At 60.8% G+C, this 199444-nt stretch carries 169 protein-coding genes, 2 tRNA genes, 7 pseudogenes and 1 riboswitch; of the genes and pseudogenes, 86 read left to right on the forward strand and 92 right to left on the reverse strand.

Annotation, left to right across the window (positions count from 1 at the left end):
- The 8 genes from P3T43_RS18610 to fdnG form a co-directional block, all read right to left on the reverse strand.
- A partial coding sequence (locus tag P3T43_RS18610) for an Arm DNA-binding domain-containing protein (protein WP_429282510.1) occupies window positions 1-211 on the reverse strand: 211 nt, incomplete at its 3' end.
- Window positions 212-498: 287 nt separating this feature from the next.
- Window positions 499-594: transfer RNA gene (locus P3T43_RS18615), tRNA-Sec, on the reverse strand.
- A 31-nt stretch (window positions 595-625) separates the two neighbouring features.
- On the reverse strand, window positions 626-2548 hold the full coding sequence (gene selB, locus P3T43_RS18620; RefSeq protein WP_429282511.1) for a selenocysteine-specific translation elongation factor: 1923 nt from the start codon (window positions 2546-2548) through the stop codon (window positions 626-628).
- A complete protein-coding gene (gene selA / locus P3T43_RS18625; RefSeq protein WP_429282512.1) occupies window positions 2545-4017 on the reverse strand; it encodes an L-seryl-tRNA(Sec) selenium transferase in 1473 nt (490 codons plus the stop codon). Before selA ends, selB begins: the two co-directional genes overlap by 4 nt.
- A gap of 16 nt (window positions 4018-4033) precedes the next feature.
- Complete coding sequence (gene fdhE, locus P3T43_RS18630; protein WP_429282513.1) at window positions 4034-4969, reverse strand: formate dehydrogenase accessory protein FdhE; 936 nt, start codon at window positions 4967-4969, stop codon at window positions 4034-4036.
- A 14-nt stretch (window positions 4970-4983) separates the two neighbouring features.
- Window positions 4984-5610 (reverse strand): formate dehydrogenase subunit gamma, encoded by a 627-nt coding sequence (locus tag P3T43_RS18635; RefSeq protein ID WP_429282514.1) that lies wholly within the window; start codon window positions 5608-5610, stop codon window positions 4984-4986.
- Entirely contained in the window at window positions 5597-6532 is a 936-nt protein-coding gene (fdxH, locus tag P3T43_RS18640) for a formate dehydrogenase subunit beta (RefSeq protein ID WP_429282515.1), read from the reverse strand. The genes P3T43_RS18635 and fdxH overlap by 14 nt, the downstream gene beginning before the upstream one ends.
- 10 nt (window positions 6533-6542) lie before the next feature.
- Window positions 6543-9614, reverse strand: a complete 3072-nt coding sequence (gene fdnG / locus P3T43_RS18645) for a formate dehydrogenase-N subunit alpha (protein WP_429282516.1) — start codon at window positions 9612-9614, stop codon at window positions 6543-6545.
- A 218-nt stretch (window positions 9615-9832) separates the two neighbouring features.
- Between fdnG and P3T43_RS18650 the strand changes: the two genes are divergently transcribed.
- Window positions 9833-11191, forward strand: coding sequence for a YihY/virulence factor BrkB family protein (locus P3T43_RS18650; protein ID WP_429282517.1), 1359 nt, complete (start codon window positions 9833-9835; stop codon window positions 11189-11191).
- Window positions 11192-11575: 384 nt separating this feature from the next.
- Window positions 11576-12724 (forward strand): porin, encoded by a 1149-nt coding sequence (locus P3T43_RS18655; protein WP_429282518.1) that lies wholly within the window; start codon window positions 11576-11578, stop codon window positions 12722-12724.
- Window positions 12725-12865: 141 nt separating this feature from the next.
- Here the strand turns inward: P3T43_RS18655 and P3T43_RS18660 are convergent, their stop codons facing one another.
- A complete protein-coding gene (locus P3T43_RS18660) occupies window positions 12866-13744 on the reverse strand; it encodes a peptidase (protein ID WP_429282519.1) in 879 nt (292 codons plus the stop codon).
- 175 nt (window positions 13745-13919) lie between these two features.
- Here P3T43_RS18660 and P3T43_RS18665 point away from each other — a divergent pair, with 175 nt between their 5' ends.
- The gene (locus tag P3T43_RS18665) at window positions 13920-14162 is read left to right on the forward strand and encodes an Arm DNA-binding domain-containing protein (protein ID WP_429282520.1); all 243 of its coding nucleotides are present in this window, start codon (window positions 13920-13922) and stop codon (window positions 14160-14162) included.
- 33 nt (window positions 14163-14195) lie between these two features.
- Here the strand turns inward: P3T43_RS18665 and P3T43_RS18670 are convergent.
- The 4 genes and pseudogenes from P3T43_RS18670 to P3T43_RS18685 all read right to left on the reverse strand — a co-directional run bounded on the left by P3T43_RS18670 (window position 14196) and on the right by P3T43_RS18685 (window position 18379).
- Window positions 14196-15360 (reverse strand): annotated as a pseudogene (locus P3T43_RS18670) (cation:dicarboxylate symporter family transporter).
- A 107-nt stretch (window positions 15361-15467) separates the two neighbouring features.
- On the reverse strand, window positions 15468-16082 hold the full coding sequence (gene leuD / locus P3T43_RS18675; RefSeq protein WP_429282521.1) for a 3-isopropylmalate dehydratase small subunit: 615 nt from the start codon (window positions 16080-16082) through the stop codon (window positions 15468-15470).
- Window positions 16079-17497 carry a 3-isopropylmalate dehydratase large subunit gene (gene leuC / locus P3T43_RS18680; protein ID WP_429282522.1) on the reverse strand — a complete coding sequence of 473 codons (1419 nt, stop codon included), beginning with the start codon at window positions 17495-17497 and terminating at the stop codon, window positions 16079-16081. Before leuC ends, leuD begins: the two co-directional genes overlap by 4 nt.
- A 3-nt stretch (window positions 17498-17500) precedes the next feature.
- On the reverse strand, window positions 17501-18379 hold the full coding sequence (locus P3T43_RS18685) for an alpha/beta fold hydrolase (protein ID WP_429282523.1): 879 nt from the start codon (window positions 18377-18379) through the stop codon (window positions 17501-17503).
- A gap of 117 nt (window positions 18380-18496) precedes the next feature.
- Between P3T43_RS18685 and P3T43_RS18690 the strand changes: the two genes are divergently transcribed.
- The 9 genes and pseudogenes from P3T43_RS18690 (at window position 18497) to P3T43_RS18730 (ending at window position 28052) form a co-directional block, all read left to right on the forward strand.
- Window positions 18497-19399 (forward strand): LysR family transcriptional regulator, encoded by a 903-nt coding sequence (locus P3T43_RS18690; RefSeq protein ID WP_429282524.1) that lies wholly within the window; start codon window positions 18497-18499, stop codon window positions 19397-19399.
- Between the two features lie 377 nt (window positions 19400-19776).
- Entirely contained in the window at window positions 19777-20628 is an 852-nt protein-coding gene (locus tag P3T43_RS18695) for a DUF3034 family protein (RefSeq protein ID WP_429282525.1), read from the forward strand.
- A gap of 2 nt (window positions 20629-20630) precedes the next feature.
- Window positions 20631-21071: a group I truncated hemoglobin gene (locus P3T43_RS18700; protein WP_429282526.1), complete on the forward strand. Its 441-nt coding sequence runs from the start codon at window positions 20631-20633 to the stop codon at window positions 21069-21071.
- A gap of 76 nt (window positions 21072-21147) precedes the next feature.
- On the forward strand, window positions 21148-21771 hold the full coding sequence (locus tag P3T43_RS18705) for a methylamine utilization protein (protein ID WP_429282527.1): 624 nt from the start codon (window positions 21148-21150) through the stop codon (window positions 21769-21771).
- A gap of 58 nt (window positions 21772-21829) precedes the next feature.
- A pseudogene (locus P3T43_RS18710) lies at window positions 21830-24156 on the forward strand (putative bifunctional diguanylate cyclase/phosphodiesterase).
- 304 nt (window positions 24157-24460) lie between these two features.
- The gene (locus tag P3T43_RS18715; protein ID WP_429282528.1) at window positions 24461-25045 is read left to right on the forward strand and encodes a DUF308 domain-containing protein; all 585 of its coding nucleotides are present in this window, start codon (window positions 24461-24463) and stop codon (window positions 25043-25045) included.
- A 565-nt stretch (window positions 25046-25610) separates the two neighbouring features.
- Entirely contained in the window at window positions 25611-26177 is a 567-nt protein-coding gene (locus P3T43_RS18720) for a hypothetical protein (RefSeq protein ID WP_429282529.1), read from the forward strand.
- 72 nt (window positions 26178-26249) lie between these two features.
- A complete protein-coding gene (locus P3T43_RS18725) occupies window positions 26250-27260 on the forward strand; it encodes an alcohol dehydrogenase catalytic domain-containing protein (protein ID WP_429282530.1) in 1011 nt (336 codons plus the stop codon).
- Between the two features lie 492 nt (window positions 27261-27752).
- Complete coding sequence (locus P3T43_RS18730) at window positions 27753-28052, forward strand: hypothetical protein (protein ID WP_429282531.1); 300 nt, start codon at window positions 27753-27755, stop codon at window positions 28050-28052.
- Window positions 28053-28187: 135 nt separating this feature from the next.
- On the opposite strand, the gene P3T43_RS18735 is transcribed toward P3T43_RS18730, so the two are convergent.
- Window positions 28188-28403, reverse strand: a complete 216-nt coding sequence (locus P3T43_RS18735; RefSeq protein ID WP_429282532.1) for an SDR family NAD(P)-dependent oxidoreductase — start codon at window positions 28401-28403, stop codon at window positions 28188-28190.
- A 2-nt stretch (window positions 28404-28405) separates the two neighbouring features.
- Here P3T43_RS18735 and P3T43_RS18740 point away from each other — a divergent pair, with 2 nt between their 5' ends.
- The gene (locus P3T43_RS18740; RefSeq protein WP_429282533.1) at window positions 28406-28648 is read left to right on the forward strand and encodes a hypothetical protein; all 243 of its coding nucleotides are present in this window, start codon (window positions 28406-28408) and stop codon (window positions 28646-28648) included.
- A gap of 127 nt (window positions 28649-28775) precedes the next feature.
- On the opposite strand, the gene P3T43_RS18745 is transcribed toward P3T43_RS18740, so the two are convergent.
- From P3T43_RS18745 to P3T43_RS18770, 6 genes are all read right to left on the reverse strand, one after another.
- The gene (locus P3T43_RS18745) at window positions 28776-29573 is read right to left on the reverse strand and encodes a transglutaminase family protein (protein WP_429282534.1); all 798 of its coding nucleotides are present in this window, start codon (window positions 29571-29573) and stop codon (window positions 28776-28778) included.
- Between the two features lie 12 nt (window positions 29574-29585).
- Window positions 29586-30536 carry an alpha-E domain-containing protein gene (locus tag P3T43_RS18750; protein WP_429282535.1) on the reverse strand — a complete coding sequence of 317 codons (951 nt, stop codon included), beginning with the start codon at window positions 30534-30536 and terminating at the stop codon, window positions 29586-29588.
- A gap of 78 nt (window positions 30537-30614) precedes the next feature.
- The gene (locus P3T43_RS18755; protein ID WP_429282536.1) at window positions 30615-32024 is read right to left on the reverse strand and encodes a circularly permuted type 2 ATP-grasp protein; all 1410 of its coding nucleotides are present in this window, start codon (window positions 32022-32024) and stop codon (window positions 30615-30617) included.
- A gap of 471 nt (window positions 32025-32495) precedes the next feature.
- Entirely contained in the window at window positions 32496-32945 is a 450-nt protein-coding gene (locus P3T43_RS18760) for an HU family DNA-binding protein (RefSeq protein WP_429282537.1), read from the reverse strand.
- Between the two features lie 345 nt (window positions 32946-33290).
- A complete protein-coding gene (locus P3T43_RS18765) occupies window positions 33291-34763 on the reverse strand; it encodes a PLP-dependent aminotransferase family protein (protein ID WP_429282538.1) in 1473 nt (490 codons plus the stop codon).
- A 188-nt stretch (window positions 34764-34951) separates the two neighbouring features.
- Window positions 34952-36475 (reverse strand): peptide MFS transporter, encoded by a 1524-nt coding sequence (locus P3T43_RS18770; RefSeq protein WP_429282539.1) that lies wholly within the window; start codon window positions 36473-36475, stop codon window positions 34952-34954.
- An 827-nt stretch (window positions 36476-37302) separates the two neighbouring features.
- Between P3T43_RS18770 and P3T43_RS18775 the strand changes: the two genes are divergently transcribed.
- A complete protein-coding gene (locus P3T43_RS18775; protein WP_429282665.1) occupies window positions 37303-37875 on the forward strand; it encodes a helix-turn-helix domain-containing protein in 573 nt (190 codons plus the stop codon).
- Between the two features lie 121 nt (window positions 37876-37996).
- Here the strand turns inward: P3T43_RS18775 and P3T43_RS18780 are convergent, their stop codons facing one another.
- Entirely contained in the window at window positions 37997-38875 is an 879-nt protein-coding gene (locus tag P3T43_RS18780; protein WP_429282540.1) for an IclR family transcriptional regulator, read from the reverse strand.
- 302 nt (window positions 38876-39177) lie between these two features.
- Here P3T43_RS18780 and P3T43_RS18785 point away from each other — a divergent pair, with 302 nt between their 5' ends.
- The 7 genes from P3T43_RS18785 to P3T43_RS18815 are packed head-to-tail and all read left to right on the forward strand — an operon-like array spanning window position 39178 to window position 46081.
- Window positions 39178-40269: an ABC transporter ATP-binding protein gene (locus P3T43_RS18785; RefSeq protein ID WP_429282541.1), complete on the forward strand. Its 1092-nt coding sequence runs from the start codon at window positions 39178-39180 to the stop codon at window positions 40267-40269.
- Complete coding sequence (locus P3T43_RS18790; RefSeq protein ID WP_429282542.1) at window positions 40262-41212, forward strand: ABC transporter permease; 951 nt, start codon at window positions 40262-40264, stop codon at window positions 41210-41212. The genes P3T43_RS18785 and P3T43_RS18790 overlap by 8 nt, the downstream gene beginning before the upstream one ends.
- A gap of 26 nt (window positions 41213-41238) precedes the next feature.
- On the forward strand, window positions 41239-42033 hold the full coding sequence (locus P3T43_RS18795) for an ABC transporter permease (protein WP_429282543.1): 795 nt from the start codon (window positions 41239-41241) through the stop codon (window positions 42031-42033).
- 23 nt (window positions 42034-42056) lie between these two features.
- Window positions 42057-42458 carry a (2Fe-2S)-binding protein gene (locus P3T43_RS18800; RefSeq protein ID WP_429282666.1) on the forward strand — a complete coding sequence of 134 codons (402 nt, stop codon included), beginning with the start codon at window positions 42057-42059 and terminating at the stop codon, window positions 42456-42458.
- On the forward strand, window positions 42455-43888 hold the full coding sequence (locus P3T43_RS18805) for an FAD-dependent oxidoreductase (protein WP_429282544.1): 1434 nt from the start codon (window positions 42455-42457) through the stop codon (window positions 43886-43888). Before P3T43_RS18800 ends, P3T43_RS18805 begins: the two co-directional genes overlap by 4 nt.
- Complete coding sequence (locus P3T43_RS18810; protein ID WP_429282545.1) at window positions 43881-45014, forward strand: NAD(P)/FAD-dependent oxidoreductase; 1134 nt, start codon at window positions 43881-43883, stop codon at window positions 45012-45014. Before P3T43_RS18805 ends, P3T43_RS18810 begins: the two co-directional genes overlap by 8 nt.
- 20 nt (window positions 45015-45034) lie before the next feature.
- Entirely contained in the window at window positions 45035-46081 is a 1047-nt protein-coding gene (locus tag P3T43_RS18815) for an ABC transporter substrate-binding protein (RefSeq protein ID WP_429282546.1), read from the forward strand.
- 47 nt (window positions 46082-46128) lie between these two features.
- On the opposite strand, the gene P3T43_RS18820 is transcribed toward P3T43_RS18815, so the two are convergent.
- The 14 genes from P3T43_RS18820 to P3T43_RS18885 form a co-directional block, all read right to left on the reverse strand.
- A complete protein-coding gene (locus P3T43_RS18820; RefSeq protein ID WP_429282547.1) occupies window positions 46129-46428 on the reverse strand; it encodes a hypothetical protein in 300 nt (99 codons plus the stop codon).
- A 103-nt stretch (window positions 46429-46531) separates the two neighbouring features.
- Complete coding sequence (gene panE, locus P3T43_RS18825; protein WP_429282548.1) at window positions 46532-47467, reverse strand: 2-dehydropantoate 2-reductase; 936 nt, start codon at window positions 47465-47467, stop codon at window positions 46532-46534.
- Between the two features lie 163 nt (window positions 47468-47630).
- A complete protein-coding gene (locus P3T43_RS18830) occupies window positions 47631-48815 on the reverse strand; it encodes a thiolase family protein (protein WP_429282667.1) in 1185 nt (394 codons plus the stop codon).
- 114 nt (window positions 48816-48929) lie between these two features.
- Window positions 48930-50354 carry an efflux transporter outer membrane subunit gene (locus P3T43_RS18835; protein WP_429282549.1) on the reverse strand — a complete coding sequence of 475 codons (1425 nt, stop codon included), beginning with the start codon at window positions 50352-50354 and terminating at the stop codon, window positions 48930-48932.
- Between the two features lie 21 nt (window positions 50355-50375).
- The gene (locus tag P3T43_RS18840) at window positions 50376-51947 is read right to left on the reverse strand and encodes a DHA2 family efflux MFS transporter permease subunit (RefSeq protein ID WP_429282550.1); all 1572 of its coding nucleotides are present in this window, start codon (window positions 51945-51947) and stop codon (window positions 50376-50378) included.
- Window positions 51944-53062: an HlyD family secretion protein gene (locus tag P3T43_RS18845; protein WP_429282551.1), complete on the reverse strand. Its 1119-nt coding sequence runs from the start codon at window positions 53060-53062 to the stop codon at window positions 51944-51946. Before P3T43_RS18845 ends, P3T43_RS18840 begins: the two co-directional genes overlap by 4 nt.
- A gap of 89 nt (window positions 53063-53151) precedes the next feature.
- The gene (locus P3T43_RS18850) at window positions 53152-53568 is read right to left on the reverse strand and encodes a MarR family winged helix-turn-helix transcriptional regulator (protein ID WP_429282552.1); all 417 of its coding nucleotides are present in this window, start codon (window positions 53566-53568) and stop codon (window positions 53152-53154) included.
- Window positions 53569-53667: 99 nt separating this feature from the next.
- The gene (locus P3T43_RS18855; protein WP_429282553.1) at window positions 53668-54093 is read right to left on the reverse strand and encodes a MarR family winged helix-turn-helix transcriptional regulator; all 426 of its coding nucleotides are present in this window, start codon (window positions 54091-54093) and stop codon (window positions 53668-53670) included.
- A 112-nt stretch (window positions 54094-54205) separates the two neighbouring features.
- Window positions 54206-54973: an amino acid ABC transporter ATP-binding protein gene (locus tag P3T43_RS18860; protein WP_429282554.1), complete on the reverse strand. Its 768-nt coding sequence runs from the start codon at window positions 54971-54973 to the stop codon at window positions 54206-54208.
- On the reverse strand, window positions 54970-55638 hold the full coding sequence (locus P3T43_RS18865; protein WP_429282555.1) for an amino acid ABC transporter permease: 669 nt from the start codon (window positions 55636-55638) through the stop codon (window positions 54970-54972). The genes P3T43_RS18860 and P3T43_RS18865 overlap by 4 nt, the downstream gene beginning before the upstream one ends.
- 15 nt (window positions 55639-55653) lie before the next feature.
- Complete coding sequence (locus P3T43_RS18870; protein ID WP_429282556.1) at window positions 55654-56409, reverse strand: transporter substrate-binding domain-containing protein; 756 nt, start codon at window positions 56407-56409, stop codon at window positions 55654-55656.
- Window positions 56410-56476: 67 nt separating this feature from the next.
- On the reverse strand, window positions 56477-57376 hold the full coding sequence (locus P3T43_RS18875) for a transglutaminase family protein (RefSeq protein WP_429282557.1): 900 nt from the start codon (window positions 57374-57376) through the stop codon (window positions 56477-56479).
- On the reverse strand, window positions 57373-60000 hold the full coding sequence (locus P3T43_RS18880; RefSeq protein WP_429282558.1) for a circularly permuted type 2 ATP-grasp protein: 2628 nt from the start codon (window positions 59998-60000) through the stop codon (window positions 57373-57375). The genes P3T43_RS18875 and P3T43_RS18880 overlap by 4 nt, the downstream gene beginning before the upstream one ends.
- A 26-nt stretch (window positions 60001-60026) precedes the next feature.
- A complete protein-coding gene (locus tag P3T43_RS18885) occupies window positions 60027-63566 on the reverse strand; it encodes a DUF2126 domain-containing protein (RefSeq protein WP_429282559.1) in 3540 nt (1179 codons plus the stop codon).
- Window positions 63567-63906: 340 nt separating this feature from the next.
- Between P3T43_RS18885 and P3T43_RS18890 the strand changes: the two genes are divergently transcribed.
- A complete protein-coding gene (locus P3T43_RS18890; RefSeq protein WP_429282560.1) occupies window positions 63907-65166 on the forward strand; it encodes a zinc-binding metallopeptidase family protein in 1260 nt (419 codons plus the stop codon).
- Between the two features lie 136 nt (window positions 65167-65302).
- Window positions 65303-67696 (forward strand): tetratricopeptide repeat protein, encoded by a 2394-nt coding sequence (locus tag P3T43_RS18895; RefSeq protein WP_429282561.1) that lies wholly within the window; start codon window positions 65303-65305, stop codon window positions 67694-67696.
- A 98-nt stretch (window positions 67697-67794) separates the two neighbouring features.
- Here P3T43_RS18895 and P3T43_RS18900 read toward each other — a convergent pair whose 3' ends face one another.
- The 3 genes from P3T43_RS18900 to phaP form a co-directional block, all read right to left on the reverse strand.
- The gene (locus tag P3T43_RS18900; RefSeq protein ID WP_429282562.1) at window positions 67795-69063 is read right to left on the reverse strand and encodes a DUF3443 domain-containing protein; all 1269 of its coding nucleotides are present in this window, start codon (window positions 69061-69063) and stop codon (window positions 67795-67797) included.
- A 10-nt stretch (window positions 69064-69073) separates the two neighbouring features.
- On the reverse strand, window positions 69074-69523 hold the full coding sequence (locus tag P3T43_RS18905; protein WP_429282668.1) for a DUF2844 domain-containing protein: 450 nt from the start codon (window positions 69521-69523) through the stop codon (window positions 69074-69076).
- Window positions 69524-70161: 638 nt separating this feature from the next.
- Entirely contained in the window at window positions 70162-70584 is a 423-nt protein-coding gene (phaP, locus tag P3T43_RS18910) for a TIGR01841 family phasin (RefSeq protein WP_429282563.1), read from the reverse strand.
- A gap of 437 nt (window positions 70585-71021) precedes the next feature.
- On the opposite strand from phaP, the gene P3T43_RS18915 reads away from it, so the two are divergent.
- From P3T43_RS18915 to P3T43_RS18940, 6 genes are all read left to right on the forward strand, one after another.
- Entirely contained in the window at window positions 71022-72740 is a 1719-nt protein-coding gene (locus P3T43_RS18915; RefSeq protein WP_429282564.1) for a methyl-accepting chemotaxis protein, read from the forward strand.
- 252 nt (window positions 72741-72992) lie between these two features.
- Window positions 72993-74489 carry an SH3 domain-containing protein gene (locus tag P3T43_RS18920; protein ID WP_429282565.1) on the forward strand — a complete coding sequence of 499 codons (1497 nt, stop codon included), beginning with the start codon at window positions 72993-72995 and terminating at the stop codon, window positions 74487-74489.
- 154 nt (window positions 74490-74643) lie between these two features.
- Window positions 74644-74799, forward strand: a complete 156-nt coding sequence (locus P3T43_RS18925) for a DUF3309 family protein (RefSeq protein ID WP_429282566.1) — start codon at window positions 74644-74646, stop codon at window positions 74797-74799.
- Between the two features lie 305 nt (window positions 74800-75104).
- Window positions 75105-75461 carry a hypothetical protein gene (locus tag P3T43_RS18930; protein ID WP_429282567.1) on the forward strand — a complete coding sequence of 119 codons (357 nt, stop codon included), beginning with the start codon at window positions 75105-75107 and terminating at the stop codon, window positions 75459-75461.
- A gap of 105 nt (window positions 75462-75566) precedes the next feature.
- Window positions 75567-77126, forward strand: a complete 1560-nt coding sequence (locus P3T43_RS18935) for an FAD-dependent oxidoreductase (protein WP_429282568.1) — start codon at window positions 75567-75569, stop codon at window positions 77124-77126.
- Between the two features lie 115 nt (window positions 77127-77241).
- Window positions 77242-77514, forward strand: coding sequence for a hypothetical protein (locus P3T43_RS18940; RefSeq protein ID WP_429282569.1), 273 nt, complete (start codon window positions 77242-77244; stop codon window positions 77512-77514).
- Here P3T43_RS18940 and P3T43_RS18945 read toward each other — a convergent pair.
- The 5 genes from P3T43_RS18945 to P3T43_RS18965 all read right to left on the reverse strand — a co-directional run bounded on the left by P3T43_RS18945 (window position 77511) and on the right by P3T43_RS18965 (window position 82917).
- Window positions 77511-78413, reverse strand: a complete 903-nt coding sequence (locus tag P3T43_RS18945; protein WP_429282570.1) for a glycosyltransferase family 9 protein — start codon at window positions 78411-78413, stop codon at window positions 77511-77513. The two genes, P3T43_RS18940 and P3T43_RS18945, sit on opposite strands and share 4 nt — an antisense overlap.
- Window positions 78410-79408 carry a glycosyltransferase family 9 protein gene (locus P3T43_RS18950; protein ID WP_429282571.1) on the reverse strand — a complete coding sequence of 333 codons (999 nt, stop codon included), beginning with the start codon at window positions 79406-79408 and terminating at the stop codon, window positions 78410-78412. Before P3T43_RS18950 ends, P3T43_RS18945 begins: the two co-directional genes overlap by 4 nt.
- Before the next feature lie 233 nt (window positions 79409-79641).
- Window positions 79642-81354 carry a dihydroxyacetone kinase subunit DhaL gene (dhaL, locus tag P3T43_RS18955; protein WP_429282572.1) on the reverse strand — a complete coding sequence of 571 codons (1713 nt, stop codon included), beginning with the start codon at window positions 81352-81354 and terminating at the stop codon, window positions 79642-79644.
- A gap of 313 nt (window positions 81355-81667) precedes the next feature.
- Window positions 81668-81744: transfer RNA gene (locus P3T43_RS18960), tRNA-Val, on the reverse strand.
- Between the two features lie 48 nt (window positions 81745-81792).
- On the reverse strand, window positions 81793-82917 hold the full coding sequence (locus tag P3T43_RS18965; RefSeq protein ID WP_429282669.1) for a branched-chain amino acid ABC transporter substrate-binding protein: 1125 nt from the start codon (window positions 82915-82917) through the stop codon (window positions 81793-81795).
- 319 nt (window positions 82918-83236) lie between these two features.
- Here P3T43_RS18965 and P3T43_RS18970 point away from each other — a divergent pair, with 319 nt between their 5' ends.
- The 6 genes and pseudogenes from P3T43_RS18970 (at window position 83237) to P3T43_RS18995 (ending at window position 88335) form a co-directional block, all read left to right on the forward strand.
- Window positions 83237-84328, forward strand: a complete 1092-nt coding sequence (locus P3T43_RS18970; protein WP_429282573.1) for a GlxA family transcriptional regulator — start codon at window positions 83237-83239, stop codon at window positions 84326-84328.
- Between the two features lie 191 nt (window positions 84329-84519).
- On the forward strand, window positions 84520-85515 hold the full coding sequence (locus P3T43_RS18975; protein ID WP_429282574.1) for an asparaginase: 996 nt from the start codon (window positions 84520-84522) through the stop codon (window positions 85513-85515).
- A 77-nt stretch (window positions 85516-85592) separates the two neighbouring features.
- Window positions 85593-85970, forward strand: coding sequence for a nucleotide pyrophosphohydrolase (locus tag P3T43_RS18980; RefSeq protein WP_429282670.1), 378 nt, complete (start codon window positions 85593-85595; stop codon window positions 85968-85970).
- Window positions 85971-86140: 170 nt separating this feature from the next.
- A complete protein-coding gene (locus tag P3T43_RS18985) occupies window positions 86141-87259 on the forward strand; it encodes an acyltransferase family protein (protein ID WP_429282575.1) in 1119 nt (372 codons plus the stop codon).
- A gap of 321 nt (window positions 87260-87580) precedes the next feature.
- Window positions 87581-87736 (forward strand): annotated as a pseudogene (locus P3T43_RS18990) (histidine kinase dimerization/phospho-acceptor domain-containing protein); the annotation flags it as partial.
- A 197-nt stretch (window positions 87737-87933) separates the two neighbouring features.
- On the forward strand, window positions 87934-88335 hold the full coding sequence (locus P3T43_RS18995) for a sensor histidine kinase (RefSeq protein WP_429282671.1): 402 nt from the start codon (window positions 87934-87936) through the stop codon (window positions 88333-88335).
- Here P3T43_RS18995 and P3T43_RS19000 read toward each other — a convergent pair.
- Both P3T43_RS19000 and P3T43_RS19005 read right to left on the reverse strand, forming a co-directional pair.
- Window positions 88326-88646: a pyrimidine/purine nucleoside phosphorylase gene (locus P3T43_RS19000; protein WP_429282576.1), complete on the reverse strand. Its 321-nt coding sequence runs from the start codon at window positions 88644-88646 to the stop codon at window positions 88326-88328. The genes P3T43_RS18995 and P3T43_RS19000 overlap by 10 nt on opposite strands.
- Window positions 88647-88823: 177 nt before the next feature.
- On the reverse strand, window positions 88824-89528 hold the full coding sequence (locus tag P3T43_RS19005) for a hypothetical protein (protein WP_429282577.1): 705 nt from the start codon (window positions 89526-89528) through the stop codon (window positions 88824-88826).
- Window positions 89529-89934: 406 nt separating this feature from the next.
- Between P3T43_RS19005 and P3T43_RS19010 the strand changes: the two genes are divergently transcribed.
- The 4 genes from P3T43_RS19010 (at window position 89935) to P3T43_RS19025 (ending at window position 93067) form a co-directional block, all read left to right on the forward strand.
- Window positions 89935-90333: a VOC family protein gene (locus P3T43_RS19010; protein ID WP_429282578.1), complete on the forward strand. Its 399-nt coding sequence runs from the start codon at window positions 89935-89937 to the stop codon at window positions 90331-90333.
- Between the two features lie 46 nt (window positions 90334-90379).
- Entirely contained in the window at window positions 90380-91030 is a 651-nt protein-coding gene (locus tag P3T43_RS19015) for a twin-arginine translocation signal domain-containing protein (RefSeq protein WP_429282579.1), read from the forward strand.
- A gap of 81 nt (window positions 91031-91111) precedes the next feature.
- A complete protein-coding gene (locus P3T43_RS19020; protein WP_429282672.1) occupies window positions 91112-92698 on the forward strand; it encodes a GMC family oxidoreductase in 1587 nt (528 codons plus the stop codon).
- Between the two features lie 21 nt (window positions 92699-92719).
- A complete protein-coding gene (locus P3T43_RS19025; protein ID WP_429282580.1) occupies window positions 92720-93067 on the forward strand; it encodes a ribbon-helix-helix domain-containing protein in 348 nt (115 codons plus the stop codon).
- 135 nt (window positions 93068-93202) lie between these two features.
- Here the strand turns inward: P3T43_RS19025 and P3T43_RS19030 are convergent, their stop codons facing one another.
- Window positions 93203-93886 (reverse strand): hypothetical protein, encoded by a 684-nt coding sequence (locus P3T43_RS19030; RefSeq protein ID WP_429282581.1) that lies wholly within the window; start codon window positions 93884-93886, stop codon window positions 93203-93205.
- Window positions 93887-94596: 710 nt separating this feature from the next.
- Here P3T43_RS19030 and P3T43_RS19035 point away from each other — a divergent pair.
- Window positions 94597-95316: an autoinducer binding domain-containing protein gene (locus P3T43_RS19035; protein WP_429282673.1), complete on the forward strand. Its 720-nt coding sequence runs from the start codon at window positions 94597-94599 to the stop codon at window positions 95314-95316.
- Window positions 95317-95346: 30 nt separating this feature from the next.
- Here P3T43_RS19035 and P3T43_RS19040 read toward each other — a convergent pair whose 3' ends face one another.
- Window positions 95347-95652 carry a hypothetical protein gene (locus P3T43_RS19040; RefSeq protein ID WP_429282582.1) on the reverse strand — a complete coding sequence of 102 codons (306 nt, stop codon included), beginning with the start codon at window positions 95650-95652 and terminating at the stop codon, window positions 95347-95349.
- Between the two features lie 1092 nt (window positions 95653-96744).
- On the opposite strand from P3T43_RS19040, the gene P3T43_RS19045 reads away from it, so the two are divergent.
- Both P3T43_RS19045 and P3T43_RS19050 read left to right on the forward strand, forming a co-directional pair.
- Window positions 96745-98154 carry a hypothetical protein gene (locus P3T43_RS19045; RefSeq protein WP_429282583.1) on the forward strand — a complete coding sequence of 470 codons (1410 nt, stop codon included), beginning with the start codon at window positions 96745-96747 and terminating at the stop codon, window positions 98152-98154.
- A gap of 10 nt (window positions 98155-98164) precedes the next feature.
- Complete coding sequence (locus P3T43_RS19050) at window positions 98165-98599, forward strand: hypothetical protein (protein WP_429282584.1); 435 nt, start codon at window positions 98165-98167, stop codon at window positions 98597-98599.
- A 150-nt stretch (window positions 98600-98749) separates the two neighbouring features.
- Here P3T43_RS19050 and P3T43_RS19055 read toward each other — a convergent pair whose 3' ends face one another.
- Both P3T43_RS19055 and P3T43_RS19060 read right to left on the reverse strand, forming a co-directional pair.
- Complete coding sequence (locus P3T43_RS19055) at window positions 98750-99391, reverse strand: alpha/beta fold hydrolase (RefSeq protein WP_429282585.1); 642 nt, start codon at window positions 99389-99391, stop codon at window positions 98750-98752.
- A 6-nt stretch (window positions 99392-99397) separates the two neighbouring features.
- Window positions 99398-99637: an alpha/beta fold hydrolase gene (locus P3T43_RS19060; protein WP_429282586.1), complete on the reverse strand. Its 240-nt coding sequence runs from the start codon at window positions 99635-99637 to the stop codon at window positions 99398-99400.
- Window positions 99638-100107: 470 nt separating this feature from the next.
- On the opposite strand from P3T43_RS19060, the gene P3T43_RS19065 reads away from it, so the two are divergent.
- The gene (locus P3T43_RS19065; protein WP_429282587.1) at window positions 100108-100809 is read left to right on the forward strand and encodes an SDR family NAD(P)-dependent oxidoreductase; all 702 of its coding nucleotides are present in this window, start codon (window positions 100108-100110) and stop codon (window positions 100807-100809) included.
- 8 nt (window positions 100810-100817) lie between these two features.
- On the opposite strand, the gene P3T43_RS19070 is transcribed toward P3T43_RS19065, so the two are convergent.
- A complete protein-coding gene (locus P3T43_RS19070) occupies window positions 100818-102239 on the reverse strand; it encodes a purine-cytosine permease family protein (protein ID WP_429282588.1) in 1422 nt (473 codons plus the stop codon).
- A gap of 224 nt (window positions 102240-102463) precedes the next feature.
- Between P3T43_RS19070 and P3T43_RS19075 the strand changes: the two genes are divergently transcribed.
- Entirely contained in the window at window positions 102464-103387 is a 924-nt protein-coding gene (locus tag P3T43_RS19075; protein ID WP_429282589.1) for a LysR family transcriptional regulator, read from the forward strand.
- Window positions 103388-103462: 75 nt separating this feature from the next.
- Here P3T43_RS19075 and argE read toward each other — a convergent pair whose 3' ends face one another.
- The 4 genes from argE to P3T43_RS19095 all read right to left on the reverse strand — a co-directional run bounded on the left by argE (window position 103463) and on the right by P3T43_RS19095 (window position 107162).
- A complete protein-coding gene (gene argE, locus P3T43_RS19080) occupies window positions 103463-104626 on the reverse strand; it encodes an acetylornithine deacetylase (protein ID WP_429282590.1) in 1164 nt (387 codons plus the stop codon).
- The gene (locus tag P3T43_RS19085; RefSeq protein WP_429282591.1) at window positions 104619-105296 is read right to left on the reverse strand and encodes a DUF1028 domain-containing protein; all 678 of its coding nucleotides are present in this window, start codon (window positions 105294-105296) and stop codon (window positions 104619-104621) included. Before P3T43_RS19085 ends, argE begins: the two co-directional genes overlap by 8 nt.
- Window positions 105297-105306: 10 nt before the next feature.
- Entirely contained in the window at window positions 105307-105744 is a 438-nt protein-coding gene (locus P3T43_RS19090; protein WP_429282592.1) for a RidA family protein, read from the reverse strand.
- A gap of 77 nt (window positions 105745-105821) precedes the next feature.
- Complete coding sequence (locus P3T43_RS19095; protein WP_429282593.1) at window positions 105822-107162, reverse strand: flavin-containing monooxygenase; 1341 nt, start codon at window positions 107160-107162, stop codon at window positions 105822-105824.
- Between the two features lie 240 nt (window positions 107163-107402).
- On the opposite strand from P3T43_RS19095, the gene yghU reads away from it, so the two are divergent.
- The gene (yghU, locus tag P3T43_RS19100) at window positions 107403-108275 is read left to right on the forward strand and encodes a glutathione-dependent disulfide-bond oxidoreductase (RefSeq protein ID WP_429282594.1); all 873 of its coding nucleotides are present in this window, start codon (window positions 107403-107405) and stop codon (window positions 108273-108275) included.
- Window positions 108276-108336: 61 nt separating this feature from the next.
- Here yghU and P3T43_RS19105 read toward each other — a convergent pair whose 3' ends face one another.
- The 3 genes from P3T43_RS19105 to P3T43_RS19115 form a co-directional block, all read right to left on the reverse strand.
- Entirely contained in the window at window positions 108337-109224 is an 888-nt protein-coding gene (locus P3T43_RS19105; protein WP_429282595.1) for a class I SAM-dependent methyltransferase, read from the reverse strand.
- Between the two features lie 376 nt (window positions 109225-109600).
- Window positions 109601-110872 (reverse strand): GNAT family N-acetyltransferase, encoded by a 1272-nt coding sequence (locus tag P3T43_RS19110; RefSeq protein WP_429282596.1) that lies wholly within the window; start codon window positions 110870-110872, stop codon window positions 109601-109603.
- Window positions 110873-111081: 209 nt separating this feature from the next.
- On the reverse strand, window positions 111082-111645 hold the full coding sequence (locus P3T43_RS19115; RefSeq protein ID WP_429282597.1) for a histidine phosphatase family protein: 564 nt from the start codon (window positions 111643-111645) through the stop codon (window positions 111082-111084).
- A gap of 175 nt (window positions 111646-111820) precedes the next feature.
- Window positions 111821-111948, forward strand: a riboswitch (adenosylcobalamin (AdoCbl) riboswitch).
- 30 nt (window positions 111949-111978) lie between these two features.
- Here P3T43_RS19115 and P3T43_RS19120 point away from each other — a divergent pair.
- Together P3T43_RS19120 and P3T43_RS19125 are read left to right on the forward strand one after the other, a co-directional pair.
- The gene (locus P3T43_RS19120; RefSeq protein ID WP_429282598.1) at window positions 111979-112188 is read left to right on the forward strand and encodes a CbtB domain-containing protein; all 210 of its coding nucleotides are present in this window, start codon (window positions 111979-111981) and stop codon (window positions 112186-112188) included.
- Between the two features lie 13 nt (window positions 112189-112201).
- Complete coding sequence (locus P3T43_RS19125; protein WP_429282599.1) at window positions 112202-112948, forward strand: CbtA family protein; 747 nt, start codon at window positions 112202-112204, stop codon at window positions 112946-112948.
- A gap of 143 nt (window positions 112949-113091) precedes the next feature.
- Here P3T43_RS19125 and P3T43_RS19130 read toward each other — a convergent pair whose 3' ends face one another.
- Both P3T43_RS19130 and metE read right to left on the reverse strand, forming a co-directional pair.
- Window positions 113092-114375, reverse strand: a complete 1284-nt coding sequence (locus P3T43_RS19130) for a cystathionine gamma-synthase family protein (RefSeq protein ID WP_429282600.1) — start codon at window positions 114373-114375, stop codon at window positions 113092-113094.
- Window positions 114376-114579: 204 nt separating this feature from the next.
- The gene (gene metE, locus P3T43_RS19135; protein ID WP_429282601.1) at window positions 114580-116871 is read right to left on the reverse strand and encodes a 5-methyltetrahydropteroyltriglutamate--homocysteine S-methyltransferase; all 2292 of its coding nucleotides are present in this window, start codon (window positions 116869-116871) and stop codon (window positions 114580-114582) included.
- A gap of 109 nt (window positions 116872-116980) precedes the next feature.
- On the opposite strand from metE, the gene P3T43_RS19140 reads away from it, so the two are divergent.
- The 5 genes from P3T43_RS19140 to P3T43_RS19160 all read left to right on the forward strand — a co-directional run bounded on the left by P3T43_RS19140 (window position 116981) and on the right by P3T43_RS19160 (window position 123544).
- Window positions 116981-117871 carry a LysR family transcriptional regulator gene (locus P3T43_RS19140; protein WP_429282602.1) on the forward strand — a complete coding sequence of 297 codons (891 nt, stop codon included), beginning with the start codon at window positions 116981-116983 and terminating at the stop codon, window positions 117869-117871.
- 155 nt (window positions 117872-118026) lie between these two features.
- A complete protein-coding gene (locus P3T43_RS19145; RefSeq protein WP_429282603.1) occupies window positions 118027-119424 on the forward strand; it encodes a glutamine synthetase family protein in 1398 nt (465 codons plus the stop codon).
- Window positions 119425-119447: 23 nt separating this feature from the next.
- Complete coding sequence (locus P3T43_RS19150; RefSeq protein WP_429282674.1) at window positions 119448-120839, forward strand: aldehyde dehydrogenase family protein; 1392 nt, start codon at window positions 119448-119450, stop codon at window positions 120837-120839.
- Between the two features lie 24 nt (window positions 120840-120863).
- On the forward strand, window positions 120864-122027 hold the full coding sequence (locus P3T43_RS19155) for an iron-containing alcohol dehydrogenase (RefSeq protein ID WP_429282604.1): 1164 nt from the start codon (window positions 120864-120866) through the stop codon (window positions 122025-122027).
- Window positions 122028-122065: 38 nt separating this feature from the next.
- Complete coding sequence (locus tag P3T43_RS19160; RefSeq protein WP_429282605.1) at window positions 122066-123544, forward strand: M81 family metallopeptidase; 1479 nt, start codon at window positions 122066-122068, stop codon at window positions 123542-123544.
- Between the two features lie 2 nt (window positions 123545-123546).
- Here P3T43_RS19160 and P3T43_RS19165 read toward each other — a convergent pair whose 3' ends face one another.
- A complete protein-coding gene (locus P3T43_RS19165) occupies window positions 123547-124518 on the reverse strand; it encodes a LysR family transcriptional regulator (protein WP_429282606.1) in 972 nt (323 codons plus the stop codon).
- Between the two features lie 193 nt (window positions 124519-124711).
- Entirely contained in the window at window positions 124712-124963 is a 252-nt protein-coding gene (locus tag P3T43_RS19170; protein ID WP_429282607.1) for a hypothetical protein, read from the reverse strand.
- 314 nt (window positions 124964-125277) lie between these two features.
- Between P3T43_RS19170 and P3T43_RS19175 the strand changes: the two genes are divergently transcribed.
- Together P3T43_RS19175 and P3T43_RS19180 are read left to right on the forward strand one after the other, a co-directional pair.
- A complete protein-coding gene (locus P3T43_RS19175) occupies window positions 125278-125892 on the forward strand; it encodes a nucleoside/nucleotide kinase family protein (RefSeq protein ID WP_429282608.1) in 615 nt (204 codons plus the stop codon).
- 89 nt (window positions 125893-125981) lie between these two features.
- Window positions 125982-127010 carry a hypothetical protein gene (locus P3T43_RS19180; RefSeq protein ID WP_429282609.1) on the forward strand — a complete coding sequence of 343 codons (1029 nt, stop codon included), beginning with the start codon at window positions 125982-125984 and terminating at the stop codon, window positions 127008-127010.
- Here P3T43_RS19180 and P3T43_RS19185 read toward each other — a convergent pair.
- Both P3T43_RS19185 and P3T43_RS19190 read right to left on the reverse strand, forming a co-directional pair.
- Window positions 126958-127320: a translation initiation factor Sui1 gene (locus P3T43_RS19185; RefSeq protein ID WP_429282610.1), complete on the reverse strand. Its 363-nt coding sequence runs from the start codon at window positions 127318-127320 to the stop codon at window positions 126958-126960. The genes P3T43_RS19180 and P3T43_RS19185 overlap by 53 nt on opposite strands.
- Before the next feature lie 136 nt (window positions 127321-127456).
- Window positions 127457-127762 (reverse strand): hypothetical protein, encoded by a 306-nt coding sequence (locus P3T43_RS19190; protein WP_429282611.1) that lies wholly within the window; start codon window positions 127760-127762, stop codon window positions 127457-127459.
- A gap of 486 nt (window positions 127763-128248) precedes the next feature.
- Between P3T43_RS19190 and P3T43_RS19195 the strand changes: the two genes are divergently transcribed.
- Window positions 128249-130039 (forward strand): chloride channel protein, encoded by a 1791-nt coding sequence (locus P3T43_RS19195; protein WP_429282612.1) that lies wholly within the window; start codon window positions 128249-128251, stop codon window positions 130037-130039.
- A gap of 26 nt (window positions 130040-130065) precedes the next feature.
- On the opposite strand, the gene P3T43_RS19200 is transcribed toward P3T43_RS19195, so the two are convergent.
- From P3T43_RS19200 to alsS, 3 genes are all read right to left on the reverse strand, one after another.
- A complete protein-coding gene (locus P3T43_RS19200; RefSeq protein WP_429282613.1) occupies window positions 130066-130839 on the reverse strand; it encodes a glucose 1-dehydrogenase in 774 nt (257 codons plus the stop codon).
- Between the two features lie 87 nt (window positions 130840-130926).
- Window positions 130927-132399, reverse strand: coding sequence for an NAD-dependent succinate-semialdehyde dehydrogenase (locus tag P3T43_RS19205; RefSeq protein ID WP_429282614.1), 1473 nt, complete (start codon window positions 132397-132399; stop codon window positions 130927-130929).
- Window positions 132400-132750: 351 nt separating this feature from the next.
- Window positions 132751-134286, reverse strand: a complete 1536-nt coding sequence (gene alsS, locus P3T43_RS19210) for an acetolactate synthase AlsS (RefSeq protein WP_429282675.1) — start codon at window positions 134284-134286, stop codon at window positions 132751-132753.
- A gap of 465 nt (window positions 134287-134751) precedes the next feature.
- Between alsS and P3T43_RS19215 the strand changes: the two genes are divergently transcribed.
- From P3T43_RS19215 to P3T43_RS19230, 4 genes and pseudogenes are all read left to right on the forward strand, one after another.
- Window positions 134752-135000: a BON domain-containing protein gene (locus tag P3T43_RS19215; protein WP_429282615.1), complete on the forward strand. Its 249-nt coding sequence runs from the start codon at window positions 134752-134754 to the stop codon at window positions 134998-135000.
- Between the two features lie 504 nt (window positions 135001-135504).
- Window positions 135505-136905, forward strand: a complete 1401-nt coding sequence (locus tag P3T43_RS19220) for an amidase family protein (protein WP_429282616.1) — start codon at window positions 135505-135507, stop codon at window positions 136903-136905.
- 265 nt (window positions 136906-137170) lie between these two features.
- The gene (locus P3T43_RS19225; RefSeq protein ID WP_429282617.1) at window positions 137171-137494 is read left to right on the forward strand and encodes a DUF4148 domain-containing protein; all 324 of its coding nucleotides are present in this window, start codon (window positions 137171-137173) and stop codon (window positions 137492-137494) included.
- A gap of 180 nt (window positions 137495-137674) precedes the next feature.
- Window positions 137675-138427 (forward strand): annotated as a pseudogene (locus P3T43_RS19230) (cytochrome c biogenesis CcdA family protein); the annotation flags it as partial.
- A 7-nt stretch (window positions 138428-138434) separates the two neighbouring features.
- Here the strand turns inward: P3T43_RS19230 and poxB are convergent.
- Together poxB and P3T43_RS19240 are read right to left on the reverse strand one after the other, a co-directional pair.
- Entirely contained in the window at window positions 138435-140156 is a 1722-nt protein-coding gene (poxB, locus tag P3T43_RS19235; protein ID WP_429282618.1) for a ubiquinone-dependent pyruvate dehydrogenase, read from the reverse strand.
- Window positions 140157-140215: 59 nt separating this feature from the next.
- Window positions 140216-141199, reverse strand: a pseudogene (locus P3T43_RS19240) (thioredoxin family protein); the annotation flags it as partial.
- A gap of 852 nt (window positions 141200-142051) precedes the next feature.
- Between P3T43_RS19240 and P3T43_RS19245 the strand changes: the two are divergent.
- Genes P3T43_RS19245 through P3T43_RS19260 form a run of 4 tightly spaced genes read left to right on the forward strand, consistent with a single transcriptional unit; the run spans window position 142052 to window position 148544 of the window.
- The gene (locus P3T43_RS19245) at window positions 142052-142609 is read left to right on the forward strand and encodes a winged helix-turn-helix transcriptional regulator (protein ID WP_429282619.1); all 558 of its coding nucleotides are present in this window, start codon (window positions 142052-142054) and stop codon (window positions 142607-142609) included.
- Window positions 142610-142627: 18 nt separating this feature from the next.
- Window positions 142628-145789: an efflux RND transporter permease subunit gene (locus P3T43_RS19250; RefSeq protein ID WP_429282620.1), complete on the forward strand. Its 3162-nt coding sequence runs from the start codon at window positions 142628-142630 to the stop codon at window positions 145787-145789.
- Window positions 145786-147066 (forward strand): efflux RND transporter periplasmic adaptor subunit, encoded by a 1281-nt coding sequence (locus P3T43_RS19255; protein WP_429282621.1) that lies wholly within the window; start codon window positions 145786-145788, stop codon window positions 147064-147066. The genes P3T43_RS19250 and P3T43_RS19255 overlap by 4 nt, the downstream gene beginning before the upstream one ends.
- A gap of 47 nt (window positions 147067-147113) precedes the next feature.
- Window positions 147114-148544: an efflux transporter outer membrane subunit gene (locus P3T43_RS19260; RefSeq protein ID WP_429282622.1), complete on the forward strand. Its 1431-nt coding sequence runs from the start codon at window positions 147114-147116 to the stop codon at window positions 148542-148544.
- 20 nt (window positions 148545-148564) lie between these two features.
- Here P3T43_RS19260 and P3T43_RS19265 read toward each other — a convergent pair whose 3' ends face one another.
- From P3T43_RS19265 to P3T43_RS19275, 3 genes are all read right to left on the reverse strand, one after another.
- Window positions 148565-148936, reverse strand: a complete 372-nt coding sequence (locus P3T43_RS19265) for a response regulator (RefSeq protein WP_429282623.1) — start codon at window positions 148934-148936, stop codon at window positions 148565-148567.
- 247 nt (window positions 148937-149183) lie between these two features.
- The gene (locus P3T43_RS19270) at window positions 149184-149867 is read right to left on the reverse strand and encodes a response regulator transcription factor (protein ID WP_429282624.1); all 684 of its coding nucleotides are present in this window, start codon (window positions 149865-149867) and stop codon (window positions 149184-149186) included.
- Between the two features lie 317 nt (window positions 149868-150184).
- Window positions 150185-153055, reverse strand: coding sequence for a trifunctional serine/threonine-protein kinase/ATP-binding protein/sensor histidine kinase (locus tag P3T43_RS19275; RefSeq protein WP_429282625.1), 2871 nt, complete (start codon window positions 153053-153055; stop codon window positions 150185-150187).
- Window positions 153056-153645: 590 nt separating this feature from the next.
- On the opposite strand from P3T43_RS19275, the gene P3T43_RS19280 reads away from it, so the two are divergent.
- Window positions 153646-154032 carry a response regulator transcription factor gene (locus tag P3T43_RS19280; RefSeq protein WP_429282626.1) on the forward strand — a complete coding sequence of 129 codons (387 nt, stop codon included), beginning with the start codon at window positions 153646-153648 and terminating at the stop codon, window positions 154030-154032.
- A 170-nt stretch (window positions 154033-154202) separates the two neighbouring features.
- Here P3T43_RS19280 and P3T43_RS19285 read toward each other — a convergent pair whose 3' ends face one another.
- Both P3T43_RS19285 and P3T43_RS19290 read right to left on the reverse strand, forming a co-directional pair.
- Window positions 154203-154667: a RidA family protein gene (locus P3T43_RS19285; protein ID WP_429282627.1), complete on the reverse strand. Its 465-nt coding sequence runs from the start codon at window positions 154665-154667 to the stop codon at window positions 154203-154205.
- Between the two features lie 53 nt (window positions 154668-154720).
- Window positions 154721-155767, reverse strand: a complete 1047-nt coding sequence (locus tag P3T43_RS19290; RefSeq protein WP_429282628.1) for an alpha/beta fold hydrolase — start codon at window positions 155765-155767, stop codon at window positions 154721-154723.
- Window positions 155768-156040: 273 nt separating this feature from the next.
- Between P3T43_RS19290 and P3T43_RS19295 the strand changes: the two genes are divergently transcribed.
- The 6 genes from P3T43_RS19295 to P3T43_RS19320 all read left to right on the forward strand — a co-directional run bounded on the left by P3T43_RS19295 (window position 156041) and on the right by P3T43_RS19320 (window position 166222).
- Complete coding sequence (locus tag P3T43_RS19295; protein ID WP_429282629.1) at window positions 156041-156553, forward strand: cytochrome P460 family protein; 513 nt, start codon at window positions 156041-156043, stop codon at window positions 156551-156553.
- A gap of 207 nt (window positions 156554-156760) precedes the next feature.
- Window positions 156761-157177: an organic hydroperoxide resistance protein gene (locus P3T43_RS19300; RefSeq protein WP_429282630.1), complete on the forward strand. Its 417-nt coding sequence runs from the start codon at window positions 156761-156763 to the stop codon at window positions 157175-157177.
- 9 nt (window positions 157178-157186) lie between these two features.
- Window positions 157187-157570 carry a BON domain-containing protein gene (locus P3T43_RS19305; RefSeq protein ID WP_429282631.1) on the forward strand — a complete coding sequence of 128 codons (384 nt, stop codon included), beginning with the start codon at window positions 157187-157189 and terminating at the stop codon, window positions 157568-157570.
- 577 nt (window positions 157571-158147) lie between these two features.
- A complete protein-coding gene (locus P3T43_RS19310; protein ID WP_429282632.1) occupies window positions 158148-164090 on the forward strand; it encodes an AAA family ATPase in 5943 nt (1980 codons plus the stop codon).
- A gap of 309 nt (window positions 164091-164399) precedes the next feature.
- Complete coding sequence (locus tag P3T43_RS19315) at window positions 164400-165767, forward strand: MFS transporter (RefSeq protein ID WP_429282676.1); 1368 nt, start codon at window positions 164400-164402, stop codon at window positions 165765-165767.
- Between the two features lie 5 nt (window positions 165768-165772).
- Window positions 165773-166222 (forward strand): nuclear transport factor 2 family protein, encoded by a 450-nt coding sequence (locus P3T43_RS19320; RefSeq protein WP_429282633.1) that lies wholly within the window; start codon window positions 165773-165775, stop codon window positions 166220-166222.
- Between the two features lie 35 nt (window positions 166223-166257).
- Here P3T43_RS19320 and P3T43_RS19325 read toward each other — a convergent pair whose 3' ends face one another.
- The 4 genes from P3T43_RS19325 to P3T43_RS19340 all read right to left on the reverse strand — a co-directional run bounded on the left by P3T43_RS19325 (window position 166258) and on the right by P3T43_RS19340 (window position 171505).
- On the reverse strand, window positions 166258-167046 hold the full coding sequence (locus P3T43_RS19325) for a phytanoyl-CoA dioxygenase family protein (RefSeq protein WP_429282634.1): 789 nt from the start codon (window positions 167044-167046) through the stop codon (window positions 166258-166260).
- Window positions 167047-167313: 267 nt separating this feature from the next.
- Window positions 167314-168462 (reverse strand): porin, encoded by a 1149-nt coding sequence (locus tag P3T43_RS19330; RefSeq protein WP_429282635.1) that lies wholly within the window; start codon window positions 168460-168462, stop codon window positions 167314-167316.
- A 449-nt stretch (window positions 168463-168911) separates the two neighbouring features.
- Window positions 168912-170159, reverse strand: a complete 1248-nt coding sequence (locus tag P3T43_RS19335; RefSeq protein ID WP_429282636.1) for an ABC transporter substrate-binding protein — start codon at window positions 170157-170159, stop codon at window positions 168912-168914.
- A 101-nt stretch (window positions 170160-170260) separates the two neighbouring features.
- The gene (locus P3T43_RS19340; RefSeq protein WP_429282637.1) at window positions 170261-171505 is read right to left on the reverse strand and encodes a DUF1479 domain-containing protein; all 1245 of its coding nucleotides are present in this window, start codon (window positions 171503-171505) and stop codon (window positions 170261-170263) included.
- Window positions 171506-172077: 572 nt separating this feature from the next.
- Here P3T43_RS19340 and P3T43_RS19345 point away from each other — a divergent pair.
- A complete protein-coding gene (locus P3T43_RS19345) occupies window positions 172078-172347 on the forward strand; it encodes a hypothetical protein (protein WP_429282677.1) in 270 nt (89 codons plus the stop codon).
- A gap of 250 nt (window positions 172348-172597) precedes the next feature.
- Here P3T43_RS19345 and P3T43_RS19350 read toward each other — a convergent pair whose 3' ends face one another.
- Complete coding sequence (locus tag P3T43_RS19350) at window positions 172598-173173, reverse strand: helix-turn-helix domain-containing protein (RefSeq protein WP_429282638.1); 576 nt, start codon at window positions 173171-173173, stop codon at window positions 172598-172600.
- A 120-nt stretch (window positions 173174-173293) separates the two neighbouring features.
- Here P3T43_RS19350 and P3T43_RS19355 point away from each other — a divergent pair, with 120 nt between their 5' ends.
- Both P3T43_RS19355 and P3T43_RS19360 read left to right on the forward strand, forming a co-directional pair.
- On the forward strand, window positions 173294-174073 hold the full coding sequence (locus P3T43_RS19355; RefSeq protein ID WP_429282639.1) for an aldolase: 780 nt from the start codon (window positions 173294-173296) through the stop codon (window positions 174071-174073).
- A 54-nt stretch (window positions 174074-174127) separates the two neighbouring features.
- A complete protein-coding gene (locus P3T43_RS19360; RefSeq protein ID WP_429282640.1) occupies window positions 174128-175444 on the forward strand; it encodes an MFS transporter in 1317 nt (438 codons plus the stop codon).
- A 105-nt stretch (window positions 175445-175549) separates the two neighbouring features.
- On the opposite strand, the gene P3T43_RS19365 is transcribed toward P3T43_RS19360, so the two are convergent.
- The gene (locus P3T43_RS19365; RefSeq protein WP_429282641.1) at window positions 175550-176011 is read right to left on the reverse strand and encodes a YccF domain-containing protein; all 462 of its coding nucleotides are present in this window, start codon (window positions 176009-176011) and stop codon (window positions 175550-175552) included.
- A gap of 148 nt (window positions 176012-176159) precedes the next feature.
- Window positions 176160-176732 carry a GNAT family N-acetyltransferase gene (locus P3T43_RS19370; protein ID WP_429282642.1) on the reverse strand — a complete coding sequence of 191 codons (573 nt, stop codon included), beginning with the start codon at window positions 176730-176732 and terminating at the stop codon, window positions 176160-176162.
- Window positions 176733-176979: 247 nt separating this feature from the next.
- Here P3T43_RS19370 and P3T43_RS19375 point away from each other — a divergent pair, with 247 nt between their 5' ends.
- Genes P3T43_RS19375 through P3T43_RS19385 form a run of 3 tightly spaced genes read left to right on the forward strand, consistent with a single transcriptional unit; the run spans window position 176980 to window position 178152 of the window.
- Complete coding sequence (locus P3T43_RS19375) at window positions 176980-177198, forward strand: phosphotransferase-like protein (protein WP_429282643.1); 219 nt, start codon at window positions 176980-176982, stop codon at window positions 177196-177198.
- A gap of 14 nt (window positions 177199-177212) precedes the next feature.
- Window positions 177213-177728, forward strand: a complete 516-nt coding sequence (locus P3T43_RS19380) for an N-acetyltransferase family protein (RefSeq protein WP_429282644.1) — start codon at window positions 177213-177215, stop codon at window positions 177726-177728.
- 28 nt (window positions 177729-177756) lie between these two features.
- A complete protein-coding gene (locus tag P3T43_RS19385) occupies window positions 177757-178152 on the forward strand; it encodes an energy transducer TonB (protein ID WP_429282645.1) in 396 nt (131 codons plus the stop codon).
- 346 nt (window positions 178153-178498) lie between these two features.
- On the opposite strand, the gene P3T43_RS19390 is transcribed toward P3T43_RS19385, so the two are convergent.
- Window positions 178499-179047 carry an acyltransferase family protein gene (locus P3T43_RS19390; protein ID WP_429282646.1) on the reverse strand — a complete coding sequence of 183 codons (549 nt, stop codon included), beginning with the start codon at window positions 179045-179047 and terminating at the stop codon, window positions 178499-178501.
- A 365-nt stretch (window positions 179048-179412) separates the two neighbouring features.
- On the opposite strand from P3T43_RS19390, the gene P3T43_RS19395 reads away from it, so the two are divergent.
- The 5 genes from P3T43_RS19395 (at window position 179413) to P3T43_RS19415 (ending at window position 183120) form a co-directional block, all read left to right on the forward strand.
- The gene (locus P3T43_RS19395; protein ID WP_429282647.1) at window positions 179413-179982 is read left to right on the forward strand and encodes a hypothetical protein; all 570 of its coding nucleotides are present in this window, start codon (window positions 179413-179415) and stop codon (window positions 179980-179982) included.
- Window positions 179983-180279 (forward strand): winged helix-turn-helix domain-containing protein, encoded by a 297-nt coding sequence (locus P3T43_RS19400; RefSeq protein ID WP_429282648.1) that lies wholly within the window; start codon window positions 179983-179985, stop codon window positions 180277-180279.
- Window positions 180280-180509: 230 nt separating this feature from the next.
- On the forward strand, window positions 180510-180998 hold the full coding sequence (locus P3T43_RS19405; RefSeq protein ID WP_429282649.1) for a TIGR02594 family protein: 489 nt from the start codon (window positions 180510-180512) through the stop codon (window positions 180996-180998).
- 36 nt (window positions 180999-181034) lie between these two features.
- Window positions 181035-182219: an amidohydrolase family protein gene (locus tag P3T43_RS19410; RefSeq protein WP_429282650.1), complete on the forward strand. Its 1185-nt coding sequence runs from the start codon at window positions 181035-181037 to the stop codon at window positions 182217-182219.
- A gap of 82 nt (window positions 182220-182301) precedes the next feature.
- Window positions 182302-183120 (forward strand): GNAT family N-acetyltransferase, encoded by an 819-nt coding sequence (locus P3T43_RS19415; RefSeq protein WP_429282651.1) that lies wholly within the window; start codon window positions 182302-182304, stop codon window positions 183118-183120.
- Window positions 183121-183278: 158 nt separating this feature from the next.
- Here the strand turns inward: P3T43_RS19415 and P3T43_RS19420 are convergent, their stop codons facing one another.
- Window positions 183279-184583, reverse strand: coding sequence for a hypothetical protein (locus P3T43_RS19420; protein WP_429282652.1), 1305 nt, complete (start codon window positions 184581-184583; stop codon window positions 183279-183281).
- Between the two features lie 393 nt (window positions 184584-184976).
- Between P3T43_RS19420 and P3T43_RS19425 the strand changes: the two genes are divergently transcribed.
- The gene (locus tag P3T43_RS19425) at window positions 184977-185312 is read left to right on the forward strand and encodes a hypothetical protein (protein WP_429282653.1); all 336 of its coding nucleotides are present in this window, start codon (window positions 184977-184979) and stop codon (window positions 185310-185312) included.
- 494 nt (window positions 185313-185806) lie between these two features.
- Here P3T43_RS19425 and tnpC read toward each other — a convergent pair.
- From tnpC to P3T43_RS19465, 8 genes and pseudogenes are all read right to left on the reverse strand, one after another.
- Window positions 185807-187368, reverse strand: a pseudogene (gene tnpC / locus P3T43_RS19430) (IS66 family transposase).
- 63 nt (window positions 187369-187431) lie between these two features.
- Window positions 187432-187770, reverse strand: a complete 339-nt coding sequence (gene tnpB / locus P3T43_RS19435; protein WP_429282654.1) for an IS66 family insertion sequence element accessory protein TnpB — start codon at window positions 187768-187770, stop codon at window positions 187432-187434.
- Window positions 187767-188177, reverse strand: a complete 411-nt coding sequence (tnpA, locus tag P3T43_RS19440; protein WP_429282678.1) for an IS66-like element accessory protein TnpA — start codon at window positions 188175-188177, stop codon at window positions 187767-187769. The genes tnpB and tnpA overlap by 4 nt, the downstream gene beginning before the upstream one ends.
- Window positions 188178-188321: 144 nt before the next feature.
- Window positions 188322-189518, reverse strand: coding sequence for a TniQ family protein (locus P3T43_RS19445; RefSeq protein WP_429282655.1), 1197 nt, complete (start codon window positions 189516-189518; stop codon window positions 188322-188324).
- Window positions 189515-190495, reverse strand: coding sequence for a TniB family NTP-binding protein (locus P3T43_RS19450; RefSeq protein ID WP_429282656.1), 981 nt, complete (start codon window positions 190493-190495; stop codon window positions 189515-189517). Before P3T43_RS19450 ends, P3T43_RS19445 begins: the two co-directional genes overlap by 4 nt.
- Window positions 190496-190503: 8 nt before the next feature.
- Entirely contained in the window at window positions 190504-192354 is a 1851-nt protein-coding gene (locus tag P3T43_RS19455) for an integrase catalytic domain-containing protein (protein WP_429282657.1), read from the reverse strand.
- A gap of 335 nt (window positions 192355-192689) precedes the next feature.
- A complete protein-coding gene (locus tag P3T43_RS19460; protein WP_429282658.1) occupies window positions 192690-193379 on the reverse strand; it encodes a hypothetical protein in 690 nt (229 codons plus the stop codon).
- Between the two features lie 286 nt (window positions 193380-193665).
- Window positions 193666-193902: a hypothetical protein gene (locus P3T43_RS19465; protein ID WP_429282659.1), complete on the reverse strand. Its 237-nt coding sequence runs from the start codon at window positions 193900-193902 to the stop codon at window positions 193666-193668.
- Window positions 193903-194113: 211 nt separating this feature from the next.
- On the opposite strand from P3T43_RS19465, the gene P3T43_RS19470 reads away from it, so the two are divergent.
- Entirely contained in the window at window positions 194114-194947 is an 834-nt protein-coding gene (locus P3T43_RS19470; protein ID WP_429282660.1) for a hypothetical protein, read from the forward strand.
- A 664-nt stretch (window positions 194948-195611) separates the two neighbouring features.
- On the opposite strand, the gene P3T43_RS19475 is transcribed toward P3T43_RS19470, so the two are convergent.
- The gene (locus P3T43_RS19475; RefSeq protein ID WP_429282661.1) at window positions 195612-196154 is read right to left on the reverse strand and encodes a hypothetical protein; all 543 of its coding nucleotides are present in this window, start codon (window positions 196152-196154) and stop codon (window positions 195612-195614) included.
- A 152-nt stretch (window positions 196155-196306) separates the two neighbouring features.
- Between P3T43_RS19475 and P3T43_RS19480 the strand changes: the two genes are divergently transcribed.
- The 3 genes from P3T43_RS19480 to P3T43_RS19490 are packed head-to-tail and all read left to right on the forward strand — an operon-like array spanning window position 196307 to window position 198454.
- Window positions 196307-196699, forward strand: a complete 393-nt coding sequence (locus P3T43_RS19480) for a hypothetical protein (protein WP_429282662.1) — start codon at window positions 196307-196309, stop codon at window positions 196697-196699.
- The gene (locus P3T43_RS19485) at window positions 196692-197018 is read left to right on the forward strand and encodes a hypothetical protein (protein WP_429282663.1); all 327 of its coding nucleotides are present in this window, start codon (window positions 196692-196694) and stop codon (window positions 197016-197018) included. The genes P3T43_RS19480 and P3T43_RS19485 overlap by 8 nt, the downstream gene beginning before the upstream one ends.
- Window positions 197015-198454 carry an SEFIR domain-containing protein gene (locus P3T43_RS19490; protein WP_429282664.1) on the forward strand — a complete coding sequence of 480 codons (1440 nt, stop codon included), beginning with the start codon at window positions 197015-197017 and terminating at the stop codon, window positions 198452-198454. Before P3T43_RS19485 ends, P3T43_RS19490 begins: the two co-directional genes overlap by 4 nt.
- A gap of 402 nt (window positions 198455-198856) precedes the next feature.
- On the opposite strand, the pseudogene P3T43_RS19495 reads toward P3T43_RS19490, so the two are convergent.
- Window positions 198857-199357: pseudogene (locus P3T43_RS19495) on the reverse strand (IS3 family transposase); the annotation flags it as partial.
- Window positions 199358-199444: the final 87 nt, after the last annotated feature.

A 199444-nucleotide genomic window follows, 5' to 3' on the forward strand; every position in this document is an offset into this window, starting at 1 on the left:
CAGTTGCTTCACGAAACGTCACGTTGGCGTCCGGCGATATATCGAGCAACTGTCGGCGCTGCTGTTCGCGCCGTGCAAGGATAGGATCGATCAGGTCCCTCACCATATCGCGATACCCGCCGGCGAGTTTTCGCGCCTCGCCCAGAGAAACACGCGAGAGCGGACCAAGCCCCATCTCCCGCATACGGCCGTTCAGTTTGAACCGGAACACCTATGAGCGCGCACCGCTATCCGCGCTCTGCATATCGAGACCACCGCCATCCGCGTAAAGACCGGCGTCACCTCTTTCGCGACCCGCAGAGCGCTGAGTCGATGCAACTGTCGTCCAGCCATGTTGCCCTCCCTACCCACAAACTCACATCGCTACCCATACTTCGTGAGGAAATTGTGCGGGACGTCAACGGTAGTCGCAAGCACGCCGTTACCCATAAACCGCTTTAAGATCAGCGACCTACAGGACATCAACGGAAGAAGCCGGAACGGCCCGGAAGGGCCATCTGGCGGAAGGCAACCGGAGTCGAACCGATCAGAGAGTGTCTGACACCCCCTACTGGGTTTGAAGCCCAGCCGCACCACCAGATGCGAATGCCTTCCCTCGTGAGAAACGAAACCAGCGGGGATGCAGTTAAAGCGCCTCGAGCAGACGGCTGTCAGCGCGCACGAGGCGAAGGTCACGCTGAAACCGAGTATAACCAACGCGGTCGAAGAACTCCAAAATCTGGATCGCGCGTTTGCGGCCCAGACCGCTCGCATCGCGGAACGCAGATGCCCCCACCGCGCCATCGTGATCTTGCGCCAGCCCGGCCACGAGACCTGCCAGATCACGCACCCCATCGGGGTGATAGAAAAGATCCCGCACGATCTGATAAACCGCGCCCCGCCGCGCGAGTTTGCGCAAGAGTTGACGTACCCGCTCTTCCGGTTCTTGCGTCGCACTCGCCAGATCGCGCACCCAGGGTGGATCGAAACGGCCTTGCGCGATCAACGGCAACAGCTTCGCGGCCAACACCTCTTCGTTCGCATCGAGCGAAACCATATGCTCCGGAAGATGCAGCCACGCACCACTTCTCACGACCACGCCCTCGGCGATCAACGCATCGATCAGCGCCCGCCACAACGCCTCCGGTAACAGCGGCACTGCCATACGCCGCAGACGTGCGCCGTCCGGGCCCAGTTCATCCGGCGTTCGCGCGTGAAACTGCTGCAACGTGCCCACGATCTGCGCGCGCATCTGCTCCCAATGACGGCGCAGCACGATGAGCGCATCGTCAGCCGCCTTGCCGTGCAAGCCGATAGTCAGCGCCGTCTCCGGCAAACTCAGCAACGACGCGGGCAGCCCCGTCAGATGCAGCAGCATCGAACGCAGCATGCCGCGTGGCGCCTGTTCGAGCAGCGGCTCGATCGTGCGCTCGTCGAGCCAGGCCTGCAGCGCGTCGAGCCATCCGCGCCGCTCGGGCGTGCGACGTTTGCGCGCCGGACCGAACGGATCGAGCACGCGTCCACCGCCAATACTGCGCGTCGCCTGTGCATTACGAACGATGAAGCGGTCGCCGGACAAAGCGCACAGCGGCGTGTCGAACACCAGTTGCACGCGCGCCGCTTCGCCAGCGGACAAGCTATCGCCTTCCAGCAAGGCCACATGCGCAACCCGGTGCGTGGTGCCGATATGCACATGCACCGGCGTCCAGTGCTGCAGCGTCAGCCCCGCATCGTCCGATAGCGCGAGTTCGACATCGAGCCGCTCTGAAGCATCGACCAGCGCCGCATCGACGATCCAGTCGCCACGCGACATCGCATCTTTCTCGATGCCGGCGAGATTGAGCGCGCAGCGTTGACCAGCATGTCCCGTATCGGCGGGACGATTCTGGGCGTGAATGCTGCGCACGCGGACAGCGGTCGCCGCCGGAGCGAGCATCAACGTGTCGCCGGTCGTCACGCGTCCTGCGAATACGGTGCCTGTCACGATCGTGCCCTGCCCCGCCAACGTAAACACGCGATCGATCGCGAGACGAAACAGCCCGTCATCGCGCCGTGCATGTTCGCGCTGCGCCGCTTCCCGCAGATACCCATTGAGTTGCGCCACGCCGAGATCGTCCGGCTGCGTCGCGTTGGTTTCGAACAGCGGCGCATCGGCGAATGGAGTCGATGCGAGCCACGTCTGGATTTCGCTGCGCACTTGAGCGAGCCGCTCCGCGTCGACGCGGTCGGTCTTGGTCAGCGCGATAACGCCGCGGGTCACGCCCAGCCATTGCAGGATCGCCAGATGCTCGCGCGTTTGCGGCATCACGCCGTCGTCGGCGGCGATCACCAGCAACGCGAAGTCGATTCCGCAGGCGCCAGCCGCCATCGTATGCACGAGCTTCTCATGGCCGGGCACATCGATCATGCCCAGCACATCGCCGCTTTCCAGCGGGGTGTAGGCGTAACCCAGTTCGATCGAAATGCCGCGCGCTTTTTCTTCCTTGAGCCGGTCCGTATCGACACCGGTCAGCGCGCGCACAAGCGTGGTCTTGCCATGATCGATATGTCCAGCAGTCCCGACGATCATGCCTGCAACACCTCGCATTGCGCGAGGAAAGCGGCTTCGTCGGCTGCTTCGAGGCAACGAAGATCGAGTCGCAGCGCGTCGTCGGCGATCCGGCCAATCACCGGGCGCGGCAATCCGCGCAAGCCCTTTTCGAGCGTCATCAAGGCTCGGCCACTGCGCTTTCCAGATGCGTGACGCACGACGAGACCATAGCTCGGCAGTTGTTCGACCGGCAACGCGTCACTGCCGATCTGACTAAACATGGGTTCGGCGCTCAGCGTGAAGCTCTCTCCGAGCGCTCGCTGCAAAACGGGCAAGGCACGCTCAGCAAAGGCGCGCATTTCAGCAGCCGGGCGCGTCAACAGACGCAGCGTCGTCAAGCGTTCGCGCAAAAATTCGGGGGCCTGGTATAGGCGCAAAACCGGTTCGAGCGCCGCGAGCGTGAGCTTGCCAACACGCAGCGCGCGCTTTAGCGGATGCTTCTTGATCTTGCGGATCAATTCCGCGCGCCCGACGATCAAGCCGGCTTGCGGACCGCCCAGCAGCTTGTCGCCACTAAACGTCACCAGGTCGGCCCCGGCGACGATGGTCTCGCGCACGGTCGGTTCACGCGGCAAGCCCCATTGTGTGAGATCGACGAGCGTGCCACTGCCCAGATCCACCGCAACCGGCAAACCATGACGTTGCGCGAGGGGTGCCAACTGATCGAGTTCAACGCTTTTCGTGAAGCCGCTGATCACGTAATTGCTGCAATGGACCTTCATCAGCAGCGCGGTCCGCGGACCGATTGCCTCTTCATAGTCCTTCAGATGCGTGCGGTTGGTGGTGCCGACCTCGCGCAGCCTCGCGCCCGCGCGGCTCATGATGTCAGGAATGCGAAACGCCCCGCCAATCTCGACCAGTTCGCCGCGCGACACAATCACGTCCTTTTTTGCAGCCAGCGTCGACAACGTCAGCAGCACTGCCGCGGCGTTGTTATTCACCACCGTGGCGGCTTCAGCACCAGTCAATTCGCAGATGAGATCGTCGATCAAATCGTCGCGGTCGCCGCGGCTGCCGGTCGCGAGATCGAACTCGAGGTTCGCAGGACGTGTGAGTGCTTCGACGACCGCACTCACGGCTTCGTCCGGTAACAACGCACGGCCGAGGTTGGTGTGCAGCACCGTGCCGGTGAGATTGAACACCGTGCGCAGATGATTCTGTGCACGCTGCGCGAGCAGAATGGCGACTTGCCCTGCAATATGGGCTTCGTCGCACGCGGCGGCTGACGAAACGGCCGTGGGTGATGAAGCGGCGCGAGTTTCGCCCGGCAATGCGGCGGATTGCAACTCACAGCGCAACGTGTCGAGCGCGGCGCGCACAGCGCTGAGGACCTGAGTGCGGCCATATTCGGCCAGCAATAGCTGCACTGCGGGCGACGACATCATCCGCTCCACGGCCGGCACACGTGCCAGCAGTCCGTTCAACGGGTTCCCCTGCACTTCGCTCACGCCGTGTCTCTCCTGCTTATGCGTCGGATGGCACTTCGGGCCACAACAGCGGATTGGGTCCGCTACGCTGATAGCCCGCTTCGTTCATCAGAAGATCGAGCGTGAGGCTCGCGAGGTCGTCGGCAAGCGGTTCGAACTCGAAATCCTTCTCCTGATAGCCGATCTTGCGATACGTATGGCATTCATCACAGGACTCGGCCTTGAGCGCTTCGCTGCCGCCTTCGATGCCATGATAGGCGATTCCTTTGGTCGAATCGCAATTTGAGCACTTGGTGCGGACCATATGCCATTCGGTGGCGCACAAACCGCATTGCAGATAGCGATACCCTTGATACTGGCCGCCGACCCGCACGATGCTCGCGACGGGCAACCCACCGCAGACGGGACAGATGCCGGGCGTGTCGAGATAGGGAATATCGCGCGAATCGAGCCGGCTCGCAAGTGCGGTCCACACCACCTGCAGGGCCGCCATGATAAACGGCGCGGTGGCGGGATCGACTTCGTTGTAGCGTTGGGTCAGGACTGCGTCGGCTTGGCCTTCGAGTTCTTGCGGGGCTTTCAAGCGCAGGCCGTCGAGCACCCTGCCAAGAGCGGGGGTAACAGCCCCGGCTGCTTCGACTTTATCCAGCATCCGGTAGAGGACGTCGCGCCAGGCTGGGTCACGCTCTGGCGAAAGCGCCGGAATGAGCGGCGTGGAGTGCTGCTGGGCGTTGACGATTGCCTGCGGCGGTGGCTGTTTCGCCTCGAACTTCGTGATCAGCTGATGCTGCGCGTCGGCGAGTATCGACATGAGTCGGATGTAGCCGCTGATTGCGCTGCTGTTGGCAAGGTGCCTGAGTCGCGCCGCACGCGCGGCAAAGAGGGTCGTCGGTTCGGGCAGGCGAATGCGCGGGATCGCCGATTGATCCAGGGATTCTATCTGCGAAGGCTCCAGGATCTTCTGGGTCGTCATGGCAAAAAAACCCTCTATTTGACGCTCTCCCGAAACCACTTGGGATGATGCTTGCGGGCCCATCCGAGAGTAACGGTCCCTCGAACCATAGCGCCGATCGACCCTTTTATCCAGAGCGCAGCATAAATATGCACCACGATCCCCACAATCAGAACAAACGCAGCCGTGGCATGCACAACTGCCGCGAGGCGAATCAAATCGATGGGAAAGTAAAAGGAGAAATACCGGCGCCAGATGACAATGCCGCTGCCAAGCAACAACAGCAGGCAAAGCACCATCGTAAAGAACAACAACTTCTGCCCGGCGTTATACCGCCCGATCTCAGGCAAATTCTCCTCGCGATTGGTGAGCACATCGTCAATCTGCCGTAGCCACTGCACGTCGTCCCGATCCAGATAATTGTGATGCCAGAAGCGCAGCGCAAGAATGAAGAACGACACGAACATCACCACGCCCACGAATGGATGCAAAATCCGTGTCCACTGCCCGCCCCCGAACAGCGCCGTCAACCAGAACATCGACGGATGGAATAACGCCAATCCGGACAACGCCAGCAATACGAACGTTATCGCCGTGATCCAGTGATTCGTCCGCTCGTTCGCCGTGTAACGCACAATCAGATTCGGGTCATTCGAGTTCATCGCTCGGCTCCTCGCGTTCGCTCCTGATGCGTCGTGCTTCGTCCCGTGCCGCCAGTTCGTCTTCTTCCGTAACCTCGTTCGGACCGATCCGCGTGTAATGGAAGAAGCCCGATAACGCCGCGAGAGCAATGCCCGCTACCGCCAACGGTTTCGCAATGCCTTTCCACAAACGCACCATCGGACTGATGCGCGGATTGTCCGGCAAGCCGTGGTAAAGCGATGGCTGATCCGCGTGGTGCAGCACATACATCACATGCGTGCCGCCAACACCCGGCGGATCGTATAGCCCGGCGTGCTCGAAGCCGCGCTCCTTCAGGTCTTCGATACGCTCCGCCGCGTGCTGCTTCATGTCCTCCTTGGTACCGAACACGATCGCGCCGGTCGGACACGTCTTTACGCAGGCCGGCTCCTGCCCCACCGCCACACGGTCGGAACAGAGCGTGCACTTGTACGCCCGATTGTCCTTCTTCGAGATCCGCGGCACGTTGAATGGACAACCCGTCACGCAGTAGCCGCATCCAATGCAGTTTTCTTCGTGGAAATCCACGATCCCATTGGTGTACTGAACGATCGCACCCGGCGAAGGACACGCCTTCAGACAGCCGGGGTCCTCGCAATGCATGCAGCCATCCTTGCGGATCAGCCATTCAAGGTTGCCATTCGGGTTCTCGTACTCGGAGAACCGCATCACTGTCCACGAATGCTCCGTGAGATCCAGCGGGTTGTCGTACACGCCATGGTTGATCCCCACCTCGTCGCGCAGATCGTTCCACTCCATGCACGCCGTCTGGCACGCCTTGCAGCCAATGCACTTGCTGACGTCGATCAGCTTCGCCACGGTGCCCGTCACCGGTTCGCGATCCACCGGAGGCTGCACAGTGGTGGCCGAGAGGCGCCTGATATCCAGTGATTGCAGTGCCATCGTGTCTCCCTCAGGCTTTCTCGACTTTCACCAGGAACGACTTGAATTCCGGGGTCTGCGAATTCCCATCGCCCACCACCGGCGTCAACGTATTGCTGAGGTAACCCGGTTTCGTCTGCCCTTTGAAACCCCAATGCAGAGGAATGCCAACCGTCTGCACCTTCTTGCCGTCGATCATCAACGGCCTGATGCGCTTGGTCACCACCGCCACTGCAATCAGATAGCCGCGGTTGGACGACACCTTCACGCGGTCGCCCGCCACCACGCCGACCTCTTTCGCGAGGTCTTCGCCAATTTCGACGAACTGCTGCGGCTGGATAATCGAGTTCAGCCGTGCATGTTTGGTCCAGAAGTGAAAGTGTTCGGTAATCCGATAGGTGGTCGCGGTATGCGGGAAATCCGCCGCCTTGCCGAACGCTGCGCGGTCGTCCGGAAACACGCGGGCGGCCGGATTGCTTGTTGCCTGCGCGTTCTGCGGATGCAGCGGGTTGTAGCCCAGCGGCGTTTCGAACGGTTCGTAGTGCTCGGGAAATGGCCCTTCGTTCATCCCGTCGCGGGCAAAGAAGCGCGCCACGCCTTCCGGGTTCATGATGAACGGCCCCATGCCGTTTTCCGGCGGCTCGTCGACCTTGAAGTCGGGCACATCCGCTCCGGTCCACGCCGAACCGTTCCAGCCGATCAGTTTGCGGCCCGGATCGAACGGCTTGCCGCTCAGGTCGCACGACGCGCGGTTATAGAGAATCCGCCGGTTCACCGGCCATGCCCACGCCCAGTTGAGGGTCTGGCCGATGCCCGATGGGTCGTCGTTGTCGCGCCGCCCCATCTGGTTGCCAGCCTCGGTCCATGCGCCGCAAAAGATCCAGCAGCCGCTCGCCGTCGAGCCGTCATCCTTCAGTTGTGCGAAGCTGGCAAGCTGCTGCCCTTTCTTGAGCAGTACCTTGCTCGGGTCCTTCGGATCGGGCAGGTCGGTGACGGCCTTGCCGTTGAATTCCATCGCCAGTTCTTCCGGCGTCGGGCTCTCGGGGTTGGCGTATGGCCAGTCCAGCTTGACGATCGGATCGGGGAATTTGCCGCCTTGCTCCTGGTACGCCTTGCGCATGCGCAGGAAAATCCCCGACATGATCTCAAGGTCGCTCTTCGCTTCGCCGGGCCCGTCCGCGCCCTTCCAGTGCCATTGCAACACGCGGCTGGAACTCACCAGCGAGCCGCGTTCCTCCGCAAACAGGGTCGTGGGCAGCCGGAATACTTCGGTCTGGATCTTCGAGGCGTCGACGTCGTTGTAATCGCCATGGTTCTTCCAGAACTCCGCCGTTTCGATGGCGAGCGGGTCCATCACCACCAGCCACTTCAGCTTGCCCAGCGCCGAGCTGGTCTTTGCCTTGTTCGGTGAGGACGCCAGCACGTTGAACCCCTGCGCGATATAGCCGTTCATCTTGCCCTGATCCATCAGTTCGATGACCTGCAGCAGGTCATAGGGCTTATCGAGCTTGGGCAGATAGTCGTAGCCCCAGTTGTTGTCGGCGGTGGCCGCGCTGCCCCACCACGACTTCATGAAGCTCACGAAGAACGCGCCGTAGTTCTTCCAGTAACTGAGCTGGTTGGGCCGCAACGGCTGAGGCGCACGGCTCTTGATGTACGCTCCGTAGTCCTGCTCGCTTTCCATCGGCAAGGTCATGTAGCCGGGCAGCAGGTTCGACATGAGCCCGAGATCCGTCAGCCCCTGGATGTTCGAGTGACCGCGTAGCGCATTCATGCCGCCGCCGGCAATGCCGATATTGCCAAGCAGCAGTTGCACCATCGCACCAGTGCGAATCATCTGCGCACCGATCGAGTGATGGGTCCAGCCAAGTGCATACAGGATCGTCCCGGCGCGACCCGGCACGGCCGTGGTGGCAAGCATTTCGCACACCTTCAGGAATTTGTCCCTTGGCGTGCCGCAGGTCTTCTCGACCATCTCGGGCGTGTAGCGCGAGTAATGCTGTTTGAGGAGGTTATAGACGCAGCGCGGGTCCTGCAGCGTCATGTCGACCTTCACGAAGCCGTCGTCGCCGCGTTCGTAGTCCCAGGAATCCTTGTCCGGATACGCGTGCTTCGCCGCGTCATAGCCTGAATAGATGCCGTCGTTGAAGACGAAATCCTCACGCACGATGAACGCGAAGTCCGTGTAGTTCTTCACGTACTCGTGCTGGATCTTGTCGTTGGTCAGCAGATAGTGGATGACCCCGCCGAGGAAAACGATGTCCGTGCCGGTACGAATCGGCGCGTAATAGTCGGCCACCGACGCGGTGCGCGTGAACCGCGGGTCCACGACGATCAGGCGTGCCTTGCGGTGCGCCTTCGCTTCGACCACCCATTTGAAACCGCACGGATGCGCCTCGGCCGCGTTGCCGCCCATGACCAGAATCACATCCGTATTCTTGATGTCGACCCAATGGTTCGTCATCGCTCCACGGCCAAACGTCGGGGCAAGACCTGCCACCGTCGGGCCGTGTCAGACACGCGCCTGGTTGTCGAATGCGAGCATCCCCATGCTGCGCACCGTCTTGTGGGTCAAATAGCCTACTTCGTTGCTACCGGCAGAGGCAGCGAGCATGCCGGTGGTCAGCCAGCGGTTGACCTTCTTGCCGTCTTCCGTGGTTTCCACGAAGTTCGCGTCCCGGTCCGCCTTCATCAGTTTCGCGATGCGATCGAGCGCGTCGTCCCACGATATGCGTTGCCACTGGTCGGAACCGGCAGCACGATACTCGGGATACTTCAGACGGCTCGGGCTGTGAATGAAGTCGATCAGGCTCGCGCCCTTCGGACAGAGCGTGCCGCGGTTGACCGGGTGATCGGGATCGCCCTCGATATGGATGATGCTGGCCGTGGCGTTCTTCGCGCCGTCACCCAGGCCGTACATGAGGATCCCGCAACCAACCGAGCAATACGGGCAGGTGTTGCGGGTTTCAGTGGTGCGCATCAGTTTGTACTGTCGGACCTCGGCGAGCGCGGCGTCCGGCGAGAAGCCCATGAGGGCCAAGCTCGATCCGGCCAGCGTTGATGCCGTTACCTTCAGGAACTGACGCCGGGACATTTGCAGCATGGTCGCCCTCGGCCTGGATGATAGGGGTGCTAAAAGTATAAGACGTTTCCTTTCGATGCATCGGATGCGAAGACTGCCCGCTCCACGGAAGCCGATCCCTGAAGCCGCAATGGCCTTGTTATAGTGATAGGCATGGTGCTTGCTGAAATTCTGTGCGTCCCGTGCCGCAGCGGTGCACGGCCACAGAACCTCGCACCGCGATGCCATCAAGAGGCCTCATGGAAATCGACACCCTGTCCGCCGACAACCTGCAACGCGCCGCCCGTCACCAGGCCTCGTGGGCCATGGGCGCGTTCAGGCAATTCGCAGAAGACCGCTGCGCGGCCATGGCTGCCAGTATCGCGTTCTATGCCGCGTTTTCGCTCGCGCCGACGCTCGTCATGGTGATCGCGGTGGCCGGCTGGTTCTTCGGCGCCCAGGCTGTACGCGGCGAGCTGTTCGCGCATATCCACGGCTTGCTCGGCGACGAAGCCGCGGCGGGAGTGCAAACCATCGTTTTGAACGCCCGGCATGCCGGCAGCGCGGGCGGTATCGCGGCGATTATTTCGTTCGCCCTGCTGGCGATCGGCGCGTCAGCCACCTTTTCGTCGCTCAATACCGCACTCAGTATCGTCTGGCCGCTCACGGGCCCGCGCTCGTCGAGCGTGATCGCGCTCGTCCGGGTGCGGCTGATTTCGTTTGGCCTCGTGCTCGGCGTGGCGTTCCTGCTGATCGTATCGCTGGTGCTCGATACCGCCATCACCTTTATCGGCAAGTGGCTCTGGGGCGACTCGCCGTATGTGGTGATCGGCAATCTGCTGCAGTTGGTGGTCGCCCTGCTGGTGCTGGCGTTCGCTTTCGCCGCGCTGCTGAAATTCCTGCCCGATGCTGTGGTCCGCTGGCGCGATGCGATGGTGGGCGGGGTGGTCGCGGCTGTGCTCTTCTCGGCGGGCAAGAAACTCTTCGCGCTCTATCTGGCCCATGCCGGCATGGCTAACTCGTTCGGCGCGGCCGGTTCGCTGGCAGTCCTGCTGATGTGGCTGTACTTCTCGGCGGCCGTGTTGCTGCTCGGTGCGGAGTTCTCAGCGGCGCGCGGGCGGCTGCACGATCCGCGCGGCGCATGGGGACAGCTCGAAGACGCGCCGCCCGGTAGCCGCGCGAAGATGGCGTCGGTATTCGCCGCTTCTACGATGACTGGACACGCGGCGCACGATCCCGAGGCCGGCGCCAGACTCGCCGAAGCCATGGCGACGACGACCCCCAAGCCGGCAAGAAGCACGCGGACTGTGGCTAACCTTCTGGCTCAACGAGCCCATTCGGCAGCGCCTGATGCAGCCGCCCCCTACCCCACGGCGCTCGATTCGACGATACGCTCGACCGCCACACGCACGGCGGCCAACATCGGCCGCAAGGTCATGCGCGCGGAGGACCACGCCACGCGCGCGGCCGCGTCCACGCTGCTGCAGGCCGGTCGCAAGGCCGTCGCCGCGGACCGCTATGTCAAACGTCATCCATGGGGCTCGGTGTTGCTGGCCGCCGGTGCGGCATTGCTGGTGACGGCGGTCGCCGCACGCGTGCGCGACGATGACGCCGGTTGACACCCACTTCGTCCCGCATCACGGGTGAACATCCATACTCGGGCAAAACTGTCCAGCGTGCAGATCGACGTCGCGTCGATATCGCTGGTAAGCGAACACTTCAATTCGCGCCGGCGTCTTAGACAACAATATTACAATTTGCCTTCAAATCCATGCACCAATGACGAATATCTACACTTCCACTATCAATGAAACAACAATAATGCGTTTTTCGGCATTCAATGTTGCTACATTGGCAATAATTAGCTCAAAGCTTGATAAATAAGCGTTTTTGCCCAGTGTCACATTTACGAGACACTCATTTTTTTTCAGTATTACCCTTCAGACAGCCTGCGCTATTCTCCTTTCCGCAACAACGAAACCAATCATCGCGTGGAGAAATGGATGAAAAAATTCGCACTGACGAGCCTCTCGCTGGCACTGCTGGGCGCAGCAGGTGCAGCCCATGCTCAAAGCAGCGTCACCCTGTACGGCGTGCTCGACGATTCGATCCAGTACATTAACAACAACAACGTTGGTGGCCACAACAAGAGCTCCATCGGTCTCGCCGCAGGCAACCTGCAGGGCAATCGCTGGGGCATGAAGGGTACGGAAGATCTGGGCGGTGGCCTGAAGGCTATCTTCCAGTTGGAAAACGGCTTCAGCCCGAATAACGGCACGCTGGGTCAAGGCGGCAAGATGTTCGGCCGTCAGGCATTCGTTGGCCTGCAAAGCGACCAGTTCGGTACGGTCACCCTCGGCCGCCAATACGACCCGGTGGTCGACCTGGTCCAGGCTGTCACGGCTGACAACTACTGGGGCTCCACGTTCACGACGCCGAGCGACGTTGACAACAACGACAACAGCTCGCGTACGAACAACGCAATCAAGTACACGTCGAACGTGTACTCGGGCTTCCAGTTCGAAGGCATGTACGCATTCGGCGGCGTAGCAGGTTCGACGGGCGCAGGTCAAACCTGGTCCGGCGCTGCAACGTACTCGAACGGCCCGTTCAGCATCGCTGCTGGCTACATCCGCATGGACAACGCCTACACGGCCGCTTCGCGCGCAGCTGGCGACCCGGCAGGCTGGAACTCGACGTCGGACGGTACGTTCAACTCGATCAACGCACCGTTCGCATCGGCTAAGTCGATCGGTATCGCATCGGTTGGCGCACAGTACGTGATTGGCCCGATCACCACGGGTCTGCGTTACAGCAACGCGCAATACAAGCCGGACGGCAACTCGTCGTTCAGCTCGACCGAGCGTTACAACGTCGGCGCTGGCTTCGTGAACTACCAACTGACGCCGGCAGCATTGCTGGGTCTGGGCTACACGTTCACGCACGGTTCGGGCAACGGCGAATCGGCATCGTACAACCAGATCTCGCTGGGCGGCGACTACAACCTGTCGAAGCGCACGGACGTGTACCTGGTCGGCGCATGGCAGAAGGCGTCGGGCACGGGCGCGGTGGCATCGGTTGCTGACTACGACTCGTTCTCGGCTTCGGACTCGCAAGCCATCGTCAGCCTGGGTATCCGTCACAAGTTCTAATCGACTTGACGGACAGCTAAGCAGGACGCTGTCTAAACCCAGCCACAGGCATCAAGCCGGTGGCTGGGTTTTTTTATTGCGGAGAGCGATCGCCGTCGACAGCGCGACAGCAGGCGCATCCCGCCGCCGCGTGCATTGCGCCTAACGTTGCGTCTTGTTCTTGTCAGCTTGCGCCAGCGTCTGGGCGGGCTTTGCCACTGCGGCTTCATCGCTCGCCACCGGCGCACGGTGCAGCACCAGCGATCGCTCGCGGCGGTGCACCGGCACGTTCGCCGATTCCTGCCAGTCAGGATCGGGAATCTCCGAGAACACCTGACGCAGGCGCTCGCCCCAGGTGCGGTGGATCATTTCGAAGTACGCATTGTCGTGATCGACCGAGACGAAACGCGTCACCCGCAGCGCATCCTTTTCGTAGACCAGCAGATCGAGCGGCAAGCCCACGGACAGATTCGAACGCAGCGTGGAGTCCATCGAGATCAGCGCGCACTTGGCGGCTTCGTCGAGCGGCGTGGTCGGAGTCAGCACGCGGTCGATAATCGGTTTGCCGTATTTCGACTCGCCGATCTGGAAATACGGATTCACCGCCGACGATTCGATGAAATTGCCCGCCGCGTAGATCATGAACAGATACGGCCGGCCGCCGTACGGCTTGCCGGGCGCGGCGATCTGGCCGCCCAGAATGAAGCTGCAATTGAAGTCGACGCCGAATTCCTGCAGCGCCTGCGCTTCACGGTGGTGCACGTCGCGTACCGCCTGCCCGACCACCCGCGCCGCGTCGGCCATGGTGGGCGCGCTCCACAACGTGGGCCGCTCGGGGTCGGTCGGCTCGCTCAGTTCCTGGAGCACCGCTTGCGTCAGCGACAGGTTGCCGGCGCCGAGCAGCACCAGCACGCGTTCGCCGGGCAGTTCGAAAACCGTCATCTTGCGCGCCGTGCTGATGTGATCGACGCCCGCATTGGTGCGGGTATCGGACAGGAACACCAGCCCCTCGTCCACGCACATCGCCACACAGTAAGTCATATGCTGTATCTCCGCCGCTCACCGGGTCTCACAGACGAGCGTAATCCTTTAAAAATCAATAATCTACTGTCTCAGAACATTCCACCAAATCCACAGCTACTCACCACATCTGGGTAGCTACGCGGGTAGCTAGAACACCTATAGTCAATGTGTTCTATCTTCCTATGTCACTCACATGGCGCGCCTGCATCATGCCTTGGATGGCGTGCAGATCCGTCACTGGATTGCTCAGAAAAAACCCGTCGCCAAGGCAGATGGCGACGGGCTATCGTTCACCCTTTCCGCCAATGGTACTGCATCCTGGGTCCTTCGCTACAGCAGAGGAACCCGTCGACGCGAGCTGACCCTCGGCAAGTATCCTGATCTCATCACGCTCGTCGCCGCGCGCCGGCGGCATTCCACGCATCAGCCTGAATGAGTCATCCAGTCTCGAAGCGGTCGCTGGATCCAATCATTTGTCACTGACCGTTTCGCAACCCACGGCGGCCGTTTCCCTGATGGCCGATAAACTCGAAGCGCCTCCCAGTAGCTTGCCACCGCCTAACGCCGTCGCGAGTTTCTCCCGATCAAGCTCGCCTTCCCATGCCGATACCACAATCGTCGCCACGCCGTTGCCCACGATGTTGGTCAACGCCCGGCATTCGGACATGAAGCGATCGATGCCGAGAATCAGCACCATCGCACTGACGGGAACGGTCGGAACAACCGACAGGCTCGCCGCGAGCGTGATAAATCCCGCACCCGTCACGCCCGTCGATCCCTTCGAGGTCAACATCGTGACGAGCAATAGCGTGGCTTCCTGTGCGAACGACAAGTGCGTATGGGTTGCCTGCGCGAGAAACAGCACGGCGAGTGTCATGTAGATGTTGGTGCCATCGAGATTGAACGAGTAACCGGTTGGCACGACGAGCCCGACGACGCCGCGCGGGCAGCCCAGCCGTTCGAGCTTCTCCATCAGGTGCGGTAAGGCGGCTTCGGTTGTCGACGTGCCGAGCACGATCAGCAATTCATCGCGGATAAACGCGAGAAAGCGCCACAGACTGAATCCGCACAGACGTGCGACGATGCCGAGCACGACAGCCACGAACAGAAATGCCGTGAGATAGAACGCGCCGATCAGCTTGAGCATGGGCAGCAGCGAGACGATGCCATAACGGCCGATCGTGAAGGCCATCGCTCCGAAGGCGCCGATCGGCGCGAGACTTGTGACCATCCGGACGATGCGAAAAAACGCTTTCGACAGCGTCTCGATCAGATGCGTGACCGGCGCGGCGGGCTCGCCCATCAGCGCCAGTGCCGTGCCGAACAGCATCGCGATCAGCAGCACGGGGAGGATGTCGCCCTGAACCAGCGCGCCGAGAAACGTTTCCGGGATCACATGCGCGAAGAACCCGGTGACGCCGTCGCCATGCGCCGCCTGCGCCGCATAACCCGAAACGGCGCTCGTATCCAGCGTGGACCGGCCCGATGATCATCCGCACGAGCCTGATGAACAGATCGCCCAGTGGTTTCAGGGCAACCGCGGTGTGCGGTGCGAAATGGCCGAGCAGCACGCCGGCGATGATGGCTGCCAGAACCTGGACATAGAGAATCGTGTAGAACGGCTTGCGTTTCATGTGTCTCCTCCTTTTCGAGGCAAAGGGCGGCCCTTCCCTTCTTCGAGCGGAAGGGATCCGGCCAGGCGAAAACGGGGAACCCGCTGCGCCGCGCGGCGGATGAGCGCTTACATCACTTGCGCCCAGGGATGCCGGCCAAAATGCAGCCGTTCGAAGGCTTCGATCGCAGCGAGCGAGTCGAGCGTCAGATCGATGGTGTCCATGCCTTCGATCACCATGCGCTTGTGGCGTGCGCCGATCGGATAGGCATACTGTCGGCCCGACGCAGATGTCACCGTCTGTCGTTCCAGATCGAGCGAGATCGATATGCCGGGCGTTTCGCTGACCTCATAGGTCAGCGCATCGATCGCGTCGCGTTTCAGTTGCACGAGTAACAGGCGGTTATTCATGGCGTTCGAATAGAAGATCTCCGCGAAGCTCGGCGCGATCACCGCCTGAAAACCGTATTGCTGCAAACCCCACACGGCGTGCTCGCGGCTCGATCCACAGCCGAAGTTCGCGCCGCCAATCAGAATGCGTGCGTTCGCATAAGCGCTCTGGTTGAGCACGCAGTCGACGCGAGGCGCGCCCCGCTCATCGAAGCGCAGGTCATACAGCAGACCATCGGCCAGACCCGCTTTGTCGATGATGCGCAGGAATTGCTTCGGCATGATCTGGTCCGTGTCGAGGTTGTCGATCGGCAACGACACGGCGCTGCCATGAATGGTCGTGAGTCGGGTCATGACGGAAGTGCCTCCAACGTACGGACATCGGTGATGCAGCCTGTCAGCGCGGCGGCTGCCGCCATTGCCGGACTCATCAGATGTGTGCGGCCGCCGCGTCCCTGACGGCCTTCGAAATTGCGGTTGGTGGTGGACGCGCAACGTTCTCCGGCATCGAGTACGTCGTCGTTCATCGCGAGGCACATCGAGCAGCCCGGCTCGCGCCATTCGAAGCCCGCGTCGATCAGCGTCTGCGCGATGCCTTCCTGCTCGGCGGTCCGCCGCACGCTGCCGGACCCGGGCACGACCATGGCGCGCACGCCCGCGGCGACGCGCTTGCCGCGCACGATCGCCGCCACCGTGCGCAAATCTTCGATGCGCCCATTGGTGCACGAGCCGATGAACACGCGGTCGATGCGCGTTCCGGCAATCAGCCGGTCAGCAGTGAGTCCCATATAGTCCAGCGCGCGGCGCAGCGACGCGGCGGCTTCCGGCGTCGGTTGCGCGGCTTCGGCTGGAATCGGCTGATCAATCGCCACGGCCTGATCGGGACTGGTGCCCCATGTCACGAACGGAGCGATGGTGCGTGCGTCGAAGTGGTGCTCTGCATCGAAGCGCGCGGCGGGGTCGGAATGCAGGCCGCGCCAGTCCTCGAGCGCGGCTTGCCACGCAGTATCGTCGAGTGAAGGCGTGTGAGCGCGCACGTAGTCGAAGGTGGTCGCATCTGGCGCGATCAGCGCTGCACGAGCGCCCGCCTCGACGGTCATATTACACAGGGTCATGCGCGCCTCGGCCGACAACGATGCGATGGTCGAACCGGCGAATTCCACGGCATACCCTCGCGCGCCTTGTGCGCCGATCCTGCTGATGATCCAGATGACGACATCCTTGGACGATGTGCCATACGGAAGCGCGCCATCGATTGCGATGCGCATGGTCTTCGCGAACCGGTACACGAGCGTTTGTGTCGCCAGCACATGCTCCACTTCCGATGTACCGATGCCGAAGCCCAGAGTGCCGAGTGCGCCGTATGTCGTGGTATGGCTGTCGCCGCACAGCACGACCATGCCGGGGCGAATCAATCCGAGCTCCGGCGCAACGATATGTTCGATGCCTTGTAGCGGATCGTTGGCGGCAAAAAGCCGTATGCCGGCCCGTTCACAGTTGCGCGCCAGATTCTGCGCCTGCAACAGCGACGCCGCATCGCGAATCACGCGCGGCGACTCCGCATGCGTCGGAATGATGTGACTCACGACGGCGAGTTGCTGGCGTGGACGGCGCACCGTACGGCCGCGAGCATCGAGCGCGCTGAACGCTTGCGGGCTGGTGTACTCGTTCATCAGATGCAGATCGGCGTACAGCAGCACGTTATGTTCGTCGACACGCGACACCGTGTGCGAATCGACGAGCTTCTGGTAAAGAGTTTGGGCAGACATGGGTTACTCGCTGAGAAAAGGCAACACGCGTTCGAGCAGTTGCTCCGGCGCTTCCTCGGGAATGTAGTGGCCGCAAGACAGCGGCTCGCCCCGCACGTCCGGCGCATACGCCCGCCACTCTGCAAGCGGATCGAAGCATTGTTCGATCACGCCCTGCGCGCCCCATAACGCCATGAACGGGCAGACGATCCGCTGCTGCGAAGCGAGCGTCGCGCGGTCGTGTTCGAGGTCGATCGTGACGCTCGCGCGATAGTCCTCGCAGATGCCGTGCGCCGTGTCGGAGTCGGAGAGGCACCGCAGATATTCCGCGTAAGCGGCCGGCGTGAACGGTGCGAGGCCGGCGCTACGCGCGCCGATAGTCTGCTTCAGATAGAGATCGGGGTCCGCACGGATCAGCGTCTCCGGAAAAGGCGCCGGGCGGACCAGCATGAACCAGTGCCAGTAGGCACGAGCGAAATCGAACGAGGTCTGTTCATACATGGCGAGCGTCGGCGCGACATCGAGCGTGACGAGGCGCGTCACCACGCCCGGGTGATCGAGTGCCATGCGCACCGCGACGCGCCCGCCGCGGTCGTGGCCGGTCACCGCGAAGCGCTCATGGCCCAGACTGCGCATGAGCTCGACCTGATCGAGCGCCATGCGGCGCTTGGCATAGTTCGCGTGACCGGCGGCGCCCAGCGGCTTATCGCTGTCGCCGTAGCCGCGCAGATCCGCAGCCACCACCGTGAAATGCTCTGCCAGCGCGGGCGCGACCTTGTGCCAGATCACGTGCGTTTGCGGATGCCCGTGCAAGAGCAAAAGCGCCGGGCCGCGCCCACCCTGGATTGCGTGAATGCGCACGCCGTCTACCGTCGTTGACGCGTCGTTAAAGCCTTCAAACATGGTTGCCTCCTGATCGTGATTCGAGTCTAATTGATGAATCATGCGATTTAGTTTCCCAAAAATTATTCTGGTAGTAACTATCAGGAACGAATCGTCGAAACGACTCGGAGCATTGAGATGGATGGTTTTTCCGACCTGAATCTGTTCGCACTCGTGGCACGGCACCGAAATCTGGCGGCGGCTGCGCGCGAACTGGGCGTGACGCCGCCCGCCGTCAGCAAACGGCTGGCGCAACTGGAACGACGCCTGGGCGTGCGGTTGATGAATCGCACGACCCGGCGTCTGAGCCTCACGCCCGAGGGCGAGCTTTACCTGTCGAACGGCTCGCGCATTCTGGTCGAGTTGCTGGAACTGGAGCATCTCGTCACGCAAAGCCGCGGCGAGCCGACCGGTCTGCTGCGCGTGAATGCATCATTCGGGTTCGGGCGAGCCCGTATCGCGCCGGCGGTATCGGAGTTCGTCGCGCGCTATCCCGCGATAAAAATCCTGCTGCATCTGACGGAGCGTCCAATCAGTCTTCAGGACGAAGGCTTCGATCTGGGTATTCGCTTCGGCGAAGTGCCGGATGCACGCATCAACGCGCGGCTCCTTCTCGAAAACAGACGGATGGTGTGCGCGTCGCCTGACTACGTGATGCGGCACGGCAAGCCCTCCGTGCCGCACGACCTGACGCGACATGCGTGCATCGTTCTACGTGAGAACGAGTCGGCTTATGGCACATGGCATTTTTCGCGCGGCAAGCGCACGGAAACGGTCAAGGTCGACGGAGCCTTGTCCAGCAACGACGGCAGCGTGGTGCTGCATTGGGCGCTCGAAGGTCGCGGGATCGTCGTGCGCTCGGAGTGGGAAATCCAGGAACATCTCGCCCGGGGTGAACTCGTGCCATTGCTCGAGGACTGGGCATTGCCGGATGCCAACATCCACGCGATCTACCTGGAGCGCAATCAGCTTTCGGTCAAGCTCAGGACCTTTGTTGACTTTCTCGGCGACTTTCTACGTAGACCGAAGGAAATCGCATGACACGCGGTTGATGAGCGTTCACGACGCAAACCTTTGCGTGGGCACTATTTCAGCCAATTTGAATCAATTCGGCTGCAACGCAAATAGACCCGTGAACATCAATGGAGATCGCCTCTTTGTCGATCCAGAATTTTTCCTTTTTAATCACTCAAGAAAGGATTCTGTATGCCGTTATGAGAAAAGTGCGCCGACGCTCCGCTGAAAGATTCATCATATCAATGACCCGCCGGCCACGATGAGTTAACCGAACGACGCGCGACCTGTCGCGCCGCCCCGCGCTGCTGCACCTACGCCTTCTTACTCAATCTCGACGGCACGACATGCGTTGCAGAAACTCAGCGAAGCCCCTCGTATCAGCGGCCTTCGCAGTACTCATCATGCAGTCTCCTGCGGCGCTGGCCGATGAGCCCGCCGCGCCCAGCGTACCGACCACGTCCGGCAAGCTCCTGTTGACCGGCGGCGTCTCCGAAATCGAGGGTGCCGCCGGCGGAGGTCTCACGCCCTGGGCGGTAATCGGTGGCTACGGGACGGCTTCGCAACTCGGCGCGAACGCCCACGGCACTTATGTGCACACCCAGGACTTCGCGCTGTCGACCTTTGGCGTGGCAGTGGGCGTAGCCAATCGTGTCGAATTCTCGGTCGCGCGTCAGGAATTCGACACACGCGACGCTGGGGCACAACTCGGGCTCGGTTCAGGGTTCAGGTTCAACATGGACACGATCGGCGTGAAAGTGCGCCTGTTCGGTGACGCGGTACTCGATCAGGATACGTGGGTGCCACAGGTCGCTGCCGGCATCCAGTTCAAGCACAACGAACAGGGCGATGTTGTCAGAGCCGTCGGCGCGGCAAGCAATTCCGGCACGGACTTCTATGTATCGGCGACAAAATTGCTGCTCTCGCAGAGCCTGCTGCTCAACGGCACGCTGCGCCTCACGAAAGCCAATCAGTTCGGTCTGCTTGGTTTCGGTGGCGACAAATCAGACAGTTACCATCCCGAATTCGAAGCCTCGGTCGCCTATCTGTTATCGCGCTATGTTGCGGTGGGCGCCGAATACCGCACCAAGCCCGACAACCTCGGCTTCGCACGTGAGCAGAACGCTTATGACGCGTTCATTGCCTGGGCGCCGACCAAACACGTCTCCCTGACACTCGCCTATGTCGCGCTCGGCGACATCGCGACAATCCGCGATCAACGTGGCGCTTACGCTTCCTTGCAGGTGGGGTTCTGACCATGAATATCAGGGCACTGATCCGTCGCGCCGCGTGCGCTCCCATCGTGCTGGGCGCATTATTGTCGCCCTCTGCTCACGCCGACGATTCGCTCTACAGAGAGTTCGGCCAACAACCGGGGCTGGTCAGGATCATCGACGACTTCTACGATCTCCTGCTGGTCGATCCGCGCACGCAACCTTACTTCGAGGGTGCGCCGATCAAGCGCATCAAGCAGAAGCTCGCCGAGCAGTTCTGCGTGTTGCTGGACGGCCCATGCGTGTATACGGGACGTACGATGAAGCGCGCGCACGAAGGCCAGAATATCGATCGCGCCGCGTTCAATGCGCTCGTAGAAGACCTGCAAACGGCAATGGACAAGAACGGTGTGCCGTTTAGAGCTCAAAACAAGCTGCTCGCGAAACTGGCGCCGATGTATCGCGACGTGCAGGACCGCGAGTAAACGAGCCGCTCATTGTCGTTCGCGATATTGAGCGTGCATGGCTAGTCTTTTTCGCCCGTCAACGGACCTTATGTCAATGCATTCAGATCACTGGACGTTTGCCAGGCGGACCTGGTTCAGGACCGCGGCCTGCTGGATCGCCCTGCACGCCGCAGCGGCCAGCGCCGCAAGCCTCGAGGTGGCCGTCGTCGACCAGAACGGCGCACCGCTCGCCGACGCGATCGTCTACGCAACGCCACTGAGCGGCAAGCTGCCACCCGTCAAGCCAGCCAGTTCGGTCGTCGATCAGATCAAGCGGCAGTTCGTGCCACTGGTGTCGGTCGTTCAATCCGGCACGGCAATCACGTTTCCGAACAAGGACAATTTCGAGCACGACGTCTACTCGTTTTCGCCCGCGAAGAAATTTGAACTGCATCTGTACCACGGCGTGCCGGCGAGTCCGGTCGTGTTCGACAAACCGGGGCTGGTCGTGATGGGTTGCAATATTCATGATTCGATGATCGCCTACGTCATGGTGGTCGACACGCCATGGTTCGCCAAGACCGACGCGAATGGTCATGCTTCGATCGACAACCTGCCTGCCGATAACTACAAGGTGACAGCCTGGCACTATCGTCTCGCTGACGCCAACGCTTTGCCAATGCAGAAATTGCCGTCCGGCGCGAAGGCCTCGTTCACGCTGAATCTGTCGGCTCAATAGGCGCACCATGCGATTCCATAGTCTGCGCGCCCAGATTGCGAGTGTCGTCGTGCTGCTGATGCTGGCCGCACAACTTGCAGGCTTCGGCGTGATCAGCACAGTCATCCGTACGAATGCACGCAGCAATGCGGAGCAGGAACTGGTCGTGGCGGAACGTGTGTTCCGCCAGGTGCTGCGTTCAAACGGCGAAAAGCTGACGCAGGCGGCTGTCGTCGTGGCCGCGGACTTCGGCTTCCGCGAGGCTGTCGCGACGCACGATGAAAACACCGTCGTGTCGGCGCTGCACAATCACGGCGCGCGAATCGACGCCGACGTCGTCATGCTCGCCGATCTCGATGGCAAGCTGATCGCGGACAGCCGCGGCGTGTCGCAAGCCGGCGCACCGTTTCCGCTGAGGAGTCTGATTCATGCGGCGGCCGGGCAAGGCGACTCATCGTCGATCGTCGCGGTTGACGGCAAGCTGTATCAGGTGGTCGCTGTGCCCGTCAAAGCGCCCCTCACCGTTGCCTGGGTTGCGATGGGTTTTCTGATCGACGATAACGTGGCAAGAGATATGGCGAGCCTCACGTCACTCAACGTGTCCTTTCTCGATCGCCGCGCCGACGGCCGCTGGAACGTGCTGGCCAGTTCCCTGCACGACGGCGAGCACGCCCGCACAGGCATCGCCGATATCGCCGACGACAACTATGCGACGCGGGTCGTGCCTCTGCAGTCGAGCGGCGAGCCGACCGCCGTGATGCTCCAGCGTTCCCTGCGCGAAGCCATGGCACCGTTTCACCAGTTGCAGACCACGTTGCTGATGATTACCGCGTTCGGTGTGCTCCTCTCGATTGCCGGAAGCGTGCTGACCGCGCGTAGCGTGACTCGACCCGTGGCCGCGCTCACGCGCTTCTCGCGCCGCATCGGACAGGGTGAGTACAACGAACCGATCGAAATTTCGCGTCAGGACGAACTCGGTGAACTGGCGAAGGCATTCAATCACATGCAGGCCGCGATATCCGAGCGCGAACGTCACATCGTTGAACTCGCCTACATGGATCGACTGACGGGGCTGGCGAATCGCGCCATGTTCAACGAACGATTGCAGGCCGCGATCGTCGAGTCGCAGCCCGACGCCGACCGCCGCAAGCCCGCGAGCGCTTTCAGCGTGATGATGATGGACCTCGACCGGTTCAAGCTGGTGAACGACACGCTCGGTCATCCGATCGGCGATCTGCTGCTGTGCGAAGTCGCGACGCGCTTGCGCGCCGCGCTGCGAGGCACGGATCTCGTCGCACGGCTAGGCGGTGACGAGTTCGCTGTGCTTTTGCTGGGCGACACGAGTGAAGGTGCGCAACGCGTTGCGACCCATCTGCTGAAGACGCTGGAGCAGCCCATCATGATCGAGGGCCAACTGGTCGACGTGGGTGCGAGCATCGGCATTGTCGCGTTCCCACAGCACGGCACCGATATGAATGTGTTGATGCGCCGCGCCGATATTGCGATGTACGTCGCAAAGCGCTCGAACACCGGCTACGCGCTATATGACGAGAAGCACGATCAGAACAATGCAGAGCGGCTTTCGCTGATGAGCGAGTTGCGCCAGGCCGTAGAACACGATCAGCTGACGCTCTACTACCAGCCGAAGCTCGATCTTGCGACGGGTAGCGTGAAGCATGTCGAAGCACTGGTGCGCTGGGACCATCCGACACGCGGTTTCGTCGCCCCGGACCAGTTCATTCCGTTCGCCGAACAAACCGGCTATATCAAGGTGATTTCGCAATGGGTCGCTGACAAGGCGATTGGCCAGGTCGCCGCATGGCACGCGGCGGGTATCGACCTCGCCGTCTCAGTCAACGTATCGGCGCGCGAGCTGATCCAGTCGACGCTTCCCGATACGTTCGGCGCCCTGTTGGCGAAACACGCGGTCGCACCAGAGATGCTGTGGATCGAAATTACCGAAAGCGCGATCATGGACGATCCGAATCACGCCATCGAGACACTTGATCGCCTGCATGCCCTCGGCATCCGCCTCGCGGTGGACGACTTCGGCACGGGCTATTCATCGCTGTCCTATCTGAAGCGCATGCCGGTCGACGAACTGAAGATCGACAAGTCGTTCGTGATGGGTTGACAGAGCATAAGGACGACGAAACTATTGTCCGCTCCACCATCGATCTCGCGCACAATATGGGCCTGAAGGTGGTCGCCGAAGGTGTGGAGAGTGAAGAGATGCTGACGCGCCTGCGCGAGTTGCGCTGCGATCTCGTCCAGGGCTACCTCTTGACGCGCCCACTGCCGCCGCTGAAGCTCGAGGCATGGTTGATCGATTGGGCGATCGCGCAGTCGAACAACCAGGAACTGGGACTTGCATCGGACCCCGTCCGCCATAAGGCGACTGTTTAAGCAGTCGTTTCCGCGTTATCCGGCGTAATCGACGCGTCGAGACCGGTGTCGTGCGTCCCCAATGCGCTGCGCCGGTGCAACTGTCGTTCCGTGATGATTCTCGCCTCCCCCCATCCATATGAGTTCGGCCCGCGCTTATCGGTCATTCGACCGATGCTATCAAGACCGGCCGAGTGCCATCATCTCCATCAATGCGGGCTTCCTGTTGCGATGACGCTGGTGCGATTCCGCCGACAGCCCACCGCAGCGAGCAACTGGCGCGTCGTTCAAATCGACACGGTCGACAAAATTGAAAGGAGTTTCAATGGCTGATCATCTTTCGGATGCCACCCGCTTTCAGGGTGAGCAGTGGCTCAAACGCTATTACTTTTCGCGTGCCGCGTTTTCCGTCGTATGGGTCGTGCTCGCGTTCGCCATCGGGCAGCACGTCACGGCGATTGGGGCAGCACTCCTCATCATCTATCCGGTATGGGATGCGCTGGCCAACTACGTCGATATGTCGCGTAGCGGTGGAATGCGCGAAAACCTTACGCAGGCTTTCAACGTCTTCGCTAGCGCGGTGATAGCGATTGCGGTGATTGTGGTGTTGAGCGTCAACACAAACCTGGTCCTTGACGTATTCGGAGTCTGGGCCGTTTTGTCCGGATTACTTCAACTCGGCACCGCCGTCCGCCGCTGGAAGCGTTTTGGTGCGCAGTGGGCAATGATTTTGAGCGGGGGCCAGTCGGCGCTGGCGGGCGCGTTTTTTATCGCGCAGGCCCATGCGTCGGTGCCCCCGGCGATTATCAAAGTGGCCGGCTATGCAGGTGTCGGCGCGATCTATTTTCTTGTCTCTGCGTTGTGGCTATCGGGCGGCCAACTGCGGCGCAAGTTTGCATCGACGCATTGAATAGCCGGATTATCGTGGCCGTCTTTTCGCCGGCGCTGCGATTCGACGATCACTACGAGATCAATGCCAGTATGGATCGAATCGACCGCTACGCAATGGGACGTTTTACGTGTTGGCGGCGTGGTGCTTCGACCCTCGCTCACCGCGTTCAGTGAGTTCCGCGTTTGTCCGATATTCATTTCGCACTCGACAACATCCTGAACCATACTGGTTTTCGCGACGCGCTCTTAATGCGTCGCCGACCCACGAAGTCACTAATGTGCGGCGTTTCGTGCGCCCCTCAGCACGTGTCCGCCAACACCAAGCGGAAAATAACCGCTTGGTGGAGTGTTTCGCCATTCGTTACTTTGTCCCAAGTTGAGGCTTTCTCGCCCCACATTCCCGAACAGACGGCCGCGTCGACGGTCCCCCGTTCTCTCATCACTGGCTTCGCAAACGGCGATAGTCACGCATAACTGCGGCCGCTTAAGTTTCATTTCTCCGAATGGCGCGCCTAATTCCGCCAGGCAATGAGAACTCCTGCGCCTTCCGAAATCAAGTGCGTAATTCGGTGAAGGAGATGAACATGAAGATCAGGCATTTAAGCGCTTTGTCAGCAATAGCCATTGCGCTTCTCTCACTCAGTGGTGCCGCGCAGGCCGGTGGCCTGTGTTCGAACGCAACGCTAAAGGGACCGTATGGATTTAGCGCGCAGGGGGAAGTTCTTGGATTGCTGGATGCAACGGGCACGCTACTCCCGTTCGCCACTCCGTCCGTCCTTAATGACGTCGCCATCGTGACATTCGACGGCATGGGGAATTTCACACGGACCGACTTCGGCAACATGAACGGGGTTCCGAAGGGCGGGCAGACTGCATTCAATCCGAATCAGACCGGCACCCACACGGTGAACCCCGATTGCACCGGTACCATGCAGATCAAGTACACCGCCGGCCCCGTGCCGTCCGGCGTCGTGCTTGACCTGGAAATGGTTGTCGCTGACGACGGGACGGTCGTCAAAGCGATTATCGCCAAGGAGACCGTCCCGGCCGCCGGGCCGACCGCCAACGGCACGACGTGTTCATCGAATTGCCAGTTAGGCGTGCAAGTGAGTTTTGAGGGTAAAAAGGTCCTGGTCTATGGTTTCCGCTAGTCGAATACCCCCTAATCACCGTGCAATGAAATGCCTAATCTCCCTCTACGACCTTAACGTGGAGTGAAAGTAATGAAAGCCATTGTCTTTACCCGCTTCGGCGACCCCGAGAAAGTTCTCGAACTTAAAACCTTGCCTGATCCAACACCACCCGGGCCCGGCGAAGTCGTAGTTCGCGTGACCAGGCGTCAGCTTCATCCAGGCAATCTCATGATGGTTCGAGGGAAGTTCAATATCCCGCTGCCCGCAGACGGATTCCTGATCCCTGGCGCGGATGGCGTCGGCGTCGTCGAGACGGTGGGCGAAGGAGTGGATTCTGCAAGTGTGAAGCCGGGCATGCGTGTGATTTTTAATCCGAGCCCGGGTGCATGGGCAGAGCGTATCAGGACGCGCGCCGAACTTGTGACACCCATCCCGGATGATTTGCCCGACGCTATCGCCGTCCAGATGCTCCCGAACGCCGTGATCGCGCTGATGTTGCTGCGTGAAGCACACCGCGCAGTGCCGGACGCGGGTCGTGATATACCGATTCTCCTGAATGCGGCTGGATCGTCGGTAGCGCGCTTCCTGACGATCGCGGCACACAGGCGCGGCCTGAAAGTGATGGGCACGGTTCGAAGTGAAAACGGGGCGAATATCCTGTCCCGTCGGTTCCCGGATCTGCCTGTCGTTTCAACGGCCGATCCCGACTGGCTCGAACAACTGCGCCACGCGGCAGGATCGCGGCCGCTTCAGGTCATCATGGATCCAGTCGGCGGAGCGATGATCGGCGATCTCGTTTCGCTGCTCGACGACGGCGGAACTCTTTTGCTTTACGGCGCAATGTCTTCGAATCCGATTACATTTCCGTTTGCTGCGGTGCCTCGGGAGATCATGCTTAAAGGCGTGTCGTCTTCACGCTGGGTACAGAACACTTCGGCCGAACAGCGGCGTGACGATGTGGCGGAGGCGATCGAAATCGGCCGCAACTCGCCTGAAAAATTCGAAGTGGAGGCCGAATATGATCTGGCGCGGTTCGCCAACGCGGTCGAGCACCTCGAGCGCGAAAATCGCAACGGAGCGATCCTCCTCGCTTCGGATTAGTGGAGTGGAATATCGCGGGTCATCGCTGACAAACGCGGCTGGAATGCGCACGTCTATGCACGAATGAACGGCAGGTTATGGAGCGGGGTCAACGCTTGAGCGTCCGATCTCTGCTCCATCTAAGCGGCCGTTGTACGCAGGAAGCAGTCATGGTTGTGCGATAAGTCCGAACGGCACATGTGGGCGACGATGCGCCCCGCCGAGGCAAAAAAGCCGGGGAAGTATTGGCCCAGGAGAACGCACCGGGAGGGCGCCTATGTCGCTGAGCGCACGACGACAGCGTCAGCCTTGCGGAATCTTTTCCTGATCGCAATGATCATGGCCTGAAGCTGGAACCTTCAATTCTATTCGCTTTACAGCGTACAGCAACCCACTGTTGTTTCAAACCCATCACCCAACACCGTCGCCCTGCAATGTTGGTTTGGATGTGTAACGATAGCCGTGCAGCTCGCACCTGTCTGAAGACACTAGACAACTCAACGGGGAAGATCGATGAGAGAAAATGCCGAGACGCTATTCGTTGCTTCAGAAGACATCGCAACAGCGTTAAATCTGCTGGATAGCATTGAAGTTGAGGTCGGATTCGATAGCGATGATCCGGACAGTGTCGAGCAGGCCATTCTGGCCGTCGAAGAGGCGATCAATACTCGCCTGAGTTCCTATCGCGGTGATTCACGCATTGAATCTGCCATCCTTCGCGTCAAGTCAGACTTTCGATGCGCGATCCTTGATCAAGGGTTGTCCGACGAGGACGATGATGAGGTGATAAGCAGCGTCCACACCCTGCAATAATATTTCCATGTCCATGTCACCCGATCGCCCGTTGGGATCGGGCGAGCACTGTAACGAAGCAGAAGCACTTGACAATTATCCGGCGACGACTAAGTTCAACATGTCTAAAGTTTGGCTAATTACTGGAAGCGGAAGCTACCCAGCATTGTTTACGAGCACGTCGAGTCGCCCGAAGCTATCGATCGCTGCATCGACGGCCGCCTGACCTTGAGACTCGTCCGTGACATCGAGCTCGACCGCCCGGACATTCGCGCCGTATTGCGCTACCAGTTCGTCCCGCTGACGGACGTTGTGGGCGGTCGCGACGACCTGGTTTCCGGCGGCCAAAGCTGCCTCGGCAAGTCGGTGCAAGCATGAAACAGCTGGAGGGCTATTGGGGCAACGAGTCTGGGGACCCCATCAAGGTTGCACAGGTTATTCTCCGGATCGCCGACACGGAGACGGTGCCGCCGCACATTCTCCTCGGAAGCGACGCTTTCCATTTCGCGCGTCAAGCGGAGCAGGCAAGAGCAGCCGATGCAGATCGTTGGCAAGCGGTCAGCATCTCGACTGACGTAGATGCTATCGGTTCCATTCCGACGTTTCCGACGTATTGAATAGTCCTAAGCATTGCTAGCTATCATGAGCGGCCGCTTAGCGGAAAGGCGACGGGCTGAAATGGATCGTCCTGAGCCGACCGCATCGGCCACAGGTCGGTCAGCAAGGGACTGTGAGCGGCTAACCTTATTGAGGCGCCAGCGCGCTCACCGAAACCGTGACATTCAATTTCTCTTCAAGACCGCCAATACGCCGGCCACGCACCGGCGCAGCCGCTTCGTAGTCACGCGCCGCCGCCAGCCGGCAGTAAGCTTCGCTGGCAAACGCGGCGCGCGTCACGTCGACGGAAATCCAACCGGCGTCGAGCCAGACGTCGACCCACCCGTGACTCGCGGCCTGCGGCGCCTCACCCGGCTCGATATAGCCGCTCACGTAACGCGCCGGGAAGCCGCGTACGCGGCAGCAGGCCAGCAGCAGGTGCGCATGGTCCTGACAGACACCCGTGCCGAGCGCGAGCGCCTCGGACGCCGTGCTGGTCACGTCCGTCGTGCCTGGCTGGTATTTCACGCGCTCCACGATCGCCTCGGACAGCTTGATGAGCCCCTCGCGCGAGCCGAGCAAAGGCACCGACTGCGCCAGCTCGCGGATGGCGCCATCCGCTTCGGTCAGACGCGTGCAGCAGGTGTAATGCTCGAGCGGCACCGGACCCACCGCATCGCGCAAGAGCCCGTCAACGAGCGGAATCGTGTCGATCTCTCCCGACACGTGCAGACGGATCTCGCTATGTGGCTTGTTCAGCACCAGCGTGTGCAGCACGTTGCCGTAGGCGTCGAAGGTGGCGTCGAGCTTGCCGGGCGCGTCGATACTCCAGCGCCGCACGGTCTGCGACGCGCCGCTGGACGGCGTGAGGCGCAACTGCTGGATCGAGTAATGAACCGTCGCTTCGTAGCGATAGGCGGTGTCGTGGCGGATCGTCAGGTACATAAAAAAACTCCGTCAGGCAACTGGCAACATCAGATAGGTCCGCGCCACCAGATTGCCGAGTTCGAACACGCGGGCAAGAAACTGGTTCAGGTACGCGTGCAGGCCCGCTTCGAAGATCTGCCGGATGTCGGAGTACACCAGCTCCGCACGCAGTTTGCCGGCAAAGCGCTCGCACTGGTTCGAGCCCGAGGTGCGCAGCATCGCCAGATTGACGCATACGCCCTCCAGCGAGGCGAGCAGCGAGCGCGGCATCTGCTGGTTCAGGATCATCAGTTCGACCACGCGTGCGGGCGTGACGACGTCGCGATAGACCTTGCGATAGATCTCCAGCGCCGACACCGAACTGAGAATCGACGTCCAGTAGTAGAAGTCTTCGAGCTGGCGGGCAGCGTCGCGCGAATTCGGTTCGACGTCGGCGAAGCGCACGTCGAGAATTCGCGCGGTGTTGTCCGCCCGCTCGAGATACGTGCCGAGCTGCGTGAAAAAGAACGCGTCGTCCTGCAACGCGGTGCCGATCGTCACGCCGCGCGAAAGGTGCGAGCGGAACTTGACCCACTCGAACAGTTCATCCGGATTGGCGCTCAGTTGCCCGGCGGCGGTGCGTTCGTTGAAGCCAAGCCAGGTGTCGTTGATCGTCTCCCACCATTCGGTGGTCAACGTGCCGCGCACGGCGCGGGCGTTTTCACGCGCGGCCTGCAGGCAGGAATGAATGCTCGACGGATTGGTCGAGTCCGCCACCATGAAATCGAGCACGTATTCGCGCGTCGGTTCGTCGTAGCGTTGCGCGAAGGCGGCTTCGAGTTCGGAGATACGCAGCACCGAACGCTGCGCGCGGGCCTCCTGATCGGGCGTCTGCGGCAACAGCAGCGCCTTCAGGTTGATGTCGAGCATGCGCGCGGTGTTCTCGGCGCGCTCCATGTAACGGGCCATCCAGAAGAGGTGGTCGGCAGTGCGGCTTAGCATGACGGCGTTCCATTTTTGATGACGCGCCGGCGGACCTGCCGCCGGCTTTCCGTGTCGCGGGCAGAACCCGCAACCCCTTCAGTCGACCATCCAGGTATCTTTGGTGCCGCCTCCCTGCGACGAATTCACCACCAGCGACCCCTCCTGCAACGCCACACGGGTCAGCCCGCCCGCGCACATTGTGACGGACTTGCCGGACAGCACGAACGGACGCAGATCGATATGGCGCGGCGCGATGCCCGCCTCGACAAAGGTCGGGCACGCCGACAGCGCGAGCGTAGGCTGCGCAATATAGCCCGCCGGCCGCGCGAGCAAACGCGCGCGGAACGCTTCGATTTCCGCTGCGGTCGAGGCCGGCCCGACCAGCATCCCGTAGCCGCCGGCGCCATGCACTTCCTTGACCACCAGTTCGGGCAGATGCGCGAGCGTGTAGGCCAGATCGTCCGGCTTGCGGCATTGGAAGGTCGGCACGTTGTTCAGGACCGGCTTCTCGCCGAGGTAAAACTCGATCATTTCCGGCACGTACGGATAGATCGATTTGTCGTCGGCAATGCCGGTGCCCATCGCGTTGGCGAGCGCCACACGCCCCGCCCGGTATGCCGTCAGAAGGCCCGGCACGCCGAGCGCCGAATCGGCGCGGAACGCGAGCGGATCGAGAAAGTCGTCGTCCACGCGACGATAGATCACATCGACGCGCTTCGGCCCCTGGGTCGTGCGCATGAAAACGTAGTTGTCGTCGACGAAGAGATCTTTGCCCTCCACCAGCTCCACGCCCATTTGCTGGGCGAGAAAGGTGTGCTCGAAATACGCCGAGTTGTACATGCCTGGCGTGAGCACCACCACGACCGGATCGTCGACGCCTTCGGGCGCGACCGAACGCAAGGTGTCGAGCAGCAGATCGGGATAATGCGCCACCGGCGCAATCCGGTTTTGCACGAAAAGCTCGGGGAACAACCGCATCATCATCTTGCGGTTTTCCAGCATGTAGGACACGCCGGAGGGGACCCGCAGATTATCTTCGAGAACGTAGAAAGCGCCGTCCTCGCCGGCCCGCACCACATCGACACCGGCAATGTGCGCGTAAACACCGAGCGGCACCTTGACGCCCTGCATCTCCGGCCGGTACTGCGCATTGGTGTACACCTGTTCGGCCGGAACGATGCCCGCGCGCACGATGTCGCGGTCGTGATAGACGTCGTGGATGAACAGGTTGAGCGCCTGGACGCGCTGCCGCAGCCCTGCTTCGAGGGTCTGCCATTCGCTGCGCGGAATGATGCGCGGGATCAGATCGAACGGAATGAGCCGCTCCGTGCCGGACAGATCGCCGTTGACCGCGAAGGTAATCCCCACGCGGCGGAACAACAGATCCGCCTCCGCGCGCTTGCGCGCGATTGCCTCGTTGCCCTGCTTCACGAGCCAGCGTTCGAAGCGCGCGTAATGAGGTCGCACGCCTTCGTCATCATGACGCATCTCGTCATAGCATCGCATGTCACGCCCCGCTCTTTGTGTCGGATAGAAGGCGAATGCGCTGCGCATTCGGTGTTCAACCAGCATTCAAGCAAGCGCTATGCCATTGGCTTTCCGTACGCAAACCGAGGTGGATGCACACGAACAGCGCATACGGCCGGCACGGCTTCTGCACCATCGTACTGCGCCGGATCGCAATGCGCTACTGCGGTGCAACCCATGCATAGGCGTGGCGTCTTCCCACTCATCCGTGGGGCATCATTGGGACACTAATGGGTAATGCCTGCGCGACAAACGGAACACAAGTGAGTAACACGCGGGTAACACGGACGTAGAAAGCGCGCTGCCGTAAAACTGCAACTGCAATAAAAAATCCCCACGGATTCGCACCCGTGGGGATTTTTGCACTGCCTGAAGATCCAGCGGATTCAGCGCGTGAGTATCGGCGTGGCGCCCGCGGTCATTCGAAAACGAACGGGGCGCCGTGCACGATTACGCTGCTGCTGCGTCTTTCAGCTTCTTCAGCGGACGTGCCTTGATGCGCACGCTAGCCGGCTTGGCCGGGAACCAACGCTCTTCACCCGTGAACGGATCTTTGCCGAAGCGACGCTTCTTCGCCGGGACAGCTTGCACGACGATCTTCAGAAGACCCGACAGCGTGAATTCGCCAGCACCCTTCTTGTGGACTGCGCCGAGGATCGTATCTTCGAGCGCGGCCAGCACGGCCTTGGCAGCCTTCGGTTCAACAGCAGCACGTTCTGCGACGTGTGCAGCCAGCGAGGCCTTCGTGAAGGTGTCCTTGATCGGCGACGCGGCGCCGGACGCCTTCACGGCGACCTTCTTAGCTGCGACAGCTTTCTTCGCAGGAACTTTCTTTGCAGCAACCTTCTTGGTCGGTACCGTAGCAGCCTTCTTGGCCACCTTTTTTGCGGAAGTCGGCATGTTTCTCCTACCTGTTGTTGGTCAGTGAATGCAAGAAGCGCCCGCACGATGCGCACGCTTCAAGGGCGGATTCTACAAGCGCTATAGCGTTTTGCGCGACTCTTTTGTGCATCAGCGTTACGGATTGTTGCGCGGCGCCGACTCCGCAACACTTTTTAACCCGTATTTCAGGGGGTAAACGTGAAATGGCGAGTCGTGACACCCGTCTGTTTCGCTTCCCGAAACGGACGTTCGGATGGGCCAGAGCGGTTGGGGAAACCCCTGCTTTTAGCTGTTTTTGCGGTGCTTCCGCGAGTGGCCAAGCGCAACGCTGTCGCGCTTCGCTGCGCTTTACGTGCGCCCCGCTCAGTTGGCGAGCCGCGGCATGAGCTTCGCCAGCGCGTTCAGCGCGGCGTCGATCTGCTCGACGGCGATGCCTCCATAGCCGAAGATCAAACCGGGTTGCACTCGCGCCCGCTGATGAAATCGGGCAAGCCCGTATAGCCCGATTGACGCTTCACGCGCCGCCGCAATCACCGCGTCTTCGGCAAGCGGACGCTTCAGGTAAGCGGCCAGATGAATGCCGCAGGCCGGCACCACCGCTTCGAACCACGGCGCGAGCCCGCCATCCAGATGATCGAGCAGACACGCGCGACGCTCGGCATAGAGCTTGTGCATACGCCGCAGATGCTTGGCGAAATCGCCGTTCAGCATGAATGCCGCCAGCGCCGTCTGCGTGAGCGTGCAGCCGTGCCAGTCCGCTACTTGCCGCGCGATGCAAAGCGGTCCGAGCAGCGATGCGGGCGGCACCGCGTAACCCACCCGCAATTCCGGAAAGATGGTTTTCGAAAACGTGCCGATATAGGCAACCAGCCCAGCGCGGTCGAGACTTTTCAACGGCTCCATGGGCCGTCCTTCGAAACGGTATTCGCTGTCGTAGTCGTCCTCGATGATGACCGCACCGCTTTTTTGCGCCCATTCCAGCAACTCGACGCGTCGCTCGAGACTCATCGGCATGCCCAGCGGAAACTGATGCGAAGGCGTCACATAGACGAGCCGTGCATGGTCCGGCAGCTTGTCGACGACAAGACCGTCTGCGTCCACCGGCACGGAAACGATCTTCGCTCCCGCTGCGGCGAAACAGGCCCGCGCGGGCGGATAACCCGGATCTTCGAGCACGGCCACCTCGCCGGGACGCAGGATGACGCGCGCCATCAGGTCGAGCGCGTGCTGCGCGCCTTGGGTGACGATCACTTCGTCCCAGTTGCACACGACCGCGCGGTTGAAGCCGAGATAGCGCGCGATGGCCAGACGCAATTCCTGCTCGCCTGCCGCCTCGCGATAGATGCCTGGACTGCGCGACTGCGCGCGCACGGCGTGATTGATGCAGCGGCGCCAGACGTCGAACGGGAACAGCGACTTGTCTATCTTGCCGCCGACGAAATCGTGCGCGAGCGCATGCGTCGGCCCCGGCAATGACAATCTGGGCGGCATTTCCTCCCAGAGCGGTCGCGCGCGTACCGTTGGACTGGCTTTCGTCTGCACGCGCGTCGGTTCGACTGCCCGGACGTAGCCGTAGCGCTGCGCGGGTAGCCGCTGCAGAGTGTCCGCGACGAACGTCCCCGAGCCCGAACGCGCGCTCAGATATCCCTCGGCGAGCAGCCGCTCGAATACATCGAGCGTCGTCTTGCGCGAGACGCCGAGTTGCGCTGCGAGGTCACGCGTAGACGGCAAACGCGTACCACCCGTCAAACGTCCTTCGACGATGCCCGCGCGCAACTGTCGGTAGATCTGCCCCGCGAGGTCGTGCTGCCCCTCGATCGTGATGTGGATGTCCATCGAAGTGGCTACCTGAATGATTCGATTGATCGTTATCTTATACGACCGTTTCCGGCTCGGGGCCCCCGTCGACGGGGATACAAAATGCCGCCGTAAACGGCAGAAGGGCGCGCCGTTCAGGCGCGCCCTTCTCTATCAACCAGCGCGAATTGAAACCGCATTAAAGCCGGATTCAAGCCGCCCCAGCGTTACTCCGTAGTCACCGGCGAAAGCCCGTTGGCCACCCGCGCGGCATCGCGTGCCTCACTCGCGCTGCGATGATGCTCACGCGACAGACGGTTCATCAGCGGCAACAGCAGCACGGCGACCAGCGCGCCGAGCGCCGCCAGCCAGCCGAGACCCATGAACAGTTTCGTGTAGAGCGGCAGCGATTGCAGCGGATCGAGATCGCCGGAAGGCATCTGCGCGAAGTTCGCCACCACGCTGCCCAGATAGCCGGACACACCGCTTGCCACGAAATAGGCGCCCATCAGGAAGCCGCTCATGCGGGCCGGCACATAGCGCGCAATCATCGCGAGACCCAGGCCGCTCACCAGCAGTTCGCCGAGCGAATACAGCCCATAACCGCCCACCATGAACCACGACGACACCCGGCCGTCGACCGCATACCGGCCGCTCACGGCATAGACGAAAAAGCCCGCCGCGACGACCACGAAGCCGATCGCATACTTCACCGCCACCGACACGTCATTGCCGCTCTTCGACAATTTCGTATACAGCACCGCGAGAATCGGGCTCAGCAACATGATCCAGATCGGATTGAGCGCCTGGAACTGGGCCGCGCTCCACGTGAACAGCGAAACGCCGAACACCGAAAAGTGCGGATCGACGTTGCGCACCGCGAACAGTGTGAGCGAGGTCGACATCTGCTGATAGAAGATGAAGAACAGGATGGCCTGCAACGTGAGGACCAGTGCCGCGATCAGGCCCGCGCGTTCGGAATGTTCGCATTTCGCGAGCATGTAACCGAAAATCCCCAGAATCGCGACGCCGGCCGCGTACACGCAAGCCACCGCGATGGCCTTGTGCTGCAGCACGAACATGGTGGCGAGGCACAACGCTGCGCCGCCGACCACCACCGCGCCCACCCGTCCCCAGCGGACCGGTTCGTTATCCGGTGCGGAACCCACGTGCGCCAGGGTGCGGAACATGATGAAGTAGTTCAGCACGGCGAGCAGCATGCCTGCGCAGCACACGGCAAACGCCGCGTGCCAGCCCCAGTGATCCTTGATCCAGGGCGTGGCGAGCATCGACACCGTCGAACCGATGTTCACCGCCATGTAGTAGATCGTGAACGCGCTGTCGATCCGCGCGTCGTCGCCTTCATAGATACGGCGCACCAGGTTCGCCGCATTCGCCTTGAAGAGGCCATTGCCCACCACGATCACGCCCAGCGAGGCGTACATGTAGTTGAGCTGGTCGTCCGGCATGGCAAGCATCAGATAGCCGCAGGACAGCACCAACGCGCCAAACACCATGGTGCGGCGCGCACCGAGAATCTTGTCGCCAATCCAGCCGCCGACCGACGGCGCGGCATACACCAGCGCCGTAAATGCGCCCCAGGTGAGCGTGGCGTGACTATCGGTAAAGCCGAGCTTGTCGATCATGAACAGGACCAGCAGCGCAGCCATCCCGTAGTAGCCGAAACGCTCCCACATCTCGATCAGGAATACTGTCAAAAACGATCGAGTCTGGGATACGGTTGAATTCATTGTGTGCCTCGTTTTCTGTTCTTACGGTTGCGGCGGCGTGTTTCAATGAGCGCGCCGCTGGAAACTGGGTCTGGAAATATCAGGCTGCCGTGACGCACAGACGTGCCGGCATGCGTACGCTTATCCGTAGAACAAAGCTCGGCACCCAGAAAGGAAAGGAGAACCGGTCCTGTAGACAGCGCTTGCTACCGGCACCAGAGGCAGCCGGGCAAGACGGTTCCCGCGATAAAAGATGGCGTTGCCGAAGGCGCTGGAGGACAGCGGGCAGCGGCCCGTGCGAATGGGCTGGCGGTGAAGCGTGGCAGTACACATCAACGGTGGTACTCATCTCAGGTTGGCAGCGCAGTTGGGGTAAACCGCGCTGCTCGTCGTTCCGCGCACAGGATCGCTGCGCACGGGATTGAAAACAGCCTGCGGACCGAAATCATCGCTCGGTCCACAGGCGCACGCGATTGTCCGGAGCGCGCGTTGCGCCGTCACTCAGGGAATTCACTGATGCATCCCGTACCACCTCAAGCCAATTGAAAGTTTTGGCGCGGCTTGCCGCGCGATATGATCCATAGACCCGAAACGTATCGGCAATGCAGGCGCCCGATACATCAATGGTTCGAACTCCAGACGGGCGTTCCTTTTAACGTCTGCTTCGTTTTCGAACCGCAACGGGCATCGAACCACCGGTGGACCGGGTTGCGCTTCTGGCAACATGGCGAGTCTGTTTTCGAAAAAAATGCCTCACGGGCATACTCAAGCTGTTCCGATGGCCGACTAGGCTATCAAACTTTGTTTACGTAAATCAAACATATTTTGACGGGCTGATTGATCTCGCTATGGTCACGAAAACTGAAAACAAAAATCCAGCCCTTGAGTTGGGTAGCAAGATACGCGCGCTCCGGCAGCGACTGAAGCGCACGCTCGACGACACCGCTACCGCCGCGCGCATTTCAAAGCCCTTCCTGTCGCAGGTGGAACGCGGCCTTGCTACTCCGTCTCTCACGTCGCTGGCGGGGATTGCCAGCGCCCTCGGCGTCAATGTGCAGTATTTCGTCGACACGCCTAGCGAAGAGCGTTCGGTAAGCCGTGGCAACCAGTTGCGTTTTTTCGGTTTCGCCGATTCCGCGAACCTGTTCGCACGTCTGACCAACCTGACAGGCGGCCGCCAGCTGGAAGCCATCCTCGTCAAAATGCCGCCGGGGCAGAAGCGCTCAGAAGTGAATACGCATGCCGGCGAAGAGTTTCTGTATGTGATCAGCGGCAAGATTTCCCTGACGCTGGAAGGCAAGACTTTCGCGCTGCAGGCAGGGGATAGCGCACATTACGAATCGACCGTGCCGCATAGCTGGGCCAATACGGCGCGCGGCGAGACACTGGTGGTCTGGGTGGGGACGCCAAGGCTGTTCTAGTGTCGACCGGCGGCTACGGCAGCGCACCGGCTTTCAGGCTGGAAACCGCCGTTTATCATTTATTCGCATTGCTACGGATTCGTGCAGGCAACTGTAGCCGAAACTGAAACCGTCACGACATTCAGGCAATCCGTTCCGTTGTCATGGCCCGTGAGAGGCCATGCATGGGTCGGCGCAATGCGACGTCGAACGGATTGGTCTGCGGTCCAAGCGCGTGCGCCTGGCGCCGCAGCAATTCGACCACCATTGGCAAGCGATCGTCGCCGAGACGCGCGGCCAGCGTGCCGACGCTGAGCGCAGCAACGGCCACGCCCGTGCGGTCCAGAATGGGCACCGCCACCCCCGCCATACCATCCAGCACACCGCTGTTGCGCCCAGCGTACCCCAGTTGCCGCACCCGCTCGATCTCGGTGCGCAGATAGACTTCGTCCAGCACGCCGTAGCCGCGAATCCGCGGCACGTTGAAGCGGATGATCTCCTCGCGCTCGGCTTCCGGCAAAAACGCGAGAATCGCGAGACTCCCCTGCCCTACACCCAACGCCACCCGCCCACCGATATCGCCAGTAAATGAGCGGATCGGAAACGGTCCTTCGCAGATGTCGAGGCAGACCGCGTCGAAGCTGCTTTTGACCAGCAGGAAGATCGTGTCGCCCAGACTTGCGCACAGGCGCAGCAAAGCCGGACGGCACAGCGTGCGCATGCCGCTCGGGTTGCCCGCTTGCGCCGCGAGCGCGAAAAAATCGACGCTCAGCCGGTACAGTTTCGAGCCTTCGTCCTGTTCGACCATGCCTTCGGCAATCAACGCGTGCAGGATCCGGTGCACGGTAGCTTGCGTCAGCCCGACCGCTTTTGCGAGCCGCGTGACACGTCCGCCCTCGGGCTGCGCCTCGGCCAACGCGCGAATCACGGCAAACGAGCGCTGCAGCATGCCCGTGCCGGGCGTCTCGGGAGCACCAGACGGATCGGCAGCGGCGTTCTCCCGCTTCGCGGCAGTATTCATGATTTTTCCTTCAGCCTATTCCATTGATCGGAATACTATAGAGCGTTTTGTTCACCAGCGAAATAGTGGCCGGATTTCGCGCTGCAGCAGGATGTTAATGACATGTTAGGGATTTCTCGCACGTCACGCAATGGAATAAACTATTGCCAGTCAGCCAAACACATTCCATTGAATGAAATTTTTTCCATTCTTATACCGCCAAACGGAATTTGCATTTGACGTCGCATAATTTGGCTAGCTAGAGTCGGCTCATCAGAAGATTCGTCGATTCAGCCGGTGCTGCTGCACCGAAAGGCCAGACCATGTCGTTCCTCACGCTCACTGACGTAACGAAATCCTTCGGCGATCTGCAGGCCGTCGCCGAGGTAAACCTCTCGGTCGAGAAAGGCGAGTTCGTTTCGCTGCTCGGACCGTCGGGTTGCGGCAAGACCACCACACTGCAGATGATCGCGGGCTTCGTCGAGACCACGCGCGGGCGCATTACGCTCGATGGTCGCGACATCACGCACACCCAACCCAACCAGCGCGGCCTCGGCGTCGTGTTCCAGAGCTACGCGCTGTTTCCGCATATGAGCGTGGCGCAGAACGTCGCCTTCGGCCTGGAAATGCGCGGCATCGACAAGGCGCAACGCAACGAGCGGGTGCGCGAAGCACTGGCGCTGGTGCGGCTCGATACCCTCGCGCACCGCTTTCCGCGCGAGCTTTCCGGCGGCCAGCGGCAACGCGTGGCGATTGCGCGTGCCATCGTCATCGCGCCGCCCGTGCTGCTGCTCGACGAACCGATGTCGAATCTCGACGCCAGGTTGCGCGAGGATATGCAGTTCGAACTGCGTTCGATCCAGCGCAAAATCGGCACGACTACCATCATGGTGACGCACGACCAGTCTGAGGCACTCTCGATCAGCGACCGCGTGGTGGTCATGGAAGCAGGCCGCATCACGCAGATCGACACGCCCTACCGCGCGTATGAACGCCCCGAAAATCACTTCGTTTCGCAGTTCATCGGTAAGGCCAACATGCTGCCGGGGACGATCGTCGCGCGCGATGGCGACGCGATCCGTATCGATCTGGGTCATGACCTCGCCGAAACCGGCAACACCACGCAACTGCCCGTTAAGGAACGCATGGTAGGGGTGGGCGACTCCGTCACGCTGTGTATCCGCCCTGAAAAACTGCGGCTCTGCGCGCCGGACGCGGGACGTCTGCCCGCCACCGTGACCAGCCGCTTTTTCCTTGGCAGCCAGTGGCTGTACCGGGTGGATTGTCACCTCGGCGAAGTGCTGGTGTGTTGCCAGAACGAAGGCACGGAGCCGCTGGACGAAGGCGCTACGGTTGGCGTCGACTGGAATAGCGATGCAATCCGCTTCGTGCAGCGGGAGGCGCGTCATGGCTAGCACACTGCCCCTCGCCAACGATAACGACGAAGACAAGGACAACGGCGGCAGCGGCCACCGTGACGACAGCGCGCGCAGCACGCGGCGCGCCCCGTGGCATGCGTTTCTGCCGCTGTGGCTGATGTGCACGCCCGCCTTCCTGCTGTTCGCGGCCCTCGTGCTGATTCCGCTCGTGATGACGCTGGTGCTGAGCTTTTACCGCTTCGATCCCGCGAGCGGCCCGATCGCCGCCTTCCAGTTCGGCAATTACGCGGAAGTGCTGAAATCCGCCTACTTCCATACGATCTTTTTACGGACCTTCGGCATCGCCTTTCTGACCACCTTGTTGTGCGTGGTGATCGGCACGCCCGAAGCCTATGTGCTCTCGCGCATGCGCGATCCATGGCGTTCGCTGTTCCTGCTGGTGATTCTTGCGCCGCTGCTGGTTTCGGTGGTGGTGCGGGCATTCGGCTGGAGCATGCTGCTCAATCCCAACGGTCTCGTGAACCAGGCCTTCGCGCTGGTCGGTCTCGGCCCCTACAAGCTTGAATACACGACCTTTGCGATCGTGATCGCGCTGGTGCACGTAATGCTGCCCTTCATGGTGATTCCGGTCTGGACGGCGTTGCAAAAGCTCGATCCGCAAACCGAAAACGCGGCCCTCTCGTTGATGGCCTCGCCCGCCACCACGCTGCGCCGCATCGTGTTGCCGCAACTGACGCCCGGCATCCTTTCCGGCAGCCTGATGGTGTTCGGCCTGTCGGCCAGCGCCTTCGCGATTCCCGGACTGCTCGGCGGACGGCGCCTGAAGGTAGCCGCCGCCGCGGTCTACGACGAATTCCTCAGTTCGCTGAACTGGCCGCTCGGCGCAACGATTGCCCTGCTTCTACTGCTGGCGAACCTGATCGTGATGCTCACTTACTACCGGCTGCTGGAACGCCGGTACGCCCGCAGCATCGGCTAACCCGACGAGACCACGAGAATCCTACGATGAGAAAAAACGGCCCTCTCGCGCTAATCTTTCATGCGCTCGTGATCCTGTTCGTGCTGGCGCCGCTCGCAATTGTGGTACTGGTCGCCTTCACGCCCGACGAGACCCTGACGCTGCCCACGCACGGCTTTTCGCTGCGCTGGTTCCGCGCGATTCTCGACTACCCCGACTTCATCTCGGCGTTCTTCAACAGCCTGCGGCTTGCCTTCGCCTCGGCCACGCTGTCGCTGATCGTCGCGCTGCCGGCGGCGCTCGCCATCGGCCGGGCGCGTTTTCCGGGTCGCGGGTTTCTCAACGGGCTGCTGCTTTCGCCGCTGGTGATTCCGGGCCTCGTGCTGGGCATTGCGTTGCTGCGCTTCTTTGCGCTGATCGGCGCCACCGGTTCGTTTGCCTGGCTGGTGCTCGCGCACATGATCATCATTACGCCGTTCGTCATGCGGCTCGTGCTCGCCTCCGTCAGCGGCCTCGACCGCAGCGTCGAACATGCGGCCGCCTCGCTCGGCGCCGATGCGTGGACCACGTTCCGCCGCGTCACCTTCCCGATGATCCTGCCCGGCATCACGGGCGGCTGGTTACTGGCGTTTATCAACAGCTTCGACGAACTGACCATGTCGATCTTCGTCACTTCGCCGAAAACCATCACGCTGCCGGTGCGCATGTACATGTATGCCACCGAATCGATCGATCCGATGATGGCCTCCGTCTCCGCGCTGGTGATCTTCATCACGGCCGGCGCGATGCTGCTGCTCGACCGCGTGTATGGGCTCAACCGCATTCTGATCGGCCAGCACTGATGACTTCTTCCGACCTGACCCGCATGCCTGGTACTCCGCACGGTTCCAATTCTTTTGTCAGTTCTTCGGCCGTCGCCGAATCGGGTCCGCAATTCGTTCGGATTGCAGAACGGCAGCGCGCGCCGCTCGCGTTCGTTCTGGATGGCAAGGACGTCACGGCGCTGGCAGGCGACACGGTGTTGACCGCGATCCTCACCCAGCAGCGCAGCGTGCGGCATAGCGAATTCAGCGGCGAGCCACGTGCCGGTTTTTGCCTGATCGGTGCCTGCCAGGATTGCTGGGTGCGCAGCGAAGACGGAACGCGTCTGCGCGCCTGTTCGACCTTGCTCAAAGCCGGCATGCGCATCGTCACGCGCCATGCCGTGGTGACCGAACACGCCGCGGCAGGCCCGGCGAGCTTCCCGTCCGACGGAGACGCGCCATGAACGACGAACGCCGCGTCGTGATCGTCGGCGCTGGACCGGCCGGCGTGCGTGCCGCCGAAACGCTGGTCGCGGCGGGTATCAAGCCGGTCGTGCTCGACGAAAACGCTCGCTGGGGTGGTCAGATTTATCGCCAGCCGCCCGCCAATGGCCATTTCGAGCGCTCGAAGCAAGCCCTCTACGGCTTCGAAGCCCGCAAGGCCGACGCGCTGCATTCGACGATGGCCGCCCTGCTGCCGCAACTCGACTACCGGCCCGACACGCTGGCCTGGGCCTGTGCGCGAGGCCGCCTCGACACGCTGCACGCCGGACGCGAAGCCGCGGTGCCGTTCTCGCACCTCATCATCGCCAGCGGCGCGACCGACCGCGTTCTGCCGGTGCCCGGCTGGACGCTGCCGGGCGTCTATACATTGGGCGGCGCGCAGGTCGCGCTGAAGGCGCAGGGCTGCGCGATCGGTCAGCGCGTCGTGCTTGCGGGCACCGGGCCGCTGCTGTACCTCGTCGCCTATCAGTACGTCAAAGCCGGCGCGCACGTCGTCGCCGTGCTCGATACCAGTCCGCTGGCTCAGCAGATCGCCGCTGCGCCGAAACTCGCGCGCCAGCCGGCCACCTTTGCGAAGGGGCTCTACTACGTGAGCTGGCTGACGGCGCGCGGCGTACGGATCGAGCGCAGTGTGACGCTCGTCGGCATCGAAGGGGAACGGCACGTCAGTGCCATCGTCTGGCGCGGTGCCGGCAACGGCGCGGAGAACGAAACCCTCGCCTGCGACGCCGTCGGCCTCGGCTTCGGGCTGCGTCCGGAAACCCAGCTCGCGGATCTGGCCGGCTGCCGCTTCCGCTTCGACGCGCAAAACCGCTGCTGGCTTCCCGAACTGGACGCAGGCGGGCGCAGTTCGGTACCCGGCATCTACCTTGCCGGCGACGGCGCGGGCATCGCCGGCGCCGATGCCGCGGAACTGGCCGGACACCGCACGGCCCTCGCCCTGCTCGACGATCTGGGTATCGCGCATCCACGCGGTCAGGGTCTGCCCGACGCGGCGACGCTTGATCGCCGCCTGCAACGCATCGCCATCTTCCGTGGGGGTCTGGAAGCCGCGTTCGCCCCCCCTATCCGTGCTGCCGCGCAATGGCCCGACGCGATGACCGTGTGCCGCTGCGAAGAAGTCGACGCCGGTACGCTGCGCCACTGCATCCGCAGCGGCACAGCCAGCGAGATCAACCGTCTGAAAGCGCTGACCCGCGTCGGTATGGGCCGCTGCCAGGGCCGCATGTGCGGCGAGGCGGCGCTCGCGCTGCTAAGCGTGGAAACCGGCAAGCCGCTCGAACTGGTAGGCAGGCTGCGCAGCCAGCCGCCGGTGAAGCCGATTCCGATGTCGCCCGCGCTCTATGCCGAGGGCGTCGTCGACATTCCCGAGGACGCCCGCGATGAATAAGGCTCTGCACTACGACGTCGCGATTGCGGGCGGTGGCCTGGTCGGCGCCTCGGCCGCACTCGCATTGGCAAAAAGCGGTCTGCGCGTGGGCCTGTTCGAGCGGCGCTTCTGCGGCGCGCAGGCGAGCGGCGTGAATTACGGCGGCGTGCGCTGCCAGGGACGCCCGGTCGAACAGATGCCGTTGGCGATGCGCGCACGCCGCGTCTGGGATCGCTTGCCCGATCTGATCGGCATCGATGGCGAATTTGTGATCTCCGGTCATTTGCGGCTCGCGCGTAGCGAAGCTGATCTGGCCGCGCTCGAAACGTGGGCGCAGATGGCGCGACAACATGGGCTCGATCCGCAACTGCTCAGCGGCGCCAGTTTTCGGCGCCGTTATGCGTGGCTAGGCAAAGCGGCGATCGGCGGTTCGCTCTGCGCCAGCGACGGTCACGCGAACCCGCGCGTCGTGTCGCCGGCCTTTGCGCGCGCCGCACAAGCCGCGGGTGCCGAGGTGCGCGAGCAGACCGAGCTCACCGAAATCCGTCATGACGGCACGCGTTTTCAACTCGGCGCGGGCGAGCAGCACTTCACCTCCGACTGGTTGATCAACTCGGCCGGTGCATGGGCCAACAAGGTTGCGGAATCATTTGGCGAGACCGTGCCCATGAAGCCGATCTATCCGAACATGTGGGTCACCGAGCCGCTGCCGCTCTTTATCACACACAACCTGGGCGTCTACGGCGGCGGCATCTACGCGCGGCAAGTGGCGCGCGGCAATTGCGTGGTGGGCGGCGGCCGCGGACATGGCGACGGCGAATACGGCCAGCCCTCCACTGAGACGACCCGCACCGTGATGCGCGACGCTTGCGCGCTATTGCCCGCGCTGCGCGACGCCCTCTTGATCCGCACGTGGAGCGGCGTCGAAGGCGAGACGCCGGACAGCAATCCGATCATCGGCGCGAGCCGCACCGTGCCGCGCCTGCTGCATGCCTTCGGCTTTTCAGGCGGCGGCTTTCTGCTGGCGCCCGGGGTTGGTGAAGTGCTGGCCGACCTGATCGTCCACGGCTCGACCTCGACCCCACTGGATGCCTTTTCGATCGACCGCTTTACCTCCGTCCCTACCCCTAGCTTGCACGCGCTCTAGTCAAACCCAGGAGATCCAACATGAAACTGTTCAGAACGATGGCCGCGCTCGCCGCCATGTGTGCGTTCGGCGCCGCGGCGCCGGCGTGGTCGCAGACCAAAACGATCTACATCGGCATGAACGGCGGCCCGATGGAGAAGGCTTACACGAGTCAGGTGCTGCCCGACTTCGAAAAAGCCAATAACGTGAAGGTGGTCGTGGTGCCGGGCACGTCGTCCGACATTCTCGCCAAATTGCTCGCCAACAAAGCCAGTCCGCAGATTCATGTCGTGTTTCTCGATGACGGTGTGATGGCCCGCGCGGTCAGCATGGGTGTGTGCCAGAAGCTCGATGACGCGCCCGTGCTCAAGGAGTTGTATCCGTTCGCGCGCATGAAAGACGATATGGGCGCAGGCGTGCAACTCGGCATGACCGGCATGGCGTACAACAAGAAGCTGTTTGCCGAAAAGGGCTGGGCGCCGCCCACCTCATGGATGGACTTCGCCGATCCGAAGTACAAGGGCAAGGTCGTGTTTCAGTCCGAATCCAGCAGCACGTTCGGGCTGCATGGCTTTCTGGCGATCAATCGTCTGATGGGCGGTAGCGAGCAGAACGTCGAACCGGCCTTCACGAAATGGTCCAGCACGGTGGGGCCGAATGTCGCCGAGTACGTCCCGAACTCCGCCAAGATTTCGGAAATGGTGCAGACGGGCGAAGCCGGTCTCTTCCCGTTGACGCCGACCGGTGTTAGCGATCTGCAGGACAAGGGCATTCCCGTGGCGTATGTGAATCCGAAGGAAGGGCCCGTACTGCTGCTAGTGGATCTGTGCGTGGTGAACAATAACCCGGACCCGGCGCTCGCCCAGAAGCTCGCGCAATTCCTGCTGTCCGCGCCGGCGCAAACCAAAGCGGCCGATGCCGGCAAGCAGATCCCCACCAACCGCCTCGCGAAGATGCCTGCGGCGATGCAGCAAAGCATCGGCAAGATCGACGATCTGCTGCACAAGGTGACGGTGGTGGATTGGGACGCGATCAATGCGCATCGCGCGCAGTGGGATACGCGCTGGAACCGGCAGATCGAGCAGTAAGCGGCCGCGCTGCGGTTCGCCACGGTTCGCTTCAACTCAGCGGCTATTCACCGCACCACGGAGAGCGTGACTGCAAGCCAGATTGCGCTCACGCCGCCGAGGAACAGACGCCGGGCGACCCGAATCCCGGCGTCGTTGCTTTCCGATTCGACCGGGCGGGTTGCCATAAACGGCACGAGCCCCAGGCAGGCGAAGCCGCCGAGCGCGAACAGCACCACCAGGATGTCCATGAATCTCCAAGGCACCGGTTCGTGCACGCCCCAGTAGCCGAGATACACAATGCCGAACGAAAACGCCGTCGCCGACGCGGAACTCAACGCCACGACCGACCCTGTTGGACTCGGCATTTCACCCTCCTGTGTCACGCCGCCCTGCCCGCCGCCCCAGTGCGGCTTGAGCGATTCTACCGCGCGGCGTGCGCCGTTCTGAAGCACGCGACGCGGCCGGCGTTCAGGCGGTACGCGCCTCGCGCGCCTCGTAGGCTTTCAGGTGGCTGTAGGCGATCCGCAGCAGCGACAGGCGCACATCGCTCCGCGGTGCCGGATCGCCGCGCTGGATCAGATCGCCGAGAATATGGTCGGCTTCGATGCGGGAATGATTCTCGACGTCGCGCAGCATCGAAGCCGTGAGCGGCGACGGCGTGAACAGCGTCTGATCGGCGCGCGCCTCGAAGTGCGGTCCCATGGTAAAGCCGTTGTGCTGCGCGACCGCCCGGCATTCGCCAAGCAGTCCTTCAATTGCGCGGCGGCCATCCGGTGCACTCAGAATATCGGCGATCGCGCCACGGAACAGGCACGTGCTGGCGGCCAGCGTGGCCAGAAACACCCACTTTTCCCACATGCTCAGCAGGATATGCTCGCTCGGCGAGACATCGAAACCGGCCCCGGTCATTTGTTCGCCAATCGCGCGCACGCGGGCCGACAACCCGCCTTCGAGTTCACCGAACGAGATCGAATGCATGTCGTTCAGATGCACGATCTCGCGCTCGCGATTGAGCGTGGCAGCGATCACGCATTGGCCGCCCAGCACGCGAGCCGCGCCGAACTTCTCTTTGAGAACGTCGATATGGCGCATGCCGTTGAGCAACGGCAGGATCGCCGTGGACGGCCCGACCAACGGCTCGAACGAAGCAATCGCCTCGTCGAGGTTGTAGGCCTTGCAACTGAGCACGATCAGATCGAACGGCTCGACGGTGTCGCCCGCCTGCACGGTTTTCACGTCGCGCAGCGTGAGATCGCCCCGTGGACTTCTGATGACAAGACCGTCGCGGCGCAACTCTTCGGCCCGGCCCGCCCGCACCAGAAACGTCACGTCACGGCCGGCCTGAGCCAGACGCCCGCCGAAGTAACCGCCCACCGCACCCGCACCTACAACCAGAATTCGCATCGCTTTGTCTCTCACGAGGATTTGTCGTTCCGCTCAAGGGCGTCGCACCGCGTTCGATCAGCAGGACGCAGGACGTACCCTCGGCACGTGCGTCAATGTAGCAAAAAATCCCCGCTTGCATCGACGCGGCCGGCGGCGCCCATGCGCGGGCGCCGAAGGGGGATCAGAGGATCTCGAGCGCCAGCGCGATGCCCTGCCCGCCGCCGATGCACAGCGTGACGATGCCCCGGTTCAGTCCGTCGCGGCGCATCGAGTGAATCAGGCGTGTGGTCAGCACCGCGCCGGTCGCGCCAATCGGATGGCCGTGGGCGATGGCGCCGCCGTCGACGTTCACGAGCTCTTCTGCCAGCCCGAGCTTGCGCAACACGGCGATCGGCACGGCGGCAAAGGCCTCGTTGATCTCGACGCGCTCGACATCCTTCAACTGCCAGCCGGCGCGAGCCAGAGCCTGCTGCACCGCGGGCACCGGTCCCAGCCCGAACATGCCCGGCTCGACCGCCGCGACCCCATACGCGACGAGCCGCGCGAACGGCTCGATACCCTGCGCTTCGGCGAACCCGCGTTCGGCGACCACCATGGCGGCCGCACCGCTGTTCAGGCCCGGCGCGTTGCCGGCGGTAATCGTGCCGTCGGGGCGAAACGCCGGCCGCAAACGGGCCAGCGTTTCGACGGTGGTATCGGCGCGCGGCTGCTCGTCGCGCGCGAACTGCTGCGGCCCCTTGCGTCCTTCGATTTCGACGCTAACCAGCTCGGCGTCGAAGCGGCCGCTCGCCTGCGCCGCGACGAAGCGCTGCTGCGAACGCGCGGCCCAACGGTCCTGAGCCTCGCGCGTGATGTCCATCTGCGTGACGAGATCTTCGGTGTGCCAACCCGAATGTTCGCCGGAAAACGCATCGACGAGGCCATCGCGCAGCATGCTGTCATGCACCTGAGCATTGCCCATGCGATAGCCCCAGCGGCCGCCGTCGAGCAGATACGGCGCACGGTCCATGTTTTCCATGCCGCCCGCAATCGCCGCGTCGCCGAGACCCAGCCAGATTTCCTGAGCCGCCGACGCGATGGCTTGCGCGCCCGAGCCGCAGACACGGTTCACGGTCAGCGCCGGCACCGTGACGGGCACGCCGCCGCCGATCGCGGCCTGCCGCGCCGGGTTCATCCTGTTGCCGGCCTGAATCACGTTGCCCATCACGACTGACCCTGGCGCCGCTGCGGAGAGCCCGCTGCGCCGGAGCGTCTCGCGCACGGCCACCGCGCCGAGCGCCGTGGCGGGCACGTCTTTCAGCGTGCCGTTGTAGGCGCCGATCGGCGTTCTCACAGGGTTGCAGATCACTACGTCTCGCTTGTTCATCATCGTCTCTCACTTTCAATGAAGTCCCGCTCTGCCCGTGTCTTCAGTGCCCGGGAACGAGCTTGCCGGTCATCACCGGGATGCGTGCGGTCCGGCCCTGCGCCCCGGATCCGTTCAATTGGCGGCCAATGCAGGCGCCGCGTCCCATCCCCCACCCAGCGAACGGTACAACGCCACCGTTGCGAGCGCGTGAGCGCGCTTCGCCTGATTCAGCGCCTCGGAATCGAGCAGATACGCCTCCTGCGCAGCGAGCACGTCGAGGAAGCTCGACGCGCCATCCTTGTACAACTCGGTGGACAGGTGCAGGGCCTGATTCGACGCATCCAGCGCGCCGCCGAGGCGATCCACCTGTGCGGCGTCGCTGACCAGATCGCTGCGGGTGTCCTCGACTTCCTTGAGCGCCTGCAACATCGTTTGCTGCAGCCCGAGCTGCGATTCGCGCATCCTGCTTTCATTTTCGTCGATGCTGGCCGTGATCCGGCCGGCATTGAAGATCGGACTCGTCGCGTTCAGGGCGGCGCTGAAGAGGTTGTCGGTCAAGGTGGGCAAGCCGAGATACGAAGACGCCAGCAAGCCATCCACGAGATTCAGCTTGAACTGCGGGTAACGCTGCGCCTTCGCGGCCCCGACTTCCGCTGCGCGCTGTTCGACGCTGGCATAGGCGGTGCGCACGTCGGGGCGGCGCAGCAATGCTTCGGACGGCAGAATGTGCGGCACGCTTTGGGCCGGCACCGGAATATCACGCACCTGCGTGAGCAGCAACCTGTCAACGCTCTCCGGCGTCCGCCCCGAATACACGGCGATCAGGCTCAACTGATGCTGCACGGTGGACTGCACGCGCGGAATCTGCGCCTGCAGATCCTGCAACTGGTTCTGCGCACGCGCAACGTCGAGCTGCGTGGACAGGCCATAGTGCAGCCGCTCTTGTGTCAGCTTGAGTGCGCGGCTGCGGATCTGCTCGTTGTCGTTCAGAATCTGCAATTCCGTCTGGGCCCAGCGCAGATCGATGTAAGCCCCTGCCGTATTGGCCGCAAGCGCGAGTCGCAATTCGTCGAGCGCGGCTTCACGGCCTGCTACCTGGGCTTGCGCCGCCAGCACGGCTAACCGTTCTCCGCCAAACACGTCCGGCGTCCAGCTCGCCGCCACGCCGAAGCCCGCCTGACGCACATAGCCCAACGGCGGCGGCGTGTTTTCGCGCTGGTCGGCCGCCGTCGCCGTGGCATCGAGCTCGGGCAGCAACGCCGAGCGCTGCTGGAGGGTAATCGCCTGTGCCTGCTTGACGCGTTCAACCGCAGCCTGCACATCCAGATTGCCGTTCAGAACGGACTCGACCAGCTGATGCATCACGGGGTCGCCGAAGTGCGCCCACCACGCGTTCGCATCCACCGTGTCTTGCGGAGCGTCGACGCTCCACGCGGCGGGCGCCACAGAGTGCGCCACCTGCGGCAAATCCGCATGCGTCTCCGGTTGCACCGCACACGCCGCCAACCCCAGCAGCAGCAACGCACTGAGGCCACTTTTTGTTGCGATCGAATTCATATCGCTTTCCTGATCAATTTTTCAATGCGCGTCGGGAGGCGGTGAACTCAGACCGAACGGACGCGAAAACGCCACGCTCAGCAAACCCACCACAAAGCAGAGCGCCACTGCGAGGAAGGCGTCGGAAAAGGTCAGCACCAGGGCTTCGCGCATCAGCAGCGAATGCAGCATGTCGAGGCCCGCATGCGTCGCGTCGAGCGTATTGCCGCCTATCGCGGCAAGCCGGCCGGCCTGCTGCTGCAGCAGACCTTCGACCACCGGACGCCCGGCCGTGAGATGTTCGTCGAGCCGTTCATAGTGCAGATTCAGGCGGTCGTTGAGCATGGTGCTGCTCACGGCAATGCCGATGGCGCCCCCCAGGTTGCGCATCAGATTGAACAGGCCGCTTGCCGAGCGCAGCCGCGATGGCGGCAGCGAGCCGAGCGCCATGGTTACGATCGGCGGCACGCAAAACTGCTGGCCGATGCCGCGCAAGGCCTGCGGCAGCAGCAACTCCCGCCAGCCCCATTGACTGGTCAACGGCACATATAGATAGCAGCCCAAACCGAAACAGACGAGCCCGAATACCATCAGCCAGCGCATGTCGATAAAGCGCGCCAGCGTCGAATAGGCCGCCAGCGCCACCAATTGAAAACATCCCACCGACAGCAGCGCGAGACCGATTTGCAGCGAATCGAAGCCGCGCACGCGCGCGAGGAACACCGGCGTCAGAAACACCGAGCAGAACAGACCGACCCCTGTGATGAACGACAGCAGGCTGCCGATACCGAAGTTACGCACCGCCAGCGCGCGGAGATCGACAATCGGCTCCCTGGCCGTGAACGCGTGCACGATGAACAGAAAGCCGCAAATCGCCGAGATCCACGTGCACAGCACAATCACATCGTCGCCGAACCAGTTCTTGCGCGGCCCTTCTTCAAGAACATATTCGAGGCAACCGAGGAAGCCCGACATCAGCAGGATGCCCAGATAATCGCCCTTCTTCAGCAGCGACAGATCGACCTCGTCGATATGCACGAACTTGGGCACCATCAGCGTGACGAACACGCCCGGCACGAGATTCAGATAGAACAGCCAGTGCCAGGACCATTGCGACGTGATCCAGCCGCCGATCACCGGGCCAATGGTCGGCGCGAGAGAGGCGAGCGCGCCGATGGTCGTCGAAGCAATCAGGCGCTGTTTGCCGGGAAACAGCACGAACGCGGTCGTGAACACGGTGGGAATCATCGCGGCGCCCAGCGCGCCTTGCAGGCCGCGAAACAGGATCATCGAATTGATGTCCCAGGCGAGACCGCACAGCATGCTCGTGATCGTGAAACCCAACGCCGAGAAGGCGAACAGCCAACGCGTCGAGAACACCCGTGTGAGCCAGCCCGACATCGGGATCACCAGAATTTCGGCGATCAGGTACGAGGTCTGCACCCACGACAGCTCATCCTGGCTGGCGGACAGGCCGCCGCCAATATCCCGCAGGGAAGACGCGACGATCTGGATATCCAGCGTCGCCATGAAAAACCCCAGGCACATCAGCGCGAATGCGAAGACTTTGGTGCGGGTCGGCTGGTCGGCGGGATTGAGGGGCGGGTGGGTCATGGCGTGCCGTTCGTGCCACTGCTGCCGCCGGCACCGTTGCCGTCGAGATGAACCTTGACGGTGGCCGACAACCCGGGGCGCAGCACACCCTGCATATCCTCCGGCACGTCAAGGCGAATCCGCACCGGCACGCGCTGCACGATCTTCGTGAAGTTGCCCGTCGCATTCTCCGCAGGCAGCACGCTGAACGTCGCGCCGGTTGCCGGAGCAAGGCTATCCACGACGCCGCGCAGCGATTTGCTGGAGGCGTCGAGTTCGACGTCGACCGGGTCACCCACCTGCATCTTCTTCAACTGGTCTTCCTTGAAGTTGGCGTCGACCCACAGACCCGACGACGGCACCACGGTCAGCAGCGAAACACCCGTATTGGCAAGCAGTCCCACCTGAGCCGTGCGATTGCCGACGTAGCCGTCCACCGGCGAGCGGATCGTCGTGTATTCGACGTTCAGCTCGGCGACACGCTGCGCCGCCTGCGCCGTCGCGACACGCGCTTGCGCCGCGCCGATCTGTGCGTCGAGCACGTTGGTTTCGCGCTGGGCGGCGAGCAGTGCGGCGCCGCTGCGATCGACGGCCGCATGCGCCTTGGCCAGATCAGCATCGGCGCGCTCGACGACCTGGTTCGACACCGCCTCGTCCTTGACGAGCTCACGGTAGCGCGCCTCGTCCTGAGCGCTGCGAACCAGTTCAGCGCCCGAAGCCTTCACCTCGGCAGCCTGTTCGTTGATGGTCGCCAGCTGCAGCGACTGCTTCGCCTGCAACTCGGTGACCGCCGCCTGCGCGCTCTGCACGTCCGCGCTGGCCTGCGCAAGACGCGCATCGTAATCGCGTGCGTCGAGCCGGATCAGCACCTGATTGACGTGCACATGCTGGTTGTCGCGCACCAGCACGTCGGTCACGAAGCCGTTGACCTTCGGCGCCATCACCGTCACGTCACCGCCGACATAGGCGTCGTCAGTGCTTTCGACAAACCGCCCAACGATTAACCAGTACGACAGCGCGGACGCCAGCACCACCACCACGGCAATCACCGCGAGCAGCATCCACGGAATGCTGCGAGCCGGTTTTGCGACACCGGCGGCGCCAGCCGGTGCAAGAGTAGGAGGAGTCGTGGACATGATTGGATGTGCGTATGCACAAAATGATGGTCAAAATAAGCGTGAAAACCACGCCAACTCTTACTTGCCGATAGAAACCGATAAAAACGTCAAGCCTTCGTCATCGCAAACAGTTCGAGCCGCAACGAGGCCGCGCGTTGGGCACCGAAGCGCCGCTCGAACTCTTCCTGCGCCGCGCGCCAGCGTAGCCGGGCCTCCACCAGTTTCGCCTCGCCAGATTCGGTCAGCCGCAACGCCAGTCCCCTGCTGTTCGCTTCCGGGTTGCCGCGCAGTAACAAGCCGTCCCGATGTAGCGGCTGAAGCGCGCGCACCAGCGTGGTCCGCTCCATCACCATCTCGTCGGCCAGTTGTTTCATCGTCATGGGCGCCGCCCGTTTGATCCGGCTCAGGATCGAGAACTGCGTGATCGTCAGGCCGACCTGCGCCATATGCCGGTCATACAGTTGCGACACGTAGCGCGCCGCCTGGCGGATCGCGAAACAGTCGTCGTCGGGGAGCGCTTCCATGTTGTCGAGTTACGTCCCGATGCTGAGTGCATACGCACTTGAATGAGCAAAACATGGCCTCCAAACGGACAGCGACCGGCACGTGATTCGACGCTGCGCTCAGTCCGCCGTCATGCCGAACAGTTCCGCGCGCAACGCTTTGGCTCTTGCGTGGCCGAATTTGTCTTCGAACTCGGCCTGTGCGTTACGCCATGCGATAGCCGCCTGGGCAAAGGTCGCCTTGCCGCTCTCCGACAAGCTGAAAAGAAAGGTCCGGCCATCGTGCTCCGACGCTTCGCTGACCACCAAACCGTCGCGCTGCAACGGTTTGAGCGCGCGCACCAGCGTCGTACGTTCCATCACCATCGCATCCGCCATCTCGACCATGGTTGCCGACTCGCGCCGCGCCAGTTTCGCCATGATCGTGAACTGCGCAGCCGTGAGCCCCACCTCGCCGAGGTGGCGCTCGTAAATCTGCGTCACGTAGCGGGCAGCTTGCCGCAGCGCGAAGCAATTGCATTCGTCGTAGGTAATAGGACCGTTCATGAGATCGAGTATATGTGTGCGTACGCACAGAGTCAACCTGCTCGTGAGGCAGAAGTGCGAGGACGGCTCGCCGTCGCCGCCGCCATCCACGAACCTTGCGGCATACGGGACCTCACGTGCGCGACAACACCGCCTGCAGAAAGGCACGCGTACGCGGCTGCGTCGGCGCGGAAAAAATCTCCGCTGGCGGTCCCGCTTCGACGATCACGCCGCCGTCCATCACCACCACCACATCCGCGACTTCCCGCGCAAAGCCCATTTCATGCGTGACGACCACCATCGTCATCCCTTCGCTCGCCAGCAACTTCATGACCTGCAAGACTTCGCCGACAAGTTCCGGGTCGAGTGCCGAGGTCGGTTCATCGAACAGCATCACGCGCGGCTGCATGGCGAGCGCGCGGGCAATCGCCACGCGTTGCTTCTGACCGCCCGAGAGACTGGCGGGCATGACATGGGCCTTGTGCACGAGGCCTACTTTTTCGAGCAGCACCATGGCGGAGGCTTCGGCGTCGGCCTTGCTCGCTCCACGCAGCATGCGCGGACCGACCGTGATGTTGTGCAGGACCGATAGATGCGGAAACAGATTGAACGACTGGAACACCATGCCGACTTCGGTGCGCAACGCGTTGAGCGAGCGTTCCTTCAACATGACGCCGTGATCGACGAGACGATGACCGCAGATATCCACGGTGCCGCCTTCGGCCTGCTCCAGCCCATTGCAGCAGCGCAGGAAAGTGCTCTTGCCTGAACCGCTCGGCCCGATCACGACCACGACCTGTTGCGGTTGAATGTCTAAATCGACCCCGTTCAACACGACGTGCGAACCAAACAATTTGGTCAGTCCGCGAATCTGGACGATGGGTTGCGTTGCGTGGTTCATTGCACCATGCCTCCTGCCCGCAAACGACGCTCGACCCGGTGCAGCGCGTAATTGGTCGCCTGCGTCAGCACGAGATACACCAGCGCAATGGCCAGATACACCTCCAGCGAACGGTACGACACGCTGATGATTTTCTGACCTTCGTGCATCAGATCGTCGATCGTCAGCAGGGACACCAGCGCCGAGTTCTTGATCAGCGCGATGAACTCGTTGCCGAGCGGCGGAATCATGCGCACCACGGCCTGCGGCAGGATGATGGCGCGCATGGCCTGCCCCGACGACATGCCAATGGAACGCGCCGCTTCCATCTGCCCGCGGTCGACCGACTGGATCGCCCCACGCACGATCTCCGACACATACGCCGCCGAATATAGTCCCAGCCCCAGCACCCCGCAGACGAAGGCCGGTAACAGAATGCCGAATTGCGGCAAGCCGAAGAACAGCAGAAACAGCTGCACGAGCAGCGGCGTGCCGCGAAAGAAAGTCAGGTAAGCCGTGCAAAAGCCGTACAGCACGCGCCGTTTCGGCGCGAGCCGGCCAATGCCGATCAGAAGTCCCAGCACACAGCTCAGCGCGAGCGCCGCGGCGGTGACTTCCACCGTGACGAGCGCGCCGTGCAGGATGTCGGTCCAGCCGGCAATGACCGGCGTGAAGTCGAGTTCCATCTCAGGCCCGGCCGGCTATTGCGCGTCGGCGCCGAACCACTTGTGGACGATTGCCGCGTAGGTGCCGTCGGCCTTGATTTTGGCGAGCGCCGTATTCAACGCGGCCTTCAGTTCCGGCTCGTCCTTGCGCACGGCAATGCCGTATTGCTCGGTGGTGAGCTGCTGGGTAATCACACGAAAGCCACTGCGCGTTTTGGCGAGCTGATACGCCGCGGGCTTGCCGGTGACGGCGGCATCGGCCCGGCCAATGCCGACCAGATCGAACATTTCCTGGTTCTTCTCGACTTCGACGCGCTGCACCTGCGGATAGTTATCGCGCAGGAAGTTAACCGATTTCGTCCCCACCTGCACCGACACCTTCTTGCCGTTCAGGTCAGTCAGCGTCTTGATCGGCGAATCGGCTTTCACCAGCGCGACCAGGCCGCCTGCGTAGTACGGCTCGGTGAAATCGACCACCTTGGCGCGCTCGTCGGTGATGTAGATCGCCGAGATCGCGACGTCGAAGCGATGGGCGATCAGGCCGGGAATCAGCCCCTTGAAGTCGATATCGGTCCACTGCACGGTCTTGCCCATCGCCTTCGCCAGCGCATTCATCAGATCGACGTCAAAGCCCGAGCGGGCGCCGTTTTCGGTGAACTCCATGGGCGGGAAGGTGGCGTCGGTGGCGACCTGCAGCACGTTGGCGCCTTGCGCCAAAGCACTGCCGGAAAAGCCGGCGAACGTCATGGCCAGCGTCAGACAGGCGAGAGAGAACAGGCGGTGCAGTTTCATGGCGACGCTCCAAAAAAGGACCAGGGCGAGGATCGATCCGCGCTTGCGCACATCACGCGGATTCAATTCACTCGGATGCCAGCGGCAGCACACTCACTCCTACTTCCACGCGATGCGCGCCGCCGCCCAGAATCATCCCGCGCAACAACGACACATCGCTGTAATCACGCCCGATTGCAAGCGTCACGTGATCCATATCGGCGAGTACGTCATTGGTTGGATCGAGGTCGATCCAGCCACTCCCCGGACAGTGCACCGACACCCACGCATGCGACGCATCCGCCCCGATCAGCCGCGGCTGTCCCGGCGGCGGATCGTTGCGCAGATAGCCGCTCACATAGCGCGCCGGCAGACCAAGCGAGCGCAGGCAGCCGATCATCACCTGCGCAAAATCCTGGCACACTCCGCTCTTCAGTTCGAACGCACGCTCGGCCGGCGTATCGAACATCGTCGCCGAGGGTTTGTAGTCGAAGTCGCGGTAGATGCGATGCATCAGGTCGATCGCACCCGCCGCGACCGGCGTGCCCGGTGTGAAGCTCGGCAGCGCGTAGGCGCGCAACGCGGGCCGCAGTGCAATGTTCGGCGAAGCGAAACAGAATTCCACTTCCGGCCGGAACGCCCCATCCACGCGAAAGCGCAACGCCTCGGCCACATCCTCCCACGCAGGCGTGGTCTCAGGATCGAGCTTCGTCCAGCGCGGCGTCAGTTGCACGGTGGTCTCGCTGACCATCTGCAGACGCTCGTGCGGAGAATCGATGGTGAAGTACAGCACGTCGTTGCCGAACGCATCGACACGGCTGTGCAGATACGACGGCTCCGGCTCGATCTTCTCTTCATGTGAGATGACGCGTTGCCAGTCGCACATCAGCGGCCGGATGGTCGCCAGATGCTGCGCCGTCTCGACGAACGTCGAATAACGGTAAGTGGTGCGGTGCGAGACCGACAGGATGGTCTGGGCCGTTTTCATGACGACACCTGCGAGGCGAGCGTGTTGGCGTGACTGAAGTAGCGCGCGCTGATCTCGTTGGCCGCTGCGGCGGCGAAGGCGCCGAGGTCGTCGCATAACTGGATCAGCACGGTGTAGGCGCCATCCTCGCCGGTTTCGCACAGCTGCTCGAGCGACGGCAGCGTGTCGGGCGCCGGCATCAGTTCGGCAAACGCACGATGCCGGGTGCCGCCCGCCGCCAGCGTAATCTCGTCGAGCTTGCCGCACAGGCGCTCGTAGACGCCGTACAGGCCACGCGGATTGGTCGGCTCGACCACCAGCAGGTCGATCAGCGCCGGCACTTCGAGACGCCCCGGATAAAGCGAACGGTAGGTCAAGGTGCTGTCGAAAAGCTGCAGCAGCAGGTCGAAGCCGGCCGGCGTCGCCAGTTGCCCCTTGCTGGCCACGACGCGCAGGATCGACGTCATCGAGGCAATCCGTTCGATATGCCGGCCGGCGAACAGCAGGCGCCACGCTTCGTCGCGGGTCATGCGGTCGCCTTGCGCGCCGCTGATCGCCGAGAGCTGCGTGGCCAGATGTTCGAGCGCGTCCATCAGGGTGACGCGGTCGTAGCGGTCATGCCGGCCGCTCGCGGCTGCCGACGCGCCATTGCTGCTCGCCGATGCCGCCGCAGTCGCGGCCGGCAACAGCTTCTGCAAGGCATCGCGAAAGTCGTTTCGGGCAGCCAGAATCGTGCGCCAATGGTCATTGGAGAGACGGCCGCGGATTTCGCCGCTCGCGCGAACCTGCGAGTTCAGCACTTGACCGACGCTGGCCGGTCCGGTGGTTTCGTGCAGATTCGCCACCAGCGTGCGCTCGAACGCCTGCAGCGAATCGTCGCTGCGCATGTCGCCGAATTGCACGAGCCCGCAGTACAGCGCCAGTTCGACCAGCGTCGCGAACATGGCGTTCGCGTCGTTGCTCTCCAGCGAGCCGAGAATCAGACGCAGCAAGCGCACGTTGTTCTCGGCGCGCTCGCTGTAGCGGCCCGCCCAGAAGAGATTCTCCGCCGCGCGGCTCGACACCGTACGATGTTTGCGCGCGAGATCGGCGGGCTGCATCGGCGAGGGCAACAGCGAGAAGGTCGAGATCGGCTGGCTCGACAACACCCACGTATCGACGCTGCTGCCGCCGAACTGCATCGACACCGTGGCCTGCCGTTCTCCCGCGAGTCGCGTGAAACCGCCCGGCATCACATGCCAGCCGCCGTTGAAATCGGCGATGGCGTACACGCGCAGCACCGAAGGACGGCGCCCCAGCGTGCCGTCGTCGTAACGCGGCGCGCAGGAATACGGCAGCGGCAATTGAATCGTGAAGCTATCGGGCAGCGTTTCGATCCGCTCGCGCCAGGCGTCGAGCGGCTGCACGCCCTGCTCGAGACCCGGCGGACTGTCGCGTTGCGCCAACGGCCAGGTCGGCACGATGAAGGCTTCTTCCAGATGCGCAAAGGCATGTTCGCGCGCGGCTTCCTCGCCGCACCACCAGGTGGGTACGCCCGGCAGCAGCAGGTCTTCGCCCAGCAGCGCCTCGGCAATGCCCGGCAGGAAACCATGCAGCGCGGGCGACTCCACGAAGCCCGAACCCGGCACGTTCGAGACGATCACGTTGCCCGCCCGCATCACCTGCAACAGACCCGGCACACCGATGGTCGAATCCGCGCGCAGTTCGACCGGATCGCAAAACGCGTCGTCGAGACGCCGCACCAGCACGTGGACGCGTTCGAGGCCCGCCAGCGTCTTCAGATAGAGCATGTCATCACGCACCGTGAGGTCTTTGCCCTCGACGAGCGTCACGCCCAGATAGCGCGCCAGAAATACGTGCTCGAAATAGGTTTCGGCGAACGGCCCTGGCGTGAGCAACGCGATATGCGGCGAGCTGTCCGCGGCGTCGCCGTGCATCACGGCACGCGCCGACTGCACCATGGTGGCGATCAGTTGCGAATAGGTCGGCGCGAGACGGCTCACGTGCAGCGAACGGAACGGCTCGGCGAACTGGCTCGACACGATCAGCCGGTTTTCCAGCGCGTAGCCGAGACCCGAGGGCGCTCCGGTGCGATGCGACATCACCGTCCAGTTGCCGTTCGGCGCACGCGCGAGATCGACCGCGACGACCTGCAGATACTGTCCGCCCGGCGGCGTGAAGCCGCGCACGGAACGCAGATAACCCGGATGACCGAACACCAGTGCAGGCGGCAACTGGCCTCGCTGCAGCAAGGTCTGCGGGCCGTAGACATCGGCCAGCATCGCGTTCAGAAGCTGGGCACGCTGCATCACGCCGCGCTCGATCTCGGCCCACTCGGCCTCGTCGATCAGCAACGGCAGCAGGTCGAGCGCCCACGCTCGCGGCTCGCCCTTGTCCGCGTAGACGTTATAGCTGATGTCGTTATCGCGGATCTGCTGCGCGATCGAGGCCGCGTTGTTCTCGAGCGCGGCGATGCCGTCTTCTCCGAGCACTTCGAAAAACTGCCGCCACGGTTCGCGTAACGACCCGGACGAATCGAGCAACTCGTCCCAGTGCCCCTCGCGGACCGGCAGCACCCGCAGGAGTGATAGCGCATCCGCGTGCGCCGCGGTTGGCTCAAAGGGAAAAGTCGATTGAAAGGCCAAGGTCGTGTCGGGTTAATTGTTTTAGGTCACCAGTAGCGTAAGTCCAACGTGAACGGGAATTCCAGACTCCGTTGCGGCGCTTCTGCCACGAGCGGTCCAGGCGTATGACCCATCGTAAAGAAGCGCGCGCGCCGCCGGCTCTCGGCCTCGTACGCGTTGACCGGGAAGGTCTGGTAGTTGCGCCCACCCGGATGAGCCACATGATACTGGCATCCGCCGATAGAACGGCCGGTCCAGGTGTCAACAAGGTCAAAAACGAGCGGAGCGTCGACGCCAATCGTCGGATGCAAGGCCGAAGGTTGCGACCACGCGCGATAACGCACACCGGCCACATACTCGCTGACGCGGCCCGTGGGCTGCAGCGGCAACGCCACCCCGTTGACGGTCACCACATGGCGGTTTTCGTTGAGACCCAGCGCGCGCACTTCCAGCCGCTCGACCGACGAATCCACGTAGCGCACCGTCCCGCCGGGCGCCCCCTCCTCGCCCATCACGTGCCACGGTTCGAGCGCGCTGCGCAGGCTCAGCGTCACGCCGCTGGTCGTCGTTTCACCCACCAGCGGGAAACGGAACTCGAAATGCGGCGCGAACCACGCGCGGTCGAATGCATAGCCCGCCTCGGCCAGATCCGCGAGCACATCGTCGAAATCCATCTCCACGAAGGTGCCGAGCAGAAAACGGTCATGCAGTTCCGTGCCCCAGCGCGTCAGGCGCGTGGTGTACGGCGTCTTCCAGAAACGCGCCACCAGCGCGCGTAACAGCAACTGCTGCGCGAGACTCATGCGTGCATGCGGCGGCATTTCGAAGCCGCGCAGCTCCAGCAGGCCGAGCCGGCCGGTCGGGCCGTCGGGCGAATACAGCTTGTCGATGCAGAACTCGGCGCGGTGCGTGTTGCCGGTGACGTCGATCAGGATGTTGCGTAGCGACCGGTCGATCATCCATGCCGGCAATTGACCGCCTTCGCGGCCGCCGAGCAGATCGATCTGGCGCTGCAGTTCGCGGAAGGCGATTTCCAGTTCGTAGATCTGATCGTTGCGTGCCTCGTCGACGCGCGGCGCCTGGCTGGTCGGCCCGATGAACAGCCCCGAGAACAGATACGACAGCGACGGATGATTGAGCCAGTAAGCCACCAGGCTCGCGAGCAGATCCGGGCGGCGCAGGAACGGACTGTCGGCAGGCGTGGCGCCGCCGAGCACGAAGTGGTTGCCGCCGCCGGTGCCGGTATGACGGCCGTCGGTCATGAACTTCTCGGTGCTCAGATACGTCTCGTGCGCCGACTGATACAGGTACTCGGTGTGGTCGACCAGTTGCTCCCAGCTCGAAGCCGGATGGATGTTCACTTCGATCACGCCCGGGTCCGGCGTCACCTGCAGCATCTTCAGACGCGCATCGCGCGGCGGCGGATAGCCTTCGATGACGACCTTCATGCCCAGCTCGGCCGAAGTCGCTTCGACTGCGGCGAGCAGGTCCAGATAATCGTCGAGTTCGGTGAGCGGCGGCATGAAGACATGCAGCATCTTCCGGCCGCTGCCGAAGGATTCGGTCTCGACCTTCGGACCGGCCGCGCGGGCGGGGTCACGGGCTTCGACGCAGAGCGCGGTGCGGGTGATCCAGCTGGCGGACTCGCCGCGTTCAGGCACGCGTAGGGTGGATGCCGCGTCGCCTGCTGCGGCTGCCGCTGCGCCACCACCGCCTGTGCGGAGAGCGGCGGTGCCCGCGGCCTCGTCCGCGCTGCGCGGGCCGCCTGTGTTGCCTGCTGCACCGGTTGCGCCATGGGCATCGCCATCCGCCCCAGCGCCATCCCCAGCAGCGCGCCCCTCTCCCGCCACGTCGCCACCTTCATACTGCATGCGCAACTGCGCCGCCGTGCGCAAAGGCGCGGGCGGCGCGAACGGATCGTGCGCGTGCTGGTACGGATAGTCCGTCTCCGACACCCACGGCAGCGCGTCCAGCGGCAGGCGGTAGCCCATCGGCGAATCGCCCGGAATCAGATACATGCGGTCGCCGCGGAAATACCACGGTCCGGTGACCCAGCGCGGCCCTTGCAGCGGCAAGTCACGTTCGCGCGAAAGCGGCAGGACATAGCCCGTTACCGAAGCGAGGCCGCTATCGTAGACGCGCCGCAAACGCACGCGCTCCATCTCGTCGTCGAGCCGCGATTCGAACGGATCGACATTGACCGGCAGGCGCCGCTCGCGCCACAGGTAATACCAGGTGTCCTCGTAGCCGGCCTTGATGAACTGCGTGTCGAGCGCGAGCTTGCCGGTCAGATGCGTCAGGAAGCGCCGGGCGTCGTCCGCGGTATGGCTGCCCGGCTCGCGCTCGTCGGCAAACCGTGAGGGATCGTGCCAGCATGGCTCGCCATCGGCCCGCCAGTAGAGCGACAGTGCCCAGCGCGGCAGTTGCTCGCCCGGATACCACTTGCCCTGGCCGATATGCAGGAAGCCGTTCGCGCCGTAGCGCGAACGCAGCTTGTCCATCAGGCCGACCGCGTAGCTGCGCTTGGTCGGCCCGAGGGCGTCGGTGTTCCACTCGGCGGCGTCGCGGTCGCGCACCGCGACGAAGGTCGGCTCGCCGCCCATCGTCAGGCGCACGTCCATCGCTTCCAGTTCGCGGTCCACGTGCGCGCCCATTTTCAGCACGTCGGACCAGACTTCCTCGGTATAGGGCTTGGTGACGCGCGGCGTCTCCAGCACGCGCTCGATCGACATCGTATGTTCGAACTCGACCTCGGACTCGTCCACCGCGCCCGAGATCGGCGCGGCGCTGCCCGGTTCCGGCGTGCAGGCCACGGGAATGTGCCCCTCGCCCGCCAGCAGGCCCGAAGTCGGATCGAGGCCGATCCAGCCGGCGCCCGGCAGGTAGACCTCGCACCAGGCGTGCAGGTCGGTGAAGTCGACTTCGGTGCCGCTCGGGCCGTCGAGCGATTTGGTGTCCGGCGCCAGTTGCAGCAGATAGCCCGACACGAAGCGTGCGGCCAGTCCCAGCTGCCGCAGGGTCTCGACCAGCAGCCAGCCGGAATCGCGACACGAGCCAGCCGCCGTGGTGAGCGTCTCCTCGGGCGTCTGCACGCCGGGTTCCATCCGGATCAGATAACGGATCTCGCGTTGCAGCCGCTGATTCAGCTCGACCAGAAAATCCGCGGTGACCTTGGGCGAGCGGTCGATACTCTCCACGAACGCCTTGAAGCGCGGGGTCGGCTCGCGCTTGACCCGATACGGCGCGAGCTCGGCGGCAAGACCGGGCGCGTACTCGAACGGGAATTTCTCGGCGGACGGCTCGAGGAAGAAGTCGAACGGGTTATAGACGGCCATTTCGGCCACGAGGTCGACCGTGATCTTGAACTCGCGGGTCTTCTCGGGAAACACCAGCCGCGCCTGGTAGTTGGCGAAAGCATCCTGCTGCCAGTTGATGAAATGCTCGGCCGGTTCGACGCGCATCGAATACGACACGATCGGGGTACGGCAATGGGGCGCGGGCCGCAGCCGCACGACCTGCGGCGAAAGCCCGACAAGGCGGTCGTAACGATAATGTGTGACATGGTTCAACGCGACACGTATAGACACACCGGACTCCTGGGCGAAGGATGGCAGCCCGCCAAAAAAGCAAGCTTCATGCCGTTGGTAGAAAAACTTGCCGAGTGTGGCCTTGCGGCCGAAAAACAAACCCCGTCTGCATAGGCGCGACCTTGCAGCCTCCCCAAGCCTGCAAAGACCTGTCGACGCCGCCTCGGACCCGCCCGCCAGCCAGCCTCACAGAAGGCTTTCCCGGCCGCACGCACCAAAGCGGCGCAGTCCCGATGCCCCATCATGCACGTATCGTGCGTTAAAGGAGTGACGTCTGGCAAATGCGGCATGAAGATTGCGCGGCGGTTTGCGCCCGTCAGCCCTTCTAATCAGGTCAACCATGCGAACTTTTCACTGCAACCGCTGCGAGCAACTCGTGTTCTACGAGAACGTCCTGTGCGAGCGCTGCGATGCGATGCTCGGCTTCGTGCCCGAACTGGGCGAACTGTGCGCCTTCGAGGAAGCCGAAACCGGCCTTTGGCGCAGCCTGCATCCACAGGCCGCCGGCGCCCTCTACCGGCCATGCAGCAACTACGCGCTTGAACACGTCTGCAACTGGATGATCCCAGCCGATCAGCCCGATGCGTTATGCCACGCCTGCCAGTTGACGCGCGTCATTCCGAATCTCGCGCCGCCGGATAACCGGCTCTACTGGTATCGCCTCGAAGTCGCCAAGCGGCGTCTGCTCTATACGCTGGCGACGCTGGGCGTGAGGGTCGAGTCGCGCCATGACAATCCACAAGACGGCCTCGAGTTCGAGTTTCTCGAGGACACCGGTCCCGGTGGACAGGTCATGACGGGCCACGACAACGGCCTGATCACCCTGAACATCGCGGAGGCCGATGACGCCTACCGGGAAAGTACCCGCACCGCCATGCATGAGCCCTATCGCACGCTGCTCGGGCATTTCCGGCATGAGACAGGACATTACTATTTCGACCGTCTGGTCGCCGGCACGTCCTGGCTGCAGCCGTTTCGCGCGCTGTTCGGCGACGAGAGCGTCGACTACGGCGCGGCGCTCGACGCCTACTATCGCGACGGCGCGCCGGCCGACTGGCCGCAATCGTATATCAGCGCCTACGCGACGATGCATCCGTGGGAGGACTGGGCGGAGACGTGGGCGCACTATCTGCTGATCGTCGACGTGCTGGACACCGCCACGGCCTACGGCGTGGCTCTGATGCCCAGCGACCCGACGGAGCCGACGCTGACCGACCAGACGCCGGTGGAAGATGCCAGCTTCGATAACCTGATGAAGCGCTGGTTTCCGCTGACGTACGCGCTCAACAGCCTGAACCGCAGTCTGGGGATGCCTGACGGTTATCCGTTCACGCTCGCGCCACCCGTCGTCGAGAAGCTGCGGCTGGTGCACCGGGTGATTGCAGGGCCGGTGCCTGGTGGTGGGTTGAAGTCGGAGGTGGGGTCTGCGGCGGGGTCAGTGCCGGAGCCTTCGGCGGTGTCGGAGCCTGCGGCGGTGTCGGAGCCTGCGGCGGTGCCGGAGTCCCTGCCGGTGCCCGCGCCGCTGCCTTCGGCGGAGCCGCCCCCGACCACCCCACCGCCACCTTCGCCATCCGGCTCCGAAACCGGGACGCCGTCGTAATTTTTTTACGGCGGCTCAACACGGCAAGTAAAGCGACCGCTATCCTGCTCGTTCGCGCGGACAGCCGCTGCGCCGGCTTGTCCGCCCGGCTGACTCCGCACACCTCACTCCCCTTTCGGATCAAGGCAGGACCTCGATGCGGACCGACCACCGCCTGGCGTTGGCCAACGAGCGCCATCTCGCAGGCGACCTCGCCGGCGCCCGAACGCTCTACGAAACCGTCCTCGCCGACGAACCGGCCAATGCCGACGTCCTGTTCCGCCTTGGCGTGCTGGCGCTGCAACATGCCGCCTACAGCGACGCGCTCGGCTGGCTCGACCGCGCGGTCGCGCTGGCGCCCCGCGAATCCCGCTACCGCTTCGCGCGCGGCCAGGTGCTGTCGGCAGCAGGGCGCTTCGCTGATGCCATCGACACCTACCGCGGCCTGCTCGCCGCTGACGCTCCCTCCGCGGACCTGTGGTTCGCGCTCGCCAGCGCCTTGCAGTCGAGCGGTGATGCGCGAGGTGCGGCCCCCGCGTACGAAGCGGCCGCGAGGCTCGATCCGGCGCAGGTCGATGCCTTGAACAACCTGGGCAACTGCCAGCGACAACTCGGCGCGCCGGAACTCGCGCAAGATGCATATCGCCGGGCGCTTGCCGTGCAGCCCGATCACGCCGGCGCCCTGACGAACCTCGGCACACTCCTGCTGGATAACGGCCAGATCGATACCGCCATCGATCTGCTCGGCCAGGCGCTGCGCAGCGCGCCGGACTCCCCCACGTGCCTGCTCAACCTCGGAGTGGCGCGCTACGCGCGTCGCGAGTTCGACGAGGCGGCGGCCCTGCTCAGGCGCACGCTCGAACTCGACCCGCACTTTCCGGAGGCGGCGTACAACCTCGGCAATACGCTGCAGGCGCTCGGCCTGCGCCGCGAAGCGCAGGCACAGTACCGCCACGCGATCACGCTCGACCCGCAACACGCCGACGCGCACAACAACCTCGGCAACGTCAGCAAGGAACTCGGCGATTACAAGGCGGCCTCGGAATCGTTCGATGCCGCGATCCGGGTACGTCCGGGGTTTGTGGCCGCCTACAACAACGCGGGCAACCTGATGCGCACCCTGCGCCGCACCGCGGACGCGGAGGCGTTGTTCAAAGCGGCGCTCGCAGTCGATCCCGAGCACTCGGCCTCGCACAACAATCTCGGCAACGTGCTGAAAGACTGCGGCGCGCTCGACGAAGGTATCGTCCACTATCGACGCGCCATCGAGTCGGATCCGCACAACGTGGTCGCGCACAGCAACCTCGCGTACGCGCTGACCTTCCAGGCGGAACAGGGCGAAGCGGTGCTCGAGGAATGCCGGCGCTGGTCGGCACGACACGAAACGCCGCTGCGCGCTGCACATCGGCCGCATACGAATGACCGCACGCTTCATCGGCGCTTGCGGATCGGTTACGTGGCGGCGGACTTCCGCGATCACTGTCAGTCGCTGTTTACGGTGCCGTTCTTTTCGCATCACGATCACGCGCAATTCGAAATCTTTTGCTATGCGAGCGTGGAGCGGCCCGACGCTCTGACACGCCGGCTTGCCGGTTACGCCGACGTGTGGCGCGACGTTCGCGAACTCGACGACGAACGCCTTGCCCAGCAGATCCGCGAGGACGGTATCGATATCCTCGTCGATCTCGCCATGCACATGGCCGATGGCAGACCGCTGCTGTTCGCCCGCAAGCCGGCACCGGTGCAGGTGGCATGGCTCGCCTATCCCGGCACCACCGGAATCGAAGCCATCGACTATCGCCTGACTGACCCGAATCTCGATCCGCCTGGTTCGCTCGATGCACCGGGCGCGCACGCGTCCGGCGCCAGCGATCGTCAATACTCCGAACGATCGTTGCGCCTGCCCGACTCGTTCTGGTGCTACGACCCGTTGACCGACGAACCCGCGGTGAATGCACTACCCGCGCTAACGGTCGACACCCTGACGTTCGGATGCCTGAACAATCCCTGCAAGCTGACCGATCGCACGCTCGCCATGTGGAGCGCTGTGCTGCGCCAGGTCGTGCACGCACGTCTGCTGCTGATGGCGCCCGCCGGCAACGCTCACCACAATCTCGCGCGGCGGATGGAGCACCAAGGTATCGACATGCAGCGGGTCGGCTTCGTCCCGTTCCAGCCGCGCGTCGATTATCTGCGCACCTATCATCAGATCGATCTCGGCCTCGATACGTTTCCGTATAACGGCCACACCACCAGTCTCGATTCGCTATGGATGGGTGTGCCCGTGGTGACGCGGGTCGGCGAAACCGCGGTGGGACGCGGCGGCCTGAGCCAACTCGTCAATCTGGGGTTGCCGGAACTGGCGGCGTACTCGGACGAGGCGTTCGTGCGCATTGCCGTCGAACTGGCGGCGGATCGCACGCGTCTCGCGGATTTGCGACAAAGCCTGCGACCGCGTATGGAGCAATCTCCGCTCATGGACGGCGCGCGTTTTGCGAGGCACGTCGAAGCGGCCTACAGGCATATGTGGCGAGAGTGGTGCGCGGGGTGAGGCGATTCGCGTCGTGGAATTGCTGGTCGCACAGTCCCGCTGCAAATACTCCGCATAACGAAGCGATAACAAGCGCCCGCTCGTACGCGGGCGCCTGATCAATACGCGATATAAGGTCCGGTGCCGCCCGGCGTCGCTTGCTGCTCGATCGCCGCGAATACGTTGCGACCGTAGAAGAACGGCAGGCCCCAGTCGAAGATATTCGACGTCACGAACGCAGGACCGGCCAGCAGCGGCAACACCGAATCGCCGGCCGAGCTTTGCGACAGCGCGGCGGCGTTGCCCACATTGAAGGACACCGAACTGTTGACACCATTGACGCCTTCAATCAGCGCGCTCAACTGCTCGGTCGAGGGCGGGCAGTAGTACGCGCTGTTCGGACTCGCGCAGGTGGGCAGCGCACCCGATTCGAAGAACAGGCCGGTCGAGCCGCTGTCCATGATGCTTTGCGAGTAGGTCGTGCCGTTCTGCACCGTCGAAAATGTGCCGTTCGACGCGCTGACGCCGATCACCTGCGCGCCGCCCAGACCGTTATTGCTCTGCGTGCCGATACCGAACACCAGTTGTCCTGTCAGCGCGACCTCGCTGTTCGAACCCACCGCGGGCAACATCAGGATGGAACCGTTGTTGTCGTTGGCGAAATAGGGAATCGGATTGGCAACCTGCAGATTTTCCGCGACGGCGAGCGACGTGCAACTCGTCCCCACACAGCCGTAGTAGGTCGCCGGCAGCGCGCGCTGCACGCAGTTCGCACCGCAATCGTGCTTGAACACGCCAATGCCGAGAATGCCGTTAGCCCCCAGCGCGGTGGGTGTACTGCGCGACGCACCCACGCTGCTGCAACTTGAAGGTACGGCACTATAGTTCGGATCGATCACCTGGATCGGCAGCGAGGCGGCCTCTTCATTGCCGATATGCACGTCTGCAAGCCGCACCGAACCCCATGTATAACCATCGAAGAACTGCATGCATTCCGCGAGCAGATTACCGGACGTGTCCTGCTGCTGCGGCAGCGCCGCCGCCGACGGCAGTTGTGCGGCAAACACCCGCAGTCCCCAGGAGCCGGTATCGACCAGCACGTGATCGATGGTTTGACACTGCGTGGTACCCGGCGTGCACACCGTGACGCTGACGAACGGCATGTTCGGCACACCGCTTACGCCTGAGTCGACCGTCACGGCCACCGCATCGGCAGCCAACACCTGAGTGCTCGACGACGTATTCGTCACCGACTGCGAGGGCGTCGACGCGTTCGACGCACTGCTGCTCGCAGCGCCGCCGCCTCCGCCACCGCCGCCGCACGCGGCGAGCAGCAACGTCAGAAAGGCGACTAGCGCCAGCTTAAGGAACGTGTCTGAATCGCGCATGATCGCTCCGTTATTGAATAACGTTGACATCGACGCCCGCCGGCACCGCCTGCGGTAAATACGCGTGGCCCGCGAATGCGCGCAGATGCCCACCTGAGAACACCACCAGATCGCCGTTCGATACGGCCAGCGGCGTGGCACGGCGTGTCGCCGTAGCCGCAACGTAGGGGTCGAAGGCGGCGCCAAGTGTGGTCTTTAGATCCGGCAACGTGGGCCCCGCCCACGCCACGCCGAATACGGTGCCGCCCGGTGCGACGTACTCGCGCACCTCAGTGCCCGAAGGCAGCGTCAGCAGGTGAACGGTGTACGCAGCTTGCGAACTCGCGCTATGTGCAGTGGCGTGCATGAGCACCTGATCGTTGCCGACGGTGCTGACGTTCTGGCCGAGCGCGGCCTGGGCGGGCAAGGAAAGGACGCAGGTCGCCCCTAGCATTGCGCAAGCAATGCCTGTATGAAGCATCGTTTTCAAGTGAATTCCTTCGCGGTGAAACGCTCGCGGTGCCTGTGGCAAGACGCGAACGACGGATTAGGGGCGCACTCCTCGACCGGCAGATGCCGGTGCGTCAATCACGCCAGGAGAGGCTGCGTGAATGCGTCTACGGAGCGGCGGAGCGAAACTTTAGCGAAGGAATGGGACCTTCGCAATCGTTTGGGAGGCCGTATAAAACGATGCGGCGTTTTGCACCGTTTGATTATGCAAATCAACGCCCTTACTGGCGGCGCATACAGGTCGATTTGCACCGTTTTCGATGTTTTAAGCGAACCATCTGACAAAAACTGCGCGCTGCGGTAAAAAAATTTGCTAATGCGGAAAAATTTTCGCACCCTATTAAATGAATGCCAAAAAACAGTAGCGCCACGTTTTCCTCATACTTTTCGTTCTGCGAATTTTTCTTTTGGTATGAGGAAAAGCGTGTATTTTTCGCGGAATTTCCGGCCCCGTTTGTGAAACGAGAGCCTGCTTTACACGCGTGTATCCTGCCCGCAAACAAAAATGCCGGTGCTGACAGATCGTTTCCTGTCAGCACCGGCATCGGGTTCGACTCTCACCCGCGGCACCTCATTCCAAACCGGCCGCGCGGCATACCGCAGAGTCTCTTACTTCTTCGGTTGCAGTAGCGTTTTCAGTTCTTGCACGTTCTCTTCGACGCGTTTGGCGATCACCGCATACGACTCCGCTTGCGACTGATATGCCGCTTGCGCCAGTTGCTGCATATCGGCCAACGCTTTATGCAAGGTTTGCTGAACCAGTTCGGCGGTTTGCGTGGAGGGTGCTCCCCCCCCGGCGGAAAATTGCCCGGCCAGCGACTGCAGTTCGCCCAATGTCGAACGCAGCATTTCAGCCTGCTTCTGCGCGAGCGACTGCATACCCTGCAGCGCAGCCTGATTAGCCGTTACCAGCGCTTCGACGTCCTTGCGTCGCGCTTCCATGATGGCGGGCACGTCGAAGCCGGGTAGCTTGAACTGCTCCAGCATTTTGGTGAAATCGCCAAATGGATTGGCAGCGTCAGGTCGTTCCATGCTAATTCCTCCTGGGGCAGATGGGTCCATGCCAACCGTCGCACCCTGATGAGCCGTGACTCGATGAAGGTGCTTCGTGTGGCCTTGCGTGTATGCCGTGGCCCGTCATTGCGTCCGCATTGCACGTGATCCACGTCTTGCCGGATCGCGATTGCATGCCAGACTCCTGCGGGCCAGGTCAGCACACCGCTCAATCATGCGCCTTCCGCACGCGTTGCGCCAGTTAAGGGACAGAGTCACCGTAATCAGAATGAAATTAACCAGCCGCGATTGGCATGAACTTGATGCAAATATGCGGTACGTACCTCAAGAACTCATCGCACCTGTCGTTTACATAGCTACGCCTCTGCGCAACGTGATGTTGTGGACGGAGGCACCTTCCCCGCGTGCCCGCCTTCCGCAGAGATCGCATTTCCCCATCGAGTACAGGTATCCGCATGAACAAGCTGACGAACACAATCAAGTTCAAGATCATTCTCGCGCTCGGCGCGTGCATCGTCCTGATGATCGCAATTGGATTGCTGGGCGTTCGTGGGCTCGCAACCATGAGTTCGGACATGAGTTCGATGTATTCCGATAGCACGGTGCCCATTGAGGATCTTGCGGCCACTCAGGCATACGCACTGAAGATTCGCCTTTCGCTGAGCCGTCTGCAGGCGATCCACGATCCGAGCGAAGCCAAACAGGCCGCCGAACAGATTCGCGACTTGCAGACAAAACTCAACGCCGCGTGGAGCGACTACTACCCAGCTAAAGTCTCCGCAGACGACGAGCGCAAAATCGCCGATCAGATCGCCGCGCAATTCACCGACTTCAAATCGCTGACCGACGCCGCACTCGCGGCCGTCGACAGCGGCGCATCTGCGAATACCGATACAGTCGCCGAGAACATGCGCAGCGTGGGCACCAAACTGTCCGACACCATCGATCAGGACATCGCCATCAACGCGACCCAGGTCAAGCAGCTTGCCGACCAGGGCGTCGACACGTTTCACCTGCTGCTGTGGGTCGCGCTTGGCGCGATCGTGCTGGGACTCGTCGTCGCCATCGGTGCGTCGGCGTATCTCCTGAAGGCGATCATGAACCCGCTCGGCTCCGCGGTAGAGGTTGCTCGGCGCATCGCCGAGGGCGAGCTCGAAAACGAACTCGCCATTCATTCGAAAGACGAATTCGGCGACCTGCTCGGTGCGTTAAAACAGATGGATACGCAGCTTGCCGGTATCGTCCGCGGCATCAAGACGTCGAGCGAGTCGATCATGGTCGCCTCGAGTGAAATTGCCGCCGGCAATATGGACTTGTCCTCGCGGACCGAAGAACAGGCCGCCTCGCTGGAAGAAACGGCGGCCAGCATGGAACAGCTCACCGCCACCGTCAAACAGAATTCCGAAAATGCGCGTCAGGCCACCACGTTGGCCGGCAATGCATCGGACGTGGCCGACAAGGGGAATGCGGTGGTGGAACGCATGCTGGTCACGATGGGCGATATCACCGCCAGCTCGGCGAAGATTGCCGACATCACCACGTTGATCGAAGGCATCGCGTTCCAGACCAACATCCTCGCGCTGAACGCCGCCGTCGAAGCGGCGCGCGCCGGCGAGCAAGGTCGTGGCTTTGCGGTGGTCGCCGGCGAAGTGCGCAGCCTCGCGCAGCGCTCGTCCAGCGCCGCGAAGGAAATCAAGGATCTGATCCAGAGTTCGGTCGCGACGATTCATGACGGCTCGTCGCAAGCCGAAGAAGTGGGCCGCACGATGGCGGAAGTGCAGCAGGCGATCAAGCGCGTGGCCGACATCAACGCGGAAATCTCCGCCGCCTCGGATGAGCAAAGCCGCGGCATCGAGCAGGTGAATCAGGCAGTCGGCCAGATGGACGAAGTGACGCAGCAAAACGCGGCGCTCGTCGAAGAGGCTTCTGCTGCGGCGCAATCGCTCGAACAGCAGGCCGCGCAGCAAAAGCGCGCCGTGTCCGTGTTCAAGGTCACCGAGAGCAAGTCCACCGCAACCGCGCCGCGTGCGGTTGCCGGAGCGGGCAAGGCACGCGCCCCGCTGTTGCGCCCTGCGTTGAAACGCACGACGTTAGCCGCCACGGCAAACCCGGCCGCTGCAAAACCTTCGGCTGCGTTGGCCGAGGCCGGCCCGGAGAGCTGGGAAACGTTCTAACGCGTCGGCAGGCGCAACCGCGGGGGCGCGGCTGCGCCTGCTGGAACAGGTCCGGCGCTCGCCAGGTAACGCGCAGTTTGTCCGGCGACGCGCGGGCCGTCGTATCATCTGCACCTTGGCCACCCACCGTCGAGCACCATGCCGTTTGCCGCGTCACTCCGTACTGCAACTCTCCCCGTTTTGGTCCGAACTGGCCAGCCGCTTTCGTGGCGTGCCCGCATCAGCGTGTTCCCTGGCCTGAGCGCCGCTGTAATGTGCATCGCGCTTGCCGCATGCACCACGCCGCCGTCGTCGTCTGCGCCCCCTGCGTCACCTGCCAGCCTCGGCCAGCAGGCGCGAATCGATCCCGTCAGCGTGTTCCCGATGGACGCCTACGACCAGAACGTCGATCACTGGATCGATCCCGCCGGTCCAGGTTACGACCAGCCGTTCCTGAGCGCCGCGGATCAGCACACCCATCTGGAAGCACTGCGCGCACGTTACTTCGGCACCGCTGGGGACGATGCTTCGCCATGGAACCGCGCCTATGTCGAGACGAAGGTGTACCGCAACGGCGGCGCCGATATCGCCGCGTTGCAGCGCCGCCGTCTCGCCTGGTTCGACAACACCGGCAAAGCCACCGACGAAATCGGCTTCGGCCAGAATTTCCGGCCCCATACGCAAGTGTGGATCGACGCGATTGCGCAGAACATGGACGTCGCCCAGTTCGAGCGGATGCCTAACTATTCCGCCGCGCAACGCGCGATTGCAACCAGCAACGTACTGGTCCGCGAACTGCCGACCATGGACCCGTCGTTCTACGACCGGCGCCTCGCCGGCGAAGGCTACCCGTTCGACAACCTGCAGGTTTCCGCCGCACGTCCCGGCACGCCGCTCTATGTGCTGGGCAGCAGCCTCGACGGCGGCTGGTATTACGTGCAAACGCCCGACGTCCAGGGCTGGGTGCGCAGCGACAAGGTTGCTCACGTGAGCACCGCATTCGTCGACATCTGGCGCAGCGCGGCGCGCAACGGATTTGCCGCGGTCATCGTCGCCTCAGCGCCCGTGCGCGACACCCAGGGCGCATTCCGGTTCGATGCGCCCGCCGGCACCTTGTTGCCGGTCGCGCCTGGCGATAGCGCGGCGCAACGCGTCGTGTTGGTCCCCGCTCGCGATGAAAACGGCAACGCGGTGGCCCGCATCGCGCAAATGAGCGACGCCCAGATCGCCAATGCACCGCTCGCCGCTACGCCGCGCCATCTCGCCATGTTGCTCAAGGCGCTGATCGGACGCCCATACGGTTGGGGCAATACCGGTTTCTACAACGACTGTTCGTCTGAAACGCAAAGCATCTTCGCGGCCTTCGGCATATGGTTACCGCGTCATTCGTCAACCCAGATGAGCGCCGGACGCATGACCGATCTGTCCGCCTCCACGCCGCAAGAACGCCTCGATTACCTCACGCAACACGGTGTGCCGATGCGCACGCTCATCTACATCGGCGGCCACGTGATGCTGTATCTGGGCAACACCACGCGCGACCATCAAGTGGTGCCGCTGGTCTATCAGGACGTGTGGGGGTTGCGTCCGGCGGACAACAGCCGGCGCGCGGTAATCGGCGGCTCGGTGATTTTCCCGCTGCTCGCGCATATCCCCGAAGACGCGAGCCTGCAATCACTCGCGGGAACGCCCATTTTCCAGATCAGCATCATCGGCTCGCCGTCTGAAGGCTCGCCGGTTCAACCCGACGACGACAATCCCGCCGGCTGAACGCCTTCCCGCAAAACGCGCGAAACGCTTGCAACATGCCGCAGGACGGGCCTGAGCCACGTCCGCGGCACTGCGGGCACGCGGCTTGCGACATACGTCCCCAAGCGAGGAGCTCAGCTCCTGTGACTATCAATCACACGTAAACGGAGGCGTTATGTTGGGAACCATTCTTCTGATCGTCCTTATCCTGCTACTTGTCGGCGCCTTTCCAGCCTGGCCGCATAGCCGCTCCTGGGGCTACGCGCCAACGGGCACGATCGGCATTGTCGTCATTGTGGTGGTCGTGCTGGTCGTCATGGGGCAGATATAGCCTGAGCCCGCGAGTTCACATTCGCGGCACGCGGGTCCGCCAGTTTGACTGTATGTTTTGTAAAACTGGCGGTCCGCCTAACGTCTTTACAGCCCGCTCTTCCGTCCCGTGAACACCCGGCCTTCAGCCGGCACTCGCCGCAAACACGATCGCGATTACATTCGCCCGCCCGGCCCAAGACATACCTGTAATGGGTCGAGTCACCGCGCATTGACTGTCTCCATGAGGCACGCTGCTTGCGGCCAGAGTAATTGAGCAGACGGACCTCCGTTTGCGTCAAAGACCTTACTCTGGAGGATCGGAAAATGAACAGCACAACGAAGAAAATTCTGGCGTCTGCGCTCGTCATGGCGCTGTCTGGTGGTGTCTACGCGCAAGCAGGCGGCGCGGGCGCAGGTGGTAATGGCGGGGGCGGCATCGGCGCGGGTGGCGGGAATGCGGGTGGCGCAGCCGGAACCGTGTCGCCGGGCGTTGGCGGTGCGGGCGGCATGAACCGTTCGGGCGATACGAGCGGCTACGGCTCGCCGGGCACCACCGCTACAGGCGGCGGCGTGGGCACGGGCACCGGCTCGACACCTAATTCCGCCACGATGAACCGTTCGAACAGCAACACAATGCCGGGCCAGATGGCACCCAACGGCACCATGCAGAACGGTCAGTAAGGTGTCCATCGTAGGAGGTAGTCGAGCGGGCGGTGGCGTTAGCGCCACCGCTGCTTGTACCGCGTTGGAATATTCACGTCTGCTGTATCTGCAAGGAGGCTCACCATGGCAGCAGTTGCCCAGCGCGTCAGCCAGTTAGCGCAGCTACCTGAAGATCACGCCACGCGCGTCGAAATAGACGGCGAGAAGATTCTGCTCGTCCGCAATGGCGACACGGTGCATGCGTTTGGCGCAGAGTGCCCGCACGCCGGCGGGCCGCTGGAAGAAGGTGCGCTTTGCAACGGCCATATTATTTGCCCGTGGCACAAAGGCACTTTCGACGCCACGAGCGGAGAAGTGCTACAGCCACCGGCGTTGATGAGTCTTGACCGTTATCCCGTCGAAGTACGCGATGGCGAGGTGATGGTGACGCCGCAAAAGCTTGAGAAGCCCAGCGCCGCAGCGGTAAGCGACACGTCGAAATTTGTCGTGATCGGCGCCGGTGCGGCAGGCGCGGCGGCCTGCGTCGCATTGCGTTCGAACGGCTTTACCGGGCACCTCACGCTGATTGGAGAGGAATCCCAGGAACCGTACGATCGCACTGCGCTCAGCAAATTCGTGCCAGCGGGAGAAATGGCGACCGGCGACGTGCCGCCGTTGTTGCCCTCGAACTGGCTGAAGGAGCATCACATAGAACGCGTCACAGGCACGATTGTCAGTCTCGACGTGCCTAAGCGCCAGATTCGTTTGGACAACGGACGAACGCTTGCCTACGAAACCGCGCTCCTCGCGTCGGGCAGTACACCCGTTGTCCCTCCGTTACCGGGCCGCGATCTTGGATCGATCTACGCGCTGCGCACCCTGCAAGACGCGGTGGCGATATGCAGCGGGCTGGAAAACGCACAGCGGGCGGTTATCGTCGGCAGCGGCTTTATCGGGCTGGAAGTTGCGTCTGCGCTGCGCAAACGCGGCCTTCGGGTCACCGTCGTGACTCCCGAAAAGGTGCCGTTCGAACGTCAGTTCGGGCCTCGCCTGGGTATGCTGTTTCAGACTCTGCACGAAAGCAACGGTGTCATCTTCAGATTGAACGAAAAGGTCGTCGCGTTTGCGGGCGATAGCCATGTTCGTGAAGTCGTGCTTGAGAACGGCACACGTCTTGGCGCGGATGTCGTACTGGTTGGCACAGGTGTTTCGCCGTCTACAGGTTTCGTTGAGGGATTGCCCTTGCAGAAGGACGGCGCCGTGCTCGTCAACGCGGGCATGCAGGCAGCGCCGGGACTTTACGCTGCCGGCGATATCGCGGCGTTTCCACTGTATGACGACCAGGAGCCTGTGCGCATCGAACATTGGCGGCTCGCCCAACAACATGCGTTCATTGCCGCACAGAACATGTGCGGCGCGCGCAATCGCTACACCGGCGTGCCGTATTTCTGGACGTATCACTATGGCAAAACCTTCGAATACCTCGGATACGCGAGCAGTTGGGACGAGATCGTGATTGATGGCGAACTGGAGAAACACCGGTTTCTCGCCTTGTACGTCAAAGCGGGCATTGTGGTTGCTGCATTGGCCTGTGAACGCGAAGCGGCGACCGCTCGATTGATCGAGTCAATGCAGACAGGTCTCTCATCTACGGAAGCGCTGCGGATGGTCAGCGAGCAGGAGGCCGCGAGCGCCACCACGTGAAAGACGGATTGCGATCTGCTGATAAGCGCCGGACATGACAATCAGGCGCGACGGGAAGCTTGACGCACGCGCGGCGCACAGCGCCAATCAAATAACAATCGGCCACGGAGACGCGATGAATCATCATGACGTCGAACAGGAACTCCAGCACTTCGAATACGTTTTTGCGCACCTCTCGGTGAAGCACACCATTCCGCCTATTTCCTACTGGCGCGGACGGCTCGATTCACTGGGCAAGCGCCCTGTCGTGCCTTCGCAGCGAGCCCGAATCAACCGGCTCGGCGAATTGCTCGGCACGCTTGAGCTCGCTATGAACAAGGCCACGACCGACATCACGCCAGCCCCTCGCGAGACCATGGTGCAGATCGCGCCTCGCTCGCGGCGTTAGCGTCCGTGTGGACGCTCTGCGCGCCGCAAACGATCGAACGAGCGCAGTACGCTGTGTCCGGTGAGCGCCAGTTTCCAATAGCGCTCCTTAAGGGCTCCGACAACGAACAGGTTATAGGGCAGCACGATTGCACCGCGTCCCCAGTTGGGCCGCCACCTACGCGCGATACCGCGGCGCATGAACAGCGATAAAGTGGGTACGCCTAGCGCCGATGCCAGATGCCCCAGACCGGAGTCGTTGCCAATGAACCACCCTGACTCGGCTATCCACACGGCCACATCGGACAGTCTGTCGAACGAATGGACCCGTGGAGCCGCATCCTTGTCGGTCAACCAGGTGTTCTGCTCGCAAGGCGCGACCAGCAAGGAGGGATGCAAATCCCGCTGGACGAGCTTCTGCGCGAGCGCGACGAACTTCTTGCGCGGCCACATCTTCTCGATGTGACTGCCGGTCGGATGAATCGCCACACGCCGTTCGTGAGCCCGGAAGCGCACCCAGTTCGGCATCGTCATGCCATTGTGACGTGTAATGTCCGCCAGACCGAACGTGTCGCGAGCCACCGCGACGATCAAGTCGATCATGTGTCCACTCGCCTGGAAGGCGTCGAAGCGAACGATCTCGCAGACTTCACCGTTTGCTGCGAGCGCTTTGCCGAATTCCGTCGCGCGCAACTGGATCACCAGATCGAATGCTTCAGGGGCGCTCTCCGCTTCGGCGTCACCCCGTACGTCGATACCCGGAAACCAGTCGGCGAGATCTTTTATGACCTCGCTGAACACGGTGAGTCGGCAGTCATTCCTGACCAGATTGTTCACGAGCACCATCATTAGTAGCGAATCGCCGATTGCCGTGGGCATCATCACGGCAATCGAACCGGCTGCCCTGAGCTTCGCCTTCATCTTTCCAGAATTTCCGTTGAGCCCATCTGCGACGCCGGCCCTATCACACGTGAGCGCAGCCCACGAAACGCGTTCACGACACGGGCGACCGTGATGCTTTCGCGCCACCAGCGCTCCTTCAACCCTGCCGTCGGTACCCACCATGACGGCAACACGATGTCCCCCGTCGTGAAGCCGGGACGCCAACGCTGCGCAGCGCCGCGCCGGCGAAATAAAGTCAACGTGGGAATTCCGAGCGACGAGGCTAGATGTCCAATGCCGGAATCGTTGCCAATAAACCAGCCGGATTCATAAAGCCATTCCGCCAACAGTGCCGATGATGCAAATGAGCGCAACAGTGGACGCTCGCCGGGCAGATTTTCCCAACGGGAACGCTCGCGCGCTTCCATCACGAATTCAATCTGCAGGCCGCTTGCCTGCAGACGTCGGGACAGTTCGAGAAAACGCTCCGGCAGCCAGCGTTTGTCGGGCGTGCTGGCCTCGGGATGGACCGCGACGCGCGAAGCATGCTTGCGAAACTTCAAGCCGGCGGGAGGACGCATGCCATTCGAGACAACTGCGTCGCCAAGGTCGAATCGGGCCGCCGCAAAGACGGCGAAACGCTTCGCCATGCAATGGAAATTCTTCGCGTACTCCACTTCATGCAAGTCGATAAAACCCGCATGCCAGTCGCCGACCTGTGCGAGCGGTCGATCTCGATGCATCTGGATGACAAACGGGTAATTCGTGAGTACGCCGCGCGCGTCGGCCGGGGTCAGTGCAGGCGCAATGCGCAGATGAGGAAACCAGTCGGCGAGCGCGTAAGCGTGGGCGCCAAACACATCCACTCGCCAGCCTGCGAGCGAGAGATTGTGCGCAACGATCAGCAGATTCAGGGTGTCGCCCAAGGCGGGCGACATGACAAAAGCGGCGCTGCGCGGGCTGCGGTGAATGTCAGGCACACCGCCGCCACTCGAGCCGGTGCGATCCGCCTGTTTCGCCCGAAGGTTCGCCATACACTTAATCCAGCCGAAGTAGATTCGACCGCATCTTGCCATACAACCAGCAGGGTACGGGCTTCGAACTCTCGCCGGATATTTCTGATTTCAGACGCGGTCTGGCGGGCCGTGCTTACAGATTGCCTAGGGAACTTACAGGCTTGATTCAAAGCATTTCTTCGCGGCTTTGCGAAGCCCTGTCCGACATGCAAGGGGAGTGCCGACGCGCCAGTGGCCCACGCCTTACCGCCTCACGCGTCCCCTCGCAGCGCGCCACGAATCGCCGCCAGCCAAAGTCCGACGGCGTGCGCACCGGGATCCTCAAAGCCAAGCGCGCGTTTGCCGACATAACTGGAACGCCCAAGCCTCGGACTCATCGACGCCGTTTGTACAGCGCCTGCAGTCGCCGCATCGACCGCCGCCCGCAAAGCGGCGTCGGTATCGGCGGATTGCGCGAGCGCGGCTCGCAATGCATCCACGGCGGGCAACAGCGCATCGACCATCGTGCGATCGCCTGGATGCGCACCGCCGAGTTCCATCAACGCTGCGACACCCGCGCTAAACGCGTCCGCCCAACCCTTCGCGTCGGCAGCTTCGCTGGATGGATCGAGCACGCTCCCTGCGCGCAGCAACAGCACGGCATAGAGTGGCCCCGAGGTGCCGCCGACCACCCGTCGCACGGTCGCGGAGAGCGCACGCAGCACAGCGCCCGGCGCCGCCGCGGACGGGTAGGAATCGATGTCGTGCAGGATGCCCCGTGCGCCGCGCGCGAGACTGATGCCGAGATCGCCATCGCCGACGCGCTGATCCATCTCGGTCAACACCGCTTCCGCTTCGATCAGACACGCGCAAACCGCTTCGATCACGTGGCGCAGCGCCGATTCGCGAGCGAGCCGCGCGCCGCTCGAATCCCGCGGTGCAGCGGGCACCGCTTTGACCGATGCCTGTGCCACGCGGCCGCTCAATGCGGGCCACGCCGAGGTGTGCGCTGCGGCATCGAGCCGTGCGAGCCGCTGATCGTCGAGGCGCAACAAGGTGAGCGAAACACCGGCCATTTCGAGCGCACTCAGAAAAGTGCCGGCCCATGCGCGTTGCACGTCGATGCTGCGCGCGGCGAGAAAACGCAGTGCGGAAGCGGCGACGATGTTCAATTCGCTCTGCGGCGTGCCGCCCAGGTTGTTCACCAGCAAGGCGACGCGCTCGCCCGCAGGCAACGCGAGGTCGTCAAGAATCCGGGTCAGCAGGCGCGCGACGATGGCATCCGCCGGTTCCAGCGCGCCGCGCTCGACGCCGGGTTCGCCGTGAATCCCGAGCCCCCACTCGATCTCGTCGTCAGCCAGCGCGAAGCCCGCCTTCCCCGCCGCCGGCACCGTGCACGGCGTCAGCGCAACACCCATCGTGCCGAGCATGGCCGCCGCCTCGCGTGCGGCCTGCGCGACTTCGTCGAGCGGCCGCCCTTCGGCGGCAGCGGCGCCCGCGATCTTGTGAACCAGCACCGTGCCCGCCAAACCTCGCCGGCCGGCGTGCTCGCCGGCGGCCGAGAGCGCGACGTCGTCCGCGACGATCACCATCTCGACCGCGATGCCTTCGGCACGCGCAAGCTCGGCAGCAAGACCAAAGTTGAAGCGGTCTCCCGTGTAATTCTTGACGATGAGCAGCACGCCTGCGGGGCCGGCAACGGCACGAATCGCATCGAGCACGGCATCCGTTGAAGGCGAGGTGAATACTTCGCCCGCCACCGCCGCGCTCAACATGCCCGGACCCACATAGCCCGCATGGGCCGGTTCGTGACCGGAGCCACCGCCGGAAATCAGCGCGACTTCAGCGCGCCGGGCCGCGGTTTCGGCGTCGGCACGTACGATGATCGTGCCGCCTTGCAGCAACGAAAGACCGGGATTGAGCGCGGCAAGTCCGTCGAGCATGTCGGGGACGACCGCGGAAACCTCGTTGATGAGCTTCTTCATATGCGCCAGCTTCCTTGTAGGCCGCAGGCTGTGCATCATGAGCCCGTTGCGGCTGAGGTTGCGAGAATGACTGCGAGACTGTTGCGGGACAGTTGCAAACACATCGCCGGAAACCTGACTTTACCGCGCCTTGGCGTGCGGCGTCGCATCGCATTGCGAGGTCCGGGATTGCTTCAGGAAAAAAGGCGGGAAGATTGCGCGATCAGCGCGTAAGGAAGAATGCAGCGAAGAACACAGCGAAACACGACAGTAGACAGAAGCTGATGCCATTGAAGCCTCAATGAAACAGCTTCCGTCTGCGTCGATGATGCGTTGGTAGGCTCGATTGGATTCGAACCAACGACCCCCACCATGTCAAGGTGGTGCTCTAACCAACTGAGCTACGAGCCTTTAGAGGCGCGAATTATAGAGACTCTCGTTGCGCAGCACAAGCCCCGATCACATCTTCACCACCGCGAGCAGCGTCTGCTTGCCGCTCTTGTAGTCATACAGGGAAATCGCGCCCTGCCGCAGATCGCCGTGCGTATCGAACTGCGTACGCCCTAGCACGCCGACGAAATCCGCAGCGGGCATCGCGGCGAGAATGTCGGTGGCTTGCGTGGAATGCGCCCGCTTCATGGCATCGACGATGATGTACACGGCGTCATACGCAAATGGCGCATTGAGCTGCACGTGCTGGTGAAAGCGCGCCTCGTAGCGTTGCTCGAAGGCGGGACCGTCAGGCATCTTTTCGAGCGGCATGCCGGCAATCGAGCACACCACGTTGTCCGCGGCGTCACCCGCCAGTTTCGCGAGCGAATCGGCGCACAGACCGTCGCCGCCCAGCACGCGCGCGCTAATCGCCAGCGCACGCGCCTGCTTGGCGAACGGGCCACCGGTGGCATCCATGCCGCCATACATGATGATGTCCGGATGCTCGCCCTTGATTCTCGTGAGGATCGAGCGGAAGTCCACTGCCTTGTCGTTGGTTGCGTCGTGCGACAGCACCGTCAGCCCATCCATCTTCGCCTGCTTTTCGAACTCGTTGGCGAGCCCCTGGCCGTAAGCGGTTGCGTCGTCAACAATCGCCACCGTCTTCGCCTTTAGATCCTTCTGCGCGTAGTTGGCGAGCGCGGGTCCTTGCTGCGCGTCCGTCGCCACCACCCGGTACGTGGTTTTGAAGCCCTGTTGCGTGTAGACCGGGTTGGTTGCCGAAGGCGACACCTGCACGATGCCCGCGTCGCTGTAGATCTTCGACGCGGGAATCGTGGTGCCGGAGTTCATATGCCCGACCACCGCGACGACATGATCGTCGACCAGTTTCTGCGCCACCTGGGTGCCCTGGCGCGGATCCGAGGCATCATCCTGCGCGTCGAGTTCGAGCGTCACCTTCTGGCCGTTGATCACGAGGCCTTTTGCGTTGATTTCCTCCACCGCGAGACGTGCGCCGTTTTCCGTGTCCTTGCCCCATTCGGCATTCGGTCCCGTCAACGGAGCCACGTGACCGATCTTGACCACCTGATCCGCCTCTGCGTGGCCGATGCCCGCTGTGGCCAGCCCACCCAGAATGCCGATCGTCGTCATACGACGAAACCCTACGAACATGCTCATGCTTCACCCGCCATCGTGATGGATCGACCCGGAACGCCATTCGCAGAGAATTGCGCGTTCGCCTGCCCCGACGAATCTCCGCGGTCGTCCGTTTGCTTGAGAGGCTTACGGGCAACGGCGATATCGTGAAAGGGTTGAAGCGAATGTAGTCAGGACGAAAAGATCGGCATTGAAGCGATCGGCCCGAAAATAGAAGAAATGCGCCAGCCCCAGCCGGGTCGCCCGTACCGTCAGGCGCCCTTATACTGGCCGGGTTCAATGGACACCTCGTTTCTTCGATCAGGACGCAGCCATGCGCAATACCGGACCTGCAGTGAGCGGCGGCAACCAGCCCGCGGGCCGCGAACTGGTCGATCGTCTCGACCACGCCGCAGCCCTGCCCGAACAGCGCACCGGCCGCTCGAATGCCGAACTCAACGTGGCGTTCCTGCTGTGGCCGCGTTTTCCGCTGCTCTCGCTCGCAGGGCTATGCGATGCCTTGCGACACGCCGCCGATCTCGGCGATCAAAGCCGGCCATTGCGCTGCTCGTGGAAAATCATCGGTGAGCAGGACGAAGTAGTCGAGGCGAGTTGCGGCGTCACGGTGACCGTGCAAGCGGCCTTTCCGGCACCGCAGCAGTTCGATTACATCGTCGCGATTGGCGGCCTCCTGCCGCATCTCGATCAGGTCAGCCCCCGCTACTGGGACTACCTTCGCCAGGCGGAGCAAGCCGGCATTCCGTTGATCGGCATGTGTACCGGCAGCTTCGTGCTGGCGCGTGCGGGGCTGATGGAGGGGCACGTGGCCTGCGTACACAGTTTCCACCTGGAAGACTATCAGTGCATGTTCCCGGCGCTGCGCGTCGTCACGCACAGCGATTACCTGATCGACGGCAAACGCATCACGTGCGCGGGCGGGGTTTCGGTGATCGAACTCGCGACGCGCCTGATCAGCCTGCATTGCGGGCCGGACCGCGCGTCGAAGGTGATCCATCAGATGACCGTGAGCCGCCAGAGCGGCGCCTCGTTCGTGGAACGGCGCAGCGCGCTCGGCTACCTTTCCGTTGAAGACGTGACGGTACGGCACGCCATCATCCTCATGGAAGAAAACCTCGAAGCACCCCTGAATATCGCCGTAATCGCCAAGATGAGCGGCACCAGCGTGCGGCAACTCGAACGCGCCTTCATGGTGGCCACGAAAACCTCGCCCAACGAGTTCTACCGGCAAATGCGCCTGCGCTACGCACGCTGGATGCTGCTGAATACCGCCCGCCGCGTCACCGACATCGCTTATGAGTGCGGCTTCGCCGACTCCGCGCATTTCATTCGCGTGTTCAAGGAAAACTATGGCGCCACACCCGGCAAGTTGCGCGCCTCACTCGGGGTGCCGACGCTGGAAGAATGAGGCAGGCTTGCCACCCCGTGGCGCTTTTCTTCTGTTTTTCTGCACATTGGTTCAATTCTCTCCTCGGGCTTTACCCGTACATTCACATTCGCCACGGCGTGGCGCGGTCGCCCACGCATGAGGTACCGCTGGAGAGCGGCTGGCGCACGTCGTGCGTATCAGTCCGCACAACGCTTGCGAGCAGAAGATCCATGAAAGAGAAGGCCCATATCGTCGTGATCGGCACCGGCGGCACGATTGCCGGCCGCGGGGCATCGTCCGTCCATACGTCGGCTTATGCGTGTTCGGTTCTGTCCATCGGCGAGGTCCTGTCGGGCATTCCCGAAGTGGACTCCGTTGCACGCGTGAGCGCTGAACAACTGATGCAGATCGGCTCCGAGAATTTTTCGACCGAACATCTGCTGACACTCGGCAAGCGCATCGACAGGTTGCTCAAGCAGGACGATATCGACGGCATCGTGGTGACGCATGGCACCGACACGATCGACGAAACCGCCTACTTTCTGCACCTGACGCTCAAGAGCCTCAAGCCTGTCGTGGTAGTCGGCTCGATGCGGCCGCCGTCTTCGCTCAGCGCCGATGGTCCGCTGAACCTGTACAACGCGGTGCGGGTCGCCAGCAGCCCAGCCTCCCGCGCCAAGGGCACGCTCGTGGTGTCCAACGATGAAATCCATAGCGCGCGCGATGTCGTCAAGACCAGCACGTTCAAACTGGAATCGTTTCGCTCTCCCTATGGACCGCTGGGCTATATCGTGGAAGGCAGCCCGCGCTATTACCGGACCCCTGCGCGCAGCCATACGGTCGACACCCAATGGTCGATCGACCGGCTCGACCGCTTGCCGGAAGTCGGCATTGTCTATGCGCATGGCGGCATCGACGCGGCTGTCATCGAAGCCACTGCGCAAACCGGCATTCGCGGGCTGATTTACGCGGCGACCGGCAACGGTAATGTCGCCGGCCATGTCGTGGGTGCGCTGCTCAAGGCGCGGCGCCGTGGCGTGCAGATCGTGCGGGCATCGCGCACCGGCAGCGGCATCGTCATACGCAACGGCGCGCAACCCGACGACGAATACGACTGGCTCGTGGTCGACGACCAGGTGCCGCAGAAAGCACGGCTCCTGCTCATGCTGTCCCTGAGCGATGGGCGGCACAGCGCTGAACTGCAGGATGTGTTTTACCGCTATTGAAGCGCACGCTGCGCGCGCTGTCGCGTTGCGCTTATCATCTAGGCGAATCGTTCAAGCCCTTTGAAGGAAGCCACCTGATGAAATCCGAAGTGCAACATGACCTGGTGGAAATTCGCGAAATCATGCGTCAATTCGTGAGCGAGCGCGACTGGGACAAATTCCACACGCCAAAAAACCTGGCCACTGCATTGAGCGTCGAGGCAAGCGAACTGCTCGAACCTTTTCAATGGCTTGTCTCCGGCGACCCAGGCGAACTCGACGAAGCCAGGGTGACCGCCATTCGACACGAGATGGCCGATGTCCTCCTCTACCTCGTTCGCCTCGCCGATAAACTGGACGTCGACCTGTTTCAGGCCGTGCAGGAAAAGATGGTGCTCAACCGCGCCAAGTATCCCGCCGATCAGGTGCGCGGCGATTCGCGCAAGTACACCGAGTACAAGGATAAAAGCCGCTAGTCACGCAGACCGGCCATCAGCCCGGCGCATTAAATAATCGCGCCGGTGAATTTTTATTCAATTTTGCTTGAGTTTTTTTCGAGGAAACTTATCGCGGCACATCCACGCTGATTCCCACCCCGTTGTGTGACAAGGCTGGACCACCCATAATCCAGGCGGGAAACAGGCCAATGAAAAATCGTGTGCAAGAGCTGACGGGGCTGCGGGCTATCGCGGTGACGATGGTTGTCGTGGGTCATGCGCAACGTGTGCTCGCCGGCGGCTATACCGGACTTCTGAGGCCGCAGCGGCTGGTGTCCGACGGTCGCCTCGGCGTACTGGTCTTTTTCGTCCTGAGCGGGTTTCTGATCACCAGTATTCTGCAGGCCGAACTGAAGCGAACGGGTCGCATCAAACTGGTTCCCTTTTACGTCAAACGGGCCTTGCGAATCTGGCCGGCTTTTTATACCTACCTCGCGACTATCGTCATTCTTTCGATGCTGGGATGGACCGACGTCGACCGCCGCCAGGTCATGGTCGCGGCGCTGCACCTGTGGAACTACTCCGGCGTGGGGGGCATGGCCGCTGAGAACGCGCTGCATGCCGACGGTGCCTGGTATCTCGGCCACTTCTGGACCCTCGCGCTGGAAGAGCAGTTTTACTGGCTTTGGCCGCCGCTGCTCTTTTACATCTGGCGCCGTGATAGCCAACGTGTGCTCGTATTGCTGATCTTTGCCGTGCCGTTGATCCGGGTGGCGACCTATTTCGCTGCGCCGCAATTGCGCGGGCAACTGAGCATGATGTTCCATACCGGCATCGATCCCATCCTGATTGGTTGCTACGTCGCGCTCAACAAGGCGCGCCTCGACAACTGGATTCGCTCATGGCGGGGCGGAACCGTGATCCCTTCTGCGCTGGTCGCCGTGCTGTTCCTTCTCATGCCCGTCGCGGAAGCGAAGCTCGGTGGATTCTGGAGTGCGACGTACGGGACTACCCTCGAAGCCGCGCTGGTTGGCGTGCTGATCGTTGTCCTCTGCGCCCAGAGCGAATTCTGGTTCTCGCGACTCTTGCGGACAACGCCGTTCGTTTTTGTCGGCACCATTTCGTTCAGCCTGTATCTCTGGCAGCAACTCTTTGCGAACCTGAACCTGCCGATCGCTCACGCTTTTCCCCTTGGCATTGTCGAGGCCGTGGGCATGGCGAGCGCCAGCTATTTTTTCATCGAAGCACCGTTTCTGCGCCTCAAAGACCGCGTGGCGAACCGGCTAAGGCGGTTGCCTGCGAACGAGCCGGTTCTGCAGACGCCTTGAAGCCAGGCGGCAAGCTCGACTTGCGCACCACCCTCTGCTTCGAATCGCGCGAGGCGCGTGTGCCCATCGTCATCGATCGCTTTAGTGAAGACCCGGTCTACTGCAAGCATCACAACGCCGGCGATCTACGGCCCCGAGAGCTATATTTCGGTGCCGATCATCCTTCCCAACGGCGACTACTTCGGTAACCTCTGCGCAATCGATCCCCGCCCGGAAAAAGTTTCCGAAAACCGCATTGTGCGAATGTTCGAAGTGTTCGCTCAACTGATCGCCATGCAGATCGACAATGAGCAGCGCCAGTGGTCGACCGAGGCGCTTCTCATGAACGAGCGCGAGACCGCAAACCTTCGGGAGCAGTTCATCGCCGTGCTGGGACATGACCTGCGCAATCCGCTGGCTGCCGTCGATGCCACGGCTGAGCTGCTCATGCGCAATCCGAGCGGGATCGACCTGGCAGCGCTCGGCACGCGTCTGAAACGCACCTCGGCCCGCATGGGACGGTTGATCGACGATGTGATGGATTTCGCGCGGGGGCGGCTTGGACGAGGCATTCCGGCGACCATCGGCCCGGTGGACGACCTGGCCTCGGTGCTTCGTGCGGCGATCGGCGAGTTGAGTGACTCGAATCCATCACGTGCCGTGCGCAGCGAGATCGCCGTTCACGGCACCGTGCAATGCGACAGCGTCCGTCTGCAGCAACTGCTTTCCAATCTGGTCGGCAATGCGCTGGCGCATGGTTCGGAAGAGGTCCCCATCGTGGTGCAAGCCCGCACGGAAGCCGAACAACTCGTTGTGTCGGTCATCAATGGCGGCCCACCATCGAGCCGCACGTTCTGCCGAAAGTTTTCGAACCGTACTGGCGCCCGCCTTCGAGCACGCCGGGCGGCGGCCTGGGGCTCGGCCTGTATATCTGCAAGAAGATCGTTGAGGCGCACGGCGGAACGCTGGAGGTGTGTTCGAGCGCTGAGCTGGGTACCTGCTTCACACGGCCCGGCTTCCAGTGGGCCAGGCTGCGCCGGCGACCAACCTATAGCGTTCTGGAGCAGCGCCGGTCGCCGTGCGGGTTTTACAGGTAGCTGCAGACGTAGTCGAGCGTTTCGATCACGTCGATATCGAAGCGGCTCTTGCCGGGCACCGAGAACGACTCTCCCGCGCCATACGTCTGCCACGCGTCACTGCCTTCGAGGCGGATCCGGCATTGGCCGGCCTGCACTTCCATGAGTTCCGGCGCGTCGGTGCCGAAGTTGAGCGCACCAGGCAGGATCACACCGAGCGTCTTGCGCGTGCCGTCTGCGAACAGAACGGTATGCGAGACACACTTGCCGTCGAAATAGACGTTGGCGCGTTTGATGATGGAAACCTGATCGAATTGCGTTGCGGCCGTCATGGCGGTCTTCCTATGGGTCAACGTGAAGGGATGCGTTGGCGCTGCCTTGCGGCAGCGCGCGGGGCGCGATCGGAGCGAAGCGCACGCGCGCTGTCGGATGGGCGCCAGCCCGTCATGATACAGGCAGGCAATCACGCCACGCGCTACTCAGCGCTACTTGTCGCTGCCTGGTGCGATTCATTCGGCCGGCAGCCAGTGACCCGACTCCGGACACACCATGACCGGCTCGCCGTTCAGCTGGACTTGCTCCTCATCAGGTCGTAGCGAGGCCCCAGGGGCGACATCGAAGGCGATCTTCAGGGCGTTCGCAACGCGGGCATCTTCAATGGGCAGTTCCCACGTCAAAAATATCTGCACGTAATCCCGATCCGGCGTGAAATCCGTTGCGTTGAAGCCGCTGCTGCCTCGCTGAATCACGCCGTGCGGCTGGCCGGTGTCGAATATCAGCACCGTTCCCCGTGTCGAAGGAATGCGCCGGCCCAACGAGGGGAAATGCACATCCAGCCCCTTGTCCTCGCTCAGAAAGAGATTGCAAAACGCGGCACCGCCATATTGCGCGCCGTCGTGGTGATACCTCGCACCGCGACACGCCATCAGCGCCACGTCTCCGTCAGCCAGCACGCCGGGCAGTCCCAGCGCGGCCGTCCAATCGGACACCGCCTGCACGCAGCGCGGGTACTCCGGCCAGCGCACCCGCGCGCGCGCCAAAGGCATCACCTCGACGTCACCGGGCTCCAACTCCATGCGCGTGGCGATCTCCCGATCCCAATCTGCCAGCAAACGTGGCGAGGGCATCGGCACGTCGAGCGTGCCTGACAGCACGATGTCGCTCACGCTTCGACTGCGGATGGCGTCGCCACTCCAGAAATATGAGGTCAGCATGTCTTGCTCTCGATGCGGTTGAGGGGCGGGCAAATCTTAAGGAATTCTTCATCCCGCGTCCACGCTCGATAGCCGATGCGCTTTGCAACGCTGCGACATTGCGCCACTGCCCGGTCGATGCGGCGTTGAGTGAACGTTCCTAGCGCACGTGCGAATTGCGCACCAACCTGTGAATCGGACGCGTTGAGTTAATGTGAAGATTCCATGTCGCAGCCGCCTCGCGTGTTGCACTGCACGCCCTCTTGCGATGGTTTGCCGGCTTGCTCTCGGGGCAACGCCGCACCCATCACGCGTCATGCGCTGCCGCGCCTGCAACATAGGGCAAGTCCCTAGCGCTGTTTAGCCGGGCATTACCTCCCCGCCGATTGCGCCACCTAAACTTGAATCACAAGGAGGGGACACGGTGATGGCCAAATTAATTCACACGATGATCCGCGTACAGGATCTCGATCGTTCGCTGCAGTTCTACCGTCAGGCGTTCAAGCTCGATGTATCGCACCGGCTCGATTTTCCTGAATTCACCCTCGCCTATCTACGCAACGCCGAGGCCGATGCGGAAATCGAACTGACGTGGAACAAAGGACGCACAGAGCCGTATGCGCACGCTGATGGTTATGGTCATATCGCCTTCTGCGTAGACGATGCCCAGGCCGAGCGCCAGCGTCTCGTCGAACTCGGCATGACTCCCAACGACATGCGCGAATTTCGCAACGACAGCGGTGAATTGCTGGCCCGCTACTTCTTTATTCAGGATCCAGACGGCTACAAGATCGAAGTTCTGGAGCGCCACGGCCACTACCAGTAAAACCGTTCCCACGGGCCCCACTTCAAATCACACCAAGGAGACAGAAATGAATACCCGGGTGATCCCCATTACGTCCGACCCAGCGGAACGCGCCGCGCATCCGGCACACTCCGCTCACGCGGAACACGCTGTGTCCGTTGCATTGAAGATTCCCCTCACCCGCCGGGAGTTGCTGAAAGGCACGGGGGTCATCACCGGCACGCTAGCGCTCTCGTCCCTCTTCTCCGCGCTCGCACCGAGCCGTGTCTGGGCCGTTGAACTGCAGGGACTCGATAGCCATCAGGGCGAAGTGATTCTCGCCTTCACGCGTCAGGTCTATCCGCACCCAACCCTGGATGACGCGGTGTACGCGCTGGTCGTCAAGGATCTGGATGCCAAGGCCCGCAAAGACCCGGCCGTCCAGCAACAACTCGCGAGCGGAGTCCAGCAACTGGATGCGCTCGGCGGTTCGAACTGGGCGAAGCGCGACCCCCTCACGCAGGCTCGCGATGTCGAATCGATGGCCAGCACGCCATTTTTTACCACCGTCCGCAGCACCGCCGTGGTGTCGCTGTATAGCAATACGCTCGCTTACGCGCATTTCGGCTACGGCGCATCCGAGGGTGACGCGGGTTATCTGTACAAGGGATTCAACAGCCTGTCATGGCTGCCCAATCCGCCGGCCGCCGACAGCGGCCCGATTCCTTCGGATAGCTAACCACGACAGCGACGGGCCTATGGAACCAGGGTACGCGCTTGAACGCTAACGCTGGTCGACCGCTTTGCATGGAGACAGATGATGGATCAGGATAACAACAAGGTGCGGTTTTCCCACAATGACGACCACGTCGTCGTCATCATCGGTTCGGGCGCAGGAGGCGGCACGCTCGCGAACGAACTCGCGCAGAAAGGGGTCAACGTCGTCGTGCTCGAAGCCGGCGCACTCCACACTCAGGGTGATTTCCTCACCGACGAATGGGGCTCCTTCCAGATGCTGTCATGGCTGGATAAGCGCACTACTTCGGGTACCTGGCGCGTCGCCAAGGATTTTCCCAATCTGCCCGCGTGGATCTGCAAAACCGTAGGCGGCACGACGACCCATTGGGCGGGTGCAAGCCTGCGCATTCATGCCCATGAATTCAAGGCAAAAACCACCTATGGCGACATCAAGGACGCCAATCTGCTCGACTGGCCGTTGACGCGCGAAGAGCTCGATCCCTACTACGACCGCGCCGAGAAGAAAATGGGCGTGACGCGCACCAACGGCTTGCCGGGTCTGCCGGGCAATAACAACTTCAAGGTCATGTCGGCCGGAGCGATGAAGGTGGGCTACAAGGAGTGCAATACCGGGCACATGGCGATCAACAGCGTCGTGCGCGACGATCGAAGTCACTGCTTCCAGCGCGGCTTTTGCTTTCAGGGCTGCCGCACCGGCGCCAAATGGTCGACGCTGTACACCGAATTGCCGCGCGCCCAGGCCACCGGCCATATGGAGTTGCGCACGCAAGCTCACGTGGTTCGAATCGAGCATGACGCACGGGGCAAAGCGAAAGAAGTGGTGTATTACGACGCCGCCGGCAAACTGCAGCGTCAAAAGGCTCGCATTATCGCGGTGGCGGGAAATTCGATTGAAACGCCACGCCTGTTGCTCAACTCGCATTCGGGCCGGTTTGCCGACGGGCTCGCCAACTCGTCCGGCCAGGTGGGGCGAAACTACATGCGTCACACCACCGGCTCGGTGTATGCCGTGTTCGACGAGAAAGTGGAGATGTTCAAGGGCACCACGATGGCCGGCATCATCGAAGACGAAGCGGTGTTCGATCCGAAGCGCGGCTTTGCGGGCGGCTACCATATGGAAACCGTCTCGCTTGGATTGCCGTTTTATGCCGCATTTCTCGATCCGGGCGCCTGGGGTCCGAAATTCACGCAGGCCATGGACGAGTATGCTTATACGGCAGGAATGTGGATTGTCGGCGAGGACATGCCGCGCGCGACGAACCGCGTCACATTGAATACCGACGTCAAGGACCAGTACGGGCAACCGGTGGCCAACGTACACTTTGACGACCATCCGAACGACGAAGCGATGCGCGAACATGCCTTCACGCAGGGTTCAGCGGTCTACGCGGCGGCGGGTGCGAAAAAAGTGTATCGCGTGCCGCCCTATCCTTCGACGCATAACCTGGGCACCGCACGCCTGAGTGCCCGGCCGGAAGACGGAGTGTGCAACAGCTATGGGCAAACGCACGATATCCCCAACCTGTTCGTCTCCGATGGCAGTCAATTTACGACCGGTGCCGCAGAAAACCCCACCCTGACGATCGTGACACTGGCGATCCGCCAGGCCGATTACATCAGCGGGCAGATGAGCAAACGGACGATCTGAGTCTTCAGGAGGGAAATTGCCATGTGTGGGATCTACGTTAACGCCGATCCGATTCTGTACGAGTCGCGCACGCGATCGCTTCGTATCCACGGAGTCATTACAACCGTGCGGCTGGAAAACCTGTTTTGGGACGTACTGCACGAGATTGCTGGGCGCGAGAACATGACCACCAGCCAGTTCGCGGTGAAGCTTTACGACGAGCTGATCGCGCTGCGCGGCGAGATGCCGACCAACTTCGCGTCGTTTCTGCGGGTGTGCTGTTTGCGCTATCTGTCCATGCCCACGGCCAAAGGTACGAATTCCCGTGAGGTCTCAGACGATCCCGTCTTAGCCAGCGAAATCCGGCCGCGTATGCTCAAGACGGTCTGACTTCAAACTTTCGCGCACTACGTCTGGCGTTTTTTTGCGCGACCTGGGCAGCGGGCCACTCACGCCTCGATATCGGGGTTCACCCTGCCCAGGGTGGCTGAAGCCAGTGATATCTCATACACCATGCCGGCATGGTCAACCTGACGCCGGAGCGCCGGAGCGCGATCCGTCAACCGCTCGGGTTGGCCCGGGTACCGGCCTTCCAGAGACAAGCGCTGCTGTACGGCAAGATGGTAGCCGCGCAGCCGTTCCGGAAGCACCGTGCCGGTTTGCTCCTAAGCATGCTGGCGCCAGCAAGCGGCGCGGCGGTCTCATGCGCGCTACCGCGCCCGCAAGCAGAAATGGACGCGTCAGGCCATGCTGGGCGATCGTGACAGCAAGGACGCCTAGCGCAGCTGCGATGAAGACCACGTCCGGCGGATAAAACGCAGCGCCGTAATTCACGGCATAGTCCACGGTTGCTAGCGAACTCAGATACAGACCAAGCAAGCATCTATCGAGCAGTCTGCGGCGAATCTTGCCGCCAACCTCCCGCTTTGCGGTCGCCAGCAGCCAGCCGCTGCGGCACGCGACGAAGAGGGTCTGCAGTACATGCAAGGGATGCCAAGGCCCGGCCTTCGGATAAGGTCCGAAATCATGCATCGCGAAACCGGCCACCAGGTCGTCGCCTGTGAACGACAGAATGGCCAGAACCGCGCACAAACCATAAGAAGCCAGCACCAGGCGGCGCTCGCCGCGCCGCCCGGCCACTTCTGTCACGAAGTGATAGAAGGTCGTCGGCAAAAACAGAATGAACAGGTAGCCCGCTTTGACAAGCACACCGGCGAGTTCGGCACTCGTGGTTTGAAACAGCAGCGCCCACGTGCCCTACCAGTCAAAGGTGCAGACGCACATCAGCGCAAACGGCGTGGATAGGCGCGTCAAGCCATCGGTAAGCAGCACGTATAGCCCGAACCCCAAAAACAACGCCGAGACGACAGCAGGCAATATCGAGTACATAGCGCTCTGTTAACGTTTTCGCGATGTTTTCAGTCATGGTCGTTCTGGCGCAGCGGCTAAAGGCGATTTGTCCCGCTCACCAAGGGCCGTGACGCAAAACGTATCTTCTCGGTCGTTACGACCAACCGCGAAAGCGCCGCCCTCCCGGCAGCGTTAGAAGCAGCGTATTACAGTCACGACGTGGAAAGGTATCTGTCAACGTTGACAGGGCACGGCCCGACCATGGTTTTTCTGTGGTATTTGCCGCCAATTGGAATGAAGATTGAAAACCGGCGCGATTTTGTTTATAAGTGACATTTGGTGCGATTTATCTTGAAAAGCGCATCGAAAGCGTGGTCGATCGTCAAACGCGTGTTTATGCGTCAGATACACGTGAATCAGCAGCAACCCGATCAGCACATGCCCGGAAACAACTACAGAGCCAACAGGCAACGACGGATGTATCGGCGAGGGTTTCAACGCAGCACTGCATGGGTACGCCGGCTCTGCCGCGAGCCCGTACAACTCGACGTCGCTACGGGGAGGTGATGATGGACCCACTCTTTCACGATGCTTACCAGCGCTTTCTTGCGGCGAAGGACGAAGATCAGCTGTTCCAGCAGATCGCGTCGTTCGCTGAACAACTCGGGTTCGAATACTGCTGCTACGGCATCCGCATGGCGGTGCCGGTGTCCAAACCTGTGGTCGCCATCTTCGATACCTACCCGGACGGGTGGATGGAACACTATCAGGCAAGCAGCTTTCTGGACATCGACCCTACCGTCCGCCAAGGCATGCGCGGTTCGGAACTGGTTGTCTGGCCGGCATCCACGGACGGCGACGCGAAACGGCTTTGGTCCGACGCTCATGATTTCGGCCTGAAGGTGGGCGCTGCGCAGTCGAGCTGGGCTGCTCAGGGAGCGTTCGGCCTCCTGACGTTATCTCGCCCCGCCGATGCATTGAAGGAAACCGAGGTCGGGTCGTTGACGCTGCCGATGAACTGGCTTGCCAACGTATCGCACACGCTCATGAGCCGTTTTCTGATGCCCGTACTCGCACCTGAAAGCACCGCGACGCTGACTTTGCGTGAACGCGAGGTGCTGTGCTGGACCGGTGAAGGAAAAACCTCGTACGAGATCGGGCAGATCCTGAATATTTCCGAGCGTACCGTCAATTTCCACGTCAACAACGTGCTGCTCAAACTGGCTGCGACCAACAAGACACAGGCCGTCGTCAAGGCGATTGCTATGGGGTTGATCTATACGGCTTGAGCGCCGCCGGTCGATAAAGCGGCTTGCCGATTATCGGCAGCGGTCACGCGCTAACATTGCAAGCCGCGATCGCGCACCCAGTTCTTCTTCGTAGTTGGACAAACAACCTTTTAGGTTGCGAGTGACCGGAAACGTTGCCACTTCGCGCGTACCCGCGCCTCCCGATTGCAGCGGATCGGGTAACTCGCGTATGAAGTGGATTACTCTCGAATTCCTGCGGATGATCTGCAACTGCCCTTCGTCGACCAGCGCACGCAGCATCCCCAGCATCGTCACTCGTGAAACCGAAAACAGGCGGGCCAGTTGCGTCGCAGTGTATTTTTCGCCGCTTTGCATGCGGTTCAGAAGCGAGATCTTCGTGAGGGACATGGAGCCTCGAATCCAGCGGGTATCGATATGGGCGCAGCTTTACAAAACACTAACACCGAGGCGGGGTGCGCATTCCATATTGCGGCGGGCCCGTCGCGACGCTTGTCACGCGGGCCCGCTCGTCATGCTTATCATGCTCTCAGGTTCCAGCCGCCCTCGGTAAAGGCGTAAAACTTTTCTTTGCGTCGTGCGTGCACGGCGCGAGGTTCATGGCCGGTGTGACAGGGTTACTGCCAAGCTGGGCGGGCTTTCGCCAGCCCCGGCCCCGCCGACCGATTCACGAAATCTGATTATGCGCGCCGGCTATTTAGGGGATAACTGTCAGAAATGACAGTATCGTTAGGGGCGGGGAAGTGGTGTGCGGTCGCGACGGGGCCGTAAGCCCGAAGTAAGGCGGCGGATGGCGTCTGCCTCCGTGTTTGCCCGATTTTTCAGCTGTTCCCGTGTCGTCAACCTGTGTTTGACGCACGCCGATTGGGTAATCTGAACCGCGGCCAACCCACTTCTCTGGCCCACCGCAGCGCAATCGATCCTGAACAGCGGCACGCGAAAATTGAACGGTCTGGACGTGACACCGAAGTCGTTTGCGTCGACGCCTCTCGCAGTCAATGGGTCCCGAGAAGGAACCGCCAGCGAATGACAACCGAGCCTCGCACCGTTTCAGATTGAAACAACCCAGCGGAAACGATTCAGAGTCCTATCTAACTCGAGTTTCAGCATCCTTGACCGCTAATATCCCCCCGGCGCCACGATTAGGAGTACCCCGAATTATTTCTTTGTCATTAACGAATATTAATGATCTGCCTGATCGTGACAACCGCCAAAAACTGCTCAGTCGTACTCGCACGGAATCAGGCGGGATAGCGGTCATGCGAGGTACCGAAAGCGACCTGCTGCAACCGCCATTCATCCTGCCTCAAAGTTACGACAATCGCTCGCCATCCCGAGTGGCGTTGAAGCTTCTATCGCTTGTGCTATACATAATCAACTCGCCCCACGTGCTGGGTGAACAGGCAGAGACCGCGCTGCGCGGTACGTTGCCGCCGTAACGGAGGCCACATGGCGACACGCTCGTTCCTCGATATGGCGAGCTTTGTGTGCGTAATGCACCCTGACGCGGTTGACGTCCCCGAAGCGCTGCGCGCGATTCTGGAATCCGGTACGGACGAGGAGGTCGCACGCGCCTTCGGCACGCCGCAAAGCGGTATCGCAGCCGAGTTTCGCGGCCCGCTCTGGAACAGGCACACCCACTTGCACGAGACCATTCACTTCTGGCAAGCGCTGCGATTCCCTTTCGTCTACTGGAATGCCCTATATTGCTGGCGATTTCTGCTCGATCGATTCGTCGACACGAATCGGCAGACCGACGATTTCCACCAATGGCAGCTTCCTTTGCCGCGCTCCCTGAACTTCATGTCCGAGCGGATCTGTGTCCACTTCTCAGAAAGTAAAGTGGTCGTGAATGACAACCGGCACGCCATACCGGGGTTTCGGTCAATGGAGCCAGCCTGCGCGCTCGATTTACTCGAGACGGCCGTGTCCTACACGCAATGGAAGCTCGCGAGCTTCTTCGGCGAGTCCGACGAGGGGACGTTCAGCATGTGGTGCAAGTTGAATTCGTCGTATCCGGAGATGATGCGGTGGTTGCACGCGTTTCTCGGCGACGAGGATCTGGCTCTCGCGATGTATCTGCCTCTATGCAGCGCAGCCTTCGAGACGACGAACCCTGTACGGGCCTTCGCAGAACTGGCGCACGCCTATGCGCGCCGGCACACAACGGCGCGCATGTATCACAGCGTCAAAATTCGCAAGCGCATCCGGAAACTGCTTCCCACACTGTCGTTCTCGCCGGCTGGCCCAACGGACATCGAGTTGTCGGATCACAGCCTGCTGGACATTCCCTTCTGGTGGATTTCCTTGCGCCAGGTCGTCGGGCTCCGCTTCGGTCTGCGTGACTGGCCGCATCCGACCTTGGGTGGCCTGGCGCAGCGGTGGAGCGACGAGGCCGTTAGACATCCGGAAATGTGCCGCGTACTCGAACTGCCGGACACGATATCGCGGGAAACCATGACGCGTTGCCTGACGGACTATCAGCCGCTGTTCATCGTCCGCTACGACTGTGCGACGAGGACCCGGATTATCCCGTACGGCGACTTGTCGGACTTTCCGATCTTTAGCCTGATCGAGCAGGCAGCGCCAGGTAGCAGCGGCAGCGCCGCCTTCGTCGACCTTTACACGGCTTTTGGGGCGATCCGGCGCGCAAGCGGGGCACTGTACGCGCCGGATGCGACTCTATGCCCGCACGTGGCGTGTCCGGAACACAAGGACAATTACTGCAACGCCTGGATGTTTATCCATCCACGGTATCAGGACTGCAAATTTCTTGAGCATTTCGAGTACATCCGCAAGAGTTTTCGCAACGCCGAACGCATGACAGTCGATTCCCAACATCAATCCCACTCATCATGAGGTGACCGAAATGACAGATCAACAGGAAACAGGCGGCGAACGGGAGCTCATTCGGATAGAGGCTGGACCGTACACCGAGGAGTTGAAGAATTTCATTTTCCGCGAACTGCCCAGAGACGCCGCGAGTCGCATTGATTGGCGGCCGGAGCGATCGTATGCTCCCGGTCTTGCGCGGGAGCCAGTCACGACGGCAATCACTTTCTTCACGAATGTGAACTTATTCGAAGCGAATGCCACCGCCACAATTGCAGTGGCGGCTATCATTTCGATCACAGGCATCATCAAGCACTGGATGAACCTGAACGCTGCCCGGATGAGAGAGAGCGATACGATCAATCTTGCACTCAAGCATCCCGAACTACAGAAATATCTGTTCGATGAACTCGGCAACTTCGAGAAGGTCTTGATCGAAAACGAGGATAAGCCAACGCCGCCAAAGGAATAGGTCCTCGTGCAAAGACCAACCTCGCTTGCGCAGCACAAGCGACGGCTTAGTCGCGACTCCACTTCATCACGCCGAACAACGTGACCCGGTTGAGCGCATCAGGCGCCAACCTGATTACGCCGGTTTTCGACAACCGGCGTAATCGCACATTCACGCACCCAAGTTTACCAATCGATCGCGAAACGCCAGATAACTGTCCGTCACGGCGCGCGGGGACTGCACTTGAGGGTAATGCCCCACACCGGCCAGCTCCGAGACGTCGTAGCGTGGCACGAGTTCACGATATCGGCTTGCCATATGGCTCCCCGAAATGGGATCTACCGAGCCGACAATCAGCTTGAGCGGAACCTTCGTAGTCTGCAGCGCACCCACCCAGCGTTCCCGATGCTCGACGCGTTCCGGAATGTAACGAATGAGTTTGTGCATAATTCTCTCGCCATGCTGAAAACGTATCATGTCCCACATGGAATCGAGCGTCTCAGTGTCTGGCGGATGTTCCTTGCCAAACACAGCAATCATGTTCTGCGAGAGCTTTTTCTTGTTCGTCAATAGCGACGCAAGTGGCCCTATTGGCGAGAGTAGCAGCGACTGCAAACGCACCCGTCGATGGGTTTCAGGAAACAGCCCGCCGTTGAGCAAACAGACACTTCGAAGTTCTGGCCGATCGCATCGTTCGATATCCCGAGCAATTAATTCCTGCGCCACCGTGTCACCGTAGTCATGCGCAAGGATAGGGAATTCACTGACGCCACGCGATGCCAGAAGCGCGTCGTACAGATCGGCTTGATCCATGATCGACTACGCGTAATTGCGCGGCTTGTCCGAGAACCCGAAGCCGACCATATCCAGGGTGAGCAACCTGTAACGCTTGAGCAGATCGGCCCACACAGGCTCCCAGTCCCATGAGGCCGTCGGAAAGCCGTGGATCAGGAGCAGAATCGGCGCGTCTTCCCTGCCCTCTTCGCGCCAGAAGATATTCTGGCCGCGGTAGGTAAAGTACTTGCCCTTGGCCTTCCACGCATGGGTAGTGTGTGTCATGTCTAGTGTTTTCGCATTGCCAACGAACGGCAACGATCGTCGACACGGTCGAGTTTGTGGATCAGCGCCAGGCATCCGCGTGAGAATCGGATAAACGCAACGCGGCCGCGCTAATCCTCAACTTGACCATAGAGTACAAAAACACCTATCGTGAGAATGCAAGATTCCTTCCGTTTGTCATGTTTTCTCACGCTTTAATCGATTATTTCAAATGACTTCCAGCGCACAGGCACCTGACGGATTCCTCGCGAATCCATGGTTCAGCTTGATCCGCGTTCAATGTGTCGGGAACGCGGCAGCGCTACACTTGCAGCAAGGCCGAGTCGTTCAACGCCGCGGTGAAAACCGCCGTATCGGACAAGCACCTGGCCCAGCAAGGCAATACTTTGGCGTGCATCACCTGTTGATGACGTCAAGCACCCCCTTCGCGAACCCGAAATCGTCCTCAACAATCAAGCGGCGGTAAAACCATGAACGACATCCCCTATCGCAGCGCACTGATCATCGGAGCAGGCTCCGGCATCAGCGCTTCCGTGGCCCGGCTGCTGCGCGCAGCCGAACTTCCAGTCGTCGTCGCCGCGCGCAACGTCGACAAGCTGGCGACACTGGTCAATGAAACGGGCGCTATCGCGTTGCCGGTCGATGCCACCGACGCCGCCCAGGTCGAGCGGCTTTTCGCCGAAACCCAGGCGCGAATCGGTGCGCCCGAAATCGTGATCTACAACGCCAGCGGCCGGCTGCGCGGCCCTATCGCGGAACTCGATCCCGCAGGGGTCGAGCAGGCTGTCACCGCCTCGGCGTTGGGTGCTTTCTACGCGGTGCAGCAGGCCGCCAGGTATATGGTGCCCGCCGGCAACGGTGCGATCCTGTTGACCGGCGCCACCGCCGGTGTCAAGGGGTTCGCGCTCTCCGCGCCCTTCGCCATGGGCAAGTTCGCGTTGCGGGGTCTCGCGCAGAGCGCGGCGCGCGAGATGGCGCCCAAGGGTGTCCATGTCGCGCATATCGTGGCGGATGGCAGCGTGCGGGCCGAGCACCGCGCCGATCCGGCGGATCGGCCCGACAGCACGCTCGACCCTGCTGCGATCGCGCAAACCTATATCGACCTGCTACGTCAGCACCGCAGCGCCTGGTCCTGGGAGATCGAGGTCAGGCCCTGGGTGGAAAGTTTCTGAGTCCGAACCTATCGCGCAGCCGTCGGCGGAAAACTCGCATTCCGTTGCCGGCGCCGATACACGGTATCGCGTGACGCCAACCAGTAATACAACGGTGACGTCAGCAGAAGCCCGACCAGCCACGAGAGATCCGCACCATCGAGGAAGCGGGGAATGGGACCCGCATACATCGGCGTGTTCATGAACGGAATCTGAACCGCGATCCCTACTGCGTACGCAATCAGTGCCTGCGGATTGAAGCGGCCGTAAATGCCACCGTCCGCCTGGAAGATGGACTTGATGTCGTACTTCCCTTTGTGAATCACATAGAAGTCGATCAGATTGATCGCGGTCCAGGGCACGAGAACCACCAGCAGGGCCAGCACCAGATCGATCAGATTGCCGACAAAATTCGTCGATGCACCGATCGCCGCGTAGCAGCAAGCACTGAAGATGACGATGGACACCACGGCACGTGCTTTCGCCGTCGGCACCCAACGATAGGCGAAGGTCTGCACCGAAGTAATCACCGCGAGCACCGCGCCATACAGATTCAACGCGTTATGGCTGATCACGCTCAGCAGGAAAAGCACCAGCATCACCGAACCGAGCGGCCCGGTTGCCTGCTTGACTGCGTCCATCGTGTCGATACCCGCCGGCACGGCAAGCACCGCGACAGCGCCAAAGATAAACGCCAGTGTCGATCCGAGACTGCAACCCAGATATGTTGCCCAGAAAGTCGACGCGACGCCTACATTGCCAGGCAGATAACGTGAATAGTCCGAAACATAGGGTGCGAAAGCGATCTGCCAAAGCGCCGACAGCGAAACTGTCGCCAGCCAGCCGGCAATGCTGAATCCGCCGCGTGTCAGAAAGTCGGCGGTCGAGACGTGCGTGAGGATGTAGCAGAACCCCACGAGAATGCCGATGCCTAGCACCCAGGTGCCAATGCGGTTCAGGATGTGGATGAATCGATACCCAATGATCCCGATCAACCCCGAGCCCACCGCCCCGATGACAATGCCGATTGGAACCGGAATCGCAGATTCGATCCCGTGCACCGACTTGCCTGCCAGTACGATGTTCGACGCAAAGAAGCCCACATACATCACGGCCGCGATCACGGTGACGAGCAGTGCACCCCATGAGCCGAACTGCGCGCGGCTCTGGATCATCTGCGGGATGCCCATTTGCGGCCCCTGCGCCGAATGCAACGCCATCAGAATTCCACCCACCGCCTGACCCACGATGATTGCGACGATCGCCCACACCAGGTTCAGGTGAAACAACTGAACGCCAAGCGCGCCTGTCACGATAGGCAACGGCGCAATATTGCCGCCAAACCACAGGGTAAACAGATCGCGCACTTTACCGTGGCGATCTTCAGGCGGCACGTAGCCGATTGTGTGTTTCTCGATGAACGAGGACACGTTGCCATCCGGGGTGCTCATAGTTTCGTCTCCAGTCTTGCGTGGCCGCACGCGCTATAGGTTGGTTCAAGCATGGTGCGCCGCTCTGGCGAAGACTAAAAATACTAAAAATATTTCCCAGTCGTATGAAAAAGCTTTGCAACGTCTCGCCCCGGGAATATCTTCTTCGGGTAAGGTGTTATCCAAAATGACCGTTAGATTGCGCCGTCAGGCTAGGCGCCTGCGGCCACGCTGCAGAGGTGCCAGTGGCTTACTATACTTTGCGTCAACTTCGATACTTCGTGACGACGGTGGAATCCGGCAGTGTCGCCGAAGCCTCGCGCCAGCTCTTCATTGCACAGCCTTCCATTTCCACTGCCATCAAGGCGCTGGAAGAAAGCTTCGGTGTAAAGCTCTTCATTCGTCATCACGCGCAAGGGGTTTCGTTGACCCCTGGCGGAACGCGTTTTTATCACAAGGCGCAAGAACTGCTGCGCCTCGCGCATGAATTCGAGCAAAACGCCCTGGCCGATAACGACATCGTCACCGGGCAGATCGATATCGGCTGTTTCGAAACGGTGGCGCCGCTCTACCTGCCGCAACTGATCGCGGGCTTTCGCGAACTCTATCCGGGCGTCAGTATCCGTATGCGCGACGGCGAGCAGCAGGAACTCGTCCAAGGCCTGACCGACGGCACCTTCGACGTGGCCTTTCTGTACGACCACGATCTGGACAGCACCATCGAAACGGAACCGCTGATGCCGCCGCAGAAACCCTACGTACTGCTGCCGGAAAATCACAAGTTCGCCAGTCAGACCGAGGTGTCGCTACGCGACCTCTGCCTCGAACCCATGATCCTGCTCGACGTGCAACCGAGCCGCACGTACTTCGTCAGCCTGTTCCATGAACTGGGTCTGACACCCAACATCGTGTTCGGCTCGCCGTCGATTGAAATGGTGCGCGGCATGGTCGGCCAGGGTTTCGGCTTTTCGCTGCTGGTCACACGCCCCTTTTCCGAATACACGTACGACGGCAAAAAGCTCGTGAGCATCGACATCACCGAACCTGTCGTTCCTTCGGGGCTCGTGAGTGCGCGACTCAAGCGTGGGCAACTGACCAAGCCCGCGCAATCGTTCGTAGATTTCTGCCGCGAACGCCTTGCTAAGATTCACGAAGCGTCGTTGAAGTAGAGACTGCCTGACGCATCCGCTCCGGACAACTGGGCGAACACGGGTGCAGTCTCTACCTTTATTCGGATCGACGCGTCAAACTGGTTTCGTAAGATAATCGGCGAGGCGCGCAAGCATGGCATCGCAGTTCGACAGTTGCTCAAGCGAAATGAACTCGTCCGGCTTGTGTCCTTGATCCATGCTGCCGGGTCCGCAGACGATCGTCGGAATGCCGGCCTCGTTGAACAGTCCACCTTCGGTGCCGAATGCCACGGTGCCAAAGTCGCGGGATCCGCTCAAAAGCGCTAACAGGTCGGCCGCTTCGCTATCGGGCGGGGTCGCCAAGCCCGGATAGGCGCTCAGCGATTGCAGGCGAATTCCCGTGTCGCTCTGCACCGAGCGCATCTTTGGCAGCAATTCGGCTTCTGCATAGGTCTGCAGCTTGTCCGACACCTGCTGGGCATCGAAGCCTGGCAGCGCGCGGACCTCAAAGTCGAATTCGCATTCAGCCGGCACGATGTTCAACGCGCGGCCGCCTTTGATCACACCTGTCTGCACGGTCGAGAACGGTGGATCGAAGCGTTCATCGTGATGTTCGGGCTCTGCCAGCTCCGAACCGATCTCTTCCAGCTTGCCGATCAGACGTGCCGCATACTGGATAGCGTTGACGCCATAAGGTGCGTACGCCGAGTGGCAGGCCGCGCCCTTCACATGACAGCGCATCGCTAGTTTGCCTTTGTGGCCCAATACCGGTTTCAACCCGGTCGGTTCGCCAATCAGACACAGACGCGGTTGGTACTCGCGCTTCGCCAACTCCATCAACATCGGTCGGACACCCAGGCATCCCACTTCCTCGTCATAGGAAAAAGCGAGGTGGATCGGCGCCTTCAGCGGCCGCTCGAGAAAGCGGGGCACGGCTGCCAGCACTGACGCAATGAAGCCTTTCATGTCGGCGGTACCGCGGCCGTACAGACGCCCGTCCTGCTCGGTAAGACGGAAAGGCTCCATCGTCCAGGCCTGGCCGTCAACCGGCACCACATCCGTATGACCGGAAAGCACGATGCCACCGTGGTCGAGTGGACCGATGGTGGCAAACAGATTCGCCTTGGTGCGCTCCGGATTGTAGAAGAGCTCGCTTTGCACGCCGAGCGCCTCGAGGTAGTCCCGGATAAAAGCGATCAGTTCGAGATTCGAGTCCCGGCTGACCGTGGCGAAACCAATCAGCCGCTCTAGCAATGCACGGCTCGCCACCTCATTCATCTCCTGGCACTCCGTAGCTTGGCGCAGCGGTCGGATCCAACGCGCGGGTCACATAGTCGAGCATCTGCGGCTGATAGGCCTGCCACAACCCGTCGAGCTTGCCGACGGGGTCCTCATCCGCCCAGTCGATCCGCAGGTCGACGATCGGCCAGACGAGATCGTCCACCACCTTGAGCGCCGCCGAATGCACAGGCCCCGCCTCGCCACCGGCCGCGATCGCCGCATACATGGCCGCGAGCAAACGGTCGGCCAGCAAGCCGGGGGCATTCTCGAACGCGCGAACCATGGCCTCGATGACGTGCACATCCGCCAACATGTTTCCCGCGGCGACACACTGCTCGCCAGCCACCGCGTTATGCACGCCGAGGGCCTCTTTACCGGTGAAAAACGCGGTATGGCCCTGGGCATCGATCACCGTGACCTGGCGATACTGGCTCCAGCCGTTTGCGTTGAGCGCGCGATCGAGCGCCGCCGCGGGTTCGATCTGCTGGTCTTCGAGAAGATCGAGTATCTGCGGACCGAGCGCGGGCAGTGTGACGTTTTGCGTTGACACTGCCCCCACCCCCGCGCGCAGCCAGGGACATCGGGCACCCACTGCAATACTGGAAGAGCTAATAGCGACGCCAAGCTGGCCCGTCTCCGGGCAACGTCCGACGATAGAGAATGTCATGCACGACTCCTTAATCCAGTTTCGGCTTCCAGCCATCCGGGATCACCGCGATCACATCAATTTCCATCAGCCACTGCGGCTGGCCAAGGGCGCTTACAACGAGGCCGGTGGAAATGGGGAACACGCCCCTCAACCACTTGCCGACCTCCTGATACACCGCGTCACGATAGCGCGGGTCGATCAGGTACGTCGTGGTCTTGACGATGTGGGACAGGTCGCTGCCCGCTTCCTCGAGCAACTGTTTGACGTTCTTCATGGCCTGCTCGGCCTGGGCCTTCGGATCGCCGAGCCCGATCAGCTGGCCGTCGAAATCCGTGCCCACCTGACCACGCACATACACGGTATTGCCGGCACGCACGGCCTGGCACAGGTCGTTGTTCAACGTCTGATTCGGATAGGTATCCTTGGTATTGAACATGCGGATACGGGTGTGAGTAGGTTGGCTCATCGATGCACCTGAATATACAGTAGAAAAATTGACGCAAACGGGCGAGGACGAGGCGGAACGCGGCCCGCCTTCCTCTATCAGTTCAGAAGGTCCGCTAACTGTTGCGAATCCGCCGGGCTTGCGTCGGGACGAGCCTTCTGGCGCGCTTCTGCCTGACGTTGCGACGCATCGCCATACGCGAGGTATTTGTGCTGCGTGGCGATATGGTCGGCAATATGTTTGGCATCGTGCCAGACACCCCAGATAAAACTGGAGCCGCGACGCGACAGCCACGGCAGGCCCAGAAAATAGATACCCGGCTCGCTCGACACTCCGCGTTGATGGGAAGGCTTGCCCTTGGCATCCAGCGCATTGACGTTTAGCCAGCTGTAGTCGACGGCGTAGCCGGTTGCCCAGACGATCGAGCTGACACCTGCCGCGACCAGATCGAGTTCCAGCAGTGGATGGGTCACGCATTGCGGATCCGGCAAGGTATGGCGGGCCGCCGGTTCTTCGGGAAGGTCGAGACCATTGCGGGCAATGTAGGCATCCGCGGCATTCAATAGCGACAGATAGTTCTCGTCGCCTTGTGCCAGGTTGGCGGCAAGATCGACTTCGAAAGCGACGCGGCCGTCGTTGAACGACTTCGTCAGACCTGTCAGCGTAATGCCTTGTTTGGCCAGCACCCGGAAGTCGATCGTGTGGCCGCCACGCGCACCGCTCACGGCAATGGTGACATGTTCCCGGCCCGGCGTTGCGACCTCCTTGTCCCACTCGCCAAGCACGCCCAGCCACCAGCAGAAGTCACGGTTGCGGTACGAACGCGGCGGCCGGTCATGCGGCCCAACCGACAGATAAACCTGTTTGCCCGCCCGCTGCAACTCGTCGGCAATCTGCACCCCTGACGAACCCGCTCCCACCACCAGTACGGCACCCTCCGGCAATTGCTGGGGATTGCGATAGTCGGCAGAGTGGATCTGTACGATGTTTCCTTCTTTGGGCGCGATCGGCGGAATGACCGGACGCTGGAACGGCCCGGTTGCCACCACCACGCGGTTGGCTTCGATCACGCCTTGCGAGGTCTGCACGACGAATCCCGGCCGGCCAACGTTGCGCACCACGCTCGTCACTTCCACGCCCGTTCGAATGGGGGCTTTGAACTTGCGCGCATAGGCTTCGAAATAGTCCGCTACGCGGTCTTTCCCGGCAAACGCATCCGGATCGACGTCGTCGAATTCCAGGCCCGGAAAGCGGTCATGCCAGGCCGGACCGTTGGCAACCAGCGAATCCCACCGCCCGGTGCGCCAGCGTTCAGCAATACGGTCGCGTTCGAGGACGAGGTGCGGCACCCCGAGTGTGCTGAGATGTTCGCTCATGGCGACGCCGGCCTGGCCGGCACCTACAACGAGCGTATCAATTGACGTTTTTTCAGCTGTCATCGCTGGCTCCTCCTGAAATGCGACTCTGGTGTGAGTCACATTCTGAGCAGAGCCGAGGAATCGCGAAATGATGTTTTTTGTGGTCGCTAGTGAGCAAAAAACTGCCCACGCCGCTGTGACGGCCCACGGCACTGCGAGGTACCAACGGGTTTGCAGCCCGTCAGCAGGTTCTCCGTCAATTTGCTAATCTCGCTGCGGAACGCCTATTCCCACGATGCAAGGACGCAAGGAGCGTGAAGCATGAGTACGACCGACTACGAGCCGCCGAAGGTCTGGACCTGGAACAAGGACAACGGTGGCCGGTTCGCGAGCATCAACCGCCCGATCGCGGGGCCGACGCACGACAAGGCATTGCCGATCGGCATCCATCCCCTGCAGCTCTATTCGCTCGCGACACCTAACGGTGTCAAGGTCACGGTGATGCTCGAAGAACTGCTGGCGCAAGGGCACAGCGGCGCGGAATACGACGCCTGGCTGATTAAAATCGGCGACGGCGAACAGTTCGGCAGCGGCTTCGTGGACGTCAACCCCAACTCCAAGATCCCCGCGCTGCTGGATCGTAGCGGCGCCAAGCCGATTCGGGTATTCGAATCCGGCTCGATTTTGCTGTATCTCGCCGAAAAATTCGGCGCTTTTCTGCCGACGGAGGCCGCCGCTCGCGCCGAGTGCCTCTCATGGCTGTTCTGGCAGATGGGCAGCGCGCCGTATCTGGGCGGCGGTTTCGGCCATTTCTATGCGTACGCCCCTAGCAAAATCGAATATGCGATCGACCGGTTTGCGATGGAGGTCAAGCGTCAGCTCGACGTTCTCGACAAGCAGCTGGCCGATAACGAATACATCGCCGGCAGCGAGTACACGATTGCCGACATGGCGATTTGGCCCTGGTACGGCGGCCTCGTAAAAGGCTGGCTCTACGAAGGCGGCGAATTCCTCTCCGTGCAGGACTATGCGCACGTCCAGCGTTGGGCCGCTACGATCGGTGCACGTCCGGCCGTGCAGCGCGGACGAAAGGTCAACCGCACGTTTGGCGAGCTTTCAGATCAATTACATGAGCGCCATGCCGCCACGGATTTCGAAACGCACACGCAGGACAAATTGAGCCCCGCGAGCTGACGATTTCTTCAGCCGCAGTGCATGGCGTGACCTGCAGCCGGACACGTTTGCGCGCAAGCCCTCACGCCACCGGATGCGCAGGCTTGCGCGCGATGAAGTGCAACCACGTCGCGTCGCTGGTTCGCGCGTCCTCACCGATACGCTTGCCATCACCGCATCCGTAAACCGCCTCGACCACAAACCCAAGTGACTCCAACTGACGCCGTTGTTCGGCCAATGTGGTGTAGATAATCAGAATGCCGAAGAAATGGGCCGCCGCTGTTTTGATCGAATACCCTTCGTAATTACGATGAAAACGCGCATGCCGCGTGTAGTTGTAGCAGGCTAGCGGAAGTTTGCGGATCGCGCGCAGGGTCCGCCAACCGTATCGCAACGGGTTGGGCGTAAAGCGCGGCAGCAGCTTCAGGACGCTGTCCTGGAACCCGGCGCCGTCGCGATTGTGGCTTGAAAACCAGACCAGACCGCCGGGCCGGGTCACCCGGAACATTTCTCTCAGGATCAAAACACGATCTTCGTAATTGACACAATCGATGCCGTTGCAACTGAAAGCCGTCAGCGCAAAGGCGTCGGTTTGCAAGGCCATCATATCCCGCGCATCCATATGGTGCAGATTCAGATTCGGGTAGCGCGTACGGGCGTGGTCAAGCAATTTGGCTGTGTAGTCGATGCCGGTGTAATTGGACGAGAGTTGCATCATCAAAGGAATGGTGCGCCCGGCGCCGATGCCGATGTCGAGCAGCGGCTGGTCGCGACACTCGTCGGCGATCTGTTCGAACGCGGCTTTCTCCCCGGGGTCGATCCACGACTCGCTGCGCAGAAACTCGCGCGATGCATCACGCGAGTTCCAGGCACGCTGATTGATCTGGTCAAGCGCAAGCTGACTGTCCATTGCGGTGTTCCCCTTCGATTCATCAAGCTCAAAACCGTAATCGCCAAAACGCGGACGCAAGTTTCCCGCGCCGCTTGATGGCGGCGAGGCGCGGGGAAGGTCATAACGCGTTGAATCTGGCGGACCAAAGCGTGCGGCGAAGTCCGTTGTTGTGGTCCCGACTGACGCTGATTGCTCAAAAAGGGACAAGCAAATACGACAGAGCCAGTGTGTTTCGACCCTGCAAACACCTTGTCGGTTTAATTCGATTGCCTTTCTCGTCGCCTACATCATCGTCAATTCACCCGCAGAGCGTCAACCCTGGTGTGTACGCTCGCGCACACACCAGCCACTGACCGGATGTGCGGTTTCAAACAGATGAGGCATCGAGCCGCGACGGTCTATCGTTCGCTGCGAGGATGTGAGGACGGGGAGGAGGGAGCGATGAGCGCGGGCTTCAGGGCGTGCTCGGTCCCTTTAATCGGTTTTGCAGCCGGTTCGCAATAAGCGCATGGAGCTTGCGTTTCACGCGTGCGGCCAGAGCGAACAGTAACGGCAGTTCGACGAGCCGGCCACGCGCGCCGAGCACGATCAAACGTTTCTCGTGCCAGGTCTGCTGGTTCGCCCAGCGCGCTTTGTAGTCGCCGTGCAGAGGCCGAAAATCGAAATCGCGGCCATGCGCGTGCGACCATCGGACCATGAAGTCAACCAGCAAGGCACCGACGGAATAGGTGCTGAACGCCTCTTCATACGTGGTAATGAAGTACTCGACCGATTTCGCGCCGACCAGGTTCACGGATGCCGCGACCGGAACGCCGTCCATCTTCACGAAGGCAACCAGCGGCGTCGTCTTCAGGTCAAGCCGCGACGCCATCCCAATGAAGAAGTCGCGTACCCGATCGTCCATCAGATAAGGCGTGTCGACGCCGCGATCGACTGCCCATTTTCGTTTGTTCGCGAAGAGCCATGTCAGCACCGACTCGGCGTCGGCGACTGTCGTGCTCCAGCCAATTTCCAGCGCGCCCTTCGCTTCGAGCCGTTTGCGGTTATAGCGCAGACTCGAACGGAGGGCCTTGGGCAGCGTCGCCAGGAAGTCGTCGTAGCTGGGAAATTCATTGAGGCGAATCGAATAGCCGTCGAGGCCGCGCCACCGTGCCGGTAGCCGGGCCAACACCCAGGACTGAGGTATGCACTCGAGCGAAGCTTCCAGCGGGCCGTCCACTTGAACCATGCCGATCTCGAGAACATCCGCATTGACCTGCATCACGCTTGCCAGCGCGACCGCATAGCGTTCACGGATTGCGTCTGCGTTTCCGTCGAGGAGCGGCCCACCGTATTCTTCATCGCTGCCGCAGGTCAGCGCCTTCGCGACTCGCAGCACGCCCTTGCGAACGATCGAAACGGGCCACAAGGACAGCAACACGTTGTCACGCCATACGAGCGCGACATTCACCACACCGCCCATGGCAATGACACGGCTGGCCGCCAGTTCGCAGTATTCGAATGTCAAACACGGCGAGCCATTGTCGGCCACCGCAGCAAGCGCATTCCACGGCTGACGCAAGGCCGCAAACGCAGCGAGTGTTTCGATCACGACGACTTCTCGTCGATACGCCACGGCCTCGTCCAATTCGGACAGATTGGCCGCTGTATCAGGGCACCTGTTGCTACCGACCTCGTCCATTTCCGCCATGTGAGCGCCTTCTTCCGACGAAACACTCTCATCCACGCCGCTACGCCTTCTCCGTCACCCATCGCTCAACGCGATTGGCTGCCGGGAACTGTTCTTTGCTGAACCGGGATTACGTATTGCTGGAGGCGACGCGCTGCGTGGGCACGACGACATTACGTGGTACCTCGTTCGCGCAGTCAACCAGTATATTTTTTTCCAGCGCTCACGTTTGTGTCACGTATAGCGAACGGAATCGACACGCGCCATCATGACTGCGCCGGCCACCATGTCCATCCGCGAGTCGAACGCCGCAATTCGACAACGGAGAGTGGCGCGATCTCAATGCGAGAAAATGACAGCGCGGGCGCGCGCAGTGCATGGATCAGAGCGGCACGGATGACTGAGGCATGTGTAACAGCGACCACACTCGCCGTCGGGTCCAACGCATCGAGCCATCTGCCAACCCGCGCGAGAAGCTGGACGAAGGATTCGCCGCCATGCGGAGCCGCATTGGGATCGCGAGTCCATGCTGCCAGTTCATGTGGTGTTTCGTCCGCGATATCCGCAAGCCGCCGGCCGCGCCATTGCCCATAGTCCAGGTCCGCGAGTTCAGACGCGACCCGTGGCTCGATGCCGAACGCCCGCGCAGTATCACGCGCGCAGGCCGCAGGACTACTGAACGACATCGCGTCTTCGGCTACGGCCAGATGCTCCCGCCAGGCCATGACCTCCGCCACACCCCGTGCGTCCAGTGACTCGCCAGCGGGGAACCTGCCCTGACGCATCGCGGAAGTCGCTGCGTGGCTGACCAGTAAAACACGCGTATTCATCGAGTCCTTTCAGTTGAAAGCCATGCTGCTGCACACCAATTTTTCCTTTCGTTTGAAAGCCATACAGATTGGGGAAATGACAGCTTGCGTTTCCCCGACCGGCAAAGTCCAGTCTGAAAGCCATATCGATCGGGCAAACACCAGCTTGCATTTCCCCGACCGGCAAAGTTTAGCGCGTAGAATGTGCTCTGGCGCGGAGCACGGAAGCCGGTGTAAGCCCGGCGCGGTCGCGCCACTGTAAGCGGTCCATGTACGAACCGAAAGCCAGACCCGAGCTCCGCGCCACTTCTACAATCCACTATTGGGGCGCGTAACCCCTGGAGAAAGTCAATCATGACTGACGCTGTCTTTAATCCGGCCGCCGAGCCTACTCCCATTCCGCTGCGTGAACTGATGCCATGGATTATCTTTGGTGGCCTGATCATGCTGCTCGCCATTTATTTCGTCGGTGCCGAAGAGGGTGCGACATCGCTCGTACCCGGCATGTACGTCCACGAATTCGTCCACGACGGCCGCCACCTGCTTGGCTTCCCCTGCCACTAACGCGGAGTCCAACATGGTCGGCAAATTGCTGGTACGCGGCATGCTTGCGGGCGTGGCCGCGGGACTCCTCACGTTTAGTTTCGCCAAGCTGGTCGGCGAACCCCAGGTCGATCAGGCCATTTCCTTCGAGGCCAAGGCCGATGCGGCAAAGGGCGAGCCGCCTGAGCCCGAAATCGTCAGCCGGCATACGCAAGCCGGGCTGGGTCTATTGACCGGTGTGGTGTCGTTTAGCGCCGCCGTCGGCGGACTGTTTGCACTGACGTTCGCCTACACGTTCGGCCGCGTCAGTAAACTGCCCGCACGTCCGCTGTCCGCGTGGCTCGCGCTCGCGGCCTTCATCACCCTCGTGATCGTACCGAACATCAAATACCCGGCCAATCCACCGTCAGTGGGCGACCCTGAGACGATCGGCATGCGCACCGGGCTGTTCTTCCTCATGATCGCCATTTCAATTGCCACGATGGTGTTTTCGCTCAAGGTACGCAAGCACGCCATTGCCCACCTGGGCCAATGGAATGCGTCGATCGTAGCGGGCCTCGTCTTTGTCGTGATCATCGGTGCCGTGCAGCTGGCGCTGCCCGTGATCAACGAGGTGCCGGCCGCGTTCCCCGCAGTCCTGCTGTGGAAATTCAGGGTTGCGGCGATCGGCATGCAGGTGATCTTGTGGACGACGATCGGTTTGCTGTTCGGCGCGCTCGCCGAGCGTGCCCAACGCGCGGCATCGACAGACCGGATGATCGGCAAGTCGGCTTACCTCTGAGGTGTCAGGCGTTGCAACCGCTGACTCGGTTGCGCCCTTCCCTCGTACGGATGCCGAACCATCTGTAGCATCCTCGTGAAACGCCCGCCACGCAGCGGGCGTTTCATCTTGCTTCGCTCACGTCTGGCGTTTCACGTCTCGCCTCAGCAGTGTTCCAGCGCGTACGACAGGTCGGCGATCAGATCGTCCGGATGCTCCAGTCCCACGGACACCCGAATCAACCCCTCCGACACACCCGCCTTCGCACGCGCTTCAGCGGGCACGCCGGAATGCGTCGTCGAGGCGGGGTGACAGATCAGCGACTCCGTGCCGCCAAGACTCACGGCGGACTTGAACAACGACAGACCATTGATGAGTTTGAACGCCTGCTCGCGGCCGCCGTCGAGAACGAATGCGAACGTCGAGCCCGGCCCCGTGCATTGACGCCGATAGACCGCCTGATAGGTAGGGTCCTCGATCAGCTCCGGGTGCAAGACCTTCACAGGATGATAAGGATTGCTCGCGAGCCATCGCGCGACGGCGCTGCCGCTGCGCGCGGCCTGCTCCATCCGCAGCACGAGCGTCTCCATGGAACGCGTAATCATCCATGAGGAATGCGGATCGAGTTGCGAGCCGAGCATGCTGCGGATCGAGCGGACTTTCGTCACCAGGTTGCGGTTGCCGGTGACGCCGCCTGCCACCAGATCGCTGTGGCCGCCAATGTACTTCGTCAGTGAATACACGCACATGTCGATGCCCTGCTTCACCGGCTTCTGATACAGCGGACCCAGCAGCGTGTTGTCGCACACCGAAAGCGGGCGATAGCCGTGACGCGTTTCGAATCCATCGATCTCACGCCGCAAGCCTTCCATATCGAACAGGGCATCCGTCGGGTTGGCCGGGGTCTCGATGTAGCACATCCGCACCGGGCCCTTTTGCGCTGCCGCTTCGAGCGCATCGTGAATCGCCTCCACCGACAGCCCATCCTCGATCACCTGCGAGCGAATGCCCCACTCGGGCAAGAACTTGGCAATCAGCGTTTCGGTGCCACCGTAGAGCGGTACAGACTGAACCACACAATCGCCGGGCCGCAGGAATGCCAGCAAAATCGCGGCAATCGCGGACATCCCGCTCGAAGTCACCACCGCGGACTCGGAGCCGTCGAGCAGCGCAAGACGGTCTTCGACAATTTCCAGATTCGGGTGATTGAAGCGGCTATACACGAGGCCCGCGCTTTCGCCCTCCGGTGAAGGCTTGCGGCCCGACACCATATCGAAGAACTCGGCGCCGTCTTCGGCCGTGCGAAACGCGAATGTCGAGGTCAAAAAAACCGGCGGCTTAACGGACCCTTCCGAGAGAAAGGGATCGTAACCATACGACATCATCTGAGTTTCAGGGTGCAGATCCCGATCGGCGATCTTGCGCTTGTGATAGTTGCGATAGGCCATGCTTTGCTCCATGCCACGTCGTAGCGAAGGTAGAACGATGGTTGCAGTCCCAGCGCGCATGACGCCCAACGAGCATCGTCCCTTGGGCTTGCGCGTGACCATGCTACTCCCTCACGACGTTTCGCAGCGCGAAGCGGGCGCACGAACGACAACCGGCCACGCACAGGTGGCCGGCTTTGCTTGCCGCAGGCGCTACGGGGCGCCTTAGACAGAAGCGCGCAACGTTCTGGCAGCGGCAACCATGTTCGTCAACGCCGGAATGACTTCTTCCCATTGACGCGTCTTCAGACCACAGTCCGGATTCACCCACAGCCGTTGCAGGGGGATGCGTTCTGCGGCTTTCTTCATCAGTTCAACGATGTGTTCCTCGCTGGGGATATTCGGCGAGTGAATGTCGTACACACCCGGTCCGATTTCATTCGGGTAGTTGAAGTGATCGAACGCGTCTAGCAGTTCCATGTCCGAGCGCGAGGTTTCGATCGTGATGACGTCGGCGTCCATATCGGCGATCGACGCGATGATGTCGTTGAACTCCGAATAGCACATATGCGTGTGAATCTGCGTTTCGTCGTCCACACCATTGGCGGTGATACGGAACGACGCGACGGCCCAGTCGAGGTATTCCTGCCATTGCGACTGCCGCAACGGCAGGCCTTCACGCAAGGCGGCCTCGTCGATCTGGATGACGCGCACACCTGCCTTCTCCAGGTCCAGTACTTCTTCGCGGATCGCCAGCGCAAGCTGGTAGCACGAAACCGAGCGCGGCTGGTCGTCGCGCACGAACGACCAGTTGAGGATCGTAACGGGGCCGGTCAGCATGCCTTTCATCGGTTTGCGGGTCAGCGACTGAGCGTACCTGATCCATTCCACCGTCATCGCCTTTGGGCGGCTGATGTCGCCGAACAGGATGGGCGGTTTCACGCAACGCGAGCCATAGGACTGCACCCAGCCGAACTGGCTGAACGCATAACCATCGAGCTGCTCGCCGAAATATTCGACCATGTCGTTACGCTCGGCTTCACCATGCACCAGCACGTCGAGGCCCAGCGCTTCCTGCTCGCGCACGCTGCGTTCGATCTCGGCGCACATCGCGGCCTTGTACCCGGCTTCATCCAGTGCACCGCTCTTGAACTGACTGCGGGCATGACGGATGGCGCCGGTCTGTGGGAACGAGCCGATGGTCGTGGTCGGGTAAGGCGGCAGCTTTAGCAGCGCGGCCTGCTTGTCGGCGCGGATCGGATAGACGTTCTTGCGTTGACCCAAGGCCGTATTGATCTTTCCGAGAGCGGCTTTGACCGCCGGGTTGTTCACGCGCGGCGACACACGACGCGCCGCAATGGCGGCGCTGTTCACAGCCAGTTCTGCCTTGACGGCGTCGCGGCCCTCGTTCAACGCCGTCGCCAGCACCTGCAGTTCGCCCAGTTTTTGCAACGCGAACGCGAGCCACGAACGGACTTCCGCATCCAGCTTCTGCTCACTGTCGAGATCCACCGGCACGTGCAGCAGTGAGCACGACGGTGCGATCCACAGGCGTTCGCCCAGTTGCCGCGCAGCCGGTTCGAGCCAGTCGAGCACGCTCGCGAGGTCAGTCTTCCAGATGTTGCGACCGTTGATGACGCCCAGCGACAGGACGCGGTCTTTGGGCAGTTGGGCAATTACCGCATCCACTTCAATGCGGGCATTGATCGCATCCAGATGCAGGCCCTGCACCGGCAGCTTGCAGACCAGCGGCAGATTGCCCAGCAACTGCCCGAAGTACGTCGCCAGCAACAGCTTCACCTTACCGTTGGCGAGTGCTTCGTAGGCCGTGACATAGGCTTGGTGCCATTCGCGCGATAGTTCGGTCACGAGCATCGGCTCGTCGATCTGAACCCATTCAACGCCGTGCGCCGCCAGCGTGGCCAGCAATTCCGCATAGACGGGCAGCAGGCGCGGCAACAGCGCCAGCTTGTCGGAGTCGTCTTTGGCCTTGCCGAGCGCCAGATACGTCACCGGACCGACGATCACCGGCTTGGCCTTGACGCCTTGCGCCCGCGCCTCATCCAGCTGTTCCAGCAGACGCGACGCATCCAGGCTGAATTCCGTGCTCGCGCTGAACTCGGGGACGATGTAGTGATAGTTCGTGTCGAACCACTTCGTCATCTCGCCGGCCGCGACGCCGCCGCAGCATGCGGCGTGGCTCCCGGCATCCTTCGCCGAGCGGCCGCGGGCGACGCGAAAGGCGTTGTCGAGGGGATCGCCGTGAAAACCTTGCACGCGTTCCGGCAGGTTGCCGAGCGTGAAGCTCATGTCCAGCACCTGGTCGTAGAAGGCGAAGTCGCCCACGGCAGCCAGACCCAGGTCAGCCTGATGCGCCCAGTGGCGCTGACGCAGGTGGGCGCCGAGCGCCTTCAGTTCGCCGAGCGAGGACTCCCCTTTCCAGTAAGACTCGAGCGCGAATTTCAGTTCGCGCTTCGTGCCGATACGTGGGAAGCCGAGATTGTGTGTTGTTGCCATGGTGTCGCCTTGCTTCGGTCAGGTTGCGGATGCTGCATCCTAGCCACGGCGATTGATGAAGTAAAATGGTGATAATTCACCAAACCATTAGTTTTATTCATACTCAACCATGCTTGAGAGAATTCATCTGGCTATCGTCCAGGCAGTGGACAGGTACGGCTCGCTGACCGCAGCGGCTGACATCCTGTGCGTGACGCAATCCGCGCTGAGCCACTCCATGAAGAAACTGGAGCAGCAGCTCGGCACGGATATCTGGTTGCGCGAGGGCCGCAGTCTGCGCTTGACCCAGTCCGGCGAATACCTGCTCGCGGTGGCCAATCGCGTGCTGCCACAACTGGATCTCGCCGAGGAGCGGCTGCATCAGTACGCACAAGGCGAACGGGGCGCACTGCGCATTGGCATGGAATGCCATCCCTGTTATCAGTGGCTACTCAAGGTGGTCTCGCCGTATCTCGCGCGCTGGCCGGACGTGGATGTCGACGTCAAACAGAAATTCCAGTTTGGCGGTATTGGCGCCCTGTTCGGCTACGAAATCGATCTACTCGTGACGCCGGATCCGCTCTACAAACCGGGCTTGCGCTTCGAACCGGTGTTCGACTACGAACAGGTGCTGGTCGTGAACCGCGAGCATCCGCTCGCCAGCGTGGACTACGTGAAGCCGGAGCAGTTGACGCAAGAGGTGTTGGTCACCTATCCCGTGGAGATCGACCGGCTCGATATCTACAATCAGTTTCTGATGCCGGCTGGCGTCACGCCTCGGCGTCACAAGGCCATCGAGACCACCGACATCATGCTGCAGATGGTCGAAAGCGGCCGGGGCGTTGCGGCGCTACCCCGCTGGCTGGTGGAAGAGTACGCGGGCAAGATGAACCTCGTGCCGGTGCGGCTGGGGCGAAAAGGCATCGCCAAGCAGATTTTCCTGGGTGCGCGCGAAACCGACACGGAAATTGATTACCTCAAGGCCTTTATCGAGCTGGCGCGCATGCCGGCTGCTATTTAGCCCTTTAGCCGCTTCACGGCAATCACCGCAATCGCATCGGGCATTACTCGAACCGATCGTCACCATAAAGAATTCCGATTGTTGTTGATCTGGACTTTTCGGGTTCCTAACATGAATCGACGGTACGAAAAAACGATAACGCGGAGACACTGTCTATGGATGCGCACGCCGGGCCCGAACGGGCCATTAAAACAGTAGAGGATGCGATTCGTCTGGTGGAGGCAAGCCGGCTGACGCATATCAAGGTCGGTCTGTCCGACGTCGATGGCATTCTGCGCGGCAAATATCTGCGTAAGGATAAATTCCTCGCGGCGCTGCGTGCGGGTTTCGCGTTTTGCAATGTCGTACTGGGTTGGGACGTGGACGACCAGATGTACGACAACACCCGCTATACGGGCTGGCATACCGCCTATCCCGACGCCATGGTCCGCATCGTACCGGAGAGCTGCCGGCGTTTGCCGCTCGAACAGGGCGACGGTGAAGACATGTTGTTTTTCCTTGCCGAATTTGCCGAGGATGCCGAATCAATCTGTCCACGCGGCCTGCTGAAGCGCGTGCTCAAACGTGCCGAACAGGCGGGATTCGAGGCGTTTGCGGCGCTGGAATATGAATTCTTCATGTTCGAAGAAACGCCGCATTCGGTGCGCGAAAAGCACTACCGTGACCTGAAAAACTGGACACCTGGCAATTTCGGCTATTCGGTGCTGCGCAGTACGGTTCAGGGCGACTTCTACCGGCAATTGCTCGACCTGTGCGAGCAGATGGACATGCCGATCGAAGGCCTGCATACGGAAACCGGGCCTGGCGTGCTAGAGGCCGCCCTGGCGTTCGACCACGCGACTGAGATGGCGGACAAGGCCATGTTGTTCAAGACGTTCACCAAGGCGCTGGCCCAGAAAAACAATCTGATGGCCACGTTCATGGCGAAATGGTCGCATGACCACCCGGGACAAAGCGGCCATATCCATATGTCGTTGCGCGAGAAGAGTACCGGCAAGTCGGTGTTTTACGACGAAAGCCGTCCATACAATATGAGCGCGAGGCAAGCCAGTTTCATGGCGGGTGTGCAACGCTACCTGCCTGAATTCATGTCGATGTTCGCGCAGACCGTGAACAGCTATTCGCGTCTCGTGCCGGGTTACTGGGCCCCGCTCGATGCCACCTGGGGCGTCGAGAATCGCACCACGGCCTTGCGGCTGATCCCTGGTTCGGAGAAATGCCAGCGTGTGGAAGTGCGCATCGGTTCGGCCGACGCGAATCCCTATATCGCATTGGCAGCGGCCTTGGGCGCCGGCTTGTACGGAATCGAACAGGGCCTTGATCCGGAGCCGATCGTTCAGGGCAACGCCTATACCCAGGAATTTCCCGGCCACCTCAAATTGCCCAACACGTTGTGGGAATCCGCACAGCGACTACGCCATTCCGAAGCCGCCAAAACCCTGTTTGGCGAAGCGTTCGTCGAACATTTTGTGGCGACCCGCGAATGGGAAGAACGGCAGTTCCGTCGGCATGTGACCGATTGGGAGCTGGCGCGTTACTTTGAAATTATCTGAGCCCAAAACCACCCGCTCCCATGATGAAAGACGAACTGGTCAGCCTTAGCCCGATCGACGGCAGCGAATTCGTGCGCCGCCCGTATGCCAGCGAAGCGCATATCGGGCAGACACTGCGCAGCGCGACGATTGCCCAGAAGGCGTGGGCCGCCATGCCGCTGTCGGAACGGCTGGCGCTGGTGGGTCGCGCAGTCGATTGCTTTGGCGAAAACAAAGCCGCCATCGCCGATGCGATTACACGCCAGATGGGACGCCCGCTGCGTTACGCCGGCGGCGAAGTGGACGGCTTCGCCGCACGCGCACGCCACATGATGGCGATTGCGGAAGACGCGTTGAAACCCATTCAGGTGGTGCCCCAGGCGGGCTTTACACGCTTTATTTCACGTGAGCCGGTTGGCGTAGTGTTGACCATTGCGCCGTGGAATTACCCCTTGCTCACAGCCGTCAACAGTATCGTGCCCGCGTTGCTCGCGGGCAATGCGGTGATTCTCAAGCACTCCGATCAAACCCCGTTGTGTGCCGAACTCATCCATCAGGCGTTTGTTCAAGCCGGGTTGCCCGAAGGCGTCTTTCAGTATCTGCATGCGGATCACGAACGTGTGGGCCGATTGATACGCTCAAGCGAGATCGGCTTTGTCTGTTTCACCGGTTCGGTAGGCGGCGGCCGTATCGTCGAAGAGGCCGCGGCTGGACGGTTTATCGGTGTGGGACTGGAACTGGGCGGCAACGATCCCGCTTATGTGCGCAGCGATGCGAAGCTCGATCACGCGGTGGAGACGCTCGTCGACGGCGCCTTTTTCAATTCGGGCCAGTCGTGCTGCGGTATCCAGAGAATTTATGTCACTCAGGCGGTGTACGAGGATTTTGTCGAACGTGCCGTGGCGCTCACGAATCAGTATGTATTGGGCAATCCGCTCGATGCGCACACCACCTTGGGACCCGTCGTCAGGACAGCCGCCGCGGACGGCGTTCGGACCGTGATTGCCGAGGCCCTTACCAAAGGCGCTAAAAATCTGATCGATGAAAGCCGCTTCGGCATGTCGCGGATCGGCACGCCTTATGTCGCGCCCGCTTTGTTGGTGAATGTCGACCACGGCATGACGCTGATGAACGATGAGTGCTTCGGACCGGTGGTGGGCATCATGCCTGTGTCCAGCGACGAACAGGCCATCGAACTGATGAACGACAGCCCCTACGGCCTGACCGCTGCTGTATTCACGCGCGACGAAGAAGCGGCCCTATCGATCGGCCGACGCGTCGAAACCGGCACGTTCTTCATGAACCGTTGTGACTATCTCGACCCGGCCCTCGCCTGGACCGGTGTGAAGCATACCGGCCGGGGTGTGACGTTGTCGGTGGTCGGCTACGAACACCTCACGCGTGCCAAGTCTTTTCATCTGAAAACCGGCCTTTGACCGGGACTTTCGAAGGAATTTCGTATGACACTGCCCAGCGTGAACTGGAATTATCCCACCGCGGTCAAGGTCGGCGCCGGCCGCATCCGCGAATTGCCGCAATGGTGTGAAAGCGTGGGCATGCGCCGGCCGCTGCTGATTACCGATCCGGGTCTTGCGTCATTGCCGCTGATAGCCGGCATGCTGGAACACGGCCGCTCTGCCGGACTCGAGTGCGGGCTGTTTCACGATATCAAGGGCAACCCGACCGGCAAGAACGTCGACGATGGCGTGGCCGCCTTCAAGGCCGGCGGTCACGACGGCGTGATCGCCTGCGGTGGCGGCTCGGCGCTCGATGCGGCCAAGGCGGTCGCGCTGATGGTTGGTCAGGCGCGTCCGCTGTGGGACTTCGAGGACGTCGGCGACAACTATTTGCGCGTCAATGTAGCCGGCATGGCGCCCGTGGTGGCCGTGCCGACCACAGCCGGAACCGGTTCGGAAGTCGGCCGGGCCTCGGTGATTACCGACGAACACGCCCATGTGAAGCGGATCATCTTTCACGCAAAGATGTTGCCCGCTGTCGTCATTCTCGATCCTGAGCTGACGGTGGGTTTGCCCGCGAAATTGACGGCGGCCACCGGTATGGACGCTCTGTCGCACAACCTGGAAGCCTATAGCTCGCCGTTTTATCATCCCATGGCAACGGGCATCGCACTCGAAGGTATGCGTTTGATCAAGCAGTTTCTGCCGCGCGCGGTCAAGGATGGTCAGGACCTCGAAGCACGTCTGCAAATGCTGGTGGCTTCGAGCATGGGGGCCACTGCGTTTCAACGCGGCCTGGGCGCGATGCATGCGCTGGCCCATCCGCTTGGGGCTTTGTACGACGCCCATCACGGCATGCTGAACGCCATTCTGATGCCGTATGTCCTCAAGGCCAACGAAGCGGTGATCGCAGAGCGGATCGAATTGCTCGCGCGCTACCTGGAGCTGGCGCAGCCGTCGTTCGCATCCTTCCTGGACTGGGTGCTGGCGATGCGCGATTCGCTCGGCATTCCCCATACGCTGGCTGAAATCGGCATCGATGCCCGGGATGCGGCGAAGGTCGGCGACATGGCCGTGGTCGACGGATCCGCCGGCACCAACCCGATTCCATTCAGTCAGGCCGACTACAGCCGGATTTTTGTCAGCGCAGTAGAAGGCATGCTGTAACGCCAGCCTGATTGCGTCCGTGCGATTGAGGGGTTGCTGTGGCAAGAATCGGCATCGCTGGCTTTCTACATGAGACCAATACTTTCGCCGCCAGCCGCGCGCGCTTTGCGACGTTCGTCGAAGCGGACGCGTGGCCCGGTTTGCTGGTTGGCGAGGAGATGTTCCGTGCGGTCTCCGGCGTCAATCTGGCGATCGACGGTTTTATCCAGGCCGCGCAGAGCACGCATCAACTCGTGCCGCTGTTGTGGGCCTCGGCCAATCCTGGTGGCCCGGTTACGGAAGACGCATTCGAAGCGATTGCCTTCATGCTCGACCGCATGCTGCGTGATGCGGGTCCGTTGGACGCGCTGTTTCTCGATCTGCACGGCGCGATGGTGAGCGAGCACCTGGACGACGGCGAAGGAGAGTTGCTGCGACGGCTGCGCCAACGAGTCGGCGCCGCGCTGCCGATCGTCGTGGCGCTCGATTTTCACGCCAATATCACGCCCGCCATGTTCGAGTATGCGAGCGGCCTGCTGGCGTACCGCAGCTATCCACATATCGACATGGCGCAAACCGGGCAACGTGCGCAGGTTCTGCTCGACCGCTTGCTGGGTGGCAGGGTTTTGCATAAAGCCTATCGCCAACTTCCCTTTCTGATTCCCATGCCATGGCAAAGCACCTTGATCGAACCGATGCGCGGTCTGGTTGCGCTGGGTAACGCGCTCGCATCGGAGCAGGTGTTTGCGGCCGAATTGGTGCCGGGGTTTCCGCTTGCGGACATTTACCACAGCGGACCCACCGTGCTCGCCTACGGCCACGACGCGATAGCCGTCGAACGCGCCGCCGAAGCGTTGGCGCAGGCCGCGCTCGCGAGGCAGGCCGGTTTCGGCGGACGGCTGTATGCGCCGGACGAGGCCGTCGCCTACGCGCTTCAGCACGCGCTACGACCCGGATATGGGACGGTCATCCTGGCCGACACCCAGGATAATCCGGGCGGCGGCGGCAGCGGGGATACGACCGACATCCTGCACGAACTGCTGCGGCAAAACGCGCAACGAGTTTGCGTCGGCGTGTTGTGCGATGCCGCCTTTGCCGAAGCGGCAACGCGTGCGGGCGTCGGCGCGGTCATCGAGTTTGCGCTAGGTGCGGTGAGCGGCACGGGAGCGCCGCCGCTGTATGGGCCGTTTGAGGTGCTGGCGCTGGGCAGCGGTCGTTTCACGGGGACGGGCCCGTTCTATCTGGGCTGCCACATGGATCTCGGCGCGATGGCCCGGGTGCGGTGCGGTGGCTCCGCTGGCATCGAGATCGTCGTGTCGAGCCGCAAACAGCAGGCTGCCGATCGGGCCATGTTCCGCCATATCGGTGCTGATCCGGCTGATTACCGCATTCTGGTTCTCAAGAGCTCGGTCCATTTCCGGGCCGATTTTGCCGCACTGGCGGACGACATCCTGGTGGTGGCCGCGCCCGGCGCCAACGTCGCGGATCTGCGCCAGCTACGCTACGAAAAATTGAGGCCCGGCGTCGCGCTGCTGTGAAATCAGCCCAGTTCGATAGAAGGCCGCAGCCACGGCGCGTTGGCGTCGATGATCGGCAGGAAGCGGTCTTTTAGCAATTGCACGCTGTCCTGGGCGAGCTGTTGCGGCAGCACGCCCAGATCGTCTTGACGGGCGACCAGGGTGAGTTCACGGAAGAACTCCTCGCCGGGAATGGGGAGTAATCGAAATGCCTGGGAGAACCTGTTGTCCACGGTCAGCCCTGACTGCAGCAGGCATAACGGCGTGGTGATGGTCCAGCCCGCATTGGCCATGACCAGTGACATGATTGCGAACGTGTTGTCGAGCTGCAGGCGCACCGGCGGCTGGATTCCCCATTTTTCCAGCTGTATTTCGATGCTTCTGCCAATGACGGTGCTATTGCTGTAGCGGATGAAGTCGTCTCTGACCAGCAGACTGCGCAACGACGCGACGGGTCCTTTGAAGTCGCCGGGCAACACCAGAACAAAAGGTTCGCGCAAGATGCGCTGGCGGTAAAACAACGGGTTTTTCAACACCGCGTCGTCCGAGATGATGATGTCGACCCGTCTCGACAACAATGCTTCGGCATGCTGATGCGATTGACCGGTCACCATCGACCAATTCGAGGTGCGCTGGCGTATCGCCGCCAGCAGTTCGGCACCGATACTGGTGGCCATGGAATCGACCAGCGCAATCCGGATGTGTTTGAGCGGTTCGCCCTGCGCCTTGTGGAACTCCTGGCTCAGGTGCCTCGCGTCGTCCAGCAGCGTACAGGCCCGGTTATAGAACTGGCGGCCCACGGGTGTCAGTACGGGGGGACGTTGCGAGCGATCCAGCAATTGCAGATTGAGGGTTTGCTCCAGGTTCGAAAGCGTCTGGGAAACCGAAGATTGCGTGAGATTGAGTCGTTGACCGGCGGCGGTCATGCCACCGCACTCGACGACGAGCACGAAAACTTCGAGCGCCTTCAGATCGAAATTGATGCCGTTTTGCATATGACCCGCTGATTCGCCGCCGCGAGAAATGGCCGGATGTGAGGGGACCGCGCCGCACCTCGACGTAGTGTACCCGGTGTTATCGCTGCGTAAAATCGGGGTGGAAGCGCGCTGAGCGGCGCTTGCCAGGAGATAGCGGAATCCGGGAGCGATTTGGGGCATCGTGCCCGGCGAACACAGTGCCTGCAATGAATCAGCCCGCTGCCCCAGCGCCCGTCACATTGGAGCCGTCTTCACTGCGTCGGGCGGGAAGCATGCCCCGGTTGCGCATGGCGGCGATCACATCCTCGACCACCAGGTCATCGAGCAGACTTTGACCATCGCGCTCACGTCGTGCATTCGCGCGGTCAATCACGCGCTGAAGATCTGAAGTCTCGGCAGCGATGAACACAGCCAGCCCGTAGCCATATCGCTCGACGAGCGCCTGATTGAAAAAGTATTTCATGCTTTCGTTTTCGGTCGCTTCTGAAGCTTCGCTACCCGCATGCGGATAGCGTCAGTTGTTTTGTCTATAAGGCGGTTATCGACCGCGCAACTGAAAATCTTTAGAAACTTGCGATTTTCATTTCGATCCGGTTGCCGCGCGAACTGAAAATCGTGAGTATCACGCTTTCATTGGACGGAGAAACGATGCATACAATTAGGATACCGCATGGATGGCAACCGTCCGGCGGTTTTCCGTTATGATGTTTTGCGGCAGGCGAATAATTCTGGATTAGTCGCCCATAACCCCTCTTTGAACCACTCTGGATTGTGTCGATGATCGAAGACCGCTTTCTCGCCCGGCTGGAACAACTTATCGCCGGCGGTCAACGCCGCATTCTCGGTGTAGTCGGCGCGCCGGGTTCCGGCAAATCCACGTTGGCGGAGCAGATCCTCGAAGCGCTGCCCGGCCGCGCCGTGGTCGTGCCAATGGATGGCTTCCACCTCGCCAATGTCGAACTCGAACGTCTCGGGCGCGCGTCCCGCAAGGGCGCTGAAGATACCTTCGACAGTGCCGGCTATGTCGCGCTGCTGAAGCGCCTGCGCACACCCCGTCAGGATGAAATGGTCTACGCGCCGGCATTTCGCCGGGAGATCGAGGAGCCGATTGCCGGGGCCATTCCTGTGAGCCCCGACGTGCCGCTCGTGATCACTGAAGGCAACTATCTGCTGCTGGAGCGCGGGCACTGGGCAGCGGTTCGTCCGCTTCTCGACGAAGCGTGGTATGTGGACGTCGATCCGGAATTGCGGAGGCAACGTCTCGTAGCGCGTCACGTCAGATTCGGCCGGAGTGAAGAAGCCGCCCGAGACTGGGTTCAGCATACTGACGAACCCAACGCGGTATTGATTGAATCGACGCGGCATCGTGCGGATCTGATTTTCCAGTCGTAGGAACTTCAACCGGCGGACGCTTTGACGGAGATCGCCGCGGGCGTCGACATTGACGAACCGTTACGCGGCTAACCTGGAACGACGGCACGATGGATTCCATGCAGCGTTGGACGTTGAAGTGGGCGCACGGCGAAGCAACGGCACAGTCGCTTGGTGGCATGCTGGCTCCCGTGCGATTCGAGCTAGGGGGCGGACGATCCGTTTCGCCCTTATACGTTGCACCGTGGGGCGATGACGACCGCTGGCCGGGACTGCTGCGCGGATTGCGCGGTGAATGGCCGTGCCTGCCTTTTGGAACGGTGCAGGCCCCTCCTGATCTGCCGCCAGGTTTCGAGAAAACGCACGCCGCCGATGCCTGCAATCATGGCTACGGCGCGAATCACATGTGGCATCTCGTCGAGCGGGCCGCAGATAGGCTGATACTCCGGATTGATTACCCACCGGAGGGCGAAATCGAAAGTCTCGAACGCACCATTGAAAGCGATCCCGACGCGCCGGCTTTGAACGTCTCTTTGACTGTTCGCGCACGCAGAGGCACGATCTTACCGTTCGCACTTCACCCCACGTTTGCAATACCGGATGAGGGCATCGAGGTACTCGCCTGTCCGCATCAGGCGATTCACAGCTACCCGGTCCCGCCGGAGCCGGGCGTTTCCCGAACCCTGCCGAACCAGGCCTTCGCTTCCCTGAAGCAGATACCCACCGCATGCGGTCCTATGGATGGAACGCACTTGCCCCTCTCTGAACAGACCGAAGAGTTGTTGCAAATGGTGGGATGCCAACCGCCTTTTGTCTTGCGATATTCCGCGCAACAGGCCGACGTTCTGCTCGACTGGAATCCAGCCGATCTCCCAGACGCGCTCCTGTGGATCAGCAATGGCGGCCGCGCGTACGAGCCGTGGTCCGGACGGAACTTTGCATTAGGTGTCGAGCCGGTCCAAAGCTTCTTCGATCTCGGACGCGTGGTGACGCCTCCTGCCGACCATCCGCTCGCGGGCCGCACGGGTCTCGCATTTCGCGCTGGCGTGCCGCGCACGATCCGCTATCGGTTGTCGGCGCGCCCGCTTACCCCCCGGCCCGCTTCGCACGATGACCGTGTTTCACGAGCGCTTCAATGACCCGCTCGCAATGATCGCCCTGCACTTCGATCACACCGTCCTTGACCGTTCCGCCAGAGCCGCAGGCCGCGCGCAACTGCTTGCCTAACGAGGCCAACGCAAGAGGATCGAGCGCCAGTCCTCTGACGATCGTCACGCTCTTGCCGCCTCGACCCTTGGTCTCGCGCATCACACGCACCACGCCGTCGCCTGCCGGCAAGGTTTGGGCAACCGACTTGCAGATACATGCGGCAAGCGCCTGCCGGCATTCGGGACACATGCGGCCGCCATCGGTGGAATAGACAAGGCCGCCTTTTGAACTACTCGCCATGATGGGTTTACCCAGAAATACCAAGGTTGAAATCTGGGCGAGTTTAGCAGGCGCACCCAAGCGGGCGCTTCTGACTAGCGTTGCTAGCATGAAGGACGTGGCCGGCGAATTTGCAGCGCGGTCTGTTCGGATGACGTCAGCTTTCGTTCGCTCGACGCAATGAATCGCCCGCCGGGCGAGTGGCTTCCCGCATGGGTCCATCCGTGTCGAAGGTGGCCGTGTTCGGGTCCTCGTCCCTGACGATTGCCTGGACCCGTTCGACGACTGCTGCCACGCGCTGGCCGTCCGCGACGATCTGCCTGAATGCAGTCCTCGCCTCATCGAGATCAGGCGTTGCACGCTCGAGCCAGCGCAAGCCTGCAGCGGCATTGGCCATCATCGCCGTCAATGGTTGCATGACCTCGCAAGCGATCTCGTTAGTGAGCACGGTTTCGTCGATCATGAAAGTGACCTCGCGCTTATTGTCGTGCCGGCGTAAAGACACGCGATGGCAGAAGGCGTCGAAATCGAAGCTGAGTTAAGGATATTCACCCGCTGCGATCGCACCGAAAGCTTGTTGTCAGTCGTCAGATCCGGCGCAAACACCTATGGCATTTACTCTATACCCTTTGACTGGCGCGACGTTATTTTTTACGTGAAATAAGGTGTTCCGCGGTGTCTGTTTACCCGTTTAGCGTCATACAGATGACGCCGACATCGCAGCACCTGTCACGGCGTTTACAGGCGCCATACAAATGGCGCAAACCTGTCTCCCTGTACGGCCGTGCTGATGTAAACATCAAACGAATAGCCGCCCCATGACTGCCGACCACCCAGTTACTTAAGCCGTAGCTTCCGGGACGCGCGCCGCCAGCCGTGCAATTTATCTCACATCATGATATAAATGCAGGTTCTGGGTTTTAGACCATTGGCTGTCGCAAGGGAAATCATGAACGCGCATAAAGGCGATTTCGCCACAGATGTCCGGCTTCTGCGGATCAGTGCCATCGCGGCGGTCGGCGGCGCGTTGAGTACGGTCGCCGCCGATTTTCTGCTGCACCTCATTCGCTTCTTCACCAACCTGTTCTTTTTCCAGACGCTCTCTTCGGCGAATCATTCCCCGTCGCAGAACACGCTTGGATTGTGGGTGCTTGCGATTCCCGTAATTGGCGGCCTGGTGGTGGGATTGATCGCGCGGTACGGCTCGGAGCAGATTCGCGGCCACGGCATTCCCGAGGCCATCGAAGCCATTCTGTTCGGCAAGAGCAAGATGTCGCCGAAAGTGGCAATCCTCAAGCCGCTCGCCTCGGCAATCGCAATCGGCAGCGGCGGCCCCTTTGGTGCAGAAGGACCGATCATCATGACGGGCGGCGCGATCGGCTCGCTCGTTGCTCAGTACTTCCATCTATCCAGTGCCGAGAGAAAGGCGCTTCTGGTGGCCGGTGCAGTGGCCGGCATGACGGCCGTGTTCGGCACGCCCGTTGCCGCGGTGTTGCTTGCCGTCGAGCTTCTGCTGTTCGAGCTGCGGCCCCGCAGCCTCTTGCCGGTTGCCATCGCGTGCGCGGTCGCAGGCTTTACCCGGCCGCTGCTGCTGGGCAGCGGCGCGTTGTTTCCGCTGCATACGTTGCCGCTGGGCCCGCTGGGTCTGGTGTCGTCGGCGGTTGCGGGACTGGTGGCCGGTGCGTTGTCGTGGGGATTGTCCACGGGACTCTACAAAATGGAGGACCTGTTCCACAAGCTGCCGATCCACTGGATGTGGTGGCCGGCATTGGGCGCAATCGCAGTGGGGATCGGTGGCTATTTTCAGCCGCGTGCGCTCGGTGTGGGATACGACGTCATCGGCGATCTGCTGCAGAACCACCTCGCTGTGAAGGTCGTGCTTGCAATCGTCCTGGTCAAGGCCGTCATCTGGGTGATTGCGCTGGCCTCAGGCACATCTGGCGGCGTCCTCGCTCCCTTGCTGATGATGGGCGCAGGCGTGGGCGCCGTCGTCGCCCCGTACATGCCCGGCGGCCAGCCCGCAGTCTGGCCGCTCGTGTTCATGGCTGCCGCGCTCGGCGGCATGATGCGCGCGCCTGTGATGGCCGCCGTGTTTGCCTTCGAACTGACGGGCGACGCCAATGCTTTATTACCCCTACTTGCAGCTGCCGCCGTCGCGTATGGCTTTACGGTGGTGTTCATGCGCCGCTCGATTCTGACCGAGAAAATCGCACGCCGTGGCTATCACATCTATCGCGAGTACGGCATCGATCCACTCGAAAGACATTTTGTCGACGAGGTCATGACCCGCACGACCGAGACGATCGACGCGAAAGCGACAGTCGCCGAAGTACTCCGCGATAACTTCGGAGCCGGTCAGAAGTATCGCGCCTATCCGGTTGTGGACGCTGGAATCCTGATGGGGATGGCAGACCGGAAGATGCTCGATCAGATCCCGGCAGAAAAAGCTGATGCTTCGATTGGCACGTTCTTTACCCACGCGCGACCCCAGATCGCTTTGCCGCAAGAGAGTTGCAGAACCGTGGCAGCCCGCCTGGCCATCAACGGACTTGACCGGGTTCCCGTGGTTCACGACGAGAAGACTCATCGTCTGCTTGGCATCGTGTCGCGGCACGACCTGGTAAAACCCTCGAAGATGGTGTTCAACGAAGAGCATGAAGTCGAGCAATTCCGTCGCGTCTGGACGTCAAGCAGCACCCGCCTCGCGCCAACCAGCAAACGGGGAAATATGCCTCGCTAAAGCGGAGTGGGACATGACCTGCTCCGCTACAGCGTGGCAGTGACCCCGCCGTCGACATAGAGGATGTGACCATTCACGAAGTTCGAAGCGCCGCTCGCGAGAAACACCGCGGCGCCGACGAGATCTTCCACATCGCCCCAGCGGCGCGACGGTGTCCGGCCGATCAACCAGTTGTTGAAGGTTTCGTCCTTGACGAGCGCCTCGGTCAGCTCCGTTTTGAAATATCCTGGACCCAAGCCGTTGACCTGAATGTTGTGCTGCCCCCAATCAATGGCCATGCCCTTCGTCAACATCTTGACCGCACCTTTGCTCGCCGTATAGGCGGCAATATTGGGTCGACCCAGTTCGCTCTGCACCGAGCAGATGTTGATAATCTTGCCGCGCCTGCGCCCGATCATATGACGGGCCACCGCTTGTCCAACCAGAAACACGCTGTCGACATTCGTCCTCATAAGTTCTTCCCACTGCGCATGGGAAAACTGTTCGAGCGGTGCGCGACGCTGCATGCCCGCGTTGTTGACCAGAATATCGATCGCGCCGATCTCGCGTTCGATGCGCTCGATCGCCGCCTCGACGTCTTCCGCGGACGTCACATCGAAACGCGCCGCGTGAGCGGTTGCGCCCTCGGCGTTCAACCGGCTAACGGCTTCCGTCAACGGCGCTTCGTGGCGAGCATTCAGAATGACTTCAGCCCCGGCGGCGGCAAGCCCTCGCGCCAATGCGTAGCCAATTCCGGCGCTCGACCCCGTGATCAGCGCACGACGTCCCGACAGATCGAACAGCTGCAAAATACTTTCCAATTCGGCTCCTTGTGATGGGTCTGGCGCGATACACAACACAGACGGGCTCCCGTCCCCGCACCGGGAGTCCCAATCCCCTGCCCGTGGCTAGTCGAGGCCGCCCTGGCAGAGATACTTGATCGAAAGATAGTCGTCCAGACCATATTTTGATCCCTCACGGCCGTAGCCCGATTCTTTCACACCGCCAAACGGCGCCGCCTCGTTCGACACCGCCCCTTCGTTGATACCGACGATACCTGCTTCCAGCCGGCGCGCAACGCGATCGATGCGGCGCACGTCCTGGCTGTAGAAGTATGCGGCGAGGCCAAACGGCGTGTCGTTGGCTACGCGGATCACTTCCTCTTCAGTGTCGAAGCGAAACAGTGGCGCGACCGGACCAAACGTTTCCTCGCAACTCAACTGCATCTCGCCGGTCGCATCGGCGAGCACGGTCGGTGCGTAGTAGTTGGGACCGAGTTCCGTCAGCCGCTTTCCGCCTGCCAGCACCCGTGCACCTCTCGAGACGGCATCGTCGATGTGACGCTCGATCTTTTCGACCGCGCGTGCGTTGATCATCGGGCCAATCTGGGCGGCATCGTCGGTGGCAGGCGCGACTTTCAGCGCCGCCACGCGGATCGCGAGCATTTCGCTGAATTTTTCGTACACGGACGACTGCACGTACACGCGATTCGGGCACACACAGGTCTGTCCGCCGTTGCGGAACTTCGACACGAGCACACCCGTAACGGCAGCCTCCAGGTCCGCATCGTCGAACACGATAAAGGGCGCGTTACCACCGAGTTCGAGCGAGAGCTTCTTGAGCGTCTCCGCCGACTCGCGTGCCAGATACTTGCCGACCGGCGTCGAACCCGTGAACGTAATCTTGCGCACCCGACTGTCGTGCAACCACGCGGCCACAGCGGGCACCGCATTCTCGCGCGACGACGCGATCAGGTTGAGCACGCCGGGCGGCACGCCCGCTTCATGCGCGAGCATCACGAGCGCAAGCGCGGTGAGCGGCGTGTCCTCGGCGGGCTTGCCCACCACCGTGCAGCCTGCGGCAAGCGCGGGCGCGATCTTGCGAGCGAGCATTGCGAGCGGGAAATTCCACGGCGTAATGGCCGCGACAATGCCGATCGGCTCCTTGATCGCACTCATCCGCTTGCCGCGCTGCTGCTGCGGAATCAGGTCGCCGTAGATGTGCGCCGCTTCGTCCGCAAACCAGGCAACATATGAAGCGCCATACAGCACCTCGCCGCGCCCTTCCGCTAAAGGTTTGCCCTGTTCCAGCGAGATCAGGCGGCCGAGCGAATCGGCGTTTTCGAGCATCAACGCATGCCAGCGGTGCAGCACGGCCGCGCGCTCTTTCGGCAGCGCATCGCGCCAGCCAGGGAAGGCGCGCGCCGCCGCGTCCACCGCCGCGCGGGCGTCGGCCTCGCCGCCGTCGGCGATGGTGGCGATCACTTCTGCTGTCGCCGGATTGGTGACGTCGAAGCGCTTGCCGTTTGCAGACGCGACCCACTGACCGTCGATATAGTGCCCGGTGCGAATCAGGTCGCTCAGTTCGAATTTCGTTGCCATCGAAGACTCCTTGTTCAGGCGAGGCGCTCGGCAATCGCCGCGCTGTCGCTTTCAGGCGTTGGGGAAGCCGGAAAACGCATTCTCGCTCGAACCCGAATTTCGCGCTCGAAACTATCCTTTGCCGGCGCCAGGGGCATGACCGGCGAGCGGCTGTGACCCCTTATAGTTCATGACACCGCGTCCGTGTCCCCTTGTCCGCACGGCCAGCGTCCTCTATTGGAAACGCATCACCTCCCCCGACATCGAAAATGTCCTCGATGCCGAATTCGCGCAACCAATAAAGGACGTGTTTTATCACTGTCCAAGGCTCATGGTGTGCTCCTCGCGAAAACGCCGCTCAGTGAGCGGGGCTCAATGAAACGCATTGTCATGCACCATTTCAAACAGCTTGTGGTTGTCCCGATAGTCCACCTGAACGCCGACGATAACGGGACCCGGTGTATCGAGTGCCTTCTTCATGACAGCGCCAATCTCATCTGCAGTACGGATCATCATTCCCACCGCCCCGAAAGCTTCCGCATATTTCACGGTATCGACCGGGCCAAAGGTGATTCCCGACGGGCGGCCATATTTGGCGATCTCCTGCACCGCGACCATGTCATAGGTGCCGTCAATCAGGACCATATGCACGAGGTTCGATTTGAGCCGAACTGCGGTCTCAAGCTCCATGCTTGAAAAGAGAAAACCGCCATCGCCGGAGATCGAGATCACCTTCTCCGTGGGTCGCACCAAGGTCGCGGCGATGGCCCACGGCAAGGCGACGCCGAGTGTCTGCTGACCGTTCGAGATCAACACCTGACGCGACCTGAAGCTGTAGAGATGCCGCGCGAACCAGAGATGAAACGATCCCATGTCGAGACAAAGCGTGACATCGGGCTCAAGCAGTTTCTGCAGCTCGTAAACGATCCTGAGCGGATGGACCGGCGCCCCACTCAGCCGCGCGGCGTGCTGACCAAGCAAGGCGCGCTCCTCCCTGATCGCATGCAGGATGCGTGATGAGATGGGTGACTGCTCCTTGCGACCGAGCCGGTGCTTCAGCGTCGCAAGACTTTGAGCGATGTCCCCGACCAGTTCCACAGACGGGCAATAGTGCGAGTCGAGATCGGCGGGGAGCACGTCGATATGAATGATCTTGCGCTCGCGGTCCTTGTTCCAGAGTGCGGGCCAATATTCGACTGGATCATAGCCGACCGTTATCACCAGGTCCGCGGCCTCGAGCAACCTGTCGGCCGGTTGATTGGCAAGCTGCCCCACGCGCCCGCCAAAATCATCCAGCAGGTGTGCGGCAATCGCACCGGCTGACTGGAACGTACCCACCACCGGCAACTGATGCGCGGCGATCATCTCCCGCACCGCCGTTGCGTTGGCAGTCTGGCTGGCCAGCAAGCCAATCAGCACGACAGGTGTATGGGCTGCGTCGATCAGGCGCACGGCTTCCGCAATGGCCGCGTCGTTCGCCGCACCCTGCCCCGAGAATGCCGGCGCGCTCAGCGGCTTGCCTTCAGCCGGCGCCGCCATGATGTCACGAGGCAGGCTGACGAATGCGGCGCCCGGACGACCCGACTCCGCCACGCGAAACGCATTGCTGACCACCTCGGCAACGGCATGCGGTGCGCCGACCGCGCCACTGAACTTAGTGACCGGCTTGCAGATGGACACCGAGTCCATCGTCTGATGGAGATGCTTCAGGGACTCATCCGTTGCGACCGCACCGCCCAGCGCGACGACCGGATCGCCTTCGGAGTTCGCCGTCGCGAGACCCGTGACGAGGTTCGAAACGCCGGGGCCCGACGTCGCGATGCACACACCGGCTTTCCCTGTCATGCGGCCAATGCCGCCGGCGATAAAGGCGGCATTCTGTTCGTGCCGGCAGACGACGGTCTGGATCCGCGAAACACACTTCCCTTACTAGGTCTTTCCCAAACTTCAGACGGGTGGTTACAAATATCATGCGGCCGTGGTATCAAGTGAAACAGATGCATACCAACGTATGCCTCCGTTATCCGAGATGATCGAATTTCGAGCCATGAGTTCTATAGTAGTGGGTGGCGTAGACCATTAATCTGTTGCCTGAATGTATGGAGAATGAAATCAATCCTTACAGGACGATCACAACAGTATCGGTCAACGTCGCATTCTCCATACGGATGCTCACAGTCTGATCGTGGGAATTCGTTGGGCATAAAGGCAGTTCCAATAACGTCGCTTAACTCTTCCGTTACAGGTGAAAATATGAACTTGAGGAATAGGGTAGTTTGCATCGCAGCCACGGCCCTGCTATCTACCGTTGCTTACGCGCAAACGCCCGCAGCAACATCCGACGCCGATGCCGCGGCACCCGCTCAAGCTCCGATGACCAAGAAGGCTGTACGTCAGGCGAATCATGCGTTCGCGAAGCGCGTTCAGCAGGTCCTTTACAAGACCAAAGGCCTGCAAACGGCTGACATCGTAGTTTTCGCAAAAGCGGCCACGGGTCAGGTGACGCTGGCGGGATTCATCGAGACGGAAGATCAGGATCGGATTGCCCAGGACGCGGCTTCCAAGGTTCAGGGCGTTAAGTCGGTCACGAGCAAGCTCACGCTGCAGGAACAAGGCAGCTAAGCGAACACCCGCCCAGATTGATGGCGGTCGGACGAGGGCGTAACACCGGTGTCGCGCCCTCGTTTGCTTGGTGCGGGCTGACTTGCCTCCCCCTCCATCGTCGATGTCTGGCTCACGTCACTACGCATGAGCCGGTGTCTCCAGCAACACCCGCCACCCGCATAGCCTCTCGGCACTGAGTCGCGCCGCCGGGCATCGCCATTTCATCCGCTGCGCAGAGCGGTCCAGTTTCTACGGACTGCCCGCTGAAACCTCGACACACTTAAGCCAGATTTCTGCTCCAGCAGACGCCGCTTCAAGCAAGCCCAAAGCTTCGAGCGCGAATAACCCTCTGTATGAGCGTGTCACTCGCTAGTTAGGCACGCGCTATCCGTTGATAGGATGGTGCGCCGCCGGTGTGGGCGATAGATTGCTTCCTACGCAATGCTCATCAATTGCCTTTCACCTTCCCCGGCAACCGAGCGGGGACCCTCACCCAAATCATCACCCTCTATCGGAGGCATCGTGACGGATCTATGGCGTCTGCCCGCAACTGAACTTGCCCAACTCGTTCGTACTCGCAAGGTTTCTGCGCGGGAAGCGGCGGAGTCTGCGCTGCAACGGCTCAACGCTGTCAACCCGCAGATCAATGCAATCGTCGCGCACCGGCCCGAGTGGGTGCGCGAACAGGCGGATCAGGTCGACGCACTCATAGCCCGCGGCGAGGACCCGGGTCCATTGGCCGGGGTTCCGGTCACCGTCAAGATCAATACGGATCAGGCGGGATTCGCCACGACCAACGGGACGCGGCTCCAGGAAAATCTGGTGGCGCATGCCAACAGTCCGGCGGTCGATAATCTCCAACGGGCAGGTGCAGTGCTCCTCGGCCGCAGTAACGCGCCGACCTTCGCCTTGCGCTGGTTCACCAGCAACCTGGTTCATGGGGCGACGCGTAACCCGCGTGATCCGTCGCTCACGCCGGGCGGCTCATCGGGAGGCGCGGCCGCGGCGGTGGCGGCGGGCATCGGCAGTCTGGCGGTCGGCACGGACATCGGCGGATCGATTCGTTATCCGGCCTACGCCTGCGGTGTCCACGGAATACGCCCCACGCTCGGGCGCGTTCCGGCCTTCAATGCGTCCTCGCCGGAGCGCCCAATCGGCGCCCAGCTGATGTCTTCGACGGGCCCGATCGCCCGCACAGTCGAAGATCTTCAGGTCGCCTTACTAGCGATGTCCGCCCGCGATCTGCGCGACCCCTGGTGGGTCCCGGCGCCCATCGAAGGTCCCGCCATGCCGCGTCATGCTGCGATATGCCTTCGCCCGGGTGGCTTGCAGATCGCTCCCGAAGTCGAGGCGGCCCTGCTCGACGCGGGCCGGCGGCTTGCCGATGCCGGCTGGAAGGTCGAAGAAATCGGGGATACGCCGTTCATCCGCGAAGCCGGAGAAGTGCAGGAACGTCTGTGGCTCGGCGATGGCTTCGCCGCCCTCGTAGAGGCCGCTGCGCGCGACGGCGACCCTGGCGCGCATGCGGTCGTGGAAGCGGTCCGTGGCAAGGTCGCCACGCTCTCCACCGACGTCATCAGCCGAGAACTGGTACGCCGCACCACGCTGATGCGCCATTGGCGTCAGTTCCTGACGCAGTATCCCGTGTTGCTGCTGCCTGTCTCGAGAGAACTGCCGTTCCGCGACCACCTCGACATGCAGGGCGCGGAAGGCTTCGAGCGCGTATGGGAAGCGCAACTGCCCATGCGAGCGCTGCCCGCCATGGGGCTGCCGGGCCTCGTGGTTTCGACCGGTCTCGTGGGTTCCGTGCCGGTCGGGGTGCAGATCGTGGCCGGTCACTACCGGGAAGATCTGTGTCTGCTCGCAGGCAAGGCCATCGAAGCGCGCGGCACGCCGCCCTCTCCCATTGATCCTGTCATGTAGACGGGCAGTCGACACCTCGGGCCAACCTGCTCCGAATGCAAAGTCCGGTCGAGATTCGTATCCCAATGTATCCACGCGTGACTGCGATACACAGCGTTGCACTCGACCGGCTTCCCGACACAAGCCAGATACCTCCGCGAGTTTTAATGCATCAACGCCGGAAGCAAGGGAATTCCACCGAGCAGATCCACCAGGACTGCAGCTCAGGAACCTGGCATCCGGAGATTTTCCTGGTAGGACAAACCAATCGCTGGAGGTATTCCTCATGAAATCGCTCATTCAAGCCGTCGCACTTGCCGCTGCCCTCGCCGCTCCGATCGCCTCTTTTGCCCAGTCGAACGAGCCTCTGACGCGCGCACAGGTTCGCGCCGAACTGGTCCAACTCGAACAGGCCGGCTACAACCCCACTCGCGGCGCCGATCCGTATTACCCCGCCGATATTCAGGCTGCTGAAGCACGCGTGGCCGCACAAAACGGCGCGACGAGCGGCGTGGGCGGTACGCTGAGCGGCTCCTCCGCAGCGGGAAGTCACGCAGCCTCGGATGACGCGAGCAGTAACGGCCTCAAGCCGGTCTACTTCGGTCACTGAAGCCTGCGGGACAGGCTCGCCGGTGCGCCTTCGCTGGCATCGGCAAGACCGCGCAAAGATTTGAATTTATCCGCATAGGCCAGCAATCGCACCGGATGTCGGCTTGATCTGTTTCGTCATGCACCCGGTTCGACAACCGCATAGTGCTGGCTCCGTTTCCCACTCACGTCAGGAACAGCCATGCTACTCATCGTCCTTGCCTATATCGGCGGCGCGCTCACCATCCTTAGCCCGTGCATTCTGCCGGTGCTGCCGTTCGTCTTTGCGCGCGCCGACCAGCCATTCGTGCGTAGCGGCCTACCGCTCCTGGTCGGCATGGCGCTCACCTTCGCGTTGGTGGCGACGCTCGCGGCCGTCGGTGGCGGCTGGGTCACGCAGGCGAACCAATACGGCCGCTGGCTCGCCATCGCGCTGCTCGGTGTGTTCGGCCTGACCCTGCTGTTTCCGCGTGTCGCCGATCATCTGATGCGACCTCTGGTGAGCGCCGGCAATCGCCTGTCGAATTTTGCGCAGACCGACGGCCAGCAAGCGAGCACGGGGTCGTCTTTGCTGCTGGGCATCGCCACGGGCCTGCTGTGGGCGCCGTGCGCCGGCCCGATTCTCGGCCTGGTTCTGACCGGTGCCGCGTTAGGCGGCCCAAGTGTGCACACGACTCTGCTGCTGGCCGCCTACGCGGCGGGTGCGGCGACCTCGCTCGCGGTCGCGCTGCTGATCGGCGGACGCGTGTTCACGGCAATGAAGCGCTCGCTCGGCGCGGGGGAATGGATCCGCCGCGGCATCGGTGCTGCGATGCTAGGCGGTGTGGTCGCCATTTCGTTCGGTCTGGACACGGGCGTCCTCGCAAGCGTATCGACGCTCGACACGAGCACACTCGAACAGAAGCTGATCAACCGTCTTTCGCCGGGCGGGATCTCTCACGCCACGGCGCGTCCCGTTACGCTTAACGCAAGTTCGTCCTAGCAAGTTCGACGATTTCATCGCCACGCCCGTTGAGGATCGCACGCAGCATGTACAGGCTGAAACCCTTCGCCTGTTCAAATTCGATCTTCGGCGGCATGGCGAGCTCGTGCTTTGACGTCACCACGTCGACCAGCGCCGGGCCCGGATGCTCGAACGCGGCTTTCAACGCAGCAGCGATATCTTCGGACTCCTCTACCCGGATGCTGAAAATCCCGGCGCCCTTCGCAATCGCCGCGAAATCCGTCTTGCTCAGATCCACGTTCGTGTCGAGATAGCCGCCGGCCTTCAGTTCCATGGAGACGAATCCCAGCAGACTGTTGTTGAACACGACAACCTTGATAGGCAGATCGAGCTGTCGTGCGGTCAACAGATCGCCAAGCAGCATGGACAAGCCGCCGTCGCCAGACAGCGAAACGACTTGCCGGTCCGGATGAGCCCCCTGCGCGCCAAGCGCCTGCGGCATCGCGTTAGCCATGGACCCATGATTGAACGAGCCATGCAATTGACGCTTGCCGTTCATCGTCAGATAGCGCGCGGCCCAGAGCGTCGGCGTGCCGACGTCCGCGGTGAAAATGGCGTCTGCGCTGGCCGCTTCGTCGATCAGGCGGGTCAGATATTGCGGATGGATAGGCCTGCCAGGTTGTGACGCCACCGCGAGATCATCGAGCCCACTTCGCGCCGAACTGTAATGCTCGAGCGCGTTGTCCAGAAAGCGCCGCTCGTCCTTGCGCTGCAGCCGCGGCAAAACCGCCCGGATCGTATCCTTGACCGTGCCCACGAGGCCGAGCGTCAGCGGCGCACGATGGCCGAGCTGCGAACCCTTCCAGTCTATCTGCACGACCTTCGCGTTGCCGGGATAGAACGCGCGGTAAGGAAAGTCCGTGCCGAGCATCACCAGCGTATCGCACGACTCCATCGCGTGATAGCCGGAGCTGAAACCGATCAGCCCCGTCATGCCGACATCGTACGGATTGTCCCATTCGATGAACTGCTTGCCGCGCAGCGCATGAACCACGGGTGCGCCGAGCATTTCGGCAAGCGCAATCACTTCGTCGTGCGCGCCCGCCGTGCCGCTCCCGCACAGCAACGTAATGTCTTTCGATGCGTTGAGCAGTTCCGCCAGCCGGTCGAGATCCGCGTCGGCGGGAATGATCGCCGGCGGGCTGATTTCATGCCAGCTGCCGACTTTCTCGGCGCATTCCTTCAACGCGACATCACCCGGCAAAACGATCACGGCGACGCCGCGTTCCTCGATGGCTGTACGCATCGCCCGCTCCAGCACACGTGGAAACTGCTCGGGATTCGTCACCAGCTCGGCAAAATGGCTGCATTCGCGGAACAGTTCCTGAGGATGCGTCTCCTGGAAGTAGCCCAGGCCGATTTCCGTCGACGGAATATGGGCGGCAATCGCCAGCACCGGCTGATGATTGCGATGGCAGTCGAACAGCCCATTGATCAGATGAAGGTTGCCCGGACCGCAACTGCCTGCACAGACCGCAAGTTGTCCTGTCGATGCGGCGTCCGCCCCGGCGGCAAACGCGGCACTTTCCTCGTGGCGGGTGTGCATCCAGCGGATCGAGCCAACCTGATCGAGGCTGAAAGCGAGTCCGTTCAGACTGTCGCCCGTCACACCCCAGATTCGCTTGACGCCTGCGGCGTCGAGGGTTTTGGCCAAATAGTCGGCGATAGTCTGCTTGCCCATGTTGCACTCCTGATTTGGAAAAATAGTGACCTGCTGAAATTCCGCTGCTGCTGTCGCGTTCAACCGAATGTGAAGGCATACGCCTCGACGCCGGGATCAAGAAACTCGATCTGGAAGGTGTGGTCGGTCACGTCATGCGTCTGCCTCACCATCTGATACAACCGATGCTCGGTTATCGTGCCGCTGCCGTCTGCCGCGACGTCGGTGCCGTGCGCGTCGCCAGGCGCCCTGCCGTCGATGCTGACGCGAAAGCGCACTGGCTTGCCGTCCTTGCCCGGACCGAGCACCAGATGCAGATCGCGCGCGTGAAACCGGTAGACGATGCTGCCCGACGCCACGGCCAGCGTCGCCCGGTCTTTCTCGATGCGCCATTGACCCGCGAGGCCCCACTCATTGACCGCGGGCTTTGCAGGCGCAACATAGGTATGCGTCTCGTCCTGCGCCTCGCCCCCGGGTGAAACGAAATTGTCCGCCTCTCCATAGCCGATATACGTCTCGGGCGAGCGCAGATCGGCGAGGTCGGCGGCCACCTCTACGCCGGGCATAGGGTTATTTTTCTGGCTCGCCGGGCTCGCTTGCGCATTGGCATTGCCTGCTTCCGTCAGCAGTATCTGGATGACCTTCTCCGATTTCGCATAGTCGCCCTCACCGAAGTTGTGGTGACGGATGCGTCCTTGAGCGTCGATGAAATATTGCGCCGGCCAGTACTCGTTATTCAGGCCGCGCCAGATTGCATAGTCGTTGTCGATCGCCACCGGATAATCCACGCCAAGCTCACGCGATGCCTTCTGGACGTTGCCGACATTGCGTTCAAATGCAAACTCGGGCGCATGAACGCCAATCACCACGAGACCCTGATCCTTGTATTTATCCGCCCACGCCTTGATGTAGGGCAGCGCGCGCAAACAGTTGATGCACGAATACGTCCATACGTTGATCACCACGACCTTGCCGCGCAGACCCTCGCGCGTGAGAGGTGGAGAGTTCAGCCATTGGACCGCGCCACTCAGCGGGGGCAGCACGCCTTCAACAGGCAACAACGCGCCATGCCCGCCATCGTCCCGGTTCACCGCATCCGTCACCGCATCCGTCATCGCGTCCGGCGTGGCGGAATAAGCCGTCTCGATCAATCCGCCGCCGGAACGGAGTTCAGTCCAGACCTTCCCGGCCGATGACTCCACGCAAGGCAAAGGGCCGAGGCAGACGAGGGTCGCCACAACCGCGCATGTCAGCGCCAAGCCCGCGAGCAGCGGCCACGTGCTTCGCAAGAACTGCAGACCGGCACGCGCAAACACAAAAGGACGCACCATCAAGATGCACAGACTGAGAATGGCGAGGACGCCGCCGAGATAGGCTAGAACTGTGAGCAGCATGGAATTTCTGATGGTTATCAATCTGAAAGGGACATGCCGCAACGACGCCACGACAACCGCACAAGCCAACCTGCAATGACATCAAGATACGTCTAGCCCTATCAAAAACAAATCATACGTACTGGTGCAGCCACTCCTGCTCACGCCTACGCGATTCATACCTACGTATGCCCCGAGACACGAAATGGATCGAATCTGCGCTCCGCGGATATGGCGGGTGGCAGTGGCACCCGAACCCCGACAAATAGCCTGGCGGTCCCTCTGACATACCCGTGTATGAAGCCCCGATATGCAGGTGGGGCCGCCGGCATCGTTTTGTATGCTGGTTTCGCGTATTCCCAGCGGTTATCTTGAAGCATGGCCGACGCTACCACTAGCCGCATCCATAAGAACGCAGGTTCTTCGATCAGCCCGCTAGTCAGGAACGCAGCAAGCGGATGAACGCCTCGCAACAAATAGTTCGCACGGCTTCATTTCCCATCTATCGATCTACCGTACACGCTCTCATTGGACGTATGAATCATGTTCAGGCTACCTTCCATCGACGACGGCGCACTGCTCAGTCAAGACTCTCTCCATCGCGGCTTGGCGGACCACGTCAGGTCCGCTGAAGTCGCATCTGGCACCGCTGCGCTCTTCGCTCTCGATTGCATGTCACCCGCGGCGATCGGGCACGCTGTACTCAGCGCCATCCGCAACATGCGGCTCGACACGCTGGGGCTCGATGCCGAGGCGAAGGCATTGGCGCAACAAGCCATTCGCGGGTCACAGAGCGCCGCTGCCGATACCGTCTTGCGCATGGGGTCGCTTGAACTCGATCTTCTGAAACGCAATGCAACGCATGGCGGCCACACGCTCGATTTGCGACCCACCGCGTTACGCGTGCTCGAATGTCTGATGCGCCGTGCCGATCAGGTCGTGACGCGGACCGTCATTTTCGAAGATGTGTGGAATGGTCATTTCGATCCGCACACGAACCGGATCGACGTTCATGTCGGACACCTGAGAAAGCAGCTCGCCGCCAGGAGTAACGGCCCGCAGATCCATACGTTCCGCGGCGCGGGCTACATGCTCCGTTGAGATTTCCATAAGCACGCCATGAACGCTATTGTCCTGATTGCACTGCGCCGCCCACTGACTTTTGTCGTGCTGGGCATTCTGATCCTGTTGTTCGGTGCAATGGCGGTCCGCAAAACCCCCACTGATATTTTTCCCGACATCAAGATTCCCGTCGTGGCCGTGGTGTGGACTTATAACGGCCTGTCGCCGCAGGACATGTCGGGCCGCGTGATCTACTACTATGAACGCGCCCTGACGGCGACCGTGGACAACATCGAGCACATCGAAAGTCAATCGCTCTATGGACGCGGCATCGTCAAGATTTTTTTCCATCCCGGCACCGACGTCGCCGCCGCACAAGCGCAGATCACCTCCATTTCGCAAACGGTGTTGAAGCAGTTGCCGGCCGGCATCACACCGCCGCAGGTGCTCTCATATAACGCGTCCGACGTTCCGGTCCTCGATCTGCAGGTGTCTGCAACGGGGCTCACCGCGGCGCAGGTGTACGACCTCGCCTCCAACCTGATCCGCCCGCAACTGGTCGCGGTACCCGGCGCCGCGATTCCCGCCCCGTATGGTGGGACCGCTTTGAACGTCGAGATCGATCTGGACCAGACCAAGCTGATGGCTCACGGTCTGTCTGCCGTGGACGTCGGCAATGCGTTGAAATCCCAGAACGTCGTACTGCCAGCGGGCGACCAGAAAATCGGCGCACTCGATTTTCTGGTGCAAACGAACGCGAGCCCGGTGGAAGTGGCCACCTTCAACAACCTGCCAGTCAAGACCGTCAACGGCGTGACGGTGTATCTACGCGATGTTGCGTATGTCCATAGCGGCTCGCCCCCGCAGATCAACGCGGTACTGGTGAAGGGCAAGCAGGCGGTATTGATCCAGATTCTCAAGAGTGGTGACGCGTCGACCTTGCAGGTGGTCAGCGGCATCAAGAAGGTGTTGCCGGGCATCATCCGCACTTTGCCGCCAGGCGTGCAGATCACGACACTGAACGACGCGTCGGGTTTCGTGCGCGACTCAGTGAAAGAAGTGGTCCAGGAGATGATCACCGCCGCCATCCTGACTGGCCTGACGGTCCTGCTCTTTCTGGGCAGCTGGCGCGCGACCCTGATTGTCGCGACCTCGATTCCCTTAGCGATCCTGTGTTCCGTGATGGCGCTTTCGTGGTTGGGTCAGACGATCAACATCATGACACTCGGTGGACTCGCGCTCGCGGTGGGTATTCTGGTTGACGACGCAACCGTCATGATCGAGAACATCGACGCTCACCTCGAGGCCGGCGCCGAACTCGAACCGGGCATCATCACCGCTGCCAACCAGATCGTCGTCCCGACCTTCGTCGCCACCTTGTGCATCTGCATCGTGTGGTTGCCGCTGTTTCAGCTCGGCGGCGTAGCAGGCTATCTGTTTTTGCCGCTGGCGCAAGCCATCATCTTCGCGATGATCGCGTCGTTCATTCTGTCCCGCACCCTCGTCCCCACGATGGCGGCCTATCTGTTACGTGCCCAGGTCGAGCAACACAAGCGCGGACATGCGGACAATCCAGGTATGTTCACACGCTTCCAGCGTGGCTTCGACGCACGCTTCTCGCAGTTTCGCGTGCGATATCGCGCCACGCTGACACGGGTCGTCACACAGCGGCGGCGCTTTGTCGCGCTGTTCTCACTCTGCGCATTCGGCTCGCTGGGCCTGCTGGGATTTCTCGGGCGTGACTTTTTTCCAGGTATCAAATCGGGCGAGATCGATTTGCACATGCGCGCGCCGGTCGGCACGCGGCTCGAAGATGCGTCCAAGATCGCCGTTCTCGTCAACGCGTCGATCCGCAAGATCCTGCCCGGACAGGTCACGAATGTTCTGGACAACTGCGGTTTGCCGGTTAGCGGCATCAACGAAGCCTACAGTTCGACCGGTACGATCGGCCCGCAGGACTGCGATATCACCATCAGCCTGAAAAGCAACCGCTCGCCCGTCGATGACTATCGTTTCAAGCTGCGACGCGAGCTTCCCAGCCTGTATCCGGGCACGGCGTTCACTTTCCTGCCCGGCGACATCACGGCGAAGATCCTCAATTTCGGACTTCCCGCGCCGATCGACGTGCAGATTTCCGGTAGCACGACCGCAGCGAATTTCGCTTACGCGCAATCCATGGCGGCACGCCTGCGCCGCATTCCCGGCAGCGCGGACGTCAACATTCAGCAGGTGCTCAACCAGCCCACCTTGAAAATCGCCGCATCCCGCTCGTTTGCGTCGGGGATCAACCTCACGGAAGCCGATATCGCCAACAACGCGTTGACGACCCTGTCCGGTAGCGGTCAAACCGCCCCAACTTACTGGCTCGATACGAGCGCCGGTGTATCGCACCTCGTGAATCTCCAGACGCCGCAGGACGAACTGAGTTCTGTGAACGATCTGGAAACCATTCCGATCGACGCGGACAACGCCGGCGCAAACGGCAATGGTCCGCAACTGCTGGGCGCACTGAGCCGCATCAGTCAGACCGGCACACCACTGCTGGCGTCCCACTACAGCATCTTGCCGGTGATCGATATTTTCGTGAGCAATCAACGGCGCGATCTCGGTGCCGTGCAGGATGCGGTGACCAGGGTCGTAGCGGACATGAGCCACCAGTTGCCGCGCGGAGCCAGCGTCCATCTGCACGGTCAGGGGCAGACCATGCGCAGCGCGTATGCCCAATTGATCGCCGGGCTCGCGCTTTCGATCCTGCTCGTCTATCTCGTCATCGTCGTCAACTTTCAGTCGTGGCTCGATCCGTTCATCATCATCACCGCGTTGCCTGCCGCGCTGGCGGGGATCGTCTGGAGCCTCTTTCTGACCAATACGACCTTGTCCGTGCCGGCGCTGACGGGCGCCATCATGTGCATGGGAACGGCCACGGCCAATTCGATTCTGGTGGTGTCGTTCGCGCGTGACCGTCTTGCCGAACACGGCAACGCTATCGAAGCCGCTATCGAAGCAGGATTTGCCCGCATCCGGCCGGTGCTGATGACCGCCTTCGCCATGATCATCGGCATGCTGCCGATGTCTTTCAGCAATACCCAGAACGCGCCGCTAGGACGTGCCGTAATCGGCGGTCTGCTGTGCGCAACCTTCGCCACCCTACTGTTCGTGCCTTGTGTCTTCGCACTCCTGCACCGTGACAGACGCACCGAAATGGAGCCGCAAGCATGAACACCAATCAGCAAGCTTCGTTCGCGCGCCGTATTCCGCCCTGGCTGCTGGCCGCGCTGATGGCCCTGATCGCAGTTGGGCTCGTCGCCTTCGGGATCGCGCGGCGAGCGCACAACGTCGCCGATCTGCGCAACGTGGCCGCCGAGGAATCGGTGCCGCAGGTTCAGATCATCTCGCCTGCGCCCGGCCCCGCGACGCGTTCCATCACACTGCCCGGCACGATCAAGGCGTGGTCGTATGCACCGATTTACGCGCAGGTATCAGGCTACGTGGTGAAGTGGTTCAAGGACTACGGCGCACCGGTGAAGGCCGGTGAGATGCTCGCCACCGTCGACGCGCCGGCTGTGGACGAACAGTACGAGAGCGCACTCGCAGACCTGGAGGTTGCACAAACCAACTACCAGCTCGCGACGGTCACTGCGGCCCGCTGGACGGCCCTCTCCGGCACTCAGGCGGTCTCGCAACAGGAAGTGGATGTAAAGGTCGCGGATGCCGCCGCGCAAAAGGCCCAGATGCACGCGGCTGAGCATAAGGTTGCGCGCTTCAAGGTACTCGAAAGCTTCAGGAACATCATTGCGCCGTTTGACGGTGTGGTCACGTCACGCAACACCGACGTGGGCAACTACGTCAACGCGGCCGGCGGTGATGTTGGCGCACGCGGCGCGGCCGACGAGTTGTTTAGCGTCGCGGACATTCACGAGATGCGTGTCTTCGTCTCGGTACCCCAGGATTATTCAGGAATCCTTGAACCGGGTCTCACTGCCACCCTCACATTACCGCAATATCCCAACCGCGAGTTCAAGGCATCGTTCGACACCACGGCCAATTCATTCGATCCGCAGACACGCACAGTGGTGACGGAACTGCTCATCCCCAACCCAGATCACCTGATCTGGCCCGGTACCTACGCAGATGTGCATTTCGTGGCGCCGATGGATCACAACGTGCTGGTCATCCCCGAGCAAGCGCTGCTGTTTCGCGCCGAAGGCATGCAGGTGGCGCTGGTTGGTGCGCACGACACGGTGCATCTGCAAAACGTCAAACTCGGCCGCAATCTCGGGCAGACGGTCGAAATCGTCTCCGGCTTGCAGCGCTCCGACCGGCTGGTGCTGAGTCCCTCGGCGGGCATTCTCGAAGGAGAGCAGGTACGTGTCGCTACCGGCGTGCCCGGCATCGCGCCGCAGGCAAAATTCCGGGCCGCCATGCCCGACGCGGCTAGCATGACCGACACGCAGCGCGCGAAGGTCCAGGCCGCCATCGACAACGGTGAACAATGATGGCGCCCGCACGGTCCTTCTTGCGGATCGCCAGTTCGGCAGCGCTGGTGCTGCTGGCCGGCTGCGATCTGGCGCCGGTCTACACCCCCCCACAGACCTTGCTGCCAGAGCAATATCAAGGCTCCAGTCCATTCATTCTGGCGCGCCCACAGGACCAACTTTCGCACGGCCCGTGGTGGCAGATGTTCGGCGACCCACAATTGAACCAGCTCGAAACACAGCTCGATGCCAACAACCCCGACCTGCAGGCTGCGGAGCAATCCTATACTCAGGCGCGCGATGGGGTGGCCGAGGCCCGTTCGGGGCTTTTCCCCCAGTTGACCACGCAGGCTTTTGTGTCTGGGAACAAGGAATCCGCGCACACGTTGTTCCACAGCGACAGCGGCCCCGAGCAACAGGCATCGAATGGATATGGGGCAGCAGCAGTCTGGGAGCCGGACTTCTGGGACCAGATCCATAACAGCGTCAAGCAGGCGAAGGCGAATGCACAAGGCGTGGCGGCAGAGGTCGCATCCGCACGCTTGAGCCTAGAGATCGAACTGGCGACCGATTACATGGCGATTCATGGCCTCGATGCGGAACACGCCGTCTATACCCAGGCCATTGCGCTTTATCAGAAGGCCGTCGAGATCGTGCAGATGCGTCTGGCCGGCAAGATCTCCTCGGGTCTCGATGTCGCCCGTGCCCAGAATCAGCTCGCAGCAGCTCAGGCCGCCGACACGGATGTAGAGGCGCAACGCGCCGTTCTCATGCATGCGGTTGCTGTGCTGGCGGGCGTGAATCCATCCACCTTCACCTTGCCGGCTTTAACAGACTCGTCCGTCGCAGTCCCAACGATACCGGTCGGCATTCCGTCTGAACTATTGCAAAGACGGCCTGATATCGCCCAGGCCGAGCGAGCAATGGCAGCGGCCAACGCCGCCATTGGCGTGGCGCGCGCTGCGTTCTACCCGAACATTCGCCTTAGCGCTTCGGGCGGTTTCGAAGACACGGGCTTTGCTCTGGCAACCTTATCGAATAGCCTCTGGGCCGTTGGTGCGTCGGCCGTGCTGCCCCTCTTCGAGGGAGGCTTGCGCAGAGCCGAATTGCAGCAGAGCCGCTCTGTGTTTACACAGACGACAGATCGCTACCGCTCCGTGGTACTCGACGCTTTCCGCGAAGTGGAAGACCAACTGCTTTTGACAGACAAACTCGCCACCGAAGCCACACAGCAGCAGCGGGCGCTGCAGGCTGCGGTGAAGGTACAGAACATCGCCTTGACCCTCTACACAGGTGGGCTCGACAACTATCTGAATGTGACCGTCGCGCAGATCGCCGCGTTGACCGCCCAGATCGCCGACGTCCAGGTCGAAACGCGGCGTCTACAAACGGCGGTAGCGCTGGTGGGCGCCTTAGGCGGTGGATGGGCTTCTTCCGATCTCCCGAATGACGATCAAACCGTGCCGTTCAGTCCGCTTCACCTGCACGCAGACCATTAGCGGTACGCAGGGTCAACGGATTACGGTTGACCTAACGCCAGGCTCAAATAGTGTTCCAGTTCGCCGGCATCCACTGGTTTCTCGAGAAGCGCAAGCGCACCGCTCTTTATGACGGTCGCGCGTAGCTTCGCGGTCGGAAACGCGGTCACGAAAATGGTGGGGAGCGCGTATCCGAGTTGCAGGAGATGGTCGCGCATTTCGACGCCCGACATATTCGGCATTCGCACGTCGGATACGAGGCATGCAGTGTCGGCAATCTTCCCCGATTGCACAAATGCCTCCGCCGATCCGAAAATGTTGACCTGCCAGCCTAGCGAGCGCACCAGCGCAGAGGTCGCTATGCAGACGGCCTCATCGTCGTCCACGATGGAAATGATCTGAGCGGTACGCACGCCACGAACCTCGCACTTTCAATCCCGCTGCACAGACGGGCAGACCAATACGGGGCTACCCGCAGTGTCTTCCTGTGCACCTGAAACCCGCTGGATGCGTGCCGTCTTTCATTAACATTAATCTGAACAACAGCGCCACGCCATGCTACCAACGGATGTGAAAATCGAAACGCTGGTTTGCATGACTCATACTTGTGTATATTCGGCGGCGCTGCGTTTTCACAAACCGCTTTTCACGCCGGGCGGCTCAATGCGACTTGGGGAAACTCGGGGCCACGTGAATAGCCTCGGCTTTTCTCACTAGCTCAGCAACTGAACGAGACTCCATTTTTTTCATCATTTGTCCACGATGAATTTTTACGGTGATTTCGCTCAAATTCATTTCCGACGCAATTTGCTTGTTCATCAAACCGGCCAGCACAAATCCCAGCACGTCGCGTTCGCGAGGTGTCAGGGTTTCGTAGGCGTGACGCACGCCGGCGAGCGACTCCTCTGTCGCGATACGCTCGACATCGTGCTTCAATGCCTCAGCGACAGCGTCCAGCATGTCCTGATCGCGGAAGGGTTTTGGAAAGAAATCGCGCGCGCCTGCTTTCATCGCCCTGACGGACATTTCGATGTCGCCATGCCCGGTGATGAACAGAACAGGAATCTGCAGCCCGGTCTTCGCGATCTCCTGCTGGAAAGTGAGACCACTCTCCCCGCGCAGCCTGACGTCGAGAATCAGACAACTCGGGCCGCGATATTTAGGAAACGCAAGGAAATCCTTGGGTGATTCGAATGCTTCAACGCGTAATCCAACTGAACGCAGCAGCCCACTGAGCGCAATTCGCATGGACTCGTCGTCGTCCAGAATATAGACCACAGGTGAATTGTTCGCGTTGCCGGTGTTGCTACCGTGAGGCGGAGTCGAAAGCGCTCCCGAAATCATCTCGTACTCCTTTGAACATTAATTCTATGCGGCAAGATCCGCTTTTTATAGCCCGGATTTTTCCAGACGCGCTGAGCCGTTCTGCGACGGCAGCGTTAGCTGCCATTATGGCGTCGCCAAGCCATGTGGCGCAAACGAATTACGTGGGAAATCTCCACATAAAGTGATGTAAAAAATCAGAGCGTCTATCGTCTGATGTTTGCATCCGACCTCGCAAGTCCGGGTTACTGCGATCACTCAGAAAAAAGCCATTGCTCCGACCCGACTCTCTACAAAGTATAGGTCGCGAGGCGTCGACCATCGAGCTATCCGCAACGTCACATTTCTCGTGCAGACGAAGCATTCCCCGTCAATTGCGGCACCGAAAAGCGAAAGCAGGCACCGCTACGCACCGTGAGGTCCGCCACGATATCGCCGCCGTGCGCCTCGACGATCGATTTACAAATCGAAAGGCCCATGCCCATGCCCGAATCTTTCGTGGTGTAAAACGACTCGAACAGCGCCAGCGCCGACTCGGACGCAATGCCAGGTCCTGTGTCCGACACCGTGGTCCACAACGTATGGTCTTTGTCGACCCGGGTCTTGATTTCGATGATCCTTTCCCTGCCGTCGATTTCGCTCATCGCCTCGCACGCGTTGACCACCAGATTCATCAGCACCTGCTGCAGCAGAATCCGGTCCCCTCTCACGATCAGGCATGCCAAGCCATAATTTCCACGCACGACGACGCCGGCGCTGCGCAACTGTCCCTGGATCAATCCCAGCACTTCACGTATCGCCTCATTGATGTCCATCCTGTCGAGACGGGGCTGTGACTTTTTCGCCATGGCACGCAGACTGGTCACGATACTGGCTGCCCTCACACTGTCAGCCGATATCTGCTCCAGCATCCCTCGCGCTTCCTTCAGATCCGGTATGTCGCGATCGAGCCATCGCAATGCAGCCCGCGCGCAGGTTCCGATCGCGCTCAAAGGCTGACTGACCTCGTGCACGATGGAGGCAACCAGTTGGCCCATGGCGGTCAGCTTGGCCACCTTGTCGAGTTTCTCCTGGGTCTCACGAAGATGGCTTTCAGTGGCGGCACGCATGAAGTTTTCTGTTGCCAGGTCTTCATAGAGCCTTGCATTCTCAAGCGAGATGGCCGCTTGCGAAGCCAGTACTTCGAGCATCTGTATCCTGTTCGTCGTGAAAATGCCTGCTGTCAGGCCATGCTCCATGTAGAGCAATCCCGCGAGGGTGTCCTGCTTGATGAGCGGCACGCACAGCACCGAGCGACACCGATACTGCGCGATATACGCATCGCGCCCATGGTGTGGGTCCTCTCTTGCATCTTCAAGCACGAGCGATTCTTTTGTTCTGAGCGTGGAGTACGCAACGGAAGAAGGCAGAACCTCCGCTAAGGCCGCCCCGCTCTCCATGTTGACCTCGACCACGCCGCGCGAACACGTTGCCTGGGCCGTGACATTCAGGACCCCATCACGCAGCAGACACAGCACGGCGCGATCGGAACCCGCGTACTGCAGCGCGTTGTCGAGAAGCACGCGAATCAGTTTGACGAAGCATATTTCGCTCGACAACGCCTGGGCCGTCCGCAGCACGGCACGTACGTCGAACGCGTGCTCGCCAGCTGGATGTGCCGGTGCCTGTTCTATCTTCGGCATTCGCATGACCGGTGCGAATTGCGCAATCTCTTGTCTCTGCGCCATCGTCACCAGGTTTGCACGCCATTCGCGTGAAACCTCGTCGTAGTCCAGAACATTCTCGTCGATGAGGAAACGCAACAGTTGCATCACAACCTGTGGATTGCCGCCGGTTTGCGCGTGTACTACGTCGGTCAGTTCGTCGATCTGAGCGACGTTACCAGTCAACAGCGTTTTCAGAAGCGTCTTGACGGCATCGCTCGATAAAGCGGCCAGCGGAAATCGCCGCACCCAGTCGTCACTCGGAAATGCCATTCCCTGCACGTGCTTGGGATAGGTTTCATTGGACTGCAGAGCGCCAATCAACAAGACGCATCTGTTTGCTCCGTGCCGTATGGCGTATTCCAGCACTTCGACGGTGTCCTCGTCGACCCATTGAAGGTCGTCCAGAAACACAATGAGCGGTCGGCCCCGGGTGGCGAACGCGCCCAGAAGTCGCGCCATTGTCTTGAGAAAGTGGCGCTTTTCCGTTTGAATCGAAAACGTCGCGCTGGGTTCGAACACACCAAGGCTTGGTTGCAACGCCGGAAATACCCGTGCAACCGTCGATACGTCATCTGCCAGCGCGTCCTTGATCCGCGTCTGGATCTGCTGGAATTCCTGCGGAGGATAGCCAAGGATATTTCGCTGCAAATAACAAAGCGCACGAGTCAGACCCGCATACGGTGTCGTGCGCTCTGCCTGCTGGCACGCTCCCATCGCAAACTCATAGGCAACGTCGGATAGTTGCGACCGCAAGTGTCGAATCACTGCTGTCTTACCTATGCCCGCCGGTCCTTCGAGCAGGATCAGACGGTTCGAATCGTCCATCGAGGCTTCAAGCACCGCGCGATGAAGCGCGGCGACTTCGTGGTCGCGATGCAGCAGCAGATCCGACGCATCCAGCACGGATTGCGCACGCGCCAGCTTTGCACAAGGCGCATTGAATGCTCCTTGCGCATCGCAAGTGAGCAAGTCCGTCACGACATCTGCTGCTGACCTGTAGCGCTCCTCCGGTTGCCGCGCCATCAGGCGGAAAATGATCGCTACCAGCCGCTCGGGATAAGTGGCAGACAGTTCCGCGTGATCGGTCGGCCACCGGCCGATAGATACGGGCGCATTTTCACCGGACGTTAAATCTGGAACAGGAACGCGCCCGGCCAGCAACCGATAGAAAATACATCCGAGCGAGTAAAGATCGGTTCGGTAGTCGATTGCGCGATCGATACGACCGGCCGCCTCCGGTGCGATGTATTGCAATAGCTCAGGTTCAAGCTGCGATTCCAAAACGTCCGCCGTGGATAGCGTGTCAATATCGGCGTTCAGAACTGGATGAAATCCCGTCAACCACACACGGTGACGTCCCTGCAGGATCATGATGTTGTGCGGCGTCAGCCTCCCGTGGACGAGATTTCGGGCGTGTGCCGAAGCAACCGCCAGTGCGATCTTGACGGCAAGATGCAAAAACTCCTGAAGAGGCAATGCCGCATTCGAAAGATCGTTCGACATTTCCCCGTGCAGATCTCTCGTGATTTCCTCAGATAGCGTACTCAGCATGTCCTTCCCTTACCATCATGGATCGTGTCGCAACCGACCAGGCGGCTTAAGTCGCAGGCGAAGCAGGGGTCGGCTAGCCCCCTTCTAAAGCGTGCCTTTGTCTTTGACGCAGACAATCGCTATGACTTTTTTATAGACTTCCCGGTGATTTTTATATTTATTTGATTTCGCTTTGACCGGATATACAAGCACATCACATCCCTCAATTCTTCGGACTGCGTCACACGTGAATCAAGCAGAGCGCGTCCAGCAGGACGAGTGCTCGCCATCTCACGCATCGGCTATGTTCTCCGACCAGGGCAAGCGGAGCAAGAGCAACTATGTTCACGGCGGGTTGCTTTGCGAGCAACAGCCCGTTATATGAACAGCCGCCCAGTGCATGAGATATCAGCAATTCGATCCGCTATGAAGAGGTTTTCAAGATAGCATTCGCACGATGCGTATAACGCGAACGTATTATTGCTGCAGAACTCAAGCAAAGATACGTTCGGGTTGCGACCAACGTAGTCGCTGAAAATCCTCTTCGCGTGGGCCCCTAAAAAATGACACTACACTCGCGTTCTGCCGTTATCGCCGTGGTTGACGATGATGAGTCTGTCAGGCTTGCAATAGCCAGTCTGCTGAGATCATGCGGATGGAGCGTATCCACTTACGCTTCCGGTGGCGAATTTCTGGAGGATCTCGATGAGCGCGAGTTGTCCCTCGTCATCGCAGACGTTCAGATGCCCGAGATGGACGGCTTCACGCTAGTCAGGAAGCTAACCGAGCAGAGATCCGATATCCGGGCCATTTTTGTTACCGCTCATGCAACCCCGGACATGGCGGAGAAGACCCTCGCGAACGGTGCCGTCGGGTTCTTTACCAAGCCGTTGGATGATGTCCTGTTCCTGCTTCGCGTCGCAGAGATTGCCGGCCACGTGCCCCACTAAGTGCATCCAGCACGAACGGCGGATATGAGATCTCACCATCGACGCCGCACCGGTCTTGTGTATTACGCGTCCACCTGTATGCCATAGCTATCATACAGCGCTAACACGACAACGCCAGCCTTATGAATACCCCGCTGGCGTTATGTCCATCTTCAACGGCGCTCCCAGCGTCAGTTCACTTCGACAACCATCTCGATCTCGACGCACGCACCCAACGGAATCTGCGCCACGCCAAATGCCGAGCGCGCGTGTCTGCCGACTTCACCAAATACGTCGGCGATAAGGTCAGAGGCGCCGTTCGTCACCAGATGCTGCTCAACGAAATCGTGAGTTGAATTGACGAGGCTGACCACCTTTACCACTCGCGTGACCCGATTCAGATCGCCGATGTTCCCATGCAGCGTTGCGAACAGATCGATCGCGGCTGCACGCGCGGCGCGATGCCCGTCTTCGGTTGTCAGCGCATCGCCCAGTTTCCCGACCCACACCTTGCCGTCTTTTTTGGCGAGATGACCGGACAGATAAACCGTGTTTCCGCTCTGTACGCTCATCACATACGCGGCGGCGGGGGCGCCGGCGCTCGGCAATTCAATGTCGAGTTCTTTCAGCCTGGCATAGACGTCGTGGTGACTCATAAGGTGCTCCGCAAATAGTAAGGACTGTTGGGGATGATCGGTTGGGTCTGGCGCTAGCCAGCCACTTCAATGACGGCTTCGGCAAAAGCCTGAGGTGCTTCCTGGGGAAGATTGTGGCCGGCACCCTGAACCAGCTTGTGCGAATACTTGCCCGAAAACTTCTTGGCATACGAAGCCGGATCGGGATGCGGCGCACCGTTGACATCACCTTCCATGGTGATCGTCGGCACGCTGATAAGCGGGCCGGCAAACAGCCGGTTTTCCAGTGCGTCGTACTTTGGTTCGCCAGCCGCGAGGCTCTGCCGCCAGCGGTAGTTGTGAATCACGATGGCAACGTAGTCCGGATTATCGAAGGCAGCCGCGGTGCGATTGAACGTGGCGTCGTCGAAGGCCCATTTCGGCGAGGCGATCTGCCAGATGAGTTTGGCAAAGTCGTCCTTGTATTTGGCGTAACCCACTTCGCCATGTTCAGTGGCGAAATAGTACTGATACCACCATGCATACTCGGCCTTCGGTGGCAGCGGCATTTTGGTGGCTTCAAGATTGGTGATCAGGTAGCCGCTGACGGAGACCAGACCGGTGCACCGCTCGGGCCACAGCGCCGCGAGAATGCAGGCGGTTCGCGCTCCCCAGTCATACCCTGCGACGGTCGCCTTATCGATCTTGAGCGCATCCATCAACGCGATGATGTCGACGGCAACAGCGGCCTGCTGTCCGTTGCGCATCGTGGCATCCGAGAGAAAGCGCGTCGTGCCATGACCGCGCAGATAGGGGACGATCACCCGGTAGCCGGCCGAAGCGAGCATTGGCGCCACATCGGCATAGCTATGAATATCGTAAGGCCAGCCGTGTAGCAGGATCACCGCCGGGCCATTTGCGGGACCGGCCTCGGCGTATCCGACATTCAGGACTCCCGCATTGATCTGCTTCAACGACGCGAACGACGTGTTTGTACCCGGTTTGATGGTGGGCAGACTCGCCAGCTTGTCCGTTGTGGATTGCGCGCGTGCAGAGCCAATCACGCCAAACTGGGCTGCGGCCAGGGTCATGGCCGCAGTACCCAGAAAGCCGCGACGGCCCGGGTCGATCTTGTCCGACATTGCTATCTCTCCAATTGAGGTTTGGGTGCAGTCGCCAGCATGCGACTTACATACCGCACTAGCGATGAGTTGAGCATACGTGCACGCAGATCGAATAGGAATGATACATACCGGTGCCGAGGCCAGTGCTTACGCGTGTGCCATTTATACGTGCGTATACCCATGCGGACGACCGACGCCTTTTGGATCGATACTGCTGCTAGCGTAGTAATCGTTTGCACAAGCCGGGCCGCGCCTGGAAGTCACCACAAATCGCTCTCGAGGTATCCAGTCATGAAACGGAACATACCCGGCGGCTTACTGCTGGCCTTTGCGGCGGCGTCGGTCATGGCCGCGACGCCTTCATCATCTGGCGACTCTCATGCCGCAGATGCGTCGCCAATCTACGGGGTCACCATCCCCAGCGGCTACCGGCAATGGGAACTCATGGCGCCCGCCGAGGAAGCCGCGCCATTGAACGAGCTGCGTGCCGTTCTCGGCAACCCTGTCGCTGCGAGGGCGATCCAGGCAGCGACGCGGCCCTTTCCTGACGGAACCGTCTTCGTCAAACTCGCCTATAAGCGCGTTCGCTCCACCGAATTCGGGCCCGCCTCTGTACCCGGATCGCCCACCACGGTGCAAGTCATGGTTAAAGACGCCAAAAAATACGCGGCCACAGGCGGCTGGGGATTCGGTCGATTCATAAATGGCAAACCCACTGATCTGGCGCAGCATCAGACCTGCTTTGCATGCCATCAAGCCAACGTCAAAAACCACGATCTTGTCTTCACGCGGTTTGCTCCCTGATCCATTCGGCGCAAACCAGACCGTCCTGCTTTAATTCCCATGTCTTATTACCCTTTATATGTCATACCTCGGTATATCGGATCGACACGAAGATATGTTGCAGGCCCGGCGCCACGCCGCCTATTCTCAGTACCGGGCAGATGAGTCGATTAGGTTCATAGCCACCCTCAGTTTCAAACACACGGTGCCTTTAATACGGATTCCATCATGACCCAACTCGAGAAAGTCATATACACCGGCAAGACTCACACAACCGGAGGCCGGAATGGTGCATCGCGCAGCGCCGACGGCCGACTCGACATTGCACTTTCGTTGCCCGGCAGTGCGGGCGACGGCACCAATCCTGAGCAATTGTTTGGCGCCGGTTGGTCTGCCTGTTTTATCGGGGCGATGGGGTTGGCGGCCGTAAAAATGAAACTATCCCTGCCCGTTGACGTAGCTGTCGACGCCGAGGTAGATCTGGGCAAGACGGAGGACGCATTCTTCCTCCAGGCTCGTCTGAATATCAGCCTTCCCGGTCTGGAGCATGATGTCGCTCAGGCACTGGTGGACGCCGCGCATCAGAACTGCCCGTATTCCAAGGCGATCCGTGGCAATATCGACGTTCAGATCAAGCTGGTCTGATCGACACCGATGAACCGTTTTTTCCCTAAGGAGATTCCGATGAAAACGCTAAAAAATATCACGACTGTTCTGCTGGCTACCGCCACACTGATTGGAACCACGCATGCAAGTGCCCAAACAACCGACGCGGCCACTGACAGCACAGCGCGAGCGTCTAAAAAAGCGTTGCACACGCAAAATCACAAGCTTGAGATGGCCGTGCGTCGCGCCTTGACCCACACGAAAAATCTCGAATCGTCGGGCATCACCGTTCTCGCGAAGGCAGGTGTGGTTACGCTCGACGGCACCGTGCCAAGCAACGATCAGATCCAGCGTGCGGCCGACACTGCGACCGGCGTAGCCGGTGTCAGCAGCGTCAAGAATAACCTGATCATGCGGGAAACCGGTCACTGAGCGCGAGGCACATGCTCCTGGAGACACCCGGCATGCGCGAGATCGCTCAGTAACGCCAACGGTATTTTCGCGCGGTGATCAGTCACGGCACGATCCGCGCGTAGCTGAGAGTTTCAACACTTCGCCTTTCGTCGTCACGCGGCAGATCTCACATGCCGTCGTTCTGCTGGTCCGAAACGATTATCTGTTAGCGTTGTGCGGAAAACCTGCAGGCATTGACGACCTACCCGCTTGCCGCGATGCCGTCTACGTACGGCATCGGGCTGTTCGCAAAGATGAACTTGTTTGCGGCAGAAGCCGACGTCACATAACAAACAGCCTGCGGCCACTCTGGCCCACATGGCGTCGCTCCACTCCAAACGTCACTTCATCGCACGCGTCTGCACGAATCATCACGTGCGCGCTCGCGCCACCCTGCCTCTCTCTCGCTCTCATCAGGGATGTTTCCGTACGAAACGGGGTGTGTCCTCCGCACGTTTCTGGTATCCGGTATCGGCGGCGGCAAGACAATAGCCAAGCCACTCAAAAGCGTGCAGAATCGGCGCTGAACGGCGCACGCTGCGAGATAACAGAGACCATGGATATCACTGGATGCAAACTCGAACCGCTGCGCGAAGACGGGGACTTCTCGCTCTATCGCGCGCGCCCGCCTGGCAATTCGGTTTCCGTACTTGTGCTCGTGGCAGCCAGCGGCGCGCCCAGATGTATCGCGCGCCTCGAACACGAATATGCCCTCGCGGGCCAGCTCGATTCCAGCTGGGCGGCTCGACCACTCGCGCTCCATGGCCACCATACGCCGCCAGCTCTCATCCTCGATGACAACGGCGGCGAGCCCCTTACCGGCACGCCCGGTCGCCCGCTCGAACTGGCGCGCTTCCTCTCCCTCGCCACGAACCTGGCAGGGTCGATCGGCCACATGCATCGATGCGGCCTCATTCACAAGGACATCAAACCATCCAATGTGCTCGTCGATGCTGACGGCAACGTTCGGCTAACCGGCTTTGGCATTGCAACGCTGCTGCCCAACGAACGCCAGCCACCCACGCCACCGGAAGTGATGGCAGGAACGTTCGCCTATATGCCGCCCGAGCAGACCGGCCGCATGAACCGGTCCATCGACGCCCGCAGCGATCTCTATTCGCTCGGCGTCACGTTGTACGAGATGCTTACAGGCACCCTGCCATTCACGGCAACCGACGCGATGGGCTGGATCCATTGCCATATCGCGCGCAAGCCGGTACCGCCTGGCGAACGTGTCAGCGGCATTCCCACGCCCGTCGAAGAGATCGTGCTGAAGCTGCTGGCCAAGACCGCCGAGAATCGCTACCAGACGGCGGCAGGCGTCGAGGCGGACCTGCGGACCTGTCTTTCCGCATGGCGTACCCATCAACGCATCGATCCTTTCCCGCTGGCGATGCACGATGCCTCCGACCGCCTGCTGATTCCCGAAACGCTCTATGGACGTGAGCCACAGATCGAAGCGCTGCTCGCCGCCTTCGACCGCGTGGTGCAATGCGGCACGACTGAAATGGTGCTGATCTCTGGCTATGCAGGTATCGGCAAGTCCTCCGTCGTCAATGAGCTGCACAAGGTGCTGGTTCCGCCACGAGGCCTCTTTGCCGCCGGCAAGTTCGATCAGTACAAGCGCGACATTCCTTACGTCACGCTTGCACAGGCTTTCCAGTCACTGGTGCGCAACCTGCTGAGCAGGAGCGAGGCAGAGGTCGTGCCGTGGCGCCAGGCGCTGCTCGAAGCACTGGGTTCAAACGGACAGCTGATGATCAATCTGATCCCGGAGCTGGCACTGATCATCGGCGAGCAGCCGCCCGTGCCCACGCTGCCGCCGCAAGACGCACAGAACCGCTTCCAGATCGTGTTTCGCAGGTTCATCGGCGTGTTCGCCTCGGCGCAGCATCCGCTCGCGCTGTTCGTCGATGATCTGCAATGGCTGGACACCGCCACGCTCGACCTGCTCGAACACCTCGTCTCTCACCCCGATATCCGGCACCTGCTGCTGGTGGGTGCCTATCGCGACAACGAGGTCGGTCCCTCACATCCCCTCACGCGCACACTGAAACTGATTCGCGACGCTGGAGGCAATGTCCAGGAAACGGCGCTCGAGTCGCTCATGCCTGAACACATAGGACAACTGGTTGCCGATTCGCTTCACTGCGACCGTGCAACGGCACAACCACTCGCGCAACTGGTGCATGAGAAAACCGGTGGCAATCCTTTCTTTTCGATCCAGTTCCTGATGGCACTCGCGGACGAAGCGCTGCTCGCGTTCGATCACCGCACCCTGATGTGGAACTGGGATCTGCAGCGTATCCGTGCGAAGGGTTTTACCGAGAACGTCGCCGATCTCATGGCCGCAAAACTGGGCCGGCTACCCGACACGACGCGGATTGCGCTGGGACAACTCGCGTGCCTGGGCAACATCGCCGAGATCGCCACGGTCACACTGGTCAATGGCGAACCCGAGCAGAAGACTCACGAGAAACTGTGGGAAGCGGTGCGGGCGGGGCTCGTGTTTCGTAGGGAGAATGCCTACGCGTTCGTGCATGATCGTATCCAGGAAGCCGCCTATGCACTTATCCCTCCCAGCGAGCGTGCGGCCGTGCATCTTCAGATTGGCCGCCTGCTCGCCGAGCGAACCGCGCCGGGAGACATCGAAGAAGCGATCTTCGATATCGTGAACCATCTCAATCGCGGCGCAGCGCTCATTGCGCAGCAGGACGAGCGCGAACGGGTCGTCACGCTGAACCTGCGGGCGGGCAAACGGGCCATGAATTCGACGGCCTACGGTTCTGCCTGCAACTATCTGACGCAGGCCGCCGGCCTGCTGTCGTCGGACGCGTGGACCCGGTGCTACGAGGAGACATTCGAACTCTATCTCGCGTTCTCCGAGTGTGAATATCTGGTTGGCAACTTCGCCACCGCGGATGCGCTGTTCGACAGGATCCTCGGACGCGCGCGTTTGAATCTCGATCGTGCCAAGGTGTATAGCCTGCGCATGAAGCTCTACCAGGTCGCCGGGAAATATGACGATAGCTTCGCTGTCGCGCTCGACGCGCTTCGAGATTTCGGTGTAACCATTCCCCAATCCGACGAAGCGATTCACGCTGCGGTGGACGCCGAGTTTCGCGATGTCCCAGTCAACCTTGCTGGCCGCGCCATCGCCGAACTTCTCGATGCACCCGCGGCGCGAGATCCCGCCACGCGGGCGATTGTCGACCTGCTCGTCGAAGCCATGCCCTGTGCGTATATCGGGTGGCCCGCGCTCTTTCCGCTCATTACCCTGAAGGCCGTCAACCTCTCGCTGCGACACGGCAATACCGATCAGTCGAGCTACGTTTACGGCAACTACGCGGTCATGCTGGTTTCGCTGATGGGAGAAATTGCCAGCGGCGTGCAGTTCTCCGAAATGTCCCTGCTGCTGAATGAGAAGTTCAACAATCAGCGTTTGCGGGGGAAACTGCTTCATCTGCATGGTGACCACATCAACTTCTGGCGCAGCCATATCGCGACCGACCTGCCGATCCTGGAGCGCGCTATCCACGCCTGCCTCGAAGTGGGCGACCTCGTGTTTACGGGTTACCTTGCGTTCGAAACGCTCTGGCAATTGATAGAGAAAGGCGATGTGCTCGAGGATGTGCGGACGGTGTCGGCGAAATATGCAGCATTTGCACGGCAGAGCCGCAACCAGGCCGTATGCGAAACGGTGCGACTCGAGCAGCAATTCATCGCCAGCCTGCAGGGTAGCGTGACGAACCCGTTGACGCTCGAAGACAGCACGTTCGACGAAGCAGCCTGTTTCGCGGATATCGTCAAGGCGAGCTTCGGCTGCGGCATCGTCTTCTATCACATCATGAAGCAGATGCTCGCGTTCCTCGGTGGACGGTACGCAGAGGCGCTGGAAAGTGCAGTACAGGCAGAGTCCGTGCTTGGTCCCGCGATGGGGATGCCGATCGAGGCGACGTTCCATTTCTTTCACGCTCTCACGCTCACGGCGCTCTATCCAGATGCATCAGCGGAACAGCAGCAAGAGTATGAGCTCATCCTCCGCGCGGACCTCAAGAAGTACGAACTGTGGGCCGATAACTGCCCCGATAACTACCGCAACCGCCATGCGCTGATATCCGCGGAAATCGCTCGTATCGAGAGCCGGGATCTCGAGGCCATGCGCGCTTATGAGGAAGCGATACGATCTGCCCGCGAGCACGGCTTCATTCAGAACGAAGGCATAGCGCACGAACTCGCCGCGCGATTCTATCTGGCGCGCGGCTACGACACGATCGCCGACACCTACTTGCGCAACGCGCGTTCATGCTACGAACGCTGGGGCGCGGATGGCAAGGTGCGGCAACTCGAACACCTTTATCCGCAACTACTACGCAAACCATCGCATGAGGACAGCATCGTTGCGACTTCGGCAGACCAACTCGATCTGGCAACGGTGGTCAAGGTATCGCAGGCGATCTTCAACGGCGTCGACCTCAATGAACTGATTCATACGCTGATGGTTCTGGCGATCGAACATGCCGGCGCCGATCGCGGTTTGCTGGTCCTGCCATGGGCTGACAGTTGGCGCATCGAGGCGGAAGCAATCATGCTGCGCGACGCAGTGGAGGTGCGCCTTCCGCGCACGCGTCTGACGCCTGAGGAACTCCCCGAGTCGGTATTGCGCTACGTTCTCCGGACCCGCGAGAGCGTCTTGCTGGACGACGCTGCGGATCCGAGTCCGTTCTCCGACGACGAGTACATCGGGCGCCGCCAGTGCCAGTCAGTGCTCTGCCTACCGCTCATCAAGCACACGAAGCTGATCGGTGTCCTGTACCTCGAAAACTGCCTGGCCGCACAGGTCTTCACACCCGCGCGCATTGCCGCGCTCCAGCTGCTGGCCTCTCAGGCGGCAATTTCGCTTGAGAACGCACGTCTTTATGCTGATCTTAAGCATGCCGAAGCGTTGCTGGCGGACGCGCAACAGCTTAGCCACATGGGAAGCTTCGACTGGCATGTCGCGAGCGCGGAGATCACCTGGTCCGAGGAGTGCTTCCGGATCCTTGGTTACGACCCGGATACCCGCCCCACGATCGAACTGCTGCTCGCTCGTACCCATCCCGAGGACGCCCCGCTGGTCCAACGGGTCATCGCGGAAGCGGTGAACGACAGGCGGGGCTTCGACATTGAGTATCGGCTATCGATGCCGGACGGAGCGATCAAACATCTGCACGCAGTGGCCCACGTCGTCGTGGACGAACCCGAGCGGTTGCGGTTGGTAGGAGCACTGATGGATGTGACCGTGCGCCAGCAGGCTCACGCTGCGCTGGAACGCAGCGAACAGCGCTACCGCAGCCTCTTTCGCGATATGCCGGTGGGCCTGTGGCAAGTGGACGCCCTGCCTCTCATGGCGATGATGATGGAGCTGCGGGCGCAGGGCGTGGAAAACCTCTCGACGTACATCGATGCGAACCCCGAGTGGCTGGACCGCGCCCGGGCGATACTCGCCATCGAAGAGGTCAACAATTACGCGGTCACGATGTTTGGAGCGCGCGATCGAAGCGAGCTGATCGGCCCGCTGTCATGGATCTGGCGGGAGAGTCCCGGCACGCTCCGGCGGGTTCTCGAAAGCCGCTATCGCGGCGAGGATCACTTCGAGGAAACGACCCGCATGCCGACGCTTGATGGCCGGATCATCAACGTTCAGTTTTCCGTAGCACGTCCGCGCACGGCCAACGATCTGGGTATCGGCCTGATCAGTCTGGTCGACCTGACCGAACGCATTCACGCGCAGGAGATGCTGGAACGGTTGCAGGCGGATTTTGCACACGCCGCGCGTATCTCTGTGCTGGGTGAGCTGACTGCCTCGATTGCTCACGAGTTGAATCAGCCGCTGGCCGCGATCGTGACCAACGGTCAGGCCGCGCAACGCTGGCTCGGCAGGCCAGAGCCGGATTTCGCAGAGGCGCGTGGGGCGAACACCCGCATGGTTGCCGACGCGCGCCGCGCCGTGGATATCGTCAGCCGTATTCGCGGCATGGCGACCCGGCAGACGCCCGAGCACCGACTGGTGTGGCTGGATGAACTGATCGACGGCGTACTCGTATTTCTGCGTCATGAAGTGCAGATGCGCGGGGTCGCGGTATTGCATCACCCGGCTCCGGGCGCGCCACGGGTGCTAGCGGATCGCGTGCAGTTGCAGCAGGTCATCGTCAACCTGGCCGTCAATGCCATGCAGGCGATGGAACAGGCATGCAGCGAGGAGCGCAGAATCACGATCCGCACGATCGTGCCGGATGTCACGACTCTGCGTTGCGCGGTCGAGGACAGCGGCCCCGGCATTGCCCCCGATCATCTCCAGCGCCTCTTCGAAAGTTTCTTCACTACCAAGCCAGACGGCATGGGGATGGGCCTGCCTATCTGCCGCTCGATCATCGAAGCCCACGGAGGTCACATCGCGGCCGACAACGAGTCGATTCACGCTGGGGCGCGGTTTTATTTCGAGCTCCCGGCTGCTTGATGCACGCGCCGCGTTAGTCCTTCGGTTGCCGCACACTCATACGATGACCGATGCCGATGACGACGTTTGTCGTCCGATGCATCCGCTATAAGCGCTCAATCGGCGCCGAATCATTAGTGGTTTACCCCGTATTCATGCCATCACCTCAGCGCGATTACATCCTCTGTTATACGATGACACATAACTTTGAGTGATCACCGAGGAGACGCTGTGGATCACATAGACGAAGCGGCGCGACGAGCCTCATCCCGCCAGCCGTTGCGCGTATCAGGAGCACGACCCGCTGTCATCAACCTGACGTCCGTTGCAATGCCGGTTCGCAACGAGCGCGCTACGCGTGTGCGCTGGCTGATTCTCTTCATTCTGTTCACCGTCACGACGATCAACTACGCAGACCGCGCCAGCCTGTCGATCGCCGGCAGCGCAATGCAGCGCGCGCTGGGGTTGACGCCGGTGACCATGGGCTACGTGTTCTCCTCGTTCGGTTGGGCCTATGTAATCGGGCAGTTGCCCGGAGGGCGCCTGCTGGATCGCTTCGGCACCAAACGGGTCTACGCGGTCAGCCTGTTCGCATGGTCGATCTTCACGTTCGCGCAAGGTCTCACGGCAGGATTGACGGCAGCCACCGCCATCGCGGTCGTGTTCTGTCTGCGCTTTGCGATGGGTCTCGCCGAAGCGCCCGCTTTCCCCGGCAACAGTCGCCTCACGTCATCCTGGTTCCCGCGTTCTGAACGCGGCACAGCGGCGGCCATCTTCAACGCCTCGCAATACTTTGCCGCAGTGCTCTTCACCCCGATCATGGGATGGCTCGTGCATGCGTTCGGCTGGCCCTCCGTGTTCTATGCGATGGGTGCATTAGGCATCCTGATGACCGGCATCTGGCTGAAGACCATTTACGCGCCGAAGGACCATCCCGGCGCGAACGCCGCGGAATTGCGCTTTATCGAAGCGGGCGGCGCCCTTGTCGACCTCGAAACCCGCGAAGCCGACGCCGGTGCGAAGGCACACCAACCCGCCAAAGTCGCGCTCGGCGCATCGATTCGCGAGATGCTCGGGAGCCGCATGTTGCTTGGCATTTTTATTGCGCAGTACTGCATAAACGCCCTCACCTATTTTTTCCTCACCTGGTTTCCGATCTATCTCGTGCAGCAAAGGCACATGTCGATCCTGAAAGCCGGCTTCGTGACCTCGATTCCGGCGATCTGCGGTTTTCTCGGCGGCGTACTGGGCGGCGTGATTTCGGACGCAATGCTCAAACGTGGCTGCAGTGCCAGCATGGCGCGCAAAACACCCATCGTATTCGGCATGCTGCTGTCCACCTGCATGATTGCCTGCAACTACGTCGATTCGGAAGTGCTGGTCGTCGCCATCATGGCAGGCGCATTTTTCGGCAAGGGCATCGGTGCGCTCGGCTGGGCAGTCGTATCAGATACGGCGCCAGTGGAAGCCGGCGGCGTCTGCGCTTCGCTCTTCAATGCGTTTGGCAACCTGTCGAGCATCACCACGCCTATCATCATCGGCTATCTCGTACAGCGCTCGGGCTCGTTCAACTCCGCGCTGGTTTTCATCGGCGCGAACGCAGTGGTCGCAGTGCTTTGCTACGTATTCGTGGTCGGCGATATCAAACGCATGGTACTGACGCGGTCACTCGCAACAGACTCAACCGAAAGGATCTGATCAACATGAAGAAACTGATTCTGTTTCTCGCGACCGGCCTCGTCTGCTCGGCGGCATGGGCCAATGCCGCAGATGAAACAGCCGTCAACGACGCGACGAACCGCCTCAGCGCCGCCATGATCGCAGGCGACGCGCAGGCAATGAAAGACCTTACCGCCGACACGCTCACCTACGGCCATTCAAATGGTCGCGTCCAGGACCAGGGTGCGTTTATCGACACCATCGTCAGCGGCCAGACACGCTACAAGCGTATCGACCTGAGCCATACGGTGACGACAGTGACCGGCGACAACGCCGTCGTGCGCGATCATTTTTCAGGCACAACGGAGTCGGCCGGCAAGCTCGTTGAAGTGGATTTCGACGTGTTGATGGTCTGGCAGAAACAGAACGACGCGTGGAAACTGCTGGCCCGGCAGGGCTACAAAAAACCGCTTGCCGATCCCGCCAGCCACTAAAGTGAAGCCGATCTACCCACGCGCGGTGCTGCCATTCAGTAAGCGAATTTGAGGTAACTCTCGCCGTTCTGGATCGCACCAGCTTCGTCGACCTGCGGCATATATCGCAGCAAGCGCTTTGCTCGTGCGCCGAGTTGCTGGTACACGTCGCGCGGGACGTCGATATGAACTTCCGGCCTGAAATACCAGCTTCTGCTGTACCCGATGACGACCATGGGACGCGGTATATCAGTGTGATTGGGTGTACCCCGATGCAATGCTCTCACGTCACGAATCATGACGTCGCCGAGTTGCATAGGAATGCTGTGTAATGGAATTCGCCCAGCCCGATACGCCTCTAGAGCCTCTTCCGAATTCATCCTGTGCGTGCCGAGGGTCGTTTCGAACGGTCCGTTATCGGCAGTCACATCGCAAAGAGGAAAATTTACCGCGAGTTGAAACGACGGCGTTTCAGGCTGATTATCGAACAGGGCCGGGGTATCGCGATGCACGTCCTGATACGTGGATCCGCGCAGTGGCGTGTCGGTCGCAAGCTGGCACATGACCGGGTCTTCACCGGCCACCCGTTCGACAATTGCCAGCACGTCAGGGTCGCAGAACACGCTCTCGTCCGCAAAGACGCCGGCAAATGGCAGCGTAATGTAGTGTCTGTTGGCACCGCGCACAGCGGTTGTGTTTTCGTGCAGTTTTTGGGCAAGGATGCCGTCGAAGGCTTGCCGCCACGCTGCGAGCGTTTCTGCCCGGAAGTGCTGCTTCAGGATGACCATGCCGTCGCGCTCGAATATCCTCGCGTAGGCATCGTGTTCTTCGTTTGAGTAACGCATCAAATTGTCCCCAGGTAGTCTCTGCAAGACTAGCAAGCCAGCCTGGATAGATCAATCACGTGCGCGCAGTCCCGAAGTGTGGCCGCATTCGCCTCTGTGAAAATTTAAATGCCGCGCCTTTCTCGGTACGTCTGCGAGAACGACTAAGAAAGCGATTGAGAAAGTACCGCATCGCAGCCGCGCTCAGCAGGCAATCGGGTGCCCCCGATTGCCTTTCGTCATCGTGCGCCCGCAACGGCTGCTCGCGAATAACGATGTGAGTCTTCGTTAGAACTTATGACGAATGCCGACGCGAACGGCGAGTTGCGTGTCCGCGCCAGCAGCGGGCAGGTAGCTGCTCGCGCTCGAACCAATCTGCGCTTGCAGGTCAGCATTCTTCGCGGTCTTACCCGAAGCATCCTGATAGATGCCGAGCAGGTACACATCAGTGCGCTTGCTCAGTGCGTAGTCGACGCTTGCGTCAACCTGGTTCCAGTGACCGTTGGTCTGATCCTTCGCCTGCATGTACGTGTAGCCCAGCGCGCCCGTCAGCGCCGGAGTGAACAGGTACTTGCCGCCTGCTTCGTAGGCGTTGAACGTGGTCATGTGACCCGTCAACTGCTCGATGTTCGTGTGCGTCCACAACGCCCAGACGGTCGCCGCGCCGAGCGAGTATTTGGCGCCGACGCCGGCCGTAGCCAGGTCCTTTGCCACGCTCGTGCCCGTCAGGGCCGATGCATTGGCCAACGTCGTCGAGAAGGCCGGTGCTGCCGAACCCGGGAAGCGGATGTCCGTGTACGCTGCGCCGATACCGAACGGACCGTTCACGTAGTTCAGGCCGAAGCTGTACGTCGACGACGAGCCGCCCGTGCCCGGTGCGCCCGCAAATGCGCCCGCTTCGTTCGAGAAGCCGTACATCGCGCCGAACGTCAGGCCTGCGAAGTTTGCGCTGTTGAACTTGACCGAGTTGTTGATACGGCTCGACGTGAGCTGGTCGACGTCGTTGATGTGGAAACCGTAGTTACCCGCGACGGTCTGGCCACCGTTGGTGTAGGAGCCGCCCAGGTAGTCGGTCGAGAACGAGTATTGACGACCCAACGTTAGCGAGCCGATACCGTCTTTCGTCAGGCCGACGAAGGCTTGACGGCCGAACAGCGCACCACCTTGTCCCAACGCACCGGTGCCGGAATTAAAGCCGTTTTCCAACGTGAAAATAGCCTTCAGACCACCACCGAGATCTTCCGAACCCTTCAGGCCCCAACGGCTGCCCTGAGCGACACCGTCACCGTACTGGATGAGGTCTTGTGCCTTGGCGTTGGCGTGGTTGACATACGTGATACCTGCGTCGACCAGGCCGTACAGCGTGACGCTGCTTTGCGCGTGGGCGACACCAGCAAAGCCGGCCAGGATAGCGGTGGCCAGTATTTTCTTGTTCAATTCATTCTCCAGTTTGCAGACAGTTGCGAATCGCCATGCCATTGCCGCCGCGCTGCGTTCGACCAGCGGATATGCAATGCACGTACGCGAAACGAACGTGACTGTAAGGGGATTTGGAGAATGTGTGTAAGGTGTGTCGTGCGCACGCGACAACGGTCTTGCAACGCGCTCGACTGGGCCACAAAGCCACGCGAGCATTGGTTTTCACCCAATACTCAGGGTGCTTTTTCCTGTCTATTCTCGCGATTTTTCACGCGGGATCTCTTTCGAATTTTTTTCAATATCCTTATATCGACGAACGATATTCGATTCCGCGCACGCGCTGGGCGACACCTTCCCTCTTTTTCAGCATCGTTCCAGCGCTATACCACCTGGGACACTGCACCTTGAATGAAGGCATGCGTCTTCATACATCCGCCAGCACCCAGGCGTTCCCGATGCCGTGCCGCCTATTTGACCTTTGCAGCAGCGGCAAGCTTGCGCGCCCCTTCTTGCGGGTCCTCGGTGGAGTTCATGAAATTCGTCACGGAGTCGGTAATCGCGCCCGCGGTAACGGACGACTGAAGCTCACCAAACGCCAACGACGGCAGGAACCCGCCCGATTTGATCGTCGCCTGCTCATCCGCGCGTGATTTCTTCGCGCAGCCGTCGAACTTGTCCATGGGCACATCCAGCCGGACGGGGATCGAGCCTTTGTAGAGACTGAACTGCTGCTGGAAATCCGGCGACATGATCGTCTTGGCAAGCGCAAGCTGACCCGGCGTTGCGTCCTTTTTGCCGTTCTGCTGGAAGAACACGAATGCGTCGACGGTGTAGGTGAAGGCATTCGAGGTGCCTGGCGCGGGCGCGCAAACATAGTCCACGTCCGACGTCTTGTTCGCATTCGCAAACTCGCCTTTCGCCCAATCGCCCATGAACTGCATTCCGCCCGATCCGTTGATTACCATGGCCGTCGCGAGATTCCAGTCGCGGCCAGTGGCACCCTTGTCGAAGTAAGTCTGGATCTTGCGGACAATCTCGAACACCTGCACCATCTGCGGCGACGTCAGCGTTTTCTGATCGAGATCGATCAGGGCTTTTCGATAAAACTCCGGCCCTTGAGAGAGCACAACCGTTTCCCAGATGGTCATCTCTTGCCACGGTTGGCCGCCATGTGCAACCGGCGTGATGCCTGCGGCGCGAAACTTGTCGGCCAGTGCGAAGAATTCTGGCCACGTGGTGGGTGCCTTACCGCCGACCTTGTCCAGGTCGGCCTTGTTGATCCACAACCAGTTGATTCGGTGTACGGAGAATGGTGCTGCCACATAGTGCCCGTTCGACTTCATGGATTTATCGATTAGCGCCGGCGAGTTCGCTTTCCAGTCCGTGGCGGACTGATCCAGGTCGACCAGCACGCCCTGGTCGGCCCAGTCCTGAATCAGCGGCCCCTTCACCTGTGCAGCCGACGGCGCATTGCCCGAAATAACCTGTGCCTTGAGTGCCGTCATGGCTGCGGCGCCCGCCCCTCCTGCAATGGCGAAATCCTTCCACTCGTAGCCTTGTTTGTTCATATCGTCCTTCAGCACCCTGATCGCCTTCGATTCGCCGCCGGAAGTCCACCAGTGCAGCACCGAAAGTTGTTCGGCAGCAAGTACAGAATGGGTTCCAGCCACGAGCAGTGCAATAGCCGTTGCAACCGATGTCAGTGATCGTTTCATTGCAGTCTCCGAATTTTCGTTATGAGTGCGAGCCGCCTGTTCGCGGCCAGCGCGAATGCTAATGCGCGCTCGCTTTAGTTCGCGTATGACGTTTTGTTAAACTACAGATCAAACCCTAGTTGCGCCTTGCCCAGCGGTGTCAGATCGTCAGTCGTGGCGCGGCCTTTGAAATCGACTTCAAAATGGTCTGTGGGGAAATCGGGCGGGCTTTCGCCCTTCAGGAAGCTTGGCAACTGGCGCTTCAGATAAGCATCGTTTTTAGCGCATGCAGGTGCGGACGCGATGTACATCACATTGCTGTAGCCCGCGCCTTTGTGCTCGTCTTCAACCGCATGAATGACATCGCTATGCCAGAACACCGTGTCGCCCGCTTCCATCTTTGGAATCGACGACAGCGCCTCGAACAAGGGCGCGTGAAATTCCCGCTTGATCGATAATGCCCGCCCTGGCATCGCGCCACACAGGTCATCTTCGGCGACATCGTCCTGAAGCGCACGCAGCAGGATGTACACCATCGAATTGGCGATGGGCACAAGCTGCAGCGTGCCGTCGCCTGGGCCTTGCGGCGTCAATGCCGTCCAGCCCTGAAACGTGCGGAACATCGAACACACGGCGGGCGATGCGATTTCCTCTACATCGGTTCGGAATGCCGCGTCGAATGGGTCGTAATCACGCCAGTTCCCTGCGAACACGTGGCGATATACCTTGCGGAAATTGGTTTCGATCCAGCGCTCGACCGAACCGCCGTCGCAATGCGCCGACAAGCCGAGCGACGCAGAGCCTGGCGGCCTGCGACGCAGACGATCGGCGTACGCAGGCACGTGTGCCGGATCGAAGTGCACGCGCCCTTCGCTCTCGTTGCGCCACAGCCGGTTCAGGAACACCCGCGCCGCGCTCAACGATTCCGACTGGCGGGCCAGCACTTGTGGCTTTGACCAGTACACACCATAAATCTGCGGTTTGCTTGAGGCCAACTGGCCGAAGTATTTGTCTTCGGCGCGGTTTTCGAGGCGCTTGTCGAGGTTATTGAGTTCGACGTAGCGGGCAATATCCTCATCCCAGCTTTGCACCAGATCACGGGGAAATACCTTGCGGATCACGCATGCGCCGCGTTCCTTGACGAGTGAGATCTGGTCCGGCGTAACGCGTTGTCCGACGATGTCGGCAAACTGAAGTTCGGGGATGACGTCTTCGCCACGATCGCGCTGCCCGGCGATTCGCCTCGCCTCGGCAGTGATCGCTTCTTCGACTTCGGCGAACACCTCCCGGTAGTTCGGTAACGCCGCGCGCAGCGATTTTTTCGCCTGCCGAATTGCGCTGGGCAGATCCTCGATGATTAACGCCATGGTTGTCTCCGTTGGTGTTCGATATGGCTGAGGATATGACGTGTACGCGCCTCTGAGTGATACTATTCAGGCGATTTTTTTGCGCATTCAGCCATCAAATGGCCAGGGGGCATGGCGTGTCTGGCGAGAACTGTTCGTTGCGGGATTACCAGCGGCGGCTTTCGCGCTTCCCATGCCTGACGGCACAAGATTAGTTCGTTTAATTAAACATTTTTGTCGGACTCATGGCCCATCTATCGGCCGATCCCCTCCCCCAGGGCAAGGTCGTGACGACGTCCCAGCCCCCCCGGCATCGCACGGTCGTACGAATTGCGAGTCATGCATCGCGATCGCCTGCCGCCATCAAACTTTCACCCGGTGTTGTGCGCCTTCAGTGGCACGCTGCCCCGGTCAGCTCCGCCAGACGGCCGTGCCAAGATTAGACGAGAAACCGAAACAGTGATGTCGGCCCAACCCGGCTGATCTTCTCGAAGCCGATGTATAGAGTAGCTACATCGACGTAGCAGACACACCACCTCCCAGCTGTCGCGACGTCATCCTGAACCGAAGTCGATACCTTTTTGGAGTTCATCATGAAGAGCAAAATCGTTGCCGCCCTGCTGGTTGCTGCTACCGCTACACTCGCCGCCCCGGCTTTTGCCAGCGGCTACGGCCCTGCACCGTTTTATCGTCCGAACGTCGGCGCACCTGCATCCCAACGTGGTGACAGCGCACAAACCGTTGCAGCCGAACGCGCTGCTGCGGATGGCAACACCGCCTACGGCGGCGTGAACGATCAAGCGTCGGAATCCGGCCATCTGCATTTCGCCAAGTTCGCCGCATTGTTCCACCGCAGCAACTAAACTCGTTTAACCGGCTGTACTGGGTTTGCTCAAGTCAACCGGGAAGCAGCAGCGAGGCCGGCCTGATCGTATATCAGGCCGGCCTCGTCATTTCCGGGCGTTAATTCCCGACGTCGCAAATAGAAGCACCCGCCCATCATTGCCACCGGAATCGAAATCGCACCGTTGCGCAGCACGTCCTTAGACACTCGCATTCGTGCGACGAATTGACAGTTGACCGAAAGCACTGCGGACACCGAACGGATTCCGTTCAGCGCGCCGTGGCTTTCGTGGGCGCTGAAACGGGCTCGTCACCGCCATCCGGAAGAATCACGATCAACACCTGAGCGCGCGATCCCTTCGTGCAAGTGACTTTATGTGGAATCCCCGCATTGAAGTGCGCGCTGTCACCTGCCTCCAGAATTTCTTCGCGTCTTGCGAGGCGTAAGGTTATCGAACCGGACAGCACGAATAGCAGTTCCTCTCCCGAATGATGACTCATCGGATGCGCGCCGATGCCTTTCTCGGTTGGATTCAAGACGAACGCCATCATCTGGTGGCCCGCCGCCATCCCCGAGACGACGTGCGGCACCCGGGCATCCACATCGCGCTGATCGCCATCGCGTTTGCGCACGATAGTGACCGGATCGGACACCGGGTCGTCGCCAAACAGGGTTTCGACAGGCACCTTCAAGGCACGCGACAGTTTCAGTGCGCTTGCTATCGACGGCACAGACACACCACGCTCGACCTTCGAGACATAGCTTCGCGTCAGATCGCAGGCCTGCGCCAGTTCTTCTAGCGTCAACCCTGCCTGCAGGCGCAATATTTTTAATCTTGTGGACATCAGGACACTTGTGTCATATAGTTTGTTTGAGTCATATGAGACCCATGTTAACGCTGCCATACCCGCGGCGCAAGTATGCCACGCACGATTTAAGCACCCCGACACACGAGGAGACGTAACGTGACCAACACGTTTGATATGAACAAAGCCCAGTTGATACAACGTTCGAACGAGCAGATGGATGGGCTCCTCGACGATGGCGAATACACGCTCGAGCAAAAGCTTGCGCTGACGTGCCGGATTCTGTTCGACAACGGTCATGATTCGGGCCTCGCGGGTCAGATAACCGCTCGTACGCCGACCCCAAACACCTATTTCACACAGCGTCTTGGGCTCGGCTTCGACGAGGCCCGCGCGGACAACCTGTTGCTGGTCGACGAAAATCTCAACGTATTGCGCGGAACCGGCATGGCGAATCCCGCCAACCGGTTTCATTCGTGGGTATATCGCGCCCGTCCCGACGTGCAATGCATCATCCACACGCACGCGGTTCACACCGCCGCGCTCAGCATGCTCGAAGTGTCGCTGGATGTCTCGCACATGGACAACTGCGTGCTATACGACGACGTGGCGTTCGCACGTAGCTGGCCGGGTGTGCCCGTGGGCAACGAAGAAGGCGAGTTCATTACGCAGGCATTGGGCGACAAGCATGCCCTGCTGCTGCCCCACCACGGCATGTTGATCGCGGCGCGCAGCGTCGAAGAAGCTTGTGTGCTCGCCCTTGCGTTCGAACGCACGGCCAGGATGCAGTTGCTCGCAATGTCAGCAGGCGAAATCCAGCCCATCGACCCCACGCTTGGGCGCGAGGCTCGCGACTGGATCAGGCGTCCCAAACGCAACTCGGCCGCCTTCGCCTATTACGCGCGGCGGACCCTTCGTCAGCATCCCGACTGTCTCTAGGCACGTGGCGCGCTTCACGCGCATCGATTCGAATCCAAAATTTCTGGAGAAGCCATGCTCGATGTGACGGTGGCGGATCAGCACGAGTCCGCCCAGACAATTAGTTCGCATACCAAAGTATTACTCGCGAGCATCGTCGGCTCAGTTGTAGAGTGGTACGACTTTCTGGTCTACGGTACTGCATCCGCGCTGGTGTTCAACAAGATCTTCTTCCCGTCGCTTGCACCCGAAGTCGGTATGCTGGTGGCCTTTGGCGCTTACGCGGTCGGCTTCGTTTCACGCCCGCTTGGAGGGGCGATCTTCGGCCACTTCGGCGATCGCGTGGGCCGCAAGGCAATGCTCAGTCTGACGCTCGTCATCATGGGAATGGGGACGTTCGCGATCGGTTGCCTGCCCACTTACAAGGAAATCGGTCTCCTGTCGCCAATCCTGCTGGTACTCCTGCGTTTCGTTCAGGGAGTCGGCATGGGCGGCGAATGGGGTGGCTCGATCCTGCTAGCGGTCGAACACGCACCCAGGAAGGGACGCGGGCTATTCGGCAGTCTGGTGCAACTAGGCTATCCGATCGGCGTTATCACTTCGGCCGGCTCATTCGCTTTGCTCTCCTTGACAACGACAAGCGAACAGTTCGTCGAGTGGGCGTGGCGGCTTCCGTTCCTCGCCAGCATTCTGCTAGTCGGCGTCGGGCTTTTCATCCGCTTGCGGGTGGCCGAGACGCCGGCCTTCCAGCACCTCAAGGATCGTGCGGACGTCGCCCGGGTACCGCTCCTGGAAGTCCTAACGAAGCATCGCCGTGCGTTTCTCGTCGCGGTGGGTTTGAAGCTTTCGGAGATTGGCTGGGTCACCGCTGTCACCATATTCGGCATCAGCTACGTCACCAGGCATCTGGCGATGCCTAAGTCGGTCGTGCTCAATGGCATCTTGTTGGGCGCGTGCCTGCAACTCGTCTTTGTACCGTTGTTCGGTGCATTGTCCGATCGATTCGGTCGCCGAAAGTTGTTCGTCGCCGGGTGTGCGCTGGTGATCGTCAGCGCGTTTCCGTTGTTTGCATTGCTCGACACGCGTAATCCCACGGTCGTCGTCGCCACCATCGCGTTTGCGATCGGCTTCGTACACGCAATCATGTTCGGCCCCGAGGCCGCGTGGATCGCCGAACTGTTTCCGGCCCGGCTGCGCTATAGCGGCGCATCGCTGGGATTTCAGCTAGGCGGCGCGTTGAGCGGCGGATTCGTGCCGCTCGCCGCCGCTTCGTTGTTGGTCGCAATGGGCGGACGCACCTGGGGCGTGTCCGCGATGTTGATTGCGATCACGATGTGCACGCTCTGGGCCGTATTCGCCGCGCCCGAAACGTCCGGTGAAGAGGTCGATTGAGAGAGTTGCTGGCGCTCAAGGCCGCGGGTGAAGCGTGCAACCACCCATCCTCTACGCATCGTTCGATGAATATGAAAATGCGACGCAACGAAAAAGCACCTTGAGTTAGCTGCCCGCCCGCAGGTTGGCGACGTGCGCCTCGGCATTCATTTTGGTTGCGGCCAACGCCACCTCAACCGGTACCACCGTCTTTCCGATGGGCATCAAGGCCAGCCCGCCAAGCTTGAAATGCTGAATACCGAAAGGAATGCCGATGATCGTGACGCAGCAAAAGGCACCATAAAGAGTATGTGACAGCGCCATAATCCAGCCGCCTGTTACTAGCCACACAATATTCCCGAGCGTGCCAAGCGCCCCCGTTCCAACGTCTTCCTTTTGGTTCAAGTCCTTGCGTGACATGACTGTCTTGCCGAATGGAGCGAGTGAGAGTTTCGCCATCACGAAACACGCGCGGCCCCAAGGTATCCCGATGATCGAAATAAAGGCGATGCAGCCAATGATCACCCATGCGAGGCTTGCAAAAAATCCCCCGGCGATGATCCACAAAAAATTTCCAAGCGTACGCATCTATAGTCCTTCGTTATATGTTTTTTGGCGGCCCAGCGACCCAGTTCGTTTTATCGACATTACTGTGTAAAACTTTAGAGCGGCATGCAGCCAACGCATATCTTTGCCGTTGTAGCCACGATTGTCGACACGGTTTTACTTTCATCCCCTAACGGCAACCGGCGATCGCGTTCACCGGCCGGTCCCTTTCAAGTAGCCCGTATAGCGCGCTGTCCGACACCTCATCGCCAACAATCCAACGCTCACGCAACAGCCCTTCGCGGATAAATCCAAGTCGTTCGAGAAGGCGCGCCGAGGCCACATTGCGAGGGTCGATGTCCGCCTCGATACGGCGAAAATTCAGCGTGCCGAACGCATGTCTGATCAGCGTGGAAGCCGCCTCACTCATATATCCGCGTCCCCAATGTGCGCGCTGCAGGCAAAAACCTATCTCCGCGCGCCGGCATTGCTCGTCCGCATGAAAGAGAGCGCAATCGCCGAGCACTTCGCCGGTCGCGCGCAATTCGATCGCGCAAACGAGATCCTTGCCGTCAGCAGATGTCTTCAATTGACGCGCGACGCGGTCCATTGCCTGATCGAAACGCGTCATCGCCGGGAACGAGAAATAGCGCATTGCGTCAGTGTCTGACCAGATCGCGAACAATGCGTGCGCATCTTCATGACAAAGCGGCCGTAAAACGAGCCGTGGGGTGGTCAGCGTTATGGGCTCAAATAGTGGCATGACAGAAGGTGACATCAAAATTAGGCACGCCAATTAAACCATGCGAACCATTAACCAACAACCGTGGGCATACGATATGTATGACAGAGTTACGTTTGCGCGGCTGCTTTAGCCATTCGCTTCCACCGCTTGCGCGTCAATCCAGAGCAGCGGCCGCCGGCCCAGATCAGATTCTTTGTCACTAAGCGTCAAGCAGTGACAACGTGGACCTGTATCATTTGCCAGCTTAAGACATAGGCCAATATCCATGCAGACAACTAAAGTCATCTTGCTCAACGACGTGGGCAGTTCGGGAAAAACCTCTCTGCCCGAGCGCTGCAGGCAGCATCGAAGGACGTGTTTTTTGCATGTCCAGATGGATTCGTTCCTGGCCATGCTACCGGCTCGTCTGCGGCAAGAGACTGCTATATATTCTCCAGAATATCCGACGATTTTTTTCGATGACGTCGTGATGGTCCAACACTAAACGGAGCCGGATTGATGTCCATAGACATACGTGAAGCCACGATCGAAGATGCTGAAGCGATTGCATCCGTCCATGTGATCTCCTGGCAATCAGCCTACCGCGGAATCATGCCGGAACAGTTCCTGGCCGAGCTTTCCGTCGAGGCGCGCTCCGACAGGTGGCGAAAATCACTTCTCTCGGGAAAGCTCAGGGTGCTGGTGGCATACGTGGACAAAGCCGTTGTAGGCTGGATCGCCTTCGGACCCTGTCGGGATGCCGACAAAGACAGCGCATGGGCCGAGCTGGAGGCGCTATACGTATCGCCTGAATTCTGGAGCCAAGGCATTGGCAAAAGCTTAAGCAACTCCGCACGTCAATTGCTGCGTCTTGCCGGGTACGCGTTTGTCGCACTTTGGGTGCTGTCGGAGAATCAGCGTGCCAGAGGATTCTATGAGCGAATTGGTTTCGTTCACGACGATTCCAGCAAAGTCATCTCCATTGGCGGTCTTTTGTTGACGGAAATTCGATACCATAGCTCTTTAACGAGCTAGCTGGCAGAGCACTCGAATGAGACCGAGAATGAAAAACAACGATCGCTGGCGACACGTTCTAGTCCCACTTGCACTGTCCTTGTTGGCAGCATGCACGGCTGCCGGCCCTGACGCACGCAGCCAATCCTCGCTACCGTCGTCTGGTGAAGTAGCGAGCCTTTGCCTCGCGCGCGCTGCAGTCAGCAATGAGCCCACACCAGCGGTGGACCATCTAACAGGCTCGCAATGGCGTCGCTACGTGAGTTGCGCGCTGACAAGCAATAAGTTCGTCGACACAAGCAGTGTTCTCGACAATCCGGAAGCGATCGTCTCGCTCCGGCTCAACCCTGACGGTTCAGTCAACTCAGCCACGCTGCTGCGCACAAGCGGCAATGCGGCGTGGGACGCTGCTGTTCAACGCGCGATCACAGCGGCTTCTCCCTGACCTCCCGCACCGCCCAACCAGGACGTTGCAAGGCTCGATCTACATTTCCGGCCGCGACATCGTCCGCTCGGAATTGGAGGTAGCACGGGAATCTCGGGCGAGAGCCATTGGTCGGTCAAGCATTGTACGACGGTGGGGAGTGCCACCACGTGTGAATAGCGCTTCTGTGCGTCACCCGATTACGGAGATCAAGCATGCGCCCAGACGAACCGCAGCAGTGCTTGATGACCACATCAGTTTTAGAAAGGTCAAGATGGACCAGTGCGTAATGTACAGAGCGAAGCTGGCTTCACCCAGTACAACTAACGGCGGTCTCTCCAGTAGATAGGTAAATACTGTTCTTCCCTTAGCGAAGGCAACGCCCAACAATCGTTGCGATCAGCGCATTGATCACTGCGCGCGGGCTCCTGAGATATCTGACGATCGCGCGCACCGCAAAGGGAAACGTCGCGTAGAAGAAGAATTTAGCGGATAGACTCCACGAAGGCGTGTTGAACATCATGGCGTAAGGTGTTGCGGGCACCCACGCTTGCAGCCCGCACAGGTTCAATAACCATGAGGCCCAGAACTCAGGGCCGGAGTTTGCCAGCTCGCCAACTCTCGCACGTTCAATCAGGTGCCACGGTGCGTCGAGCAGCATCCCCACGACATACATGGGGTCATTTCTTGCGAGACACAATCTAAAGAAGCTCCAGACGCGCGTTTCATCGACTGAGTTGCGAAACCAGTGGAGATAGTTGTACGTAAGGATGAAGCCACTCAGAACGAAGAAAAACGTGACGCCGTATTCGCCGGAGATCAACGCACGTGACAACCACTCCGGAAGCAGCCCGAACATGTCCCGATAGTGAAGGGCGAGAATCCCAAACGCAGCGAAGAATCGCAGACTCGTCAACGAATCTATCTTGGGCTTGAGTGAATGACTCTCGGTAATGGTGTCCGGCGCCCAGGTTAGAAGGAATCACATCTACGCAATTTGACTTTGGAGCGCCCCTTCAAGCAGGTTTGGTGCCATGTGATAACAAGCCGAATGCGCACCCGACGCGCTCAATATCTGGGCACATGTCAACGCGACCCCGATCACGTTACGCCGCTCGAGGTCGTAACGGTACGCCACACCTAGAGCGTGCGGGCGACGCGCATTTTTGCTCGACAACCCCATAAGCCACTTGCCTCGTTGAGTGCCACTCAAATCTCTCTTGCAATAGATTACTCTGTCGTATAGAGTTATCTACACAAACACAGCAAGGAGGCCAAGTCATGTCAATTTCATCGGAACAGGCAGCACAGGCATTGCGTGAGGTAGAACAGATCCGTGCGCTGAGCAGCACACTCTATGGGTATCAAAAGGCCTCGCCCCATTGTTTCCTGTGGGGTTGTATCTGGCTGGTGGGTTTCAGCCTGAATGATTTCTTCCCTAACCATATCAATCTGGTTTGGATTCCGTTGGATATCCTCGGGATCGCATGCGCCACGTATCTCGTCACCAGAGGCCCTCAAACGCGAGACGAGCGAAGCGCCAGCAAGTTGAACCAGACCTGGCGCTGGCTGGGCTCGATCTTCACCATCATGGCCTTCTTCATCGCCGTCCAACTGGTCATGCAGCCCACGGCCGAGCGCCAGGTCGTGTCGCTGATCATGTTGATCGTCTCGATGTTTTACGTACTGCGCGGTGTATGGGGCAGCCCGCGAATGGGGTGGACCGGCATAGCGTTGGCAGCGCTGACTGCATTTGGCTTTTATGAGGTGCATGTGCATTACGATTTGTGGATGGCAGTGGTGGGCGGCGGATCGCTGATCCTCACCGGCTTCTGGCTGAGGAGAACCTGAATGACCCAAATGGACGAGACCATTCACCAGCCGGTCCGGCTGAAGATCATGGCGGCCTTGAAAGCATTGCCCAAAAACGAGCACATTGAATTCGTCCGCCTGCGGGAAATTGTCGGTGCGACGGAAGGCAATCTCGGCGCGCACATCGCCACACTGGAGAAAAGCGGTTATATCGAGGTGCTAAAGGATTTCAACGGCAAGAAGCCACGCACCCGCGTTGCGATGACCACGGCCGGGCGGCGGGCCTTCCAGCAATATGTCGATCACTTGCGAAGCATCCTCGACGGCGACGCCTAGAGGATCTTGCCGGGCTACATCTCACCAACCCAAAAAACACATGACAGCACCTGCTATCGACATATCAAACCTCGTCCTTGAATTCTGGACACTCATGCGCTCAAACGATTTCGCGTCAGTACAGTCCGTACCAAGCGAGCAAATCATCCTTGAATGGCCTCAGTCGAACGAGCGCATCTTGTCGAGCCCATCAACCCGGAGACTTCAAACGCGGCCTAACCCCAGTGATCATGGATACAAGAGATAACGCCACCCAACCCACCTGGATGTCCTTAGCGATTGCCGAAAGCGGCGTCCGACGTTTTCCTGTTGGCGAGGTGAATCCAAGGATAGTTGAATATAACAACCAGACCAGCCTCGCCGGCTATGACGACAAAATCTCCTGGTGTTCGTCATTCGTCAACTGGTGCTTCGCGGGCGCCGGGGTTCGCGGCACCGGGTCAGCCTTGGCCCGTTCCTGGCTTGAATGGGGCATGCCCCTTGATAGCCCGCAATACGGCTGCGTTGCCGTCCTCACGCGCGACGACCCAACCGGCTGGAAAGGCCATGTTGGCTTCTATGTCCGGCACGACGCTGAATTCGTCTACCTCTTCGGTGGTAACCAGCTGGATGAGGTTCGGGAATTAGCGTATCCGGTTGCCTGCGTGCTCAGTTATCGGTGGCCGAGTCGTTCTAACTCTCTCCAGGAACAATCAGGAGCTAAAGCGCTGAAGGTGTAGGGTTAGACTTTTAGCGTGAATATCCATCACTTCGACATGAACAGCCTACTGATTCGCAACGTGCGCACGGCCGCGGGCGGCCCGCATGATGTCCTCGTGGAGGACGGCCGTATCGCCCGTATCGGCCCGGCTCTCGATGCAAAAGACGTTGGCCTCATCGAAGACGGTGCAGGCATGCTCCTGTTACCCGGCCTGGTGGAGGGGCATACGCACCTGGACAAGACCCACTGGGGCATGCCTTGGTATCACAACACCGTCGCACCGCGCCTGATCGACCGCATTGAAAACGAGCGTCGTTGGCGCGCGACGACGGGTCACGATGCCGGAGCCCAATCGCTCGCGTTAGCGCGGGCGTTCCTCGCCGCGGGCACGACGCGCCTGCGCACACATGTGGATATCGACACCGACGCCGCCCTGCGCCACCTGCACGGCGTCCTCGCAACCCGCGAGACGTTGCGCGCGCAGATGGAGATTCAGATCGTCGCGTTTCCGCAATCGGGCGTACTGAAGCGGCCCGGCACCGCCGCATTGCTGGCGGATGCGCTGCGTGCAGGCGCCGATGTCCTGGGCGGACTGGACCCGTGCGCAATCGAAGGCGATGCGGTCGCGGCGCTCGATCTGCTTTTCGAGCTCGCTGACCGGCATGGCTGCGGTCTCGACATTCACCTGCACGAGCGCTCGACGATGGGCGCGTACTCGCTCGACCTGATTCTCCAACGCACCGCCGCACTGGGCATGCAGGGGAAAGTCGCGATCAGCCACGGGTTCTGTCTCGGCGATCTCGGGGACCGTGAACGTGATGCGCTGCTCGCGCGCATGGCCGCGCTCGACGTCGCGCTGGTGACCACCGCGCCCGCGTCGGTCGCGGTGCCGTCCGTTTCAGCCTGCCGCGCGGCGGGCGTCACCGTTGTAGGGGGCAATGACGGGATTCGCGATACGTGGACACCTTATGGCACGCCCGATATGCTCGAGCGCGCGATGTTGATCGGCTTGCGCAACGATTTCCGCCGCGACGACGAGCTCGAAATCGCCCTCGATTGCGTGACGCACAGCGCGGCGCGCGGTTGCGGCTTCGCGGATTACGGGCTGCTTGCCGGCCATCGAGCGGATCTCGTGCTCGTTGATGCGCAAACGCTCGCCGAGGCCGTGGTCGCGCGGCCGATGCGCAAGCTCGTCGTCGCGGCCGGAAACATCGTCGCGCGAGATGGAATGTTGGTCTGAACGAAGTCCGCTGCAGCCCATTGCATAGGACACCCCATAAAAACAAAAGCGGCAACCTCCGCTCGTTATTGATCACACTGACATGCACGATTTTCCCGAGAATCTGGGTCTCGCAACCGATTTATTTCTCCACAGAGAGACCGGTATGGTCGAGTCGCGGGATGGCTATCTCGTCGTCCGCACACCCGACGCGCCAGAATACTTTTTTGGCAACCTGCTTGTTCTTGAGCGGCGACCTTCGGCAAGTGACCTGAAGCCACTGGAGCAGGCGTTTGCGCAACTCATCGGAACACCGCCGCTGATCGCACACCGCACCTTTACGTGGCCAGAAAGTGCCAATGCCGACAGCATCGTCACCCTCGACGCATTCGTGGAACGCGGCTATGACGCGACCGTCTACCGTGTGTTGGTAGCGACTCCTGATGACATTCGACCGGTTGCGACAAACGCCCTGATCGAGGTGCGTCCGTTTGACATGCAGCGGGATTGGGACGATTGGTCCCGAATGCAGCTTGCCGACATGGCCGACCCGACGGCCATCACCTCGCAGCGGTTCATGGCGCATCAACAGTTGGCTTACAAGCGCCTAATCGAACGCGGTCTGGGAAACTGGTGGGGCGCTTTCATCAATGACGAGCAGGTCGGGAGCCTCGGTCTATTCTTTCTTGATGGGATCGGGCGCTTCCAGTCAGTCATCACCGGGCCAGAACATCGAAACCAGAATGTCTGCAAGACCCTGATGAGCGAGGTGATCAGGCGGACCGCCGGACGTTCTGACCAGCTTGTCATCGTTGCGGACGAGGCGTACCACGCCGGCAATATCTATGAAGCGATCGGTTTCCGGCAGCGCGGACGCCTCGCCAGCTTGTGTCAGGTGCCGCGCAATTTAACCGCGCGCTGAGTCTGGATTGTGTGCAATGCCGTAGTTGTCCAGCCGGGACGCCGCCCGCACAGAATCAACAAACGTGCATGCTGCTTCCAGCATCGAAACGCGCCGCTCGTCGCGGCCCGTTGCATTTACGAATCAGCGCGCCAGGCGGCGCATTTAGGTAACGCCGCCTACTCCCATCCCTGATACCCGGCCGGTTGTGCCGAATTGCCGTAACCGGCAGGGTACGGTCGCCGCAGTTCAGGCGGCGTGTACCTCTGGTCATCTACCGGATAGGCAGGCGGCCGGGCCACGATGACGACCTGCTGCGTCGTAGCCTGAGCAGGCGGTCGAGGCACGTAGCCGGACTGCGCGTAGACCGGCTGGTACTGCGCGGGCGCGTACTGATTGGCCTGAATGGTACGAGGCGGCGGGGGCGGCGGCGTGTATTCCCGCCCGGCGTACCGGTCCGACTCCTGCGACCCTGCAGGCTCCTGGTTATAGGCCCGTGCTGCCGCATATTGCTGAGGTTGCCGATTCGGATTTTCCCAAGGTTGCGCGCTCTGCGCTGCTCGAGTGGCTGGAGCCGCCTGAGTACCAGAGTCCGCTGCGTCTTGCTGTTCCTCATCGGCCTGCCGGTACTGCGGCACTGCCCGCTGAGCGCTCCGCGAATCGCGGCTTGGTCTCACCTGCGCGTCGTCGTCATTGTCCGACTTTGCTTCCGGCAACGCCGTCACGGCTTGCGTCGGAATGAGGATGGGCGGTTCGGACTCGGCGGCAAACAGCTTGGGCGGCGGGGTGCGCGTCGAAGCCTGTTTCAGGGGCACCGGTTGCGCCTCAACCCGCTTCGGCGGCGCGATCTGCACCGACGCCTGCTTCAATGGTGCGGCCGGCGCAGCGACCCGCTTCAGCGGTACGGACTCGACTTGTGCATAAACATGCTTCTGCGGCACAGGCGCGACTGGCGCGGCAACATGCCTCGGCGGCACGGGCTCGGCCTGTGCGACGACCTGTCTGGATGGCGCGGCGCGCGCAACAGCAACCCGCTTCGACGATGCGACCGGCGCGGATACCTGCTTCGTCGGCGCGGCCAGCGCAGCGACTTGCCTCGGCGGCGCGGCTTGCGCGACCACCCGCCTGGGCGGCGCAACCCGCTCGACAACCGGCTTGGGCGTGGCGGGCGATGCAGGCGCAGCCGCCGCGGCAAGCGGCTTCTGCGGATGCTTCACCTCGTCACCCAGGGTCGCGTAGGATTTCGAATCTTCCCTGGCGCGCGCGTTGTAGCCGATGAAATACGCATAGCGCAGATCTTTCAGGCGCGCCTGATTATCGGCATCGGCGGAGACGCGTGCTTCGCCGGGATCGAGCGAAGCGTCGACGGTCGAATCCTGGTAGGCCGCCTCTGCGGCGTCAGCGGCATGGGCAGAGTCGGGATGCAGCGCACCCACAGAAGACATCAGCGCGGTGGCCACCGCGACGAGCACTTTTTTTTCCATACTTTCACCTCGGAATTCCGTGCGACAGGCCGCGTGGGATTCTCCAATCTCCGGACCGGACTTTTAGTCGCGCATCCGTGATATCGGCTATTTTTAGCACGTCCTGAACGGCCCAGGATAATGTCTCCGGGTATAACCCAGGCGAAAGACGCTAAACCGAACAACGATAGGCCTCGCGACGGTGTCGGTCCGGAAAATATTGCCTGCTCCAACGGCTATTTCACACGTCCAACGCGTGACGTTCGTCATGCCGTCGTAGTTTTCTCGCGACAGCGTATAGAGGCATAAGACCACGCCGATTACCTGCCCAAATACTTACAGTGGGTTACGATACGCGCTCAGGCCAGAGAGCCACTACCGGGGGGAAAATTGAAAATAAATCGAAGCGTTGTGGTGGGATTGGGTCTCCTGCTACTGGTCGGGGTATTCGTTATTTCGCGCACCGAAGATTTTGGTGACGAGCAGGCAGCAAATGATCGCCAACTCGTGGACTGTCTAACGAATCAATTGACTCACGAGGAAAAGCAGCAAATCGCGCAAGATACAGCCGTGCACGACTCAGAAGCGATCCGGTCAATTTACGTCGGTCTATTGCCCCGTTGTGTCGTGCGTGACGACCAATGGGAGCGCAAGGGAATATTAATCACCACGGCGCGGCAGGCTCTCAAATCCGATCCGGAGTTTCAGCGCATGGTGTCGGCTGCGTCATCGGCAAAATCGGCGAACTGAATTGCTGTAATCGTTCTCACCCGATCGGTCAGTGTTTCCTTCGTGGAGGCGTGCCATGCGTGAAACCCCACTCCAATTCAAACGATGGATCTTCACTTTCGCCTTCATCTTTTGCGCCATGTTTTGCGTGCACCCTCTCATCGTCCACTACTCGTCAATGGGCATAACGGGTTTTTATTAGCGGCCTTTGTGCATATGTCGGCATTGTATTAGCCAAGGTGATTATTCAGGAATGAAAAGGCGGTTCTGCCAATCCGGGCGCTATCAGGCGCCCGTGAGACGACAGCAAACTTGATCCCATCGGGCGCGAAAATCAAAGACTTGCGCTCGCAACCGACAGCATTGGTGAGATCGGAAACGTCGATACTTGAGATTTTGCAGTATTTGCGCAGCAATAAATGAGATTATGAATTATCTTGCGACCCCATTTTATTGATCTTATGCGGTCTGATTTCCACTGTAAGCGGCTGGGGAGCGCGCCTTGACGAGGTACGCTAATCGACGGTCACGGTTGGTTGCCAGCGATGCGGCAGCAATGCAGAGATGTCGCTGGCCTTGTGGGTCGGCAATCGCGTGAGGATGTCCTTCAGGTAGGCGTGCGGGTCGTGGCCGTTAAGCTGTGCCGACCTTATGAGGCTCATGATGGAGGCAGCGCGCTGGCCTGCGCGTAGTGAGCCGGCATAACGTCATTCATGCCGCTAGCGGCATGACACAGGTTGTTGTCTATAGGCACGTGCCCGTCGTCGAGATAACGCGTGAGCGCCTCCCAACGCTTGAGACTGTAATCAAGCGCTTTTGCAATCGCTGAACCTTCCGAAACCAGCTTACGCTGCGCCACCATCCATTCATAAAGTGCGTCACACACCGGTTTGGCCCGGCTCTGCCGAAGTTTGCGCCGCTCTTCGGCATCCAGCACTGCAGTGTCGCGCTCGATATCGTAAAGCGCAGCGAAGAACGGCATGGCCTGTCCAGCGACGTGGCTGCTGTGATTGGCATGCAGGTCGAAGAACTTGCGCCGTGCGTGCGCAGCACATCCGATTTCAGTGATGCCCTGCTGGAATCCGGCCTTGTATCCGCCATAGTCGTCGCACACCAGCTTGCCCTGCCAGTTGGCGAGGAACGTGCGGGCATGCTCGCCTGCGCGGCTGTCTGCGAAGTCGTAGACCACAGCGCGCAGATCACTGAAGTGCGTGGGCGTATACGCCCACAGGTACGCCCGGTGTGTCTTCCCTTTACCTGGACTAAGCATCTGTACCGGTGTCTCATCCGCATGCAGCACACCCTGCTGCAAGAGTTCCTGATGGAGGGCATCGACCAGTGGCTGCAACTGTGCGCCGCACGCGCCGACCCAGGCACCCAGTGTCGAGCGCGGTATCGCCAGACCCGCCCGCGCAAAGATCTGTTCCTGACGATACAGGGGAAGGTGGTCAGCGTACTTGGCAACCAGCACCGAGGCCAGCAGCCCCGTGGTCGGGATGCCCTTGTCGATGACATGTGCGGGCACCGACGCCTGAACCAGCGTTTCGCACTTCTTGCAGACCCACTTGCCACGGATATGCCGCTCTACCGTGAACACGCCCGGCGTGTAGTCCAGCTTCTCGCTGATGTCCTCACCGATGCGCACGCGCTCGCAGCCACACTGACACACGGTGCTGTCCGGCTCGTGGTGGATCTCCGTGCGCGGCAGTTGCGCCGGCAGCGATGCGCGCTTCGGTTGCCGGGGTGACGGGTCGGCTGCTGCTTGTGGCTGAAGCTGCTCGAGCTCCAGTTCGATGGCGGCCAGATCGGCGTCGACGGCTTCGTCCAGCAGGTTCATCTGCTCGCTGCTGAGCTGTTCGCTGCGCCGGCCAAACTGCTGGCGCCTGAGGATGGCGATCTCGTGGCTCAACTGCTCGATACGGGTCTGCCGGTAACGCAGCTCGCGTTCGTTCTCCTTGACCTCCCGCGCCTTCTCTTCGATTTCCCGGTCTCTCTCCTGCACCTGGGCAATCAGCTGCGCGGCGAGCGTGCGCAACTGTTCCGGGCTGAGGGCGTTGAGGTCGGCGGGCAGGTTCATGCAAACCAGTCTGCCAGAACCCCTGGCACCGTGGAAGCGCAACAGTTTACGTCCCTGTTGGCCTTATACGACGCGGATCACACCGTTCGGGCCGATGCGCTGCCACGGCAAACCGATTACCAGACCCGCGAGCTGCTCCTGCGTGAGTGCGTGTTGCTTCGGTTCGCTGCCAGCGTGAGGCCAGACGAACTGTCCCTCGTTCAACCGTCGCGCTGCCAGCCAGATACCGATTCCGTCGTGAACCAGTACCTTCAGGCGGTTGGCTCGCCGGTTGGAGAACAGGTAGGCATGGTAGGGATGCGCAGCGCCGAACACCTTGACCACCCGCGCCAAAGCCGTATCGAAGCCGGCCCGCATATCCAGCGGGTCGACTGCCAGCCACACCTCATCAATGCGGATCACGCAAGCCACTCGCGCAGCCAGGCGGCGCACTGTGCTGCCTCTGATGTCGGCCAGCTAACCGTTATCGACTGACCTCCACGGCGAACCTCAATGCGGATCTCGGACGAGTGCGTATCCGGTGTTCCCAATGGTACTGGCACAAAGGCTGGCAGCGACGGTGGCGTGGCAGGTGGGCGGCCCAACGGCCTCCTGGGAAGTCGACCTTCTGCCTGATCGATCCAGCGCCGAAGCAGATTCGCATTGAGCCTGTGTTCCAGTGCAACTGCCGCAACCGATACGCCGATTCCCTGGCAGGCCGCTACCACCTGGGCCTTGAACTCCTCGCTATAGCGTTGCCGCCGACGACGCTCTGGGAGTGATTCCGATTCTATAGTGTTCACGTGTCCGCTTATTCGTGTAGTGGACACGATACTCCCAAGCGCCGCAGCCAGATTCAAGATGGGTTTGCTGGCCGCTTACTTTCCACTGATGCGGGGTAGCGGAAATTCGACCGGCGAGGAAGCTTCGGGTATCGCGTTTTGAGTAAATCTGTGACTTGTGCCGTCGCAGACCTACGATCGTACCCAGAGGTTTCCAGACATTCGCTTGACAGGGGCGCGAGAGAACCCGAAGACCAAGTCAAAATGTGCATGAACTCCCGCTCGTGCCAATGTTTCCAAAATGTGTTGGCCGAGCGTATGCAATGAAGCAGAATCGTTCGGGGACACCTCCACGCCGGAGCGATGTTTTCGGCTATGCAGATCCGAAAGGGTCCACAGAAACGCATTGAGGCTGGCACGCGTAAATGTATGGCGATTCTTCTCGCTTGAATGGCGGATAAGACAGCACCTCCAAATCGCATTAAGTTGGCTATCACATGGAAGACCCAAGACCGCCTTTGTCATATGCCACGAGACTACGCCGCTCGGGGAATCGAAGACCGTGGGCGGACCTGTGCTCAGTCCTGTCAGCTGCGCAAGCGCTTGCAGCGCACGCTGACGTACGTGATCCGTACGCACGAGGAATCCGCCTAGCGTCAGGCGAGGATGCTCGCGCTGCGAACTACGGCGAACTAGCTCCACCAGCATTTTCACGCTACGCGCCTCATCGCGGTGTAACGCGACCGCAGCATCGCACCAATGAATATCTTGAGCATTTCGAGTAATGTCCGCTTCCTCTAGCAGCAAAAATAGCTCTCCGATGGCCTTGATCTTCTGGTGATAGCCGCGTCGGAGCGCCTCGTGCATATATAAACAACCATCAGCCGCTGGCGTAGACTCAACGGAACGCAAATCACGACCGCATGCACACAAACACGGCCCAGGCCGCTCAGCGTTTAAGAGTGACTGGCAGTCGGGGCAAACAAACACCAACGAGCATTTGTGGACACCGCAACAGCAGATTAACCGCAGGCACCACCATTGCCTGATATACCCTCTTTCCTGAAGGCACAGAACGCAAACGGGCACTATGCTAGTTCTGAGCTGACTATTTGGGAGCGATATTCCGCTCCCTAGTCGAAAATTTCCTCGTGCGTCCCCCGGTGAAAAAACAAGTTCTTTTGCAGAGTGAGCAATTCCGAGTAAGTCAAAAATTTTCTGGAGACGGAGAGAGTCTATATGAATTGCGCGATTAGGATCTATCCGATACGCCTTTAGCAGATCTGATGTCGTTGCCCATCCGTTGATATAAGCGGCCCGAAGCAAGACGCCTATCGGGGCTTCGTCGGAATAGGGAATTGGTCGCACTAGCAGATGACGATCGCTCATTTTTTCTTTTTCCTTGCAGGTAGGATTGCTCGTAATACTTCATCGTCGGACATCAAAAACGGATTTTTCTCGATGAGAGATACGGCATCTGTTATGCCCAAATCGAAAGCCAAAGCGAAATCTTTTCGAGCGACCTCCTCACGCTCTGCGTATAAAGCTGAAAATATTGCCTCTTTAAAAAGAATTGAAATGAATGATGGATTTCCTCTAGTCGCCAACTCTACCCGCAGCACATCAATAAAATCGTCGAAGGATAGCAATTCCTTCAGACCCAGTAGCTGCTTGGACCGTGATGACAGTGTACGAAGATAAGCGCAAAGAGGGCCCTCATCATCGCGGGTCCCGGCGTTCAAATTGGACAACTGAAACTTCCGCGCAAACCGTCTCGACAGCTCCTCTTCCCTACTTACTAATCGGAAACAATCCTTTTCGCCGATCAAGCAGACCATGACTTTCGATTTATTAATCAATGTCTTAAGCCACTTGCAAATTTCTTTCTGCGTCTTCTCCTGCCCTAACGTCGAAAGATGGTGAAATTCGTCAAGCAGAATGATCTTCGTCTCACATTCTCCGAGCAGCTTGACCAGTCTTTCCGTTGCCGCATACGCTGATCCGCGTTCCGGGAAAGGATCCCCGAGTCCCTTGAGAAGATCCGTTATCGTAGATCTGAGAGTCGTTGGCGACGGTATTGAAGCACCGTAAGCCGGAACAATTCGAACGCTTTTGTCGGACTTAGCCACTTCATAAGATCTGTATATGCGAAGGATAGTGTCACGAACAGTTGTTTTCCCGACGCCACCGTGTCCTGTAAGAATTGCGCTGGCGGGCTCCTTCGCGGTTTCCGACCATGCGATGCATCGCTTGATACCTTGAATGCTTAATTGAAGAGCATCATGAGCTATCACTATAGAATCGATTCTGTTGATACGCTCAGAAACCGTGCTCTCCAATACATCGTCATCGAAAAAAGAAGGCATGGTTATCCTCACATTTCATAAGAATCAAATGTGGACCGTCTTTCAGTCACACTTTGAATTTTTTCTCCGCTTGGTGGCAAGCTAGCTTCCGAACCGGCTTTATCTTCTGATTGCACAGTGGGAGCCTGATCATTTAAGCTAATGGATCCGTTATCGTCACGGCCACTTGAACAGACACTTCGTTTCAATGCTTTAACTCGCCGAATGGCCGCTTTGGCGGCGGCTCCATGCGTTTCCTGATAGAGTTGCCATCGCGAAAGTTCCCACTGGTACTCGCCAATCTCGCGGAGATCTTTTTTTTCCTGTTCCTGAAGTGACTTCTTTACTTTTTCGTGCTCGTACGCGGTGAGGCCAACCATGTAGTCCGGCCACACTGGGTCCGCGAGCACCAATTTCTCAGGCTTACCCATGGGATGCACATAAGCATGCGCCAGTGCGAGCTCATCAACGAGCACCATCACATCCCGGATTCCGGACTGCTCCAGCGCAGCCAGGGCGGCCGATTTCCAATGCAAATAGTCGACAGTTACCCGACCTTTTGAAATCGTCCGTCGATGACCGACCCGTGCGATCGCGTCAATATCGCTTACAGAATAATGAGGTATGGGGAACGCAGACGCCCGGTCGCGCCAATCCAGGATCGGTGCGCGATGAGTCTCGCCATGAATTCCTTTGTGATATATCGTGTCGACCCATTGTCTGAATTTCTCGCGTACAAATTCAATTGTGTATCTCGCGTTATCTTTGGAAGCGTAATCGCCCCTCGCGGTGGGCGACGAAAACGTAGTTCCATGCAACATATGCGAAAACTGAGTGTTGACCGTGGAATAAAACCGCTCAAGGATGGCTTTTCCATTCGGGTCCATCACCTCAGTTGGTTCGAAATGAATGTGAACCTTCGCGAGAAGATTGGTGATCGCGGCAGAAACAAGATCGCGTCCATTGTCGGGCGTAATCTTTTCGGCTCTACCACCGGGTTCCCGCGTGGGATCCCGGGTAAGCATGTCTTTGATTGCTGCAAGGGCCGTCGTCGAACAGAATGGTAACAAGCTAATGAAATAGCCGGCCAGTGTGCGCGTGCAGACATCCAGCAACGTGACCAGATAGGGACGTCCGAGGGACTCTCCGGTGTCGCCATCAATGACCTCCACATCCATTCGTTGTCCGTCCAACAACACCCACTCCATGGGCCTGCTGGCAGTGAGTCGCGTGCCAGCAGGCCTGGCAAGCCTTTCGGCACGCCGGCGACCATGGCGCTTTAGCGTACTCAGATACGGGTCGATTTCGGCGACACGTCGCTGAATGGTGCGCTCACTTGGAATTTCGTCGCCGCCCTCGGGAGAGAACGTTGGATCTGACACAATAGACCCTGCGATATTGCAATAGAGCTGAACCGCGGATATCGGTGGACTGGCCAGATAATCTTCGTGAATTCGCTTTGCAATTAGTGCCTCCGTTTCTATCGGAAATCGTTTTTTTTTAGGACCGCGCCGGTGCGTCTGAGATGCAAGGGCAGTCAGACTGCCGCAGGATTCGATATAACGCTTGGTCCACCGGGCAACCGTTGACATGGACGGCTTGCATGGCCTAGGTGTGTCCCGTTTCTGTTCTCTCCACGCCGCTTCCTCGATCATGTAGGCCTCGTCAATTGCGGCCTTGAGGTTCGGTCCCGCGAACGGATGTGGTCCGGACTTCACGACTGCATGCACATATTGGTATCTGCGATGCACCTCGTTCCGTCTGCGCTCGCTGAGCGTTGCGAACGCCACGTCCTCCTGCGCAGGTGTCGCCCCGTCTTGAGAAAGAAGATGGATTACGTTCTCGTCGACCATTTGCCAGAATGTCGCAAGTGGTAGCATTCGTGGCCGGCCGCCGTCGCATGCGGCAAACCGGACTCTATGCACGTCGACAAACGCTACCTCGCACTTTGAGCCATTCAGGTAGAACCGAGATCCGACTACTACGCGTTGACGTAAAGGCTCACTCATGATTCGCTCCTACCGGATCAAGGATTGCGCTTACGCCGGTAGTTGCGCCGCTGTAGCAGTCCTTGGTGGTAAGCAGCCGAACGGCATACACATGCTGACGCGGGTCGTCCGACACGACGTACCGAACCGCCAATTTGACGTCAGACTTTGCTTCCGGACCGAGATCAACTTTTTTTGCGATCGGGCTGCGGTTGGTGTGGTAATGGCTAGTCCGCACGGATCATCTCCACGAGGGCGTCGGGAACGATGGGCCCGTTGTCCTTAATGCGAAGGCGACCGTGGAAGAGCGCAGCCTCGAGTGAACCGCAAGGAAGGTTATCGCGGTAAAGATAAGACTGAACTGTGCTCACGGTACGTTCCTCCGCAGGGATACGTTCGAGCATATCGAGCGCAAAACTCAGCGTGACCTCCCGTGTAAACGTGCTCCCGCCACGGTTGTATGCCTGTTTGAGCCAGTCTGTCGCTGAACGAGGCCCCAGTTCTTTTTCCGTCACCAGTTCAAAGCCGACGTTGGCTGCAGACAATGCGCGGGCCATCCGGGCGTGATTGCTGAGCGTACAGGGACTAGCAGCGCGCGTCGAATGGATGACGCAGCGCACGAAAGGTTGACCAGCCGCATCCCACACCAGGAAATCCGGAAATAACTTTCTGGCACCCAGGTCGATCTCAATCGCGGCAGTTCGGTACGCCGAGACATTCGGATCTGCCTCCAAGAAGAAGCAGTATGTAAACTGCAGTCGTGTCCGTACCGGAATAAAAGCACCATTCTTAGTGCTGTAGAAAAGCGCCGAACGACCTGCCGGACTGCCGAATTTAATTTTCCGGCGTCCATGCAGTACGCCGTCGCTGGACACAACAGAGTGCCGCGCCAGATTTATTTGTTCGCGAATGTTCATCAGTTCCCCTTGACCGCCCCGCGCTCAACACCGGGGCGTATAGAATGGCGAGCGCAGTCAGCGGGTCTATAGCGAACCCGCTGTTTGCGGTTGACAATGGGATGGGGCTGGATAGAATGGAAGCATCAGGTGCCACACTTGATGCTTTACGGGCGGGAGTTTGGGCTGCAACCCGGGCTCCCGCTTATTCATTTCAGCCCGCAACTTTCACGGGTCGTTCATTTCACGTTCTCCATGTTGTGTGCTTCGTTCATGACGAACTGCCATGGCCGGGAACAGACAAGTTTCATTTCGTCTTGACAGGCGCGGATTCGCGCAGCGCCCATAACCACTGCACGACATCCTGAGTAAGTGCAAAGCGACCGGCGCGTCCGGGCACGTTGAACATTGGAATACCAATTCTTCCGCTCCAGCATGCCTGCCGGAATGCGCTTACCGAAGCGAACCCCAATGTTTCGGCCAGTGCGGCCGAACCCATCAGTTGCCCATACCGGCCCGCCAACTTGGCTTCCAGTTCAGCCAACTCGTCAGTCGTCTGTCGAAAATTCCGGTTCATTTGGACACATCTGAAAATAACGAAGTTTGCGATTCCTCGCCATCCAGCCTGTGGGATCCGGTAAATTGTCGGCGAAAACGCTGTGACATACAGATTAACGCCCAATGACGACCATGTCATGTCTCAGCGACGGTAATGAAATCACCTCGATGATTACTTTTTTTTCCACCTTTCCCGTATGGAAAATTCACCTCGTATCGAACCGTCCGATTATTTGATCCCGCGCATATTGACGCCCGCGAACTATGACGTTCAAACCCAGACAAGCCGCTTGGAGCGACTAAACGGGCTGCGTGGCATGGCATGGGCCTATGCGACATGCCACCACTTACAGAAGAAACCCTCCGCCGTATCGCTTGAGTTTTCCGCGCCAGAAAGTTCTTTCGGATCGTCAGAAGATCGCAAGATGTCCAGTAACGTGATGCGTGGCTACATCGCCGGAGAACGAGCGCCGACACGAGGTCCGCGCGGAAAATTGGGGTTCGACCTGGTCGGGGCGATCAGCGCGGACCCGCGGGGTGCGCGTGCGGAGAAGTGGCTCACACACCGGCTCTGGAAGATGCTGCACCCCGCCACGACATTGGCCCGGTTAAGGGAGCTGCTTTACGAACTACACCCTTTCGTCCGATTGGTGCTTTTCGATTCGGATCCTGCCCTCAAAGGCAAACATGTTTCGTGGCGCCGTTACCGGATTGATGACTCTGCAGTACCAAGAGCGCTTGAGGATCTGGTTCTGGCTGCGTGTGCGATCAAATGGCATCCGCGCGGGACGGCGGCGGCAGACGTATTTGCCCTGTTTGAAGCGCTGGTAGGACTCTGGTGTGAAGCACGATTGATGTGTAACGGCGCACGCATGCAGGCGTTGCATGCCCTGATCATACGTACACAGGATCTTGCTCTGGCCGACGAGACGTTCCTTTATATTATTGACCCTTTTCTGGCATTCCTTTCTTTCGATGGCCCTGACTACCCGACCGGCGACAAGCGCGTAAACTGGGATATAGAAGAATAACTGGCCTGCTGCATTGCAAGGAAAGCTTTGGCACGCTCGTCGCGACGACCCGCGTCCAGACAAGGAAGGTGACGGGGTCCCGGTCTGGGTCGACGACCGGTTCGCCTCGCTGCCGGCCTCTTCCCGTTAGCGGGTTTCCGGGAGCACCGGCGGTGCGCCTCCAAACGCGCCCTGCGGCGGGGGCGGCACGCCGTGATAAGGCCGGTTATCACCGCTTGATCGAGGTTTTCACGGCCGGAAGGCGGACATTTCAATTTGGCTCCAACAGCGCGCCTGCGACAAGAAGGTTTTATGTCTAGCTGGAGGGGCTTGCGAGACCGGTGATGTATTTCAGCGGTGGCTCACCATCGCTGGCGAACATGAACATCTCTCCGTCTGGGTCGCGTTGCGCAAGCCTCCAGCAAAAGCGGAAATCGTGCAAATCGTCGAGAAAATCCCGGTAAGTGAGGGACCCGTACACCCATAGCCATGCTGTCTTGTTGGCTGTGGCGGCCACTTCCTGTTCGGTTATTTCGATGCCGTAATGCTGGTCGACGTGATAACTGTCATTTGGTTTGATTACGGACGCGTGATTAAGACGAACTGTTTTTTGATATCTTGGGGTTTCTGGCAGTTGCGCCGCAACCGCCCAACCAATGGAAAAGATGGTTGGAAACGCAGATGTTCACCCGTGATTTTGAACTTCAAAGCGGCCGATAGCGGAGAACCGGGTCGGTGGCCCGTCGTTGACGATTCCGCCATAGGGCTCCTCGCCACCAATTAATACGTCCGTTGCGACCAAGTCCTCAGGCGGAATCATGCGAATGACAGGCAACTCCATCGCGACGGCTGCTTTGGCACTGCGCTCAGCGGCGCTTGCGGCTTTCGTTGAGTCGTTCACTGAACGCCGCATAAGGCTCAGCTGCCATACGAACAGCAGCATCTGTAGGAGGGCAACACTAGCAGTCGCTCCGGTGAAGATCATGGTCCAGCGGCCGTTGACATCTTCTTCCTGCTGGACCGCTTCAGTTTTCCCCTTTTCGATCGACGGGAGCCGTAAGGTTTCCACGCTGGGATTCATTCCGACTCTGGGATGTGATGCCTGTTTGGTGTCGGGGGGAGATGTCGTTATTGGGGAATTCTGGTTCTGTTGGGGAACAGCGGGCTGCGCAGACGCCATGCAAAAAGCCGAGGTATAAAGCAAGACGCCAAACAGGATTGATTTCATACAGTTCCGTTTTCGCTTTTTTCTGGATCGGCGCTGAAAGACACCGTTGGAGATGAGTCTTGGCAAGCGGGGCTCTTGGGAAACAACCGCAACGCGCAAGACGTTCTCCTTTATTTTTGATAACGTCCTCTATCAAATATATAGGAGAGGCCATGGCCGAGGCCGAAAAACTTCAAATCGTCCTGCGTTCGTCGGTCAACGACGACCCCTTTGCCGGACAGGACAGTCAATACGCACGAGATCTCAAGGAATTCCTGGCCGTCGCGGAGTCGCAAGGCGGCACGATCGTGCGTCCCCGGCTCACGATGGACAGCGTACAAATCCAGACGGTCGTGGAGTTTGCGCAAGTGCTGGGGCCCATAGTTGGCCCCGCGATTGCGGCTGCTGTGACGACGTGGTTGCAAGGACGTGCCGGTCGCAATGCGCGGATAAAGGTTGGCGACATAGAGATCGAAGCGAGCTCGCGGGAAGAATTCGACCGACTTTTGGCGCAGGCTCTTGCCCTGAAGGCTAGGCAGACCAAGGCTGGGCAAGATCGTGAGTAAAGCCGCGCTCACGGTCCGGTCGCCGGACACCTTACCGGTGCTGGTGGTCAACGCTGGCGAGCGAGCCGACATCCGCTTCCTTGAATTCTTCGCGTCGGCGATGCGCAACCCGCGCACGCGCCGAACGTATGACCTGGCCTGGATGATCCGCAAAAAGCCCGACGCCCTCTTGGCCCACCCGAACCGTTATCGCCCTGGCCCTGTCGCCGGCACATGCGAATTGGTCGTGAAACCCAACTACTTCGGTTACCCGGGCGTTGATTCCCGGTCGACGCCGCTTTACGATCGCACCGGGCAACAAGGAAGACGCATCCAATGACAGCAGATACACCACAGCCGAAGCTCTTTATCTCGTATAGCTGGACGACGCCGATGCATGAACAGTGGGTCATGGACCTCGCTGAGCGTCTGGCGGAAGACGATGTCGACGTGATCATTGACAAATGGGCCTTGCGGGAAGGCCATGACGCCCATGCATTCATGGAGCAGATGGTGACCGACCCGGAGATCACGAAAGTCATCATGATTTGTGATGCCGCGTACGTGGAAAAGGCGAACCGGCGCGCCAGTGGCGTGGGAACCGAGACGCAGATCATCACGGGCGAAGTCTATAGCAATACGACGCAGGACAAGTTCGTTGCCGTGATTACGGAAAAGAATGCAGAAGGACATGCACTCGTTCCCGTCTATTACAAAGGCCGAATTTACATCGACCTGTCAGATGCCGGGCGCTACGAGGAGGAATACGAGCGACTGCTTCGATGGGTCTATGATCAGCCGGTCCACGTCAAGCCGCCCAGGGGAAAGAAGCCGGCGTTCCTGTCGGAAACGCCTGGTGCAAGGGTGGGCAACCGGTCGGCGATGAAGCGGGCGCTGGAGCAGTTGCGCGACGGTAAGCCAACTGCATCGGGCGCAGTCGGGGACTATCTTTCGAGCGTTGCCGAGGATTTTGAAGGATTGCGTATTGCCAAAGAGAAAGGAGTGGAGTTTGATGACCAGGTGGTTCAGTCCATCGAGTCTTTCCTGCCGACACGGGACGAACTGCTGACAGTCATCCAGGCCGTCGCGCGATATCAGCCGAGCGACGAGAACGTTCAAGAAATCCACCGGTTTTTTGAGGCACTCCTGCGGTACTACTTTCCGGCTCCCGACGTCATGCAGTGGACGGACACGGATTTCGACAATTTCGTCTTCATCACGTACGAGCTCTTCCTGCACACGCTGGCCATCTTTATCGACGCCGAACAGTTCGGGCAGGCCCGATACCTGATCGCAACGGACCTCTACGTGGGGCGAAACCATCGCTTTGGTAATGAACCCATGGTTGCGTCAAGTTCGATTGACGGACAGCTGAAATCGCTTGAATACCGGAACAGCAGGTTGAACCTGCGCAGGGGATCCGTACAGGCGGACCTGCTACGCGATCGCAGCAAGTCTGGGGCGGTTCAGTTTGAATCGCTGGCGCAGGCCGACCTCATTCTCTATCTGTATTTCATACGCAAGCCAGACTGCTGGTGGTATCCGCTGACAACGGTTTTCCTTGGCATGAGTCATTCGGCGTTGCCCGTTTTCGCCCGCGCGAATTCGAAGAAATACTTCCACAAGCTGCGCGTACTGCTGGGATTTGATACCGCCGATCAGATGCGCGAGTGGATCAGGGAAATGGAGAGCGGGAACGCATTGCCGAAGTCCGGTTTCCATCGCCTGCCGCTTGGCAGGCTGACGGCAGCAGAACAGCTGGCGACAAAGGAATAGAGATCCCAGTGACTGCGGTACGGAGTATAGTCAGCGGTAGATCGGGTGATTCACCACCCGAAATCTCTTGCCTGCATACTCTGGTCCACGTTCGACAGCAGGGTCATGGCGAAAAATTAGAACGCAAACGCCCGTTTCCACGCTACAGTCGTGGGACAGAATCGGTCGACAGCGGACCGTCTGATAAATTCAGATCGAACAAAAACCAATCCAGTTCAAGTGCGACGTCTTCAGCTACATATGCTCACAGCGTCCGGTCGGTGAGCACCGGTGGAGGACTGGGACAACAAATAGGGGATATGATGCATTTCTATGTGGACGAGTCAGGACACACTGGTCCGAACCTTTTCGATCCGGCGCAACCAATCTGAATCGCGCCGGGAATCGTGGAGGCCGGTTGGTTTAAGTTAATGCAGGCAGGTCAACGGCGTTTCTGAGTTGCCTGTAGTAGTTTGCCTCAGCCTCAGCGGGCGGGATATAGCCGAGCGGTTCCATCAGCCGACAATGGTTGTACCAGGCGACCCATTCCAAGGTTGCCAGTTCGACAGATTCCCGAGTCTTCCACGGGGCGAGCCGATGAATCAGTTCCGTCTTGTACACGCCGTTGATCGTTTCAGCCAGCGCGTTATCGTAGCTGTCGCCACGGCTTCCGACGGACGGCTCTATTCTCGCCTCAGCCAAACGTTCGCTATACCGAATGCTGACATATTGAGACCCCCTATCGGAGTGATGTATCAAGGTCCCGTCGTCGCCCGGTTGGCGTGCATACAACGCCTGTTCAAGTGCATCAAGAACGAAGTCCGTGGTCATCGACGAACTGACGCGCCAGCCAACGATGCGACGCGCGAACACGTCGATTACGAACGCCACGTACAGCCAGCCCTGCCATGTCGAGAGTGGAGTAAGAGACCGGGCGTAGTCGAGCTATCTCCCGGCCTCTCCTCCCCGAACCGGACTTGCACCTCTCAGCGCATCCGGCTCTCCATTCAA

Source organism: Paraburkholderia sp. GAS41 (assembly GCF_050436545.1).
Classification (GTDB): Bacteria; Pseudomonadota; Gammaproteobacteria; order Burkholderiales; family Burkholderiaceae; genus Paraburkholderia.

Bases quoted from the DNA above. Each gene is read 5' to 3' on its own strand.
- selB (WP_429282511.1), bottom strand. From the start codon at position 2,548: ATGATCGTCGGGACTGCTGGACATATCGATCATGGCAAGACCACGCTT.
- fdhE (WP_429282513.1), bottom strand. From the start codon at position 4,969: ATGACGACCCAGAAGATCCTGGAGCCTTCGCAGATAGAATCCCTGGAT.
- P3T43_RS18635 (WP_429282514.1), bottom strand. From the start codon at position 5,610: ATGAACTCGAATGACCCGAATCTGATTGTGCGTTACACGGCGAACGAG.
- fdxH (WP_429282515.1), bottom strand. From the start codon at position 6,532: ATGGCACTGCAATCACTGGATATCAGGCGCCTCTCGGCCACCACTGTG.
- P3T43_RS18650 (WP_429282517.1), top strand. From the start codon at position 9,833: ATGGAAATCGACACCCTGTCCGCCGACAACCTGCAACGCGCCGCCCGT.
- P3T43_RS18655 (WP_429282518.1), top strand. From the start codon at position 11,576: ATGAAAAAATTCGCACTGACGAGCCTCTCGCTGGCACTGCTGGGCGCA.
- P3T43_RS18660 (WP_429282519.1), bottom strand. From the start codon at position 13,744: ATGACTTACTGTGTGGCGATGTGCGTGGACGAGGGGCTGGTGTTCCTG.
- P3T43_RS18665 (WP_429282520.1), top strand. From the start codon at position 13,920: ATGGCGCGCCTGCATCATGCCTTGGATGGCGTGCAGATCCGTCACTGG.
- leuD (WP_429282521.1), bottom strand. From the start codon at position 16,082: ATGACCCGACTCACGACCATTCATGGCAGCGCCGTGTCGTTGCCGATC.
- leuC (WP_429282522.1), bottom strand. From the start codon at position 17,497: ATGTCTGCCCAAACTCTTTACCAGAAGCTCGTCGATTCGCACACGGTG.
- P3T43_RS18685 (WP_429282523.1), bottom strand. From the start codon at position 18,379: ATGTTTGAAGGCTTTAACGACGCGTCAACGACGGTAGACGGCGTGCGC.
- P3T43_RS18690 (WP_429282524.1), top strand. From the start codon at position 18,497: ATGGATGGTTTTTCCGACCTGAATCTGTTCGCACTCGTGGCACGGCAC.
- P3T43_RS18695 (WP_429282525.1), top strand. From the start codon at position 19,777: ATGCAGTCTCCTGCGGCGCTGGCCGATGAGCCCGCCGCGCCCAGCGTA.
- P3T43_RS18700 (WP_429282526.1), top strand. From the start codon at position 20,631: ATGAATATCAGGGCACTGATCCGTCGCGCCGCGTGCGCTCCCATCGTG.
- P3T43_RS18705 (WP_429282527.1), top strand. From the start codon at position 21,148: ATGCATTCAGATCACTGGACGTTTGCCAGGCGGACCTGGTTCAGGACC.
- P3T43_RS18715 (WP_429282528.1), top strand. From the start codon at position 24,461: ATGGCTGATCATCTTTCGGATGCCACCCGCTTTCAGGGTGAGCAGTGG.
- P3T43_RS18720 (WP_429282529.1), top strand. From the start codon at position 25,611: ATGAAGATCAGGCATTTAAGCGCTTTGTCAGCAATAGCCATTGCGCTT.
- P3T43_RS18725 (WP_429282530.1), top strand. From the start codon at position 26,250: ATGAAAGCCATTGTCTTTACCCGCTTCGGCGACCCCGAGAAAGTTCTC.
- P3T43_RS18730 (WP_429282531.1), top strand. From the start codon at position 27,753: ATGAGAGAAAATGCCGAGACGCTATTCGTTGCTTCAGAAGACATCGCA.
- P3T43_RS18740 (WP_429282533.1), top strand. From the start codon at position 28,406: ATGAAACAGCTGGAGGGCTATTGGGGCAACGAGTCTGGGGACCCCATC.
- P3T43_RS18745 (WP_429282534.1), bottom strand. From the start codon at position 29,573: ATGTACCTGACGATCCGCCACGACACCGCCTATCGCTACGAAGCGACG.
- P3T43_RS18750 (WP_429282535.1), bottom strand. From the start codon at position 30,536: ATGCTAAGCCGCACTGCCGACCACCTCTTCTGGATGGCCCGTTACATG.
- P3T43_RS18755 (WP_429282536.1), bottom strand. From the start codon at position 32,024: ATGCGATGCTATGACGAGATGCGTCATGATGACGAAGGCGTGCGACCT.
- P3T43_RS18760 (WP_429282537.1), bottom strand. From the start codon at position 32,945: ATGCCGACTTCCGCAAAAAAGGTGGCCAAGAAGGCTGCTACGGTACCG.
- P3T43_RS18765 (WP_429282538.1), bottom strand. From the start codon at position 34,763: ATGGACATCCACATCACGATCGAGGGGCAGCACGACCTCGCGGGGCAG.
- P3T43_RS18770 (WP_429282539.1), bottom strand. From the start codon at position 36,475: ATGAATTCAACCGTATCCCAGACTCGATCGTTTTTGACAGTATTCCTG.
- P3T43_RS18775 (WP_429282665.1), top strand. From the start codon at position 37,303: ATGGTCACGAAAACTGAAAACAAAAATCCAGCCCTTGAGTTGGGTAGC.
- P3T43_RS18780 (WP_429282540.1), bottom strand. From the start codon at position 38,875: ATGAATACTGCCGCGAAGCGGGAGAACGCCGCTGCCGATCCGTCTGGT.
- P3T43_RS18785 (WP_429282541.1), top strand. From the start codon at position 39,178: ATGTCGTTCCTCACGCTCACTGACGTAACGAAATCCTTCGGCGATCTG.
- P3T43_RS18790 (WP_429282542.1), top strand. From the start codon at position 40,262: ATGGCTAGCACACTGCCCCTCGCCAACGATAACGACGAAGACAAGGAC.
- P3T43_RS18795 (WP_429282543.1), top strand. From the start codon at position 41,239: ATGAGAAAAAACGGCCCTCTCGCGCTAATCTTTCATGCGCTCGTGATC.
- P3T43_RS18800 (WP_429282666.1), top strand. From the start codon at position 42,057: ATGCCTGGTACTCCGCACGGTTCCAATTCTTTTGTCAGTTCTTCGGCC.
- P3T43_RS18805 (WP_429282544.1), top strand. From the start codon at position 42,455: ATGAACGACGAACGCCGCGTCGTGATCGTCGGCGCTGGACCGGCCGGC.
- P3T43_RS18810 (WP_429282545.1), top strand. From the start codon at position 43,881: ATGAATAAGGCTCTGCACTACGACGTCGCGATTGCGGGCGGTGGCCTG.
- P3T43_RS18815 (WP_429282546.1), top strand. From the start codon at position 45,035: ATGAAACTGTTCAGAACGATGGCCGCGCTCGCCGCCATGTGTGCGTTC.
- P3T43_RS18820 (WP_429282547.1), bottom strand. From the start codon at position 46,428: ATGCCGAGTCCAACAGGGTCGGTCGTGGCGTTGAGTTCCGCGTCGGCG.
- panE (WP_429282548.1), bottom strand. From the start codon at position 47,467: ATGCGAATTCTGGTTGTAGGTGCGGGTGCGGTGGGCGGTTACTTCGGC.
- P3T43_RS18830 (WP_429282667.1), bottom strand. From the start codon at position 48,815: ATGAACAAGCGAGACGTAGTGATCTGCAACCCTGTGAGAACGCCGATC.
- P3T43_RS18835 (WP_429282549.1), bottom strand. From the start codon at position 50,354: ATGAATTCGATCGCAACAAAAAGTGGCCTCAGTGCGTTGCTGCTGCTG.
- P3T43_RS18840 (WP_429282550.1), bottom strand. From the start codon at position 51,947: ATGACCCACCCGCCCCTCAATCCCGCCGACCAGCCGACCCGCACCAAA.
- P3T43_RS18845 (WP_429282551.1), bottom strand. From the start codon at position 53,062: ATGTCCACGACTCCTCCTACTCTTGCACCGGCTGGCGCCGCCGGTGTC.
- P3T43_RS18850 (WP_429282552.1), bottom strand. From the start codon at position 53,568: ATGGAAGCGCTCCCCGACGACGACTGTTTCGCGATCCGCCAGGCGGCG.
- P3T43_RS18855 (WP_429282553.1), bottom strand. From the start codon at position 54,093: ATGAACGGTCCTATTACCTACGACGAATGCAATTGCTTCGCGCTGCGG.
- P3T43_RS18860 (WP_429282554.1), bottom strand. From the start codon at position 54,973: ATGAACCACGCAACGCAACCCATCGTCCAGATTCGCGGACTGACCAAA.
- P3T43_RS18865 (WP_429282555.1), bottom strand. From the start codon at position 55,638: ATGGAACTCGACTTCACGCCGGTCATTGCCGGCTGGACCGACATCCTG.
- P3T43_RS18870 (WP_429282556.1), bottom strand. From the start codon at position 56,409: ATGAAACTGCACCGCCTGTTCTCTCTCGCCTGTCTGACGCTGGCCATG.
- P3T43_RS18875 (WP_429282557.1), bottom strand. From the start codon at position 57,376: ATGAAAACGGCCCAGACCATCCTGTCGGTCTCGCACCGCACCACTTAC.
- P3T43_RS18890 (WP_429282560.1), top strand. From the start codon at position 63,907: ATGCGAACTTTTCACTGCAACCGCTGCGAGCAACTCGTGTTCTACGAG.
- P3T43_RS18895 (WP_429282561.1), top strand. From the start codon at position 65,303: ATGCGGACCGACCACCGCCTGGCGTTGGCCAACGAGCGCCATCTCGCA.
- P3T43_RS18900 (WP_429282562.1), bottom strand. From the start codon at position 69,063: ATGCGCGATTCAGACACGTTCCTTAAGCTGGCGCTAGTCGCCTTTCTG.
- P3T43_RS18905 (WP_429282668.1), bottom strand. From the start codon at position 69,523: ATGCTTCATACAGGCATTGCTTGCGCAATGCTAGGGGCGACCTGCGTC.
- phaP (WP_429282563.1), bottom strand. From the start codon at position 70,584: ATGGAACGACCTGACGCTGCCAATCCATTTGGCGATTTCACCAAAATG.
- P3T43_RS18915 (WP_429282564.1), top strand. From the start codon at position 71,022: ATGAACAAGCTGACGAACACAATCAAGTTCAAGATCATTCTCGCGCTC.
- P3T43_RS18920 (WP_429282565.1), top strand. From the start codon at position 72,993: ATGTGCATCGCGCTTGCCGCATGCACCACGCCGCCGTCGTCGTCTGCG.
- P3T43_RS18925 (WP_429282566.1), top strand. From the start codon at position 74,644: ATGTTGGGAACCATTCTTCTGATCGTCCTTATCCTGCTACTTGTCGGC.
- P3T43_RS18930 (WP_429282567.1), top strand. From the start codon at position 75,105: ATGAACAGCACAACGAAGAAAATTCTGGCGTCTGCGCTCGTCATGGCG.
- P3T43_RS18935 (WP_429282568.1), top strand. From the start codon at position 75,567: ATGGCAGCAGTTGCCCAGCGCGTCAGCCAGTTAGCGCAGCTACCTGAA.
- P3T43_RS18940 (WP_429282569.1), top strand. From the start codon at position 77,242: ATGAATCATCATGACGTCGAACAGGAACTCCAGCACTTCGAATACGTT.
- P3T43_RS18945 (WP_429282570.1), bottom strand. From the start codon at position 78,413: ATGAAGGCGAAGCTCAGGGCAGCCGGTTCGATTGCCGTGATGATGCCC.
- P3T43_RS18950 (WP_429282571.1), bottom strand. From the start codon at position 79,408: ATGGCGAACCTTCGGGCGAAACAGGCGGATCGCACCGGCTCGAGTGGC.
- dhaL (WP_429282572.1), bottom strand. From the start codon at position 81,354: ATGAAGAAGCTCATCAACGAGGTTTCCGCGGTCGTCCCCGACATGCTC.
- P3T43_RS18965 (WP_429282669.1), bottom strand. From the start codon at position 82,917: ATGACGACGATCGGCATTCTGGGTGGGCTGGCCACAGCGGGCATCGGC.
- P3T43_RS18970 (WP_429282573.1), top strand. From the start codon at position 83,237: ATGCGCAATACCGGACCTGCAGTGAGCGGCGGCAACCAGCCCGCGGGC.
- P3T43_RS18975 (WP_429282574.1), top strand. From the start codon at position 84,520: ATGAAAGAGAAGGCCCATATCGTCGTGATCGGCACCGGCGGCACGATT.
- P3T43_RS18980 (WP_429282670.1), top strand. From the start codon at position 85,593: ATGAAATCCGAAGTGCAACATGACCTGGTGGAAATTCGCGAAATCATG.
- P3T43_RS18985 (WP_429282575.1), top strand. From the start codon at position 86,141: ATGAAAAATCGTGTGCAAGAGCTGACGGGGCTGCGGGCTATCGCGGTG.
- P3T43_RS18995 (WP_429282671.1), top strand. From the start codon at position 87,934: ATGCGACAGCGTCCGTCTGCAGCAACTGCTTTCCAATCTGGTCGGCAA.
- P3T43_RS19000 (WP_429282576.1), bottom strand. From the start codon at position 88,646: ATGACGGCCGCAACGCAATTCGATCAGGTTTCCATCATCAAACGCGCC.
- P3T43_RS19005 (WP_429282577.1), bottom strand. From the start codon at position 89,528: ATGCTGACCTCATATTTCTGGAGTGGCGACGCCATCCGCAGTCGAAGC.
- P3T43_RS19010 (WP_429282578.1), top strand. From the start codon at position 89,935: ATGGCCAAATTAATTCACACGATGATCCGCGTACAGGATCTCGATCGT.
- P3T43_RS19015 (WP_429282579.1), top strand. From the start codon at position 90,380: ATGAATACCCGGGTGATCCCCATTACGTCCGACCCAGCGGAACGCGCC.
- P3T43_RS19020 (WP_429282672.1), top strand. From the start codon at position 91,112: ATGGATCAGGATAACAACAAGGTGCGGTTTTCCCACAATGACGACCAC.
- P3T43_RS19025 (WP_429282580.1), top strand. From the start codon at position 92,720: ATGTGTGGGATCTACGTTAACGCCGATCCGATTCTGTACGAGTCGCGC.
- P3T43_RS19035 (WP_429282673.1), top strand. From the start codon at position 94,597: ATGGACCCACTCTTTCACGATGCTTACCAGCGCTTTCTTGCGGCGAAG.
- P3T43_RS19040 (WP_429282582.1), bottom strand. From the start codon at position 95,652: ATGCAAAGCGGCGAAAAATACACTGCGACGCAACTGGCCCGCCTGTTT.
- P3T43_RS19045 (WP_429282583.1), top strand. From the start codon at position 96,745: ATGGCGACACGCTCGTTCCTCGATATGGCGAGCTTTGTGTGCGTAATG.
- P3T43_RS19050 (WP_429282584.1), top strand. From the start codon at position 98,165: ATGACAGATCAACAGGAAACAGGCGGCGAACGGGAGCTCATTCGGATA.
- P3T43_RS19055 (WP_429282585.1), bottom strand. From the start codon at position 99,391: ATGGATCAAGCCGATCTGTACGACGCGCTTCTGGCATCGCGTGGCGTC.
- P3T43_RS19060 (WP_429282586.1), bottom strand. From the start codon at position 99,637: ATGACACACACTACCCATGCGTGGAAGGCCAAGGGCAAGTACTTTACC.
- P3T43_RS19065 (WP_429282587.1), top strand. From the start codon at position 100,108: ATGAACGACATCCCCTATCGCAGCGCACTGATCATCGGAGCAGGCTCC.
- P3T43_RS19070 (WP_429282588.1), bottom strand. From the start codon at position 102,239: ATGAGCACCCCGGATGGCAACGTGTCCTCGTTCATCGAGAAACACACA.
- argE (WP_429282590.1), bottom strand. From the start codon at position 104,626: ATGAATGAGGTGGCGAGCCGTGCATTGCTAGAGCGGCTGATTGGTTTC.
- P3T43_RS19085 (WP_429282591.1), bottom strand. From the start codon at position 105,296: ATGACATTCTCTATCGTCGGACGTTGCCCGGAGACGGGCCAGCTTGGC.
- P3T43_RS19090 (WP_429282592.1), bottom strand. From the start codon at position 105,744: ATGAGCCAACCTACTCACACCCGTATCCGCATGTTCAATACCAAGGAT.
- P3T43_RS19095 (WP_429282593.1), bottom strand. From the start codon at position 107,162: ATGACAGCTGAAAAAACGTCAATTGATACGCTCGTTGTAGGTGCCGGC.
- yghU (WP_429282594.1), top strand. From the start codon at position 107,403: ATGAGTACGACCGACTACGAGCCGCCGAAGGTCTGGACCTGGAACAAG.
- P3T43_RS19115 (WP_429282597.1), bottom strand. From the start codon at position 111,645: ATGAATACGCGTGTTTTACTGGTCAGCCACGCAGCGACTTCCGCGATG.
- P3T43_RS19120 (WP_429282598.1), top strand. From the start codon at position 111,979: ATGACTGACGCTGTCTTTAATCCGGCCGCCGAGCCTACTCCCATTCCG.
- P3T43_RS19125 (WP_429282599.1), top strand. From the start codon at position 112,202: ATGGTCGGCAAATTGCTGGTACGCGGCATGCTTGCGGGCGTGGCCGCG.
- P3T43_RS19130 (WP_429282600.1), bottom strand. From the start codon at position 114,375: ATGGCCTATCGCAACTATCACAAGCGCAAGATCGCCGATCGGGATCTG.
- metE (WP_429282601.1), bottom strand. From the start codon at position 116,871: ATGGCAACAACACACAATCTCGGCTTCCCACGTATCGGCACGAAGCGC.
- P3T43_RS19140 (WP_429282602.1), top strand. From the start codon at position 116,981: ATGCTTGAGAGAATTCATCTGGCTATCGTCCAGGCAGTGGACAGGTAC.
- P3T43_RS19145 (WP_429282603.1), top strand. From the start codon at position 118,027: ATGGATGCGCACGCCGGGCCCGAACGGGCCATTAAAACAGTAGAGGAT.
- P3T43_RS19150 (WP_429282674.1), top strand. From the start codon at position 119,448: ATGAAAGACGAACTGGTCAGCCTTAGCCCGATCGACGGCAGCGAATTC.
- P3T43_RS19155 (WP_429282604.1), top strand. From the start codon at position 120,864: ATGACACTGCCCAGCGTGAACTGGAATTATCCCACCGCGGTCAAGGTC.
- P3T43_RS19165 (WP_429282606.1), bottom strand. From the start codon at position 124,518: ATGCAAAACGGCATCAATTTCGATCTGAAGGCGCTCGAAGTTTTCGTG.
- P3T43_RS19170 (WP_429282607.1), bottom strand. From the start codon at position 124,963: ATGAAATACTTTTTCAATCAGGCGCTCGTCGAGCGATATGGCTACGGG.
- P3T43_RS19175 (WP_429282608.1), top strand. From the start codon at position 125,278: ATGATCGAAGACCGCTTTCTCGCCCGGCTGGAACAACTTATCGCCGGC.
- P3T43_RS19180 (WP_429282609.1), top strand. From the start codon at position 125,982: ATGGATTCCATGCAGCGTTGGACGTTGAAGTGGGCGCACGGCGAAGCA.
- P3T43_RS19185 (WP_429282610.1), bottom strand. From the start codon at position 127,320: ATGGCGAGTAGTTCAAAAGGCGGCCTTGTCTATTCCACCGATGGCGGC.
- P3T43_RS19190 (WP_429282611.1), bottom strand. From the start codon at position 127,762: ATGATCGACGAAACCGTGCTCACTAACGAGATCGCTTGCGAGGTCATG.
- P3T43_RS19195 (WP_429282612.1), top strand. From the start codon at position 128,249: ATGAACGCGCATAAAGGCGATTTCGCCACAGATGTCCGGCTTCTGCGG.
- P3T43_RS19205 (WP_429282614.1), bottom strand. From the start codon at position 132,399: ATGGCAACGAAATTCGAACTGAGCGACCTGATTCGCACCGGGCACTAT.
- P3T43_RS19215 (WP_429282615.1), top strand. From the start codon at position 134,752: ATGACCAAGAAGGCTGTACGTCAGGCGAATCATGCGTTCGCGAAGCGC.
- P3T43_RS19225 (WP_429282617.1), top strand. From the start codon at position 137,171: ATGAAATCGCTCATTCAAGCCGTCGCACTTGCCGCTGCCCTCGCCGCT.
- poxB (WP_429282618.1), bottom strand. From the start codon at position 140,156: ATGGGCAAGCAGACTATCGCCGACTATTTGGCCAAAACCCTCGACGCC.
- P3T43_RS19245 (WP_429282619.1), top strand. From the start codon at position 142,052: ATGTTCAGGCTACCTTCCATCGACGACGGCGCACTGCTCAGTCAAGAC.
- P3T43_RS19250 (WP_429282620.1), top strand. From the start codon at position 142,628: ATGAACGCTATTGTCCTGATTGCACTGCGCCGCCCACTGACTTTTGTC.
- P3T43_RS19255 (WP_429282621.1), top strand. From the start codon at position 145,786: ATGAACACCAATCAGCAAGCTTCGTTCGCGCGCCGTATTCCGCCCTGG.
- P3T43_RS19270 (WP_429282624.1), bottom strand. From the start codon at position 149,867: ATGATTTCGGGAGCGCTTTCGACTCCGCCTCACGGTAGCAACACCGGC.
- P3T43_RS19275 (WP_429282625.1), bottom strand. From the start codon at position 153,055: ATGTCGAACGATCTTTCGAATGCGGCATTGCCTCTTCAGGAGTTTTTG.
- P3T43_RS19280 (WP_429282626.1), top strand. From the start codon at position 153,646: ATGACACTACACTCGCGTTCTGCCGTTATCGCCGTGGTTGACGATGAT.
- P3T43_RS19285 (WP_429282627.1), bottom strand. From the start codon at position 154,667: ATGAGTCACCACGACGTCTATGCCAGGCTGAAAGAACTCGACATTGAA.
- P3T43_RS19290 (WP_429282628.1), bottom strand. From the start codon at position 155,767: ATGTCGGACAAGATCGACCCGGGCCGTCGCGGCTTTCTGGGTACTGCG.
- P3T43_RS19295 (WP_429282629.1), top strand. From the start codon at position 156,041: ATGAAACGGAACATACCCGGCGGCTTACTGCTGGCCTTTGCGGCGGCG.
- P3T43_RS19300 (WP_429282630.1), top strand. From the start codon at position 156,761: ATGACCCAACTCGAGAAAGTCATATACACCGGCAAGACTCACACAACC.
- P3T43_RS19305 (WP_429282631.1), top strand. From the start codon at position 157,187: ATGAACCGTTTTTTCCCTAAGGAGATTCCGATGAAAACGCTAAAAAAT.
- P3T43_RS19310 (WP_429282632.1), top strand. From the start codon at position 158,148: ATGGATATCACTGGATGCAAACTCGAACCGCTGCGCGAAGACGGGGAC.
- P3T43_RS19315 (WP_429282676.1), top strand. From the start codon at position 164,400: ATGCCGGTTCGCAACGAGCGCGCTACGCGTGTGCGCTGGCTGATTCTC.
- P3T43_RS19320 (WP_429282633.1), top strand. From the start codon at position 165,773: ATGAAGAAACTGATTCTGTTTCTCGCGACCGGCCTCGTCTGCTCGGCG.
- P3T43_RS19325 (WP_429282634.1), bottom strand. From the start codon at position 167,046: ATGCGTTACTCAAACGAAGAACACGATGCCTACGCGAGGATATTCGAG.
- P3T43_RS19335 (WP_429282636.1), bottom strand. From the start codon at position 170,159: ATGAAACGATCACTGACATCGGTTGCAACGGCTATTGCACTGCTCGTG.
- P3T43_RS19340 (WP_429282637.1), bottom strand. From the start codon at position 171,505: ATGGCGTTAATCATCGAGGATCTGCCCAGCGCAATTCGGCAGGCGAAA.
- P3T43_RS19345 (WP_429282677.1), top strand. From the start codon at position 172,078: ATGAAGAGCAAAATCGTTGCCGCCCTGCTGGTTGCTGCTACCGCTACA.
- P3T43_RS19350 (WP_429282638.1), bottom strand. From the start codon at position 173,173: ATGTCCACAAGATTAAAAATATTGCGCCTGCAGGCAGGGTTGACGCTA.
- P3T43_RS19360 (WP_429282640.1), top strand. From the start codon at position 174,128: ATGCTCGATGTGACGGTGGCGGATCAGCACGAGTCCGCCCAGACAATT.
- P3T43_RS19365 (WP_429282641.1), bottom strand. From the start codon at position 176,011: ATGCGTACGCTTGGAAATTTTTTGTGGATCATCGCCGGGGGATTTTTT.
- P3T43_RS19370 (WP_429282642.1), bottom strand. From the start codon at position 176,732: ATGCCACTATTTGAGCCCATAACGCTGACCACCCCACGGCTCGTTTTA.
- P3T43_RS19375 (WP_429282643.1), top strand. From the start codon at position 176,980: ATGCAGACAACTAAAGTCATCTTGCTCAACGACGTGGGCAGTTCGGGA.
- P3T43_RS19380 (WP_429282644.1), top strand. From the start codon at position 177,213: ATGTCCATAGACATACGTGAAGCCACGATCGAAGATGCTGAAGCGATT.
- P3T43_RS19385 (WP_429282645.1), top strand. From the start codon at position 177,757: ATGAAAAACAACGATCGCTGGCGACACGTTCTAGTCCCACTTGCACTG.
- P3T43_RS19395 (WP_429282647.1), top strand. From the start codon at position 179,413: ATGTCAATTTCATCGGAACAGGCAGCACAGGCATTGCGTGAGGTAGAA.
- P3T43_RS19400 (WP_429282648.1), top strand. From the start codon at position 179,983: ATGACCCAAATGGACGAGACCATTCACCAGCCGGTCCGGCTGAAGATC.
- P3T43_RS19405 (WP_429282649.1), top strand. From the start codon at position 180,510: ATGGATACAAGAGATAACGCCACCCAACCCACCTGGATGTCCTTAGCG.
- P3T43_RS19410 (WP_429282650.1), top strand. From the start codon at position 181,035: ATGAACAGCCTACTGATTCGCAACGTGCGCACGGCCGCGGGCGGCCCG.
- P3T43_RS19415 (WP_429282651.1), top strand. From the start codon at position 182,302: ATGCACGATTTTCCCGAGAATCTGGGTCTCGCAACCGATTTATTTCTC.
- P3T43_RS19420 (WP_429282652.1), bottom strand. From the start codon at position 184,583: ATGGAAAAAAAAGTGCTCGTCGCGGTGGCCACCGCGCTGATGTCTTCT.
- P3T43_RS19445 (WP_429282655.1), bottom strand. From the start codon at position 189,518: ATGAGCGATCGTCATCTGCTAGTGCGACCAATTCCCTATTCCGACGAA.
- P3T43_RS19450 (WP_429282656.1), bottom strand. From the start codon at position 190,495: ATGCCTTCTTTTTTCGATGACGATGTATTGGAGAGCACGGTTTCTGAG.
- P3T43_RS19455 (WP_429282657.1), bottom strand. From the start codon at position 192,354: ATGCTACCACTTGCGACATTCTGGCAAATGGTCGACGAGAACGTAATC.
- P3T43_RS19460 (WP_429282658.1), bottom strand. From the start codon at position 193,379: ATGAACATTCGCGAACAAATAAATCTGGCGCGGCACTCTGTTGTGTCC.
- P3T43_RS19470 (WP_429282660.1), top strand. From the start codon at position 194,114: ATGGAAAATTCACCTCGTATCGAACCGTCCGATTATTTGATCCCGCGC.
- P3T43_RS19475 (WP_429282661.1), bottom strand. From the start codon at position 196,154: ATGAAATCAATCCTGTTTGGCGTCTTGCTTTATACCTCGGCTTTTTGC.
- P3T43_RS19480 (WP_429282662.1), top strand. From the start codon at position 196,307: ATGGCCGAGGCCGAAAAACTTCAAATCGTCCTGCGTTCGTCGGTCAAC.
- P3T43_RS19490 (WP_429282664.1), top strand. From the start codon at position 197,015: ATGACAGCAGATACACCACAGCCGAAGCTCTTTATCTCGTATAGCTGG.